Below are 227,461 nucleotides of genomic sequence, written 5' to 3' on the forward strand. Positions count from 1 at the left end.
GACGCTGGAGGACATCCCGTTCCGCACCGGCGGACCGGCACGCTACGTCTCGATCCGCGAGACCGGCGGACGGCTCGGCCTGATCACGCCGCTGACGCATAATTTCTGCGAGGGCTGCAACCGCGTGCGCGTCACCTGCACCGGCACGCTCTATATGTGCCTCGGCCAGGACGACGCGGCCGATCTGCGCAAGCCGCTGCGCGCCTCCGAGAGCGACGAGCTGCTGCACGCCGCGCTGGACGAGGCGATCTTCCGCAAGCCCAAGGGCCACGACTTCGTCTATGACCGTCGCGGCCAGGCGCCGGCGGTGCGCCGTCACATGAGCGTCACCGGCGGCTGAGCTTCTTTGTGCATCAGCTGCTGCGCGCAGTCCCTTCCATCGCGATCCGCGGCAGATCGGCCTGTTCGGCCTCTGCCTTGAGCGCGGCCTCACGCCGCTCGCTGTAGCGGCTGGTGAAATACTCCTTCCGCTCGCGCAGCAGCAGGGTGAACTTGACGAGTTCCTCCATCACGTCGACCACGCGCTCGTAATAGGGTGATGGCCTCATCCGGCCTGCTTCGTCGAACTCTTGGAAGGCCTTGGCGACCGAGGACTGGTTTGGGATGGTGACCATGCGCATCCAGCGGCCCAGCACGCGCAGGGTGTTCACGGCGTTGAAGGACTGCGACCCACCCGACACCTGCATCACCGCCAAGGTGCGCCCCTGGGTCGGGCGGATGCCACGATATTCGAGCGGGATCCAGTCGATCTGGCTCTTGAACAGGCCGGTGATGGTGCCGTGCCGCTCCGGGCTGCACCAGACCTGACCTTCGGACCATTCCGACAGGGTACGCAGCTCGACCACCTTGGGGTGATCCGCAGGCACGCTGTCGGGCATAGGAAGCCCGCGCGGATCGAAGATGCGCGTCTCCGCTCCCATGGCGTCCAGCAGCCGGGCGGCCTCCTCGACGAGAAGGCGGCTGTAGGATCGCTCCCGGAGCGAACCGTAAAGAAGGAGGATGCGCGGCGGGTGCGTCAGGGCGTGCGCCGGCGCCAGCTTCTCGGCATCCGGCCGGTCGAAATGCGTCGGATCGAGCGCATCGGTGAAGTCGTCAAAGCGCGTCATGAAAAGGCACCTCAGGACGTGGCGCGCTCGGCGCGGTGCGAAAGATAGGCTGCCAGCCAGAACCCGGCGGCCACCACCACCGTCATGATGACAATGCTGAGCAGGACCGCATCGTAGGAACCCGACATCGACCAGATCATCGCCCCGGCCAACGGAGCCAGGGCGCGCGAGACGGTGCTCGGGGCGGACATGGCGCCGTTGACGGCTCCATAGGCTTCCCGCGTCAGCATCTCGGGAACCGAGAGTCCGCGCACGATGGTGGTGATGCCATTCGCGGCGCCATAGAGCAGCGCAACGACTGCCAGCAGCAGGAAGCTCGGGGGCAGAATGTCCAGCGCGGCCAGCGCGACCGGAAAGATCGCGACGGTCACCGAGCCGATCAGCCGTACCGGCGCGCGCCGGGCGAAGACCCATATGCCGATGCGACCGGCGACTTGCGCCGGGCCGATCAACGTCATGGCGGCAACGACGGACGCCGTCTCGAACCCCTTCTCGATGAGCAGGGGATAGAGGTGGAAGGTGAAGGCCGAGAACGCCGCGGAATAGGCCGTGAACGCCACCGCCAGCGTCCAGAACACCGGCTGGCGTATCGCCCAGGCCACGGCCGCCCGGCCACTGAGCGGCGGTGCGTCGTTTGAGGAACGACGCTGGGGTGCATCCGCGTCGGGATCGATGACCGACCAGTAACATCCCGCGCAGACGAGGATGTTGATCGCCGCCAGGACCAGCAGTGCGTCGCGCCAGCCCATGGTGTCGAGCAGGAACTGCACCAGCGGGATGAACACCGTCGAGGCGAAGCCGCCCCAGAGCGTCAGCGCGGTGATGCCGGACCGCGCATGGGCAGGGCCGGCCCGGCGGGCGATGACGGCGAAGGCCGGATCGTAGAGGGTCGCCGCCTGGAGGGCACCGATCCCGGCCACCGCCAGGTAGAATAGGATGATGTCGTCGACCTGGGACCACAGCACGAGCAGCAGTCCGGCAAGCACCGAGCCCATGGTCATGATCGAGCGGCCATGGCCCCGGTCGATGGCCGCGCCGATAGGATAGGCGGCAAGCCCCGCCAGGGCGAGCCCGAGGGTGGCGGCGCCGTAAAGCGTGGTCTTCGACCAGCCGAGCTCGTGCCCCATCGCCTCGGCGATCAGCGGAAAGCTGTAATAGAGCGAGCCCCAGGAGCAGACCTGCCCGATACCCAGGCCGGTGACGAAGAGACTGCGTGCGCCGGGCGGTCGGTGTTCGCCGACGCCCGAGGCGAGGATGTTGTCGCTCACGCACGCGCCCCGCAGCAGGAAGAGGTCGGCATGGCGGGTTCGGGCTGCCTGGCGGGCGCGCAACAGGCTGCCGCGGAGGTCTCTTCCTCCCGGATGGACGTGCTGCATATGCCGGTTTCCGGGAGCACCAGCCGCACGTCCCGCGCCGCCGCGTGATCACCGGCAATGGCCGCGGCCACCGAACGGACCTGCTCGTAGCCGGTCATCATCAGGAAGGTGGGCGCTCGGCCATAGGACTTGGAGCCGACGATATAGAAGCCGGATTCGGGATGGGCGAGCTCGGCGGCACCGTGCGGCGGCACCGTCCCGCAGGAGTGCAGGTTCGGGTCGATAAGCGGCGCCAGCGCCGGGGGCGCCTCGACGATCGGGTCGAGCGCCACCCGCAGTTCCCGGAACAGCGTCAGGTCCGGCCGGAATCCGGTGGCGACCACGATTCGGTCGACGTCCAAGGTCACGGAGTTGCCGGCGAGCCGTGCCGCCACCTGCAAAGCGTCTTCATGTCGACTTATGCGCTCCGCCGCGAACGGAACGAGCAGCTCGAGGCGGCCCTCGTCGATGGCGCGGCGGGCAGCGAGTCCCAGGGCTCCACGTTCGGCAAGGCGGTCGTCGGCACCGCCGCCAACGATCTTGGCGAGGCCGCTGCGCCGCAGCGCCCAGAACACGCGCGTTGTCGGCGCCTCATCCTTCAGCCGTAGCAGGTCGAGCACGACGTTGATTGCCGAATGGCCGCTGCCGACCACGAGGATGCGGCGCCCCTCGTAGTTGGACCGCTCGGTGCCGACCACGTCGGGAATGCCATAGGCGATATGGTCAGCGGCTTCAGCCTCGCCGGGAACCGGCAGACCATCGACACCCATCGGGTTCGGCTGACGCCAGTTGCCGGAAGCGTCGATGATCGCGCGGGCAACCACCTGCTCCTCGTTTCCGTCAGGCCCGCGCCAGCGCACGAGGAAGGGGGCGTTCTCGCGGCCTGTCGAGGTCAGCTTGTCGAATCCGAGGCGGCTGACGGCGAGCACCTCGGCCTGACAGCGAACATGCGGCGCAAGAGCCGGAAGGCGGGCCAGCGGCTCCAGATAGTCCCGCACCAGCGCCGCGCCGTCGGGCAGCGCCTCCGGATCGGGTTCCTGCCAGCCACCCTCCGTCAGCAAATCTCGCGCGGCGGCATCGACATTGTAGCGCCAGGGCGTGAACACACGCACATGCGCCCAGTCGCGCAGCGATGCGCCAACGCCCGCACCGCGCTCCAGAACCAGCGGCGTCAGCCCTCGTGTAAGCAATTGCGCCGCGGCGGCAAGTCCCACCGGCCCCGCTCCGATGACAACGACGGGAAGGTTCTGCTCCATCTTATTCGGTCCTTCCAGCAAGTTGGAAATATCGGGCAAATTCAGTCCGCAGTTTCGGCCTGCGCGGCCGTCTTGGAGCAGCCCTCATCCGCACAGCATTCGTCGGCGAGGTAGCCAATTAGGGTATTCATGGCCGGGTAATTGGCGCGGCAGATCAGCGTCGTTGCCTGTCGCTCCTGGGTCACCAGCTCAGCGTCGATAAGGCGGCGAAGGTGATGGGAAAGCGTCGAGGCCGCGATGCCGAGCCTCTCCTGCAAGTGACCGACCGGCAACCCAGCATGCCCCGCCCGCACCAGCGTGCGGTAGATGGCCAAGCGCGTCGGACTGCCGATGGACTCGAGTTGGCGAGCAGCTTGTTCGAGATTCATTGAAATACGCTAGACCGCAAGAGCATGAGCGTCAACGTTTATTTCGACGATCATCGAAATTTATCAACGCGTCTCATGTGCGGCCCGCGGGGCCGAACTCCCGCTCTCGTACCATCCCTTGGAGCGGTTCACGATCCACACGACCGACAGCATCACCGGTACCTCGATGAGCACACCGACCACCGTCGCGAGCGCGGCCCCGGATTGGAACCCGAACAGGCTGATGGCGGCAGCCACGGCCAGCTCGAAGAAGTTGGAGGCTCCGATCAGTGCGGATGGCCCCGCCACGCAGTGCTGCTCGCCGGCGAGGCGATTGAGCAGGTAGGCAAGGCCGGAGTTCAGATAGACCTGGATCAGGATCGGTACCGCCAGCAGGGCAATGACGAGCGGCTGGGCCAGGATTTGCTCGCCCTGGAAGCCGAACAGCAGCACGAGGGTGGCGAGCAGAGCCACGAGGGAGAGTGGCTGCAAGCGTGCCAGCAATGCATCGAGGCTCGCCTGTCCTCCCCGGGCCAGCAGTGCGCGGCGCACGGCTTGCGCGACCACCACCGGCACGACGATGTAGAGCACCACCGACAGTACCAGCGTGTCCCACGGCACCGTGATCGCCGATAGCCCGAGCAGAAGGCCCACGATCGGCGCGAAGGCGACCACCATGATCGCGTCGTTGAGCGCCACCTGGGTCAGTGTGAAGTGCGGCTCGCCGCGGGTCAGATTCGACCAGACGAACACCATGGCCGTGCAGGGCGCGGCCGCCAGGATGATGAGCCCGGCGATGTAGCTGTCGATCTGGTCGGCCGGGAGATAGGGCCGGAAGAGCCAGCCGATGAACAGCCAGCCGAGCGCGGCCATGGAGAACGGCTTCACCGCCCAGTTGATGAACAGGGTAACGCCGATGCCACGCCAATGCCGGGTGACCTCGCCCAGCGCGGCGAAGTCGATGCGGAGCAGCATCGGCACGATCATCAGCCAGATCAGCACCGCCACGGGCAGATTGACCCTGGCGATCTCCATCGCGCCGATGGAATGAAACACGCCCGGCAGAACATGACCGAGGGCGATGCCCACGACGATGCAGAGGGCAACCCAGACGGTCAGGTAGCGTTCGAAGGTTGACATGCCCACTCCTATGCCGCCGCCACGCGGTGGCCATCGGCGTCCACGACTAGTTCGCCATCTTCCTTGTGAAACAAGCCTCGCTGCGGAGCGGAGAGGATGTCGAGCACGGTCTCCGATGGGCGGCAAAGCTTCACGCCGAGCGGCGTGATCACGATGGGCCGGTTGATGAGGATCGGATGGGCCATCATGGCGTCGAGAAGATCGTCATCGGTGTGGCTTGGGCCGTCCAGACCGAGTTCGGCAAAGGGCGTGTCCTTCTCGCGCACGACGGCGCGCACCGGCACACCCATGCGGGCGATCAGCCCCTTGAGTTCATCACGGCTTGGCGGTGCCTTCAGGTACTCGATGATGGTTGGCTCGATGCCGGCGTTGCGGATCAGGCCAAGCACGTTACGTGACGTGCCGCAGGCCGGGTTGTGATAGATCGTGACGGACGACATCCCGGCCTCCTACGCCACATTCGACCGCGGGCTGGTCGCGCCTTCGCTGCGGCCGATCTCGTGCAGCTTGGCGCCGAGCGTCATGGCGTCGAGGCTGCGGATCGGTAGGGCCGTGAAGGCGGCGATGCGATTCTTGAGATAACGGAAGGCGCGCGCGAAGGCGGCCTCTTTTTCGATGTCCGTGCCCGTCACGGCGGCGGGATCGTCGATCCCCCAATGAGCGGTCATGGGCTGTCCGGGCCAGATCGGGCAGGTCTCCCCGGCTGCCGCGTCGCAGACGGTGAAGACGAAATCCATCACCGGCGCGTCCGGGACGCCGAATTCGCCCCAGCTTTTCGACCGTAGTCCGTCGGTCGGATAGTCGAAGCTGCGCAAGGTGGCCAGCGTCAGCGGATTCACCATGCCCTTCGGCTGGCTACCGGCGGAGAATGCCCGGAATTTTCCGCCGCCATCCTTCTTCAGGATGGACTCGGCCATCAGCGAGCGGGCCGAGTTGCCGGTGCAGAGGAACAGGACGTTGTAGACATGGCCGGGCGACGTAAGGTCAGGCATGGCTCGCCTCCTTGGCGGCAGTGCTCCCTGCCGGGCAGCAGGGCTCGAGATCGGCGACCAAGGGAACACACACCTCCGGCCTGCCGCCGCAGCAGTCCTTGAGGATGAAGGCGGCAAGCTCGCGCGCGGAGGTCAGCCGCACGCGGTAAATGATCTGGCGGCTCTGCCGCTCGGCTTCGATCAGGCCAGAGCGGACGAGAATACCGAGATGGCTGGAAAGTGTGTTGTGGGGGACATCGAGCTGCCGCGCGACCTCTCCGGCCGGCAGACCTTCCGGCTCGTGCGCGACGAGCAGGCGGAAGACGTCGAGCCGAGTGGGCTGCGATAGTGCGGCAAAGGAAGCTAGGGCTTGATCCGTGTCCATATGTCCATGATGGTCGACATGTGGACATAAATCAACGAAAAAGGAAATTCTGCTCGACCGGCAGTCGCCGCTCGGCCCCTCATGCCGCGCGGGCGGCGACGGTCATTTCGGTTGCGCCTTCCATGACGCCGATGTCACCGAGCCGCCTCTTGAGGGCGGCAAGGTCCAGCGTCTCGATCGGCAGGTTGACGAAGGCCGACATACGCGCCGCGATCTGCCGGTACGTGCTCTGGAAGGCTGCGCGAAGTTCGGCCTCGTTGTTGCCCGCCGCCGCCGGATCGGGCAGTCCCCAATGGGCCGTGAGAGGGTGTCCCGGGAAATTCGGGCAGCTTTCGCCAGCAGCCGAATCGCAGACGGTAATGACGAAATCCATAGGCTCGACGGCACCATCCGCGAACTCGTCCCAGCTCTTCGAGCGCAGGTCATCGGTCGTGTAGCCGAGGGAGCGGAGCAGATCGATCACCAGCGGATGGGGCGCGCCGCGCGGCTGGCTCCCAGCCGAATAAGCGTGGAAGCGGCCACGCCCCTCCCTGTTCAGGACCGCCTCGGCCATGATCGACCGGGCCGAATTATGCGAACAGACGAGAAGCACGTTGTAGGGACGCGTCACCGGCTCGCTCGGCCGCAACCGCGGAAAGGCGAGCTCTTCGGCTGCCGGAACCGGCAATTCCGAGATCAGCAGCGACAGAATGGAGGCCGTGCGGCTCGTGCTGGCCGCATAGATGATGGAACGACCTTCACGACGGGAAGTGACCAGACCCGCGCGTTCAAGCTGGGCAAGGTGCGTCGACATGGTATTATGCGGTACCGCCAGCAGACGTGCGATATCGCCGGCCGCAAGGCCATAGGGCACGTAACGCAGCAGCAGGCGGAATGCATCGAGACGGGTCGGCTGGGCAAGCGCATCGAAAACTTCGACCGCATCGTCGGACAGCAGGCGCTTCACATCCATCGTGTCGCTAGATCTCCCGTTCAGCTGCCGCTCTTGAACGCCGTGGCCCAGTAGTCCTTCACCTGCCGCACCAGCGGCTCCGGAAGCGGGACATAGCCGAGTTTCGATGCATATTCGCTGCCCTCGCCAAGTGCAAAGGCAAAGAATGCGAAGGCGGTCCGGCTACGGTCGGCGCTGACCGGGGCCTTATACATCAGGGCGAAGGTGGTGGCCGCGATCGGATAGGCATCCGGCGCGGGAGAGTCATTGATCGTCGCGTAGAAATCGCGCGTCTGCTTCCAGTCCACGCTCAGCGCCGCGGCCTGAAACGAGGCCGCGCTCGGGGCGATGAAGTTGCCCGCGCGGTTCTGCACGAGACCATAGGTCAGCTTGGCCTGGGTCACATAGGTGAACTCGACATAGCCGATCGAGTTCTCTACGCGCTGGACCTCGAGCGCCACGCCCTCATTGCCGCGAGCCCCGTTGCCGACCGGCCAGGCGACGGCGTTTCCTTCGCCGAGCGTCTCCTTCCACTCCGGGCTAGCCTTCGACAGATAGGAAACCCAGTTGAAGGTCGTGCCGGATCCGTCCGAGCGGTGGACCACCGCGATCAGGGTGTCGGGAAGCGGAAGGTCCGGGTTGAGCGCCTTGAGCGCGGGATCCGACCACTTCGCGATCTTGCCCATGAAGATGTCGGCCAGCACAGTTCCGGTGAACCGCATGGTGCCGGGCTTCACGCCCGGAAGGTTAACGACAGGCACCACGCCGCCGAAGACGATCGGAAACTGGCCGAGCCCCAGCCGTTCCAGTTCCTCGGGCTTCAGTGGCTTATCCGAAGCGCCGAAATCGACTGCCTTGTCGCGGATGCGGTTCACGCCCGCCGACGAGCCAACCGACTGATAGCCGACGATCGTGCCGTGCGCCTGGCGGTAGGCCTGCGCCCACTGCCAGATGATCGGATAGGCGAAGGTCGATCCCGCCCCGCTCAGCTCGTCCGCATGTGCGGAACCAATCAGGCTCATGAAGGCGGTGGCAGCCAAGGCGAGGAAAGAGCGGCGCATGGGGTCCTCTCTAATTATAATTCAATCCGTCGAGATATACCGACAAGTAATTAAGGGCGGCGTACGACAGATCGATGACGCAGGCGATAATTTCTTTTTGTCGAGACTGACCGACGTTTTCGAGCAAGGCAGTCGCAAAACAGCGCGAGGCAAGGCGCAGAGTGCAAATTTATCCGGGGCCAGCTCCGCCGGGGAACCTGTCTAGCGGCTGTCGATCGAGCTATGGAGCGAGCGACTCCCGCGATATCGCCGACGAGCGCCATCATATGCTGCCCGAGGCCGAGGACAGTGAGGCGTGCCTCTACAACCCACAAAAGCGTCTCGTCGAGATGCTTAAGGCTTTTGAGCGTAAGCTAGCGGTCGAGGATCGTGCCACCTACGCCGCCGCCCTTAGCCGCATGAACGATACCCTCCGGGGGGAGGGCTCCGCGGCGCTGTGGTCGAACTGGGCCTCGATGAGGATCGTGAAGCTCGTTTCGTCGATTTGGCACTCGCGCCGGACCTGTCCGAGGTGCGGCTGCAAATCCAACGCTTGGTCGGTCACTGGAAAGCCGCCTGCCGCCGGGAAGCTTGAAATGATCGACCGGATAGCAGCCGAACAGGCGATCACCGCCCTATTCACACAATACGAAACTCAAGTCTCAGTGTCGGATCACAAGGTCATGCAGGCCCTCAGCGACGGCAAGCTCTACGAGCTATTCGTCCTGGCCGAGGTCGTCAGCGTACTAGTCATAGGCTGAACAAGGTGAGCACCGCCCCGAGTATCCTTTTTTGGCGAATAGATCACCGAGAACGGCACTTCCCGTCGGCCGGCGAGCTATAGACGTCGTCCGATGCCCGATCCCCGCCCTCGACTGACGCCGCCCAGCCGACGTGGCCACTAGCGTGGACTCCAAAAAGGGCGCGTCTGTGCAGGCGGCCGAATGCGACGGTGAGGCGGCAGCACTTCGACGGTCCTACGAGCTAGGCTTCGTTATTTCAGCTGCATCGGCTGGGAGAGCGCTTCGCCCCGTAGCGAACAGACGGCGGGAGAAACGTACCGGACCGCGAACACCGTTTCAGCTCACGCTTCTGAAACGGTGAAATCAGCCTAAGTCCTGGAAAACATTGGCGCGCCCGAAGAGATTCGAACTCCTGACCCCCAGATTCGTAGTCTGGTGCTCTATCCAGCTGAGCTACGGGCGCCTGGCCGCTAAGGTGGCGGCGGGCCGTCCTGCTACCCCGTTTCGTCGCGCTTGGCAATATGCGGCGGCGGAGAATGCGTCAGCGGAGCTCGAATGGCAGGTTTGCAGTCGCTGCACCGCCGCGCCCGTCGCGCAGCACCAGGGTGATCCGGTAGCGGCCCGGCGGCAGGTGGCCGATGCGGGCGCCGGTCGCATCCTTCGCCAAGAGGCCTTCCGGAAAGCGCCTCGGCGCCGGCTCGGGATCGCCGCCGACGCTGCGCACCGTGCTCTCTGCGACGATTTCCCATGTGGCTTCAAGAGGATCGCCGTCCGGATCGAGCGCTTCCAGCACCACCGCGCCCTCCTCGCCGGCGCGCCAGGAGGCGAAGGGGGCGCTCGCGTCGTGGGCGAAGCGCAGATAAGCGATACGTGGCGCGTGATTGCCGCCGGGCGTGCGGCCGCCCCAGCTCTCGGCCATCGCCTCCGCCGGCTCGGTCCATTCCCCGTCGGCCAGCAGGATGCCGTACCAGCTTGCCGTCACCTCCTGCTTCTGGCCCCAGAGGAAGGCGATGACGCCGATGCCCGCGGGCTGCAAGGCATTGAAATAACGCCGCAACTGGATCGCCTTCTGGGTTGAGCTCGGCTCGAACGGGGCGCCCCACGGCGAAGTGGCCGCCTGCCAGTGGCCGAGCGCGCCCATTTCGACGACGACGGTCGGCCCGCTCCAGCCGGCGTCCCGAACCCGCTTCGGCAGGGACAGCAGGGCGTCGCCGTAGGAATTCACCCCGAGCACGTCGATGCTGGGCGCCATCTGCTTGATCTTGCTGACCTTATCGCCGCCGATCTCGGCCAGTACGGCCATGCGTGGATGCGCCGGGTCGAGGGACCGGACCAGCGCCGCGGCTTCCTCGATGGCCGGCCAAACCATTGAATCGTCGGCCAGATCGACCTCGACCTCGTTGCCGATGCCCCACATCAGCAGGGCCGGGTGGTTACAATATTTTACCACCGTTGCACGAATGGCTGAAAGCTGCGCCTCGACGAAGCCGCGATCGGCATAGTTGGCGCCCTGGCGGGGGTGGCCGAGCCAGAGGCCTACGATCACCTTCAGCCCGGCGCGCTGCGCCGCGTCGAGGGCAGGGCCCGGATCCCCGCCATAGGTGCGCAGCGTGGTGGCGCCGAGGCCGGCGAGCAGTGGCAGGGGGCCATCGCCGGCCGCGCCGCGCACCGCGAAGGGCCGGCCGTCGACGAGGATGCGGTCTTCCGACACGGCGACCGCGGTCGCCGCCGCCTCGCATGAAGCTGCCCCCGTCATTCCCGCCTCCTGCGCCGGCGCCGGCCCGGCGGCCGCCATGGCGAGCGTCGTGACGATGCCGGCCCACGCCAACGGGCGGATGAGCGCCGCGACCGGTCCACTCCGGCCGGAGCGCGGCGCGGCCGCCGGCAAGGAGGTGAGGCGCGCGGCAGTCCCCGGCTCGGGCTCAGCCATGCGAGCGCTGCGCCCGCCGCGATTCGAGGTCGACCGGCCGGTCGGGGACGATCAGCCGGAAGGTGGCGCCGATCGTGCCGGGCACCAGCGCGATCTCACCGCCATGGGCGCGCATCAGCTCGGCGGCTATCGGCAGGCCGAGGCCAGTGCCGCCGCGCCGCGTCGAGCCGTGGAACGGTTCGAACAGATGCGAGCGCGCGCGCTCCGGCACACCGGGGCCGGTATCGGCCAGCTCGATCACCACGGTGGCACCGGCGCGCCGGCCGGTGATGCGGATCTGGTCGCGGGCCGGGTCGTTGGGCGCGCGGGCGGCGAGCGCCTCGGCGGCGTTACGGGCGAGGTTGAGCAGCACGCGGAACAACTGGTCGGGGTCGGCGTCGACCTCCAGCCCGCGCTCGATCGCGGTCACCCAGCCGATGCGCGAGCCGTCCTCGCCAAGCCCCAGCGTCGCGCGCACCTCCTCGGCCAGCGGGGCGAGCTCGACCATGCGCCGCTCCGGCGGCGGCTCCTGCGCGCGGCCATAGGCGAGCGTCTGCTGGCAATAGGCGATGGCCCGCCCGAGCGCGGCCACCAGCTTGGGGGCGAAGCGCTGCACCGCCGGGTCGGGAATGTCGGCGAGCCGGTCGGAGATGAGCTGCGCCGAGGCGAGCAGGTTGCGCAGGTCGTGATTGATCTTCGACACCGCGAGGCCGAGCGCGGCGAGGTGGTTCTTCTGCTGCAGCGTGTCGGCGATCTGGTGCTGCATGGCGACGAATTCGCGCTCAGCCTGGCCGATCTCGTCGAGCCGCTGGCTGGGGTCGAGCGGCACCGCCGAGCCTTCCGGATCGTCGCGGAAGGCGATCATGCGCTGGGTCAGCCGGCGCATCGGCCGCACGAACATCCAGGCGAGGCCGAGATAGACGAGGCCCGCCGTCAGAGCCGAGATGACCAGCGAGATGAGCAGGATGTTGCGCGAGAAGCGCAGCATGGCCTTCCGGAGCGGCGTCTCGTCCAGCACGATCTCGACGAAGCCGCCGCCGCGCGGCGGTGTGCCGACGGCGCGGATGATGCGCCCGTCGCCGGTCAGCAGCGTGTCGAACGCCTCGCTCACCGCCTGCCACGGGCCGACGTCGCGCACATCGGCGTGGTGGTCGACTTCCGGGGGCATGTCGGTGGAGGCGAGCAGCCGGCGCGTGCTGTCGCGCTTGAGCGCGACCGTGATGGCGCCGACGCTGTCAAGGAGTTCGCGTGTGAGCTGCGGCTGGATCATGCCGCTCGGCGCGGCGTCGAGCACCAGCGCGGCGGTGCGCGCCGCGGCCAGCCGGTCGGACAGCCAGTTCAGCCGGAACACGGCGATCGAGGGCACATAGATCAGCACCTCCGCCAGGAAGACGAAGGCGAGGGTGAACATCAGCAGCTTGCCGGAAAGCCCGAGATGGCGGCGGACGGGCGGGCGCTCGGCAGGGACCATGAGGGCATCGTCCCCGGCGACTGGCGTCGCGGGCCCGATCCCGTCCCTCACTGCGGCCGCATGCGTCTGAGCGTCCACCGGCTCTCCCATCCGTGATTACACCTAGGCATGAGCGCCCCGCTCCGCCAGTGCCCGCCGGCTTTTCCGGAAGGCGCCAGTGCAGCATCCCTTGTGGGCGCCATGATGGCGTGCGACACCGCCGCGACGCTGCGGAACACGCGCGATTGACCGCGCAGGCGGCGATCGGCGGGCGATTGCACCCCTCCGGCGATTGACTTGGCTGCCGCCCACCCCTATAAGCCGCGCCGAACCTCGGCCGCATGCGTGACCGGGTTGTCCTCCCGCATTGCGCAAGGGTGTCGCGACAGGATCGCGGCCGGCAGCCATCGGGAGCGGCGTCCCGGTTCCTGCGGCCCATCTAGAGAACTGCGGAGACTGACCCGTGAAGCGCACCTATCAACCGAGCAAGCTCGTGCGCAAGCGCCGCCACGGCTTCCGTGCGCGCATGGCGACCCGTAACGGCCGCAAGGTCATCGCCGCACGCCGGGCTCATGGCCGCAAGCGCCTGTCCGCCTGATATGGAAGAGGCGCGGCAAGCTCCTTGCTGACAGCTCTTCTCTGAGGAGCGCCGCCTCGATGGATCGGCTCGTCAAGCGCAGGGATTTCGTCGCCGCCGCCTCCGGTCTGCGGGCGAATTCCGGGCCGCTGCTGCTGCAGGGACGCGACCGCAAGGACGAAGGTCCCGCCCGCATCGGGCTCACCGTCACCAAGAAGCACGGCAACGCGGTGGAGCGTAATCGCATCCGCCGCCGTCTGCGCGCCGCCGTGCGCGAGGCGCTGCCGTCGGTGGCGAAGCCGGGTTTCGACTATGTGATCGTCGCCCGCCGCGCCGTCATAGACGCGCAGTTCCAGGGTCTTATAGACGACATTTCGCGGGGAGTGGCCCGCCTGCATTCGGGAAGCCGGCGTCGGCCGTCCCCGCCGCGCCCGTCCCCTGGGGAGGGTGCCGCCGGATCGGCCGCTGCGGAGAGAACTGCCGCGAAAGAAAGGCCTGCCGCCGCGCAGCCGCCTGCGCGCGCCGACGGAGACGCTGTCGATGACGAGTGAAAACCGCAACATGATCCTCGCGGTCGTGCTGTCGATGCTGGTGCTGATCGCGTGGCAGTACTTCTCCGGCATCCCGGAGATGGAGAAGCAGCGGCAGATCGCGCAGCAAAACCAGCAGACGCAGCAGCAGAACCCGGCGGCCCCCGGCGCCGCGCCCGCTCCCGGCACCACCGCGCCGGTGACGGCGCCGGCCGCTCCCAAGGCGCTCTCCCGCGCCGAGGCGCTGGCGCTCGCCCCGCGCGTCGCCATCGACACCCCGCGCGTCACCGGCTCGGTCTCGCTCAAGGGCGGGCGCCTCGACGACCTGTCGCTGAAGGACTATCGCGAGACGGTCGACCCTTCGAGCCCGATCATCGTGCTGCTCTCGCCCTCCGGCGGGCCGAACCCGTTCTATTCCGAGTTCGGCTGGGTGGCGGCCTCCGGCGCGAACGTGAAGCTGCCGAACTCCGACACGGTGTGGACCGCGTCGGCCGGCGCCAAGCTCGGCCTCAATGCGCCGCTGGTGCTGACCTTCGACAATGGCGAGGGGCTTACGTTCCGCCGCACCATCTCGGTCGACGAGAACTACATGTTCCACGTGAAGGACGAGGTGGCCAATGCCGGGGCGAACCCGGTGAGCCTGCACCCCTTCGCGCTGGTCTCGCGCCACGGCACGCCGCACACGCTCGGCTACTACATCCTGCACGAGGGCCTGATCGGCGTGACCTCGGAGGCCGGGCTGCACGAGATCAAGTACAAGGACATCGCCGAGAAGAAGAGCGAGACCTTCCCCTCGACCGGCGGCTGGCTCGGCATCACCGACAAGTACTGGGCCGCCACCGTCATTCCCGACCCGCAGCAGAAGGTGCAGGCGCGCTTCTCCGCCGCCCAGCTCGGCAACGACCTGTCCTACCAGACCGACTTCCTCGGCGACGCCGTCACCGTGGCGCCGGGCGCCAGCGCCACCACCGACGGCCGGCTCTTCGCCGGCGCCAAGGAGGTGCGCGTCGTCGACGGCTACCAGTCGACCTACAACATCGACCGCTTCGACCTGCTGATCGACTGGGGCTGGTTCTATTTCATCACCAAGCCGCTCTTCCTGGTGATCGACTGGATCTACAAGGGCGTCGGCAATTTCGGCGTCGCCATCCTGATCGTCACTGTGCTGCTCAAGGGCCTGTTCTTCCCGCTGGCCAACAAGAGCTACGCCTCGATGGCGAAGATGAAGGCGGTGCAGCCGGAGATCCAGGCGCTGCGCGAGCGCTATGGCGACGACCGCGTGAAGCTCCAGCAGGAGATGATGGAGATCTACAAGAAGGAAAAGATCAACCCGGTCTCGGGCTGTCTTCCGATCCTGATCCAGATCCCCGTCTTCTTCGCGCTCTACAAGGTGCTGTTCGTCACCATCGAGATGCGCCACGCGCCGTTCTTCGGCTGGATCCGCGACCTCTCGGCGCCCGACCCGACCACCTTGTTCAACCTGTTCGGCGTCATCCCATGGGACCCCAGCCAGGTGCCGGTGATCGGCCACTTCCTGATGCTCGGCGTGTGGCCGATCATCATGGGCATCACCATGTGGATGCAGATGAAGCTCAATCCGGCCCCGCCGGATCCGACGCAGAAGGCGATCTTCGACTGGATGCCGCTGATCTTCACCTTCATGCTGGCGTCCTTCGCCTCCGGCCTCGTCATCTACTGGGCGTGGAACAACACGCTCTCGGTGATCCAGCAGTCGATCATCATGCGCAAGAACGGCGTGAAGATCGAATTGTGGGACAACATCCGCGACACCTTCCGCCGCAAGAAGGCGAAAGAGACCTAAGCGGGCCGCATGCATCTGCGGCACGCGATGCCGGAACGATGATGGCCGGAACGATGGCGGCGGGGACGACAAGTCTCCGCCGTTTGCGTGTCCGAGGGCTCCTCGAGTGCCGCCCTCAAGTGCTGCCCTCGCGTGCATCTCCGCAATAAGCACAAAGCTGTGTAGTCCATTGGCGCAAGAAAATTTCTAGTCTGGGCCCTCCCGAGGGGAGGTTCGGATCATGAAAGCCCTCATCCGGCATCTGTGCATCGCTGCCGCGGTGCTCGCGGCCACGGGTCTCGCCCGTGCGGCGACCTACCGGGTCGATCCCGCCCGCACCGAGATCGCCTTCGAGATCGGTGCCAAGGGATACCCGCTGACGCACGGCGTATTCCGCCGCTTCACCTCCAGCCTGTCGATCGACCTCGACCACCCGCAGCGCTCCGCGGTGCGCTTCGACGTGGCCGCCGCCTCGCTCGACACGCGTTCGCCCGCGCTCGACGCCTATGTGCGCGGGCCGGCCTTCCTCAACGCGGAGCGCTTTCCCAGCATCCGCTTCGCCTCGACGGCGGTCGAGAAGCTCGACGACAATACGGTGCGCGTCACCGGCAATCTGACCCTGCTCGGCGTCACCCGCCCGGGGACCTTCACCGTCGCGGTTGAGCGCGGCGGCGCCGCCGGCTTCGCCTTCCATGCCGAGGGCGGCGTGCGCCGGTCCGCCTTCGGCATGACGGCAGGCCTGCCGTTGATCGCCGACGAGGTGCGCATCCTCGTCTCCACGCGGGCGGAGGCCTCGTGAGCGAGGATCGCGTCCGCTGGAGCGGGCCGCTGCGTCTGCTCCACTGGCTGATGGCGGCGCTGATCGTGGCGCTGATCGGGGTCGGCTGGACGATGACGCATATCCGCTCCGATCTCGGCACCACCTTCACGCTCTATCAGTGGCACAAATCCTATGGCTGCCTCGTCGCCGTCCTGCTCGTGCTGCGCGTGGCGGCGCGGCTGGTCGCGCCGGCCCCGCCGCCGATCGAGCATTCCCGCCTCGAACGCCAGGCGGCGCGCGCGGCGCATCTCGCCTTCTATGCGCTCATGCTCGCCGTTCCGGCCAGCGGCTGGCTGATGGCGGCCGCCTCGCCGCTCGCCCTGCCGACGCGCCCGTTCGAGCTGTTCACGCTGCCCGCCCCGGTCGCTCCCGACGAGGCGCTGTTCGGCTGGCTGCAGCCGCTCCACGAGGTGGCGGCCTATGGGCTGCTGGCGCTCCTCGCGCTGCATGTGCTCGCCACGCTCAAGCACCAGTTCGTGGACCGCGACCATATCCTGCGGCGGATCACCTTCTGATCCTCGGCCGCCGGCCCACCGCCTCCCTTGCGGTTCTGCGGCAGCCGGCCGATAAGCGGGGCATGAGCAACACCGAAACCGACGACGACGCGCTGATCGAGGCCGGCCGCCGGCTGTTCGCCGGCGAGTGGACCTTCGTCGCGGCGGCGCCGACCGTCGACGTGCTGCCGCCGATGCGCGGCATCGAGATCGCGCTCGCCGGCCGCTCCAATGTCGGCAAGTCGAGCCTCGTCAACGCGCTCACCGGCCGGCGCGCGCTCGCCCGCACCTCGGTGACGCCGGGGCGTACGCAGGAGCTGATCTTCTTCTCGCTCGGCCCCGACCTCACCCTCGTGGACATGCCCGGCTACGGCTTCGCCAAGGCGCCGAAGGAGAAGGTCGACGCCTGGACCGAGACCATCCACGCGTACTTGCGCGGGCGCGCCAACCTCGCCCGCGTCTTCGTGCTGATCGATTCCCGCCACGGGCTGAAGCCGATCGACCTCGGCGTGCTCGACGGGCTCGACAAGGCCGCGGTCTCCTACGCCATCGTGCTGACCAAGGCCGATCAGCTCAAGAAGCCCGAGCTCGCCGCCCGCATCGCCGAGACCGAGGACGCGCTGAAGCGCCGCCCGGCCGCCTATCCCCAGGTCTTCCCGACCTCCAGCCGCGACGGCGCTGGCATCGCCGAACTGCGCGCCGGCGTGGTGCGGCTGATGGCCGAGCGCGGCCTGGGCGGACGCTGAGCACCTCCTTAACATCGTCAGCCGGCACTTGATCGGTGTCATGGCATCGTCGGGCCGCCGGGCGATAGTCCGTGCCCGACAACCAAGGAGACCGCCATGGCCAAGATGAAAGCCGCGATTTTCGTCGAGAAGGGACGCATCGTGCTCGACGAGAAGCCGATTCCCGAGGTCGGCCCGCTCGACGCGCTGATCCGCATCACTACCACCACCATCTGCGGCACCGACGTCCACATCCTCAAGGGCGAATATCCGGTCGAGAAGGGGCTCACCATCGGCCATGAGCCGGTCGGCGTCATCGAGAAGCTCGGCTCGGCGGTCGCCGGCTATCGCGAGGGCCAGCGCGTCATCGCCGGCGCCATCACGCCGAGCGGGCATTCCTATGCCTGCCTGTGCGGCTGCGGCTCGCAGGACGGGCCGGGCACCAAGCACGGTTTCAAGGCGATGGGCGGCTGGAAGTTCGGCAACACCATCGACGGCTGCCAGGCCGAATATGTGCTGGTGCCGGACGCCATCGCCAACCTCTCCCCGGTGCCGGACGAGCTGACCGACGAGGAAGTGCTGATGTGCCCGGACATCATGTCGACGGGCTTCTCCGGCGCCGAGAGCGGCGAGGTGAAGATCGGCGACCACGTGGCGGTGTTCGCGCTCGGCCCGATCGGCCTGTGCGCGGTGGCCGGCGCCAAGCTGAAGGGCGCCACCCGCATCATCGGCGTCGACACCGTGCCGGCGCGGCTGGAGATCGCCAGGAAGCTCGGCTGCTCCGACGTGGTGGACTTCCGGCAGGGCGATGTCTACGAGCAGATCATGGCGCTGACCGACGGGCGCGGCGTCGACGTCGCCATCGAGGCGCTGGGCACCCAGAACACCTTCGAGACCGCGCTCCGCGTGCTGCGGCCCGGCGGCACGCTGTCCTCGCTCGGCGTCTATTCGAGCGACCTGAAGATCCCGCTCGGCGCCTTCTCGGCCGGCCTCGGCGACAACAAGATCGTCACCACGCTGTGCCCGGGCGGCAAGGAGCGCATGCGCCGGCTGATGGACGTCATCGCCTCCGGCCGCGCCGACCTGAAGCCGCTGGTCACGCACCGCTTCAAGCTCGACGACATCGAGGCCGCCTACGACCTGTTCTCGCACCAGCGCGACGGCGTCCTGAAGGTAGCGATCACACCGTAACGGGAGCGGGCCGCGGACATCGTCATGCCCGGCCTTGAGCCGGGCATCCACGTCCGCTTCGTGCCGACCGAAAGACACGGATGGCCGGGACAAGCCCGGCCATGACGTTTTCCGATGTGAATGGCTCGGCCGTCGGCCTCACGCCGCGTCGGAGGCGGGCGTGCCGGTGAGGATGGTGTGGAGGACCGCCGGGTCGCGCGTGCTGCGCAGCTTGGCGGCGACGCCCGGATCGCGCAGCAGGCGGGCGATGCGGGCCAGCGCCTTCAAATGATCGGCGCCAGCCGCCTCCGGCGCCAGCAGCAGGAAGACGAGGTCCACCGGCTCGCCGTCCAGCGCCTCGAAGTCGATCGGCTTGTCGAGGCGGGCGAACATGCCGAACAGCCGGTCCATCTTCGGCAGCTTGCCGTGCGGGATGGCGATGCCGTTGCCCACCCCGGTGGAGCCGAGACGCTCGCGCTGGTTCAGCGTCTCGAAGATCTCCCGCTCGTCCCGCTTGGTGAGCTCGGCGGCCCGCGCCGCCAATTCCTGGAGTGCCTGTTTCTTGCTGGTCGCCCGGAGGGCCGGGACGATGGCGGGCAGCGTCAATATGTCGTTCAGCGGCATGGGCGAAGTCCGGATGGGGCGGCGCGGCACACATGTCGGAGCGCCCCGGAGGGGGCGCTCCCGCTCGATTCGATGCGGCTCAATGGATGTCGTCCGCGGGCGTGTGCGCCGGGGGGTCGACCCAGCCCACATGCCCGTCCGGGCGGCGGTAGACGACGTTGATGCGTCCGTGACTGGCGTGTCGGAACACCAGGACGGCAGCGCCCGAGAAGTCGAGCTCGAGCACGGCGTCGCTCACGGCGAGGCTGGGCAGGTCGGTGGTCGCCTCGGCCACCACGGTCGGGCACCAGTCATGCGGCACGCCGTCGTCCTCGTCCTCCTCGGGGAGGGAGAGCACGGTCAGCGCGGCAGTCTCGACCGGCGAGGCGTAGGCCTCGTTGCCGTTGCGGGCGCGGAAGCGGTCCTTGTAGCGGCGCAGCCGCGTCTCGATTCGCTCCACCGCCGCGTCGGCGCTGCTGTAGGGGTCATGGGCGTTGCCATGCGCCTGCAGGATGGTCCCGCTGTCGAGGTGGAGCGCACAGTCGGAACGATATCCGGAGCCTTCGCGGGCGACGGTGACGTGGCCTGACCAGCCGCCGTCGAAATATTTACCCAAGGCATCGGCAATACGGTCGGAAACCCGCTGCCGCAATGCCTCGCCGACGTCGAGATTCTTGCCCGAAACGCGCAGCGGCATCGTGACTAGTCCCTCATTTCGGCAGAGGCAGCACGCGCGCCGTATTGGCTTCGCTGTGCCTCGCCAGAACCCCCAACTTGCCCGGCCGACGCCTCTAACAGGTAGGAGCCGCGAGGGAATGTGTCAATCGGATCGCGTGGGGTGGTGCCTTGTTGCCGCCATTTTCGATGGGGCTCAGCCGGCGGTCTGGGCCGCCTGCTTCTCGCGCCGGCGTTGCACCGAGGAGGGAATCCGCATGGCTTCGCGATACTTGGCCACGGTGCGGCGGGCGATCTCGATCCCCGCCTCGCGCAGGCGCTGCACCAGCGTGTCGTCGGAGAGCACGTCGTCCGGCGGCTCGGCGTCGATCATCTGCTTGATGCGGAAGCGCACCGATTCGGCCGAATGCGCCTCGCCGCCGTCGGAGGAGGAAATCGACGACGAGAAGAAATACTTCATCTCGAAGATGCCGCGCGGCGTCGCCATGTACTTGTTCGAAGTGACGCGCGAGACGGTTGATTCGTGCATGCCGATGGCATCCGCCACCATGCGCAGGTTCAGCGGGCGCAGATGCTGCACGCCGAGCGCCAGGAAGCCGTCCTGCTGGCGGATGATCTCGGTGGCGACCTTGAGGATGGTGCGCGCCCGCTGGTCCAGAGAGCGGGTCAGCCAGGTGGCGGTCTGCATGCAGTCGGTGAGGAACGCCTTCTCGCGATCGTTGCGCGTGGTCTTGGAGACCCGCGAATAATAGGCTTGGTTGACCAGCACGCGCGGCAGCGTGTCGGAATTGAGTTCGATCAGCCAACTGCCGTCCTGCGCCGGACGCACGAACACGTCCGGCACCACCGGCTGCACCACGCCCGAGCCGAAGGCGAGGCCCGGCTTGGGGTTGAGCCGGCGGATCTCGGCGACCATCTCGGCGAGATCCTCGTCGTCGACGCCGCAGACCCGCTTGAGCTGCGCGAAGTCGCGCCGCGCCAGCAATTCGAGGTGGTCGAGCAGCGCCGCTATGGCCGGGTCGAAGCGGTTGCGCTCCTTGAGCTGCAGCGCGAGGCATTCGGAAAGGTTGCGCGCGCCGATGCCCGGCGGGTCGAAGCTGTGGATGACCGCCAGCACCCCGGCGATGGTCGCGACCGGCGCGCCGAGCTTCTCGGCGACGCTGTCGAGATCGGCGGTGAGGTAGCCGGCCTCGTCGATCAGGTCGATCAGGTGGTGGCCGATGAGGCGCTGCACCGGGTCGGAGACGGCGAGCGCGAGCTGCCGTTCGAGGTGCTCGGCGAGCGTCTCCTCGGCCGAGACGAAGGTTTCGAGGTTGTAGCTCTCGTCGGTCCGCCCGCCGGAGCCCACGCCGGCCCATTCCGAATAGGCGCCGGCATCCCCGGTCGCCGAGGTCGGCGCCCCCTCGCGCCCGGCATCGTCCGGAAAGACGTTCTCCAGCCCCGTGTCGAGCCGCTCCTCGATGGCGCGGCTCGATTCCAGCCGCTCCTCCATCCAGTCGGAGGCGCGGGCCTCGCCCTCGGCACCACGGTCGTGGTCGGCGCCGTCCGCCCCGTCCGCATGCCCCTCCGGATGGCCGGACTCGCCGGCGCCCTCCGCGCCGTACTCGCCCTCCGGCTCGCTCTGGCGCTCCAGCAGCGGGTTGCGTTCGAGCTCGGCCTCGACATAGGCGACCAGATCGAGATTGGAGAGCTGCAGCAGCTTGATGGCCTGCATCAACTGCGGCGTCATCACCAGCGCTTGCGTCTGGCGGAATTCGAGGCGCGGGCTCAGCGACATGGCGCTGTCTCCGGCATGGCGCCTGCGTGGGGGGCGGGGCTGGGCATCAGAGGCGGAACTCCTCGCCCAGATAGAGCCGCCGCACCTCGGAGCTCGACACGATCTCGTCCGGCTGGCCCTCCATCAGCACCGTGCCGGAGTGGATGATGTAGGCGCGGTCGATCAGGCCCAGCGTCTCGCGCACATTGTGGTCGGTGATCAGCACGCCGATGCCGCGCTCGGTGAGGTGGCGCACCAGCGTCTGGATGTCGCCCACCGCGATCGGGTCGATGCCGGCGAAGGGTTCGTCGAGCAGCATGAAGGTCGGCCGCGTGGCGAGCGCGCGGGCGATCTCGACGCGGCGGCGCTCGCCGCCCGACAGCGCGATGGCCGGCGACTTGCGCACATGGGTGACGCGGAATTCCTCGAGCAGGCCGTCGAGCTCCTCCTCCCGCTTGCGGCGGTTGGGCTCGACCATCTCCAGCACGGCGCGGATGTTGTTCTCGACCGACAGGCCGCGGAAGATCGAGGCTTCCTGCGGCAGGTAGCCGACGCCGAGGCGGGCGCGCCGGTACATCGGCAGATGCGTGACGTCGTGGCCGTCGAGCTCGATGCGGCCGGCATCGGCCTTAACGAGGCCGGTGATCATGTAGAAGATGGTGGTCTTGCCGGCGCCGTTCGGCCCGAGCAGGCCCACCGCCTCCCCGCGCCGCACATTGAGGCTGGCGTCGCGCACCACCTGCCGCCCGCCATAGCTCTTGCCGAGGCCGAAGGCGCCGAGCACGCCGGTCCCGCTCGGCATCTCCGCCGTCACACCGGAGCCGGAATGGCCGTTGAGGCGCGGTGCCTGGACGCTGGCGGCGCGCGCGTCGGGACGGGTCTCGCCATAGGCGTATTGCGCCCCGGCAGGAGCCGCACCCGCCGGGGCGGAGCTTGCGTAATCGCCATAGTCGTAGGGAGCCGCATGAACGGCCGGCGCGCGGTCCGCGCCCTGCCGCTCCCCGGCGCGTGCCGGATAGTCGTCGACCAGATATTCGGCGCCGTCGTCGTTCGGAAGAGTGAAATCGGGATCGGGGTAGAGGGCGTAGGGGTCGTCGTCCTGCTCCCCGGCCGGGGGACGATCCCAGTTCACCCGGCGCCCGCCTGCCGCGTCATAGCCTTGCCCGGCCTGTCCGCCGGGCGGTGGCGCCGAATGGGTCTTGCGGCCGAAAAGCGGGAAAAGCCTCACACGCACCCTCCGTGGTGAAACGCACCACAATAGGGTGATAAACGTTCGCGAAGGCGCTGGCAAATGCCGGATGCAAAATACGGGCCGCGTACCGCGATGCCGCACCTGCGTCCACCGCCGGTACCAGGCGGAAGGCGGCTCAGGGCTTGGGTTTGCCGGGCGCCGCGGGAGCGCCGGGCGCGCCCGGCTTCTGCTGGTTGACGCTGTTCGGCACGATCAGGCTCTCGATGCGGCCGCCGTCGAAGCGCGAGGTGCCGCTCGTCAGGTCGACGGTCAGCTTCTGGCCGCGGATGACGTTCGGGCCCTGCGTCAGCACCACCGGCTTGCCGGTCAGCGTGATGGTGTTGGTCTTGGTCTCGAAGATGCCCTGGTCGCCGGTCGCCGTCTGCTCCTTGGTGGTGACGATGACGCTGCCGTTGATCTCCAGCCGGCGGACCGCCGAGGAATTGATCGGGCTGCCGGCGGCGAGCGCGTCGCCATTGGAGGCGGCCGGCTTGGCACCGGTTGTCTTGGCGCCGGCGTCGGGAGCCGTCTTGCTGGCCTCCTTGCCCGCCTCCTTGCCATCGTAGAACACCACCAGCTCCTTGCAGCGCATGGTGGTGTCACCCTGCACCACCACCACATTGCCGGAGAACACCGCCACCTTGTCCTTGTCGCGGACCTCGAGGCTGTTGGCGTTGATCTGGATCGGCTGGTCGCGGTTGGTGGCGAAGCCCTGCAGCGCGTTCGGCACGTTCTTCATCTGCGCGGCAGCCGGCGCCACGGCGAACGGCGAGAGCGCGGCCGCGAGGGTCAGGGCGAGGAGGATACGTGCCGGAGATGTCATGCCGCGCTTTCTTAACGGGGCCGGATGGCGGGTGCAATCCGGCCTGTGCCCCAACGGGAGCTGTGCCGGGAGATTCAGGGATTCGGACGGGGCGGAGGCAGGGGCGCGGTGGCGGGCAGGCTGATGGAGGCGCCCGCGCGCGGCGGGGCGGTGGGGGCGGCCGGAGCGGCAATTCCGTCGAGTCGCATCGGCTGGGCGTCGGCGGTGCGCGTGCGGGGCGGCGGCGGCTCGGCGGCGGGCGGCGCGGGAATCGGCATCTCGGCGCGCGGCGGCTGCGGCTCGGGCGCCTCGGTGCCCTTCGCCTTCTCCGCGTCCTTCTCCTTGTCGGCGTCGGGCTGCGGCATGCGGAAATTGAGCTGCACGTGCCCGGTGAGATAGGCGCGCGAATCCTTCTGCGACACTTCGAGCGTGTCCGCGGTGAGCTTGCCGTCGAGATATTCGAGCTGCACCGGCTGGTTCGAGACCAGCGTGCCGGCCTTCATGTCGATCTCGGCCTGCTGCAGCGTGCCGCCATAGCCGCCCGAGGTGTCGAACCGCACGCCGTCGCCGAGGTGCAGCTTTTGCGACTTGGTGTCGTACTGGCCGGCCTGCGCGGTCATCTTCGCCCAGCCATTGTCGGCCATCTCCAGCCGCGCCTTGATCTGCTCGAGATCGATGGTGTTCGGCCGCGTCACGTCCTGCGAGGCGGCGGTGGCGGAGACGTCGTAGCCGCGATTGTCGGTGGTGAAGCCGGACAGGCGCGGCGCCTCCATCTTGATGCGGCTGCCGTCGAGCGACACGCGCGAGAGCTCGAAGGGCAGGTTGGCGGCGAGGCGCATGGGGTCGAGATAGGCGACCGCCACCGTGGCGACGCCCGCCACCACGACGCCGATCGGCAGGGCCACCTTGAAGAAGCGCACGCGCCAGCTATGGCGCTTGGCCGCGCGGAAGTCGGCCGCCATCGCCGCCGGCTGGCGCGACGACACGCGCACGCGGCCGACCACCGCGTCGTCAGGCGGATAAGGAGGTGGAACGTGTCGGTTCATGATCCCCCGATCGCGCGCCCCGAATTCAAGAGCCCTTTCCGATCAGGTGGAATCACCTGATCGATAAGAAAGTGCTCTATTTCAATACGGAGCATGTTCTCATCGCGAAAGTCTCTCAACTTTCGCGGAACATGCTCCAGGATTCCCCAATGCCCCGCAGGCATCGCGACAAGATGGGGCCATCGGCACCCATGCGCAAGCCGGGCTTCTTCCCCATCCCCGGATGCCTCAGGAAAGCGGCGGATATCCGGCCGCTCCGTGGCGGATCCGGGCGAAGCCCTTAGGAATGCGCGAAGATGTCCTCCTCCGGCCAGCCGGCGAGGTCGAGCGCGGCGCGGGTCGGCAGGAAGTCGAAGCAGGACTGTGCCAGCGCGGTGCGCCCTTCGCGCGCCAGCATGGTGGCGAGCTTGGCCTGCAGCGCGTGCAGATAGAGTACGTCGGAGGCGGCATATTGCAGTTGCGCCTCGGTCAACTCCTCGGCCGCCCAGTCCGAGCTCTGCTGCTGCTTGGAGATGTCGAGGCCGAGAAGCTCGCGCACCAGCTCCTTCAGCCCGTGCCGGTCGGTGTAGGTGCGGGTGAGCCTGGAGGCGATCTTGGTGCACCATACCGGTTTCACCTCGATGCCGAAGGTCTTGCCCAGCACGGCGACGTCGAAGCGGGCGAAGTGGAACAGCTTGGTGATCGCCGGGTCGACGAGCAGCTTCTCCAGGTTCGGCGCGCTGTAGCGGCCGGCGCCGGCGGGAATCTGCACGATGTCGGCCGAGCCGTCGCCGGGTGAGAGCTGCACCACGCAGAGCCGGTCGCGGTGCGGGTTGAGCCCGAGGGTCTCGGTGTCGATGGCGACCACCGGCGCCCGCTCGGGCGTGTAGAGCGACAGGTCGCTGAGGTCGCCGCGGTGCAGGCGGATGGTCATGTCGGTCGGGCTTTCGTGAAGACCGCGCTCCCTAGAGCCCTTTCCGATCAGGTGGAATCACCTGATCGATAAGAAAGTGCTCTCGCGCAATAGTTTGGAGCATGTTCTCGTCGCGAAAGTCTCTCAACTTTCGCGGAACATGCTCTAACACCCGCGCGGGCGGCCGATCAACCGATGCGGCCTCGCTTTTCGGTGTCGCCTATTCGGTGTCGCCTATTCGGTGTCCTGGCCGGGAAGCTGCGGCACGGCATCGAGCCAGGTGACGGCGGAGCGGCACCAGATCTGCCGGGCGGGCCTCAGCTCGGCGCGCCGGCGGATGGCACCCCAGCGTATGTAGCGCGGACCCTCGTCGTCCTCCGCATCGTCCGAATAGATCGGCGAGCCGCATTCCGGGCAGAAATACTGCCGGCGGCGGCGACCGCTGTCGCCGGTCTTCACGTAGAATTTCGGCGGCTGCGCGGTCATCCGCACGCTCGCTGGCGCGGCGGGGACGCTCAGGCGGAAGGGCGAGCCGGAGAGGACCTGGCAGTCGGTGCAGTGGCAAACCGACATCGCCTCGGGGTCGATCTCCGCCTCGAAGCGCACCGCGCCGCAATGGCACTGGCCGTCGATCCGCATCGGCGCGCTCACCCGACCGCCGCCTGCAGCGCGAAGGCCGCGAACAGGATGAGGCCGGCGTCGCGGTTGGAGCGAAACACGGCGAGGCAGAGGGCGGGGTCGTCGATGTCGAGGCGGCGGATCTGCCAGGCGAGATGCGCGGCGAAGGCGGCGAGCCCGGCATAGGCGATCACGCCGCCGCCGGCGCTGGCGATCGCCGCGCCGATCAGCAGGGCGGTTCCCGCATAGAGCGCGACCAGCCAGCCATGGGTGGACCGCCCGAACAGCCGGGCGGACGACTTCACGCCGATCAGCGCGTCATATTCGCGGTCGGGATGCGCATAGATCGTGTCGTAGCCGACCACCCACAGCACCGAGCCGGCATAGAGCAGCAGCGCCGCCGCCGGCAGCGCCTCCATCAGCGTGGCAAATCCCATCAGCGCGCCCCAGGAGAAGGCGAGGCCGAGCACGAGCTGGGGAATCCAGATGACGCGCTTCATCAGCGGGTAGATCGCCACCACGCCGAGCGAGGCCAGCGCCGTGAAAATCGCGAAGCGCGGCAGCGTCAGCAGCACGAGGAGGCCGGCCAGCGCCTGCACGACCAGGAAGGCGAAGGCGCCGCGCGGGCTCACCTGGCCGGAGGGGATCGGCCGCGCCCGGGTGCGCTCCACCCGCCCGTCTATGTCGCGGTCGAGTATGTCGTTCCAGGTGCAGCCGGCGCCGCGCATGGCGATCGAGCCGACCGCGAACAGCGCCAGCAGCGCGAGGCTCCACGCCGTCCACCCGGCGCCGGACATGTGCGCGGCGAGCGCGGTGGACCACCAGCAGGGGATGACGAGCAGCCAGGAGCCGATCGGCCGGTCGGCGCGGGCGAGGCGCAGGAAGGGGCGGGAGGCAGCCGGCGCGCGGTCGACCCAGCTCAGGGTCGCGTCGGCCGGGCGCGGGCCGGCGGATGTCGTGGAAGGTCCGGCCGGCGAAGCGTTCATCTGCGACCTATCCAGCCGGCGCCGCCCATGGCTCAGCGCAGCGCGCTGCCGCCGAGCGTGTCGAACACGCCGCCCTTCTGCTGGGAATGCTGCACGGAGGGGATGCCGCTCGGCAGGCCGAGGCCGGAGGAGAGCTGGCCCTGCGGCGGCGGCCCGCCGCCTCCACCTCCGCCGCCGCCGCTCTCGGCCATCGCGGCGGCCTTGCACACCTTGTTGCGGGTGTCGGCCACCTGCATGGTGTTGGCCTTCACCTTCTTCAGCAGGTCCGGCGGGACGCCGCAGTTCTGCTGGTTCTTGTTGAGGTAGTTGTAGAACTTCTCCTGCGCCGTCACGAAGTTGCGGAACATCGGGCAGAGCTCGACGGGGCCGGCCTTCTTCTTGATGCTGGCTTCGAGCTTCTTGCCGCGGGCGTCGAGATCGCCGCGCAGCACGTCGACGTCGGCCTGGCAATTGGTGGCGGGTCCGGGACGCTGCGACATGCCCGGCGCCGGCGAGAAGCCGCCGGCATCCGGGCCGGCCGGCGCCATGTCGGCGGGCGCCCCGTTGGGCACCGGTGACATGATCGCGCCGCCGCCGCCTTCGCCGATCCATTGCGCCTCGGCCGGCGCGACGAGCGACACGGCGAATGCGGCACCCGCCAATGCGCCGGCGAGAAGAAGGACGGGTCGGCGTCTGCCGCCCTCGAATGCACGCATCATGTCGTAACGGCCCGCACCAGAATTGACCAAGCGTGATACAGAGGCGCGAAAGATTGGGCAACATCACGGCGGGAACGGCATGAACGGCCATCTCCCGCGTGGATTGTCGGCATTTTAGGGGAATTTCCTTTATGGAGCCCTACGATTTTCGGGCCCAGCGGCTCTTTGTCCCCGATGATCTCGGGGCCGGCGCCGAGCTGAGCCTCGATCGCGACCGGGCGCATTATGTCGCGGACGTGATCCGGCTGCCGGTCGGCGGGGCCATCCACCTGTTCAACGGGCGCGACGGCGAATGGCGCGCGCTGCGCCAGCCGGCCGGGCGGCGCGACGTCGTGCTCGCCTGCGAGGCGCAGCTCCGCCCGCAGGCCGGCCTGGCCGATCTCGACTATGTGTTCGCCCCACTCAAGCATGCCCGGCTCGACTACATGGTGCAGAAGGCGGTGGAGATGGGCGCCGGCCGGCTGGTACCGGTCATCACCCGCCACACCCAAGCGAGCCGCGTCAACACCGAGCGCATGCGCGCCAATGTGATCGAGGCCGCCGAGCAATGCGGCATCCTCGCCTTGCCGGAGGTCGCCGAGCCGCTCGCCTTCGAGCGCTGGCTGGCGGCGCTGGAACCGGAGCGCCGGCTGGTGTTCTGCGACGAGGCGGCGGCCGGTGAACCGCCGGCCGTCCTCTCGGCCGCCGTGCGCGGTCCGCTCGCCGTGCTCATCGGCCCGGAAGGCGGCTTCGCCGACACCGAGCGCCGCGCGCTGCTCGCCCGCCCCGGCACCATCGTGCTCGCGCTCGGGCCGCGCATATTGCGTGCCGACACGGCGGCGGTGGCCGCCCTGGCGCTCATCGAGGCGGCACGCCAGCGGGCCTGAGCGGCATTTTTCGTGATGGAACCGGTTCGGTTCGCCGACGTTATCAGCCGGCTTGACCGGATCTGTGTGCAATGTCGACGTTCATTCGAAATGTTTCGCCTTTCGGTTTCATCGCTCACCGCATTGCAACAATAAATCGGCTAAACAATCTTGTATTTCTAAGGTCACACTTCAGGCTTAATCGACGCCAGTCTGATCATCCTCTGATTCGCAGCACGGATGCACCGTGTGTGCATGCCGGACTGCTGCGAATTTGAATGCTTTTAATAATAAGCATGGGGGAATGAACGATGAGCGAATACCGCATCGGGATCGAGGAGGAATATTTCGTCGTCGATTCCGAGACCAAGAGCGTGCTGCGCCGCATGCCCCCGGATTTCATGGAGCGGGCGCGCACCGCGCTCGGCACCTCCGTGTCGGGCGAGATGCTGCAGCCGCAGATCGAGGTGATGACCCGCCCGCACGTCTCCTCCGACGATGCCCGCGAGGAGCTGCGCGTGCTGCGGCGCGCGCTCGGGCAGGTGGCAAGCGATTTCGACCTCGCCTTCTTCGCCGCCGGCACCCATCCGACTGCCACCTGGCAGGGGGGCAAGCGCACGCCGGCGCAGCGCTATGATGGGCTGATGCACGACCTGCAGATGCTCGGCGAGCGCAACCTGCTCTGCGGCATGCATGTGCATGTCGAGCTGCCGGACCCCGACCTGCGCATCGATGTCATGCGGCGCATCCTGCCCTTCCTGCCGGTGTTCGTGGCGCTCGCCACCTCCTCGCCGTTCTGGGAATCCAAGCGTACCGGGCTGATGGGCTACCGGCTCGCCGCCTATGACGAGCTGCCGCGCACCGGCCTGCCGGAGCTGTTCGAGAGCGCGAAGGACTATGACGACTATATCGAGGCGCTGGTGGCGGCGCGGGCGATCCGCGATTCGAGCTATGTGTGGTGGGCGATCCGCCCGTCCGAGAAGCATCCGACGCTGGAGCTGCGGGCGCCCGATTCCTGCACGCGCATTGAGGATTCCATCGCCATCGCCACCCTCTACCGCGCGCTGGTGCGCCATCTGGTGCGCAACCCGAAATTCAACGCCGGCGTCGACGCGGTGGACCGCGCCATCGCCGCCGAGAACAAGTGGCGGGCGCAGCGCTACGGCATCCATGGCAGCTTCGTCGACCGCGCCGCCAAGCAGGCCGTTCCGGTCTCGCAGGCGGTCGAAACCCTGATCGACATGCTCGCCGACGATGCCCGCGCGCTCGGCGGCCTCGATCATCTGCGCCAGCTCAAGGCGATCACCCATGGCGGCACCAGCGCCGACATGCAGATCGCCGTCTATCAGGAGGCGGCGCACCGCACCGGCAACCGCGGCGAGGCGCTGCGCGCGGTGAAGACCTGGCTCACCCACGCCTCCGCGCAATAGCGGCCAGCCATTCCCCTGCGTCATGCCGGAACGGCCGGAAGGCCGTATCCGGGATCGCGACATAATGGCCGACGATCCCGGCTCTGCGCCCTGCGGGCTTCGGCCGGGATGACGGGAAAACACCCGATTTGCGTCGCCGTCCGGCCTGTGTATGGTCGCGCGCCCAGCATGCCGGCGGAGTGAGGAATGGCCCGCGACCAGATCGATACGCAGCCCGTAGAGAGCCGCGACCAGTTGGTCGCGTGGCTCGAAGAGGGCTGCAAGCCGGCCACCCGCTTCCGCATCGGCACCGAGCACGAGAAGTTCCCGTTCACGCTGAACGGGCACGAACCCATCCCCTATGAGGGCGAGGCCGGCATCCGCGCGCTGCTCGAGGGCATGCGCACGCTGAACGGCTGGGAGCCGATCATGGAGGGCGAGACCATCATCGGTCTTGCCGACAATGTCGGGGGCGGCGCCATCTCGCTGGAGCCCGGCGGCCAGTTCGAGCTCTCCGGCGCGCCGCTGATCTCCATCCACGAGACCTGCGCGGAAGTGAACGGCCATCTGGAGCAGGTGCGCGCGGTGGCCGAGCCGCTCGGCATCGGCTTCCTCGGGCTCGGTATGAGCCCGAAATGGACGCTGGGCGAGACGCCGGTGATGCCCAAGGGGCGCTACCGCATCATGGCGAACTACATGCCGAAAGTCGGCACCCGTGGCCTCGACATGATGTTCCGCACCTGCACCGTGCAGGTGAACCTCGATTTCGCCTCGGAAGCCGACATGGTGAAGAAGCTGCGGGTTGGCCTCGCTTTGCAGCCGGTCGCCACCGCGCTCTTCGCCAATTCGCCCTTCACGGAAGGAAAGCCCAACGGCTATCTGTCGTACCGCTCCGAGATCTGGCGCGACACCGACAACAACCGCGCCGGCATGCTGCCCTTTGCCTTCGAGGACGGCATGGGCTTCGAGCGCTATGTGGATTACGCGCTCGACGTGCCGATGTACTTCATCAAGCGCGGCGACACCTATATCGACGTCGCCGGCTCCTCCTTCCGCGACCTCCTCGCCGGCCGGCATCCTGCGCTGCCGGGCGAGCGGCCGGTGATCTCGGACTGGGCCAACCACCTCTCGACCATCTTCCCGGAGGTGCGCCTCAAGCGCTATCTGGAAATGCGCGGCGCCGATGGCGGCCCGTGGGCGCAGCTCTGCGCGCTCCCCGCCCTGTGGACCGGCCTCTATTACGATGCCGCCAGCCTCGATGCCGCCTGGGATCTCGTGAAGGGGTGGAGCGCGGCGGAGCGGCAGGCGCTGCGCGACGCGGTGCCGACGCAGGCGCTCGATGCCCGCATCGCCGGGCGCAGCGTGCGCGAGATCGCCGGCGACGTGCTCGCCATCGCCCGCGCCGGCCTCCTGCGCCGTGACATACGCGACAGCCAGGGCCGCGACGAGACGCGCTTCCTGCGCCCGCTCGATGAATGTGTCGCCAGCGGCCTCACCCCCGCCCAGAAGCTGCTGGCGCGTTATGAGGGCGAATGGCACCGCTCGGTGGAGCCGGTGTTCGAGGAAGACGCCTACTGAGCCGGGAGCGGCTTCCGCCTTCCGGTCAGCCTTCCCACGACCCCGCGCGATAGGTGCCGACGCTCCAGAGGTGGCCCTCCGGGTCGCGCACGGCGAATTCGCGCGAGCCATAGGGCGTGTCGTAGAGCTCCATCACCACCTCGGCGCCGGCCGCGACTGCGCGCTTCCACACTACGTCGGCATCCGGAACCACGAGATAGATGCCCTGCGTCACGCCGCCGGCGGCGCGCGGCGTCACCATGCCGAGATGGTCCTTCTTCACGCCGCCGAGCATGATGGCGCTGCTGCCGAGGCGGAGCTCCGCATGGGCGAGGCTGGCGTTCTCGCCCTCGACCATCAGGATCGGCGCGAAGCCGAGCACCTGGCCGAGCCACTTCACCGCCGCGAAGGGGTCGGCGTAGCGCAGGAACGGCACGACATCGCCGGGAACGGGCTGGGCTGCCATCTCATGCTCTCCCTGTGATGCTCCCTTGCCGGACCTCGCGGCCGAACGGCGGCGGGGTCGGAGTTCGGTCTCATTCCGCCGCGAGGGCGGCTTCCGAGATGTTGTCGAGGCCCTGGATCACGTGGTTGGCCAGCGCGTCGGCGAGCGGGGAGGGCTCGTGCCGGTTGCGCAGCAGTCCGATGCGGCAGGGCGCCAGCGCCGGATAGCCGTCGGAGGGTCCGAGCACCCGCATACCGGGACGCAGGCCCGATTCCGGCAGCACCGAGATGGCAAGGCCCGCCAGCACGGCGGCCGAGACGGCGGTGCTGTTCGACGAGGTGTAGAGGATCCGGAAGGGCCGACCGACCGTCTGCAGCTTGGCGATCGCCTCCTGCCGCCAGTTGCAGGTCTGGCGGCCGAGCGCCAGCGGCACCGGCTCCTCCAGATGCGCGGAATGGCGGTTGGAGCCGACCCAGAGCAGTTGCTCGCGCCGGATGATCTCGCTCTCGCGGTTGATCATCTCGCAGTCGGTGACGATGGCAAGGTCGAGGTCGCCGGTGTCGATGCGGTCGACCAGATCGGTCGAGGGGTCGCACACCACGGTGAGCTCGACATGGGGATGCGTGTTGGAGAACCGCGCCATGATCTCGGGCAGGTAGCGGTCGGCATAGTCGTCCGGCACGCCGAGCCGCACGCGGCCGGAAAGCTCGGCATTGGCGAGGCTCGCCACCGCCTCCATGTTCAGCTTCACGATGCGGCGGGCATAGTCGAGCAGGCGCTCGCCCTCCTCGGTCAGCTTCGAGGCCCGCCCGTCGCGGGCGAAGATCGGTTTGCCGACCCGCTCCTCCAGCCGCTTCATCTGCATGGAGACGGCCGACTGGGTCTTGTGGACCACCTCCGACGCTTTCGTGAAGCTGCCGGTTTCGGCGATCATCATGAATGTTCTTAATTGATCAATGTCGAGCAGCACGTTCATGAGTCCGTCCTCCGGCGCCGCGATATCAATGATGATGATAATTCAGATCATAAACATTCGCTAGTGTGATTATTCGATCTCCGTCATAACAGCAGTGTCGCGAACGGGCGCGGCGGTTTCGGGTGGCGGCATGGGGCCGTTTCCCGGAAAACGATGACCGCCCGCCGCTGCGCGGCCGACACGATGGAGGTATCAATGTCGTATATAGGCGAAACCCGCAGGACCGCGTTCGAAGCGTTCGGGGTCGCGGCGACGCAGCTTGCGCACGCCGCAGCCCTCCGTGCCGTCAACTTCGCAAAGGCGCTGCACCGCCGGCGCATCCTCGCCGAGCTCGGCGAGTTCGATGATCGCATGCTGCGCGACATCGGCCTGACCCGTGGCGATCTGCGCGACGCCGTCGCCGGCCCGCTCTGGCAGGACCCGACGTCCGTGCTGGTGGTGCGTGCGGTGGAGAAGCGCGCCGCGCGCCGGCTTGATCAGCGCGAGATGGCCCGTTCGCAGGATCTGCACTCCGACAGCCGTGATCTCATCGAATGCAAATGAGATCGCTTCCGATATTCGGTGGCACTCACCCCCTCTTGCCGCCGAACTGACGCCCGCCGGCCCGCGCCGGCGGGCGTTTTCTTTTGCGGCCCACGCGTCCGGCCCGGCTTCACCGCGAACGATCCTTGCAAACGATCCTTGCAGACGTGAAAAGACGCCCTTGCATCCGGGCGATGCCGCCGCGGATGCGCCGCTTCCCGTCTTCGCCCATATGCGGGGCGCCGGCATGTGCCGGCTGCGCCAACGGTTCGCGCATCTCGCCGCAACGTTGACGGCGACGTGCCGGCCCCGCAGAGAGAGACATGGACACCAGCAGCGTCCGGGCGCCCGCCGGGCACCCGCTCGAACTCGGCCTCGACACTTTCGGCGACGTGACCGCCGATGCCGCCGGCCAGCCCCTTCCCCATGCCGTGGTCATCCGCAACCTCGTCGAGGAGGGCGTGCTCGCCGACGAGCTCGGCATCGATTTCTTCGGCGTCGGCGAGCATCACCGGGCCGATTTCGCGATCTCGGCGCCGGAGGTGGTGCTGGCGGCGATCGCCGCGCGCACCAGGCGCATCCGCCTCGGCTCGGCGGTCACCGTGCTGAGCTCCGACGATCCGATCCGGGTGTTCCAGCGCTTCTCCACCGTCGACGCCATCTCGAACGGTCGCGCGGAGGTGATCCTCGGGCGCGGCTCCTTCACCGAATCCTTCCCGCTGTTCGGCTTCGACCTCGCCGACTACGAGAAGCTGTTCAGCGAGAAACTCGACCTGTTCGCCGCCCTGCTGTCCGAGAACGGCGGCGCGGAGGGCGTGAGCTGGAGCGGCACCACCCGCCCGGCGCTGAAGCACCAGCAGGTGTTCCCGCCGATCGAGCAGGGCCGGCTGAAGACCTGGATCGGGGTCGGCGGCAGCCCGGAATCGGTGGTGCGCGCGGCGACCTACGGCCTGCCGCTGATGCTCGCCATCATCGGCGGCGATCCGGCGCGCTTCCGCTCCTATGTCGATCTCTACCATCGCGCCTTCGCCCAGCTCGGCAGCGAGGTGCAGCCGATCGGCGTGCATTCGCCCGGCTATGTCGCCGATACCGACGAGCAGGCGAAGGAGGAATTCTTCCCCGGCTTCAAGGCCAATCGCGACCGCATCGGCGCCGAGCGCGGCTGGCCGCCCATGGGCCGCGACGAGTTCGAGCGCGAGATCGCGCGCGGCTCGCTCTATGTCGGCTCCCCCGAGACCGTCGCGCGGAAGATCGCCGCGACCGCGAAGGCGCTCGGCATCGCGCGCTTCGATCTGAAGTACAGCGCCGGCCCGCTCGCACACGAGAAGATGATGCGCTGTATCGAGCTCTATGGCCGCGAGGTCATCCCGCGGACGCGCGAGCTGCTGGGCTGATCCGGGGCGATTCCCGGCACGCCCAGCGTGTGGGCCTGCAACCTGACATGGCCGGGGTTTCGCCCCGGCCATGGAGGTCTTCGAGGGCGCCGGCGCCCGCCGGAAACCGTCATGAGGACGCCATTTCGCCTCGTGCGACCTAGCCATCTTGCCTAGGGCACCCACCGTCCCGCCGGATTGACGGACCGTACATGCGGGCGCAGTCTCCATGGTCATAAAGCCGACGTCCGCTATGGCAGGACCGACGCGACGACGCCGAATGGCGCGTCTGATCAAGGAGGAAACACATGTTCCAGCAGGCTCTGGAGAAGGTCTCCAGCAAGGTCCTCATTCGCGACCGTTACGACAACTTCATCGGCGGCAAGTGGGTGGCGCCGGTTGACGGCCGCTATTTTGATAATCCGAGCCCCATCACCGGCAACCGGCTGTGCCAGGTGCCGCGCTCCTCGGCGGCCGACATCGAGCTCGCGCTCGATGCCGCCCACAAGGCCAAGGATGCCTGGGGCAGCGCTTCCGCCGCCGAGCGGGCGCTGATCCTCAACAGGATCGCCGACCGGATGGAGAGCAATCTCGAGCTGCTCGCCCTCGTCGAGACGCTCGACAACGGCAAGCCGATCCGCGAGACGACCAATGCCGACATTCCGCTCGCCATCGACCATTTCCGCTATTTCGCGGGCGCGGTGAGGGCGCAGGAAGGCTCGATCTCGGAGATCGACCACGACACCGTGGCCTATCACTTCCACGAGCCGCTCGGCGTGGTCGGCCAGATCATCCCGTGGAACTTCCCCATCCTGATGGCGGTGTGGAAGCTCGCCCCGGCGCTGGCCGCGGGCAATTGCGTGGTGCTGAAGCCGGCCGAACAGACCCCGCTCAGCATCCTCGTGCTGATGGAGCTGGTCGCCGACATCCTGCCGCCGGGCGTCATCAACGTCGTCAACGGCTTCGGCATCGAGGCCGGCAAGCCGCTGGCGCAGTCGAAGCGCATCGCCAAGATCGCCTTCACCGGCGAGACGACGACGGGCCGGCTGATCATGCAGTACGCGTCCGACAACCTCATTCCGGTGACGCTGGAGCTCGGCGGCAAGTCGCCGAACATCTTCTTCGCCGACGTGATGCAGGCCGACGACGACTATTTCGACAAGGCGCTCGAAGGCTTCGCCATGTTCGCGCTGAACCAGGGTGAGGTCTGCACCTGCCCGAGCCGCGCGCTGGTGCAGGAATCGATCTATGACCGCTTCATGGAGCGCGCCGTCGCCCGCACCAAGAAGATCAAGCAGGGCCATCCGCTCGAATCCGACACCATGATCGGTGCCCAGGCCTCGAACGACCAGCTCGAGAAGATCCTGTCCTATCTCGACATCGGCAAGCAGGAGGGCGCCCGGGTGCTCACCGGTGGCAAGCGGGCCGAGTTCGGCGGCGAGCTCGCCGGCGGCTACTATGTCGAGCCGACCATCTTCGAGGGCACCAACAAGATGCGCATCTTCCAGGAGGAGATCTTCGGGCCTGTCGTCTCGGTCGCGAAGTTCAAGAATGAGGAGGAAGCGCTCGCCATCGCCAACGACACGCTCTACGGCCTCGGCGCCGGCGTGTGGACCCGCGACGGCAATCGCGCCTACCGCATGGGCCGCGCCATCCAGGCCGGCCGCGTGTGGACCAACTGCTACCACGCCTACCCGGCCCATGCGGCCTTCGGCGGCTACAAGCAGTCCGGCATCGGGCGCGAGACGCACAAGATGATGCTCGACCACTACCAGCAGACCAAGAACCTCTTGGTCAGCTACTCGACCAAGGCGCTCGGCTTCTTCTGAGCTCGGGCCAAGGGTTGCGGCGGGCCGGACCGCCCGCCGCTCCCCCAACTGCCCGGATGGCGCTTGCGCCGTCCGGGATCGTTCAACCGGAGGTCCCGCAATGGCGGCGAGGGTAGAGATCACCGACAAGGCGACAGAGGTCGTCGAGCGACTGAGGATTCAGCACGGTCCGCTGCTGTTCCATCAGTCCGGCGGCTGCTGCGACGGCTCGGCGCCGATGTGCTACCCGGCCAGCGAGTTCCGCGTCGGTCCGCAGGACGTGCTGCTCGGCGAGATCGCCGGCTGCAGCTTCTATATCGGTGCCGCGCAGTTCGAATATTGGCAGCACACCAAGCTGATCATCGACGTGGTGCCGGGGCGCGGCTCCGGCTTCTCGCTGGAGGCGCCGGAAGGCGTGCGCTTCCTCACCCGCTCGCGGCTCTTCACCGACGCCGAATCGGCCGAGCTCGACGCCGCCGGCCCGCCGCTGCGCGGCGCGGCCTGACGGGACGACCACCTCCACCGCTCAGGATTCGGCCGGGTCGCGGATCTCGGCCTGCAGGAAGTCGAGATGGGCGCGCGCGGCCTGCGCGGTCACGCGCTCGATCGTGCGATAGCGGGCGACCAGCTCCTCGCCGAAGGGGGTGAGCTGGGCGCCGCCGCCATGCCGGCCGCCGGCCTGCGAGATGACCACGGCGCGCCCGAAGATGTGGCCGAGCTCGTCGACGAGCTCCCAGGCCCGGCGATAGGACATCTTCATCGAGCGCCCGGCGGCGGAGATAGAGCCGGTGCGCGCGATCGCCTCCAGAAGCGCGATCTTGCCCGGGCCGATCCGGCCCTGCGGCGCGATGTCGATCCTGATGCTGAGTGAAGCCATCCTGTCCCGGCCCTGTCGAACGATGCCCCCCGCATCGCTTCGGACGCGGCGAGAGGAAGGTTCCGCGCCGCGCGCCCGGCGTCAACCGCGTGCCATGTGGGCGGGCTGATCATCGTCAAGGCGGCGGCACCTCCGCGCCGCCATGATGCGCGGAAATGATAGGAACAGAGATGGTCGCCGCCGCGGCCTGCTGAGGGTCTTGAACACGATGGACGCATCCGCCAAACCCGCCGCCCGATCCGGTGCCGCACGCGCGGTCGCCAAACCGGCGGCCAAGCCAGCGGCCGAACCGGAGGCCAAGCCGCCCGTTCTGCCGCCGGCGCGGTCCCTCCCGCTGCATCCGTCGCCGTTGCCGTACCGGGGCGACGACCAGCTCACCAGCGAGGGCTTCCGCGCCGCCGACCGCCTCGCCAGCGCGACGCTGGCGCGCGCCACCTTCGGCCTGTCGCCGCAGGCGCTATGGCTCGCCTTCGCCGACTGGGGCATCCATCTCGCGGGCGCGCCCGGCAAGCGCACTGATCTCGTCCTGAAGGCGGGGCGCAAGGCGGCGCGGCTCGGCAGCCACCTGTTCAACTGCGCACTCGACCCGAAGGCGCCCTGCTGCATCGAGCCGCTTCCCGGTGATTCGCGCTTCTCCGGCCCGCTCTGGCAGGCCATGCCCTATCGCGCCTGGTACCAGGCGTTCCTGCTCACCCAGCAATGGTGGCACAACGCCACCCACGAGGTGCCGGGCGTCTCAAAACACCACGAGGATGTGGTCTCCTTCGCGATCCGGCAGGTTCTCGACGTCGCCTCGCCGGCCAACCTCCCCTTCGCCAATCCCGAGGTGATCGAGCGCACCGTCTCGACCGGCGGCACCAACCTGATCGAGGGTGCGCGCAATTTCCTCGAGGACGTCGGCCACACCCTCTCCGGCCGTCCGCCGGTCGGCACCGAGGCGTTCCGGGTCGGCGAGGAGGTGGCGACCACCCCCGGCAAGGTGGTGTTCCGCAACGAGCTGATCGAGCTGATCCAGTACGCGCCGGCGACCAAGGCCGTCGCCGCCGAGCCGGTGCTGATCGTGCCGGCCTGGATCATGAAGTACTACATCCTCGACCTGTCGCCGCAGAACTCGCTGATCCGCTTCCTGGTCGAGCAGGGCCACACTGTCTTCTGCGTTTCCTGGCGCAATGTCACCGCGCATGACCGCGAGCTGTCGCTCGACGATTATCGCCGCCTCGGCGTGATGGCGGCGCTCGATGCGGTGGGCGCCATCACCGGCGGCGCCAGAGTGCATGGCTGCGGCTATTGCCTCGGCGGCACGCTGCTGACGATCGCCGCCGCCGCCATGGCCGAGCGGGACGACGAGCGGCTCGCCTCGCTCACCCTGTTCGCCGCGCAGGTCGATTTCACCGAGCCGGGCGAATTGCAGCTCTTCATCGACGACAGCCAGCTCGCCTTCCTCGAGGCGATGATGTGGGAGCGCGGCACGCTCGACGCCTCGCAGATGGCCGGCGCCTTCCAGATGCTGCGCTCCAACGACCTCGTCTGGTCGCGGGTGGTGCATGATTACCTGATGGGCGAGCGCCAGCCGATGAACGACCTCATGGCCTGGAATGCCGACGCCACCCGCATGCCCTACCGCATGCACTCGGAATATCTGCGCAAGCTCTTCCTCGACAACGACCTCGCCTCCGGGCGCTATGTCGTCGAGGGCCGGCCGATCGCGCTGCAGAACATCCGCGTGCCGATCTTCGCGGTCGGCACCGAGCGCGACCATGTCGCGCCGTGGCGGTCGGCCTACAAGATCCATTATCTGACCGACACCGACATCACCTTCGTGCTGAGCAGCGGCGGCCACAATGCCGGCATCGTCAGCGAGCCCGGCCACAAGGGCCGGCACTTCCACATGGCGACCACGCCGGCCAACGCGCCGCGGCTCGATCCCGACGAGTGGATGGTGACGGTGGCCGACCATGAGGGAAGCTGGTGGCTCGCCTGGCACGAATGGCTCGACCGCCGCTCGGCCGCCGCTGAGGTGGCGCCGCCCCCGCTCGGCCTGCCGGGCACGCAATATGCGCCCCGCGAGGACGCGCCGGGCCTCTACGTGCTGCAGGGCTGAGAGCCGCCCGCCTCAGGCGGCGAGCTTGGCCATCACCATGCGGAAACCTTCGCGCGCGCTGTCGCGGTCGCGGTGACGGCCACCCGAGACGACCTTCTCGCCGCGCCGGAACACGCAGTCGACCACCGGACGGGCGCTGGCGAAGATCCAGCCGTCGAGCACCGAGGCTGCCGGCGCCGGGGCGAGCGAGGGCTCCGCGCGCGACAGCGTGACGATGTCGGCGGAGACCCCGGCGGCGAGGGCGGAGGGCGCGCCGAGCGCCTGTGCCCCGCCCGCAAGGGCGGCCTCGAACAGCGTCTGGCCGGTCGAGAGCCCCGCACCCGCCGCCATCACGTTGCGCGCGCGCAGGCCCAGGCGCTGGGAATATTCGAGCATGCGCAGCTCCTGGGCGGCGTCGATCAGCACGTTGGAATCCGAGCCGACGCCGTAGCGCCCGCCCTCGGCAACAAATAGCGGGGCGGGGAAGATGCCGTCGCCGAGATTGGCCTCGGTGATCGGGCAGAGTCCCGCCACCGCGCCCGAGCGGGCGAGCCGGCGGGTCTCGTCCTCGGTCATGTGGGTGGCGTGGATCAGGCACCAGCGCCCGTCCACCGGCGCGATGTCGTAGAGCCGGTCGACCGGCCGCCGCCCGCAATAGGCGAGGCAGTCCTCGACCTCCTTGGTCTGCTCGGCGACATGGATGTGGATCGGCCCGCCCTTGGCCAGCGGCGCCACAGTGGCGATCTCCTCCGGGGTGGCGGCGCGCAGGCTGTGCGGGGCGAGGCCGAGCACGGCGTCGGGCAGCGCCTTCAGATGCGCCGCGCCGCTCTCCATCAGCCGGGCGAAGCTGTCGGGATCGTTGATGAAGCGGCGCTGGCCGGGATTGGGCGCGGCGCCGCCGAAATTGCCGTGGGCGTAGAAGACCGGCAACAGCGTGAGCGCGATGCCGGTCGAGCCCGCCGCCTGCGCGATGCGGCCGGCAAGCTCGCCGATGTCGGCATAGTGCCGCCCGTCGCGGTCATGATGCAGATAATGGAACTCGCCGACGCGGGTGAAGCCGGCCTCCAGCATCTCGACATAGGCGAGCCGCGCGATCGCCTCGACGTCCTGCGGATCCATCACCCCGAGCCGGCGATACATCTCCTCGCGCCAGGTCCAGAAGCTGTCGGCGCCGGGACCGCGAACCTCGGTGAAGCCGGCCATGGCGCGCTGGAAGGCGTGGCTGTGCAGGTTCGGCAGGCCGGGCAGGCCGATCGCGTGACGCTCCGCGCCGGCGGCATCGGCTCCGGTAGAAACGCCCGCGATCACGCCTTTTTCGATCTCGATGCGGACCCCATGCGCCCAGCCCTCCGGCAGCAGGGCGTTCTCGAACCACAGGCTGGTGGTGCGGCTGGTCATGGCGCTGGCGTTCTCCGTGCGAAGCAAAATCGCCGGTGCCGGACCCCGCGGAACGATCGGCGGGGCTGGCGTCCCGGTTCACGATTATGTATAGACATTATCCGCGCGGCTGCCAAACCCTCAATGCCGCTCGCGAGGATCTCGAATGCGCTGTGATCGTGTGTGGCGTGGGGCGCGGATCGCCACCCTTGCACCGGAAGCCGCTGGCCTCGGCGTCATCGAGGGTGGGGTGATCGCCGCGCGCGACGGACGCATCGCTTATGTCGGCCCGGCCGACGCGGCGCCCGCTTTCGAGGCCGGCGAGACCATCGACTGCGAAGGTCGCTGGATCACGCCGGGGCTGGTCGACTGCCACACCCATCTCATCTTCGGCGGCAACCGCGCGCATGAGTTCGAGCTGCGCCTCGCCGGCGCCTCCTATGAGGAGATCGCCCGTGCCGGCGGCGGCATCGTCTCGACCATGAAGGCGACCCGCGCCGCCAGCGAAGCCGAGCTTGTCGCGCGCGCCCTGCCGCGCCTCGACGCGCTGCTGGCGGAGGGCGTCACCACCATCGAGGTGAAGTCCGGCTATGGGCTCTCGCGCGAGGCGGAGCTGAAGAGCCTCAAGGCCGCCCGCGCGCTGGGCACGCATCGCCCGGTCGATGTCGTCACCACCTATCTCGGCGCCCATGCGCTCCCCCCCGAAGCGAATGGCGACAAGGCGCGCTACATCGACGAGGTCATCGCGCTGCTGCCGGAGATCAAGGCGCAGGGCCTCGCCGATGCGGTCGACGCCTTCTGCGAGGGCATCGCCTTTTCGCCGGATGAGGTCGCGCGCCTGTTCGAAGCGGCCCGCGCGCAGGGCCTGCCGGTGAAGCTGCACGCCGACCAGCTCTCGAACCTCCATGGCGCGAAGCTGGCGGCCGAGTTCGGCGCACTCTCGGCCGACCATCTCGAACACACCGATGACGAGGGTGCCGCCGCCATGGCCAGGGCCGGCACCGTCGCCGTGCTGCTGCCGGGCGCGTTCTACTTCATCCGCGAGACCAAGGTTCCGCCGGTCGAGCTGTTCCGCAGGCACGGCACGCATATGGCGCTGGCGACCGACTGCAATCCCGGCACCTCGCCGCTCACCTCGCTGCTGCTCACCATGAACATGGGCGCGACCCTGTTCCGCATGACGGTCGACGAATGCCTCGCCGGGGTGACGCGCGAGGCGGCGCGGGCGCTGGGACGGCTCGATTCCATCGGCACGCTGGAAGCCGGCAAGTTCTGCGACCTCGCCATCTGGGACATCGAGCGCCCGGCCGAGCTGGTCTACCGCATGGGTTTCAACCCGCTGCATGCGCGGGTGTGGAGGGGACAATGACCACCATCGTGCTGAAACCGGGCGAGGTTTCGCTCGCCGAGTGGCGCGCCATCTATCGCGGCGCCTCCGTCGCGCTCGATCCGGCCTGTGCGCCGAAGGTGGCGAAGGCCGCCGCCGCGGTCGCCGCCATCGTCAACAAGGGCGAGCCGGTCTACGGCATCAATACCGGCTTCGGTAAGCTCGCCAGCGTGCGCATTCCGGCCGCCGACCTCGCCACCCTCCAGCGCAACATCGTGCTCTCCCATGCCGCCGGCGTCGGCGAGCCGATGCCGGTCCCGGTCGCGCGGCTGATGATGGCGCTGAAGCTCGCCAGCCTCGCGCAGGGTGCATCTGGCGTGCAGCCGGCGACGCTCGCGCTGCTGGAGGCCATGCTGGCGAAGGGCCTCACCCCGATGGTGCCGTGCCAGGGCTCGGTCGGCGCCTCGGGCGACCTCGCACCGCTCTCGCACATGACCGCGACCATGATCGGCGTCGGCGAGATCTTCGTCGACGGCACCCGCCTGCCGGCGCTGCCCGCGCTGGAGGATGCCGGCCTCACCCCGCTGCTGCTCGGCCCGAAGGAAGGGCTGGCGCTGCTCAACGGCACGCAGTTCTCCACCGCCAATGCGCTGGCCGGCCTGTTCGAGGCGGAGAACCTGTTCCGCTCGGCGCTGGTCACCGGCGCGCTCTCGACCGACGCCGCGCGCGGCTCGGACGCGCCGTTCGACCCGCGCATCCACCAGCTCCGCAGGCATACAGGCCAGATCGAGACCGCTGAAGCACTGCGCAAGCTGATGGCCGGCTCGGCCATCCGCGCCTCGCACCTCGTCGGCGACGAACGGGTGCAGGACCCCTATTGCCTGCGCTGCCAGCCGCAGGTGATGGGCGCGGCGCTCGACGTGCTGCGGCAGGCCGCGGGCACGCTGGAGACCGAGGCCAACGGCGTCTCCGACAATCCGCTGATCTTCCCGGAGGAGGGCGAGGCGCTTTCCGGCGGCAATTTCCACGCCGAGCCGGTGGCGTTTGCCGCCGACATGATCGCGCTCGCCGTGTGCGAGATCGGCTCGCTCGCCGAGCGTCGCATCGCCATGCTGGTCGATCCGGCGCTGTCCGGCATGCCGGCCTTCCTCACCCCCAAGCCGGGGCTGAACTCCGGCTTCATGATCCCGCAGGTCACCGCCGCCGCGCTCGTCTCCGAGAACAAGCAGAAGGCCTATCCGGCGAGTGTCGATTCCATCCCGACCTCGGCCAATCAGGAGGACCACGTCTCCATGGCCGCCCATGGCGCCCGCCGGCTGATGGGCATGGTCGAGAACGCGGTCGCGGTGCTCGGCATCGAGCTGCTGGCCGCCGCGCAGGGCTGCGACTTCCACCAGCCGCTCGCCTCCTCGCCCGTGCTGGAGGAGGTGCGCGCCACCATCCGGGGCGAGGTGCCGCATCTCGACGATGACCGCTATTTCGCGCCCGACATGGAGGCGGCCAACGCGCTCATCCGCTCCGGCGCCATCGCCGGGCTGGCCGGCGACCTGCTGCCGGCGATTTCGGGGGAGTGAGGGGATGACCCATCCCTCCTTCATCAGCGTCCATCGCGGCACCGCGCCGCTCGTCGTCTCGCTGCCGCATACCGGCACCGACATCCCGGACAAGATCGCCGGTGACCTCGTCTCGCCGTGGCTGGCGCGCAAGGACTGCGACTGGTGGATCGAGACGCTCTACGACTTCGCCGCCGAACTCGGCGCCAGCGTGGTGCGGACCTCGGTGTCGCGCACCGCCATCGACGTGAATCGCGATCCGTCCGGCGTCTCGCTCTATCCGGGGCAGGCGACCACCGAGCTGTGCCCGACCACGACCTTCGACGGCGAGCCGCTCTATCTCGACAGCAAGGGCCTGGACGTCGCCGCCCGCCGCGCGGCCTATTTCGATCCCTACCACGCCGCGCTCGCGGCCGAGATCGAGCATGCCCGCTCGGTGCACGGCACCATCGTCCTCTATGACTGCCATTCGATCCGCTCGGTGATCCCGCGCCTGTTCGAGGGCACCTTGCCGAACTTCAACATCGGCACCAATTCCGGCGCCGCCTGCGCCCCCGAGCTGCAGGCCGCCATCGAGGCGATCTGCGACGCCACCGAGTTCTCGCGCGTCAGCAATGGCCGCTTCAAGGGCGGCTGGATCACCCGCCGTTACGGCGCGCCCGAGCGCGGCGTCCACGCCGTGCAGATGGAGCTCGCCTGCCGCACCTACATGCCCGAGCCGCTGGGGCCGGTGGATGAGGCGAGCTGGCCGACGCCGTACGACCCCGCTTATGCCGCGCCGGCCCGCGCGGCGCTGATCGACATTCTCAAAGCGTGCCTCGCCTTCGCACGCTCGCACGCCTGAGGAGCCTCACCATGACCCGCATCGACAACACCCGCGTCATCCGCGCCGCCCACGGCACCGAGCTCTCCGCCAAGAGCTGGCTGACCGAGGCGCCGCTGCGCATGCTGATGAACAATCTCGATCCCGACGTCGCCGAGCGGCCGGGCGAGCTCGTCGTCTATGGCGGCATCGGCCGCGCCGCGCGCGACTGGGAGAGCTTCGACAAGATCGTCGGCGCACTGAAGATGCTGGAGGGCGACCAGACGCTGCTGGTGCAGTCCGGCAAGCCGGTCGGCGTGTTCCGCACCCACAAGGACGCGCCGCGGGTGCTGATCGCCAATTCCAACCTCGTGCCGCACTGGGCGACCTGGGACCATTTCAACGAGCTCGATAAGAAGGGGCTCGCCATGTACGGCCAGATGACCGCCGGGTCGTGGATCTATATCGGCGCGCAGGGCATCGTGCAGGGCACCTACGAGACCTTCGTCGAGATGGGCCGCCAGCATTTCGGCGGCAACCTCAAGGGCAAGTGGATCCTCACCGGCGGTCTCGGCGGCATGGGCGGCGCCCAGCCGCTCGCCGCCACCATGGCGGGGGCGAGCTGCCTCGCGGTGGAGTGCCGGCCTTCCTCCATCGAGTTCCGCCTGCGCACCGGCTATCTCGACACCCACACCACCGACATCGACGAGGCGCTGCGCCTGATCGACGAATCCTGCAAGGCGGGCAAGCCGCTCTCGGTCGGCCTGCTCGGCAACACCGCCGAGGTGCTGCCCGAGCTGGTGAAGCGCGGCGTGCGGCCCGACATGGTCACCGACCAGACCTCCGCCCATGACCCGGTGAACGGCTATCTGCCGATCGGCTGGACGCTCGGCGAATGGGAGGACCGCAAGCAGTCCGACCCCAAGGGCGTCGCCAAGGCGGCCAAGGCCTCGATGGCGGTGCATGTGAAGGCGATGCTCGAGTTCTTCCACGCCGGCATCCCGACGGTGGACTACGGCAACAACATCCGCCAGATGGCGCTGGAGGAGGGCGTGTCGAACGCCTTCGACTTCCCCGGTTTCGTGCCGGCCTATATCCGCCCGCTGTTCTGCCGCGGCATCGGTCCCTTCCGCTGGGCGGCGCTCTCCGGCGACCCGGAGGACATCTACAAGACCGACGCCAAGGTGAAGGAGCTAATCCCGGACAACGCCCACCTGCACAACTGGCTCGACATGGCGCGCGAGCGCATCCACTTCCAGGGCCTGCCGGCGCGCATCTGCTGGGTCGGCCTCGGCGACCGGCACCGGCTCGGCCTCGCCTTCAACGAGATGGTGCGCAAGGGCGAGCTGAAGGCGCCGATCGTGATCGGTCGCGATCATCTGGACTCGGGCTCGGTCGCCTCGCCGAACCGCGAGACGGAAGCCATGAAGGACGGCTCGGACGCGGTGTCCGACTGGCCGCTGCTCAACGCTTTGCTCAACACCGCATCCGGCGCGACCTGGGTATCGCTGCACCATGGCGGCGGCGTCGGCATGGGCTTCTCGCAGCATTCCGGCATGGTGATCTGCTGCGACGGGACGCCGGAGGCGGATGCCCGCATCGCCCGCGTGTTGTGGAACGACCCGGCGACCGGCGTGATGCGCCACGCCGATGCCGGCTACGAGATCGCGATCGAATGCGCCAAGGAGCACCAGCTCGACCTGCCCGGCATCCTCGGCTGAGAGCGGGCAGGGGCTGATGCGGATCCTGCGCGCCGCCGATCACAAGGTGATGCCGTGGAAGAACGGCGGCGGCTCGACCACCGAGATCGCCGTCGCGCCCGCCGGCGCCGGGCTCGGCGATTTCGACTGGCGCGTCAGCATGGCGGGCGTCGTCGAGGACGGGGCGTTCTCGCGCTTTCCGGGCATCGACCGCACGCTGGCGGTGATCGAGGGCGCTGGCATCGAGCTGGTGACCGCAGGCCGCGAGCCGGCTCGGCTGACTCTGGAGAGCGCGCCCTTCGCCTTCGACGGCGCGGCGCAGACCTCGGCGCGGCTCATCGACGGGCCGATCCTCGACCTCAACGTGATGACCCGGCGCGGGCGCTTCGCCCACGAGGTGCGGCGCCTCGCGAGCGGCGAAGAGGTGACCACGCGCGGCGAGGCCTCCCTCGTGCTCTCACGGATGGACGGGCAGGAGATCCTCGTCGACGGTTCGCCGGTCCGGCTCGACATGAACGACGCGGCGCTCTTCGAGGAGGCCGGACGGCGCCTGACGCTGCGGCCCGGACCGGGCGGCGCCTTCTTCGTAGTACACTTCACGGCGGCCTCGGCAGCCATCTGAGACAGAGGGAACCAGAACCATGAAGCGTCAGGACAGGCTGAAGCTCGGCACCTTCGTCTACACCTTCGGCTACAATCCGGCCGGCTGGCTGCATCCGGCTTCCGACGTCAACGGCGCCAACGACATCCGCCATCTCGCCAAGGTGGCGCGGATGTCCGAAGAGGCGAAGTTCGACTTCATGTTCATCGCGGATTCGCCCGCCGCCGCCATCGGCGATCCCGAGGCGCTGTGCCGCCTGCCGACCAAGATGAACCGCTTCGAGCCGCTGACGCTGATCACCGCGCTGACCCAGTCGACCTCCAGGCTCGGCTTCGTGGCGACCGCCTCGACCTCCTATTACGAGCCCTACAACATCGCCCGCATCTTCGCCTCCATCGACCATCTGTCGGGCGGGCGGTCCTGCTGGAACGTCGTCACCTCCGACCATGACGAGACCGGCTACAACTTCAACCGCGAGGGGCTCGACCCGCACGCGCTGCGCTACGAGCGCGGCAAGGAATTCGTCGATGTGGTGTTCGGGCTGTGGGACAGTTTCGAGCCCGACGCGCTGCTGCTCGACCGGCAGAGCGGGGTCTATTACGACAAGGACAAGCTCCACACGCTGAACCACAAGGGCAAGCACTTCCAGGTGCGCGGGCCGCTGAACATCGCCGCCACGCCGCAGGGCCGGCCGGTGATCGCGCAGGCCGGCGGATCGGAGGCCGGCATCGAGCTCGCCGCCGAGACCGCGGAACTCGTCTTCTCTCTGGCCTCGAACCTCGAGCGCAGCCGCGATTTCTACGCGACGCTCAAGGGCCGCATGGCGAAGTTCGGCCGCGCTCCCGACGACCTCAAGGTGATGCCGGGCGTGGTGCTGAATGTCGGGCGCACCGAGGCGGAGGCGCGCGAGAAGGTCGAGTTCCTCGCCAATGCGCTGCACCCCGACGTCGGCCGCACCATGCTGGCCGAATTCCTTGAAGCGGACCTCACCGGCGTGCCGCTCGACGCGCCGTTCCCGAAGGACCGGCTGCCGGCCGCGCCCAAGGGCTCCAAGGCGCTGTTCGACGAGCTGACCGACTTCGTCATGAAGGGCCACACGGTCGGCGAGCTGATCCGCCTGTTCAGCGAGAAGCACACCGGCAACGGCATCACCGGCACGCCGAAGGTGGTTGCCGACTTCATGGAGGAGTGGTTCGAGAGCCGCGCCGCCGACGGCTTCATCCTGATGTTCCCGACGCTGCCCTCGGCGCTGGAGGACTTCGTCGAGCTCGTGCTGCCGGAGCTGCGCCGGCGCGGCCTGTTCCGCGAGGAATATGAGGGCACGACGCTGCGCGCCAATCTCGGCGTGTCGCTGCCCGAGAACCGCTACGCCCGCGCCCGCCGCCTCGCCGCGACGCCGGCCGCCTCCTGAGGCGGAGGTCGTCACAGGGGCGGCCGGTCGGCGGGCTAACCTGGCGCGTGGCAATCCCGGCGCCTCGCCCGTACAAAAGGCGATATTGTCTATACATATTTGCTTATGCTAGAGACCTCGGCGCCGGATTGGCGGGCCGCGCAGCGGCAGGGCGCCGCCGGCGGACGCCGACGAGTTGGCGGATAAATTGCACGGGACGCCGCGGGTGCCGCCGGCCGGAGACGATCCGGGCGGGGCGCATCCGATGGTGCGATGATCCGGCCGCGCGGCACGGGCTAGGCTCGCCTCACGGGCTGTGCTCACCTGTCGAGGCGGCGCAAGCGGGGACGAATGTTCGATACGGCGATCATCATCAAGTCCCTGCCGATGCTGCTCGGCGCCTCCGTCTGGACGGTGATCTACTCCCTGACCTCGGTCGCGATCGGCTTCTGCATCGGCACGCTGATCTGCGCCATGGGGCTGTCGCGTTCGGGCGTCGGGCGCGCCGTTGCCGCTTTTTACGTCAGCTTCTTCCGTGGCGTGCCGCTGCTGGTGCAGCTCCTCATCTCCTATTACTGCCTGCCGCTGATCGGCCTCAACGTGCCCTCCTCGGTGGCGGCGGTCGGCACGCTGGCGCTGTGCACCGGCGCCTATCTCGCCGAGATATTGCGCGGCGGCTTCCTCGGCATCCCGCCGGGGCTGATCGAGGCGGCGCGCATGGTGGGGCTTTCCCGCGCGCAGATCCTCACCCGCATCGAGGTGCCGCTGGCGGTGCGCCTCACCTTGCCGGCGCTGGTCAACGAGACCACGATGATGGTGAAGGCCTCCTCGCTGATCTCGGTGGTCGGCGTGCTGGAGCTGACGCGCCTCGCCCAGAACATCGCGACCTCGACCTTCCAGCCGCTGGAGATCTATCTCACCGCCGGGGCGATCTATTTCGTCATCAACGGGGCAATCACCTTCCTCGCCTCGCTGCTGGAGCGGTCCTTCCGCGTGGAGAAGGCGGCATGAGCTTCAATCCGGCCATCCTCACCGACAACTGGGCCGCCATCCTCGACGGCATGGTGCTGACCATCGTGATCTGGGCGGCCGGCACAGTGATCGGCCTCGCCGTCGGCCTCCTGGTCGCCATCGGCCAGCTCTTCACCAATCGCTGGGTCGCCGCGCCGCTGACCCTCTATGTGGCGGTGATGCGCGGCACGCCGTTCCTGATCCAGCTCTTCGTCATCTATTATGGCGGCCCGTTCTTCGGGCTGGACCTCTCGCCGCTCACCGCCGGCATCGCTGGGCTCGGGTTCTATGGCGGGGGCTATTTCGCCGAGATCTTCCGTGCCGGCTTCCTCTCCGTGCCGCCCGGGCAGATCGAGGCGGCGCGGATGATGGGCATGTCGCGCTTTCAGATCATCCGCCACGTGCAACTGCCGCAGATGCTGGTCATCATCCTGCCGGCGCTCGCCAACATGACGGTGCTGCTGTCGAAGGAGACCGCCGTGCTCTCGGTGATCACCGTGAACGAGCTGACCTCGGTGATCCAGTCGATCGGCTCCACCACCTTCGCCTTCGCCGAGACGCTGCTGTTCCTGGCGGTGGTCTATTGGGCGTTCCTCGAAATCGTCACCGCCGCCGCGCGGCGCCTGGAGAAGCGGGTCGGCCGCTTCACCCTGCGCGGGCAGCACTGACCAAGGATCTGAGATGAGCGAGCAACCGATCATCGACGTGCGCGGCGTCTGGAAGCGCTTCGGAACCGTCGAGGTGCTGCGGGGCATCGACCTTGCGATCCGCAAGTCGGAGGTGGCCTGCATCATCGGCCCCTCCGGCTCCGGCAAGTCGACGCTGCTGCGCTGCATCGCCTTCCTGGAGGCCTATAGCGAGGGCGAGATCTATATCGAGGGCGAGCTGCTCGGCTACATGCTGGACGGCGGCAAGCGCATCCCGGCCTCGGATTCCGAGGTCGCGCGGGTGCGGCGCAATGTCGGCTTCGTGTTCCAGCAGTTCAACCTGTGGCCGCACATGACGGCGCTGGAGAACGTCGCCGCGCCCCTGCGCCTCGCCCGCGGCATACCGCGCGAGGACGCCGCCGGGCGCGCCCGGCGCATGCTGGAGAAGGTCGGCCTCGCGCATCGCGCCGAGGCCTATCCCAGCCAGCTCTCCGGCGGCCAGCAGCAGCGCGTCGGCATCGCCCGCGCGCTCGCCATGGAGCCGCACATCATGCTGTTCGACGAGCCGACCTCGGCGCTCGACCCGGAGCTGGTCGGCGAGGTGCTGCAGGTGATGCGCGACCTGGCGAGCGAGGGCATGACCATGGTCGTCGTCACCCACGAGATGGGCTTCGCCGCGCAGGTGGCCGACAAGGTGCTGTTCATCGATCACGGTAAGATCGCCGCCGCCGGCTCCCCGCACGAGGTGTTCCGTCGCGACGAGAATCCGCGGCTGCGCCAGTTCCTGCAGAATTATTTCGACCGCAACGTCTTCTGGCAGAACGCCGGAGAGGCCGGTATCGGGTGACGCGGGCGCGCCCGGCACGGCGAGGCGCGCATTGCGCGCATAATGCTGTTATGTCTATACTTAATCGACGTTTCAACAAGCCTGCCCGGCGGACGCCGGAAGACAGCGAAACGGGGAACAGGAGAGACGAGATGACTGACGTCACCCGGCGGTCCGCGCTGAAGCGCGCCGCGCGTATCGCAACCTTCGGCCTTGCCGCGACCATCGCCCTCGCCGGCGCCGCGCGCGCCGAGGACATCCTCGCCAAGGTGAAGGCGAAGGGCGAGCTCACGGTGGGCACCGAGCTGCAGTTCGCGCCCTTCGACTTTATCGAGGACGGCAAGCAGGCCGGCATGAACAAGGAGATCTTCGCCGAGATCGGCAAGGAGCTCGGCGTGAAGGTCACCTTCCTCGACCTGCCCTGGCCGAGCGTGCTGCCGGGCCTCGAGGCCGGCAAGTTCGACATGGTGGCCGGCCCCGCCACCATCACCAAGGCGCGCATGGAGAAGTACCGCTTCACCTCGCCGATCGCCAACGCCACCGTGGCGATCCTGAAGAAGAAGGGCGACACCTCGATCACCAAGCCGGAAGACATCGCCGGCAAGAAGGTCGGTTCGGCCAAGGCGACCGCCCAGCTCGCGCAGTTGCAGGAATTCGCCAAGACGCTGCCGACCGCCCCGACCATCCAGGAATATGTCGACTTCAGCCAGTCCTATGCCGACCTCGGCAACGGGCGCATCGTGGCGGTGGCGAACTCGCTGCCGAACATCGCCTTCCTCGCCAAGTCGAAGCCGGACGTGTTCGAGGTGGTCGAGCCGCCCTTCGGCAAGCCGGTCTATTTCGGCTTCATCGGCACCAAGGCGGACGACGCCAAGTCGCTGATGGACGCCGTCGACGGCGTCATCATCAAGATGAAGCACGATGGCCGCCTCGCCGCGCTGCAGAAGAAGTGGTTCGGCACCGAGATGGCCACCCCGGACCAGGTCACCGAAGCCAGCTTCTGAGCGACGCTTCACCGTTCCGATAGATCGTGATGGCCGGGCTTGTCCCGGCCATTCACGTTTCGGGGGCAGGCTTGCCGGGGGGCTCGCCTCTCACCCCTGCGGCGAGAAGCGGGCGGCGAGGTTGTAGTGGTCGCCGCGGAATAGCTGCCGGGCATAGGTGATGGTGTCGGCGCCGCGCCAGGTGCGGCGTTCGAGGCACAGGCAGGGCGCGCCTCTCGGCAGCTCCAGCTCGCGCGCTTCGCGCAGGCTGGCGCCGACCGCGCTGATGCGGTGCTCGGCCTCGGTCCAGGGCACATGGCCGAGCAGCCAGGAGCCGGGCGGCACGGTGGAGAAGTCCGTCTCCGCCGCCTCCGGCACCACGGCGAGCGCGATGAGCCGGTCCTCCAGCGCGAAGGGCTTGCCGTCCGCCAGATGCCGGCAGCGCAGATCGAGCACGTCGGTGCCGGCCGGAAGCTCGGAAGCGAGCGGGTCGCGCGGTCCGGTGCGGCGCCGGCGGCGGAAGATCAGCTCGTAGCCATATTCCGCGCCGCGCCCCGTCACCTCCTGCGGAATGTCGGGGATCTGCAGCACCGCCGACTGGATGCGCGGCTGCGCCACGAAGGAGCCGGCACGCCGCCGGCGCTCGATCAGCCCCGCTGCGGCGAGGCCGGCGATCACCTTGTTCACCGTCATGCGGGCGCAGCCATACTGCGCCATCAGCTCGTGCTCGAAGGGGATACGGTGGCCCGGCCCCCATTCGCCCGAAAGGATCTTCGCCTCGATGTCGGAGCGGATGCGCTGGTGCAGCGCGAGGGCCGGAACGGTCGCCGGAGCCATTCTGACAGTTGTGCTCAACGCCGCCTGCGCTCCAGTGACAATGCCTTACGCCGCGCCCCTTGTGGTGCCCGTCAACCTAAACGGCTAATATGTATAGACATTTAGTCGACAACCGCAAGCGCTCTAATGATTGCTGTCCCGGCCGCCGGGGTGACGGCGCCGCGCCGATATGGTTCGAAGGGCGGCATGCGAGTCGCTTCCGGCTCGATGGCCATTCCCGCGGAGAACCGCCCCTTGGAGATCGACTGCCGGCGGCCATGGCTGGTCGCCCGCCTGCCGGGCCCGCACCGTATGGTGAGCTGGTCGCTGAACCGCCCCGGATTCGTCGCGGCGGAGCGCGTGGCGTGGCGCGAGGTGCGCGATGCCGATCTCGCGCCCGGCGTCGATCCGGCGGCGTGGTTCGTCGCGGAACTGGCGCGTGAGGGTCTCGCCGACGCGGTGGGCATGATGACGGCGCGCGACGTCGGCAGCTTCGAGCGTCGCGCCGCCCATGCCGGTGCGGCGGGCGCCGAATGCGTGGTGACGCTCGGCCTGAACAACGGCGAGCGCGTCGGCGCGCGGCTCGCCGGCGAGAAGGCGTTCGCCGGTACCGTGAACATCCTGTGCCGCGCATCGGTGCCGCTCACCGACGCGGCGCTGCTGGAAGCCGCATCACTGGTCGCGCAGGCGCGCACCGTGGCGATCCTGGAGGCCGGCCATCGCCGCCCCGGCATGGTGGAGCCGGTGACCGGGACGGGAACGGACTGCATCATCATGGCGGCGCCGGCCGGCGGACCGGCGGAACCCTATGCCGGCATGCACACGGCGATCGGCGAGGCGGTCGGCGCCTGCGTGCTCGGCGCGACGCGGGCGGCGCTCGCGGAATGGATCGCCCGACGCGGCTAACCCATTCCTTCCAGCAGCTCTTCCATCGTGTCGACGAGCTGGTCGGCATGTTCGGTGCCGATGCAGAGCGGCGGGCGGATCTTCAGCACGTTGCCATATTGCCCCGCCGCGCCGATCAGGATGCCGCGCGTCCTGAGCCCGTTGATCAGCGCGCTGGCGATCTCGGGCGCCGGGCCGTCCTCACGGCCGAAGGCGACGCCGACATAGAGCCCGGCGCCGCGCACGGCGGTGATCGGCGCCTTCGCCTGTAGGCGCTTCAGCCGCCCGATGAGGTGGCGCCCGACCCGGTTGGCATTGCCGATCAGCCCGTCCTCCTCGATCGCCTCCAGCACGGCGAGGCCGGCCGCGGCGGCGACGGGGCTGGCGGCGAAGGTGTTGAAATAGCCGAAGTCGGCACAGAAATCGGCGAGGATCTCCGGCCGCGTCACCACGCCGGCGACCGGATAGCCATTGCCCATCGGCTTGCCCATGGTGACGATGTCGGGCGTCACGCCGTGGCGGGAGAAGCCCCACATGCCCTCGCCGGTGCGCCCGAAGCCCGGCTGCACCTCGTCGGCGATGAACAGGCCACCGGCGCGGTGCACCACCTCTACCGCATCGGCGAGGAAGCCTTCCGGCTCGGCGAACACGCCGTCCGAGGAGAAGATGGAATCGACCAGCAGCCCGGCGAAGCGGATGCCGCTCGCCTCCAGGCCGGCGATGGCGCGGGCCACCGCATCGGCGAAGCCGACCGCGACATTGTTGCCGAACACCGCCGGATCGGGCGGCGGCACCGTGCGTATATAGGGCGGCGGCGCGCCGCGCTTGTAGGAGGAGGGCGAGACCTCGGTCACCGCCGCGGTGTTGCCGTGATAGGCGGTGCGGGTGACGACGAAGCCGGTGCCGCCGCTCGCGCGCTTGGCCATGCGCAGCGCGAGGTCGTTGCTCTCGCTGCCCGTGCAGGTGAGCACGAGGTTCGACAGCGGCGCTGGGAAGGTTGCGAGCAGCTTCTCGGCATAGTCGTGCGAGACGTCGAACAGGTAGCGGGAATGGATGTTGAACAGCCCGACCTGCCGGCGCACCGCCTCCACCACCTTCGGGTGGCAGTGCCCGACCGAGGGCACGTTGTTGTAGAAGTCGAGATAGGCGCGCCCGTCCGAGGCGTAGAGATAGGCGCCTTCGGCCCGCTCGATCCTGAGCGGCTCGTCGTAGAACAGCACCGAGCCGGCGCCGAAGCTCTTGCGGCGGCGCTCCACCAGCGCGGCGACGTCCGGCGCGAGGGCGTCGGCCGGCCGTGCGCCGAAGGCGTTGAGATCGAGGATCTGGCGTTCGCTGGTGGTCATGGCACGGTCCTTCCGCCGTCCGGCGCGTAGCGGGCGAGGAAGGCGCGGGCGAGTTCCACCGTGCCCTCGGTGTAGGCGGTGCCCATCGCCTGCGCCGTCGGCGTCTCGGAATGCGAGGCGACCCAGGCGGTCAGCAGCATGCGCCGCAGCATGATGAAGACGGGGAGGATCTCGCACTCCTCGTCGGAGAGCGGCGTCACCGTGCGGTAGCCTTCCACCCATGCCTTCTGCAGCTCGGGGATGTAGGGCTCGTGCTCCGCGAAGCTCACCGCGGCGGCGAAGTCGTAGAGATACCAGGAGAAGCCGCAATCGTCGAAGTCGATCACCGACAGCGTCTCGCCGTCGACGATGAGATTGGCGACCCGCATGTCGGCATGGACGAGGCCGAAGCGGCCTTCGTCCTGTCCATAGGCGTCGGTGAGCTGCTTCAGCAACGCGGCGGTGCGCTCCAGAATCTCCTTGCCCTCGGGCGTGAGGCCGAGCGCGGCGCGCCAGTCGCCCCAGAGCAGCACCTCGCCGAGCATGGCATCGTAATCCCAGAGCTTGCGGGTGAAGCCATCCGGCCTCGGCCAGCTCTTTGCATGGGCGTGCAGCCGCGCGCTGATGGCGCCGAGCTCGCGATACCAGCGCGGCTGGTCCTCGCCCTCGGCCGGTTCGCGCCCGCGCAGCAGGCCGAAGGCAACCGCGTGGCGGGTGACGCCGCCATCGTCGAGGTCGGCGATCAGCTCGCCGTCGAGCTGCGGGATCGGGGTGAGCGTCGCCACCACATCTCCGCGTCCCAGCGCGGTGAGCCAGGCGAGTTCGGAGGCGATCTCGGCCCGGGTGTGGTAGCCGGGCCGATGCACGCGGAACACCACGTCGGCGCCGGATTCGGGATCGTGCGCCCGGAAGGTGGCGTTTTCCGAGATGGTGAGCAGCTTCAGCTCGCTGGCGCCGGAAAGCCCCCAGCGGGGCAGGGCGTCGCGCAGGCCGCCTTCCAGCCGTTCGAGGAAATCCGCGTGATACATCGTGTCGGTCATGTCAGCTTCATCAGCGTCGTGAGGTCGTCGAGCCTCATCACGTTGCAATAGATCATGTTGATGATTTCGAGCTCGCGCCGGTGCAGCTCGTCGGTCGCCGCCGCGCAGCAATCCTCCAGCACCACCACGTCGAAGCTCTCGTCGGCGAGGCTGCGCACCGTGGAGGAGACGCACTGGTCGGTGAAGATGCCGACGCAGATCACGGTGCGGATGCCGAGATTGGCGAGGATGAGCCGCAGATTGGTGCCGGTAAGCGCCGAATCGGTGGTCTTGGTCACCACGATCTCGTCGCCTTGCGGCGCCAGCGCCGGCACGATCTGCGAGGCCTCCCCGTCCTTGGGCAGCAGCAGATTGTTGAAGCCCGGCTTCTTCTGGCTCAGGGAGCGGTCGCGCCCATCCCGCGTCTGGCAGGCGATGCGGGCGAACAGGCACTCGACGCCGCGTGCGCGGAACAGGCCGAGCAGCCGCGCGATGTTGGGGATCACCTCGCCATGCATGCGCTCGTGGAACGGCGTCCAGGCGTCGTAATGCCCGCGCTCGGCATTGCTCACCAGCGCGGCCCGCTGGGGTCGGGCGAGATAGGTGTTCTGCACGTCGATGACCAGCAGCGCGGTGGTCGCCGGGTCGAGCTCGGGGTCGTCCGGCGGCGGTGCCAGCTCGTAATAGAAGGAGCGGTTGGCGGTCTTCCAATTCATGCCGCGGCTCCCTTTGCCGCAACGGCATGCCTGCCGAGGAAGCCGAGCAGCACGGCGTCATAGGCCGCCGGCTCCTCGTAGAAGGGCATGTGGCTGGAATTCGGGAAGACCACGAGCTCGGCCTGTTGCAGCCCCTGCTTCATGCGCAGCGCGCAGGCGGGCGTGATCTCGTCGTGCTTGCCGACCGTGATCAGCACCGGGCAGGCGATGCGGGGAAGCTCCGCCGTGCGGTTCCAGTCCTTGAGGTTGCCGATATAGAGGAACTCGTTCGGCCCCTGCATTGCCATGTAGGGCGCCATGTTCCAGTCGTTCAGCGAGGCCAGAAGAGGCGCCGGCCATTGCTGGAGGCGGCAGACGTGGCGGTAGTTCAGCAGTGTGATCGCCGCCTGATATTCGGGATGCTCGTAGGAGCCCTCCGCCTCGTGGGCGAGCAGCATCTCGACCGTCTCCGGGCCGAGCGCGGCGCGCAGGCGGTGCATCTCGGCCATCAGATGCGGCAGGTCGGCGGCGGTGTCCTCGAGGATCAGCGTCTTCAGCGCCTCGGGGTGGGCGAGCGCATATTCGATGGCGAGCCATCCGCCCCAGCTATGGCCGATGAGATGCACCTTGCCGAGCCCCAGCGCCCGGCGCACCGTCTCGGTCTCTGCGACATAGCGGGTGATGTTCCACAGGGCCTCGTCGTCCGGCCTGTCGGAAGCACCGCAGCCGAGCTGGTCGAAGGCGACGACGCGATAGCCGTGGCCGGCGAGGAAGGAATGCGCGTCGCGCAGATAGTCGCAGGGCAGGCCGGGCCCGCCATTGAGCAGGAACACGGTCTCCTCGCCCGCGCCGTAGCAATAGGCGACGACCTTGTGGCCGTCGACCTCGACCTCGATCCGCTCATCGGCGGGTTTGAGCTGCCACATCGCGCCGGCCTATCTCTTCGCCACCGTGACCTCGACGTGCGCCCGGTCGAGCGCGCGCCCGACCGTCCCGGCGGGCGCCTCGTCGGTGACCAGCCGCTGGATGTCGGGGATGCGCGCCCAGATGGCGAGCGAGGGTACGTCGAACTTCTTGTGGTCGGAGACGATGATGGTCTCGGCGGCCCGCTTCATCATCGCCTTGTAGACCCAGGCGGCCGGCGCCTCGGCATCGGCGAGCCCGTCCGTGGTGATGCCGGAGATGCCGAGTATGGCGCGGTTGACGTTGTAGTTCTGCAGGAACTCGACGGTCTCCGGCCCGACCATCATGCCTTCGCGGCCATTGTAGCGGCCGGGGCACATGATGACGTCGATGGTCGGGTTCGCCGCCACGACGGTGGCCACCGAGAAGGAATGGGCAATCACCGTGATGTCGCGGCATTCGGCCGCCACGCGCCGGGCGACATGGGTGGTGGTCGCCCCGGCACCGATGGCGATGACCTCCTTCGGCTTGATGAACTTCACCGCCGCCGCGGCGATCGCCTCGCGCTCGGCGACCATCAGCCGGTGCCGCTCGGTGACGGAGGGTTCCGAGCCGAAGGGCCGCACCGCTCCCCCGTAGGTGCGGTTGATGAGGCCGCGCTCCTGCAATTCGAACAGGTCGCGCCGGATGGTCTCGGTCGACACCTCAAGCTCGGCGGCGAGGTCGCCGACGCGCAGCGTGGCGGAGGCCTGCATCTCGGCGAGGATGCGCTCGTGGCGCGCCGCCTTGTCGAGGCGCGGGCGGCGCCGCTCGCCGGCCGGCAGGGTGTCGTCGCTGCTCATGCCAGCCGCCGCCGTCTGGCCAGCATGCCGATCACCCCACCGGCGAGCAGCAGGCTGGCGGCGCCCAGCGTCGCCATGGTGCCGAGCGCCGGCACCATCGGCGTGTAGCCGGCCACCATCTTGGCGTAGAGCCATTTCGGGATCGTGGAGTCGGCGCCCGCGGTATAGAGCGACAGCGGGAAGTTGCTCCACGACAGCAGGAAGGCGAACAGCATGCCGGACCAGATGCCCGGCCAGAGCAGCGGCAGCGTGACCTCGCGGAAGACCTGCAGCCGCGAGCAGCCGAGATCGAACGCCGCCTCCTCCAGCGAGGGGTCGAAGCCATAGACCTGGATGGCGATAACCAGCGTCACCACCGGCACGATCCAGACGAGATGCGCGAAGACGGCGGTCATCCAGCTCGTCTGGATGCCGAGCGCGCTGAAGCTGAGCAGAAGCGCGAGGCCGAGCACCGGCTGGGGGAAGAAGATCGGCAGCAGGATCAGCTTCTGGTAGAGCCGCCGGCCCCGCCAGTCGTAGCGGGCGAAGGCGAGCGCCCCGAAGGTGGCGATCACCACCGAGATCGCCGTCACCAAGAGGGCGATCAGGATCGAGTTCCGCACCAGCATGCCGATCTCGATGGAATCGAGGGTCTTCTGCCACCATTCGGTAGAGTAGACTTTGATCGGGAAGCCGAAATAGCGGCTCTTGTTGAAGCTCGCCAGCGCGCCGCAGACGATCGGCAGATAGACGACGACCAGCACGAAGGCCGTCCAGCTCCAGATGAAGGCGTTGCTGCGCCTCTTCGCGCGGTCCGACATCTCAGCGCCTCCCCAGCATGCGGTCGAGGTCGAGCCTCGACAGCGCGAACAGCGTCAGCGCGCCGATGAACACCGTCACCACCACGGCGAGCGCCGAGCCGAGCGGCCAGTTCTGCGAATAGGTGAAGGCGATCTCGATGTCGTGCGAGATGACGATGATCGACTGCCCGCCGAGGATCTTCGCCTCCGCCGTGGCGCCGATGGCGAGCACGAAGGTGAGCAGCATGCCGATCAATATGCCCGGCATGGCTAGCGGCAGCTCGATCTCGCGCCAGATGAACAGCCGCCCGGCCCCGAGATCGCGCGCGGCATCGACGAGGTCGCGCGGCACCAGCGCGAGGCCGAGCGTCATCGGGAACAGCATGAAGGGCAGATAGGTGTAGACCATGCCGAACAGGGTGATCCCCGGCGTGAACAGCACCTCCGGCCCGCCCGGCAGGCCGAGCCATTTCAGCGTGCCGTCGAGCACGCCGTTCTTGATGAAGAACAGCACCCAGCCATAGAGCCGGACGTTCTCCGACACGAAGAGCGGGAACACGAACAGCACCGAGATCAGCGGCGCCGCGCGCCCGAATACCATGGTCAGCCCGTAGGCGATCGGATAGGCGACGAGCGCGAGGATCGCCACGGTGAACAAGGCAAATCCGCAGGACCAGGCGAAGGACACCCACACCGTGTTGGAAGGGCTGAAGATGGTCGCGAAGTTCTCCAGCGTGAAGGAGCGGAACAGGTCGAAGGAGCGCGGCGTCGCGAAGGCGTAGCCGAAGATGGCGAGGATCGGCGCCAGGAAGCCGAGCCCGAGCAGCACCGCCACCGGGAGGGCGCAGCGCGCGCCAAGCGAGAGCGCGCGGGCCTTGCGCAGCTCGGCGCTGGTCTCCGGCAGGCGGGCGATCGCGACATCCGCCATGCTCAGCCCCCCAGCGTGAAGGCGTCGGCGGCGTCCCAGCCGATGACGACATTCGGATCGGCCCCGGGGGACAAAGCGCGGGCGCGCGAGAGCTCGACCAGCATCACCTTCTCGCCGACCCGTACCTGGTACTGGATGCGCGAGCCGAGCGAATATTCGTTGTAGACCGTGCCCTCCAGCCGGTTGTCGGCGCTCTCGCTGGGGCCGAGGAAACGCATATATTCCGGGCGGACGACGACGAATGCCTCGCTGAGCGCAGCGCCGTCCTTCGGCCTGCCGAGGACGAAGCGGCCCGGCACATCCGGGCTGCTCCAGGCGCCGTCCGGCCCGCGCGTCATCTTCAGCGTGTTCACCTCGCCGACGAATTCGGAGACGAAGCGGTCGACCGGGGCGGAATAGATCTCCTCCGGGGTTCCCACCTGCACCAGCCGCCCGGCCCGCATCACCCCGATGCGATCGCTCATCACCATCGCCTCCTCCAGCGAGTGGGTGATGTAGATGAAGGTCTTGCCGGTTTCCCGGTGCAGGTCCTTCAGTTCCTTCTCCAGTGTCTTCTTCAGCTTGTAGTCGATCGCCGAGAGCGGCTCGTCGAAGAACAGCACCTCGGGGTCGTAGGCGAGCGCGCGGGCCAGCGCCACGCGCTGGCGCTCGCCGCCCGAGCACTTCATCACGTTCTTGTCGTGATAATTATCCGGCAAACGAACGATCTTCATCAGTTCCAGCGCCCGCGCCTTGCGGGCTGCTGGATCGACACCCTTGACCTTCAGCGGGAAGGCGATGTTCTCGCCGACGCTCTTGTGCGGGAACAGCGCCAGCGACTGGAAGACGAGGCAGGTCGGGCGCTTGTTTGGCGGCACGTCGTTGATCAGCTCGCCATGCAGCGTGATGTTGCCCTCGCTCGGCGTGTCCATGCCGGCGAGCATGCGCAGCAGCGTCGTCTTGCCGGAGCCGGAGGGTCCGACGATGGTCAGGAACTCGCCCTCACGCACGTCGAGATCGATGCCCTCCACCGCGGCGAAGCCGCCGAACACCTTGCGCACGCCGACCAGTTGGAGGATCGGTTTCGACGCGGCGTCGGTCGTGGAGGACGGCAGCGGGGCAGGCATCGTCTGGAGCATCAGCAGTTCCGGGCTGGGGCCGGCGGCCAGAGCGCCGTCGGCGTCAATCTATCGAGCGCAGGCAAGGCGGGGAAAGCGCGGTCAGGTACCGATGCGGCCCGCGTGCTTCGAGACGCGGGGCGGTGCCCCGCTCCTCAGCATGACGATCGGCGTTTGATGGAATCCGCCGCCATCCTGAGGTGCCCGGGCAAAGCCCGGGCCTCGGAGGACGCAGAAGGCATCCGCTGTTCTCGCAACCTCACCCGCGAAGCCGCTTGGCGGCGTTCATGATGTCGAGCGCCTTGTCGTAGTCGGGCACGATGTCGTACTCGACCGAGCGGGCCATCTCCTCCTCGAGGCTGTCCCACTGGATGGCGTCGAGCTCCTCCTTGGTGAAGAGGTCGAAGCAGGCCTTGTTGCCCATCTGCGCGACCGGGTTGAAGGTGCCCTCGGCGAAGGCGACGGTGTGGGCGACCTTCGGATCCTGCACGTATTTCAGGAACTCCAGCGCCAGCGGCGAGAGGTTCGGGTTGTTGACCGTGGAGGTCACCTCGATCCAGGAGATGCCGCCCTTGCCGCCGGCGAGCGGACCCTTCAGCGGGGTGATGGCGCGCAGGTTCGGATGGCCGTCGGCGCGGGCGGGGGAGACCGAATAGGTGCCGCCGGTGAGGTGCAGGTCGATCTCGCCGGAGATCAGCGCCTGGTTCATCGAGGCGATGTCGCCGATCAGCTTGGCGCCCTTGAAGACGCGCTTGGCCGTCTCGTCGAACTTGGTGAATTCCTCGGGCGTGTGCGTCTTGAACGGATCGATGCCGGCGACGACGAAGAGGTTGAACACGTTCCAGTCGTCGGATTCGAGGATGCCGTATTTGCCGGCGAGCTTGGGATCGTTGAACAGGTCCCAGCCGGTCTCCTCGGCGGTCTTGCGGCTGATCTTGTCGGTGTTGACGACGAAGCTGTACGGCCCAAAGCGCTGGACCATGCCGAGCAGGTCCTTGCCGTCGTCGCTCATCGCCCATTTGTAGGGCGCCTTGAACTCGGGGAGCATCTTGGCGAAGAACGGCTCGAACTCCGCCTTCGGCAGCGGCTTGATCAGCTTCTCGGGCAGCATCACCTTGCGCGCCCAGGGATTGTTGACGTTGATCAGGTCCCAGGTGTTGATCTCGCCGGCGCGCAGGCGGTTGATCATGGTCGGGTCGTTGGTGAGGCTCTCCGCCTTCACCGTGGCGCCGGTCTGCGAGCGGAACGGGTCGAGCACCTGCGCGGAGTTGTAGCCCTCCCAGCACAGGATGTTCAGCTCCTTCTCGCGCGCGGCGAAGGCGCTGCCGGCGCCGAGGAACGGGCCGGCGGCGAGCGCGCCGAGGCCGGCGCCCATGCCCTGCAGCACCGAACGTCTTGAAAGCGACTTTCCGACTGGATCGGCCATCTCGAAATTCCCCTCGAAATCTATTGGCGCGGATATCGCCGCCACGCTCGGCGTGCCGCATCAGCGCCTCTGCGATGTGGGCCTGATGTGGAAGTCTGTGTGATCCTAAACATCGGCGTTTGGGCTTTACAACATCAATTTTGCATCGCACCCTGCTGAAAAGGCAGGCAGCCCGCTTCTTCGGCAAATCGCCGCTCCCGGCGGCGATGGATGCATCAAGCCTTTGCTTCAGAAAGAGAAATCGGGATAGCGAGACAGATGTTCAAATCCCTCGAGGGCAAGACCGTCATCGTCACCGGCGCCAGTAAGGGCATCGGGCGCGGCATCGCGCTGCGCTTCGGCCAGGCCGGGCTGAACGTGCTTGTGGTCAGCCGCCACATCGCCGAGGCGCAGAAGGTGGCCGCGGAGATCGGGGCGAACGCCTCGGCCTTTGCCGCCGACGTGTCCAAGACCGCCGATACCATCGCCATGGCGGCGGCGGCGCTGGAGCGCTACGGCGCGATCGACGTGCTCTGCGCCAATGCCGGCATCTTCCCCGCCGCCAAGCTCGGCGCGATGACCGAGGCCGATTTCGACCATGTCATCGACACCAATCTGAAGGGCACCTTCCTGTCGGTCTCCGCCGTGCTGCCGGCGATGAAGGAGAAGAAGCAGGGGCGCATCGTCATCACCTCCTCGATCACCGGGCCGATCACCGGCTTTCCGGGGTGGTCGCACTACGGCGCCTCGAAGGCCGGCCAGCTCGGCTTCATGCGCACCGCGGCGATCGAGCTGGCGCCGTGGAACATCACGGTGAACGCGGTGATGCCCGGCAACATCATGACCGAGGGCATGGAGGGCGTCGGCGAGGCCTATATCGCCTCCACCGCCGGCTGCGTGCCGATGAAGAAGCTCGGCAGCGTGTTCGACATCGCCAATGCGGCGCTGTTCTTCGCCTCCGAGGAGGCCGGCTACATCACCGGCCAGGGCCTCTCCATCGATGGCGGCCAGATATTGCCGGAGTCGCCGCTGGCGCTGGAGGAGATGGGCGCGGCGTGAGTCCGGCCCTTTGCGGCGCGTGGTCCGGACGATAGGCTGAGTGCCCGTCCGGTCGTCGCCGGCGACGCAAGCCGGATGCCGGCCCGATGAAGCTGACCCTGAAGGACCGAGTCCTCGCTCTCTCCGTCGAGACCGGCGAGGAACGCGAAGTATGCGCACTGCTCGCGGCGGTGGATGGCTACGTATTCCGCCTCCATGTCGCCTCGGATCGTGGCTTGTCCTTTCACGAGCTCGGCCCCGAGGACGAGGCGCGGCGCGCCCCGCTCAACATCACGCATGGCGTGTCGCCGGTCTTCGCGCCGATTTCCAACCTGGCCCGCACGCCGTTCGAGCTGGACGGCGAGCGTTACGCGTCGGTCGAGGGGTTCTGGCAGGGACTTAAATATCCCGACGCCGGGAAGCGCCGGACGCTGGCGAAGCTCTCTGGCGTCGAGGCGAAGGAGGCGGGCAATCCCGCCGGCCAGCCGGCGAACTTCCTCTATGGGGCGCGGATGATCGCCGCCGGCTCGCCTGAGCACTGGGCGCTTATGCGCATGGCCTGTACCGCCAAATTCACCCAGCATGCCGGCGCGCGCGAGGCGCTGCTGGCGACTGGCGAGCGCTGGCTGACCCACCGGGTGCGCAAAGACAGCCGCACCATTCCGGGCGCGATCATGGCCGACATCTGGATGGTGATCCGCGGCCGGCTGCGCCGCGGAGCCGAGGAGGAAGAGCCGGGTCCGGCACGGTGAACGACCGGACGGTGCCATGGCATGGCGGCCGGTCAGCCGCGCCGCTGCACCACCGCGAAGTCCATCACCTTGCGCAGCCGGAAGCCGAAGGTCTCGTAGAGCCGGATCGCTTCCGTGTTGCTGGCATAGGCGTGCAGATAGGGCACCTCGCCGCGCGCGCGGATGCGGTCGGCGACGAAGGTCAGCAGGCGGCGACCGAGGCCCCGGCCGCGATGATCGGGATGCGTGCACAGGCCGCTGAGCTCGGAAAATCCCGGCTGCTTCATGCGCTCGCCGCACATGGCCGCCAGCCGGCCGTCGATCCGCACGCCCCAAAACTCGCCGAGGGTCGCGGCGCGCAGGGTGAACGGCCCCGGCTTGGTCAGCAGCGCCAGCGCCAGCATCTCCTCCGCATCGGCATCGGTCAGCAGCTCGATATCGGCGGCGTCGGCGCCCTCGGGCAGTGCCTCGGCCAGCATCTGCACCACGGGCGCGGTGAGGTTCGGCTGCAACGTGCCGGGCAGGACGAGCGGTTCGGACTGGACCAGGAAGGCGGTCTCGCCGTCCCCGATCAGCGCGTCCAGCGCGGCGAGGCATTCGGCGCCGTCGTCGGCTGTCGCGGCGAAGGGGATGATGGAAGGCTGGTAGCGCCGGGCGTGGTCGCCGCCTTCCGCGAATGCCGCATGACGGGTGGTGAGCGCGGTCCAGACCGGCCGGTCGAGCGGATGGCTCATCGCGCGCTCCCCTTCACCCGCTCCGCCCGGACGGCGAGCGAGGCTTCCTTCAGCCCGTCCTCGATCGCCGCGAGCTGAACCAGCAGCGGTCCGTCGAGCCCGGCGCAGAGATCGGCGACCGCACCTTCGAGCCGCGGCCAGACCGAGCGCTTCGCCATGTCCACGAGCTGCTGCCCGGAGGGCGAGAGGCGGACCACCCGCTGGCGCTGGTCGTCCCGCCGCGTGTCCAGCTCGACGAGCCGCAGCTTGGTCAGGCGCGACACATGGCGGGTGACGCCCGGCTGGGTGACGCCGAGGGCGAGCGCCAGATCGCCGATGGTGAGCGGGCCGAGCCGGTCGAGCGCCGCGAGCAGCGGATGCTGGCTGGCCGGCAGGGCGGGGGTTTCATCCTCGAGCAGCGCCTGCGCGTCCTGCTGAAGCTGCTCGCCGATACGTTTCAGCCGGGTGCCGAGGCACAGCAGGCCGAGGGAGCGGACGACGTCTTCCATGAGGAGTGAGCCTCGATCAACAATATAACACGTTATATAACACGGCATGTAAATGTCCAGCGTAAACACCGCCGGATCATCGGCCGGAGGGTTGCGGGGCGTCGCTAGAGGCGGAAGCGGATCGTGCCGTCGCGGCGGACCTGCTCGACGAGGCCGACCTCCCAGCTCAGATATTCGCGCATGGCATCCTCCTGCGCGCTCTTGCGCTCGAAGGGCTTGAGCAGCACGTCGTTCGGCTCGGAGGCCATGCGCTCGTCGCCGCTCTCCAGCGGCCGGCCCTCGGCCTGCCACGCCCTCGTGCCGCCGGCGAGCACCTTCACCGGCGCGCCGGTCGCCGTCTCCAGTTCGGCGCTGGCCAGCCGGGCCACGATGCTGTCCGGCGAGGTGAGCACGTAGAGCGGCGCGCGCGGCAGCTTGCCGGCGTCGTCGGAGAGGCGTCCGCGCACCGCGAACCAGGCGCCGGGGATGTGGCCGGCGCGGAATTGCCGGCTGGTCGCCACGTCAACCACCACGGCGCTGCCGCCTGCGACGAGGTCGGCGAGCTCGGCCGGCGTCACCTGCGCCGGCGCGGCGCTCGCGAGGCCCAGCACCGCCTCCGGCGCATCGCCCGCCTCAAGAGCCGCGGCGGAGGTGTCGGCGTCGAGTACGTAGAGATGGTCGAAGCCCATGCGGGCGAGCCAGGAGGCGGTGGCGCGGGCGCGCACGCCGTCGCTGTCGGCGAGCACGATGCGGGCCTGGCGCACGGCGATGAAGGTGTCGGTCGCTTGGACGAGCTGCCCGCCCGGCGCGGAGAGGAAGCCCGGCCGGTGGCCGGCGCGGTATTCGCGCGGGTCGCGCACGTCGAAGCGGTAGAGCGTGCGCGCGCCCGCCTCGGCCTCGAACCGCGCCAGCGTCGCGGCGTCGATCACTTCAATGTCGAAGCGGCCGGCGAGCCGCTCTGCCGCCTGCTTCGACCAGTCGCGCGCCTCGTCCGGCGGCAGCGGCACCACATCGGCCGCGCCGCGCGCCACCTCGTAACCGGAAAGATGCCAGCCCTGCGTGCCGTCCTTCAGCGACACCACGCGGTTCGGCAGCCCGGCGTCGATCAGCGTCTGCGCGCCGATGATCGAGCGGGTGCGCCCGCCGCAATGCACCACCACCAGCGCGTCGTCGGAGGTGATGGCTGCCGGTGCGCGCAGCACCATCTCGCCGCCCGGGCAGTCGCGCGCGCCGGGGATGCAGATCCAGCTATATTCGTCGAAGGGCCGGCTATCGAGCAGCACGATATCCTCGCCCGCCGCGCGGCGGCGATGGAGCTCGTGCGCGTCGATATGCGGCGTGTGGCAGGTGATCTCGACGAACTCGCCGAACGCCTTGCTCGGCACGAACACGCCGGAGAACAGCTCGAACCCCGCCGCGCCCCAGGCCGGCACGCCGCCCTTCAGGATGGCGACGTCACCATAGCCGTTGGCGGCGAGGATCGCCCCGGCGCGCGCGGCGAGCCGCTCGTCGTCATCTGCCAGCACGATCGGCACCGAGCGGCGCGGCAGCAGCGCCGGCACGAGGCGCTCGAAGCGGCTCATAGGCGCGTTGGAGGCGGCGAGGATATGGTTCCCGGCGAAGACGCCTTCCTCCCGCACGTCGAGGAGGGCGATCTCCTCATCGCCCATCAGCCGCGCCTTCAGGGTCGCGGCATCGATCCGGGGGAATTCCGTCGCCATGGCTGATCCTCGCCCTCTGCACACTCGTCCGGCATGTGCGCTGACCCATGGTCAGGCCGCCGCCGATCGGCGCCTTGATAGCGTTCCCGGGATCGAATTGTCGACAGTTAAGGCAAGAAGAGGAGATAAAAATCGCAACTTCCCGCGCGGCGCACCGAAGGGGCGGATCCATTGACGACAATGCCCTCCGCGCGGGCGCGGAGGGCATGGAAGGATGCGGGAGAAAGGCCGCGGCTCAGCGCGACGAGGTGAGCCAGGCGATGAGCGGGTTGTTCGACGGCACCTTCGGCATGCTGTCGACGACGACCAGCCGGTTGACCTCGCCGCGCTTATAGGCCGCGAGGAAGCGCTCATAGTCCTTGAACGACACGCAGCCATTCGAGTCGCCGCGCGCGCCCAGCAGATAGGTATGGGTCAGCAGGCCGACGCGGCCATACATCGGGCCCTCGCCGATCGGCGTCATGCGCAGGGCCTCGACGCCGTGGAAAAGCGCCTCGCGCGGATGCAGCTTGTAGACGTTCGGCGGCGTCGGGCCGAGCATCTTCACCGAGACGTGGCGCGGGTCGTCGAACTTGTCGCCATAGCCGGAATGCGCCTCCAGCTTCTCGCCGCTCGGCATGTAGACCACCTTCGCGCGGATGTCGTAGACGGCGAAACGGTCGGAGCGGGTCGGCAGCCGCACCTGATCGGTGTGCGGGTCGGGTACCTCGGAGACGCCCGGCTCGCTCGCCAGCGGCGGCTCGACCGGCGTGACCATGGCGAGGCGCACCTTGGTGTCGCCGAGCGGGTTGGGCATCGGCACGGGCGCGGCGCCGAATGTATTGGGCGCTTCCGGTGCGGCGGCCTGCTCGGCGGTGGCCACGTTCCCGCCGCGTCCGGCGGCGAGCGGATTGGCGATCGGCAGCGGCACCGCGGCGATGGAGGCTTCCGCGACGGCGGCGCGCGGCAAGGGCAGCGGGATCACCGGCAACGAAGCATTGGCAGGCTGCGCCGGGGCCGCGACCGCGACCGTCGCGCGGTTGCGCATGGCCTGCGGCATCGGCTCGTAGATCCAGCCCGGAGCCAGCGCGAGGATGCCGGAGGAGCGGACGCTGCGGATATCGGTAGGATTGGCGGGGGCGGTGATGAAGGAAACCTGCGCGACCGGCTCGGAATCCTCGGGCAGAGGCGGCGCGGTAGGAGCGGTGGCCGCCATCAGCCAACTGGCGCCCCAGACGCCGGTCATCAGCGCGGCGACGCCGCCAATTCCGAAGGCGAGCGCAAGACGCAACCCGCCGCGCCCCTTCTCAGGAGCGTCGGTTACGTCGTCGAAGCCGTCTTCCCCGATGCGGCTCTTTTTGCTCATCATCCCCACTACTCGATCAGGTGTGACCCCGGTCGCCCTTTAAGACTACCAGCCCCACCCGTGCAGTCAAACCCGACAGGCCCGGCGAAAATGCGGCGAATAGTTCGTCCGCTTCACGCCACGCCGGGGTTCGGTCCGGCCAATATCGCGCAGGGCTGCGCCACAAGATCCAAGTTGTTCGGCCGGCCGACGGCCCGCCGCCTCATTTTTCCGTGCCGCCGACTGGCGACGACCGCGAAGAATATGAGCGATTGGGGTAATATTTTATTAATGCCGCGACGGCATGTGCGTCGACGTGCGCCGCATCTGCGACGCGACATCGGCGAATGCTTCGGCGGCCGCGCCAATGGAGAGGCGCGGTGGCACGAATCAGGCCGGCGGCAGCTCGCCGAGGATCTGCGCCGTGTGCTCGCCCAGCAGCGGGGCGGGGCGGACCGGCAGCTCGCCCGAGCCCAGGAAATGCACCGGCTGCGGCACCACCGGCGTCATGCCGGCCGAAGGGTGCATCACGCTGCGCACCAGGCCGCGCGCCGCCGCATGGGCGCTCGCCACCACCTGATCGACCGAGAGGATGGGCGAGGCCGGCACCGCCGCCGCCTCCAGCGCCGCGACCGCCTCTGCGACGCTGCGCGCGCGGGTCCAGCCTTCGAGGATCGCCTTCAGCGCCGCCTCATTGGCCTTGCGCGCGACGTCGGTGGAAAAGCGCGGGTCGTCCGCCAGCTCCGGCCGCCCGACGGCGCGGGCGAGGCGGGCGAACAGCGGGTCGTTCGCCACCGCGATGATGAGGTGGCCGTCCGCCGCCGCGAAACTGTCGAGCGGCGCGCTGATCGGATGCGCGTTGCCGATGCGCTGCGGCACCTCGCCGGTGAACAGATATTGCGAGAGCGCGGTGACCATGATGGAGAAGATCGAATCCACCATCGCGATGTCGAGATGCTGGCCGCGCCCGTCGCGATTGCGCCCGTTCAGCGCGGCAAGGATGCCCCAGGTCGCCTGCAGGCCGGCGACCAGATCGCCGACCGACTCCCCGACGCGGGTGGGGGCGCCGCCGGCCGGACCGTTGACGCTCATGATGCCGCTCATCGCCTGGGCGACGATGTCATAGGCCGGCCGGTGAGCCAGCGGCCCTTCCTGCCCGAAGCCCGATATGCTGGCATAGACGAGGCGCGGATTGATCGCCGACAGGCTCGCATAGTCGATGCCGAGCCGCGCGGCGACGCCGGGTCGGAAATTCTCGACCACGATGTCGGCGCTTCGAGCGAGCTCGTGCACAGTGCGCCGGCCCGCCTCGCTCTTGAGGTCGAGCACCAGCGAGCGCTTGCCGCGGTTGATCAGCAGGAAATAGGCGCTCTCGCCGCCGACGCGCGGCGCGAAATGGCGGGCATCGTCGCCGTCCGGGCTCTCGATCTTGATCACGTCGGCGCCCGCGTCGGCGAGCAGCGCGGTGCAGAAGGGGCCCGCCAGCATGCGCGAAAAATCCAGCACCCGCACGCCGTGGAGCGGCGGCGGAAGCGGGTTCGGCGTGTCGTGCGGGGCGGCTTGCGGCGCGGGCGTCATCACGGGGTTCCGTCGGTGGGGGCGTCGAACATCCGGCGCACGGATGGCTGCGTCTCGATGGTGCGCAGGCGCCCGAGCAGGGCGTCGGCCTGCGCCGGGCGGATGGCGAGGGCGGCGCAGGCGAGGAACTTGGCGTCGATCTCCTCGTCGCGCAGCGGATCGGCGGCGGCCCCGCGCGGGAAGGCGCGGAAGCCTTCCAGCACGCGTCCGTCGTCGAGCTCGATGCGCACATGCGCGCCCTCGGGCGCCGCGAGCCTGGCGGCCGCGTCCCAGCGCGGGCCGGTGAAGGAGCTGATGCGGGCCATGAGCGCGACCACCGCCGGCTCGCGCACCAGCGCGTCGTCGAGATGGGCGAGGCCGAGGTCGCCCTTGAGGAGCGAGGCGGCGATGGCGAAGTTCATGCTGAACTGCGCCTCCTGCCGCGTGCGCGGCTTCTCATAGGCGAGATTGGCGATGACCACGGGCGGCACGTCGCAGGAGATGCGGGCGATCGCCCCGACCGGCACCTCATGGGCGCGCACCAGGTCAAGCACCGCGTCCACCGCCGCGTGGGAGGAGAGGCACACCGGGATGCGCTTCACGTCGATGCCGGGGTCGAGGAGCCGCCAGCCCGTGCCGAGCGCGGCGATCGCCGCCACATCGAACACGCCGCCATTGAACAGCGCCGCGAATCCGCGCGGATGCTCCGCCGCGTCCAGCGGGCCGCTGGCGCCCTGCGCGGCGAGCAGCGCCGCCAGCACCCCGGCTTCCGCCGCGCGGCCGGCGAGCAGCGGCTTGGCGTCGGTGCCGAAGGCGGCCTTGGCGCCGCCGGTGCCGGCAAGCGCGAGGCCGAGCGCGGCGCCGGTCGCCTGCGCGTCGAGGCCGAGCAGACGGGCGCTCGCGGCCGCCGCGCCGACCGGGCCGAGCACGCCGGTGGTCCACCAGCCCTTCTCGTAGAGCGTCATGGTGGCGGCGGCGCCGAGCGCGTATTCGGCCTCCGAGCCGGCGATCACCGCGTCGACCAGCGCGTTGCCGGAGGCGTCCGCCATCTCGGCGACCGCGAAGGCGGCCGGCACGATGACCGCCGAGCCGTGCACCACGCCGGCATAGCAATTGTCGTCGAAGTCGAGGGCATGCGCCGCCGTGCCGTTCACCGCGGCGGCGGCCGGCGCGGCGAGCTTCAGCGGCGTGCCGAACAGGCGGCAGGCGCCGAGCGCGCTGGTCGCCACCGCGACCTGCCGGGCGCGGCCCGCGACGGCGGCGGTCGAGCCGGCCAGCGCCACGCCGACGGTGTCGATCAGGCAGTTGCGGGCGACTGCGCGCACCGCCGGCGGCACCGCGCCGCCGTCGAAGCCGGAGGACCAGGCGGCGATCCGGGAGACCGCGCTCATCATGCTCATGGTGCCGACCGTTGCTGCGGCCCCGCTCATCGCGCCGCCGCGCCGGCGAGGGCGGAGGTCGTCAGCCCCTCGCGCTCCACCGTGGCGATGGCCTCCTCATAGCCGGCATCCGCATGGCGGAAGACGGCGACGGAGGAGTCGTTCGCCAGCACGCGGGCAAGCCGCTGGGCGGCGTCCGGCGTGCCGTCCGCCACCACCGCGAAGCCGGCATGCTGGGAATAGCCGATGCCGACCCCGCCGCCATTGTGCAGCGACACCCAGGTCGCTCCGGAAGCGCAGGACACCAGCGCGTTCAGCATCGGCCAGTCGGCCACCGCGTCGGAACCGTCGAGCATGCCCTCACTCTCGCGGTTCGGGCTGGCGACCGAGCCGGAAGAGATGTGGTCGCGGGTGACGATGATCGGCGCGGCGACCTCGCCCGACGCCACCATCTCGTTGAGCGCGAGGCCGGCGGCGACGCGGTCCTGAAGACCCATCCAGTAGCTGCGCGAGGGCAGGCCCTGGAAGCGGATGCGCGTCTCTGCCATGTCGATCCAGCGCGCGAAGCTCGGATCCTTCACCACGCCCTTCAGCTTGCGGCTGGAAGTGACGATGTCCTGCGGCTCGCCGGACAGCGCGATCCAGCGGAACTGCGTGCGGCCGCGGCAGAACTGCGGGCGCACATAGGCGGAGATGAAGCCGGGGAAGGCGAACGCCTCCTCGACGCCGACGTCGCGGGCCATCTGCCGGATGTTGTTGCCGTAATCGAACACCGGCACGCCGCGCGAACGGAACGCCAGCATCGCCCGCACCTGCCGCGCCATGGTGGCCTTGGCGGCGGCGATAGTGGCTTCCGGCTCGCTCTCGCGCCGGCGCTCCCATTCGTCGAGCGTCCAGCCGGCGGGGATGTAGCCGTAGAGCGGATCATGCGCGGCGGTCTGATCGGTGACGAGGTCCGGCAGCGTGCCGCGCGCCAGGATCTCCTCATAGACCTCGGCGGCATTGCCGATCAGCCCGACGGAGATGGCTTCGCCGCTGCGCCTCGCCTCGGCGATCAGGGCGAGCGCTTCGTCGAGGTTTTCGGCGCGGCGGTCGAGATAGCCGCTCTCGATGCGCCGCTCGATGCGCTCGGCGCGCATGTCGACCGCCAGCACCGAGCAGCCCGCCATGACGCCGGCCAGCGGCTGCGCGCCGCCCATGCCGCCGAGCCCGGCGGTGAGCAGCCAGCGGCCTGAGAGATCGCCGCCATAATGCTGGCGGCCGGCCTCGACGAAGGTCTCGAAGGTGCCGCCGATGATCCCCTGGCTGCCGATATAGGTCCAGGAGCCGGCGGTCATCTGGCCGTACATCATCAGCCCCTTGCGTTCGAGCTCGTCGAACACCTCCTGCGTCGCCCAGCGGCCGACGAGGTTGGAATTGGCGATCAGCACGCGCGGCGCGTCGGCATGGGTGCGGATCACGCCGACCGGCTTGCCGGACTGCACCAGCAGGGTCTCGTCCTGGTCCATCGCTTTCAGCGTGGAGACGATGCGGTCGAAGGATTCCCAGTTGCGCGCCGCCCGCCCGCGCCCGCCATAGACGACGAGGTCCTCCGGCCGCTCGGCAACCTCGGGATCGAGATTGTTCATGAGCATGCGGAGCGGCCCCTCGGTCTGCCAGCTACGGGCATTCAGGGTCGTGCCGCGCGGCGCGCGGACGATGCGGCTGTTCTTGGTGGGGGCGTTCAAGCTGGGCACTCCTCGCGTCGGCCGGACACGCCTCGGCGGTCGGCACGGGCAACATAGGAGCGGCCTCGAATGAATTATACTAACGAATTTTCATAGGCTGGATAATGCTGGTTTATTCAACGCCCTCCTGCGGAAGCCGTCCGCGGAAATAGGCCTTGGCCGTTTCGACGAAGGCCTCGGCGGCGCGGGTCATCGGCGCGCGGGCGGAGGAGCCGATGATCACCCGCTGCAGCGGCACCGCCTCGGCGAGCGGCCGGCAGACCAGCCGCCGCCCGTCATGCGAATGGTCGCCATAGGGCCGCGTCACCAGCACGCTGCAGCCGAGCCCATGGGCCACCATGCCGCGCACGGTCTCCAGCGAGGTGCAGCGCACGAGCTGCTCCGGCATCGCCCCGACCATGCGGAACAGCGAGAGGAAATAGTCGCGGCTGTGCGGCAGGTCGATCAGCACGAACGGCTCCTGCGCCAGCGCGGTGAGCGAGACCTGCGGCTGGTCGGCGAGCGGATGGTCCTCCGCGAGCAGGGCGTAGGGCCGCATGGCGCCGAGCGGGATGCGCGCCATCTCGCCGATCGTGTCCAGCTCGTAGAGCAAGGCGAGCTCGACCACGCCGTCGGCGAGATCGCGGTGGATCTGGTCCAGCCGTTCCTCGCGCATGCGCACCCGGACGCTGGGATGGGCGGCCGAGAAGGCCCGCATCAGGCCCGGCGCATAGGCCGGGGCGAGCGTGGTGAAGACGCCGACCTCGAGGTCGCCGGCGATCTCGCCATCCTCGCCGGCGCCCATCACTGCGTTGCCATGGGCGATCAGGTGGCGGACCTCGGCGAGCTTGCGCCGCCCGAACGGCGTCAGGTCGACGCCCTGCGCGTGGCGGCGCACGAACAGCTTCTGGCCGAACGCCTGTTCGAGCTGGCCGATCGCCACCGACACCGCCGGCTGGGAGACGTGCAGCTTTTCCGACGCGCGCAGCGTGCTGCCTTGTTCCGCGGTCGCGACGAAATAGGAAAGCTGGCGCCAGGAGAAGGGGATGGCCATCGCTCTGTATCATTCAAAATTATTCAGAATATCAAGAGGCGATATTTTTATTTATCGACGGCGGGCGTCAAGGTCGGGATCAGCCTTCCCTTCGAGCGTGCCATGATCCCCTTTGCGACCGACGACGACCTTGCCATTGCCGACACCATCCGGCGCTTCGCGGAGCGCGACATCGCCCCGCATGCGCAGGCGATCGACGCCGAGAGCCGGTTCGCCGGCGAGCATCTGCCGGCGCTGGGCGAGATCGGTCTCACCGGCATGAACCTGCCGCCCGGATGGGGTGGGTCGGGCGTCTCGGCGGTCGCGCTCTATCTGGCGGTAGAAGCCCTCGCGGGGGCCTGCGCCTCCACCACCTCGATGCTGACCGCGCATTTCCTCGCCACCGACGCGATCCTGATCGGCGGTGACGATGCGCAGCGCGGGCGCTTCCTGCCGGCAGCCGCGAACGGTGAGGCGCTCGGCGCCTTCGCGCTCACCGAGCCGCGGGCAGGCTCGAACCCCGCCGACATGCGCACCAGGGCGGAGCGCGACGGTGGGGATTACATCCTCAACGGTACCAAGCATTTCATCTCGAACGCCGCGCATGCGCGCTTCCTCGTCGTCTTCGCGCTGACCGATCCGGCGGCCGGCGCGCGCGGCATCAGCGCCTTCGTGGTCGATCGCAACACGCCCGGGCTCAGCATCAGCGGTCCCGAGCCGACCATGGGCCTGCGCGGCGGCCATGTGTTCGAGGTCGTGTTCGAGAACTGCCGGGTGCCGGAGGATCGCCGGCTCGGCCCCGAGGGCTCGGGCTTCCGCACGGCGATGAAGGTGCTCGACAATGGCCGCGTCGAGGTCGCCGCCACCTCGACCGGCATCGCCATGGCCGCCTTCGAGGCGGCCCGCGGCTGGGTCGGCCAGCGCGAGGTCGACGGCGCGCCCATCGCGCGCTTCCAGGGGTTGCAATGGATGCTCGCCGACATGGCGACCGAGCTCGACGCGGCGCGGTTGCTCGGCCTGCGCGCCGCGCGGCTGCGCGCCGAAGGCGCGCGCTTCTCGCAGGAGGCGGCGATGGCCAAGCTCTATTGCTCCGAGATGGCCGGCCGCGTGACCGATGCGGCGCTGCAGATTCACGGCGGCTACGGCTATTCGCGCGACATGATGCTGGAACGTCTGGTTCGCGACGCCCGCATCATGCGGATTTACGAAGGCTCGTCCGAGATCCAGCGCAACATCATCGCGCGGACCCTGCTCAAATGATGGGGCTCACAGGCGATCCGGGGCATGCCCTGTCCGGCCGGGGCTGCCCAGCAAGCAGGCAGAACGGTCCATCTGCATGCCTCATTATGGATCATATAGATCATAATTATCGCACATTGAAACAATTGTTGCATTGCTCGGTCGACGTGCCTAACGTGCCCGCCATGAACCGCATCGAATTCGTCGCCAGGGTGAAGAACCAGTTCGACGAACTGCCCGGCCAGATCAGGGTCGCGGCGGGCTTCGTGCTGGACAATCCGCAGGAGGTCGCGCTGCTCTCCATGCGCGAGCAGGCGCGCCGCGCCGGCGTGCCGCCGGCCACCATGACCCGCTTCGCCCAGCATCTCGGCCTGTCCGGTTATGACGAGGTCCGCGCCATCCATGCCGATGCGATCCGCGAGACCCCCGAGGCCTATGGCGGGCGGGCGAAGAACCTGGTGCAGCGCCACCGCGAGGTCGGCGTCGCCGGCGTCGCCGCCGAGATGGTGAGCCAGGTCGCCGGGCACATCGCCGATCTCGGCGCCTCCTCCCGTGTCGAGCAGATGGTGGCCGCCGCGCAGGAGATGGTGAAGGCGCGCCGCATCTATTGCCTCGGCCACCGCTCCTCCTTCCCGGTCGCCTTCCAGTTCAATTATCTCCTCTCCTTCTTCGACGACCGCTCGGTGCTGCTCAACGTCACCGGCGGCACCGGCCATCCCGGCCTGCTCGATGCCGGCCCCGGCGACGTGCTGCTCGTCATCTGCTATTCGCCCGCCGCCCGCCACGTGGTGGAGACAGCCGCCTTCGCCCGGCGGCACGGCGTGCGCATCGTCGCCATCACCGACAGCGAGGCCAATCCGATCGGCCGTCTCGCCCATCGCACGCTGCTCTGTTCCAGTCGCTCCCCCTCCTTCTTCGACACCATCTCGCCGGCCTTCGCGGTCTGCGAGACGCTGGTGGCGCTGATCGCCGGCCTGCATCCCGGAGACGTGCCGGCGGCGGTGGCGCGGGCGGAGGAGAAGCTGTGGGACCTCGGCGTCTGGTGGCGTCCCGAGGAGCCGCTGCCGCCGTCCGAGCCGGTCTCCGGCAATGGCGCGAACGGTCGTGGCGGAGTGCCGAACTGATGGATCAGCAGCCCCGCTATACTGCCTATATGCCCTCCGCCGGCATCGCGAGCTTCCTGCGCTCGCCGATCTGCGAGGATTTCTCCAAGGTCGAGGCCGACGTCGCCGTCCTCGGCATCCCCTATGACTGCGGCGTCGGCTATCGGCCCGGGACCCGCTTCGGGCCGCGCGAGATCCGCAACCAGTCGACGCGCTATGCGCCCTGGGGCACCGGCAATGCCGCCGGCTACTGGGACGTCAACCAGAAGAAGCGCTTCCTCGCCGACGTCTCGATGGTCGATTGCGGCGACGTCGACATCACCTATTTCGATATCGACGCCAACATGGCGAAGATCACCGCCTCGGTCCGCGCGCTGGTGGAGCGCGGCGCGCTCCCCGTCGTCCTCGGCGGCGACCATTCGGTGACCTTCCCGAATGTGCGGGCCTTCGAGGCGCTGGGGCCGATCGACATCGTCCATATCGACGCGCATATGGACTGGCGTGAGGACATCGCCGGGGTCCGCTTCACCAATGCGAGCCCGCTACGCCGCTCCAAGGAGCTGCCCTTCGTGCGCCACATGGTGCAGCTCGGCATCCGCGACGTGCGCACCCGCGAGAGCGACTACAACGACGCCACCGCGCAGGGCGTGCGCATCTTCACCCGCGAGGACATACGCGAGCAGGGCGTCAAGGCGGTGCTGGAGAGCCTGCCGGCGCTCGGCAACACCTTCGTCACCATCGACATTGACGGGCTCGACCCCTCAATCGCGCCGGGCACCGGCTCGCCGACGGTGGACGGGCTGCTCTACCACGAGGTGCGCGCGCTGCTGCAGGGCGTCGCCGCGCGCGGCCATGTGGTCGGCTTCGACCTCGTCGAGGTGAATCCTTTCATCGACGTCGAGGGGCAGACCAGCCTGCTCGCCACCACCCTCATCATCGAATTCCTCGGCGCGATCTTCGCTGCCCGAGGCCGATAGACCGTGCCCGGCGCGCAACCGCCGGGTCCGGAACGATAAGCAAAGACCAAGAACAGAACCTTTGAAGGAGTTGGGAATGAGAAAGCATTTCTATGGCGCGCTGGGGGCCGCGGCCCTCGGTTTCGCCGCGCTGACCGCGCCGGCGATGGCGCAGGGCACCCTGCGGGTCGCCATCCCGTCGAACCTCAACACGCTCGACGCCGCCAAGACCAAGCTCGGCGAAGAGTACATCATGAACTTCCTGATCTTCAGCGGCCTGGTCGAGGTCGACGGCAAGGGCGGCGTGAAGCCGGACCTCGCCGAGAGCTGGACCAAGAGCGAGGACCTGAAGACCTGGACCTTCAAGCTGCGCCCCGGCGTGAAGTTCCATAACGGCCGCGAGCTCGAGGCCGAGGACGTGAAGGCGACCATCGCGCGGGTCATGGACAAGGCCACGGGCTCCACCGCGCGGGTGAACTTCGACATCGTCGAGAGCATCGAGACGCCGGACAAGGGCACGGTCGTCTTCAAGCTGAAGATTCCCTATTCGGGCTTCGCCGAGCTGTTCGGCGACCGTCAGGTGCGCATCCTGCCGCGCGACAAGTTCGACACCATCGCCTCCGAGCCGATCGGCACCGGGCCGTTCAAGTTCAAGGCCTTCCGTCCGGGCGACCGGGTCGAGCTGGTGAAGAACCCCGACTACTACATCAAGGGCGAACCGAAGCTCGACGCGGTCACCTTCCGCATCATGCCGGAGAGCGCGGCGCAGGTAGCGGCGCTGGAGACCGGCGAGCTCGACCTCGTCTGGAGCCTGCCGCTCGAGACGCTCGACCAGTTCAAGAAGAACCCCGACGTCGTGATCGATTCCACGCCGACCTCGACCTGGGACGGCCTGATCATGAATTCGGCGCACAAGCCGTTCGACGATCCGCGCGTGCGCAAGGCGATCGCCATGGCGCTCGACAAGCCGGCGCTGGTCGAGGTCGCGCTCTACGGCCAGGGCACCCCGACCCACACCATGATCCCGCCCTCGCATCCCTACTACAACAAGGACATCCCGATCGCCGCCCCGGACATCGAGGGCGCCAAGAAGCTGCTCGCCGAGGCCGGCTATCCGAATGGCTTCGAGGCGACGCTCTATCTGCCGAACGGCCGTCCGACCCGCGAGCGCCTCGGCATCGCGGCGAAGGAGCTGCTCGCCCCGCTCGGCATCAAGATCGAGCTGCAGCGCGTGCCGTGGGACAAGTTCGTCAAGGAGATCGAGGGCAAGGCCGCCTTCTACACCGACGGCTTTTACAGCCGGCCGACCATCGACACCTCGATCTACCCCTGGTTCCACTCGGCGGGTTCCTGGAACACGCAGCTCTGGAACTACAAGAACCCGGCGATCGACAGGGTGCTCGACGACGCCCGCGCGGCGAAGACCGAGGACGAGCGCGCCGCTCTCTACAAGAAGTTCCAGGCGCTTGCCGAAGAGGTGCCGGCCGGCGCCATCCCCTACGTGCAGAACCACGTCAACGCGTTCCGCAAGAACGTGAAGGGCTTCTCCTCCAGCCCGATGATGTGGCTCGACCTGCGCGAGACTACGGTTCAGTGACCGGCCTTATGTGACCCCCGGCGCCGGGATCTTGTCCCGGCGCAGCAAGGCGTGCCCGGCGACAGAGCCCTTTCCGATCAGGTGGAACGCCTGATCGACAGGAAGGTGCTCCCTCTCAAAGGGCTGGAGCGTGTTCGCGTCGCGATAGGCCTCTCAGCTATCGCGGAACATGCTCCAGTCTGCCGCCGGGCACGCCACTGCTTTCCTGTCCCGTTCCGCTCCCGTGCGCCGTTTCGGCGGCGCGCGACGTCCCATGGATGACCGATGGCCCTTTATGTCATCATGCGCCTGCTCGGCATCGTCGCCATCCTCGCGGTGATGTCGGTGCTGGTCTTCGCCATCACCCAGGTGATGCCGGGCAATGTCGCCAACGTCCTTGCCGGCCAGTTCGCCGACGAGGCGACGGTGCGTGCCATCGAGCACCGGCTCGGCCTCGATGCGCCGGCGCATGTCCAGTACTGGCGCTGGGCGGCGGGCATCCTGTCCGGCAATTTCGGCCAGTCCATCGTCATGGAGCGGCCGGTCGGCCCGCTGGTGTGGGAGGCCTTCCTCTCCTCGGCGCTGCTCGCCTCCATCGCCTTCGTCATGGTGGCGGTGTTCGGCATCGTGCTGGGCGTCGTCGCCGCCATCCGGCAGAACCGCTTCACCGACCACGCCGTCTCGGTGTTCTCCTATGTCGGCGTGTCGGTGCCGGAGTTCTTCTGGGCGATCGTCGGCATCATCGTCTTCGCCCGCTATCTCGACTGGCTGCCCTCGGGCGGCGCCGGCAACCTGTCGCAGGGCTTCTGGGCCTGGGCGTCCCACCTCGTCCTGCCGGTGCTGACGCTGACCTTCACGTTGATCGCCCACGTCTCGCGGCTGACCCGCTCCTCGATGATCGAGACGCTGCGCTCGAACTATGTGCGCAACGCCCGCGCCAAGGGCCTGCCGGAGGGCGTCATCATCCGCCGCCATGCGCTGCGCAACGCGCTGCTGCCGACCATCACCGTGCTGGCCATCGATGTCGGCTGGCTGCTCGGCAACATCGTGGTGGTGGAGGCGGTGTTCTCCTATCCGGGCATCGGCCGGCTGCTGCTCTTCGCCATCGAGCGTCACGACCTGCCGCTGATCCAGGCCGGAATCCTGCTGATCGCGGCGGTCTACTGCCTCGCCAACCTCATCGCCGACCTGCTCTACGCCTATTTCAACCCGAAGATCCGCTATGGCCAGATCGAATCCTGACGCCGCGCAAGTCTCGGCAGCGCCCGTCGCGACCGCCCCGCGGATGCGGCTGCTGCCGCGCGGCGCCAACGCCAAGCTGGTGGTGGGCGGCGTGCTGCTGCTCCTGCTGATTGCCGTGGCGGCGGCGGCGCCGTGGATCGCGCCCTACCGCTTCGACGAGATGAGCATCCTCAACCGGCTGAAGCCGCCGAGCCTGCGCAACTGGTTCGGCACCGACGAATTCGGCCGCGACGTGTTCAGCCGCACGCTGATGGGCGCGCGCCTGTCGCTGATGATGGGCTTCGCCGCCACCGCGGTCAGCCTCGCCATCGGCGTGCCGCTCGGCCTCTGGGCCGGCTACCGGCGCGGGCGGGTCGACGAGATCATCATGCGCTCGACCGATGTGCTGCTCTCCTTCCCGCCGATCATGCTCGGCCTGCTCATGCTGGCGGTGACGCCGCCGGCGCTGTGGAAGCTGATCATCGCGGTGGGCATCGTCTATGTGCCGAGCACCGTGCGCCTCACCCGCTCGGTCACGCTCGACCTCGCCGGCGAGGAGTTCGTGCAGGCCGCCCGCGCGCGGGGCGAGGGCACGCCCTACATCCTGCGCGCCGAGATCCTGCCCAATGCCTGGCCGCCGATCATGGTCGAGGCCAGCCTGCGCGTGACCTTCGCCATCCTGCTCGGCGCGGCGCTCTCCTTCATCGGCCTCGGCGCGCAGCCGCCGAGCTCCGACTGGGGCCTGATGATCTCGGAGGCGCGCCCGCTCATCGACCGCGCCCCGTGGGTGGCGCTCGCGCCCGGCATCGCCATGGGCATCACCGTCGTCGCCGTGAACCTCCTGGGTGACGGCCTGCGCGAGGCGCTCGACCCGCGCATGCAGAAGAAGGGCGGCTGATGGCCGACGCACTGCTTTCCTTCGACACGCTCACCCTCGCCTACCGGACGCCGCGCGGCGTGCTGCGGGCGCTGGACGGCGTGAGCTTCGACGTCGCCGCCGGCGAGACCGTCGCCGTGGTCGGCGAGTCGGGCTCCGGCAAGAGCTCGGTGGCGCTCGCCACCATGGGCCTGCTCGGGCCGGAGGCGAAGGTCACCGGATCGGTGCGCTTCGAGGGCACCGAACTCGTCGGCCTCGACGAGCGCGCGCGCCGCGAGCTGCGCGGCCGTGCCATCGGCATGGTGTTCCAGGACCCGTTCACCTCGCTCAATCCGAGCCTCACCATCGGCGAGCAGGTGGCCGAGCCGCTAGTCTACCATCAGGGCCTCAGCCGCGCGGAAGCCCATCAGCGGGCGCTCGCCGCGCTCGGCGAGGTCGGGCTGCCCGGCCCCGCCGAGCTCGCCACCGCCTATCCGCACCAGCTCTCCGGCGGCATGCAGCAGCGCGTGCTGATCGCCGGCGCCATCGTCTGCGATCCGCGCATCCTCATCCTCGACGAGCCGACCACCGCGCTCGACGTCACCGTCGAGGCGCAGATCCTCGACCTGCTCGACAGGCTGCGCCGCGACCGCGGGCTCGGCATGCTGTTCATCACCCACAATCTCGGCGTGGTGAACCGCATCGCCGACCGGGTCTGCGTGCTCTACGCCGGCCGGGTGGTGGAGATCGGCACCAAGGAAGCGGTGCTGGCGCGTCCCTCGCACCCCTACACCAAGGGCCTGCTCGCCTCGCTGCCGCGCCCCTCCGTGGAGGGCGCCACCCGGCGCATCGCGCCCATTCCGGGGCGTTTCCCGGACCTCGTCCATCCGCCGGCGGGCTGCATCTTCGCCACCCGCTGCCCCTTCGCGGAGGAAGCCTGCACGGACCGCGCGCAGGTGCTGGTCGAGGCGGGCGATGCCGGTCACGCCGCGCGCTGCTGGAAGCATGCCGGGCTGCCGGGCTGGCCGGAGGCGGACGACGTGCCGCGTGCCGCGCGCGCGGCGGCGACCGAGCCGCTGCTGCGCACCGAGAACCTTACCAAGCGCTACCGGCGCGGGCGGCTCGGTGGCGGCATCGAATGGACGCGCCTCGCCGGTGTCATCCCGTGGCCGCGCGCGCGCTCGGAGACGGTGAACGCGGTCGACGGCATCTCCATCGAGATCGGCCGCGGCGAGGTGGTCGGCCTAGTCGGCGAGAGCGGCAGCGGCAAGTCCACCCTGGGGCGCACCGTGCTGCGGCTCATCGATCCGTCGTCGGGCAGCATCATGTTCGACGGCGCCGACGTGGCGAAGCTGCCGGACGACGCCCTGCAGGACCTGCGCAAGCGCGCGCAGATCGTGTTCCAGAACCCGGACTCCTCGCTCAATCCGCGCCGCAGGGTCGGCGACGCCATCGCCCGCGCGGTGGCGCTGCAGACCAGTGTGCCGCGCGACAAGCGCCGCGCCCATGTCGAGGACCTGCTCGACCGGGTCGGCCTGCCGCGCGCCTATTACGACCGCTATCCGCACCAGCTCTCCGGCGGCGAGAAGCAGCGCGTCGGCATCGCCCGCGCGCTCGCCACCGCGCCCGACTTCATCGTCTGCGACGAGCCGGTCTCGGCACTCGACGTCTCGGTGCAGGCGACGGTGCTGAACCTGCTCGACAGGCTTCGCGACGAGCTGAAGCTCTCCTACCTCTTCATCTCGCATGACCTCTCGGTGGTGGCCTACATCGCCGACCGCATCGCGGTGATGTATTCGGGGCGCATCTGCGAGATCGGCCCGGCCGAGGCGGTACTCTCGCCGCCCTACCATCCCTATACGCAGGCGCTGCTCTCGGCCGTGCCGCTGCCCACCCCCGGCGCCGAGAAGCGCGCGCGCGTCCGCCTGCGCGGCGACCGCCCGCCATCCGAGGGCCAGCGCTCCGGCTGCGTCTTCCACACGCGCTGCCCGCGGGTGATCGGCTCGATCTGCGCCACCACCGCGCCGCCGGTGCACGAGCCCCGGCCGGGCCACCGCATCGCCTGCCATCTCCCGCTCGACGAGCTGATGCGCGCACCGCCCGCTTTCGACGACGTGCCGGCCGAGGCCGCCGAATAGAGCTTCAGTGAAGGGGGCGGAGCGATCCGTCCCATCGAAACCCGAGGACGTGACGAGATGAGTGCCCGCCTGACCACCCCGCCCAAGCACGGCCATAAGAGCCTTCTCTATTCCGAGGTCGTCGACGACCTCGACAATCTGAAGGCCGACATCGCCGTGCTCGGCATTCCCTATGGTTCGGCCTACACGATCGAGGAGGTCAGCAACGACCAGTCCAATGCGCCGACCGCGATCCGACAGGCGTCGGACCGCGCCGTGCGGGCGCTCGAGCGCTACGATTTCGACATCGGCGGGCCGCTGCTGATGAACAAGCCGATCCGCATGGTCGACTGCGGCGACGTCGTCAACGATCCCCGCGATCTCGGCACCAGCTACCGCAACGCCGAGGCGGCGGTGCGCAAGATCCTTAAAGCCGGCGCCCTGCCGCTGATCCTCGGCGGCGACCACGGCATCCCGATCCCGGTGCTGCGCGCCTATGACGACCAGGAAGGCCCGATCACCCTCGTCCACATCGACGCGCATCTCGACTGGCGCAACGAGGTGAACGGCGTGCCGGACGGCTATTCCAGCCCGATCCGCCGCATCTCCGAGATGAACCATGTGAAGGACATCTTCCAGATCGGCATCCGCGCCCAGGGCAGCGCCCGGCAGGAGGAGGTCGACGCCGCCTATGCCTATGGCGCCAACATCATCACCGCCTATGAGCTGCACGACATCGGCATGGACGCGGTGCTGGAGCGCATCCCCGCCGGCGGGCGCTACTACCTCACCGTCGACGCCGATGGCATGGACCCCTCCGTCATGCCCGCGGTGAACGGTCCGGCGCTCGGCGGCGTCACCTATCACCAGGCGCGCAAGCTGATCCACGGCCTCGTCAACAAGGGCCGCGTGGTCGGCATGGACCTCGTCGAGATCACGCCCGCCAAGGACGTGAACCGCATCTCCGCCATCGCCGCCTGCCGGCTGTTCGTCAACATGATCGGCGCCACCATCAAGGCCGGCTATTTCGACCGCTGATCGCCCGGAAAGTCTGAACCATGACCACCCATACCCGCATCCGCCCGTTCAATACCAAGCAGACCTATCCGGAGCAGAAGCTCGACAACGACCTCTGCCAGGCGGTGGTCGCGCGCGGCACCATGATCTTCCTGCGCGGCCAGATCGCGCAGGACCTCGACACCCGCGAGAGCCTGCATGCCGGCGATCCCGGCAAGCAGGCCGAGAAGGCGATGTCGAACATCAAGATGCTGCTGGAGGAAGCCGGCGGCGAGATGAGCCACATCTGCCGCGTCGTCGTCTATGTCACCGACATTCGCTACCGCGAGGCGGTCTATCAGGAAATGGGCAAGTGGCTGAAGGGCGTGTTCCCGGTCTCCACCGGCCTCGTCGTGCCCGCGCTCGCCCGTCCCGAATGGGTGGTCGAGATCGAGGCGACGGCGGTCATTCCCGACGCCTGACGAACTTGGGCTTCGCCGTTCCTCACCATGTGAGGGACGGCGTCGCCACCGGCGCGCACCACAGCGCGAACTCCTCCTCGCTGAGCAGCGCCAGCGTCACCGACAGCCCGGCCATGTCGAGCGAGGTGACGAAGGTGCCGACCAGCGAGCGCGCCGGCACGATGCCGTGCGCCTCGAACAGGTCGCGCGCGAGGCCGTAGGCAAGGTAGAGCTCGGTCGGCGGCGTGCCACCGAAGCCGTTGACGATCAGCACCGGCCGGGCGCCGGGCGCCGGATCGAGATCGGCGAGGACCGGCTCGCAGAGCAGGCGGACGATCTCGCCCGCTGGCGCGAGGCGGGTGCGGTAGAGCCCCGGCTCGCCATGGATGCCGACCCCGATCTCCATCTCGTCGGGCCCGAGCGCGAAGGTCTCGCGCGCATTGTTCGGCACCACGACGCCGCGCAGCGCCACCCCCATGCTGCGGATACGCGGATCGAGCGCCTCGCCGAGCGCCTTCAGCGTGTCGAGCGGCGCGCCGCGCTCGGCGGCGGCGCCGATCAGCTTCTCGACCACGATGGTGCCGGCGACCCCGCGCCTGCCCTGGCTGCGCACCGCCGGACCCGTGGCGGCGTCGTCCTGCACCACCACCATCTCGACGCGGTGGCGCTCCGCTGCCATCTCCGCCGCCATCTCGAAATTCATGACGTCGCCGTCATAGTTCTTCACGATCAAGAGGCAGCCGGCGCCGGTGTCGGTCTCCTCGATCGCAGCGACGATCTGGTCCGGCGTGGGCGAGGTGAAGATGTGGCCGGTGCAGGCGGCGTCCAGCATGCCGGGTCCGACGAAGCCGGAATGCAGCGGCTCGTGCCCCGAGCCGCCGCCCGAGATGATCGCGACCTTGCCGGGCACGAGGTCCCGTCTGCGCACGAACTTGCGCGCGCGCCCGAAGACGATCCACTCCTCATGGGCGCGCACGAAGCCGGCGAGGCTCTCGGCCACGACGCTGTCGGCGGCGTTCATGAACTTCTTCATGCGGTCCCGCTCCGGCCGATCCCGCCCGATGGCGGCACGCTGCTGTCCGGCATCGCTCACTCCGCCCCGCCCGTCAGCGCCGCCATCTTGCGCACGAATTCGGCGACCGCGTCGTCGAAAATGCGGTTCTTCTTGGCGTCGCCGAAATCAGGCGCCATCAGCGTCAAGGGCCGGACCTTGTCGCCGGCGCCGACATCGGGAAGCTTGCCCGGATGCGCCTGCTGATAGGCGAGAAGGAAGCGTTCCTGCTCGGCCGGGCTGAAATGGCAGACGCGGAAGATGGTCGGCAGATGGCGCGCCGGCAGCGGCGTGTCATAGGCTGGGCTGGTCACCTGGGTGACGAAGCTGCGGTGCTTGCCGAGCGCGGCCGCCAGCCTCTGGCGCGTACCCGACGGACGGTTGTCGAGGATGCCGGCAAGGATCGTCTTGTAGGCGATCACCGTTTCGTCGCTCGTCTCGCGGGCCATCTCAGGCGCTCGCCGCGTCGATATGCGGCCCGCGCGAGAGCAGGGCGGCACGCACCGCGCCGAGCCGCATCGGGGCGACCGAGAGCTGCCGGAAGCCGGCCTCCACCAGCCGGCGGGCGAGATGCGGGTCGCCGGCGAGATCCCCGCAGACGGAGATCGGCTTGCCGAGCGCGCGGGCGGCGGCGCAGGCCTGATCGAGCAGTCGGAACAAGGCGGTCTCCGACCCCGTGGTGAGATGGGCCGCGGCCGTGTCGTCGCGGGCCGCCGCCGACAGATACTGCATCAGATCGTTCGTGCCGACGGAAAAGAACGCCGCCTCGGCGAACAGGTCGAGGGTGAGCGCCACCGCCGGCACCTCGACCATGATGCCGAGCGGGGGCATGCGATGCGGCATGCCGAGCCGATCGAGGCGCGCCGCCTCCTCCTCGAACAGCAGGCGCATGGCGGCGAGCTCGTCAGGCAGCGTCACCATCGGCAGCAGCACGTTGACCGGGCCGTACGCGGCCACGCGCATCAGGGCGCGGGCCTGCAGACGCGCGAGCTCGGGCCGGGCCAGCAGCAGGCGGATGCCCCGCTCGCCCAGAAAGGACCCGGTGCCGCCGGCGACGAGACCGGGCAGCGCCTTGTCGCCGCCGAGATCGAGCATGCGCAGCGTCACCGGCCGTCCGCCCAGCCGCTCGATGATGCGGCGGTAGCAGTCATGGTGGCGCTCTTCGTTGAGCACCTCGGCGGGCGACGGCAGCAGGAACTCGGTGCGCGCCAGCCCGACGCCTTCCACCTCGGCGGGATCGAACAGGTCGAGGTCGGACAGCGCGTTGATGTTGACCGAGAGCCCCACGGCCGCGCCGTGCGCGGCGCCGGCTCCATCCGTGGGTTCGGCTGGCCGCTGCGGGACGGACCGTGTCGCCGGCTCGGCGGCGGGACCGGCCGGATTGATGCGGGCGAGGCCTTCGGCGCCGTCGACGAGGATCGTCTCGCCCGGCTCGACCGCCACCGGCCCCAGCCCGATCACCATGGGCACGCCGCGCGCCCGCGCCAGCATCGAGACATGGCCGATGGCGCTGCCCGACGACAGCGCGACGCCGCCGCCCTTCGACCAGTCATGGGCGAGGAAGAGGCTGGGCGGCATGTCCTTGCCGACATAGATCGCCCCTTCCGGGAAGTCGGTGCGGCCGCGGCCGGCGAGCGCGTCGAGCACCCGGTTCTTCAGGTCCGACAAATCGGCCGAGCGGACGGCGAAGATGTCCTCGGGCGAGTCGCCGAAGCTGTCGATATAGGCGTCGAGCGCGCCGGCCCAGGCCAGCGCAGCGCTGTCCCCCTGCGCGATGCGCGCGAGCACGGGGGCGAGCATCTCGTCGTCGAGCAGCATCTCGATCTGCAGGTCGAGGATCGCGGCGCTGTCGGCGTCCGAGCGTTCGGAGAGCGCGCGCAGCTCGTCGGCCGCCTGCGCGACCGCCGCCTCCAATGCGTGCCGCTCTTCTGTCTGTCCGGCTGGGCTCGCGACGGTGGCTGCGGAACGCTCGCGCACCGTCCATGCCGGCCCGACCGCCCGCCCCGGAGAGGCGGCCGTGCCGCGATAGTCGCGCGGGCCGGCCAGGTTACGCGGGGCGGCCATCGGGGCGGCCATATTTGCGATCCTCGTCGAAGTTCCGGCGCACCAGCTCGCCCAGCGCGGCGATCGCCTCCTCGGCGCGGAATCCCTCCGCGCGGATCTTCAGCCGCGCGCCGCGCCGGATGCGGGCACCCATGATCTTGACGATGCTCTTGCCGTTCAGCCACTCGTCGCTGCCGTCCACCGCCACCTCGATCGCGCAGGGAAAGCTTCGCGCCAGCCGCGTGAAGGTGACGGACGGGCGGGCATGCAGCCCAATGCCGTTGGTCACCTCGACCTCGGTCTGCCAGCGCCCGCCCGGCGTCTCGCGGCGGAATATGGGGTGGAGGTCGGTCATCAGGGCGACAACTCTTCGGCCGTCGCCACCACCTTGGCGAGCGGCGAGCCGCCGGAGGCCTCGGCCGCCGCGATGACGGCGCCCTCGACGAGCGGCGCATTGCAGATCGACACCTTGCCGGCGCGCGCGGGCCCCAGCATCTCGACGGCGGCCTCGCTGTTGGTCTCGGCGCCGCCGAGATCGACGAAGACGGCGACGCCCGCCTCCGACCAGGCCGCCTCGATCGCCGACTTGATGCCCGCGACATGGGTGCCGAGCCCGCCCTCGACATTGCCGCCGGTCCAGGCGAGCGGCACGCAGTCGCCGACCATCTGGCGCACCATGTCGGCCGCGCCCCGCGCCACCAGCGGCGAGTGCGACACGATCACGATGCCGACATTGCCGGCGCGTGGGCTGTCCGCGATGCGGGCGGTCATGGCGCGTCGTGCTCCCTCAGGTAGCGGCAGATCGTGGCGGTGAGCAGCGCGCAACTCGACGCGCCGGGGTCCTCGTGCCCGATCGACCGGGCGCCGAGATAGGCCGCGCGCCCGCGCCGCGCCTGCATCGCCTGCGTCGACTGCGCGGCGGATTGCGCGCATTCGGCGACGCGCGCCGGCGCCGAGCGCCGCAGCACCTCCACCTGCACCGGATAGAGCACGTCGAGCAGCGTCTTGTCGCCGGGGCCGGAGCGCCCGCGCCGCGCCACTGCGGCGATCGCCCGTTCCAGCGAGGCGGCGAAATCCGGTGCGCCGCCGCGCTCCGACATGGCGCGGCCGAGCTCCATCGCCAGCGTGCCATAGAGCGGCCCCGCCGCGCCGCCGATGTTCATCACGAGTATGGTGCCGATGCGCTCCAGCGCGTCGGGCAGCGCCAGCGCGGCGATCGCCTCGCGCTCGGCGAACACGGCCTCCAACCCGCGCCGCATATTGGCGCCGTGGTCGCCGTCGCCGATGGCGCTGTCGAGATCGGACAGATGCGCGCAATTCCGGTCGATCTCGCTGCGGCAGAGCGCGATCAGCTCGGCAAGGTCGGCGGCACCGATATGCATCGTCCTTCTCCCCAGCCCCGAGCCGCTCAGCCCAGCCGGGCGACCGCCTCGAACACGCTCGCCACGGCGACCGCGCCGGGGTCGGGGATGCCTTCGAGATCCCGCGCCCCGACATAGGAGGCGCGGCCCGCCTTCGCCTTGGTCATCGCCTTGGTCGCTTCCGCCCCGGCCCGCGCCGCGGCCGCCGCCTTCGCCAGCCCATCGGCGGTGAGCGCCTTGAGGCCGGGATCGAGGGCATCGACCATGGTGCGCGCGCCCGGCGTCGCCCCGCCATAGAAGGTCATCCGGTCGAGGCCGGCAAGCAGGGCGGTCGGCAGGTCCGCCTTTTCCTGCATCGCCTTGGAGGCGGCGGTGAAGAAGATCGACATCAGCACGCCGCTCGATCCGCCCATGGTAGTGCCGAGCGCGTCGCCGATGACAGAGAGCGTGGCGGCGGTGTCGTCGAGCGGCAGGTTCGGCAGCTTCGCCTCCACCGCGCGGGCGCCGGCGGCGACGGTGGAGCCGGTGTCGCCGTCGCCGGCGCGGGCGTCGAGCCGGTTCAGCTCGTCCTCAAGGCCGATCAGCGTCGCGCAGGCGGCCCGTATCACCGCTTCGGCCGCCGCATTGCCGCCCGCCGCCGGAACGCCGTTGACCATATAGGCCGCCCGGCCGGCGCGCGGGGCGGGAAGCACGGCGATGTCATGCTTCTCCACCGCCGGCCGCCAGGCGAGCGGCTCGACCGGCGAGGTGAGCGCCGTCTCGCGGGCGGGGTCGAGCCGGATCAGCGAGAGCGAGAAGCCGTTCATGTTGAGCGCCGTCATCAGCGCGGCGGGGCCGAGGATCAACTTGACCCGGGCAGCGAGCGGCGAGGCCAGCACGGCCTCGGTGATCAGCCCCATCTCCAGCGGCGGCACCGCGCCGAGATTGTTGATCAGCAGCGCGTGCCCGGCGCCGGGTGTGAGATGGGCGCCGAGCCGCTCCGACAGCGTGGCGACGATGGCGGCGGCCTGCTGGACGGGGATGCGCTCCACGCCCGGCTCGCCATGGATGCCGAGGCCGAGCTCGCCCTCGTTCGCGCCGAGGCGCTCCTCATGCGGCTGGCCGGGGATGGAGCAGGAGGACAGCGACACGCCGAGCGAGACGATGCTCGCGGCGGCGCCGCTGGCGGCGGCGGTCACCGCGGCGAGGTCCTGGCCCGCCTCGGCATGGTGGCCGGCGATCTTGTGCACGAACAGCGTGCCGGCGATGCCGCGCGGCTGGGCGATGTCCGGCAGGGCGATGTCGTCGGCGACGATCACCATCTCGACCCTGAAGCCCTCGGCGCGGGCGCGCTCGGCGGCGAGGCCGAAATTCAGCCGGTCGCCGGTGTAGTTCTTCACGATGAGGAGGCAGCCCGGCTCGCCGGTCACCGCACGGATGGCGGTGAGCACGGCCTCCACGCTCGGCGAGGCGAAGATTTCACCCGACACGGCGGCGGTGAGCATGCCGCGCCCGACGAAGCCGGCATGCGAGGGCTCGTGCCCCGCGCCGCCGCCGGAGACCAGCGCGACCTTCGACTTGTCCCAGTCCGCGCGCAGCACGACCTTGATGTCCGGATAGGTGTCGAGCCGCGCGAGCCGGCCGGCGGGCGTGCTGCGCAGGAGGCCGTCCAGCGCTTCCGTGACGATGCTTTCCCGGCGGTTGAAGAAATGTTTCATCGCGGTCTTCCATTCCGTTCCACTGTCGCCCGGCGCGGGCGGTGCCAGCCGCCTGCCCGAGGCTCGTCACGCACGTCTGTCGCCGGCCGGGTGTCTCTAGCCGGCAAGCCTGCGGCCGTCCTGGCCGAAATAGAGCGGGTTCTTCAGGGTGAGGCTGATCCGCTCGCCGGGGCTGACCGGCAGGTCGGCATCGGCGAGGGTGATGAGCTTGTGCCCGCCGACCCTGATGTGCAGGTGGTTCTGGTCGCCCAGATGCTCGATCCAGTCGACCTCGGCATTGCCGGCGCCGGAGCGGGCGATCTCCAGATGCTCGGTGCGCGCGCCGATGGTGCGCGTGCCGGCCGGCACCGGCGCGCCGGGCAGGAGTTCGGGCGGCAGAAGGTTGATGTGCGGCTGGCCGAGCCGGGCGGCGACGTGGAGATTGGCGGGGTTGGTGTAGATCTCCTTCGGCGTGCCGATCTGCGCTAGCCTGCCCTCGGCGAGGATGCCGATGCGATCCGCCATGGTCATCGCCTCGATCTGGTCGTGCGTCACATAGAGCAGCGTCGAGCCGAGCTCCTTCTGGATGCGCTTGAGCTCGAGGCGCAATTCGCCGCGCAGCTTGGCGTCGAGCGAGGAAAGCGGCTCGTCCATCAGATAGATGGCGGGGCGGCGCACCAGCGCGCGGCCGATGGCGACGCGCTGCATCTCGCCGCCGGAGAGCCGCGTCGCGCGGTTCTCCAGCTTGTGGTCGATGCGCACCATCCGAGCCACCTGCCGCACCCGCGCGTCGACGGTTGCGCCATCCATGCGGCGGGCCGGCGAACGCAGCGGGAAGGCGAGGTTCTCGTAGACGGTGAGGTGCGGGTAGAGCGAATATTGCTGGAACACGAACGCGACGTCGCGCCCCGCCGGCGACAGCCCCGCCATGTCGCGTCCGGCGATGGAGATCGAACCGGCATCCGGCTTTTCCAGCCCGGCGATGAGCCGCAGCGTCGTCGTCTTGCCCGCCCCGGTCGGGCCGAGCAGCACCACGAACTCGCCGTCAGCGATGGAAAGGTCGAGGCTGTCGACCGCGCGCTTGTCGCCGAAAATCTTGGTGACGCCCTTCAGCGTGACGTCAGCCATGGGACGCTCCCGAATACAGTGCGGATGGAATGGCGCGGCCGGAGCGGCAGTCGAACAGCGACAGGCGCTCGCCCTTGAGCGCGAGCCCGACCGGCTCGCCGACGCGATAGGCGCGGTCGGCCGGCAGCCGGGCGCGCACCAGCCCGCCGCCGGTCTCCACCGTCACGATCTGGTTGGTGCCGAGATATTCGCTGCCATAGATCGCCCCGCGCAGCGGCGCGGCATCGGAAAAGCGGATGTGCTCGGGCCGCACGCCCAGCGCCAGCTCGCCCGGCTCGACGTCGGCATGGACCTCGGGCACGGAGACCTCCGCCTCGCCGATGCGCACCCGGGCGGCGCCCTTCTCCAGCCCGCTCGTAAAGCGGATGAAGTTCATCGGCGGCGAGCCGATGAAGTCGGCGACATACATGGAGGCGGGGCGGTCATAGATCTCCTGAGGCGTTCCGAACTGCTCGATCACGCCATGGTTCATCACCGCGATCTTGTCGGCCATCGCCATGGCTTCGAGCTGGTCGTGGGTGACATAGACCGTGGTGGCGTGGATGCGGTTGTGCAGCTCGCGCAGCTCGCGGACCATCACATCCCGGAATTCCGCGTCGAGCGTGCCGAGCGGCTCGTCCATCAGGAAGCATTTCGGCCGGCGCACGATGGCCCGCCCCAGCGCCACCCGCTGGCGGTCGCCGCCGGCGAGCCCCGATACCGAGCGGTCGAGGATGTGGTCGATCTGGAGGAGCCTGGCGGTCTCCTCGACGCGCTGCTTCACCTCCGCCTTGGGCACGCCCTGGCAGATCAGCGGGAAGCCGATGTTCCGGCGCACATTCATGTGCGGATAGAGCGCGAAGAGCTGGAACACGAAGGCGATGTCGCGTTCGCTGGCACGCCGGAAGGTCACGTCCTCGCCGCCGAGGCGGATGGTGCCCCCGGTCGGCAGCTCGAGCCCGGCGATCATGCGCAGCGTCGTCGTCTTGCCGCAGCCCGACGGTCCGAGCAGCGCGAGGAACTCGCCGTCGCCGACGGTGAAGGTGGAATCCTGCACCGCGACGAAGTCGCCGAACTCCTTGCGCAGATGGTCGATCCTGATCTCGGCCATGATCTACTCCGGGAACTTGGAGACGACAGTGAACATCGCCGTGCCGGCGAGCAGCGTGACGAAGGAATAGGTGTAGAGGACCATGGCGAAGGGCTGGAACAGCATCAGGAAGCCGATGCCGATCATCGCCACCGCCAGCATCTCCATCGGCCCGCGCCGTAGGAAGAACGGGCGCCGCGTGCGGGGTCTTTCGAGAGCGCGATCGGTCATTTGCGCACCGCCCCGAAGGTGATGCCGCGCAGGAGCTGCTTGCGCAGCAGCACGGTGAAGACGAGGATCGGCACCAGGAAGATGGTGGTGCCCGCCGCCACCGCCGGCCAGTCCTGCCCGCCCTCGCCGATGATGGTCGGGATGAAGGGCGGGGCGGTCTGCGCCGAGCCCGAGGTCAGCAGCGCGGCGAAGGCGTATTCGTTCCAGGCGAAGATCAGGCAGAAGATCGCGGTGGCGGCGATCCCGGTGGTCGCCTGCGGCAGCACCACCTTGCGGAAGGCCTGCAGCCGCGTATAGCCGTCGATCATCGCGGCTTCCTCATATTCGCGCGGGATCTCGTCGATGAAGCCCTTGAGCAGCCACACCGCCAGCGACACGTTCACCGCCGTGTAGAGCAGCATCATGCCGATCGCCGTGTCGGAGAGGCCGAGCTGCCGGTACATGAGGTAGATCGGGATCGCCACCGCGATGGGCGGCATCATCCGGGTGGAGAGGATGAAGAACAGCAGGTCGTCGGCGAGCGGCACCCTGAAGCGCGAGAAGCCATAGGCAGCGAGCGTGCCGAGCAGCACCGCGAGGAAGGTCGAGCCGAACGCGATGATCAGCGAATTGGCAAAGCGCGGCAGGAAGTTCGACGGGCCGACGATGACCATGTTGCGCTCGCGGCTCACCGCGTCGCACACCCCCTCCGCCGGCGGCAGCGCGGCGATGTATTCCGGCGTCTGCCGCGAGCGCGTGGTGAAGAGGTTGCAATAGCCCTCCAGCGACGGCGTGAAGACCAGCTTCGGCGGATAGGAGATCGAATCCGGCGGCGACTTGATGCTGGTGAGGAAGATCCAGGCGAGCGGCACCAGCGTGATCATCGCGTAGAGGATCACCAGCGTGGCGGCGACGCGCTTGGAGGCGGTGCTCGGCTCGACGACCGAATGGGCGGCGTTGGCGGAGCTCATCTCTGCTTCACCCGGTTGAGGATCTTCACATAGATGTTGGCGAGGCCGAACACCGCGACGAACAGCACGATGGCGAAGGCCGAGGAGCGCCCGGTCGCCCAGGCCTCGAAGGCCTCGCGCTTCAGCGCGATGGAGGCGACCTCCGTGGTCGAGCCGGGACCGCCGCCGGTGAGCAGGTTCACCATGTCGAACATCTTGAAGTTCTCGATGCCGCGGAACAGCACCGCCAGCATGATGAAGGGCAGCGCCATGGGGATGGTGATCGACCAGAACTGGCGCCAGTTGGAGGCGCGGTCGACCTCCGCCGCCTCGTAGATGTAGTCCGGGATCGAGCGCAGCCCGGCGAGGCAGATCAGCATCACATAGGGCGTCCACATCCAGGTATCGACGATGATGATCGCCCAGGGGGCGAGGCGCACGTCGCCCAGCATGCGGATCTCGGAAGTCGGGATGCCGGACAGGAACGACACGGCATAGGCGAACAGGCCGATCTGCGGCTCGTAGAGGAAGCGCCAGAAATTCCCGACCACCGCCGGTGACAGCATCATCGGGATGAGGATCAGCGTGGTCCAGAAGGCATGGCCGCGGAACTTGCGGTCGATGAGATAGGCGAGCGCGAAGCCGATCACCGTCTGCAGCACGATGGTCCAGAACACGAAATGCGCCGTGGTCTGCATCGACGCCCAGATATCCGGGTCGTTCAGCACGCGCGAATAATTGCCGAGCCCGACATTCTGCACCACCGCATTGGGACGGTTGGCGCGGTAGTTGGTGAAGGACAGGTAGATCGCCCAGAACAGCGGGAAGATGTTGATCGCCAGCAGAAGGGTGATGGTCGGCGCGATGAACAGCCAGGCGATCGCCCGGTCGGAGAGGCCCCGCACCCGGGCGGCGAGGGGTTCCGGCGTCGCCCGCACGACGGCCTGCGCCGCCTTGTCGGTGAATGTTTCGTGGGACGTGGTCACTACGGCACCCGGTCAGGATCAGAGATTCGGCGGGCGAGGCCCGTCGGGCGGTCCGGTCGTGAATGGGGCCGGACCGCCCTGCGGAAGACGTCCCGATCGGACGGGGACGCTCAGATCTTGCCGTCTTCCTTGAAGACCTCGGTCCAGTCGTTCACGAGGTTGTCGAGAGCTTCCTTCGCCGTGCCCTTGCCGGCGACGACATAGTCATGCACGCGCTTCTGCATCGCCTGCAGCAGTTCCGCGTAGCTCGGCTCGGCCCAGAAGTCCTTCACGATCGCCATGGATTCGAGGAAGGCCGGCGCATAGGGCTGGCTGGTCTTGAAGTCGGGCGCGTCGACCACCGCCTTCAGGCAGGAGAAGCCGCCGAGCTTCCACCACTTGGCCTGCACCTCGGGCTGCGCGAACCACTTGATGTATTTGAGGGCGGCGTCGCGCTTGTCGGAATAGGAGACCACCGAGATGCCCTGACCGCCGAGCTGGGCGAAGTGATACTTCTCCGCCGGGTTCGGGAAGAAGCCGATGCGCTTGCCGCCGACCTTCTCGTCCTTGTAGAGGCCGGGCCAGGTGAAGGCGAAGTTCATGTGCATCGCCACCTGGCCGGATTTGAAGGCGTCGGCCGAGTCGACCATGTAGACGTTGGACGCGCCGGGCGGCGTGCAGCAGTCATAGAGCGACTTGTAGAATTCGAGGCCCTTCACCGCTTCCGGCGAATTCACGTAGCCCTGCATCTCATAGGGCTTCTTGGGGTTGTCATACATGAAGCCCCAGTCGTAGAGGACGTTGGTCACGCCCATGGTGATGCCTTCCGAGCCGCGCTCGGTATAGATCGAGGCGCCGTAGACCTTCTTGCCGTCGATCTCGCGGCCCTGGAAGAACTGGCCGATCTGCTTGAGCTGGTCATAGGTCTTCGGCGCGTCGAGGTCCCAGCCGTACTTCGCCTTGAATTCCTTCTGCAGCTCGGGGCGCTCGAACCAGTCCTTGCGGTAGGTCCAGCCCACCACGTCGCCCATCGCCGGCAGCGCCCAGTAGTTCGGCGTGTTCTTCGGCCATTCGGAATAGCCGACCACCGTCGCCGGCACGAAGTCATCCATCTTGATGCCTTCCTTGGCGAAGAAGTCGTTCAGCTTCACATAGTGCCCGTTCTCCGCGGCGCCGCCGATCCACTGGCTGTCGCCGATGATCAGGTCGCACAGCTTGCCGCGCGAGTTGAGCTCGTTGAGGAAGCGGTCGGCATAGCTCGTCCACGGGACGAACTCGAACTTCATGTTGATGCCGGTCTTGGCGGTGAAGTCCTTGGACAATTCGACCAGCGCGTTGGCCGGGTCCCAGGCCGCCCAGCACAGCGTCAGCGTCTCCGCCTTGGCCGCCTGCGGCATGGACAGCGACCCGCAGACAGCCGCTGCCCCGAGAAGGGGTATCCACTTCTTCAGCATGCTCTCCTCCCAGAGAACGAGGCGGGTCCGATGCCCCCTCAATTGTTGCCGGCTCACGACCAGCGCGAGCGCGTTTAGCTTTATGTTGAGTAAGATTGATTTCGCTCAACAATGCAATACGGATTCGTTGCTGCGCCGCAGCGTATCGGCGCACCATTCGATCTCTGGGGAATGTTGAGCTTCGCGGGCCTGGAAAGCGTCAGAACGAGACGCTGAGGCGTCCCTTGACGGCATGGCTCTGCGCGTCGGCGGCGAGATCGCCGGCGTAGAACAGGTCGAGCCCGACGCGCTCGCGCAGGCCGACGTCGAGCCCGGCTTCCACCACCAGCGCGTCGCGGGCGATCGGCAGCCCGTCGACCGTGAAGGCCGAGTTGCCCGCCGTGAAAGCCAGCGTCTCGGTCGGCGTGAGGTCGCCGAAGGCGTGGCGCCAGCCGAGCTCGCCATGCAGCACGGGCTTCCAGGCCTCCCCGAATGCGAGCGGCACGGCGGCGCGCAGGCCGAGGGTGGAGTAGGTGGTCGAGAAGCGGCTCGCCTCCCCGCTCAGCGCTGCCGCCCCGCCGGTCTCGGTGAAGGCGTCGCTCGACACATGCACGTAGGCGAGGCCGGCGAAGGGCTCGAACGATACCGCTCCCATAGAGGACAGCAGGACGGTCGGATAGGCGAGCTCGCCGAACACTTGCCCGGTGCGGGCATCCGACGAGCTCGACAGCCAGTTCACCAAGCCGCCAGTGTCCACCATCCGGCTGGTGTCGATGTCGCTCCAGGCATAGGCACCGCCGAGCCGCAGCGCGACCGGCCCGAGAAGCGCGGCGCCATAGCCGGCGAGATGGTAGTCGGAAGTCGAGCCGGACGAGTTGAGGCCCGACACCGAATAGTCGCTGCTGGTGTAGCCGCCCGCGATGCCGAGGCGGAACCGCTGCTCATAGGTGGCGTCGAGGCCGGCGAACAGGCCGCCGACATTGGACGACAGCCCGGAGGCACCATCCGTCGACGACATCCGGCCCCACGCGCCGACGCCCTGCATCCAGGTGGCGAGCTGAAGCGGCGACGCAGGCGCAGCCTCGGCCTTGAGCGGCATGTTCGCCGCCGGCGCCGCGCTCGCCAGCGCCCGCGCTGCGGTCGATGCGGGCGCGCCGTCCGGCCGGAAGGCGAGCGGACGCACCTCCGGCTCGCCCGCGCCGAAGGCGATCGGAACCGCGCTTCCCGTCGCCTCGTCCGAATCCGGACCCATCCCCTGCCGGAGCCGCGCGCCGATGAGCCCGCGTGCCAGCGAGGACTGGCCGACCAGCACGCTGGTGGTGCTGGCATGGACCTCGCCGGAGAGCTGGTCGAAGGCCGCCGGCGCGCCGGCGACGCTACTCTGCAGCACCGCGCCCGCCACCGGATTGGCCGGCGACAGGCTCTCGAGTGCCGTCGCGACGCTGGCCTGGTTGCGTGTCTGCGCCAGCGCGGTGAAGGGCACGGCATTGCGCTCGAAGGTGACGGACACCGTGGTCGCGCCATAGCCGATCAGCGTGTCGAGGAAGGCGAAATTCTCCTCCGAGGAAACCGACGCGAAGCTGCCGCTGATGCCGCCGTCCGCCTGCAGCACCGTGTCGGCGATGCCGGGCGTCACCGTGCCGGGGGAGGAGACGGCGAGCGTGCCGCCGAGCGCGGCGGTGCCCGTCACGTGAAGCTGGTCCGAGGCTCCGCCGAGGCTGCGCACCGCCAGCGTGCCGCCGGCGGTCTGCTGGTAGCTGCCGGCGACCGTCAGCACGCCCATATTCCCCGCCGTGCCGGGCGCGAGCGTGCCGCCGCGATTGATGAGGCCCTGCGGCGCGATCACCGTCCCGGTGCCGGTGAGCAGGCCGCCCGAGAGATCGGCCGTCGGCGCGGCGAGCGTGCCCGACACGGTGGTCGTGCCGGCGCTCTGCTGGAAGCCGACGACGGTCGAGAGGATATAGGGCGCGGCGATGTCGAGCGTGCTGGACGCCCCCGCCACCGTGACGGAATCGACCTCGGCATCCATGTCGAGCGTCATCGTACCCGGCGCGCTGATCGTCACGTTCCAGTAGCGCCCGAGCGTGCCGGAGCCGGAGAAGTCGCCGTCGCGGTTGTTCGGCACCTCGCTGGCGCCGCCCGGATCGATCCAGGCCGCGGCGTTGCTCCATGTCTGGTCTCCGCCCGCCGCTGTGACCTCGCGCAGCGGATTGACCGCGGCCAGCCAGTCGAGCGCCGTGTAGATCGGCGTCCACACATTGACGAAGCCGTAGCCCGGCCGCCGGCCATAGCCGCCGACCAGCGTGCCGATCAGCACCAGCCCATCCTGCGTCGACAGGAAGAGCGGTCCGCCGCTGTCGCCCGGCGCCGTGCCGGCCTGATAATAGGGCACCGGCAGGTCGGGATAGGCGTTGCCGAGCACGTCCGCCGCGCCGGGCCGGAGCGGGTTGCGGAACGGTGCCACATAAAGCGGAGCGTCGCCTTCCGAGAGCTCGGGCGAGAGCGCGACGAGGATGGTCTCGCCGATGCGGCGCTTGCCGTCGATGTTATCGAAGGAGAAGGGCGGCCGGCTGCCGGTCCCGTTCTGGCCATAGCCGGCGATGACGGCGAGCGAGCCGTATTCGAACAGGGGCGTCGTGCCGGTGGGCAGCACGGCCGGCGTGATCTGCGTGACCGGCTGGTCGAGCGAGATCACCGCGAAGTCGTAGGCGCCGAACACGGTGGACTGGTAGCCCGGCAGCACGGCGGCGCCGCTGACGAAGCGGTCATTCGTGTTCGGGATGAAGGAGTTCGGGGAGAAGCGGATTTCCGTCTCGCTCACATGGGAGCCGAGCGTGCTGCCATCCTCGACGAGGCAGTGTCCGGCGGTGACGATGGTGCGGGAATTGATCAGCGTGCCGGTGCAATAGGGATCGCCGCGGTTCAGCGCCAGGGCGACCACATTGGCGAACTGGTTCGTCGTGTCCCAGTAATTGCCGATCCCGCCGGCGGCATCGGCCGCGACATCGTTGAGGACGATCGCTTCCGCCGGGCGCGGGGCGGCGCCCATCGCGCACAGGATGGCGGCGATCGAGACGAGACGGGCATGCGGGATGCCGTCCCCTCGACGCAAGGGCAATGAACGATGCATGTGAGAGCCCCCGCCCCTGCAACGACGCCGACGATCCTGCCGAGATGTCGAGCACAGGACCGATGCTGCGCCTTTCTAGTATCTTTCGGTGCCGCGATCAGACGTTCAGCAGCAGATATTCCCGCTCCCAGGGCGAGATCACCCGCATGAAGGTCTCGAATTCGGCCTGCTTCACCGCCGAATAGGTCTTCACGAAGGACGGTCCGAGCACGGTCGCGATCTCGTCGGAATACTGCATCGCCGCCACCGCTTCGAGCAGGCCGCGCGGCAGCTCGAAATCGAGGAACTTGGCGTCGGCTTCCAGCGGTTCGGTGGGACGCAGCGCCTCGACCATGCCGAGATAGCCGCAGGCCAGCGAGGCGGCGATGACGAGATAGGGGTTGGCGTCGGAGGACGGCACCCGGTTCTCCACCCGCCGCGCCGCCGGGGAGGAGGGCGGCACGCGCAGGCCGGCGGTGCGGTTGTCGTAGCCCCACTGCACGTTGATCGGCGCCATCGAATCGCGCGTGAGCCGGCGATAGGAGTTCACATAGGGCGCGAGGATCGACATGATCGCCGGCAGATAGCGCTGCTGGCCGGCGATGAAGGAGAAGAACTCCGGCGTCGGATCGCCGTCCGCGTCGGAGAAGATGTTCTTGCCCGTCTCGGCATTGACGATGGACTGGTGGATATGCATCGCCGATCCCGGCTCGTCGGCGATCGGCTTGGCCATGAAGGTGGCGTAGATCTTGTGCTGCAGCGCCGTCTCGCGGATGGTTCGCTTGAACATGAAGACCTGGTCGGCCAGCACCAGCGGGTCGCCGTGCAGCAGGTTGATCTCCATCTGCGCGGCGCCGTCCTCGTGGATCAGCGTGTCGATCTCCAGGCCCTGCGCTTCCGAGTAGTCGTACATGTCCTCGAACAGCGCGTCGAACTCGTTCACCGCCTGGATCGAATAGGACTGCCGGCCGATCTCGGGCCGGCCGGAACGCCCGACCGGGGGCTTCAGCGGATAGTCGGGATCGGTGTTGGTCTCGACGAGATAGAACTCGATCTCGGGCGCCACCACCGCCTTCCAGCCCTTGTGGGCGTAAAGCTCGATGACGTTCTTCAGCACCTGACGCGGCGCGAGCTCCACCGGCCGCCCGTCGCGGTGGAAGGCGTCGTGGATCACCTGCGCCGTCGGGTCCTGCGCCCAGGGCACGGCGGTCAGCGTGGAGAGGTCCGGCTCCATGACGAGGTCGCTGTCGACGACCACCGAATCCACCAGCCCCTCATAGGGCGGGTACTCGCCGGATATGGTCTGGAAGAACACGCTGAGCGGCAGGTTCATAGTCGGGCCGGACAAGAACTTGGAGGCCGGCATGATCTTGCCGCGTGCGACCCCGGCGAGGTCCGGCACGACGCATTCGATCTCGGTGATGCCCCGCGCGGCCATCCAGGCCTTCGCCTCCTCGAGACTGGACACGCCCCGTGCCGACTCGACCGCGTCCTTAACGGAACGCCGTTTCTTCGCCATTTGAACTCCCCGAACGCGCCTCTGCGCGCATCATGAGGGGATCATGCCGCCTCGCGCGCCGTCAAGGCGCCGGTAGCATGCGCCGGGCGCATGGCCGGAAATTGTTGGCGGACAGACGGTTGACGCCCGCCAAATCCCAGTTAGCGTCTGCACAAGAGCCGCGGCACGCGGCCGGGGACAGCGGGGCAGCTTTATGAGCACGGGCGTCACCGACAAGACGCAGAAGACCATTGGCGGCATTCGCCGCAAATTCGCCCCATGGAACGACCCCGGCGCCGTTCCGCTGATCCGCTACAAGAACGTCACCAAGCGCTTCGGCGAGTTCACCGCCGTCGACAACCTCTCGCTCGACATCTACGAGCGCGAGTTCTTCGCGCTGCTGGGGCCGTCGGGCTGCGGCAAGACCACGCTGATGCGCATGCTGGCCGGCTTCGAGGAGCCGACCGAGGGGCAGATCACCCTCGCCGGGCAGGACCTCGTCGGCATGCCGCCCTACCGGCGGCAGACCAACATGATGTTCCAGTCCTACGCGCTGTTCCCGCATATGAGCGTGTGGGACAACATCGCCTTCGGCCTCAAGCAGGACGGCATGGAGAAGGCCGCCGTCGCCGCGCGGGTCGAGGAGATGCTGAAGCTCGTCAAGCTCGAGACCTTCGCCCGCCGCAAGCCGCACCAGCTCTCCGGCGGCCAGCGCCAGCGCGTCGCGCTCGCCCGCTCGCTCGCTAAGCGCCCCAAGGTGCTGCTGCTCGACGAACCGCTCGGCGCGCTCGACAAGAAGCTGCGCGAGGCGACCCAGTTCGAGCTCATGGACATCCAGATGGAGCTCGGCATGACCTTCCTGATCGTCACCCACGATCAGGAGGAGGCGATGACCGTGGCCGACCGCATCGCCGTCATGGATCACGGCAGGCTGGTGCAGGTGGCCCCGCCCGCCGAGGTCTACGAGCAGCCCAATTGCCGCTATGTGGCGGATTTCGTCGGCGACGTGAACATCATCGACGCGAAGATCGAGAGCGTCGCGCCCGGCGCCGTGCGCCTGCGCTCGGACGCTGCCGACATGTCGCTGATGATCGCGCAGGACGTCGAGGCGAAGCCCGGCGACCAGGCCTGGATCGCGATCCGGCCGGAAAAGGTGCGGGTCGATCTCGATCCGCCGGTGGAGCAGGGCGTCAACTGCCTGTCCGGCACCATCTGGGATATCGGCTATCTCGGCGATCTGTCGATCTACCATGTCGAGCTGCCTAACGGCGCCCGCATCAAGGCGGCAAAGCCGAACCTTACCCGCGTGGTCGAACGCCCCATCAGCTGGGACGACAAGGTCTGGGTCTCGTGGACGCCCGACGCCGGCGTCGTGCTGACGCGCTGACGCGGGGAGGGGCTCATGGCACGGGGAACCAAGGGGCGCTGGCTGGTGCTGGCGGTGCCTTATCTATGGCTGTTCGCGCTGTTCCTCGTCCCGTTCTTCATCGTCTTCAAGATCAGCCTCTCGCAGGACGCGATCGCCCAGCCACCCTATGAGCCGACCTTCGACCTCTCCGCCGGCTGGGACGCCATCCGCGAAGCCGTCGGGCAGCTCAATTTCGACAATTATTCCTACGTGCTGAGCTGGGACAACGAGTTCCTGCAGGCCTACGGCTCCAGCCTCTGGATCGCCGGCATCTCGACCCTGCTGCTGCTGATCGTCGGCTATCCCATCGCCTATGGCATGGCCCGCGCGCCGAAATCGATCCGGCCGACGCTGCTGATGATGGTGATCCTGCCGTTCTGGACCTCGTTCCTGATCCGCGTCTACGCTTGGATCGGCATCCTCTCGCCCGAGGGGCTGCTCAACCAGTTCCTGATGTTCGTCGGGCTGACCGACGAGCCGCTGGAGATCCTCGCCACCGACACCGCGGTCTATATCGGCATCGTCTATTCCTATCTGCCCTTCATGATCCTGCCGCTCTACGCGGCGCTGGAGAAGATGGACGAGACGCTGCTGGAGGCCGCCGCCGATCTCGGCTGCCCGCCGTTCGCCGCCTTCTGGAAGATCACCTGGCCGCTCTCGCTGCCCGGCGTCTTCGCCGGCTGCCTGCTCTGCTTCATCCCGGCCGTTGGCGAGTTCGTCATCCCGGACCTGCTTGGCGGTTCCGACACCATGATGATCGGCAAGTCGCTCTGGACCGAGTTCTCGGTGAACCGCTCCTGGACCGTGTCCTCGGCAGTGGCGGTGCTGCTCCTGCTGGTGCTGGTGGTGCCGATCGTGTTCTACCAGAACGTCCAGGCCCGCGAGATGGAGGGCCGCTAGATGCGCAAGGGTCTTTCCTGGTTCAACACCACCTCGATCGTGCTCGGCTTCGTCTTCCTCTATCTGCCGATCGTCCTGCTGGTCATCTACTCCTTCAACGCCTCGCGCCTCGTCACGGTGTGGGCCGGCTTCTCGACGGAGTGGTACTGGAAGCTGCTGGAGAACGACCAACTGCTGGAGGCCGCCTGGGTGACGCTGCGCGTCGCCTTCATCTCCGCCAGCGTCGCCACCGTCCTCGGCACGCTGGCCGCCATCGCGCTGGTCCGCTACGGCCGCTTCTGGGGCCGGACCCTGTTCTCGGGCATGGTCTACGCCCCGCTCGTCATGCCGGAGGTGATCACCGGCCTGTCGCTGCTGCTGCTCTTCGTGGCGGTGAACTTCGATCGCGGCTTCTGGACCATCACGCTGGCCCACATCACCTTCACCATGTGCTTCGTCTCGGTGGTGGTGCAGTCGCGGCTTGTGACATTTGACCGCAGCCTCGAGGAGGCGGCGCTCGATCTCGGCTGTCCGCCGCTCAAGACGTTCTTCGTGATCACCCTGCCGATCATCCTGCCGGCTGTCATCTCGGGCTGGATGCTGGCCTTCACGCTCTCGCTGGACGACCTGGTGATCGCCAGCTTCACCACCGGCCCCGGCGCTACCACCTTGCCGATGCGCATCTATTCGCAGGTGCGCCTCGGCGTGACGCCGGAGATCAACGCCATCTGCACCATCATGATCGCGGTCGTGACCCTCGTCGTGGTGGCCGCCTCGATCATCACCAAGCGTCAGGAAGTCGAGCGCGAGCGGGCCGAGCGGCTGGCGGCGGCCGGCGGCTGAATTCGGACACGATTGTCTTCGACAAAGCGCGTCAGGCACCTAGCCACCGCCACGCTGCCTGTGAGCTTCCAGATGAGTTCCTCCGACGCCGCCGCGCCGTCCGTCTCCTCGTCGCCCGACATTCTTGCTGCCGCCGATCCCTCGCTGAAGCCGGAAATCAAGCGCTCCCGCCTGCGCCGATGGGGCCGGCGGATCGGCCAGACCGTTCTGGTCCTGTTCGCCCTCGGCGCCATCTATCTCGGCATCGAGCAGCTTCTCGGCAATTTCCACACCGTGGTCGCTGGCGAGCTCTACCGGGCGGCGCAGGTCGACGCCGAAGAGCTCGCCGACATCCAGGCCAAATACGGCGTGCGCACGGTGATCAACCTGCGCGGCCCGTCCAAGGCCTCCTGGTACGAGAAGGAGGTCGCCGAAAGTCAGAAGCTCGGCCTCAACCATCTCGACTTCAAGCTGTCCGCGGGGCGCGAGCTGACCCAGAAGGAGGTCGAGGACCTGATCGCGGTGATGCGCGACGCGCCCAAGCCCATACTGGTGCACTGCAAGGGCGGCGCCGACCGCAGCGGCATCGCCTCGGCGCTCTACGTCGCCGCGATCGCCAAGCAGGGCGAGATGGCGGCGGAGTGGCAGCTCTCGCTGTTCTACGGCCACTTCCCCTTCCCGTTCTTCCCCGCCTGGGCGATGGACCAGACCTTCGAGCGTATCGAGCCCTGGCTCGGCTTCCCCGATTCGTGAGCCGATGAGCGAGCGCCGCACGGCGCGAGCGTGTAGGCTGGGCGCCGCACCTCGAATCGAGCCCTTCGCCGGACCGTCATGCCGCTGCGCCTCCTGCCTCCGACGCTGATCGACCGCATCGCCGCCGGCGAGGTGGTCGAGCGTCCGGCCGCGGCGCTGAAGGAGATCGTCGAGAACGCGCTCGATGCCGGCGCGACCCGCATCGAGATCGTCATCGACGGCGGCGGCCGCCGGCTGATGCGGGTGACCGACGACGGCTGCGGCATGAGCGCCGACGAACTGGCGCTGGCCGTCGAGCGCCACGCCACCTCCAAGCTCGACGATGACGACTTGTCCTCGATCGGCACGCTCGGCTTCCGCGGCGAGGCGCTGCCATCGATCGGCGCGGTGGCGAAGCTCTCCATCCTCAGCCGCCCGGCGAGCGCCGCTGGCGCGCACGAGATCCGCGTCGAGGGCGGCGTGAAGTCGCCGGTGCGCCCCGCCGCCCTCGGGGCCGGCACCCGCGTCGAGGTGCGCGACCTGTTCTTCGCCACCCCCGCCCGGCTGAAATTCCTGAAATCCGAGCGCGCCGAGACGGCGGCGGCGGTCGATGCCGTGCGCCGCCTCGCTCTGTCGCGACCGGACGTCGCCTTCACCATCGTGGCCGACGACCGCCCGCCGGTCACCTGGCCGGCGCGCGGGGTGGACAGGGAGGGCCGTCGCGCCCGCATCGCCGACGTGCTCGGCCACGAGCTCGCCGGCAATGCGCTCGTCGTCGAAGGGCTGCGCGGCGGCGTGGCGCTCGAGGGGCTCGCCGGCCTGCCGACCTATTCCAAGGCCAATTCGCTGGCGCAGTATTTCTTCGTCAACGGCCGGCCGGTGCGCGACAAGGTGCTGATCGGCGCGGTGCGCGCCGCCTATGCCGACCTGCTGCCCTCCGACCGCCACCCGGTGATGGCGCTCTATCTCGACATCGACCCGCGCGAGGTCGACGTGAACGTCCATCCGGCCAAGACCGAGGTGCGCTTCCGCGATGCCGGGCTCATCCGCGCGCTGATCATCCGCACCCTCACCGACGCTCTCGCCACCGGCGTGCCGCGCACCGCCACCACCACGGCGGACCGTCTGGCCGCCCTCGCGCGCCCCGGCGACGGGCCGTCCGCCATCGGCCTGCGCGACTGGCCGGCGCGGCCGGTCTCCGGCATGGCGGCCGGATGGGGGAATGCGGGTCCTGCCTCCTGGGCCGCGCCCGAAGCGCCGCCGCCCGCCCGCGGCTTCGCGGAGGATGCGCCCGGCTTCGACATCGGCAGCTTCGCCGGGGGGCTGGGCCTGGCGCTGGCCCCTCAGGCCGATGCGCGCGCGCATGAGGCCCCGGCGCAGACCGACGCCATGCAGCGCCCCCTCGGCGCCGCCCGCGCGCAGCTCCACGAGACCTATATCGTCGCGCAGACGCAGGACGGCGTCGTCATCGTCGACCAGCACGCCGCCCATGAGCGCATCGTCTACGAGAAGCTGAAGGCGGCCATGGCGCGCGACGGGCTCGCCCGGCAGATGCTGCTGGTGCCGCTGGTGGTGGAGCTCGATCCCTCCGACGCCGCCCGGCTCGCCGAGCGTGCCGCCGAGCTGGAGCGCTTCGGGCTCGTCGTCGAGCCTTTCGGCCACGGCGCGGTCCTCGTCCGCGAGGTGCCGGCGCTGATCGGCGAGGCCGATGTCGCCGCGCTGCTCAAGGAGCTCGCCGAGCGCGCCGAGGAGTGGGACGACACGCTGCCGCTGGAGCGCCGCCTGCTCCACGTCGCCGCCACCATGGCCTGCCACGGCTCGGTGCGCGCCGGCCGCCGCCTGCGTCCCGAGGAGATGAACGCCCTGCTGCGCGAGATGGAACGCACGCCGAATGCCGGCCAGTGCAACCACGGCCGGCCGACCTTCGTGACGCTGTCGCTCGCCGACATCGAGAAGCTGTTCGCGCGGCGGTGACGATGTCGAGGACTGAAGGTCACCCGAACAGTTGGTACGCCGCGACGGCCAACCCGCACCCCGAGCATCCCGCGCTCGCCGGCTCCGTGCGCGCCGATGTCTGCATCATCGGCGGCGGCTATACCGGGCTGTCCGCCGCGCTGCACCTCACTGAGAAGGGCTATGACGTCGTCCTTCTGGAGGCCTCCCGCGTCGGCTCCGGCGCCTCCGGCCGCAATGGCGGGCAGATCCATTCCGGCCAGCGCCGCGATCAGGACTGGATCGAGGCGCGCATGGGCCGCGACGATGCGATGAAGCTCTGGCGCATGGCCGAGGAGGCCAAGGCGCTGCTGCACGACCTCATCGCGCGCCACAATATCGACTGCGACGTGCGTCCCGGCCTCATCGTCGCCGATCACAAGCCGGGCTATGTGGCGCACAGCCACGCCTATGCGAGGAAGCTGAACGAGGTCTACGGCTACCCGCATGCCGCGCCGCTCTCCCGCGAGGAGCTGCGGGCCCTCGTAGGCGCCGATATCTATCACGGCGGCATGATCGACCGCGGCGCCGGGCATCTGCATGCCCTGAACCTCGCGCTCGGTCTCGCCGCTGCCGCAAGCGCCGCCGGCGCCCGCATTTTCGAGGGTTCGCGCGCCCTCGCCATCCGCGAGGCGGCGAAGGTGACGGTCGAGACCGCGACCGGCGCCGTCGAGGCGGATTGGGTGCTGGAATGTGGCGACGGGCTGCAGGACGGGCTCGACGCCCGCGTCGACCATTACGTCATGCCGATCGCCAACTACATCGCCGCCACCGAGCCGCTGGGCGCCCGGGCGGCTGAGGTCATCGCCAATGACGCGGCGGTGGCCGATAGCCGCTTCGTGGTGAACTACTATCGGCTGAGCCGCGACGGGCGGCTGCTGTTCGGCGGCGGCGAGAGCTATACGCGCCGCCTCAAGGCCGATGTCGGCACCTTCGTGCGGCCCTATATGCTGCGGGTCTTCCCCCAGCTCGCGGACGCCCGGATCGACTATGGCTGGGGCGGGCTGCTCGGCATCACCATGAGCCGCATGCCCTTCGTGCGCCGCCTGTCCCCGCGCGTGCTCACCGCCGCCGGCTATTCCGGCCAGGGCGTGATGCTGGCGCCCTATTTCGGCAGGATCCTCGCCGAGGCGGTGGCCGGCCAGCTCGGGCGCTTCGATGTTCTCGAGACGCTGCCGGTGCCGCCCTTCCCCGGCGGCCCGCTGATGCGCTGGCCGCTGCTGGTCGCCGGCATGAGCTACTATGCGCTGCGCGACCGTCTCTGACGCGCGCGCCGTCCCAACCTTCCGAGGTGCCGTTGCTCGAACTCGAACATTATGGCCGCCAGCTTCTCGACTTCGTCGAGGCGCATGCCCACTGGGCGCCCTATATCGCCTTCGTCCTCGCCTTCGGCGAATCCTTCGCGGTGCTGTCGCTGCTGTTCCCGGCCACCTTCGTGCTGATCGGCCTCGGCCCGATCATCGAGGCGGGCGGCATCGACTTCTTCCCGGTCTGGGCGGCGGCGGCGGCGGGCGCCACGCTGGGCGATGCCATATCCTACTGGGTCGGGCACTATTTCAAGGACGGCGTGCGCCGCATCTGGCCGCTCTCGACCCATCCCGAGCTGATGGACCGCGGCGAGCGCTTCTTCCACCGGCACGGCGCCTGGAGCGTGTTTCTCGGTCGCTTCTTCGGGCCGCTGCGCGCCGTGGTGCCGCTCATTGCCGGCATGTTCGGCATGCCGAATGTCCTGTTCCAGATGGCGAACCTGTCCTCCGCCATGGTCTGGGCCTTCGTGCTGCTGGCGCCCGGCGCGGCGGCGATGAAGGCACTGGGGTGGTGAGCCTCAGTCGGCGCTGGCGTCCGGCTCCGGCAGGCAGACGAAGATGAGCACCGCCATCATCGTCATGTAGAAGCGGAAGGCGGCCTCCTGGCCGTTCCAGTCCTTCGACTGCCACATGGCGAAGTACTCGCCGCCGACCACCATGAAGCCGAAGAACCAGATGGCGAAGCCGAGGCCCGCGCCTGCCGCGACGAAACCTTTGGCCCGATTGAAGCGCCCGGTGTCGCGCAGGCCGAACAGCATGGCGGCCGCCGCGAGCGCGAACAGCAGGCAGGTCAATCCTTCGCCGGCGATGATGCCGGCATAGCCGAGCCGCCACAGCTCGGGGTCGGTGATCGCCCGCCCCATCAGCGCATTGCCGGGAAAGGTGGTGTCCATGCTCAGCACATGCTGGACGAAGGCGTAGTTGGAGCCGTAGTCGATGATGTTGTCGTAGGTCACGATGAAGGCGAAGGCGGCAAGGCAGGCCGTCATGAACACCTTCGTCAGCCGGACGATCAGCATGGTTCCCCCCGATGCGCGCCGTGCCATGGTGCCCGCGTGGCGCTGCGTCACTATAGTGGCGGCGGCGAAGCGCAGGGAGAAGCTCCGATGCGGATCGACATCGTGCTGACGGCATCGGCGCGCCGTTTCGCCGAGGCGCGCGGCTGGCGGGGCCGGCTCGATGCGCTCGCGCTCGGCGCGTGGATCCAGCTCGGGGATCGCGTGGCGCTCGAGCCCGCGGCGCCGGCGCTCGATTTCGTCGTCATCCGCCGCCGGATCGCCATGGCGCCGGATGGCGGGACCGACGAGCCGGTGCTGGAAGTGACGCTCGATTATCCGGCCCGCGAGTAAGGCCGCCCGGGCGCTTCCTGAAAACAAAAATGGCCGGGGCGAGCCCGGCCATTCTGGCAAGCGGCGAATGAGCGCTTCAGTTCTTCGCCTTGTCGACCAGCTTGTTCTTGCCGATCCACGGCATCATGCCGCGCAGCTTCTCGCCGACCTGCTCGATCTGGTGGGCGTCGTTGACGCGGCGGATGCCCTTGAAGCGGGAAGCGCCGGCCTTGTACTCCTGCATCCATTCCGAGGTGAACTTGCCGGTCTGGATGTCGGTCAGCACCCGCTTCATCTCGGCCTTGGTCTCGGCGGTGATGATGCGCGGGCCGGAGACGTACTCGCCCCATTCGGCAGTGTTGGAGATCGAGTAGTTCATGTTGGCGATGCCGCCCTCATAGATGAGGTCGACGATCAGCTTCACCTCGTGCAGGCACTCGAAATAAGCCATTTCCGGCGCGTAGCCGGCTTCCACCAGCGTCTCGAAGCCGGCGCGGATCAGCTCGACGAGGCCGCCGCAGAGCACCACCTGCTCGCCGAACAGGTCGGTCTCGCACTCTTCCTTGAAGGTGGTCTCGATGATGCCCGAGCGGCCGCCGCCGACGCCCGACGCGTAGCTGAGGCCGAGGTCGAGCGCGTTGCCCGAGGCGTCCTGATGCACGGCGACGAGGCACGGCACGCCGCCGCCCTTCTCATATTCGCCGCGCACGGTGTGGCCGGGGCCCTTGGGGGCGATCATCAGCACGTCGACCGAGGCCTTCGGCTCGATCAGGCCGAAATGCACGTTGAGGCCATGGGCGAAGGCGATGGCGGCGCCGTCGCGGATGTTCGGGGCGATCTCGTTCTTGTAGATGTCGGCCTGCAGCTCGTCCGGCGTGGCCATCATCATCAGGTCGGCCCACTTCGCCGCCTCGGCGACGGTGAGCACCTTCAGGCCGTCGGCCTCGACCTTCTTGGCGGTCGCCGAGCCGGGCTTCAGGCCGACGGCGATCTCCTTCACACCGGAGTCCTTCAGGTTCAGCGCGTGCGCGCGGCCCTGCGAGCCATAGCCGATGATGGCGACCTTCTTGCCCTTGATCAGGTTCAGGTCGGCGTCGCGATCGTAATAAACGCGCATGGGTGTCTCCTTGATGTCACGCGTTGGTCTTGTTCCGGCCCGGCGCGGCGCCGGTGCCGTAGAGAGTGAAGAACTGGTCGGCGGCGCGCGCCGCGTCGCGCTCGATCTCCGCGGCGCCGAGGGCGAGCGCGTCGCCGAGCAGCAGGCGGATCTGCACGTCGCGGCCCACGAGGCCGATGAAGCTGCGGAAGGCGGTCTCGGTGTCGTCGAAGGCGATCAGCCCCGCGTCGCGGCCGGCGTCGAGCAGCGGCTTCACCCGCTCGCCAATGGCAAAGCGCCCATTTGCCAGCATGATGGCGCCGAGATTGGACCCGCGCGTGCCGGCCTCGCCGATGGCAAAGCGGTTGAGCGCGATGGAGGTCGGACTGGAGATCACCGAGAGCCAGTTGGCGGCGAAGCGGATGAGGCTGTCGCGCAGCGCCGAGGCGTCGAGCTTCTGCCGGTCGTAATTGCCGGCGCGCACCTTCGAGGCCTGCCAGCGCACCGTGGCGGTGAGCAGCCCGTCGCGGTCGCCGAACCACTTGTAGAGGCTCTCCTTCGAGCAGGAGGCTCGCCGGGCGACGGCGGTCATGGTGACGTCGCCGCCTTCCTCGACCATCAGCGCGAGCACGGCATCGAGCACCGCCTGCTGGCGTGCCGTCAGCTCCTCGCTGGATGGTTGGGGGGACGTCATCATTGCCCGAAAATGCCGTACCGTACGTTACGGTTCTCTTATAGGACGACCCGGAAGTCCGCAAGCGGCGGAGAGGCGCCATCGGCAATTTTGCCGGCCCTGGGCTGCGTGCCGAGCGCCGTCGCCCCTGAGGCGCCCGACGACAGCCGAGCCTCGAAGGATGCCCGCCTGGACGCGCGAGTGCCCGGAGGCCCATTCCTTCGAGGCTCCCCCGGATCAAGTCCGGGGTCGCGCATCGGGATGACGGCGTTCGGGTGGGGACGCAGTAGGCCGGACGACGGGCGCCCGGCGCCACCTCACATCCCGTCCGGCCCGCGGCCGATCGCGGCGACGCCGGTGCGCGAAACCTCGACGAGGCCCAGCGGCTCCAGCAGCGAGACGAACTGGTCGATCTTGTCCGGCTTGCCGGTGATCTCGAACACGAAGCTCTCCAGCGTGGTGTCGACCGCGCGGGCGCGGAAGCTCTCGGCGATCAGCAGCGCCTCCTGACGAATCTCGCCCTTGCCGCGCACCTTGATGAGCGCCAGCTCGCGCTCGACCGCCTTGCCGGTCACGGTGAGGTCGACGACGCGGTGCACCGGCACCAGCCGGTCGAGCTGGCTCTTGATCTGCTCGATGATCGGCGGCGCGCCGGTGGTCACGATGGTGATCCGCGAGAGATGCGACTCGTGGCTCACCTCGGAGACGGTGAGGCTGTCGATGTTGTAGCCGCGGCCGGAGAACAGGCCGACGATGCGGGCGAGAACGCCCGGCTCGTTGTCGACCAGAAGGGAGAGCGTGTGGCGCTCGGCGGGCTCGTCTTTGATGGGCATGGGGAACTCTGAAACGGGAAGCGCCGGAGCGCCGGGCTCCCTCTCCCCGGCGGGGAGAGGGGGGGGGTGAGGGGGTCTTCAACCGCTACGCAACCATACGCCCTTCACCGGCCCACTTCGCGGGCCACCTCTCCCCGGCGGGGAGAGGGAAAGGAACACGGAAAGCGTGAGCGCCGCCGCCTCACACCAGCATCTTGCCTTCCTCGTCGATGGCCTCGTCGAGCGCCTCGGCGTTGTCCGGCAGGATCATCTCATTGTGCGGCTTGCCCGAGGGGATCATCGGCAGGCAGTTCTCGTATTTGTCGACGAGGCAGTCGAACAGCACCGGCCGGTCGACCTTGATCATCTCCTCGATTGCCGCGTCGAGATCGCCCGGACGGTGGCAGCGAATGCCGACGCCGCCATAGGCCTCGGCCAGCTTCACGAAGTCCGGCAGCGATTCCGAATAGGAATGCGAGTAGCGCCCGCCATGCAGCAGGTCCTGCCACTGGCGCACCATGCCCATATATTCGTTGTTCAGCACGAAGATCTTGACCGGCAGGTTGAACTGCAGCGCAGTCGAGAGCTCCTGCAGGCACATCTGGATCGAGGCCTCGCCGGCGATGTCGATGACGAGGCTGTCCGGATGCGCCACCTGCACGCCGATCGCCGCCGGCAGGCCGTAGCCCATGGTGCCGAGGCCGCCGGAGGTCATCCAGCGGTTCGGCGCCTCGAAGTGGAAGTGCTGGGCCGCCCACATCTGGTGCTGGCCGACCTCGGTGGTGATGTAGACGTCCTTGTCCTTCACCGCCTCGTAGAGCCGCTGGACCGCGAACTGCGGCTTGATCACCTCGTCCGAATTGCGGAACGACAGCGACTTGCGCGCGCGCCAGCGGTCGATCTGGCCCCACCAGGAGGCGATCGACCGCCGGTCGGGCTCGGCCTTCATGCCGCGCCAGAGCGTGAGCATGTCCTCGATCACGTGCTTGACGTCGCCGATGATCGGCACGTCGACCTTGACGTTCTTGTTGATCGAGGACGGGTCGATGTCGATGTGGATCTTCTTCGAGTCCGGCGAGAAGGCGTCGAGACGGCCGGTGATGCGGTCGTCGAAGCGCGCGCCGATGCACAGCATGACGTCGCAGTCATGCATCGCCATGTTGGCCTCGTAGGTGCCGTGCATGCCGAGCATGCCGAGCCACTGCTTGTCGGAGGCCGGATAGGCGCCGAGGCCCATCAGCGTCGAGGTGACGGGATAGCCGGTCAGGCGCGCGAACTCGCGCAGGAGGCGGCTCGCCTCCGGCCCGGAATTGATCACGCCGCCGCCGGTATAGAGGATCGGCCGTTTCGCCTTGGCGAGCAGCTCGACCGCCTGGCGGATCTTCTCCGGATCGCCGTTGAGGCGCGGCTGGTAAGTCTTGTGCTGGATGTTCTCGGGGCCGACATACATGCCCTTCGCGAACTGCACGTCCTTCGGGATGTCGACCACGACCGGGCCCGGCCGGCCGTTCTGGGCGACGTAGAAGGCCTCGTGCAGCACCCGCGCGAGGTCGTTGACGTCGCGGACCAGATAGTTGTGCTTGGTGCAGGGCCGGGTGATGCCGACCGTGTCGCACTCCTGGAAGGCGTCCGAGCCGATCAGATGGGTCGGAACCTGGCCGGTGATGCAGACGACCGGGATGGAATCGAGCAGCGCGTCGGTGAGGCCGGTCACCGCGTTGGTCGCCCCGGGGCCCGAGGTGACGAGCACGACGCCGACCTTGCCGGAGGAGCGCGCATAGCCTTCCGCCATGTGCACCGCGCCCTGCTCGTGGCGCACCAGCACGTGCCGCACCTGGTTCTGGTGGTACATGGCATCGTAGATCGGCAGCACCGCGCCGCCCGGATAGCCGAACATGTGTTCGACGCCCTGATCGATCAGGGCCTGCATCACCATTTCGGCGCCGGTCATCTCGCGCATCATGGCCTTGTTCCTTTACGCTCGCGTCTTGTGCATGTCGTGGTCGGGCATCAGAAAATCAAAAGGCCCCGTCAGGGGCCCGTTTTTCGCGCGTCACCGGTGGCGGTAGGTGCCGTCAGGCAGCCTCCGCGGCGACGCGCCGTCCTACGATAAGGATAATATTGTTGCGCATCTGCGCCCCGCTCCTTCGTAAAGTTGCGCGACCCTTACAGTCCACCAGATCGCGCGTCAAGGCATACTACCACTTTCTATGCATCATGCCGTGCAATCCGGCACTTTTCGTGGCGGAGCGGGGCGGCTATACCCCCCGCAAAGCTTCGGAGTGGATGCCATCATGTCGCAGATGCGGCTCGTCATCGTCGGCGCCGGCGGGCGCATGGGACGTACCCTTCTGCGCGCGGTGGCGGAGGCGCCCGATTTGGAGCTCGCCGGCGCGGTGGAGCCGCCCGGCAGCCCGCATCTCGGCCAGGACGCCGGTCTGCTCGCCGGCCTGCCGCCTCTCGGCGTCGAGGTGACGGATGACGCGCTGCCGCTGTTCGCCGCGTCGCACGGGGTGATCGACTTCACCGTGCCGGCAGCGAGCGTCGCCTTCGCCGAACTCGCCGCGCAGGCGCGCATCGTCCATGTGATCGGCACCACCGGATGCTCCTCGGAGGACGACGCGAAGATCGCGGCCGCCGCCCGGCACGCCACCGTCGTCAAGTCCGGCAATATGAGCCTCGGCGTCAATCTGCTCGCCGCCCTCGCCAAGCGGGTCGCCGCGACGCTCGACGAGAGCTTCGACATCGAAGTCCTCGAAATGCACCACAACCGCAAGATCGACACCCCCTCCGGCACCGCGCTGCTGCTCGGCAACGCGGCCGCTGCCGGCCGCGGCGTCACGCTGGAGGAGCGCGGCGTGTTCGAACGCCACGGAGTCACCGGCGCGCGCAAGGCCGGCGACATCGGCTTCGCGACGCTGCGCGGCGGCACCGTGGTCGGCGAGCACGAGGTGATCTTCGCCGGCCCGGCCGAGCGCATCATTCTCGGCCACAAGGCCGAGGACCGCATGATCTTCGCCCGTGGCGCGCTCGCCGCCGCCCGCTGGGCGCGGGGCCGCAAGCCCGGTCTTTATTCGATGGCCGACGTGCTCGGATTGCACGACCTCTAACCCGGAGACCGCCACTGATGACCGAACGCCTTCTCGTCCTCGTCCGGCATGGCCAGAGCGAGTGGAACCTGAAGAACCTCTTCACCGGCTGGCGCGATCCCGACCTCACGCCGCTCGGCGTCGAGGAGGCGAAGATGGCGGGCAGGCGGCTCAAGGCGGAGGGTTACCAGTTCGATCTCGCCTTCACCTCGGCGCTGTCGCGGGCGCAGAAGACGCTCGACCTCGCGCTGGTCGAGCTCGGCCAGACAGGGCTGCCGGTCACCCGCGACCTCGCGCTGAACGAGCGCGACTATGGCGATCTCTCCGGCCTCAACAAGGACGACGCCCGCGTCAAATGGGGCGAGGAGCAGGTGCTCATCTGGCGCCGCTCCTACGACGTGCCCCCGCCCGGCGGCGAGAGCCTGAAGGACACGGTGGCGCGCACGCTGCCCTATTACGTCACCGAGATCCTGCCCAAGGTGCTGCAGGGCAACCGCGTGCTGGTGACCGCGCACGGCAATTCGCTGCGCGCGCTGATCATGGTGCTGGAGAAGCTCTCGCCCGCTAGCATCATGAAGCGCGAGCTCGCCACCGGCGTGCCGGTCATCTACCGGCTGCGCGCGGATTCGACGGTCGAGAGCGTCATCGACCTCGCCGCCTAGGTTTGGAAAAGCCTCATCCCGGACGGCCATGGGCCGATCCGGGATCGACTGTTCGCTCCCGATGACCGGCTCCGGTCAGCCGGTCATCACCTGGCCCGCCTCCCAGCCGAGTATGGCGCGCTTGCGCGTCAGGCCCCAGTGATAGCCGGTGAGGTCGCCGTTCTTGCCGAGCACGCGATGGCACGGGACGACGAAGGAGATCGGATTCTTGCCGACCGCCGCACCGACCGCGCGCGCCGCCTTGGGCGAGCACACCTGCCCGGCGATGGTGGAGTAGGTGGTCGCCTTGCCCATCGGGATGCGCATCAGCGTCTCCCACACCCGCACCTCGAAGTCGGTGCCGATGAAGACGATCCTCAGCGGGTCGTCCGGCTGCCAGGTGGTGGGGTCGAATATGCGCGCCGCATAGGGGCGGGTGGCGATCGGGTCCTCGACATAGGCCGCGTTCGGCCAGCGCCGGCGCATGTCGGCGAGCGCCGCGTCCTCCTCGCCCTCGTCGGCGAAGGCGAGGCCGCACAGGCCACGCGGCGAGACCATCGCCAGCGCCATGCCGAAGGGCGAGGGGTGGAAGCCCCAGCGTATGACGAGCCCGGCCGCGCCGGTCTTCCATTCGCCGGGGGAGAGCGATTCATGCACGACGAACAGGTCGTGCAGCCGCCCCGGGCCGGAGAGCCCGACCTCATAGGCGGCGTCGAGCACATTGTCGGATTCGGCGAGCACGCGCCGCGCCGCGTCGAGCGTCACCGCCTGGAGGAAGTCCTTCGGGGTGAGCCCGCACCAGCGGCGGAACAGGTCGGTGAGCGCGCGGGGGGATACGCCGGCGGCGCGGGCGATCGCCTCGACCTCCGGCTGGTCACGGAACGACTTGTTCACGAAGGCGACCGCGCGGCGCACGACCTCATAGTCGGCGGCGGCGATGTGAAGCGGGGTGGCCTGATCGAAATTTGGGGCTAGCACGGTCTCGTTCTCCTGCTGCTTGCCCCATATGACCATGGGTTGCACGCCCCCGCCCACCCGATTTCGACGCCGGCTCCGGAACCTGAATTCAGAGCCCTTTCCGATCAGGTGGGATCACCTGATCGACAGGAAAGTGCTTTCGATCAACTTTCGCGGAAAATGCTCCTAGGGCGCGCTACGCGCGATGCCGCGCTTGGCGTCCGCCAGCGCGTGCGACAGCCCCCGCGCGAGGTCCTCCCGCGCTTCCGGGTGCAGGAAGGACCCGACCTCGGTGAGGATGCCGCGCGAGAGCAGGCCCACATGCTGCAGGCCGAACTCCTCGTGCCGCTCGGTCTCGAGCCGCGTCCATTGCGGGTTCATCTCGGTGTCGCGGGTCGCGCCGTCCGGCGCGACCTTCCGCACCCGCAGGAGGCTCGGCGTGACGGTGATCTCCTCGCGCGCCCGGGCGGAGCGGAAATTCATGCGGAAGGCGATGTACATCGCCAGTACGTCGAGCCCGAACAGGCCGAAGATCGGCCAGGCGCCCATGAGCAGGAACGCCATGCCGCAGACGAAGCTCACCCCGCCGATCAGCGCCATCACCACGATGAAGCCAGTGCGGTTCAGCGAGCGATGGGGCGACAGCCGCGCCTCGTAGAGCATCGGCTCGCCGTCAGCTTCGGTCGGGAGCTTGGCGGTGTTCATGGTCGCCCACTATACGTCAGTCATGGCACGAACGCCGAGAGATTCGACACCGCCCCGCAAGGCCGAGACCCCGACCGCCGCGCGGCGAGCCGGAAAGGTGGCTGCCGTGAAGGCCGCTGCCGGAAAGGCTGCTGCCAAGTTCGCCACCGGCAAGACGGCTACCGGCAAGACGGTTGCCGGGAAGCGCGCCACTGCATCGCCTGCCGTGGAGCTGGTGGCCGGTACGTCGGAAGCCCCCCGCCCGCGCCGCCGCGCGGTCGCCAATGCGGCCGCCGCCGCGGTCGGCCACGGTTTCCGTCCCTGGACGGAACGAGAGGTGACCGAGGCTTTCAGCCGCTTCGAGGCGGCCGATCCGGAGCCCAAGGGCGAACTCGACTATCGCGATCCCTTCACCTTGCTGGTCGCCGTCGTGCTCTCCGCGCAGGCCACCGACGCCGGCGTCAACAAGGCGACCCGCACGCTGTTCGCCGACGCGCCGACGCCTGAAGCTATGGTGGCGCTCGGCGAGGAAGGTGTCGCCCGCCACATCCGCACGCTGGGGCTCTATCGCGGCAAGGCGAAGAACGTCGTCGAGCTCTCGCGCCGGCTGATCGCCGAGCATGGCGGCAAGGTGCCGCGCGACCGCGTGGCCTTGGAGGCGCTGCCCGGCGTTGGCCGCAAGACGGCAAACGTCGTGCTCAACATCGCCTTCCACATGCCGACTATCGCCGTCGACACGCATCTGTTCCGCGTCGCCAACCGCACCGGGCTGGCGCCCGGCAAGACGCCGCTGGAGGTGGAACTGGAGCTGGAGCGGGTCATTCCCGACCGCTTCAAGCTGCACGCCCATCACTGGCTGATCCTGCACGGGCGCTACATCTGCAAGGCGCGCCTGCCGGACTGCCCGCGCTGCCTTATCGCCGATCTGTGCCGATGGCCGGAGAAGACGCCGGCGTGACCGGCGCGGCGGCCAGCGGCGCGAGGCGCTTGTGCAGCCGCACCATGAAGATGGTGGCGAAGACCGGGGTGACGAGGTTCAGGATCGGCACCGAGACCACCACGGCGATGATCAGCCCGGCGAGAAAGATCGTCACCGCGTGGCGCTTGCGCAGCGCCGCCGCGTCCTCCTCGCTGCGGTAGCGCATCGCCGCGAGCTGGAAATATTCCCGGCCGAGCAGGTAGCCGTTGGCGACGTAGAAGACGATGAGGTTGACGCCCGGCACCAGCAGCAGCAGGAGCGCGACGATGTTGACGAGCAGCGTCACGCCGAAGAACCGCAGCGAGAGGATCACCGAGCGCGCGATCGGTACCGCCCGGCCTTCGGGCTCGGAGGGGTATTGGCTGCGCTCCACCGCGCCGGCGACGTCGTCGAGGAACAGGCCGGCGATCAGCGAGGTGACCGGCGGCACCAGGAAGATCGCCGCCACGAAGATGCCGAGCCCGGCCGCGATGTCGAGCGCCAGTTCCGCCCAGCCGAGCGAGAGATTGACGAAATGCGTCAACGCGGCGTGGCCGGCGATGCCGAGCACGATCAGCAGCCCGATGGCGAGGCCGATCGAGCGCAGCAGCACGCGGCGATATTCCGGCGCGAAGGTCAGGGCGAAGGCACGGAAGGCATCGGCGATCATGGAGGGGTTCCGGTGCGGGGCCGCCCCTAGGTAGGTGCGGAGAGAAGGCAACTCAAGGCATGCATCCATGTGCGGAACAAGGCCGGCGCGGCGGGGCCCGCCGTCCGCGCGAACGGGGCGCTTGACTCGCAGTGGTTGTTTTCGAGCCCGATTCGGGAATCATGATTCGTTCCTGCGAACGAAACGTGATTCAAAACATGATTCGGAACAGTGGGTTAAGGGGTGTTGCCGGGTTGCGGGTTTTCAGCGCTCAGCACGTCATGTCGGCCAAACGCGAGCGACGTCATCCTGAGGTGCCCGGCTATCGGCCGGGCCTCGAAGGAGGCGCGTCCCCGCGCGCGCATTGACCATCCTTCGAGGCTCGCTGGCGCTCGCACCTCGGGATGACGGCGTGTGACTGCATCCGCATCGACTTCGTTCTCCGGCGCCCGCGTGGTAGCTTTCCCGCGTTCCGCTTCCAGGTTGCCATGACGTCGCTTCCGCGCCCCAGCCGCCGTGCCTTCCTCGCCGCCTCGGCCTCGGCGCTCATCTTGCCGAGATTCGCCGCGCCCGCATTCGCCCAATCGTCCGCGGGCGACGTCGATGTCGCCATTATCGGCGGCGGGGCAGCCGGCATCGCGGCGGCGCTGAAGGTCGCGGCATCCGGCCGGAGCCATGTGCTGATCGAGGCCGGAAAGCGTCTCGGCGGCCGGGCGGCGACGGTCGAGGCCTTCGGCCTGCCGTTCGATCTCGGCGCCAACAGGTTCGCGCGCACCGAGAGCGGGCTTGCCGATGCCGCCGAGGCGGCCGGCCTGCCGCTCGTCAATGTCCCCTCCGCCCGCCGGCTCTATCTCGGCGGCCAGCAGGCGAAGGAGGGCCAGTATGACGACTTCGCCGCCGCCATCGGCCGAACCGAGCGCGCCATCGCCGCCACCGCCGATGCCGGCCGCGACATCGGCGCGGCGAGCGCGCTGCCGGATGCCGGCGTCTGGACGGCGACGGTCGCCGCCGTGCTCGGCCCGCTCGGCTGCGGCAGGTCGCTTGCCGAGGTCTCGACCCTTGATCTCGCCCGCCGCGACCCCGCGCCTGACGACGTCACCAGCGCGATCGGCGTCGGGGCGCTGCTGCAGCGCCTCGCAGCGCCGCTAAACGTGCGGCTCGGCGCGAAGGTGACGCGGATCGATACCGGCGGCCGGCTCGCCGTCATGGCACTGGAGGGCGGCGGCACGCTGCGGGCCCGCACCGTTATCCTCGCGGTGCCGGCGGCGGTGATCGCGGCCGGCGCCATCCGCTTCAATCCGCCTCTGCCGGCCCGGCTGGCCGGTGCCTTCCGCGCCTATCCGTCCGGGCTGATGGAGCATGTCGGCTTCCTGCTGCCGGGCAATCCGCTGGACCTCGCGCCGGACGAGCTCGTCGACGTGAAGGCCGGCACCACGCCGCCCGGAGCGCTCTATGCGCGGGTGGGCGGCACGGACCTGCATGTCGCGGTGTTCGGCGCCGACACGGCGGCCGAGATCGCCGCCAAGGGCGAGCCGGCGGGTCTCGCGCTGGCGCGCGGCTTCCTCGCCGCCTCGTTCGGCGCCACCGCCGCGGCGAAGGTGGAGAAGGTCGCGGTGTCGCGCTGGTCGACCGATCCGCTGATCCGCGGCGCCATGGCGGTCGGCACGCCCGGCGCCGGCGCGGGGCGCCGCGCCTTCGCCGAGCCGGTCGGCCGGCTGACGCTGGCTGGCGAGTACACCTCGCTCGACGGCTGGGGCACGCTGGCCGGCGCCTTCGCTTCCGGCGAGATCGCCGCGGAACGGGCCATACGGGTCACCGGCGGCCCGGCCTGAGCCGGGCTAAGCCTCCGGTGTTCAGCCGCGCCGCCTCGTTCGGCGCCACCGCCGTGGCGAAGGTGGAGAAGGTCGCGGTGTCGCGCTGGTCGACCGATCCGCTGATCCGCGGCGCCATGGCGGTCGGCACGCCCGGCGCCGGCGCGGGGCGTCGCGCCTTCGCCGAGCCGGTCGGCCGGCTGACGCTGGCCGGCGAGTACACCTCGCTCGACGGCTGGGGCACGCTGGCCGGCGCCTTCGCTTCCGGTGAGATCGCCGCGGAACGGGCTATACGGGTCACCGGCGGCCCGGCCTGAGCCGGGCTAAGCCTCCGGTGTTCAGCCGCGCAGCGTCGCGCCGGTCTTCCTCGCGACTTCCGCCACGATCTTGCCCGCCACCGCCTCGATCTCGGCGTCGGTCAGCGTCTTCTCACGCGGCTGCAGGGTGACCGAGAGGGCGACCGACTTCTTGTCGGCGTCGATGCCGGGGCCTTCATAGACGTCGAACACGTTCACCGCGGTGATCAGCTTGCGGTCGACGCCGGCCGCCGCCTTCACCATGTCGCCCGCCGCGACCGTGCGCGGCACGATGAAGGCGAAGTCGCGCTCGACCGGCTGGAAGGCGGAGAGCTCCAGCAGCGGCTTCACCCGCGTCGCCCGCGCCTTGGGCTCGGGGATGCGGTCGAGCACGATCTCGAAGCCGACCAGCGGACCCTCGGCGTCGAGCGCCTCCAGCACCGCCGGATGCAGCTCGCCGAAATGGCCGATCACGTTCGGACCGAGCCGGAAGCTCCCCGAACGGCCGGGATGGTACCAGCCCGGCGCGTCGGTCGAGATCTGCAGATTGGCCACCGGCGCGCCGCAGGCGGCAAGCAGCGCGGTGGCGTCCGCCTTGGCGTCGAAGGCATCGACCGGGCCGGCCTTGCCGGACCAGTGCCGGCCGGCGCCGGCCGGCCTGGCGGTGGCGCGGCGCAGGCCCGTCGCCACCATGGACTGGTCCTGCGGGCGGTCGCCCCGGAACACCTGGCCCACCTCGAACAGCGCGGTGTCGTCATAGCCGCGGTCGGCATTCGCCTGCGCCGCGCGCACGAGGCCCGGCAGCAGGCTCGGGCGCATGTCGGAGAGGTCGGCGGCGATCGGGTTGGCGAGCGCGAGCTCGGGCGCGCCGCCGCCGAACAGCTCGGCCTCGGCCTTCGGCACGAAGGACCAGGTGACCGCCTCAACCATGCCTCGGGCGGCGAGCGCGCGTTTCGCCTTGCGGGTGCGAAGCTGCAGCGTGGTCAGCACCGGCTTGCGCGCCGTCTCGTCGCGCGGGAAGGGCGTCGAGGGCACGCGGTCGAGGCCGATGATGCGCACCACCTCCTCGACGAGATCGGCCTTGCCCTCGATGTCGGCGCGCCAGGAAGGCGGCGTCACCTCGATGGTGCCGCCGATGCCGGCGACGCCGAAGCCGAGCTTCTCCAGCGTTTCGACCTGCTCGGCGTCGCTCGCCTCGAGGCCGGTGAGCTTGGCGGTGAGGGCGAGCGGGAAGTCGATGGTCCGCGCCGTCTCCGGCACGGTGCCGGCCACCACCACCTCGGACGCCTCGCCGCCGCAGAGCTCGAGGATCAGCCGTGTCGCGATCTCCAGCCCGGGCAGCATCATCGCCGGGTCGACGCCGCGCTCGAAGCGGAAGCGCGCATCCGAATTGATGCCGAGCTTTCGGCCGGTCTGCGCGATGTTGATCGGCTCCCACAGCGCGGATTCGACCAGCACGTCGGTCGTCGTCTCGTCGCAGCCGGTCTCCTCGCCGCCCATGATGCCGGCGAGCGAATCGACGCCGCGCGCGTCGGCGATCACGCACATGGTCTCGTCGAGCGTGTAGGTCTTGCCGTCGAGCGCCAGCAGGCTCTCCCCGGCATGGGCGCGGCGCACCACGAGATGGCTCGTCACCTTGGCGGCGTCGAACACGTGCAGCGGGCGCGAGCGGTCGATGGTCATCAGGTTGGTGACGTCGACCAGCGCGTTGATCGGGCGCAGGCCCACGGCGCGCAGCTTCGCATGCAGCCAGTCCGGCGAGGGGCCGTTCCGCACGTCCCTGATCAGCCGCAGCGCGAAGGCGGGGCAGGGCGCGCCCTCCGCGATGGCGATGGAGACCGGGCATTCGAAGCGGCCGGCTACCGGCAGGAAACGCGGGCTCGCCAGCGTGCCGATCCCGGCGGCGGCGAGATCGCGCGCGATGCCGGCGACGCCGAGGCAATCGGCGCGGTTCGGTGTCACCGCGATCTCGATCACCGGGTCGTTGAGGCCGGCCCAGTCGACATAGGAGACGCCGACCGGCGCGTCTTCGGGCAGGTCGATGATGCCGTCATGGTCCTCGGAGAGCTGGAGCTCGGCCGCCGAGCACAGCATGCCGCGGCTCTCGACGCCGCGGATCGTGCCGATGCCGAGCGTCATGTCCTTGCCGGGGATGTAGGTGCCGGGCGGCGAGAACACGCTCTTCATGCCGGTGCGCGCGTTCGGCGCTCCGCACACCACCTGCACCGGCTCGCCCGAGCCGGTGTCGACCATGCAGACGCGCAGCTTGTCGGCGTTCGGATGCTGTTCGGCGGAGATCACATAGGCGATCGAGAAGCCCTTCAGCTTCGCCGCCTTGTCCTCGACGCCCTCGACCTCCAGCCCGATGCGGTTCAGCGCATCGGTGACGTCATTCAGGGTGTAGTCGCCGGCAAGATGCTCGCGCAGCCAGGAGAGGGTGAATTTCATGGTCTACTTGAACCCGTAGGTTTCTTTGAGGACATCAAACAGCTCTTTCGCTGCTTCTTCGCCCAGTTGAATAGTCTGGCTTAGCTTCCCGGGGTTCTCCCGATCGTCGGAGCCGTGCGTGTCGATCTGCACAATACGAGTTGACCCGGCTGTGTCGAAAACCTTTATCCGAGCAACAACTTGCGTTGGTTGTAGGGTTCCCTTTGAGTCTACTCGGGAAACTGATTTGATCCACGCCACGTCAGCCTCCGTTTAATCGCATCACGCGCTCAACCCACCCGCCAGCGTCGGGAAGTCGAGCGGGCGGAAGCCGTAATGGGAGAGCCAGCGGACATCCGCCTCGAAGAAGGCGCGCAGGTCCGGCATGCCGTATTTGAGCATGGCGATGCGGTCGATCCCCATGCCCCAGGCGAAGCCCTGATATTCGTCCGGGTCGAGACCGCAATTGCGTAGCACGTTGGGGTGCACCATGCCGCAGCCGAGGATCTCCAGCCAGTCATTGCCCTCGCCGAAGCGGATCTCGCCGGGGCGCGAGCGGTCGCACTGGATGTCGACCTCCATCGACGGCTCGGTGAAGGGGAAGAAGCTCGGGCGGAAGCGCATCTTCACGCCGTCGACCTCGAAGAACGCCTTGCAGAACTCCTCGAGGATCCACTTCAGGTGGCCGAGATGCGAGCCCTTGTCGATGACGAGGCCCTCGACCTGATGGAACATCGGCGTGTGCGTCTGGTCACTGTCGGAGCGATAGGTGCGGCCGGGGCAGATCACGCGGATCGGCGGCCTCGATGACAGCATGGTGCGCACCTGCACCGGCGAGGTGTGGGTGCGCAGCACGAGCCGCGAGCCGTCCTCCTTGGTCGGCAGGTAGAAGGTGTCGTGCATCTCGCGCGCCGGGTGCCCCTCGGGGAAGTTCAGCGCGGTGAAATTGTGGAAGTCGTCCTCGATGTCCGGGCCTTCGGCCACCGAGAAGCCCATGTCGGCGAAGATGGCGGTGAGCTCGTCCACCACCTGGCTGATCGGGTGCACGCGGCCCGTTTCGGCCGGCGCCTCGCGCACAGGGAGCGAGACGTCGACGCGCTCGGTCTCCAGCCGCTGCGCCAGCGCGGCAGCCTTGAGTTCGGCGCGGCGGGCGGCGATCGCCTCGCCCACCCGGTCGCGCAGGCCGTTGATGGCGGGGCCGGCGGTCTTGCGCTCCTCCGGGCTCATGCCGCCGAGGCTCTTCAGGAGCTCGGAAACCGAGCCCTTCTTGCCGAGCGCCGCGACGCGCACCGCTTCCAGCGCGGGCTCGTCGGCGGCCGCCACTATGGCGGCGGTGAGTTCGGCTTCCAGCGCGGCGAGGTCGGGAAGGGCGGCGACGGACATGGACATTCCTCAGAAGGCGGCTGCGCGGCGCTTATAGCGGGGCCGGATGCCGGCGCAAAGCAGGGGGTAACAACGCGAAAAGCCCCAACGCTCGCGCGCGGGGCTTTCCAGCTTTCGGTCCCGGCGGTCGGGAGATCAGGCGGCCTGCTTTTCCAGCGCGGCCTTGGCCTGCTCGACCAGCGCCTTGAAGGCGTCGGGCTCGTGGATCGCGATGTCCGAGAGCACCTTGCGGTCGACCTCGATCCCGGCCTTGCCGAGACCGTCGATAAATCGGCCATAGGTGAAGCCGAGCTCGCGGGTCGCCGCGTTGATGCGCTGGATCCACAGGGCGCGGAAGTTGCGCTTCTTCACCTTGCGGTCGCGATAGGCGTATTGCTGCGCCTTCTCCACCGCCTGCTTGGCGACGCGGATGGTATTCTTGCGGCGGCCGAAATAACCCTTCGCAGCCTTCAGCACCTTCTTGTGCTTGGCATGGGAGGTTACGCCGCGCTTGACACGGGCCATGGGAATTCTCCTGGTACGGGCTAAGGGCTGGCGTCAGCCGTTGGGCAGAAAATACTTCCGGACCACGACCGCGTCGGGCTCCGCCATGACGGTGGTGCCGCGCTGGTTCCGGATCTGCTTGGTGGTGCGCTTGATCATGCCGTGGCGCTTGCCCGCCTGGGCGGTGATCACCTTGCCGGTGCCGGAGAGCTTGAAGCGCTTCTTCGCTCCGGACTTGGTCTTCATCTTGGGCATTTGGCTCGTCTCCACGGCCGGCGTCACTCCCGCGAGGGGGCCACCCAGCCTGATTGCTAGTGTGAGCGTTCGAACCGCCACGGCAGCCCTGATTAGCCGGGCGGTTCGGAAGGCCGCACCCTCTACAGGAGCGCGGCCGCAATTTCAAGGGTAGGCGCCGTTTCATAGGCGGGGACGCCGCGCGGTGGCGCGCGGCGTCCGGTGTTTCGCCTCCGCCGGGCTACTGGTTCGGCGGGCAGGGCGCGCCCGAAGGACAGATGCGCTGCTGCTGGTTGCCGCCCTGCGGAGGCGGCGTGTAGCGCGGCGCCGGCCGGCCCTGCTGAGGCTGCCCCTGCTGCGGAGGCGGACCGCCCTGCGGCGGCTGCGGCTGCGGCGGACGTCCCTGCTGAGGCGGCGGACCACCCTGAGGCGGCCGGTAGTTTGGCGGCGGATAGCCCTGCGGGGGCCGCGTCTGCGGCGGGGGGCCGCCCTGCGGCGGCCGATAATTCGGCGGCGGGTATCCCTGCGGCGGCGGTCCACCCTGAGGCGGACGATAGCCGCCCTGCGGCGGGTAGCCTTGCGGCGGCCGGTAGTTCGGCGGATAGCCCTGCGGCGGCGGATAATAGCCCGGACCGCCGGGCGGCGGATAATAGCCTCCGGGAGGCGGCCCGCGGCGCGGCGGCGGCGGTCCCCAGCGGTCATAGGTGGAGTACCAGGAACGCCCGCGATAATAGCGCCCCCAGTAATTGTCGAAATCGAAGGTGACGATCGGCACGCCGACCGTCGGCGCATAGTCCGGCAGCATCACGCGGCGCCCGCGATACTCATACTGGACGTAGCGGCCGGCGACCCAGCCGCGATAGCCGCGCCAGTCGACATCGCACCAGGAGATGTCCTGCAGGCAGCCGAACACCTCGAGCGGCGTTCCGGCCTGAAGCACCGCCACCGGCGGATAGGCGGTGCTCGGTCCCGATCTGAGATTGACGTTCGCGGTAACGAAGCCGTCCTGCGCCTGTGCGGCGCCAGCACCCACCGAGAGGGCCAGGCTGAGGCCCACCCCGGCTAACCATCTTCTCATCGCACTCTCCACCCGCGTGTCTCCACGCGCACTCTAGACGCCGACGCGGTGATTTCCGCTTTGATGTGAGGCGGTTTCATGTTGCCAACATGTTGCCACCGCGCCGAAATGGCGGAAACACGACGCTGCGTCACGTTGCCTGACGTCCACGAAGCAGACAGGATGGCTTGCTAGACACCATTGCGTGCCCGCTGCCAACCCTCACCGCCGCTTTTCCCGGATCCCCCGCCAATGACATTCGGCACTTTGCTCGAAGCGCTGCTGCTCGGCCTGCTCGAAGGCTTCACCGAGTTCCTCCCGGTATCCTCGACCGGCCACATTCTGCTCGCCGGCCATTTCCTCGGCTTCGAAAGCACCGGCAAGACCTTCGAGGTGCTGATCCAGCTCGGCGCCATCCTCGCCATCGTTGTGGTCTATTTCTCGCGCTTCTGGCACGTGCTGATCACGCTGCCGTCGAGCGCGCGCTCGCGCAATTTCGTCCTCGGCATCCTCATCGCCTTCCTGCCCGCAGCGGTGATCGGCGCGCTCGCCCACGGCTTCATCAAGAGCGTGCTGTTCGAATCGCCGGGGCTGATCTGCGTGATGCTGATCCTCGGCGGCATCGTGCTGTTGTGGATCGACACGGTGACGCTGAAGCCGCGCTTCCTCGACGCCATGGCGTTCCCGCCCTCGCTCGCCTTCCGCGTCGGCCTGTTCCAGTGCCTCGCCATGATCCCGGGCGTATCGCGCTCGGGCTCGACCATCGTCGGCGGCCTGCTGATGGGGGCGAGCAAGCCTGCGGCGGCCGAGTTCTCGTTCTTCCTGGCGCTGCCGACCATGGCCGGCGCCTTCGCCTACGACCTCTACAAGAACCGCGACGTGCTTTCCTTCGACGACGGGATCATCATCGTCGTCGGCTTCGTCGCCGCCTTCTTCGCGGCGGTGCTGGTGGTGCGCAGTCTGATCGCCTTCGTCTCGCGCCACGGCCTGACGCCGTTCGGCTGGTGGCGCATCGCGGTGGGCGGCATCGGGCTCGTCGCCCTGGCGCTGGTCGGCTGAAGGCCGGCCGCCAGCGGCTCAGGGCCGGCCGAGCCGGCTCACGCCTCTTCGGGGTGGGTGAACTGGCCGGCCTTGCGGTAGCGCCACAGATAGCCCGGCAGCACGGCGCCGAGCGCGGTCGGCGGGACGCCGAGGCCTTCGAGCGTCCGGCCCTCGGCCTCTGCCGCCGCCGAGACGACATTGTCGTGCGCCAGCAGCTTGACCTGGTCGCGCGTCAGCATCGGCTTCGGCAGGCATTCCATGACCCCGGCCATCACCGAGGCGACGCCGAACGGGATGGGCACGAGGGCGCGCTTGCGGTCGATCTCCTTGAGCATCAGCTCCATCAGCTCGCGGAAGCTGCGCACCTCCGGCCCGCCGAGCTCATAGACGCGCTCCGGCGGGGCCTTGCCGTCGACCGCCTTGGCGATGGCGTCGGCGACGTCGCCGACGAACACCGGCTGGAAGCGCGTGTGGCCGCCGCCGATCAGCGGCAGGGCCGGCGCCAGCCGTGCCAGCGCGGCGAAGCGGTTGAAGAAATCGTCCTCCGGGCCGAACACGATGGAGGGGCGCATCACCACCGCCTCCGGCACCGCCTCGAAGGCGGCCGCCTCGCCCGCCGCCTTGGTGCGGGCATAGACCGATTCGGAGGCGGCATCGGCGCCGATCGCCGAGACATGGACAAGCCGCGCGCCGACTTCGCGCGCCGCCTGAGCCACCTGGCGCGCGCCGAAGGACTGCACGGCCTCGAAGCTCTGCCGGCCTCCCTCCTGAAGGATGCCGACGAGATTGACGATGACCTCCGAACCTTCGGCGGCACGCAGCACCGAGGCGGGATAGCGCAGATTGGCCTGTATCGGATTGATCTGGCCGACGATTCCCAGCGGCTGCAGATGGCCGGCGAGGTCAGGCCGGCGGACCGCGACGCGCACCCGCCAGCCGAGGCGCGCCAGCGCGCGCACCACGTGACGCCCGATGAAGCCGGAGCCGCCATAGACGGTGACCATGCGCTCCATCGGCGCGGCGCGGCGCACCAGAGTGGCTTCGTCCGGCAGCGGCAGCTCTTCCAGCATGGTGGTGGCGTCGACCATCGCGTTCCCCTTTGTCCGCTCGACGATTAGCGCGCGCCCGTTTCCCCGTCCAGCGCCGCAGAGCCGGGCACGACCGGCAGCGCCGATTTGGCGCGGGCGGCTGCGCCGCCGCACCGAGTCGGAGCCGTGCGCGTGCCCGATCCGGCCGCGGGACCGGAGCGGTACGTGGCCCGCCGCCGTGCGCAAGGCGGCTTTTCGCGGGAATTCGGAATGTTTTCCCGGCGCGGCGGCAAAGCCTCGTTGACAAGCCTCCCGGCCCCCGACTATGTGTCGCCGCCGTGCGTGATCGCACGTGCCCAGGTGGCGGAATTGGTAGACGCGCTGGTTTCAGGTACCAGTGGGTAACACCGTGGAGGTTCGAGTCCTCTCCTGGGCACCATTCATTTCCCGCCCGCTTTCCCAATTGAGGGTGTTCTCGGTCGCTGCCGGAGCGGGCTGGGCTGGGCGGTGGACGGTGCATGGCAGGCATTGCGGCCGACATGCTTGCCTTCGAACGGTAGGCAAGCTCTCGCTTATGCTATCGTCGTGAAATCCCGACCTGTGGCCTGCCAACCGCAGCGACGCCGGTCGGGTCGGGCGTTCGGTATCGTTTCTCTTTGGGTTCTGCGGGCTGAGGCATGACGCCGGTTCATGTGAATGCGCGTGTCCTGTCCGTCGCGTCGAATGGTCAGAGGCGTGTCGCCGAGGAAATAATCACGCGGCTGCCGTCCGCGATTCCGGTGGCGCCGCACGGCGCCGCCTCGGGCGTTCGCGGCCATCTGTGGGAGCAGGGGCCGCTGCTGCTGAAGACGTGGGACAAGCGGCTCTGGAGCCCCTCCACCAGCGGGCCGGTCTTTCATCCCAACCACATCGTCACCGTGCACGACATCGCCTTCGTCGACGGCAGGGAGTGGTTCTCGTCGAGCTTCTCGACCCTCTACGATCAGATCACCCGCAGGCTCGCGGGCAGCGCGCGACACCTGATCACGGTGTCCGAGTTCACCCGGCAGCGCCTGATCGAGCATTACCGGGCGCACCCCGATCGCGTCACCACCATTCATTCGGGGGTGAGCCCGAATTTCGCGCCCCAGCCGCAGGATGCCGTCGCGGCGCTGCGTTCACGCATCGGGGTGGACGGCCCCTATCTCGTGGCCTTTCTCGGCTCCGACCCGCGCAAGAACACCGCCCGCGTGCTCGAGGCCTGGGCGCAGATTCATCCCCGTTTTCCCGAGGCAAGGCTGGTGACGTTCGGCCGGCTCGCCAATCCGCGCGTCTTTGCGGATGCACAGGCTTCCGGGGCGCCGATGGACGGGGTGGTGCATGCCGGTCCCGTTTCCGATGCCGAGCTCGCCAGCCTCTATACCGGGGCGGCCGGGCTCGTGTTCCCCTCGCTCTATGAAGGGTTCGGCCTGCCGATCCTCGAGGCCGCCGCGTGCGGAAGCCCGATCCTGACGGCGGCGACGACGGCCATGCCGGAGATCAGCCCGCCGGATGCGCATCTGGTGGACCCCCGCAGCGTCGCCGATATCGCCGCTGCCATGGCGCGGTTGCTGGAGGATGCGGACGAGCCGGATGCCAGGGCGCGACGGCGCGATTTCGCCTCGGCCTTCACCTGGGAGCGGACCCGCGACGCCTATGTCGCGACCTTCGAGAAACATTTCGCCTGACCGGCGCCTTCCCGGAATCGCTTCCAGAACGCTCTGCCCAGCGCCCGGCTATCGGCATCCCCGATCATCGGCAAGCGAAGAAATGCGGATGGCCGATTACCTCCCGGCAGCTTACTGATAGGCGTCGGGGGGCAGTGCATCGCATCAAGAGCGAGAGACACGCATGCCGGTCACGCAGATGCGGCCCGTTCCGGTTGCCGAGCCAGGGATGGGAGCATGATGAAACCGACGAAGGGCTGGATTCTGGCGGTGCTCGGTGCCGTGGCCATCGGGGGAGCCTATTATGGCTGGCGGCTCTATGCCGGAACCGGATTGCCCGACGGCATCGTGAGCGGCAACGGACGGATCGAGGCGGTCGAGATCGACGTGTCGACCAAGGTCGCCGGCCGCATAAAGGAAATCCTGGTCGACGAGGGCGACTTCGTCACGGCGGGCAAGGTGCTCGCCCGCATGGACACGGTCCAGCTCGAGGCGCAGCGCCGGCAGGCGGAGGCGCAGTTGAAGCGCGCCCTGATCTCGGTCGACACGGCGAAAAGCCTCGTGGCGCAGCGCGAGGCGGAGCGCACCGTCGCCGAGGCGACCATCGCACAGCGGCAGGCCGAGCTTGACGCGGCGGAGAAGCGGCTCGCCCGGTCCTCCCAATTGGTGAAGACGAACGCGGTCTCGCAGCAGACCGTGGACGACGACCGCGCGAGCGAGGAGAGCGGCAAGGCGGCCGTCGCCGCGGCGCAGGCGCAGCTCTCGGCGGCCGACGCGGCGATCGGGTCCGCCAAGGCCACGGTGGTGGACGCCGAGGCCGCCGTGGACGCGGCGCGCGCGGCCATCGAGAGCATCGTCGCCGATATCGACGACAGCACGCTGGTCTCGCCCCGTGATGGGCGCGTGCAGTACCGGGTCGCGCAGCCGGGCGAGGTGCTCTCCGCCGGCGGGCGCGTGCTGAACCTCGTCGATCTGGAGGACGTCTACATGACGTTCTTCCTCCCGACCGCGCAGGCCGGCCGCATCGCCATCGGCGCGGAGGTGCGGCTCGTGCTCGACGCTGCCCCGCAATATGTCATCCCCGCCAAGGTCAGCTTCGTGGCCGACGTCGCCCAGTTCACGCCGAAGACGGTGGAGACGGAGGAGGAGCGTCAGAAGCTGATGTTCCGGATCAAGGCGCGGATCCCGCCCGAGCTGCTGCGCAAGCACATCCAGCACGTCAAGACCGGGCTTCCCGGCATGGCCTATGTGCGGCTCGACCCCAAGGTCGAGTGGCCGGCGAGCCTGAACGAGACGCTGGTCCAATGAGCGGCCTGTCCGACGAGCCGGGCGCGAGGGGCGCGGCGGCGCCGGTCGCGCGTCTCGAAGCGGTCAGCCTCGCCTATGGCAGGACGCAGGCGCTCGACGATATCCATCTGACGATACCGTCCGGACGGATGGTCGGCCTGATCGGCCCGGACGGCGTCGGCAAGTCGAGCCTCCTGTCGCTGCTCGCCGGCGCCCATGTGGTCCAGAAGGGGCGGGTCGAGGTCCTCGGCGGCGACATCGCCGATGCGACGCACCGGCGGCTCAGTTGCCCGCGCATCGCCTATATGCCGCAGGGGCTCGGCAAGAATCTCTATCCGACCCTCTCCGTGTTCGAGAATGTCGAGTTCTTCGCGCGCCTGTTCGGCCAGGACAGGGCGGAGCGGGAGCGGCGGATCGGCGAATTGCTGCGGGCCACGGGGCTTGATCCGTTCGCGGAGCGCCCCGCCGGCAAGTTGTCAGGCGGCATGAAGCAGAAGCTCGGCTTGTGCTGCGCGCTGATCCACGATCCCGATCTTCTGATCCTCGACGAGCCGACGACCGGCGTCGATCCGCTGTCGCGCCGGCAGTTCTGGGAGCTGATCGACGACATAAGGCGCGAGCGCCCCCGCATGAGCGTGATCGTGGCCACCGCCTATATGGAGGAGGCGCAGGGCTTCGACTGGCTCGTCGCCATGGATGGCGGACGCATCCTCGCAACCGGCACGCCGGCCGAGCTCCTGCAGCAGACCGGCACCGCCACGCTCGACGCGGCCTTCATCGCTCTCCTGCCCGAGGAGCGGCGCCGCGGCCATCAGCAGGTGGTCATCCCGCCGCGACCGACGGGTGCGAATAACGACATCGCCATCGAGGCCGAGCACCTCACCATGCGCTTCGGCACCTTCACGGCGGTCGACGACGTCAGTTTCCGCATTCCGCGCGGCGAGATCTTCGGCTTCCTCGGCTCCAATGGCTGCGGCAAGACCACCACCATGAAGATGCTGACGGGTCTGTTGCCGGCAACGGAGGGCGTCGCGCGCCTGTTCGGCCATGTGGTCGATCCGAACGACATCGAGGTGCGCCGGCGCGTCGGCTATATGAGCCAGGCCTTCTCGCTCTATTCCGAGCTGACGGTGCGGCAGAACTTCGACCTGCACGCCCGTCTGTTCCGCATGCCGCCGGCCACAATCCCCGCGCGCATCGACGAGATGGCCCGGCGCTTCGGCCTCGTGGAGGTCATGGACGCGCTGCCGGACGCCCTGCCGCTCGGCATCAGGCAGAGGCTGTCGCTCGCAGTCGCGATGATCCATGCGCCGGACATGCTGATCCTCGACGAGCCGACCTCGGGCGTCGATCCGATCGCCCGCGACGCCTTCTGGCAGATGCTGTCCGAGCTGTCCCGCAAGGACAATGTGACGATCTTCGTCTCCACCCACTTCATGAACGAGGCCGAGCTCTGCGACCGGATCTCGCTGATGCATGCCGGCAAGGTGCTGGTCAGCGACACGCCCGCCGCGATCGTCGAGAAGCGCGCGACGCGTTCGCTCGAGGAGGCGTTCATCGCCTATCTGGAGGATGCGATCCGGGAGCAGCAGGTGCCCGCGCCGGCGGTTCAGCCGGGCGCGGCGGAGGCGGTCGCTGCGAAATCGGTGGCGGAGGCGCCTTCGTCGATCGCCCCGCCTTCGCAGCCACGCCGCTTCTTCGATCTGCGGCGCATGTTCGCCTACACGCGGCGGGAGACGCTCGAGCTGCGGCGCGATCCGATCCGCGCCACCCTTGCCATCCTCGGCAGCGTGATCCTGATGTTCGTGGTCGGCTACGGCATCAACATGGATGTCGAGAACCTTTCCTTCGCCGTGCTCGATCGCGACGACACGACGCTGAGCCGGGACTACGCCCTGCAGATCGCCGGTTCGCGCTACTTCACCGAGAAGGCGCCGATCCGCGACTATGCCGATCTCGACCGGCGCATGCGCGACGGCGAGCTCAGCCTCGCGATCGAGATACCGCCGGGCTTCGGGCGCGATGTCGCGCGCGGCCACAAGACGGTCGAGATCGCCGCTTGGATCGACGGCGCCATGCCGACGCGGGCGGAGACCGTGCGCGGCTACGTGCAGGGCATGCATACCGCCTGGCTGACGCAGAAGGCGCGCGAGCTCTACGGCGACGCCGCCATCATCGGCGATTTCCAGATCGCCATCCGCTACCGCTACAACCCCGGCATCGAAAGCCTGGTGGCGATCGTGCCGGCGGTCATACCGCTGCTGCTCATGATGATCCCGGCCATGCTCGCCGCGCTCAGCGTGGTGCGGGAGAAGGAGCTCGGCTCCATCATCAATTTCTACGTCACCCCGGTCACGCGGATGGAGTTCCTGGTCGGCAAGCAGATGCCCTATGTCGCGCTCGGCATGCTGAACTTCGTGATGCTGGTGGCGTTCGCGGTGTTCGCGTTCCGAGTGCCGTTCACCGGCAGCCTGCTCACCCTGAGCGTGGCCGCGCTGCTCTACGTCTTCGCCGCCACCGGTCTCGGGCTTCTGATCTCGACCTTCATGAGCAGCCAGATCGCCGCCATCTTCGGAACCGCGCTCATCACGCTCATCCCGGCCGTGCAATATTCCGGCATGATCGATCCGGTCTCCTCGCTCGAGGGCGCCGGCGCTTTCATCGGGCAAATCTATCCGACCGCCTATTTCGTGACGATCGCGCGCGGCACCTTCTCGAAGGGGCTCGGCTTTCAGGATCTCGCGGGCAGCCTTGTTCCGCTGCTCATCGCCGGCCCCGTGCTGCTCGGCTGCGGCGCCGCCTTCCTCAGAAAGCAGGCGGCCTGACCATGCGCGTTGCCAATGTGGTTGAGCTCGGGATCAAGGAACTGCGCGGCCTGTGGCGCGATCCCATGCTGCTGGTGCTGATCGTCTATTCCTTCACCGTGTCGATCTACACCGCGTCGACGGCGATGCCGGAAACCCTCAACCGGGCGGCGATCGGCATCGTCGACGAGGACCAGTCGCCGGTCTCCGCGCGCATCGTCACCGCGTTCTATCCGCCCTATTTTTCGGTGCCGAGCCTCATCTCGCAGCATGAGATGGACCGGCGGATGGACGCCGGGCTCGACACCTTCGCGCTCGATATCCCGCCGAACTTCCAGCGCGATCTTCTCGCCGGCCGATCGCCGACCATCCAGCTCAACGTCGACGCCACGCGGATGTCGCAGGCCTTTTCCGGCGGCGGCTACGTCCAGTCCATCGTTTCCGGAGAGGTGAGCGAGTTCCTCAACCACTATCGCGGCGACAGCGCCGTGCCGGTCAGCCTGGTTCTGAGGTCGCGCTTCAATCAGGAGCTCAACAAGGGCTGGTTCGGCGCGGTGACCAACGTGATCTCGTCGATCACCATGCTGGCCATCGTCCTCACCGGCGCGGCGCTGATCCGGGAGCGCGAGCACGGCACGATCGAGCATCTCCTCGTCATGCCGGTCACGCCGACCGAGATCATGGTGAGCAAGGTCTGGTCGATGGGGCTGGTGGTGCTCGTCGCGTCCGCCGTGTCGCTGATCTTCGTGGTGCAGGGAGCGCTGCATGTGCCGATCAACGGCTCGCTGACCCTGTTCCTGTTCGGCGCGGCGCTGCACCTCTTCGCGACCACCTGCATGGGCATCTTCCTGGCGACGGTCGCCGGCTCGATGCCGCAATTCGGGCTGCTGCTGATGCTCGTGCTGCTGCCCCTGCAGGTGCTGTCCGGCGGCACCACGCCGCGCGAGAGCATGCCGCAGATCATTCAGGACATCATGCTGGCGGCGCCGAACACGCATTTCGTCATGCTGGCGCAGGCCATATTGTTCCGCGGCGCCGGGCTCGATGTGGTCTGGCCGCAATTCCTCGCGCTGCTGGTCATAGCGAGCGTGCTGTTCTTCTTCTCGCTTCGCCGCTTCAGGAAGTTCCTGCGCTAGGCCGTCGGGCATCCGTACCGCGATGCGCCTTCGGTCGCGGCGCTTACCGGCCCGTGTCGGGAGACATGCCGGCGTTTCGTTCGCTGCTTCCCCTCAGGCGCCGGAAAGGCGGTCGGCCCGGAAAACACAAACACCGCGCGGGCGGGCCGCGCGGCGTTCGGGAGTTCTGCTCGCAAGCCGCTCTTAGGCGGCAGTCGTCACCACTGGTAGCGCACGCCCAACTGCGCGGCGCCGGCGGTGTAGTCGTTGTTGAACTTGACGCTGCCATTGGCGAAGGCGGAGAGCCCGTTGGTCCGGCCGAACCAGTTGAGGCTGCCGGTGAACTCGCCGAAGGCGCCGCCGAAGTCGTCCACCGCCGTGAAGGGCGCGCCGGGGTTGATGATCAGGGCGGTGTTGTCGCCGTCGAATTCGTACCAGAGGCGGGCGGTACCGGAGGCCTCGACCCAGTAGGCGTCGGACTCGTAGAGATTGCCGCCGACCCGCAGGCCGAGGCTCGCCCGGGTGCTCTCGCCGTCGAAGCTCACATCGGTGTCGGTGATGCCCTTCAGGTTGCCCATGTCGACGGTGGCATAGGAGAAGGTGGCGACCGGCTCGACGAAGGATTTGTTGCCCATGTCGAAGCGGTAGCCGCTGTCGATGGTGAAGCCGTAGGTGTTGCTGTCGACCTTCTCGCCCGTGTAGTCGATGTTGGCCAGCGACGGAACGTTGTAGTCCAGCTTCAGAATGTCGGCCTTGGCCAGCGCGTCGATGAAGAACCCGCCATTGATGTAGGTGCCGTAGAGGCCGACCGTGCCGCCGGTATAGGCGCCGGAGGTCTCGGAGGCCTTGAAGTTCAGGCTGGACGAGATGTAGCCGGCCATCACGCCGAACATCCAGGTGGAGGTGTCGGTGGTCTTGCCGAGGTCGATACCGCCGATCAGGCCGTAGGTGTGCTGGTTGTAGCTGGTGTCGTAGGTGTAGGTGCCGTTCATGATCTGGTAGGTCGAGCTGGCCTCACGGTCGGCCCAGCTGCCCAGCGCCTTCATCCACACGCCCGGCCCGTCGATGCCCTTCTGGACGAGCGGCGGCGCCTTCACGATGCCGGCGTCCTTGGTGACGATGGTGGCGCCCGGCACGATGGTCGGGTTGATCAGCACGCTGCGCAGGTCGGCCTGGCGGTCGAGCCAGAGGCCGGAGGTCTCATACCAGATGTTCTGCGCGCCGGTGACGAAGACCGGCATCTCGAACACCTCGTGGTCGGGCACGCCGACCAGGAAGACGTCGTTGGTCAGGCCGCCGTCGAGGCTGCCGACCAGGATGTCGTAGAAGAACAGGCCCTTCTCCAGCACGCCGCCGAACTTCGAATCCCAGTTCGGGGTGTCCGGCGAGATCAGGAAGCTCGGCGTCGCGCCGTTCGGGTCGTTCTTGCCGATGGTGGCGCCGTTCTGGATCTGGACGACCAGGATGCCGTCCGGGTTGAACGCGCCCACGCCGCCGGCGTTCTTGTCGGCGATGAAGATCTCGGTCTGGCCGAGGGTGACCAGCGTGTCGTTGGAGACCGGATTGCCGTTGACGTCGAGGCCGCCGATGACCAGGCGGTCGGCCGTCGTACCCGGGCCGCCGAGATAGGCGTCGACCTCGAGCCGGCTGTTGCCCGGCGTGCCGAGCGGCCCGGCGGTGATCGCCTGGAACACGCCGCTCGTAAAGGTGATGTCGCGCGGCGCGGTCATGCCGAGCGTATCGCCGTCGATCATGGTGAGCGTGCCGGCCTGCAGCCCCGCGCCGTCGCCGTTCTGGAAGGTCTCGAGGCCCTGGAACGAGGTGTTCTCGGCGAGGCCGCCCTGCATGGCGGTGACGGTGCGGCCGACATTGTTCACGAGGTCGTTGCCGCCGCCGAAATAGTTCTCGCCGACGGTCACCCAGGTGTTCGAGCTGAAGTTGTTCAGCACGTCGTTCTGGTTGCTCATCGACACGAGGCCGAACAGCGTGCCGTAATTGTTGACCGTCGTCGCTCCGCCCGTCGCGTTGATGGCGGCGTCGCTCGCCGCGGCGATCGGGCTGGTCCGGAAATAGGACCAGGAGGTGACCAGCGAACCGGCGCTGATGTTGAACACCGCGCTGTTGGTGCTGGCGATCGAGACGACCGCGTCGCCGAAGCCTTGCCCGGAGCCGAGCGCCGTCGAATTGGCGTTCAGGTTGATCGTGGCGTTGGTCGAGCCGGTGACGTTTATCGCCTTGCCGCTGTTCGTGTTGTCGGTGTCGCCGGCCACCAGGCTCGACGCGCCGATGTCGATCAGCACGTTGTCGACCGCGCTCGCCACCACGGCCTCGTCGCCGGCGCGGGTCGTGGTCGAGGTGCCGAGCAGCACGGTGGTGGAGGAGCTGCGCGCCTCGTTGAGGGCGGTCACGCCGTCACGCCCGGCCTGCACCGAGGTGTTGTTGCCGACCGTCACGTTGACGTCGCCGAACAGGCTGCCATTCGAGGTGAATATGCCGTCCCGGCCCGCCTGGATGGTCGCCTGCTGGCCGACGGTGACGTTGATGCCGCCCGTCCCCAGCCCGTCCTTGGTGGCGGCGATGCCGTCGCGCCCGGCCGTGATCGAGCGGAAGGGCGCGAAATTGACGTCGATCCGCCCGGTGCCGTTCGCCGACTCGATGTTGATGCCGCTCCGGCCGGCGGTGATGGACTGCGTGCTGACGACACGCACATTGCCGTTGCTGCCGAGTTGGCTGACGTTGATGCCGGTGGTGCCGGCCTCGATCGTGGCATTCGTCAGGATGTTCACATTACCGTCGCTGAACGCCTTGGTCGCGGTGATGCCGAAGTCGGAAGCGTTGATCTGGCCCTGCGTCGTGGTGACGATGGAGACGTCGCCCGAGCCCTGCAGCCCGGTGAACTGGATGCCGCTGGCGCCCGTGGCCGCGGCCGACAGGCCGCCGATGGCCGCGTTCACGTCGATGGTGGTGTCGCCGTCGCCGTTCTTCACCGACAGGATGCCGGTGCCGTCCGAGCGGATCCGGCCGTCGACGTCGATGTCGATATTGCCGGTGCCGGCGATGCTGGTGCCCATCACGCCGGTGGTGTTGGCGTCGACCGGGGCGTTGATGTCGACAAAGATGTTGCCGTTGCCCTGGACGATCGCGCCGGCGCCGGTGTCGGGCGCACCGTCGATCGCCGCGTTGACAATCAGCGTCGCGTCGCCGTTCTCGGTGGTGACGCCAGCGCCGAAATCGCCGTGAGCGGTGATCAGGTTGTTGGTGGTGGCGGTCGCCGAGCCGCCCGTATTGATGGCGAGCAGGCCGGATTCGCCGGCGATGATGCGGGCATCGCTGAGCACGGTGACAACGCCGCCGCTGCCCTTGTCCTGCGAGGCGATGACGCCGTTCTCGCCGGCGTCGATGACGGTGTTGGGGCCGAGATAGACGTCGACGCCGCCGAAATTGCCCTCGCGGGCGGCGACGAGGCCGTTCCTGCCGGCGAAGATGCTGCCGAGGATGTCGACGTCGGACATGCCGCCGGCCGGGCTGGTGGCGATCGCGGCGACGCCGTTGCCGGCCGAGCGCACGACACCGGTGGTTGCGCCGTCGCCCTGGTTGAGCGCCAGCGTGATGTCGGCGGTGCCGGTGGTGCTGAGCGAGAGCGCGAGCACGCCCGCCTCATCGTCGGCGATGCCGTCCGAGGTCACGCTGGAGGTGCCGGCGAGCGTCGCCGTCAGGATGGTGTTGCCGCTGTTCTGGCCGGCCTCCGATTCGGAGGAGGCGACCAGCTTGACGCCGGAGAGGGTCGCGTCGACCGCGCCGTTCAGGGTGAAGTCGACGGTGGTCGCGGCCGGCGCCGGGATGCTGGGGCCGGCCGGGCCCGGGGTGGAATCGGGATAGGGGTTCGAGGTGGCGGCCGCGACGGTGATGCCGTCGCCGTTCATCGCCGTCGTGCTGCCGTCGAACACCGCGGTGATGCCGCCCTCGTAGCCGGCCTTGGCGATACGGGCGCCGTTGCCGTTGGTGCCGACGATGGTGTCGTTCGAGAGAACCGAGACGTTGCCATACTCGTTGACGACCAGCAGGCCGTCGGCCGAGCCGGTGAGCGTTGCGCCGGTGCTCTGATAGCTGCTCATGCCGGTCTGGCCGGCGACGGTGACGGCGCTGAGCACGCCGGATATCTGCGTGCCCACGCCGGTGCTGAGATAGCCGGCGCTGCCGCCGGAGGAGGCGACCACGATGCCGTTGGAATCGGGCTCGACCGCGTCGACGAGGGCGGTCGCCGTGCTGACATAGGTCGCGCTGCCCGTGCCATCCAGCGTGGTGATCAGGATGCCGGCCTGGGCGCCGGAGATGTCGGAACCGGCCGTGCTCACATAGCTCGCCGATCCGCGCGTCGAGACGACGGTGATGCCGCCGGAATCCGTGTTGGTGGCCGTCACCTGGGTGAAGGCCGTGCTGAGATAGCTGGCGTCGCCGGTCGAGAGCGGCAGCGCTGGATCGGTCGTCGAATCCGTGGCGAGCACCGCGATGCCGGCGGCGTTGGTGCCGGCGGCGGTGACATTGGTGATGCCGCTGCTCAAGTAGATCGCGTCGCCGGCGCCGCCGGTGACGCTCACCAGAATGCCGGCGCCGTCGCTCTGGTTCGCCGAGGCGGTGGTGTTGCCGGTGTTGGTGTAGCTGGCATTGCCGCCGGCGTCGGTCACCGCGACCAGGATGCCGGCCCGCGCGCCGCTGGCCTGCGCCGTGGCGCCGTTGTTGTTCTGGTAGGTCGCCGTGCCGCGCGCCGACGTCACGAGGATGCCGGCCGATCCGGTGTTGGTCGCGGTGGCCTGGGTGAAGGCCGTGCTGATGTAGCTGGCGTCGCCGGTCGAGAGCGGCAGCAGGGGATCGGTGGAGTCGGCGGCGGAGACGAGGATGCCGGCCGAATTGATGCCGGTGGCGGTGGTGGTGGTCGAGCCGCTGCTGGTGTAGAGCGCGTCGCTCGCGCCGCCGCTGACGCTCACCAGAATGCCGGCGCCCTTGGTCTCGAGCGCGCTGGCGGTGGTGGTGCCGGTGTTGGTGTAGCTGGCGTTGCCGCCGGCGTCGGTCACCGCGACCAGGATGCCGGCCCGTCCGCCATGTGCTTCGGCGGTCGCGCTGTTGTTGTTCTGGTAGGTCGCCGCGCCGCGCGCGGAGGAGACCAGTATGCCGGCCGAGCCGGTGTTGGTGGCGGAGGCGAAGGTCGAGGCGGTGCTTGTGTAGCTGGCGTCGCCGGTCGAATCCGGGAGCAGCGGATCGGTCGAATCGGCGGCGGTGACGAGGATGCCGGCCGAGTTGGTGCCCGTGGCGGTCGCCGTCGTGGAGCCGCTGCTGGTGTAGAGCGCGTCGCTGGCGCCGCCGCTGACGCTCACCAGGATGCCGGCGCCCTTGGTCTCGTTCGCCGAGGCGGTGGTGGCGCCAGTATTGGTGTAGCTGGCATTGCCGCCGGCGTCGGTCACCGCGACCAGGATGCCGGCCCGCGCGCCGCTGGCGAAAGCCATGGCGCCGTTGTTGTTCTGGTAGGTCGCCGCACCCCGCGCCGACGAGACCAGGATGCCGGCCGATCCGCCATTGGTGGCCACGGCCTGGGTGAAGGCCGTGCTGAGATAGCTGGCGTCGCCGGTCGAATCCGGCAGCGCCGGGTTGGTCGTCGAATCGGCGGCGGAGACGAGGATACCGGCCGAGTTGATGCCGCTGGCGACCGCGGTTGTGGAGCCGCTGCTGGTGTAGAGCGCATCGCTGGGACCACCGGCCACGCTCACCAGTATGCCGGCGCCCTTGGCCTCGGTCGCGGATGCGACGGTGGTGCCGGTGTTGGTGTAGCTGGCATTGCCGCCGGCGTCGGTGACGGTGACCAGGATGCCGGCCCGCGCGCCGCTGGCCTGCGCCGTGGCGGCGCCGTTGTTCTGGTAGGTCGCGGTGCCGCGCGCCGACGAGACCAGGATGCCGGCCGAGCCGGTGTTGGTCGCGGTGGCATTGGTGAAGGCCGAGCTGATGTAGCTGGCGTTGCCGGTCGAATCCGGCAGCGCCGGATTGGTCGTCGAATCGGCGGCGGAGACCAGGATGCCGGCCGAGTTGATGCCGGTGGCGGTCGCCGTGGTGGAGCCGCTGCTGGTGTAGCTGGCGCTGCCCGCGCCGCCGGCCACGCTCACCAGGATGCCGGCGCCGTTCTCGGTGCCGTTGGTCGCGGTGGCGGTGGCCGTGGTGGTGCCGGTGTTGGTGTAGGTCGCGTTGCCGCCGGCGTCGGTGACGGCGACCAGGATGCCGGCCCGCGCGCCGTTGGACGTCGCGCTGGCGCCGCTGTTGTTCTGGTAGGTCGCGGTGCCGCGCGCCGACACGACGAGGATGCCCGCCGAACCGGTGGCGGTGGCGTTCACGATGGTCTGGGCCGAGCTGGTGTAGCTGGCGTTGCCGGTCGAGTTCTGCAGCGCCGGGTCGTCGTCGGAATCGGCCGCGATCACGCCGATGCCGACCGAGCCGGTGCCGTCATTGGTCACGCTGGTGAAGGCGCTGCTGGTGTAGCTGGCGTTGCCGGAGCCGCCGGTGACGTTGACGATGATGCCCGCGCTCTTGTCCTGGCCGGCCGTCACGGTCGTGCTGCCAGAGCTCGAATAGCTGGCGCCGCCGCCGCCGCCGGTCGCCAGCACCGCGATGCCGGCCGCGGAGCCGTCGGACAGGGTGGTGGCGCCGTTGTTCTGGTAGCTGGCGGAGCCGTGCTCCGAGATCACGCCGATGCCGACCGAGCCGGTATTGGTCGCGGTGACGTCGGTGAAGCCGGAATTGACGTAGCTGGCATCGCCCGAGCCCGAGCCGCCGTCGGGATCGTCGACGTTGAGCACCGCGATGCCGCCGGAATCGGTGCCCGTCGCGGTGACCGTGGTGGTCTTGGTGTTGTTGTAGAGCGCGTCGCCGCTGCCGTTCTGGACGATCACGCCCAGCGCCACGCCGCCGGTGCCGGTCGCCTGGAAATTGTTCGAGCCGCCCCCGGTGCTGCTGTAGTCGGCATTGCCGCTGCCGGTATCGACGACGACGACGAGGCCCGCCTTGTTGCCCGAGGCGGTGACCGAGCCCGTGTTGTTGTAGTCGGCGGTGCCGCCCTGGGAGATCACCGCGCCGCCGATCGAGCCTTCGATGTTCGCCCCGGCCTGGAAGGTGGCGTTCGAGGAATTGTTGAAGACGGCATTGCCACTCTGGCTCAGGGTGAGCATGCCGACGTCGTTGCCGGAGATGAAGAGACCGGAGCCGCTATTGTTGAAGGTGGCGGTTCCGGAGGCGGCGATCACGCCGACGCCCATGATCTTCGTATTTTCGGGATCCGTGTCGATATTGGTCGACCGGTAGGTGTTGTTGGAGCCGAAATTGTTGAACGTCGCCGTTCCCGAGCTCCGGTTCTGCAGCACCACGCCGATATTGCCGCCCTGAACCAGCGTGCTGCCGCCATTGCCGTTGTAGACGAGGCTGGCATTGGTGGTGGGGTCTTCGCCGTCGCGGGCCGAGTTGCGCACGCCGACGCCGCCGACATTGCCGAGCAACTGGACGTTCGAGCCGACATTCACCGTCGCGCTGTGGCCGCTGCCGTTCTCCAGGCCGCCGGCGATCGCGAGGTCGCCATCGTCGTTGTTGGTGACGACCGCGCCGTTCTCGATCGTCGCCGAGGCGCTTTCGTCGTCGCCGTAGAAGATACCGCCGTCATTGTCGGTACCGTCGCAGGTCATGTCGGTGTCGGGGCCCGGCCCGATGCCGTCCGAGCAATCCGCCAGCGCGCGATGCGGCGCGAGTGTCAGGCCGAACAGCACGGTGGCAAGTGCCGTGCCGAGCAGAAGTGGCGCCCGTCCGACGGTGCGCTTCGCAAAAGGCTGGGCCTCTCCCAGTACGGGTGTCCGGACCTGCTTCTGCGGCTGTCCGTTGTTCACCCGTGACAAACGCTTGGAACTCGTCATGCGCCCCCCGCCCCCGATGCGGCACACCAAATGCTACGACGAGAAACGAGACGCCCCCCACGGACAGCCCACTCTCGCAGGTTGAACCTATCCAAGCGCAAACGCACCGACAAGCGCGTGCCGGAGGTCCGGAGAGGGTCCCGCTTCGTCATGCTGCGAAGCAATCGTCTGGGTTGCATCAAAAAATGGGCTTAATCTCAGATGGTTAAGCGCGGATATCGGATTTTCCGCTGCGTCGGCGAGATCGATTCACCGCCAGAAATCCACGATGATCGTGCCATTTCTGCCACGCGAGACATTTGTGTGCATGCAGATCGAAGTCGAGGGACGCCGCATGCGGCGCCGATGCCGGCATCCCGTCCGGTTCAGCCCCGGCCAGGATTGCAGACTGATTCGGCCACGGACCGGGTCGGTGGCGATGTCGGCCCGGTATTTCAGTGTGGAATCAAGGCGAAGCCTGATTGAAGCGGCGCCGGCAAACGATCATGCGGGCTACGAAGGCGATGGACTCGGCGCCTGCTGCATTCTCGGTGTCTGCTGCGCCCGTGCCCGCAGCGAGGCGACCGCGAAGCCCCACACGCCGCCCATCAGCAGGAAATAGTGCCGCCAGTGGTCGGTGTCGATGATGAAGCTCTCCAGCGCATCACCCACATAGGTCCCGTAGATGGCGATCAGGCCCGCCTGCCACGGGGTCTTCACCAGCGCCCCCTTCAGACCGATCCAGAGCGTGAGCGCGACCAGAACGGCGTAGGCGATGCCGCCGCCCCAGCCATAGGCGTAGAAGGCGGCGAGATAGGTGTTGTGCGGGTCGTTGCCGAACATGATCTTGAACTGGCGCGGACCGGTGCCGTTCGGGTAGTCGAAGATGGTCAGGAAGCCGCGTAGCTGGTTGCCGAAGCGCCCGGCTTCGCCCTGGTCGTAATAATTGGTGAGATTGACGCGCTCCGTGAACATGGCGCTCAGCGAGCTGAACGACAGCAGCAGCGCCAGCAGGGCCGCGATGCAGAGCACCCCGAGAACTGACAGGTTGATCAGCCTGAGGCGGAACATCGGGTCGCGATTGGTGAAGAACATCAGGGCCAGCATGATGCCGCCGGAACCGGCGAGATGGCCCCACGCACCGCGGGAGAAGGACAGGAAGAGCCCGAGCAGAATGACCAGTATGGTGATGACGGTGCTCAGCCGGAAGCGGTCATAGATGATCCTCTGCAGGAGGAAGAGGACCGGCAGGACGAGGAAGGGCCCGTACACGTTCGGGTCCTTGAACGTCGCCTTGGCCCGTCCGGCGAGCAGCAGCAGGCTCTCGCCGCCCTTGGGCGTGGCGAAATAGCCGATGATGCCGAGAAGCGCGGCGAGCACAGCCGCCCGTATGTACCAGCGCTCCAGCACGGCCAACCGCCGCTCCGGATGCTGCGCGAAGGCGACCGCGAAGATGACGACGGAGATCTCGAAATAGACGGTGATCAGGTAGTACATGATCGCCTTGGAATCGAACACCACCTGCAGCGCCGAGAAGGCGCCGAACACCGCCAGCAGGCCGAGCGTGAGAATGAGCGGTGCCAGGGCGCGGGGTATAGGCGCACGCGCCAGGAACAGGGCGATCCCGACGATCAGGACGGCGACCTCGTAGGGCGCCGGCTCGATGAACACCAAGAAGCTGATGAGCAGCGCGAAGGCGAGGCAGCCGTCGACGAGGCTGTCGACGCTGATCCGCGCCGGGATGTAGGGCGCGATCCTGTCGAATTCGGGATTGGTCTGCGCCATCGCGGGATCATCCTGCGGTTCGCCGGGCGGGTCTCGCCGTCGGGGAGCGCCCGGGCGAGCCGATGACGGTCGTATCGCATACACGCTTTAAGAACGCGTTGCGCTTCACGATCGCTTTGTCGCGCGCCCCGCTTGCCGCGGGCTGCGCCCATCCGCCTCAAAAAGCCGACGCCGTAGCTGTGATCCGGCCGGCAGGGCGCTATATTCTCCAATAGAACATATGCGAAGAGACGGTGCGCCGCGCGGTCCGCGCCGGCCATTGCGAAGGAAGAACAGGCATGCCTTCAAAGCTCGACCAGCTTCGTGCGATGACCGTGGTGGTCGCCGATACCGGCGACATCGAAGCGGTCCGGCGCCTGAAGCCGCAGGATTGCACGACCAATCCGACCCTGCTGCTGAAGGCGGCGGGGATCGCGGCCTATGCGCCGCTGGTGGACGAGGCGATCGCGTGGGGCCGCCGGCAGTCCGGCGCGCGCGAGGCGGTGGTGCGGGCGGTCTGCGACCGGCTCGCGGTCAATTTCGGCGCCGAGCTCGCGGGCATCGTGCCGGGCCGCGTCTCGACCGAGGTCGATGCCGACCTTTCCTTCGATACCGAGGCGAGCATCGCCAAGGCGCGCGCGCTCATCGCCGCCTATGCCGAGCGCGGCGTCGGCCGCGAGCGCATCCTCATCAAGATCGCCTCGACCTGGGAGGGCATCCGCGCGGCGGAGGTTCTCCAGAAGGAGGGCATCGACTGCAACATGACGCTGCTCTTCGCGCTCGCCCAGGCGGCGGCCTGCGCGGATGCCGGCGCCTTCCTCATCTCGCCCTTCGTCGGGCGCATCCTCGACTGGCACGTCAAGGCGGGCGGCGGGCCGTTCACCGCCGAGACCGATCCCGGCGTCGTCTCGGTGCGGCAGATTTATGCCTATTACAAGAAGCACGGCATCCCCACCGTGGTGATGGGCGCCTCCTTCCGCAACACCGGCGAGATCGAGGCGCTGGCGGGCTGCGACCGGCTCACCATCGGGCCGGGCCTGCTCGATGAGCTCGCCGCCGACGAGGGAGCACTGCCGCGCCGGCTCGATCCGTCGCGGACGGAAGGCGCCCCGGCCCGCCTCGCGCTCGACGAGAAGGCGTTCCGCTTCGCGCTGAACGAGGACGCGATGGCGACCGAGAAGCTTTCGGAAGGTATCCGCCAGTTCGTCAAGGACCTGCGCGAGCTGCGCGTGCTCGTCGCCAAGCGACTGGAGGCGGCGCAGGCGGCCTGACCGCCCCGCTCGATCGCCATGATGGGTCCCGACATCGCCTTCGCGCTCGCCGCGGGCGCGGCGGCCTTCGCCGTCGGAACCGGCAAGGGTGGCGTGCCGATGATCGGCATGCTCGCGGTGCCGATCCTCTCGCTGGTGATGCCGCCGATCGCCGCCGCCGGCCTGCTGCTGCCGGTCTATGTGGTCAGCGACATGTTCGGCGTCTGGGCCTACCGGCGCGAATATTCCGGGCGCAACCTCGCCATACTCGCTCCCAGCGCGGCGGTCGGCATCGCCGTCGGCTGGGCCACCGCCTCGATCGTCTCCGAGGCGTTCGTGCTGCTGATGGTCGGGATCATCGGGGTGAGCTTCTGCCTCGCGAGCTGGTTCGGCCGGCGCTCGGCGGAGCCGCACCGGGCCGACGTGCCGCGCGGGCTGTTCTGGGGCGCGGTGGCCGGCTTCACCAGCTTCGTCACCCACGCGGGCGGACCGCCCTACCAGATGTATGTGGTGCCGCAGCGGCTGCCGAAGATGGTCTATGCCGGCACCTCGACGATCTTGTTCGCGGCGATCAACTGGATGAAGGTGCCGCCCTATTGGGCCCTGGGGCAGTTCTCCCCCGGCAATCTCAAGGTCGCGCTGCTGGTGATGCCGGTGGCGATCGTCGCCACCTTCGTCGGCGTGCGCCTGACCCGCACCATCCCCGAGCGGCTGTTCTACCGCCTGGTGATGGCGGCGCTGTTCCTGCTCTCGCTGAAGCTGCTCTACGACGCCCTGCGCAGCTTCGCGGGAGCCTGAACGCAACGAAAAACCCCGGAGCGGAGGACCGTTCCGGGGCTCGTCAGTATGACTGGGTCGCTGGCCGCGATCAGATCGCGCTGTTGATCCACTGCACCAGCTTCGCCTTCGGCGCGGCGCCGACCTGCCGCGAGGCGAGCTTGCCGTCCTTGAACAGCAGCAGCGTCGGGATCGACATGATGCCGTATTTCGAGGCGGTGGCCGGGTTCTCGTCGACGTTCAGCTTGACGATCTTCAGCTTGCCGTCGAGCTCGCCGGCGACCTCGTCGAGCACCGGGGCGACCATGCGGCAGGGACCGCACCACTCGGCCCAGAAATCGACCAGCACCGGTTCGGAGGACTTGATGACGTCGGACTCGAAGGACTGGTCCGACACTTTTTCGACGCCCATGGCGCAACCTTTCCGGAAAACAGATTGGAGAGAGTTGGCTGAAAGGTAGGTAGTGCCTACCGGGGCCGTCAAGGCGCCGTCACTCCGACGTGAGGGAAGAGACCGCCGCCGCGACCGCCTCGCGCAGCACCTCATGCACCACCGGCCCCGCCGTATAGACCAGAACGGCGTCTATCGCCCTGTCGGGAAACAGCTTTCCGATGAGGTGTGCATAGAGGGCGAGCTGCGCCCTGTGCGTGGCGGGAACCTGCCCTGCCGCCTGCGGGGGGCGCGCATCGGTCTTGAAGTCTGCGATCAGGACCCGGTCGGCCGCGACATGCACGCGGTCGATTCGGCCCGACACGGTGACGCCGGGCGCGATCTCGCCGGCGACCGGCACCTCGGCACGGCTGCCGGGCGCGAACAGCTTGGCCAGCGCCGGATGGTCGAGCGTCGCCAGCGCCTCCTCCACCAGCTCCGCGCGGATGTCGTCGCCGAGATCGGCGGCGAGGTTGGCGAGCAGGCGTCCGCCGGCCTCGCGCCGCTGCGGCGGCTCGATGCCGGGCAGGCCGGCGAGCAGCCGGTGTACGAGGTCGCCGCGCCGCAGCGAATGGGCGGCCGCCAGCCGGTCCGCCGCCGAACGGGCGGAGGCCGCTCTGGGAGCCTGATCCTGTGTCTCCAGCGCCGAGGGCACGACCCGGCGCGGCGGCGTCGAGGCGGCGACCGGGCGGAGCATCCGCTCGAGCATATGCCGCTCCTCGGCCGCCAGCGTCTCCATGGGCGGGGCTGCGGAGGGAGCGCTTCCGGGCGCGCCGGAGCCCTGCGGCTGCGGGCGCCAGCGCAGCACCTGTCCGTCGAAGCCGATGGCGGGCGCCTCGACCGCCTCGGCGGCGAGAGCGGCGCGCACCAGCTCGTACCAGCATTCCGGCCGGCGCTGATTTCGGCCGTCGGCGCCGCACACCACCAGCGCGGTCTCCGCGCGGGTGAGCGCGACATAGAGCAGCCGGCGATATTCCTCATGGGCCGCGGCGGTCAGCCGATCGCGCAGCGTGGCGAGTGCCGGCGTGTCGGTCTTTTTGCTCGGTGCCAGCAGCGCGACTCGGCGCCCGCTTTCCGTCTCCGCCTTGATGAGGCCGTCGTCGTTGCGGGCGTTGGGTAGCGTGGTGGTGTCGGCGAGGATCACATAGGGCGCCTCCAGCCCCTTGGCCCCGTGCACCGTCATCACCCGCACCTCGTCGCGCCCGGCCTCCATGTCGCGCTTGGTGTCGGCGCCGCCGCGCCGCAGGAAGGCGAGGAAGCCCGGCAGCGAGGGCGTCTCGACCCGCTCATAGGTGCGGGCGAGCGCCAGCATCTCGTCGAGCGCGTCCGCCGCTTCCTCGCCGAGCCGCGCCAGCATCTTCGCGCGGCCGCGCTCGCGGCCGAGCACGCGGGCGTAGAAATCGAACGGGCGCAGCGCCAGCGCATCGGGCCTGAGCCGCTCCAGCATGGCCGCCGCCGCACCCCAACTCGACTTTTCACCGGCGCGGGCGCGCAGCGTCTCGCCGAGCCGTGCGGTGCGGCGGGCGCACAGCGCGATCAGGTCGTTGTCGTCGAGGCCGAAGAGCGGGCTCTTCAGCGCGCAGGCAAGGGAGAGCTCGTCATCCGGCGAGACCAGCGCGTCGCCGAGCGCCATCAGGTCCATCACCGCGATGTGCTCGGCGACGATGAGGCGGTCGGCGCCGGCGACCGGAACGCCGGCGTTCTTGAGCTCGCGGATGATCGCCTCGAACAGCGCGTCGCGCCGCCGCACCAGAATGAGGAAGTCGCCCGGCCGCGCCGCGCGGGAGCCCTCGGCATCGCGCGCGGCGAGCGGCAGCGGGACCTTCACATAGGCACCGATATGCGCCGCGATGTTGCGGGCGAGACGCGTCTTCGGGTCGTCCTCGCGCGGCGCGTCGAGCGGCTTCTGCCACGCGTCGACCTCGGCTTTCTCGCCCGGCGCCTCCGGCGTCCATATCTCGACCAGGGAGGGCATGTTGCGCACCGCCTCGTGGCTGGTCGCTTCCGGCTCGGCGGTGAGGCCGTGAAACGCCTCCTCGCGTCCGAACACCGTGTCCACCGCCGCCATGATGCCGGGCGCCGAGCGGAAGGAGTGGCGCAGCTTCACATGGTCGAAGCTCGCCGCTGGCGCCGTCCGCGCCAGTTCCTCGCGCATCGCGTTGAAGCGGCGCGGATCGGCGCCCTGGAAGGAGAAGATCGACTGCTTCTCGTCGCCGACCACGAACAGCGTGCGGGTCTCGGTGTGCGCGCCGGCGCCGGCGAAGAACTCGGCGACCAGCGGGCGGATCACCTCCCACTGCTCGGGGCTGGTGTCCTGCGCCTCGTCGAGCAGCACATGGTCGATGCCCTGATCGAGCTTGTAGTGCACCCAGGCCGAGGCGCCCGAGCCGAGCAGCTTGCGCGCCGCCTTGATGAGGTCGCCGAAATCGAGCACGCCGCGCGCGCGCTTGGCCGTCTCGTAGCGGGCGACCGCCGCGCGGGCGATGGTCAGCGCCGCGATGCTGCGCTCGGCGGCCCGGGCGGCGGTGATCTGCTCCATCAGCCGACCGATGCGATCGCGCTCGGTGAGCAGCACGGGATAGTCGGCGCGGATTTCGGCCTTGCCGAACTGGCTGTCAGCACGAGGCTTGCTGTCCTTGGTGAGGAAGACCTCGGCGTAGCGTCCGGCGCGTTCCTCCTCCCCGGCAAGCGCGGCGGCGACGAGGGCGGCGCCGCGCTCGGTGATGCGCCCGTCGAGCTGCATGAACACCTGCCCAAGCGGACGCCATTCGGCGTGCGGGATCAGCGCCCCGCCGACGATGCGGCGCTCGATCTCCTCGGCGCATTCCGGGCTCGTGCAGCCGACCAGCCGGCGGACGTCGTCCTCGCTCGCGTCCAGCGCGTCCGGCTCGGCGATCAGGCCGGCGACCAGCTTGTCGATGCCGCCGTCCGACATCTCCTCGACGATCAGCGCGAAAGCGCGCCCGAGCGGGCTGTCGGGCGCGCCGGCGGCCTCCAGCACCACCTCGGTGCGCACGCGGGCGAGCAGTTCGAGCTCCGCGCCGTTCTCCAGCGTGCCGAAGCCGGCCGGCACACCGGCCTCGAAGGGGAAGCGGTGCAGAAGCTGGCCGCAGAAGGCGTGGATGGTCTGGATCTTCAGGCCTCCCGGCGTCTCCAGCGCGGCGGCGAACAGCCGGCGCGCCCGCGCCCGCCGCTCGGGGGCCGGGGTCTGGCTCGGCGCGCCGTCGGTGGCGCGGATCGCCGCGTCGAGCGTCTCATCGTCAAGCGTCACCCAGCGGCGCAGCTCGTCGAGCACCCGGTTCGCCATGTTGGCGGCCGCCGCCTTGGTGTAGGTGAGGCACAATATGCGCCCCGGCGGCACGCCGCCCAGCAGCAGCCGGATCACCCGGCGCGCCAGCACATGCGTCTTGCCGGAGCCGGCATTGGCCGACACCCAGGCCGAGATGGCGGGGTCCGAAGCGCGGCTCTGCAGCGCCGTCGCCGCCTCGATGGCGGCCGATGCCGGTGCGGGTGCGTTCATTCGCCGGCCTCCTCGTCGCCGCCGACCGACCATTCCTTCACCCGCGCGAGATGGCCGTAGTCGCCGAACTGCTTGCGGAACATCGGGCGCGTCAGCGCGGCATAGCCCTGCGAAGGGTTCTCGAAGGCGTGCACCAGCGACAGCAGCCGCTCCAGCGTCTCCTCGGCAAGCTCGATGGCGCTTCGGCCCTCGACGAGCGCGCTCACCGTGGGCAGAGCGGCTGTGCGGCGCAGCAGCGGCACATAGTCGAGCGCGGCAGCCGGCAGCGCCGGGACGTCCCGGAAGCCGTCGGCCCGCGCCATCGCGGCCTCCAGCGGTAGCTGCGGCGAGTATTTCGCGCTGGTCTGCTTGGCGGTCGGCGTCGCGCCGGTCTTGAAGTCGACGATGCCGAGCGTGCCGTCGCGCCGCAGCTCGATGCGGTCGGCGCGTCCGGAGAGCACGAAGGGCCCGCGCGTGCCGGCGAGCGGGAGCCGGCCGTGGGTCTCCGCGACGATGCGCGCGACCTGTCGTCGGCGCTCGCGCTCCCAGGCGATATAGGCGGGGACCAGCCGCTCGAAGCGCGCCCACCACAGCGCATGCTCGGCCGGATAGGCCCTGAGCGGCGCGAAAGCCTCCTCGCCGAGGCGCCGCAGCACTGCCTCGGCATCGGCGGGAAGCGTCTCGGGGTGAAGCTGGGCGAAGCGGCCGAGCGCCTCGTGCATGGCGCTGCCGCGTTCCGCCGCGCCGGGCGCCGCGTCGAGCTCCTCCAGCGGCGAGAGCTTCAGCACGTGGCGGGCATAGATCGCATAGGGGTCGCGCAGCCAGGTCTCGATCTCGGTGACCGAGAGCCGCGTCGGCCGCAACTCCACCGCAGGCGCGGGGGCCGGGCGCGGCACGCGCGGCACCTCCGGCTCCGCGTCGAGCGCGCCCGCGAGGCGGCGCCAGCGCGCCCCGCGCGCCACCGCCGCGTTCCAGCGCGCCTGCCCCGCCACCGCCGCCAGCCGCTGCAGGAAGCGCGAGGGCACGCTCGGCGCGCCGCCGAGCTTGGCCGGATGGGTGAGGATCAGCTCCGGCGCGCCGCAGCCCTGCGCGAAGTCGTGGGCGGACAGGCCGATGCGGCGCTCCGGCGCCTCGAGGCCGAGCGCCGCGCGCATCGGGCGCGACAGCCACGGGTCGGTGGTGACCGCCGCCGGCCAGCCGTCCTCGGTCAGCCCGCCGAGGATCATGCGGTCGACGGAGACGAGGCGAGCCTCCAGCGGCCCGAGGATGCGTAGCCGCGCCTCGGTGTCGAACAGCGGGCGCACCGGGCGGTCGGACAGCAGCATCGGCACCGCGGCGGCATAGTCGGCGAGCGACATCTCCGGCGCCAGCGGCGCGCCCTCGCTCATCGCGTCGAAGGCGCCGGCGAGCTCGCGCTGCGCCATGTCCGTCGCGTCAAGGAGCCCGCCGGCGGCCTCCAGCGCCGCGCGATGGGCGTTCACCAGCGCGCCGAAGCCGTGCCGGCCCTGCACGCAGGCGTCGAGCGGCGCGAACGCCGCCGCGATCCGCGCCGCGAGGTCGACCGCGCGCGCCTTGGTCTCGGCGTCGACGCCAGCGCGCGGGTCGCTCGGATGGAAGTCGGTGGGATCGAACCCGGCCGCCGCCGCGACCAGACCGGCCGTGCCGGCCGCCGGCCGTGGCCCCCGCAGCACCATCAGCTCCAGCGCGTCGACGGCCCGCGCCAGCGCCTCCGGCTCCAGCCCGAAGCGCGCGGCGGGATGGCGGAGCAGCGCGATCAGCGTGATCGGCGCGAGCCGTTCCGCCGCGACGTCGGCGACGAGGCGCGCGAAGCGGCCAATGCTGCTCTCGGACAGCGGCTCGCCGGCGGAATCGTCGATGCGGATGGAGAAGCGCAGCAGCTCGGCGGCGACGCGCCGGGCGAGGTCGCGGTCCGGCGTCACCAGCGCCGCCGTGCGGCCGGGCGTCTCCAGCGCCTCGCGCAACGCCAGTGCGATGGCGAGCGCCTCCTCGCGCCCGTCATTGGCCTCGATCACCGCGATGCCCGAAAGCGCCGCGTCGATGGCGGCGGCCGGCAGGCGCTCGCCGAGGCTGGCCCAGGCCTCTGTGGTCTGCGCCGGCCGCAGCGCCTCGGAGAGCAGCGCCTCGCGCCCGTGCGGCGCCGGCGGCGCCAGCGCCTCGACCTCCTCGCGCCGCGCCCCCATCACTCCGAGCAGCCGGCCGAGGCCGTATTGCGGATGGCTGGGCGCCGGCGCGTCGGCGTCGGTCAGCGCCGAGAAGGCGGCATCGTCGAGATAGGTGTCGAGGCCCGGCAGCACCACGCAGCCGCGCGGCAGGCGGGCGACCGCGGCGAGCAGCCGGGCGGTGGCGGGCATGGAGCCGGTCGACCCCGCCGCGATCACCGGCCCGGCTTCCGGCCCGAGCGCGGCGAGCCGCGCCGCCTCCTCGCCGATCAGCCGGTCGCGGCGCACGCTGGCGTCCACCGCCTTGAGCGCGGCCAGCAGCGCCGGCCACGCCTCGCGCGCGATCTTCAGGAAGTCGAGCGCCATGTCCCAGTAGCGGTCGTGCTCGCCCGGCACCAGCGTGTCGAGCCGCGACCAGGCGATCTCCTGCGCCGCCATCTCGTCGACGAGGCTCGCCAGCGCGTCGGCGAGCGCCAGCTCGGCGCCCGGGCCGGAGGCGACCGCCTGCCGCCCGTCATCGTCGCGCAGCAGCGAACGCCAGCGCGCCACGAGGCTCGCCAGCGCGAGGCGCCGCGTGGTGCCGGGAATCGGCGTCGGCGGCTCGGTGCGGTCCTCGGCGAAGGCGAGGGCGTCCTCGTCGACGTCGCCGAGCGGCACGATGCGCGGCAGCAGCGCGACGCCGCCCGGCATGCGCGCGACCAGCGCGTCGGCGAACAGCCGCCCGGCGCGCCGGGTCGGCAGGTAGAGCGTCGCCGAGGCGAGCGCCAGCGGGTCGCCGCGCGGCGCGAAGCCGGGCACCAGCCGGCCGTCGAGCAGCGCGTCGGCCAGCGTCGGCAGGAACGGCGCCGAGGCAGGAATGGTGGCGAGGCGCAGGCCGCTCGCGCGGGCTGGGCCCGGCGCCGGTTCCTTCATGTCGAAGGTGAGCTGGTCCATTCCGTTCTCAGGCCCCGGCCGGCAATCCGGTGTGAATCAGGGATCGTGGTCCGATCCACACTATCGGTGCCGGAGCGATGGTGTCCAAAACGTCGTCATACCCGACCTCGATCCGGGCATCCCCACCTCGCCAGACGTCGAACCGGGGGCAAGCGTTCCGTGCGCTGGGGGCCAGCCGCTCGCACCCTCAATCCACCGAGCGGCGGATCGCCTCCTCGGCCTCGGCGATCGCCTCGGGTGTGCCGACATGCATCCATATGCCTTCGAGGCGGAGCCCGAACAGCCGGCCTTCCTCGGCGGCGCGGTGGAACAGCCGGGTGAGCGAGAAGCGGCCTTCCGGCGCGCCCTCGAACAGCTTCGGGCTCAGCACCGCCGCGCCGGCATAGACGAACGGCGCCACCAGCCGCTCGCGGCGCGGGATGAGCCGGGATTCGCCGTCCATCAGGAAGTCGCCGCGCCCGTCATAGCCGATCGAGGTGGCGGTCGCCGCGCACAGCAGGAGCGCGTCCATCCGCTCGGGATCGAATCCGTCGATCAGGCTAGGCAGGTTCGGCCGGATGCCCTCGACCCAGATGGTGTCGGCGTTGATCGAGAGGAACGGCGCGTCGCCGAGTAACGGCAGCGCCCGCACGATGCCGCCGCCGGTCTCGAGCAGCGCGTCGCGCTCGTCGGAGAGCACGATCGCGGGGCGCGTGCGGCCCGCCCGAACCCGCTCCGCGAGGTGGCGCTCCATCATGTCGGCGTGGTGATGCAGGTTGACCACCGCCCGCTCGATGCCGGCATCGGCCAGGCGGTCGAGCACATGGTCGATCAGCGCCCGGCCGTCGACCTCGACCAGCGGCTTGGGGCGGGTGTCGGTGAGTGGGCGCATGCGGGTGCCGAGGCCGGCGGCCAGCACCATCGCGGTCGTGATCGGCGTCATGTCGCAGCGGACAGTGTATCGGCGCGCGGCGCCGGGGAGGATTCGGCGGAAGCATCGTCGTCGGCGCCGCCCGGCGCGGCGGCCGGCACGGACTCGGTCGGCGGCACTGGCACCGCCGGCACATGGGCGTCGTACCACGCCTTCACGCCGGCAAGCTCGGGAAAGGCAAGGCAGCGTTCCAGATAGCGCCAGATGCGCGGCATGTGGCGCAGATACTGGGGCTTGCCGTCGCGCTTGTTCAGCCGCGCGAAGATGCCGAGGATCTTGGTGGCCCGCTGGGCGCCGAGTATGGCGTAGCTGGCGACGAAGCCGCGCACGTCGAATGCGGCGTCGTGCGCCCGCCGCGCCTCGACATAGCGGCCGAGCAAGGCGAGCTCGAGGTCCTCGGGCACGTCGACCCGCGCATCCTGCGCCAGCGAGACGAGGTCGTAGGCGGCCGGACCCATCACCGCGTCCTGGAAGTCGAGCAGGCCGATCTGCGCCAGCCCCTCGCGCTCGGGCAGCCACATCAGGTTCGGCGAGTGGTAGTCGCGCAGCACCCACACCGGCTTCTGCGCCAGCGAGCCGGCGAGCGCCGTGCTCCACAGCTCGTGGAAGGCCTGCCGTGCCTCGGCCGAGGGGGCCGGCGCGCTGCGATGCGGCAGATACCAGTCGAGCAGCAGGTCGGCCTCGATCAGCAGGGCGGCGATGTCATAGGCCGGCAGCACGTGGTCGATCTGCGGATTGACCGGCAGCCGGTCGGGCAGGTCGAGAGCGTGCAGCGCCGAGAGCACGTCGGCCGCCAGGCCGTAGCGCTCCGCGTCGGGCGCCGGCGGCGTGCCGGTGAGCACGCCCTCGGTGCCGAGGTCCTCGATCACCAGAAGGCCGGAATCGAGATCGGCGGCATAGATGGCCGGGGCCGAGAAACCGCGCGCCTTCAGCCCCCGCGCCAGCGCGACGAAGGGCTTCACGTCCTCGGCGAGATGGGCGATCTGACTGTAGGGCTTGCCGTTTTGCACCGGCGGCCCGTCCGGCCGGCGCGGCGCGTTCATCAGCACGGCGGTGCGGCGAGCACCGACGAGGCGCTCATAGGTGCGGCTGGAGGCGTCGCCCTGCAGATAGTGCCGGCGCGCCGGCCCGAAGCCGGCGAGGTCGATCAGCGCCCGCGTCGCCCGCATGCGGCGCAGCGCCCCGGCAAGCCGGCCGCGCCCCTCCAGCCGCAGCCGCCGCACGCTCGGGGCCGCGCCGGGCGGCAGGGTGATCTGCACGTCGAGGCGGTCGGCGCCCGGCAGCCCGTTGCCGGCGCGCTCCGGCCATTCGACCAGCAGGATGGCGCCCTCGGCGATTTCCGGGAAGCCGAGCTCGTCGAGCTCGGAGGGGTCGACGACGCGGTAGAGGTCGGTGTGCACGACGCGCGCGCGGGGCAGCTCGTAGCTCTGCACCAGCGTGAAGGTCGGGCTCGGCACTTCGATATGCGGATCGCCGGCGATCTCGCGCAGCACCGCGCGGGCGAGCGTCGTCTTGCCGGCGCCGAGGTCGCCGCGCAGCGTCACCACGTCGCCGGGCTGAAGGATCGCGGCGACGTCCATGGCGAGCCGCGCGGTGGCGCTCTCGTCCGGAAGCACCACGTCCCAGGTCACGGTCTTGCCCGATGTCGTCTGAGGCATCGCCCGCTACTCCGCCGCTGCCCGGCCGGAATGGCTGTCGAGCGGGAAGGTGCAGGTGACCACGGTGCCGCCCCCGGGCGCGGGGGAGATCGACACGGATCCGCCATGCAGCGCCATCAGCGAGCGCACGATGGACAGCCCGAGCCCGACACCGCGGTGGCGCGAGCCGGCGGTGCGGCTCTCGAAGCGGTCGAACACCCGCTCGCCGAGCTCGGGCGGCACGCCGGGGCCCTGGTCGCGCACCCGGAGCCACATCGCGTCCTGGTGGCGCTCGGCGGAGAGCGTCACGGTCGAGCCGTCGGGCGCGAAGCCCACCGCATTGGAGAGCAGGTTGTAGAGGATCTGCCGCACCCGCTTGGCGTCGGCCCGGAAGCTGCCGACACGCTCGGGCGCCTCGATCGCCAGCCTGAGGCCGCCCTCGGCGAGGCGGTCGCGCACGCCCTCGGCGGCCGCCTCCATCGCCTCGCGCACGTCCACCTCGGTCAGCTCCAGCGTCATGGTGCCGGCGTCGATGGTGGCGAGGTCGAGGATGTCGTTGATGATGGCGAGCAGCGCCGCGCTCGATTCGTTGATGTGGTTGATATAGGCGCGCTGCTTGGGGTTCAGCGGGCCGACGCCGGCGTCGTCGAGGAGCTGCGCGAAGCCGATGATGGTCGTCAGCGGCGAGCGCAGCTCGTAGGAGACGTGGCTGACGAAGTTGTTCTTGAGGTGGTCGGAGGCGACCAGCGCCTCGTTGCGCTCCACCAGCGCGCGCTCGACATTCACGCTGTCCGTCACGTCGCGGAAGGTGACCAGCGTGCCGCCGTCCGGCAGCGGCTGGGTGGAGCCGTCGAGGATGACGCCATCGGTGCGCTCCATGCGGAACTCGGCCGGCGAGCGCTCGTCGATATCGGTCACCGCGGCGCGCAGCGCGCTCCAGGCGGCGGCGTCGCGGCTGAGGGCGCGGCAGGAGGCGACCACGGCGTCGATGTGCGGGCGCTCGCTCAGCGCCGCCGGCGCCAGCCGCCAGAGCTTCAGGAAGGCGGAGTTGTGCAGCCCGAGCCGGCCGTCGCTGCCGAACACCGCGACCGCCTCGGCGAGGCCGTCCAGCGTCTCGCTCTGGATGCGGATCAGCGCGTTGTAGCGGCTCTCCAAAGCGAGGCGCTCCGTCACCTCGTCGCACAGATAGGTGACGCCGCCCTCAGGGCTCGGGGCGGTGACGACGCGCAGCGTGCGCCCGCCCGGCAGGTGCCACCAGTGCTCGCGCGGCTCGATGCTGCGATAGGCCTCGTGGAGCTGGTCGCGCCAGGCGCGGTAATCCGCCTGCTCGGGCAGGCGGCGGGCCTGCCGCAGCCGGTCGAGCACCGCGGTGTCGGTCGGCCCGTCCTCGAGGAAGGCGGGGTCGAGCTCGAACAGCGCCGCATAGGCGGCGTTGTGGAACACCAGTCGCTGGTCGCGGCCGAAGATGGCGACCGCGGTGGAGAGCTGGTCGAAGGTGCGCCGGTGCGCGCTGACCGCGTGGATCAGCTCGGCCCGCGCCGTCTCCGCCTCGGTGGCGTCGAGCGCGACGCCCGCCGCGCCACCCGGCGTCGCGACCTCCAGCACGTCGAGCGTGCGGCGCGCCCCGGCGACCACCACCGGCAGGCGGCCGGAGAAGGCTCTGCCTCCCGCCTGCGCCGCCTCGGCGGCGCTCCGGGTGGACTGGTCAAGCAGCGCGAGATTGCGCGCGGCGGCGTCCTCCGGGTCGGCGGCGTCGACCGCATGGGCATAGGCGGCGTTGCACCAGGTCAGCCGTCCGTCCGCGCCGCGCACCCAGGCGGGCGCCGGCAGGGCGTTCAGCAGGGCGCGCAGCGAGGCGCTGTCGGCCTCCAGCCGGCCATTCGTCTCGGCGAGCCGGGCGAGCGCGAGCCGCGCGCCGGTCACTTCGCGCAGCCGCAGCACCACGGCGCTGCCGACCGGCCGGCCGTCGGCTTCCAGATGCCGGCCGTCCTGCGCGACGAGGCCGACCGACATCACCGTGCCGTGGCGGCGGAGCTGGTCGAGCGCGGCCTCCACCTCGCGGGCGGAGGTCGGCGACAGCCAGCTTCCGAAGGCCAGCACCCGCGTCGGCGCGGCGACGCCGGTGAAGGCCGAGGTGTTACCGATGATCTCGGGCTCGGTGTCCGGGTCGCGCCAGACCACCACCACCTGCGGCTCGGCGAGCAGCAGCGCGTGCACCTCCTCGATCCGCGCCTCGAGGCGGGAGATCTCGCCGAAGGCGGCCGCCTCGCGGGCGCTGGTGCGGGCACGGAAGCGCACATGCACGATGGCGGTGGTGGTGGCGAAGGCGATCACGCCGATCACCAGGGCGAAGCCGATCAGCGCGCTGCGGTCGAGCTGCGCCAGCGTCATCGCGAGGCGCGAGACGGTTTCGGACGCGAAGGCTGGCGTGGCGGATGCGGCCAGTGTTCCGGCCGCCAGCGTGCCGGCAAGGGAGGTGGTGAGCGCAGGCGCTCGCCAGCGGCGGCGCCAGGACGGCAGTCGGCATTCCGGTCGCCGCGCCGAAAAGGCGACGTCCCGCGCATCCGTCATGCCCGCCGGTCGCGCCATTCCGCCCCGCTTCCCCCTTCCCTGGAGCCTTCCTCGCGGCCGGAACATCTGCCGGCGGGGGAATGTCTCCGATGATGCCTCAGCCCCGGCCCGCTGGGGCGAGCCGTGGCACGGGCCGTCGCTGCCCAGGCGAATCATCGTGACTTTAGCGAAGGGGGACTCGCCCTAGAAGGGGCGAGGGGGGCGATCAGAGGCCTTCGAACAGCGCCGTGGACAGATATCTTTCCGCAAAGGACGGAATGATCACGACGATGGTCTTGCCTGCCATCTCCGGACGCGCGCCGACCTCGATCGCCGCGGCGATGGCCGCGCCCGAGGAGATGCCGACCGGGATACCTTCGAGCCGGGCCACCGCGCGGGCGGTCTCGAACGCTGTCTGGTTGCCGACGGTGACGACCTCGTCGATCACCGAGCGGTCCAGCACGTCCGGAATGAAGCCGGCGCCGATGCCCTGGATCTTGTGCGGGCCCGGCTGGCCGCCGGAGAGCACCGGACTGTCCTCGGGCTCCACCGCGACGATGCGCAGACCCGGCTTGCGCGCCTTCAGCACCTGGCCGATGCCAGTGATGGTGCCGCCGGTGCCGACGCCCGCGACCACCGCATCGACCGCCCCGTTGGTGTCGTTCCAGATCTCCTCCGCCGTGGTGCGGCGATGCACGGCCGGGTTGGCCGGATTGCGGAACTGCTGCGGGATGATGGCGTCGGGCAGCTCCTTCACCAGCTCCTCGGCGCGCGCCACCGCGCCCCGCATGCCCTGCGCGGCCGGGGTCAGCACCAGCTCGGCGCCGAGCAGGGCCAGCATCTTGCGCCGCTCGACCGACATCGATTCCGGCATGACGAGGATGAGGCGATAGCCGCGCGAGGCCGCCACGAAGGCGAGGGCGATGCCGGTGTTGCCCGAGGTCGGCTCGACCAGCACGGTGGTCGGCTTCAATACGCCGGCCTCCTCCATCGCCTCGATCATCGAGACGCCGATGCGATCCTTCACGCTGCCGATGGGGTTGAAGAATTCGAGCTTGGCGAGGATGCGCGCCTTCACGCCGTGCTGCGCCGGCAGCCGGTTGAGCTGCACGAGAGGGGTGTCGCCGATGGTCTCGGTGATCGAGTTATAGACACGCCCGCGTCCGGCGGGGGCGGCGGTTGCATCGGTCTTGAGCGCGGGCTCGGCCATCTGTTCCTCCAACGCCGCCGTTCAGGGCCGCGTATCCCTCTCGAGGATCCGCTGTGCGATTCGGCGGCAGCTTGCACGACGCATGTTGCCGCCTGCCTAACATATTCACGCCGAGGGGTCGAGGAACGAAATTTTCAACAGCTCTATATAGTGAAATCAATGCCCTCGGCCAGGCCGCGCCTGGCGCCGTCCTGCGTGGCCTTGCGGCAGAGCTCCTCGACGGTCACCGCCTCGAGCGCGGCCTCGAAGGTGCGCTCGGCCTCCGCGACCGCCGGCTGGACCACATCGCGCACGATGGGCGGGAAATTGCCGAGCGCGTCCTCGGCTTCGGATTCCACCACCCGCACCACCTCGGCGACGGTGATCCTCCGGCGCTCGCGGGCGAGCTCGTAGCCGCCGCGCGGCCCGCGCACGCCCTTGAGCACGCCGGCATGCACCAGAGCCTGCAGCACGGGCTCCAGATGCCGGGGCGGAAGCTCGTGCCGGGCGGCGAGCGCCTTGGCCGCCACCGGGGTGCCGCGCGCGTGCAGCGCGACGTCGACGACCGCGGCGATGGCGAGCAGGCTCTTGTCGGACAAGCGTGGCATGCACCTTGGCTAGCGCGATATTTTGCTGCCGTCGAGGCCTGTCGAGCCGAATCCACCGCTTCCACGTGTTGTTTTTTCCAAATCACGTGTTTCGGAGAGCTGAATCTGCGTCACCGGTGCGATGACGAGCTGCGCGATGCGCTGGCCGCGTTCGACGGTGAAGGGGGCCTCGCCGAGATTGACCAGCAGCACCTTGATCTCGCCGCGATAATCCGCGTCGACGGTGCCCGGGGCGTTCAGCACGGTGACGCCGTGCTTGAGCGCCAGGCCGGAGCGCGGCCGCACCTGCGCCTCGAAGCCTTCCGGCAGGGCGATGGCGAGACCGGTCGGCACCGCCGCGCGGGCGAGCGGGGCGAGCGTCAGCGGCTCGCCGGGCGGCACCGCGGCGATGAGGTCGAGCCCGGCGGCGCCGGCGGTGGCATAGTCGGGCAGCGGGAGGTCGGCGCCGTGCGGCAGCCGCATCACCGGGACGTCCAGACTCACGAGGCGGCCTCCGCGGCGTTCAGCGTTTCGGCGATGCGCGCGACCAGCCGGCGCGCCACCTCCGTCTTGGTGCCGGTCGGCCAGTGCTCGACCCCGGCTTCGGTGACGAGGTGCACGGCGTTGCTGTCGGCGCCCATGACGCCGCCGGGAATGCCGCTCGCCGCCCCGCCATCCATCGACACGTCGTTGGCGACGATCCAGTCGCAGCCCTTCCGGGCGCGCTTGGCCTGTGCATGGGCGATCACGTTGTGCGTCTCGGCGGCGAAGCCGACGACGAGGCGCGGCCGGCGGTTGCCGCTCAGATGCGCGACGCTCGACAGGATGTCGGGGTTCTCGACGAGGGCGAGCGGAGGCACGCTTGTGCCGTCCTTCTTGAGCTTCTGGGCGGCCTCGCCGGCCACACGCCAGTCTGCGACTGCGGCGGCAAAGATGGCGGCGTCCGCCGGCAGCGCCGCTTCCACCGCCGCCAGCATCTCGCGCGCCGTCTCGACATGGCGGACCGCGACGCCGGGCGGGTCCGGCAGGCCGACCGGTCCGGACACCAGTGTCACCTGCGCCCCCGCCGAGGCGGCGGCGGCGGCGATGGCGTGGCCCTGCTTGCCGGAGGAGCGGTTGGCGATGTAGCGCACCGGGTCGATCGGCTCGTGCGTCGGCCCCGAGGTGACCAGCACCCGCCGGCCGGCGAGCGGACCGGGCGTCGATGTGCCAAGCAGGCGCTCGACGGCTTCCGCGATCTCGACGGGTTCGGCCATGCGTCCCGCGCCGTCCTCGCCGCGCTCGGCCATGGCGCCGGCATTCGGGCCGATGAAGACGACGCCGTCGGCGCCGAGCTGCACCGCGTTGCGCACGGTGGTGGGGTGCGACCACATCGCCGGGTTCATCGCCGGCGCGGCGAGGATCGGCGCGCGGGTTGCGAGCAGCACCGCGGTGGCGAGGTCGCCGGCGAGGCCATGGGTCATCTTCGCCAAGAGGTCCGCGGTCGCCGGCGCGACGAGGACGAGGTCGGCCTCGCGGGCGAGGCGGATATGGCCGATATCCTGCTCGTCTTCGCGGTCGAACAGCTCGGCGAACACCTTGCCATGGGACAGCGCGCCCGCTGCCAGCGGCGTCACGAAGCGCTGCGCCGCCTCGGTCATCACGACGCGGACATCCGCGCCGCGCTCCTTCAGGCGGCGGATCAGGTCGAGGCTCTTATAGGCGGCGATGCCGCCGCCGATGATGAGAAGGATGCGCTTGCCGGTGAGCATGCGGGGAGCCTGCGCTTTTTGCCTGCGTGGCCTATAGCGCAGCGCGGCCGTGCGGCCCAGAGGCGATCAGGCCGGGACCGCCGATCGGACCGTCATTCCGCCGCGCCGGCGTGGGGATGGTGGTCGCGCGAAGCGACCAGATAAACGATGCCGCCGACGACGAGGGCGCCGACCGGCATGATCAGCAGCAGCAGGAAATCCGCGGTGCTCATGGCTCAAGGCTCCCGAGGAGACGTCGCGCAAGGAAATGTAGGGAGATGCTGCCTGCAAGGCAAATCATGCTGACTGCCGCCACCCCCAAAGCCGGCACAGAGCCGCCGTTCAGCACCGAGATCACCGGACCGAGCCCCCCGACGGCCATCACCGCGATGGCGATGCCGTTCAGATAGGTCGCGGACAATTTGGTGCGCTCGTTGTGAATGAGGCTCATGGCGGCCTCAGAACAGCAGGTTGAGCGCCAGCAGTGCCGCGATGACCCAGAGCGCGATGCTGGTCCAGCGGTTGCCGCGGCCCTTCGCGCGGCCGATCGCCTCGACCGTCCCCGGCGCCAGCGCGATGCCCTCGCGGGTGGCATCGTCGAGCTGGGCGGCGATGCGCTGCGCCTGCCCGACCAGCGTCGGCAGGGTGTGCACGCTGCGGGCGAGCGCGCCGAGATCGGTCGCCACCTCCTCCAGCCGCCCGGCCGGGCCGAGATTGCGCTCGATCCAGGTGCGGACCACCGGCTCGGCGGTCCTCCACATGTCGAGCTGCGGGTCGAGCGCACGGGCGACGCCCTCCACCACCACCATGGTCTTCTGCAGCAGCAGCAATTCGGGGCGCGTCTGCATGTCGAACAGGCTGGTGACCTCGAACAACAGGGTCAGCAGCTTCGCCATCGAGATCTGGTCGGCGCGGCGCGAATGGATCGGCTCGCCAATGGCGCGGATCGCCTGCGCGAAATCGTCGATGGAATGCTGCGGCGGCACGTAGCCGGCCTCGAAATGCACCTCCGCCGTGCGGCGATAGTCGCGGGTGATGAAGCCGTAGAGGATCTCGGCGAGGAAGCGCCGCTCCTTCGGTCCCAGCCGGCCCATGATGCCGCAATCGACCGCCACCAGCCGGCCTTCCGGATCGACGAACAGGTTGCCGGGATGCATGTCGGCGTGGAAGAAGCCGTCGCGCAGCGCGTGGCGCAGGAAGGACTGCATGACGATGCGCCCGAGCGCCGGCAAATCGTGGCCGGCGGCGCGCAGGCCGTCGAGATCGTTCAGCTTGATGCCGTCTATCCATTCCGTGGTCAGCACCTCGCGCCCGGTGCGGTCCCAGTCGACCGCCGGCACGCGGAAATCGTCCTCGGCTTGGGTATTCTGCGCGAGCTCGGAGAGCGCGGCGGCCTCCAGCCGCAGGTCCATCTCCATCGCCACCGAGCGGGCGAGCGTGTCGACGATGGCGATGAGCCGCAGGCGCCGGCCTTCGGGGGAGGCCTTCTCGCCGAGCCGCGCCGCCCGGTGGAAGGAGGAGAGGTCGATGCGGAAGCGCCGCTGCACGTCCGGGCGCAGCACCTTCACCGCCACCGCACGGGTCGTGCCGTCGGGATCCACCACCTCGCCGCGATGCACCTGCGCTATCGAGGCGGCGGCGATGGCCGGCCCGAACGCGGCATAGACCTCGCTCGCCGGCCGGTCGAAGGTGCGCCGGATGGTCTCCTCCGCGATCGCCTGCGGGAAGGCCGGCATGCGGTCCTGAAGCGTCTCAAGGTCGCGCGCCAGCGCCGGCCCCACCACGTCGGGCCGGGTCGCCAGGAACTGGCCGAGCTTCACATAGGACGGGCCGAGCCGGGTGAGGGCCGCGGAGAGCTGCGCCGCCCCGCTCACCGTCCCATCCTTCGCCTCGCGCCGCTCGATCAGCCGGGCGAAGCGGAAGGCGGGCGCGGCACCGGGCGGCAGCGCGGCGGGGTCGAGCCGCGCCAGCACGCCCTCGCGGGCGAACACATAGCCGGCATGGGCGAGCCGCAGCGCGTCTCCGAAGGGCGTTCCCACGGCGGCCTCAGATCCGCGCGCCGGAATGCAGCGCGACGATGCCGCCCGAGAGCGGCGTGAAGCCGACACGCGCGAAGCCGGCCTCGCGCATCAGCTCGGCGAAGGCCTCCGGCGGGGGAAAACGGCGGATCGATTCGACGAGGTACTGGTAGGAATCGGCATCCCCGGTCACCAGCCGGCCGAGGCCGGGGATGACCTTGAAGGAATAGGCGTCATAGACCGCGTCCAGCCCCGGCACGTCGACGCGGGAGAACTCCAGCACATAGGCGTGCCCGCCGGGTTTGAGCACGCGGCGCATCTCGGACAGCGCCCGGTCCATGCGCGGCACGTTGCGGATGCCGAAGGCGATGGTGGCGGCGTCGAACGACTTGTCCGGGAAGGGGAGGTCCTCGGCATTGGCCTCGACGAACTCGACGCGGTCGGAAAGCACGCGCGTGCTCGCCCGCTCGCGTCCGACCTCCAGCATGCCGGAATTGATGTCGGCCACGGTGGCGCGGGTATTCGGGCCACCCGCCTCGACGGTGCGGAAGGAGATGTCGCCGGTGCCGCCCGCCACGTCCAGCAGCGCGAAGGGCCGGTCGCCCTTCGGCGGGCGCAGCTTCGAGATCAGCGCGTCCTTCCACAGCCGGTGGAAGCCGAGCGACATCAGGTCGTTCATCAGATCGTAGCGGCGTGCCACCGAGTGGAACACCTCGTCGACCATGCCCTGCTTCTCGCCGAGCGGCACGGTGCGGAAGCCGAAATGGGTTTCGGCGGCCTCGTTCGCCGTCATGTCGCTCACCGCCATCCGTGCTGTCCGAACCTCGCCGGCGCATCGGTGCGCGCGGGCGGGCGGACCATAGCGGAGAGCGGGCAGGCGCGCCAATCCCGCCGGAGGGCGACCGGACAGCGCGGCTGACCTTACAAAAATTTCACGCAATGCCGCTCTTAACCCGCCATTTTCCGATCTTCATATCGTGAGGACTACACGGGAGCATTTCCTCGTCGGCGGGCCGCCGGTCGGGAAAGGCTCCAGGCAACCCTGATGGAGGGCTCCACGATGAATGCCGACGAACGTGCCCTGATCGACGGTCTGTTCGACCGCCTGCGCGCGGTCGCCGATGCCCCCCGCGACGCCGAGGCCGAGGCGCTGATCGCCGGTCACGTCGCGCAGCAGCCCTACGCGCCTTATGCGCTGACGCAGACGGTGCTGGTGCAGGAGCATGCGCTGCAGGCGGCCAATGCCCGCATCGAGGAGCTCCAGGCGGCGCTGAAGGCGCGCGACGCGCAGCCGGCGCCGGGCGCCGGCTCCTTCCTCGGCGGCCTGTTCGGCGGCGGCGCCCAGACGTCGTCTCCCGCAACCGGGCGCCCGACCTCGGTGCCGAGCGCCGGCCAACGGCCCGAGCGCTTCGCCTATCCCGACGCGCCGGGCGCGCCGGCGGCCAATCCCGCCCCGCTCCAGCCGGCCGCGCCGGCGCGCGGCGCTTTCGGCGGCGGCGGCTTCCTTGCCTCGGCCCTCACCACGGCGGCCGGCGTCGCGGGTGGCGCGCTGCTCTATGACGGCATACGCTCGATGCTGAACACGTCGGGCAGCCCCTTCGGTGAAACAAAGATCGCCGAGGCCAAGGCCGACGAGGCCAAGTCCGACGAGGCCAAGTCCGACGAGGCCAAGTCCGACGAGGCCAAGTCCGACGCGAATGCGGATGGCGGCTCGGATTCCGGCAGCGGCTGGAACCCCTGGGGCGATTCGGCCAAATCCGACGCCTCGGAGAAAGCCGACGCCTCCGACAAAGGCGCCGATGCCGATTCGAATGCCGATGCCAGTTCGGCCGATGACGGCTTCTTCACCGATCTCGCCGCCGATGACGGCGAGGCCTTCGACGGCGGCCTGTCGGGCGGCTACGACGACAGCGGCTGGGCCTGACGTCCCGGCGGCGAAGCGCGGAAGGCAAGCAGTGCGATGCCCGGCTTCGGCCGGGCATTACGACTCTGGCGCTCTTTTGAGCGCGGTCAGGCCGGATGGGCGCTCTCCGCCCTCAGCCCGCTCCGCCGATGATGATCACCTCCGCATCGGCGGCGGTGCGGCGGATGGCGAGCGCTTCCTGATATTCCGGCGAGCGGTAGCAGGCGAGCGCGGTCTCGTAGTCGGCGAAGGCGAGCACCACGTTGCGCGAGCGCGCGGAGCCGTGCACCACCTCGTAGCGCCCGCCGCGCACCACGAACCAGCCGCGATACTTCTCCACCGCGATGGCATCGATGGTGACATAGGCCTTGTAGGCCTCGGGGTCGTTCACGTCGACGCGCAGGATCCAGTAGGCGCCCGGTCCTTCGGCGGGGCCGTCGAGCACGCCGGCGGCGGGCTGCGCGCCCTCATAGCCCTCGATCACCACATGCTCGCCCTCCGAGGCGGCGAGGCGATGCTGATAGGCGGCCTGATATTCCGGCGAGTGGAAGCAGGCGAGCGCGGTGTCGTAGTCGGGGAACTCCACCACGACGTTGCGCGAGCGCGAGGTGCCCTCGACCGCCTCGAAGGCGCCGCCGCGCACGAGGAAGCGCCCGCCGAACCGCGCGATCGCCGCGTTGGCGCCGTCGATATAGAGCTTGTAGCGCTCCGCGTCGGTGACATCGAGGCGGCTGATCCAATAGCCCTTGGCCATGTCTGCTCCTTGGATACTCGGTACGCTGGATAGGTCAGAGCGCCGCGGCGATCTCGGCCTGCACCGCGCGGGCGGCGCTTGCCGGGTCGGGCGAGCCGACGATCGGGCGGCCGACGACGAGATGATCGGCGCCGGCGCGGATGGCCTCAAGCGGGGTGGCGACGCGCTTCTGGTCGCCGGCCGCGCTGCCGGCCGGGCGCACGCCGGGCGTCACGATGGCCCGGCGCGGGCCGAGCACGGCGCGCACCGAGGCCGCGTCCGTGGGCGCGCACACGACGCCGTCGACGCCGATGTCGCGCGCCTGCGCGACGCGGCGCGCCACCGTCTCGGCGACGCCCGCGCCATAGCTCGCTTCCGCAAGGTCGGCGTCGTCATAGGAGGTGAGCACGGTCACCGCGAGGATGCGCAGCGGGCTCGCGCCCTTGCCTTCCATCGCCGCCCGCATGGTCTGCGGATAGGCGTGCACGGTGAGGAAGGAGGCGCCGAGCCCGGCGATCGAGGCCACCCCGCGCGCCACCGTGTTGCCGATGTCGTGCAGCTTGAAGTCGATGAACACCTTCTTGCCGTCGGCGATCAGCTCGCGGGCGAAGCCGAGGCCTCCGGAGAAGCCGAGCTCGTAGCCGATCTTGTAGAAGGTGACTTCCTTGCCGAGCCGGCCGACCACCGTCTCGGCGGCGCGCACGGAGGGAAGGTCGAGGGCGACGATGAGGCGGTCGCGCGGATCCGGGATGGGATGTGCCATGAAATTCGGCGGCTCGTGCGGCGTCAGGCGCGGGAGGCCGCGCGCCGGCCGGCTTCCTCGATCAGCCGCGACAGCACGCCGCGAAGCTGCTTCATCTGCCGTTCCTCCTTCAGCGCCCCGGCCTCGTCGAAGGCCTGCCCGGCGCTGCCGACCGCCATCTGCTCGCCCAGCACCAGCGCGCTCAAGCCCAGCGCCAGCACCTGCCGCAGCATCATCGAGGCGCGATAGCCGCCCATCGCGCCCGGCGAGGTCGAGCCGATCACCCACACCGGGCCCTTGAAGGCGTCGCCCTCGCTGGCGCGCACGCGGCTCACCCAGTCGATTGCATTCTTCAAAAGCGGCGGCACCGCGGCATTGTATTCCGGCGTCACCACGAACACGCCGTCCGCCCCCGCCAGCACGTCGCGCAGGCGCTTGGCCGCCTCCGGCACGCCCTCTGCCGCTTCGAGGTCGCCGTTGTAGATCGGCAGCTCGTAATCGGCGAGCGAGAGATGCGTCACCTCGGCGCCGAGGCCGGGAAGCTCGCGTGCCACCAGGCTCGCGAGCTGCGCGGAGAAGGCGCCGGTCCGGATGGAGCCGGCGAAGACGACGATCTTGGGAAGCGCCATGGTTCTGTCCGTCAGCCGTGAATCTCGGCCGGACGATAGACCCAAACGCAGGCGGGCGGGAGATTGAGCCAGATGCGCGGGCTGCGATGCGCCTTCACACGCATGTGCGACAGCGGCAGCGGCGAGACCACCGCATAGGTGAACTGGATGAAGGGGGCGTCCGGCACCGACATCCCGAACGCCTGATTGACGAGGCTCTGGCGCTCCGGCACCGGCCGGGTGAACAGCGGCAGGCTGGAGACCACGGCGACGGCCGGCTTGTCGAGCTGGCCGTCCAGCGTCCTGGCCATCGCATAGGCGTCGCCGCGGATCACCGTGGCGCCAGGGAAGCGCTGGCGCAGCAGCGTGCAGAAATCGGGATTGTACTCGATCAGCACCAGCCGTTCGGGGGCGACGCCGCGCGCGATCAGCGCGCTGGTCACCGGCCCGGTGCCGGGGCCGAGTTCGATGACCGGGCCGTCCTGCTTGGGATCGACGAACCCCGCCATGGTCTTGGCGAGTGCGCGGCCGGACGGCGACACGGCGCCGGTGCGCAGCGGGTTCTGCAGCCAGGAATGCAGGAAACGGACTTCGTCGAGTTTCGGTTTGTGCTTAAAGGCACAGTGATCGGCGGGACGGTGCAGCATGCCACTCCACTTCCTGCAGTCCGTCGCGCGGACCATTGGCGATTAAACGGGATGAACCGGACGGTCAAGCCGACGCTGTGACGCGGTTCGAATCATGCTGCCGCACCGCTGTGACGCGGCGATTACACGCCGCCGCGCGCACGGGGCCATGGGACACCCGCGCGGCCCCGTCATTCCGCCTCGCCGGCGAAGAAGTCCTTCACGCGCGAGAAGAAGCCATTGGCCTCCGGATGCGTATCCTTGGAGCATTCCTTGTCGAACTCGGCGAGCAGCTCGCGCTGGCGCCGCGTGAGGTTCTGCGGCGTCTCCACCACCACCTGCACATACATGTCGCCGGTGTTGCGGGTACGCAGCACCGGCATGCCCTTGGCGGTGAGCCGAAAGCGCTTGCCGGTCTGGGTGCCCTCCGGGACCTTCACCTTGGTCTTGCCGCCGTCGATGGTCGGCACTTCGATGGAGCCGCCGATCGCCGCCGTCACCATCGAGATCGGCACCCGGCAGAACAGGTCCGCGCCGTCGCGCTGGAAGAACTCGTGCGGGGCGATGGACAGGAAGATGTAGAGGTCGCCCGGCGGGCCGCCCCGCGTGCCGGCCTCGCCCTCATTGCCGAGGCGGATGCGCGTGCCGTCCTCGACGCCGGCCGGGATCGCCACCTGCAGCGTGCGCTCCTTGGTGACGCGGCCGGCGCCGGCGCAGGCCGGGCAGGGGTCCTCGATCACCTGGCCGCGGCCCTGGCAGGCCGGGCAGGTACGCTCCAGCGTGAAGAAGCCCTGCGCGTGGCGGATGCGGCCCGAGCCGCCGCAGGTCCGGCAGGAGGTCGGCTGGGTGCCCGGCTTGGCGCCGGTACCCGAGCAGCCCTCGCAGGTCACCGAGGTCGGAAGCCGGATGGTGGCCTCCTTGCCCGCATAGGCCTCCTCGAGCGTGATTTCCATGTTGTAGCGCAGGTCCGCGCCGCGCTCGCGACCGCTGCCCCGCGCGCCGCCGCGCCGTCCACCGCCCGCCATGCCGAACAGGTCGTCGAAGATGTCGGAGAAGGTCGAGGCGAAGTCGGCGCCGAAGCCCGGGCCGCCACCGCCGCCATTCTCGAACGCGGCATGGCCGAAGCGGTCATAGGCGGCGCGCTTCTGCGGGTCCTTCAGGACGTCGTAGGCCTCGTTGATCTCCTTGAAGCGGATCTCCGCCTCGCCGTTGCCGGGGTTGCGGTCCGGATGCCACTTCATGGCGAGCTTGCGGTAGCAGCTCTTCAGTTCGCCATCGGTGACGGTGCGGGTGACTTCGAGGATCTCGTAATAGTCGCGCTTGGACATATCGGACGCGCGGCTCCAGTTTTCAGCGCTTGCGGCGAGGGGTGCGTCGCCTCGGAAGCGGTCGTCGGCGTCGGTTGGCTATCAGCATTTCTCGAGCTCTTTCCGATCAGGTGGAATCACCTGATCGACAAGAAAGTGCTCTTATTCAAATTGGAGCATGTTCTTATCGCGAAAGTCTCTCAACTTTCGCGGAACATGCTCTCATGTCGATCGGGCGGCCGCCAAGCCGCCCGATACCGTTCCGAGATGCGTCATGCCGGGTTATCCCCCGGCATGACGGCATTTCGTCGATGAAGCCGGTCAGGCCGACTTCTTCTTGTCGTCGTCGACCTCGGTGAACTCGGCGTCCACCACGTCGTCCTTCGGCGCCGAGCCGCCCTCGTCGCCACCCTGTTGGGCGGCGTACATCGCCTCGCCGAGCTTGAGCGAGGCCTGCGCCAGCGTGTTGGTCTTGGCGCTGATCGCCTCGGCATCGTCGCCTTCCAGCGCCGACTTGAGATCGGCGAGCGCGGTCTCGATCGCGCCCTTCTCGGCCGCGCCGACCTTGTCGCCGTGCTCGGAGAGCGCCTTCTCGGTCGAATGGACCAGAGCCTCGGCGTGGTTCTTCGCCTCGGCGAGCGCGCGCCGCTGCTTGTCCTCGGCGGCGTGCGCCTCGGCGTCCTTCACCATCTTGTCGATGTCAGCGTCCGAGAGGCCGCCCGAGGCCTGGATGCGGATCTGCTGCTCCTTGCCGGTGCCCTTGTCCTTCGCCGACACGTTGACGAGGCCGTTGGCGTCGATGTCGAAGGCGACCTCGATCTGCGGCACGCCGCGCGGCGCCGGCGGGATGCCGACGAGGTCGAACTGGCCGAGGATCTTGTTGTCCGCCGCCATCTCGCGCTCGCCCTGGAACACGCGGATCGTCACCGCGGTCTGTCCGTCCTCGGCCGTGGAGAAGGTCTGGCTCTTCTTGGTCGGGATGGTGGTGTTGCGGTCGATCAGGCGCGTGAACACGCCGCCCAGCGTCTCGATGCCGAGCGAGAGCGGGGTCACGTCGAGCAGCAGCACGTCCTTCACGTCGCCCTGCAGCACGCCCGCCTGGATGGCGGCGCCGATGGCGACCACCTCGTCCGGGTTGACGCCCTTGTGGGGCTCCTTGCCGAAGAACTGCTTCACCACTTCCTGCACCTTGGGCATGCGGGTCATGCCGCCGACGAGCACGACCTCGTCGATCTGCCCGGCGGTGAGGCCGGCGTCCTTGAGCGCCTTCTTGCAGGGCTCGACGGTGCGCTGGATCAGCTCATCGACCAGCGCCTCGAACTTGGCGCGGGTGAGCTTCATGGTGAGGTGCTTCGGCCCGGTGGCGTCGGCGGTGATGAAGGGCAGGTTGATCTCGGTCTGGGTCGCGCTCGAAAGCTCGATCTTGGCCTTCTCGGCGGCTTCCTTCAGCCGCTGCAGGGCGAGCTTGTCGTTGCGCAGGTCGATGCCCTGCTCCTTCTTGAACTCGTCGGCGAGATAGTTGACGAGCCGCATGTCGAAATCTTCGCCGCCCAGGAACGTGTCGCCGTTCGTGGACTTAACCTCGAACACGCCGTCGCCGATCTCCAGGATCGACACGTCGAAGGTGCCGCCGCCGAGGTCATAGACCGCGATGGTGCCGGCCGACTTCTTCTCGAGGCCATAGGCGAGCGCGGCCGCGGTCGGCTCGTTGATGATGCGCAGCACCTCGAGGCCGGCGATCTTGCCGGCGTCCTTGGTGGCCTGGCGCTGGGCGTCGTTGAAGTAGGCCGGGACGGTGATGACCGCCTGCGTGACCTTGGAGCCGAGATAGGCCTCCGCGGTCTCCTTCATCTTCTGCAGCACGAAGGCGGAGATCTGCGAGGGCGAATACTTCTTGCCGTCCGCCTCGACCCAGGCGTCGCCATTGTCGCCTTTGACGATGTGGTAGGGGACGAGCTTCTTGTCCTTCTCGACCATCGGGTCGTCGTAGCGGCGGCCGATCAGGCGCTTCACCGCGAAGAAGGTGCGCTCGGGATTGGTGACCGCCTGGCGCTTGGCCGGCTGGCCGACGAGGCGTTCGCCGTCCTCGGTGAAGGCGACGATGGAGGGCGTCGTGCGGGCGCCTTCCGCGTTCTCGATCACTTTCGGCGAGGTGCCTTCCATGACGGCGACGCAGCTATTGGTCGTGCCGAGGTCGATGCCGATGACTTTAGACATGAATAGTTCTCCTTCCGGCAGGCCGGCCGGGCCTCGCTCAAGCACCCGGAGGAGAACGGAGATGGCGTTGCCGCCCTGCCGCCGTCCCCCCGGTCCGGCCCCCAAACGATTGGGTACGGCGTGTTTACCGCACGCCGTTCGGGCCGGATATAGGGGGGCGCGCGGATGCCTGCAAGACGATCAAACGCAGGAACTTCCAAACGCGGGAACTTCGATCCCGTGAAAGAACTTTGCGCGGCGCCGTGGCGCCGCGCCGCGTCAGTGCCCGGTGAAGACCAGCGTCTGGATCGGCAGGATCAGCGCCTGTATCCGCAGCAGCAGCGCATGCACGAGGGCGACGGTGTCGACGACGTGCAGCCAGATGCCCTCGAAGAAACCCGCCTCGCCCGACTGCAGCCGGTCGTGGTTGCTGGAATAGGCGTTGGCGACGCAGCTACTGCCGGGCGGCACGTTGTCGAGCCCGCCCTTGTAGAGCGGCTCCAGCACCACCGTGATGGTGCCCGGCCGCTGCACCTGCTGGGCGTCGAGGAGCTGCTCGCCGGCGCGGAACTGGCCCGCCGCGATGAAGTCCTGCACGTTCGTCACCACCAGCGGGATGACGGTGAAGGGCTTGGAGATGCAGGTCGCCTCGGCGACCATGCCCGGCTTCATCACCTGGGCCTCGATCTGGCCGAAGCCGGCGATCAGCCGCCCGCGCCCCGCGCCCTCGGGGATCAGCACCCCGGCGGGGCGCATCAGCGGCGTGACGAAATCGCCGACCTTCAGCGCGAACTGCTCGATATGACCGGCTGTTCCGGCGCGGATGATGGTCTTTCTCAGGTCGACCTCGGCCTGCGCCAGCGCCGCTTCGGCGCTGGCCTTCTGCGCCGGCAGCAGCGTGCTCAGCCGGGACTGCGCGCCTTCCCTGGCGGCGATCGCCGCCGCCACCGCGCCCTCGCGGCCGTCGACCACCCGCTGCAGCCGCTCGATCTCGCGGATCGTCACCGTGTCGCTGTTGCGGGTGCGCAGCTCCTGCTTGACCCGCAATTCGTCGCGCGCCTGTTCCAGCGACTCGTTGGCCTGCCGGATCTGTCCCTCGGCGGCGGCGATGTCCGACTGCGCCACCACCATCGAGGCGTCCACCTCGGTGATGCGCCGGCGCGCGGTCTCGATCGCCGTCTCCTCCGACGACGGATCGAGCCGGAAGATCGGCTGCCCCTCTTTCACGACGTCGCTCGGCTGCACGAAGATCTCGACGACGCGCCCGCCAACCTCCGGCACCAGCGGCACGGTGCGGAAATAGGCCGTCACGGTGCTGGTCGAGGGGTGGTTGTAGAAGATCACGGTGATCAGGCCGATGGTCAGCATGAGGCAGGCGGTGATGCCCCACCTCAACTCGAACCACACCGAGTAGAGGGTGATCTCCCGGCCAAACCGCTTGCCCTGGACATAGCGGCGATAGAGGTAGTCCGGGAACACCGTGACCAGCGAGCAGAGCAGCAGCTCAAGCATGACCGCCCCCCTGTGACGGCGAGACCGGCGGGGCCGCGGGCGGCGCATCGGGCGCCGGCTCGGCGGAGGACGGCTCCTGCGGGGGCGGCGCCGTGCCGGCGACCACCTCGGCCGCTCCGGCGATGCGGTTCAGCGGCGCCAGGAAATCCGGGATGTCGATGAAGGCCAGCAGCAGCGCGATCACCCAGAACATGTGGACATGGGTGAACAGCGCGAGCAGGCACAGCACCGCGACGATCTCGAACTGCAGCTTCTTGCCCTTATGGGCCATCCGCTCGGGCAGCGAGTGCAGACGCAGGAACAGCACGCCGGTGAGCAGCACGCCGCCGATCAGGAGGATGGCGGCGACGACCATCAGGACATCGGTACTGCCCGGCGGGGTGATGAAGAACGGCAGCGCGTGGTTGGCTGCTTCATGCGGCGGGATCACGATGTTCCCCTGTGGCGACCGATCCCCGGAGCGGCGCGGGGCCGCGTGCCGGTAAATTAAGGGGGCGGCCGGCGGCCGTAAAGCCGACCGATGACCACCATCCCATCTTAAAGCATGTTCCGCGAAAGTTGGAGGCCTTTTGCGATGAGGGCATGCTCCAACCTATTGAGTCGAGGCGCTTTCCTGCCGATCAGGCGGCCTCGCCCGATCGGACGGGGACTCTAGCCGGCCTCCTGCATGGCCGCCGGCGCCTCGGCGCGGAAGCGGTCGGCGAGCGCGCGCAGCACCGGCACCTGGTCGCCGAGCTCGCGCCAGTGGCGCGGGTTCAGCTCCATGATCGCGGTGGTGTCGGGCGGCAGCGGGCAGGCAGCGGTGACCGCCTCCCAGTCGATGCCGCCCCAGCCGAGCGGCAGGTGCAGGTCGCCCTCGCCGAAGGCTACCGCCTCGGCCGGGTCGAAGGTCCACAGGTCGGAAGGCCGGCCATAGGAATCGTGCAGGTGGAGGTGCCGCGCGAAGGGCGCCAGCGCCGCCAGCTCGGCGATCGGGTCCAGCCGGGCGTCGGTGCAGCGGATGAAGGCGTGGCTGAAGTCGATGGTGGCGCGCACCGCCGCGTGGTCGATCGCCGCCAGCTCGCCGGCGAGCTTGGCCGGCGTCGCCGTCTCGCGCACCTCGCCGAAGCGGAACACGTTCTCGACGCACAGCGTCACCCCGGCGGCCTCGGCCTTGTCGCCGGCGCGGGCGAGCGCCTCCCGCTGGCGGGAATAGGCCACCTCGATGTCGCCGGTCTCGATGCGCACCAGACCGGTGTGCATGACGAGGTTGCGGGCGCCGATCGCGGCGGTGATCTCGATGCTCGCCGCCAGCACCGCCTCGTGCCGGGGCAGGCGCTCGGGTACGTCCATCAGGTTGATGGCGAGCGGCCCGTGTACCGTATAGCCGAAGGGCCGTCCCTTGAGCGCGCGCTCAAGGTCCTTCAGCCGCGCCTCGAGCACCCGGCCGGAGACGATCAGGTGCCACGCATAGACCGGCAGCTCCACGACGTCGACGCCGAGCGCCTCCGCCTCGTCGAGCGCCGGGCCGAGATCGTCGAATTCGGGGCTGCCTTCACGAAGGGAGTAACCAACGGCGCGAATCGGGGAGATCGGTGCGTGCATCTGCATCGAGCGTCTGTCCTGTCAGGTTGGCCGCCCGCAACGGGCAAAAGCGGCGCGCGAGGTGCTGCCGAGATGGGTGCAAGGCAGCACGGGGACGGTGGCAGGCGGGAAGGCGCGACAGGCGCGGCCCGGCCACGGCGGGATCATGCGTGCGCCACGTTTATGGCACACGGATTACACATTGCCACCCTGCCGCAGCGTCACCCCGCGGAATTCAGGCCTCCGACGTCATCCAGCCAAGCACCGCGCCCTCGGCGTCCTTGACGATGGCGATGCGCCCGACCTCCGGCACGTCGAAGGGCCGGCGCAGCACGATGCCGCCGGCCTCCTCGACCAGCGCGACCCGCGCATCGACGTCGTCGACCTCGACATAGGCGAGCCAATGCGCCGGCAGCCCGTCGAACTCCGGGCTCGACAGCGGGAAGATGCCGCCGACCGTCTCCTCGCCCATGCTGGCGATCCAGTAGGTGCCCATCGGGATCTCCATGGGCTCGAAGGTCCAGCCGAAGACGCGGGCGTAGAACGCCTTGGCGGCCTCGACGTCCCAGCTATTCAGCTCGTTCCAGACGAAGCTGCCATGGGCGTCCACCTCGTCCTCGTCCGGCACGCTGTCCTCGCGGGCGTCGTCTTCACGAGCGTCGTCGTCCTGCATGTGGGCCTCCTGCGCGTGATGCCGTTTTCGGCTGCGCGGGGAGCCTAGCGGCAAAACGCGACATTTCCGCATCGCTGCCGCCGCGCCATGCGTGATCCCCCGCATTCCGGCATGCCTTGTTCGCGCCGCGATGGCTTGCGATGTCACGCGAAGCCATCTAGACCGGTCGTGCCGGCCACACGTCGTCCATGTCGGACCGCCTGTCGCCGCCAATATCCCCCGAGCGATGCATCTCCATCATCATCCTTTCTGTCCGCATTCCCGTTTCATTCGCCTCGCCTTTGGCGAGTATGGAGGCGAGCCTGCACTGGTGGAGGAGCGGGTATGGGAGCGCCGCCCGGAATTCCTGCGGCTCGATCCGGCGGGCGCCACGCCGGTGCTGGTGGAGGATGACGGCCTCGTCGTTCCGGGCGCCGGCCTGATCGCCGAATATCTCGACGAGATCGCCGGCGCGGCGCTGGGCGACCGCCGGCTGCTGCCGGCCGACCAGCCCGGACGCATCGAGGTGCGCCGCCTGTCGAGCTGGTTCAACGACAAGTTCTTCGCCGAGGTCTCCGAGCCGCTGGTGCGCGAGAAGGTCTACAAGCGCTTCATGCCGCGCGAGGCCGGCGGCGGGCCGCCCGACATGGTGGCGATCCGCGCCGCCCGTGCCAATATCCGCTATCATCTGCATTATATCGGCTGGCTTCTGAAGGCGCGGAACTGGATCGCCGGCGATCGGCTCACCTATGCCGATCTCGCGGCGGCGGCGCATATCTCCTGTGTGGACTATCTGGGCGACGTGCCTTGGGACGAGGACGAGACGGCGAAAAACTGGTACGCGCGGATCAAGTCGCGGCCGAGCTTCCGGCCGCTGCTCGCGGTTACCATGGCCGGCATGCCGCCGGCGGCGAGCTACGCCGACCTGGACTTCTGACCCCGGCATCCGCCAAGGCCTATATCCGGAACCTCGCCCGCGAGGAGGGCTTCGACGCGTTCGGCGTCGCCGCCCCGGACGCCATCCCGCTCGCCGCCCCGCGCCTCGCCGAATGGATCGCCTCCGGCGCCCATGGCGACATGGACTGGATGCCGGAGACGGCGCCGCGCCGCGGGGCCCCGCGCGGGCTCTGGCCGGAGGTCGGCGCGCTCGTCATGCTCGGGCTGAATTACGGGCCGGAGCTCGACCCGCGCGAGGCGCTCGCGGCGCGGACCCGCGGCACCATCTCCGTCTATGCGCGCGGCGACGACTATCACGAGCTGATCAAGGGCAAGCTGAAGCGCATCGCCTCGCGCTTCGTGCCGCGCGCCGGCGGTGATGTGAAGGTGTTCGTCGACACCGCGCCGCTGATGGAGAAGCCGCTCGCGGCCGCCGCCGGCCTCGGCTGGCAGGGCAAGCACACCAATCTCGTCTCGCGCGAGAAGGGCTCCTGGCTGTTCCTCGGCGCCATCGCCACCACGCTCGCTTTGCCGCCGGATGCCGCCGAGGTCGACCATTGCGGCTCCTGCCGCGCCTGCCTCGACGCCTGCCCGACGGCGGCCTTCCCCGCGCCGTACCGGATCGATGCGCGGCGCTGCATCTCCTACCTCACCATCGAGCATCGCGGACCGATACCGCTCGAATTCCGAGAGCCGATGGGCAACCGCATCTATGGCTGCGACGACTGCCTCGCCGCCTGCCCGTGGAACAAGTTCGCCGCGCTGGGACGCGAGGCGCGGCTCGCCGCGCGTGAGGAGAACCGCGCCCCGCCGCTAGCCGAGCTCGCCCGGCTCGACGAGGCGGCGTTCCGCGCCCGCTTCACCAAAAGCCCGATCAAGCGCACCGGGCGCGCCCGCTTCCTGCGCAACGTGCTGATCGCCATCGGCAATTCGGGCGATGCCGGGCTCGCGGGCGAAGCCGAGCGGCTGGTCGGCGAGGAGAGCCCGCTGATCCGCGGCGCGGCGGTGTGGGCGCTCTCGCGCCTGCTGGCGCCGGAAGCCTTCGCCGCGCTGCGCGCCCGGCATTTGCCGGCCGAGCCCGATCCCGAGGTCGCCGCCGAATGGCGGGCGGCCGCATGAGACATCCGAGATGACGACCCTCCTCTGCCTCGGCTACGGCTATTGCGCCGCCCGCTTCGTCGCCCTGCACGGCGCCGGCCATGCGCGCATCCTCGGCTCGACGCGCGGCGAGGGGCGCTCGGCCGACAGCGTCGAATTGCTCGGAACCGGTTCGCCCGCCTTCGCCGCCGCGCTCGGGGAGGCCGACGTGCTGCTGGTCTCGGCGCCGCCGGACGAGGGCGGCGACGCCTTCCTGCGCGACCATGCCGAGCGCATTGCCGCCGCCGGCCGCAGGGGCTCCATCGTCTATCTCTCCACCATCGGCGTCTATGGCGACAGCGGCGGCCTCCTGATCGACGAGGGTGCGCCGCTCGCCGCCACGAGCCCGCGCGGCCGGCGGCGCATCGAGGCGGAGGCCGCCTGGCGGGCGCTCGGCGCGCGCGCCGGCCGCCCGGTCGCGGTGCTGCGGCTCGGCGGCATCTATGGGCCGGGGCGCAACGCGGTTCAGGACATCCGCGACGGCGACGCGCACTGCATCGTGCGCGAGGGGCAATTCTTCAACCGCATCCATGTCGACGATATCGCCGACGCCATCGCCGCCGCGATCGCGCGCGGCTTCGACGGCACGGTGAACGTCGTCGACGACGAGCCCGCCGCCGCCTGCGCCCCCGTGCGCTTCGCCGCCGCGCTGCTCGGCGTGCCGCCGCCGCCCGCCGTGCCCTACGAGATCGCGGCCGCGTCGATGTCGCCGATGGCACGCTCCTTCTGGGCCGACAATCGCCGCGTCAGCAACCGCCGGCTTCATGACGCGCTCGGTCTCGCGCTCCGCTACCCCACCTATCGCGAGGGGCTGGCCGCGCTGTTCGCCGCCGGCGCCTGAGATATTCCGGCAAGCTTTTGCCGTAGCAGGACTTTTTGATTATCGGCCGAAACTGGCGCTGAACTGTTTCGTGTTCTGGCGGATGCTCGACTCGTCGCCGCGTGCATCCTAGAATATCCGCTTCTGGGGGTTGCGGGCTTGACGGTGTTGCGGGCGGCAGCCGTCGGGAAGCCGCGAGGCGGAGCGCGGCATGACGCTTTGGCAGCGCGTATCGGAGTGTCGGTCCGCATTCGCTGCGGTGGCCGTGACCTCTGGCGTGGTCAACATCCTCTATCTGACCGCGTCGATCTTCATGATGCAGGTCTATGACCGGGTGCTCGGCAGCCAGAGCATCCCGACGCTGATCGCGCTCTCGCTCTTCGCCGTCGCCGCCTATCTCTTCCAGGGCGTGCTCGACATGCTGCGCCAGCGCATGATCGCGCGCATCGCCGAGCATGTGGAGGAGGGCGTGGCGCCGGAGCTGTGCCGCATCCTCGTCGTGCCGCCCGGCATCGCCGGTGCCCAGCGCCCGGACATCGGGCGCGGGCAGGAGACGCTGCAGCTCTTCCGCGACCTCGACGCGGTGCGCGGCTTCGCGGTCGGCGGCGGCATGCTCGCCATCCTCGACGCGCCGTGGATGCCGATCTACCTCGCCTTCCTGTTCTTCCTCAGCCCGCTGCTCGGCTGGACCTGCATTGCCGGCGCGGTGGTGCTGACCGTCCTGGCGGTGATCACCGAGCTCAGCGTGCGCGCGCCCGCCCGCGCCTCCGCCGAGCAGCTCTCCGAGCGCAACCAGCTCGCCGAGGGCGCGCAGCATGGCGCCGAGGTGATCCGCGCCATGGGGATGGGCGGCGCGATCATCGAGCGCTGGCAGCGCCTCAACGCCGGCTATCTCGACCTGCAGCGCCGCGCCCATGACCGCAGCGGCGGGCTCGCCGCCGCCTCGCGCTCGCTGCGCTACGTGCTGCAATCGACCATCCTCGGCCTTGCCGCCTATCTCGCCGTGCGCGGCGAGATCAGCGCCGGCTCGATCGTCACCTCGACCATCCTCGCCGCCCGCGCGCTCTCCCCGGTCGACCAGTCGATTGTCCACTGGCGCGGCTTCCTCGCCGCCCGGCGCGGCTGGGCACGGCTCTCCGCCGTGCTGAAGGCGGCCGCCCGTCCGCCGGCGCCGCTTGCACTGCCGGCACCGAAGCGCGACCTGAAGGTCGAGCAGCTCTTCGTCGGCGCGGCGGGACGCGCGACGCCGATCGTCTCCAATATCAGCGTCACCGTGCCGGCGGGCTCGGCGCTCGGCATCGTCGGGCCCTCCGCCTCCGGCAAGTCGACGCTCGCCGGCGCGCTGGTCGGCGTGCGGCGCGGCCTCAAGGGCCGCATCCTGATCGACGGCGCGCCGCTGGAGCAGTGGGACGCCGAGCTGCTCGGCCGCCATGTCGGCTATCTGCCGCAGGACGTGCAGCTCTTCGACGGCACCATCCGCGAGAACATCAGCCGCTTCGCCGCCAATCCCTCGCCCGCCGCCATCATCGAGGCGGCCGAGGCGGCCGACTTCCACCGGCACATCCTCGACATGCCGGCCGGCTACGACACCCGCATCGGCCGCGGCGGCTGTTTCCTCTCCACCGGCCAGCGCCAGCGCCTCGGCCTCGCCCGGGCGCTCTATGGCGACCCCTTCCTCGTCGTGCTCGACGAGCCCAACGCCAATCTCGACGCCGAGGGCGAGCAGGCAGTGAGCAACGCCATCGCCAGGGTGCGCGCGCGCGGCGGCATCGTTGTCGTCATCGCTCATCGGCCGAGCGTGCTGCAGTCGGTTGACCTCGTCCTGGTGCTGCGCAACGGCGAGGTCGCCGCCTGCGGGCCGCGCGACGACATCGTGCGGCGCGGCCCGGTCAGCGTCGTGCGCAACGCGCCGCGCCCCGAGATCACCACCGCCGAGGCGGTGAAGCCCGATCCGGCGCGGCTCCAGCCGGCAACGGCCGCCGATCCGTCCGGCGCGGCGCCGCTCGAAGCCTGACGGAGGCAGAACATGGCATCCCGCTCCGCGCTCGCCTCGCTCAACCGCCTCGTCCTCGCGGCCGGCGCCGCCATCTTCCTGTTCGGCGGCGGCGCGGTCGCCTGGGCGCTCTTGCAGCCGCTCTCCGGCGCCGTCATCGCCAACGGCGTGGTGGCGGTGGAGAGCGCGGTGAAGAAGGTGCAGCCCCCGACTGGCGGCGTGGTGCGGCGCATCGCGGTGACCGAGGGCATGCATGTGGCGCCCGGCGACGTGCTGATCGAGATCGACGACACGAGCGCGCGCATCAACCTCGCCATCGTGCAGAACGACCTCAGGGCCGCGCAGGCGCGCCTCGCCCGGCTGGCCGCCGAGCGCGACGACAAGTTCGAGATCACCTTCCCCGCCGAGCTCGTCGCCGATGCGCAGACGAGCGCGGATACCCGCTCCGTGCTCGCCGACGAGGCACATGTGCTGAAGACCCGGCTCGACAACCGGCACGGCCAGAAGGAGCAGCTTGGCGAGCGCATCCAGCAGCTCGAGCAGCGCATCGAGGGGCTGGTCGTCGAGCGCGAGGCGCTCGAGAAGCAGCGCCAGCTCGCCACCGAGGAACTCGCCGAGCTGCAGGACCTGATCGACCAGAAGCTGGTCCGCCGCGCCCGCGTCAGCGAGCTGCAGCGCGAGCTGATCAAGCTCGACGGCTCGATCGGCTCGTCGATCGCGCAGATCGCCGAATCGCGCGGCCGGCAGACCGAGATCCGGATGCAGATCCTCGGCCTCGACCAGGACGCCGCCCGCGACGTCGCTAAGGAGATCCGCGAGGTCGAGACCGAGGCGCGTGACCTCACCGAGAAGCGCGCCGCCGCGCTCGATCAGTTGCAGAAGTCGGTCATCCGCGCGCCGGAGGCGGGCATGGTGCACCAGCTCGCGGTGCACACGGTCGGCGGCGTGGTCAATCCCGGCGAGGTGCTGATGCAGATCGTGCCGAACGCCGACCAGCTCATCATCGAGGCCCGCATCCGCCCGATCGACATCGACCATGTGCGCATGGGGCAGGACACAAGGCTCGTCTTCTCCGCCTTCGCCCGCAAGCGCCGCGGCGAGGTGTTCGGGACCGTGTTCCGCGTCGCCGGCGACCTTTCCCGCGACGAGCGCGGCGCCGAGCCGCCCTATTACGCCGTCGGGATCCGGCTGCGGCCGGACGATCCGAACCTGCCGGCGGACGAGCCGCTGGTGCCCGGCATGCCGGTCGAGGTCTACATCCAGACCGGCGAGCGCACCGTCGCCGACTACCTCGTCAAGCCGCTCGCCCAGCAGATCGGGCGCGCCATGCGCGAAGACTGAGCGGGCCGCTGCGTCAGGTGCGGGTGCGCCCTGCGGTCGCCGGTAACCGGTGCGGTGATTGCTTCTTCCGGTTGTTACGCGTAAATTTTAAAAGGGCTCGCGACGCACGCATCGGGTGCAGTGCGTGGGCCTTTTTCGTTGAATCGGCCGGTTTTGCACCGCCCGGCCCATCGGGGAGAGCGACCATTCTCGCGAGCCGATTCATGTGGATGCTGCGACTGATCCTCGTCGCGGCACTCATACCCTTCGCTGTCGCCGCGTCGCCGGCGAAGGCGCAGGTCCAGCGCGTGAACATCGAGGCCGGCGGCCTCATGCGCTATTACGATCTCTATGTGCCGCCGGGCAGCGGCTACCCGCTCGTGCTGGTGTTTCATGGCGGCCTCGGCTCGCCGGACAGCATCCGCAAGGTGAGCGGCTATGAGGCGCTGGCGCGCAGCCAGGGCTTCGCCGTCGCCTTCATGGCCGGCACCGGCCGCGGCAACATGCTGGTCTGGAACGCCGGCGGCTGCTGCGCCACCGCGATGCGCTCCGGCGTCGACGACATCTCCTATGTGCGCGCGGTGATCTCGCAGCTCACCGCCACCTATCCGATCGACCGGCGCCGCATCTATCTCGTCGGCCTGTCGAATGGCGGCATGCTGGTGCAGCAGCTCGCCGAGCAGCTCTCCGGCCAGATCGCCGCCGCGGCGGTCGTCGCCGGCCCGCGGTTCCGCCCGGTCTCCGGCGGCGCGCCGGTGCCGATGATGATCATCCATGCCGTCGGCGATCCGGTCGCGCCCTTCGGGGGCGGCTTCTCCAACAAGGGCATGGTCAGCAACGCGATGAGCGCGCCCTTCCTTCCGGTCGAGGCCGGCGTGCAGGGCTGGGCCAGCCGCAACCGCTGCAAGACCAATACGGCTCAGCAGTATCAAGGCTACCAGCTTATCGAGTATGAGGGTTGCGCCGGCGGGTCGCGCGTCGCCTTCGTCGTGGTGCAGGCGGGCGACCATGACTGGTATGGCGGAAGCCGTTCCAGCGGCGCGGCGGTGGATGCCACGGCGATGACGTGGAATTTCATGCGCGGCTTCAGCAAGTAGTCATCGGGCGCGGCAGCGGGGGCGGAGGATTATGGCGGCGACGATAATGACAGGTCGGTTCCCCGGCATATGGGGGGTCCTGAACGAGAACCTGATCATATCGCGCATGCAGGATCACATCGTCGTTACCGCCGATGGCGACTACCACATGCTGGTGAACCTGGGCGAGCGCGGCGGCCTCACCATGTTCACCAGCACCGATGGCGGCGTGGACTGGAGCTATTCCTTCTCCGTGCCGAACACCGGGTGGCGCAACACCTCCGACATCCAGCTCATGCCGGACGGCGAGACGCTGATCGTCACCTATCTGAATGCCGACAAGCAGGTCGTCTACGCCGAATACGACTACGACACCGACACCAATGTCTGGTCGCAGCTCAGCTCGGCGATCGTCGATCCCGGCCCCATCGGCGCCTCCGCCCATCCCACCGTGGCGTTCTCGGCGGAGGGATATCCGCTCGTCGCCTACACCGAGATCGAGGATGGCACGGTGGAGCTGACGGTTGCCATCGCCGCGCCGGATGGCACGCCCTGGACCCTGCTGAAGGCCGAGGTGCCGGGGGCCAGCTACGGCTCGGCGCTCGTGGTTTCCACCTCCGACACCAACGGCGTCATCCTGACCACGGACGACTCTGTCCGCTGGATCGCGCTCGAGGACGGCAAATACGTCAATGAGGAGCTGCTGCCGGTCACCACGGTCGGGCATTTCGGCAGCCACTTCACCACGGTGACCTATCAGGACGACATCTACCTGATGACCGCCGCCACCACCGGGGATCTCTATTTCACGATCTACGACACCGAATCGCACGAATGGTCGATGCCGCGCGTGCTGTCGGTCCCCGGCGTCGAGATCTCCAGCGTCCAGCTCAGCGTCTCGGATGCGGGCAATTTCTACGTTACCGTCGACGACCTGAACCAGCCCTCGCTGCTCTATGTGCTGGAGAGCACTGACGGCGGCCAGACATGGCACCCGGACAAGACGTTGGTCACCCCGACCGGCTATCTCGACGCGACCATCCGCTTCGAGGCGCCGGAGCATTTCGCCGACACCCTGGTCATCGGCAACCAGGTGGACGATCCGATCGTCAGCCAGGCGAACGGGCTCTACACCTTCGTGCTGGACTATGGCAGCGCCACCCCGCCATCCCCGCCGGAGCCCGAGCCCCCGGTGACGCCGCCTTCCCCGCCCGAGCCGCCTTCCCCTCCGGAGCTCGGCAGCCATGCGCCGTCCGGCGCCTCGTGGGACGGCAGCCATCTGCACGACTGGTCCTACAGCCACGCCGACGCCGGCTGGCTGTGAGGCGCCTGCCCGCCGCGTAGCCGATGGTGCGGCGCGGGCGCCGCAGTCGCCGCGGAAATGGCGGCGATGCTGCGCTTCCTCGCGCCGGCGGCTTCCGCCGGGCCGCATCTGCGACTAAAGGAAATCAGCACGGCCTGCTGCAGGAATTGGGGGGCGGCCGGCTTTCCTGATGATCTGCAGAGGACCATGCCTATGAGCCTTTCCACACGTTCCGAGATCGACGCCACCGTCATCGCGGTCGCCAACGACACGGTGAGCGGCTGGGACATCGATCTGCCGAACGGCATCACCATCGACACCAGGCTGATGGAAGACCTTGCCTTCGAATCGATCGACGTCGTGCAGTTCGCCGTCTCGATCGAGCAGGCGGTCGGCCGCAAGGGGCTGCCCTTCGAGAAGCTGTTCATGAAGGACGGCGATTATGTCGACGACGTCGCGCTCAGCGAGGTCAGCAGCTTCCTGTGCGGCGAGCTCGGCGTCCGCTCCTGACGGCGTGAAAACGCCGCTATCGGCCCTCGCCGCGACAAAATTCGGCGCTCGAATGCGCGCGGCGCAGGCTGATGGAACATGGCGACGGCTGCCGGATTGACAGCCGGCAACCGCCCGCTCAACGGAGAAGCACGATGAAGACGGGGCTCACGCGCGGCACGATCGCCGCTCTCCTGCTCCTCGCGGCGGCTCCCGCCATGGCGCAGATGCCCGCGCCCGGAGGCGCAGGGCCCGGAGGCGCCGGGGCCGGCGCGGCGGGCGGCGGCAATGCCGCGCTGTTCCAGATCTGCCGCGAGGACCTCGCCACCTATTGCGCCGGCGTCACGCCGGGCAACGGCGCGGTGCGGGCCTGCATCAAGGAGAACTACCGAAGCTTCTCCCCCGACTGCAAGGCGGCGCTGATGCAGGCGATGATGCAGCGCCAGCAGCAGGGTCAGTAGACGCGACCGGCGGCGACTGCCGCCGGCCCCTATCGTCACGGGGGCGATCCGCTCGGGGCCGGATCGCCGTGGATGAGCCTGCAGGTCAAGGCGACGGGCGCCTTGCGCGCGTCAGTGAGCGGCTGCTCGCTGCTTCCGCAGTCGAGCAAATTGTCCGGGTCGCTCTTGCGGGCCGAGGCGATGTTGACGTTGACCACAACCGGGCCGTCCACCCAGCGCAGCCGTTGCGGATCGAGCGGAGTGCCGGGAACGTGGTACTGGCCGGCCTTGCCGGGGATCTCGATCTGCTGATCCGGTCCGAAGCCGATCTGGCCGATCTCGTCGGCATGCTTCTTCGCCGCCGGCTTGGGCCAGCCGTAATAGCTCAGCATGATCACCATCCCCTCATGGCGGGCCGCGAGCGTCGCCGCCGCCCTCGCGGAGAGCGTGATGCTCACCTCGAAGCCGGCGTCGTCCTCGGCGACGGCGGGCGCCAGCGCGCCCGAGCAAAGCGCGAGCAGGGCGAGCGGCAGAGTCCCCGGGAAGCGGAAGCGCAGCCGCGTCGATGAGCGCGCGCCCAAGGCTCGTGCGTCTTTCACGTCGGTCCTCTCCTCCTTGTTCGAAGGACGTCTTGCCCGAAGACGATCGGCATTTCACCGTCGAAGCGCACGGTGCGAGGGGAATGCAGTCGCATTCCGACACGGCGTTCGCTCTTGATAGTCGCCCGCCTTCCCACGATACCTTTCCGGTGCCCCCGACGTGGGGCGCACCGACGTGGAGAATGAATCAGATGCCGGCCCTGTTGCGATCCATACCGAACTCATGGGGACCGAAGTTCGGTGCGGAAAGCGGGGCGGTCACGCGGACGCGGACGGGGCCGAACGAGATCAGCTTCACCGCCGCGTCCAATCTCGTGCTGGTGATGCTGACGCCGCAGCCCGACCGCGAGGTCGCGCTCGGCAGCGACCGCAGGACGGTCGCCCTGGCGCCGGTCGGCTCGACCGAGATCGTGCCGGCGGGAGCCGACCTGTTCGCCCGCTGGACGGTCGACAAGGAGAACCTGCTGCTCGCCCTGGATCAGGACCGCCTCGCCTCTCTCGCGGGGGTGGAGTTCCAGAATGGGGGTTTCGAGCTGCGCCCGCCGCGCATCGGCCTCGTCGACCGCAAGGCGCTGCTGATCGCGCAATTGGTCCGCGAGGAATTCCAGCTCGGCGACGCCGCCAGCGAATTGTGCTTCGACGGGCTGATCACATTGTTCGCCATGCACGTGCTGCGCAGCTATTCCTCGCTCGGCGATCGGCCGGACCGGCTGCTGCGCGGCGGCCTTTCGCCGCGCGCGTGGCGCAGCGTGAACGAGCATATCCGGGAGAACCTGTCGGAGCGCCTGTCCATCAGCGAGCTTGCGGAAGTGGCGGGCTTGTCCCCCAGCCATTTCCTGCGCGCCTTCCGCAGGACCACGGGGCAGGCGCCGCACCAGTTCCTCATCGCGCAGCGCCTTGCCCTCGTCGAGCGTCTCGTCGTCACCACCGAGCTGCCCTTCGCGCTCATCGCCAGCTCGGCGGGTTTCGCGAGCAACAGCCATATGACGGCGACCATGAAGCGCCTGCGCGGGCTGACGCCCATGGAGCTGCGCCGCGACGTGCGGGGAAAGGGCTGACCCGCCGGGCATCGGCGGGGCCGGTCGCGGCTAGGCGGGCTGGCAGCGCTGCCACCCGTGTGCGACATCTCGCGGAGCCCTATCGGTCGCTCCAGCGCTCAGGATTGCGATGAACCCGGCAGAACTGCTTCACGCGCTCTATCTTGTCGCGATCGTCGCCGAGGCCATGACGGCGGCCCTCGCAGCCGGCCGCCGGCAGATGGACTGGTTCGGGGTCGCCCTGCTCGGCGCCATCACCGCGCTCGGCGGCGGCTCGGTCCGCGACGTCCTGCTGGGGCGCTATCCGCTGTCCTGGGTCGAAAATCCCCATCTGCTGCTCATCACCTGCGGGGCGGCGCTGGCGACCATCGTGATCGCCCATCACATGCGGCATCTGCGCCGCGTCTTCCTGTTCCTCGACGCGGTCGGGCTGGTCGTCTTCACCATCATCGGCTGCAACATCGCGGCCGGCCTGGGGCTGCCGGTCGTCATCGTCATCGCGTCCGGCATGATCACCGGCTGCGTCGGCGGCGTGCTGCGCGACGTGCTGTGCGCCGACGTGCCCCTGCTGTTCCGGGCCGAGCTCTACGCGACGGTCTCGATCGTCACCGGCGCCTCATATGTCGGCGGGCAATGGCTGGGGCTTCCGCACGATTCTGTCATGCTGGGCTCGATGCTCATCGGCCTTGCGCTGCGCCTTCTGGCGCTGCGCTTCGGCTGGAGCATGCCGAAATTCGTCTACACGGAATCGCTGCACTGAAACGGCCGAAAGCGCTGCCGTGTCTGCGGCAGCGCTTTACCGAGGTGAAACCTGTGCGCCTCCTGTCCAGGCGAAACCGCCCGAGCGATCAGAAGGTGCCTTACTTCAATATGTTGGTGCATGCCTGCGCATCGCGGGCATGCACGGCATCAGAATGAACGGTTGCGGCTCATGGACCGCCGGTCCGGATCGATCTTGGCGACGACTTGTTCCACCGGTTCGCGCACGAAAATACGGCGTTGTCCGTCACCCTGAATCTCGTCCAGGAACAGCATGGTCCCGAGAACGGTGCCAGAGAGATAGCTCTCCATTCGAATTATATATGCAGGATTAATCCAAATTGGATCATTATTACCGTTAGTAAGCTGACAAATCATAGATTCGAGCCTCCTCGAGTTTCGATGCAGCACGGAATACGGTACTCTACCGGGGAGATGTTGGCGATTTGAAGAAACCGGCAGTCGCTGAATCTTTAGGCATTCATCGCATGCGCGCCGCCGAACGCGCAGGAGAACCATTCTCCATCAGGGAACGGATCTGACCCTCGGCGTGCCTTCAACAGACTGATTTATAAGGAAAATATTGCCGCCGACCGGCAAGCGGGCCGGGCCGCGGCGGTTGCAATTCGCAACGTCTTTGACGCGGATGGCGGAAGCGCCCGGCACGCAGGCGTTTCGTCGCAGTCTGGCGGGGTAGCCGCGCGGCCGATCTCCGGGGGCGCGCCGCGACGATCCTCAGGCGCGCAGTGTCTCGATCACGCGTTCCAGATCGCTGTAGCTGCCGAGAATCCAGGCGCCGTTGGGCGCCGGCATGATGTCGGCGCCGAACGAGGTCGATGCCTCCTTCACCCGCTGCCGCAGCGTTTCGATATCGCCGGCCACGAAAAAGGCGAAGGACGACCAGACCGGCGTCGAAGACGACAGGTCGGCCGGCGCCTCGCGCCATTCGTCTCCAACTCGAATGAGTCGGATGCGGAGAATTTCGAACTGATTCATATGCAAAATAATGAACGTTAGGACGGAGGTCGTCTAGTACGGCGGAACACGGAGCGGCTTCGTTCTCGAAGCGCGAACGCAGACCTGCTGCATGGCGCGGGCGATCGGATATAGCGATCGCGCCCCGGAATTCGAGCGGTGCAGCCGTTCCGGCCGACCGCGTCCTCGTCATCCGCCCGCGCTTGCCGATGCCGCGCGGACGGCCTCGTCGATCAGCGGGCAGGGCTCAGGCGATCGCCCGGATCACGCGTTCCAGATCGTTGTATTCGCCGTGCACCCACGCCCCGCCCGGCGCCGGGATCACGTCGGCCCCGAGCGATGTCGCCACATCCATCACGGCCGGCCGGCGGGTCGCGGTCTCGCCGTCCACGAAGAAACCGAAGGACGACCATACGGGCGTCGACGTCGGCAGGTTCGCCGGAGCCTCGCGCCATCCCTGCTCGGCCCTGACGAGCCGGATACGGACGATTTCATATGTATTCATGGGCTAATTTGCCGCAGTTTTAGGGGCGCGCCTTCTATCACAACGGCATGGCCAGTCAAGCTCGCGCAACGGTTGCGAGGGTGAGGCGGCACGGCCGCCGTCGTCGCGCGGCGTGCCTTCGGCCGGCAAATGCGAGGCTTTTCGCAGGCCGGCATCGGGCTGCCGGTCATCGCGTCGAGGATAAAAAGTGGTGGTCTTGGTCGGGCTCGGGAAGCCCGTGGTCCGCATGGTCGGAGTGGCAGGATTTGAACCTGCGACCCCCTCGTCCCGAACGAGGTGCGCTACCAGGCTGCGCTACACTCCGCCGCGGCGCGAGCCTGTAGCACGGCGATGCGCCGGGCCGCAAGCGCGTCGCGCCATCTTAATCAGTATTCCCCGGATGCCGTCGGCGGCGCAGTTGAAACCGCCGCCGGACTGTGGCTATCTCCGGCCCCGCGCCGGGGGTGACACTCGCCGGCCCGGCCTGTTGGGGCGTCGCCAAGTGGTAAGGCAGGGGATTTTGATTCCCCCATGCGGAGGTTCGAATCCTCCCGCCCCAGCCAATTCCCGCCGGAAAATCAGAACGCTGTCAGCGCGACCATGCGGGCATCCGCGAGCAGAGCGTGGATTCCGGCCGCACGGATGTCGGCCCAGTCGAGTGGGCAGGCGCGCTCCTGAGGGCGCGAAATACGCCGACGATGCAACCATGGCGATTGCCGAGCGCGCTGGATGGTGTTTTAGTACGCGAAGGGGATCGGGGGGAGGCCGCATGAACAGGTGGCTCTGCCTATCGGCGACCGTTGCGCTCGCCGGGTGCACAAGCGTGGACGTGCGGCGCGTCACCGATCCCGATCAGACGGGAATCCGATATTGGCGCCCGCAGGTGCTGCTGGTGAAGCAGCAGACCACCGACAAGGAGGGCAACCGCAAATGCGAGTTCGCCACGCTCACCCTGCCGGACAGGTCGGAGGAATATGCCATCAACATCAATGCGGGCTTGGGGTCGGCCAACGTCACCCCCGAGCTGCACGATGGCTGGCGGCTCGACAAGATGGCCGCGAACCTCGACTCCCAGACCGACGAGAACCTCAATGCCGTCGCCAATCTCGTGAAGGCGGCCGGATCTCTAACGCCAAAAGCTTCGGGGGTTAACCGGGCGGGTGGCGCGGCTCCCGAATGCATCGGCGTCTATCGGATCGTCTATGACGAGACCGGCGGCATCAAGGGTTTCGCCAAGCTCTCCGACAAGCTCGCGCTGCCGGGCGACTGAACCGCACCCGCACTGCCGAGATGGCGAATATCGGTGGCGGCGCGGGCATATGGGCCGCCCTACCGCCTATCCCGGCCTCAGCCGGCGGCCGGGTGCACCCGCCAGATGCAGTCGCCGACATCGTCGACCACCAGCAGGCCGCCCTTGCGGTCGAGGATGACGCCGACCGGCCGGCCGAGCGCCTTTCCGTCGACGCGGAAGCCGCCGAGGATCTCCTCCGGCGGGCCGGAGGGCACGCCGTTCGTGAAGGGAATGAAGATCACCCGGTAGCCGGACGGCGGATTGCGGTTCCAGGAACCGTGCTGGCCGATGAAGGCGCCGCCGGAGAAGCGCGCGCCGAAGCGCCCGTCCTTGGCGAAGGTGAGGCCCAGCGAGGCGGTGTGGCTGCCCAGCGCATAGTCCGGCTTGATCGACCGCGCGACGAGGTCGGGGCGCTGCGGGCTCACCCGCTCGTCGACGACCTGGCCGAAATAGCAGTAAGGCCAGCCATAGAAGGCGCCGTCCTTCACCGAGGTCATGTAGTCGGGCACGAGGTCGTCGCCGATCTCGTCGCGCTCGTTCACCGCCGTCCACAATTCGCCGGTGACCGGGTTCCAGTCCACGCCGACCGGATTGCGCAGGCCGGAGGCGAAGACGCGGCGCGCGCCGGTGGCGGCGTCGACCTCGAGGATCGCCGCGCGGTCGACCTCCTCCTCCATGCCGAATTCGGCGACGTTGGAGTTCGAGCCGACGCCGACATAGAGCTTCGCGCCGTCCGCGCTGGCGATGAGGCTCTTGGTCCAGTGGTGGTTGCGCCCCGCCGGCAGCTCGCACACCGTTGTCGCCGGCGCGTCGATGCGCGTCTGGCCGGGCTCATAGGGAAAGCGCACCAGCGAGTTCGCGTTGGCCACATAGAGCTGGTCGCCGACCAGCGCCATACCGAAGGGCGAATGCAGGCCTTCGAGGAAGGCGAAGCGCTGCTCGGCGATGCCGTCGCCGTCGGCATCGCGCAGCAGGGTGATGCGGTTGGCGCTCTTCACGCGCGATCCGGCGCGGGCCATCACGAAGCCCTGCGCCCACCAGCGAAAGCTGAACACGCCGGCCGGCTTGGGCGGCGCCGCGGTCTCGGCGACGAGGATGTCGCCGTTCGGCAGCTCATACACCCAGCGTGGGTGGTCGAGCCCGGTGGCGAAGGCCTCGACGGCGAAGCCCGGCGCCGGCACCGGCTTGCGGCCGGGCGGCCAGCCGACCGCGGTGGCCACCTTCATGACGGGCAGGAGCGTCGGGCGCGGCTTGGGCAGCTTCGGGCTGGCACCGTAGCCTTCCTCCTCCGCCAGAGGAGGACGGCTGCGCAGATCGGTGAGAGTGTGCGAGACGGCGGTGATGAACCAACCGAAAAATCCGCCGATGTCGCGATCGCCGGCCATGATCGCCGCCCCCTCTTCTGAATCCCCGCCGGTCCGAGATATCCCAGATGCGGCCGGGCATCGCAATCGGCCGCCCATGCCCGCAGCGCATGCCTTCGCGGCGCGGCATGCTCCAGCTCGTTGAAAGGGAGCGCTTTCTCGTCGATCAGGTGATTCCACCCGATCGGAAAGGGCTCTATTTCAATGCGTTGGAGCATGTTCTCATCGCGAAAGTCTCTCAACTTTCGCGGAACATGCTCTAGGAAGAAGCGGGGGTCTCCGCCGGAGCACCCGATCGGCTCAAATCCCGGGAGCGGACCCGCGTGCGCATCCATCTCGTCAACCCGAACACCACCGCCTCCATGACGGAGAAGATCGCCGCCGCCGCCCGCGCCGTGGCGCGGCCGGGAACGCAGATCGTGCCGGCGACCTCCGCCATGGGGCCGGCCTCGATCGAGGGCTATTACGATGACGCCCTGGCCCTGCCGGGGCTGCTCGCCGCGGTCGACGCCGCCGAGCGCAGCGGCGTCGCCGCCCATGTCGTCGCCTGCTTCGACGATACCGGCGTCGATGCCGCCCGCACGCTGGCGCGGGCGCCGGTGGTCGGCATCGGCGAGGCCGGCTTCCACATGGCGAGCCTGATCGCCCACCGCTTCGGCGTCGTCACCACCTTGTCGCGCTCGATCCCGGTGATCGAGGCCAATCTGATGCGCTACGGCCTCGACCGCCGCTGCAGCGGCGTGCGCGCCTCGGACGTCGCGGTGCTGGAGCTCGAGGACCCGGCCTCCGACGCCCACGCGCGCATCTCGGCGGAGATCGCGCGGGCGGTGCGCGAGGACAAGGCGGAGGCGGTCGTGCTCGGCTGCGCCGGCATGGCGGACCTCGCGCGCGCCCTCGCCGACGAGCATGGCGTGCCGGTGATCGACGGCGTGGCATCCGCCGTGGCGCTCGCCGAGGGGCTCGCAGCGCTCGGGCTGGCGACCTCGAAGGCCGGAGCTTACGCCGCGCCGCGCGCCAAGCCCTATATCGGGCTGCTGGCTGGTTTCGCGCCGCGCGAGGCACCGTGAGCGCCGCTTGGAGCGTTTTCGAGCGAAGTGGAGACCGGTTCGCGTGAAGAAAACGCGACAGACAAGAACCTGAAGCCTGAACGGCTCTAGCCGAGCTTCTTCAGCAGCCGGCAGATCGTCACCCGCTCCTCGGGCGTCAGCGGCGCCAGCGTCGCCTCGGTGATGCCGTATGCGACCTCGATCGCCGCATTGGTCACCCGAAGCCCGGCGTCGGTCAGCGCCAAGGCGCGCCGGCGACGATCCTTCGGGTCGTCGGCGGCGATGACGAAGCCGCGGGCGCTGAGGCGGTCCACCACGCCCTTGATGGTCGCCGCGTCGAGGAACACCAGCCGGCCGAGCCGGTTCTGCGAGCACGGGCCGATCTCGCGCAGCTTGGCGAGGGTGGCGAACTGGGGCGGCGTGAGCCCTTCGATCATGCGGCTGGCGAAGATCGCCGCGGCACGCTGGGTAGCAACGCGCAGCAGGAACCCTACCTGATCATGCAAAAGATAAGCCGCGCCTCCCGGTGCCTCATTTACTTCGAGGTTCGGATCGGGACGACGATCTGACATACTGGCCTTCCATCAGCGATTCATATCTGCCCATAGTGCCGCACAAGAGCGAGCGCCGGAAGCCGAATTAGGCTCTATCCAATATTCATCATAGATTGATAGAGCACATACAATCATAGAATCGCATAGTTACTCTTTACTTCCGGTAAACTCGACAAACCACGCGTCATGCCTCTCCAGCGCAGCTCGCCATGTTCTATCACATAAACACGGTCGCAGATCATTTCGCAGAATCGGAAATTCTGTTCAGACAAAAGTATCGATAGGCCTTTTTGCTTCAGGGCAAGAATGGCCTGAGCCATTTGTTCCACGATGATCGGAGCCACCCCTTCGGAGGGCTCGTCGAGCAGGACCAGCAGCGGATTGCCCATCAGCGTGCGGGCGAGCGTGAGCATCTGCTGCTCGCCGCCGGACATCTGGCCGCCGCGGCGGTCCGCCATGCCGGCGAGATTGGGGAAGAGCTCGAACAGGTGCTCGGTGGTCCAGCCGGGGGCCGGGCGCCCGTCGGCGAGGAGGCGCGGCGGCTGCCGGCCGACGTCGAGATTCTCGGCGACCGTGAGCCCGGTGAAGATGCGCCGGTCCTCCGGCACATAGCCGAGGCCGCGGCGTGCCAGCGCATGGGTCGGCAGCCGCGCGACGTCCTGCCCGTCGAAGGCGAGCCTTCGCGCGCGGCGTTCGACGAGACCCATGATCGCCTTCAGCGTGGTCGACTTGCCGGCGCCGTTGCGCCCCAGCAGCGCGACCGCCTCGCCACGCCCGACGGTGAGCGACAGGCCGAACAGGATCTGCGCCGCGCCGTACCAGGCGTCGAGGCCCTCGACCTCCAGCAGCGGCGCCGTCGCCTCGCCGCCGGCCGTTGCATTGCCTTGCGCGGCGTCGGTCATGGATGTCCGTCCTCCTCGGCCATGGCAGCGCCGCTGCCGAGATAGACCGCGCGCACCTGCGGGTCGGCCCGCACCGCGTCGGCGCTGCCGTCGGCAATGAGCTTTCCGCGCGCCAGCACGATCACCCGGTCGGCATGGGCGAAGACGACATCCATCGAGTGCTCGGTAAACAGCGCGGCGAGCCGCCGCTCGGTCACCAGCTCGCGCACCAGCGCGATCAGCGCGCCGCGCTCGCCGGCGCCCATGCCGGCGGTCGGCTCGTCCATCAGCAGCAGGACCGGCTCGCCGGCCAGCGCGACGGCGAGCTCGAGCCGCTTCACGTCGCCATAGGCGAGCGTCGCCGCCGGGCGCTCGGCGAGCTCGGCCATGCCGACCCGCCCGAGCAGCTCCAGCGCCGCCTGTCGGTGATGGGCGGCGGCCGGGCGCCATAGGCCGAAGCTCTGCCCGCGCGCGGCGATCATCGCCATCTGCACGTTCTCGACCGCCGTCATCGAGCCGAACACCGCGGCGATCTGGAAGGTGCGCCCGACCCCGAGCCGGGCGATGCGCCGCGGGGCGAGGCCGGTCACCTCGCGCCCGCCGATCCACACATGGCCGGCATCGGGCCGGATCTGACCGTTGACGATGTTGAAGCAGGTCGACTTGCCGGCGCCGTTCGGGCCGATCAGCGCCAGCAGTTCGCCGGCGGCGACCGAGAAGCTCACATCGTCGAGCGCGCGCACGCCGCCGTAGGATTTGCTCAAGGAACGGACGGTGAGCACGCTCATCGCGCCGCCCTCCGCGTGGCGAGCGCCCACAGCCGGGCGGCGCCGCCCATCAGCCCGCCGGGGAATATGAGCACGATGGCGAGGATGAGCGCGCCGAGCAGCGCGCGCCAATAGTCGGTCTCGCGCATCACGCTGTCCTGCAGCAGGGTGAAGGCGCCGGCGCCGACGATCGGGCCGAGCAGGCTCTCCACCCCGCCGAGCAGCACCATGACCAGTCCGTCGATGGAGCGGCCGACCGATATGGCCTCGGGCGAGATCGAGCCCTTGGCGAAGGCGAACAGGCCGCCTGCGAGCCCGCACAGCGCCCCGGCCAGCGCGAAGCCGAGCCACTGCACGCGCCCCGTCGCGATGCCGACCGCCTCCGCCCGCAGCGGCGAATCCCGGCTCGCCCTGAGCGCATAGCCGAACGGCGCGAACAGCACGCGGCGCAGCAGCAGCACGACCACCAGCGCGCCGCCGAGCGCCGCCAGATAGAGCCCGGCGCGGGTGTCGAGCGGCGCGTCCGGCCACACGCCGAACAGCCCGTTCGAGCCGCCGGTCACCGCCTCCCACTGATAGGCGATCGACCAGACGATCTGCGCGAAGGCGAGCGTCAGCATGGCGAGGTAGACGCCCGAGAGCCGCACCGCGAACCAGCCGAAGACGAGCGCGCCGAGCCCCGCCGCCACGATGCCGGCGGCGAGCGCCGCGAAGGTCGGCGCGCCGAGCTGCGTCGCCGCATAGGCCGCGCCATAGGCGCCGAGCCCGAAATAGGCGGCGTGGCCGAAGGAATGCATGCCGCCCGGCCCCATGATGAAGTGCAGCGAGGTCGCGAAGATCACCGCGACCAGCATGTCCACCGCCAGCACCGGCGCATAGGGGAAGGCGCCCTCGGCCAGCGGCAGCAGGGCGAGGGCCGCCACCACGCCGAGCGCGACGATCCCCCCGTTCCGGCCCATCGGGCGCAGCGGTGGCTCGCCCCGTCCGGCGACGCGGGCCGGCGGCTGCGGCCGGCCGAACAGCCCGTTCGGACGCACGATCAGCACGATTGCCATCACCAGGAATTCGGCGACCAGCGTCAGCTTCGACAGGTTGACCTCGAACCCGCCGACCGAGACGGTGCCGAGCGCGATGCACAGCGCCTTCACCTCGGCGACCAGCACGGCGGCGACATAGGCGCCGGGTATCGAGCCGAGCCCGCCCACCACCACGATGACGAAGGCGTCGCCCAGCACCGCGAGGTCGAGGGAAAGGCTCGCCGGCTCGCGCGCCATCTGCAGCGCGCCGCCCAGCGCGGCGAGCCCGGCGCCGAGCGCGAAGACGGCGGTGAACAGCACCTTCTCGTTCACCCCGAGCGCCGCCGCCATCTCGCGGTCCTCGGTCGCCGCGCGGATCAGCCGGCCGAAGCGCGAGCGGGCGAGCAGCAGGTGCAGGCCGATGAGCACGGCCGGGCCGACGAGCGCGAGGAAGATGTCGTAGGTCGGCAGCCGCCGGCCGAGCAGGTCGATCGCGCCCTCCAGCCCCGGCGCGCGGGGGCCGAGAATGTCTTCCGGTCCCCAGAGATAGAGCACCGCATCGTTGACGATGAGCGCGAGCGCGAAGGTGGCGAGGAGCTGGTAGAGCTCCGGCGCCGCATAGATGCGCCGCAGCAGCGCGATCTCGGTGAGCGCGCCGAGCGCCGCGACGACCAGCACCGCGCCGATCACGCCCGCCCAGAAGCCGAAGGCGCCCCCAAAACCTCCCGCCAGCGTGCCGGCGAGATAGATGCCGAGCATGTAGAAGGAGCCGTGCGCCAGATTGACGATGCGGCTGACGCCGAAAATGATCGACAGTCCCGCCGCCACCAGGAACAGCGCGGAGGCACCGGCCAGCCCGTTCAGTGCCTGGAAGAGCAGCCCGTCGAGCGACATCGCGGCGGCCGGGGCGGCGCGGCGTCAGTCGGCGGCCGGCCGCAGCGCCTTCACCTCGGCGTCCGAGGGCAGGACGCTCAAGCCGTCGACATATTTCGGATCGAGCATCACCCCGCCGCCGTCCTTCACGCCGAGCCTGCCGACGAAGGCGCCCATGGTCGCCTGATGGTCGGAGGCGCGGTACTGGAACGGCCCGAACGGGCCGGCCACCTCCAGCCCCTTGAACGCCTCCACCAGCTTCTCGGTGTCGGTGCCGCCCGCCTTGGCGAAGCCGGCCGCCAGCGACTTGATGGTGGTGTAGCCGACCACCGAGCCGAGCCGCGGATAGTCGTTGTACTTGGCGCGGTAGGCGTCGAGGAAGGCTTTGTGCTCCGGCGTGTCGATGGCGTACCAGGGATAGCCGGTCACCACCCAGCCGACCGGCGCCTCGCCCTTCAGCGGGTCGAGATATTCCGGCTCGCCGGACAGAAGGCTCGCCACGAACACGCCCTCCAGCGCGCCGCGCGTTTGCGCCTCGCGCACGAATTTGGCGAGGTCGGCGGCGAACAGCACGTTGAACACCGCGTCGGGCTTGGCGTCGGCGATCGCCTGCACCACCGGGCCGGCGTCGAGCTTGCCGAGCGGGGTCGCCTGCTCGGCGACGAATTCGACGTCCGGCTGCGCGGCTTTCAGCAGCTTCTTGAAGGTGTCGACAGCGGACTGGCCGTATTCGTAGTTCGGATAGACCAGCGCCCAGCGCTTCTTCTGCGCCGCCACCGCCTCCGGCATCAGCATGGCGACCTGCATGTAGGTCGAGGCCCGCAGGCGGAAGGTGTAGCGGTTGCCGTCCGACCAGGTGATCTTGTCGGTCAGCGGCTCGGCGGCGAGGAAGAACACCTTGCGCTTGTCGGCATAGCCGGCGACCGCCAGCCCGATATGCGACAGGAAGGTGCCGGCCAGCACGTCCACCTTCTCGCGGGTGACGAGCTCTTCCGCCACGCGGATGGCATCCCCGGGATTGCCGCCGTCGTCGCGGGTGATCAGTTCGAGCTGCCGCCCGTTCACGCCGCCCGCCGCGTTGATCTCATCGACCGCCAGCTCCATCCCCTTCTTGTAGGGATCGAGGAAGGCCGGCTGCGCCTTGTAGCTGTTCAGCTCGCCGATGCGGATCGGATCGGCCGCACGGGCCTGGCCACAGATGGAGAATGCGAGGAGCAGCGCGGGCAGGACCAGCCGCAGGCGGAAACGGGAGAGCGGAGCGGACACTGTGGAACCTCGCTGCGTCACATCGGTAGTGAAACTATCGCCTGCATGGGGAGCGTCCACCGATTTCGGCGGCGCGTCCATGCGGCTGACGGTCCGGCTCAGAGCGTCTCGATAGCGTCGAGCCCGAGATCGAGGATCGGCGCCGAGTGTGTGATCCAGCCGACCGAGATGAGGTCGACCCCGCTCGCCGCCACCGCGCCGATGGTCTCGCGCGAGATGCGCCCGGAGGCCTCGGTGAGCGCCCGTCCGCCGACGGTCTCCACCGCCCGGCGCAGGGTTTCCGGCGTCATGTTGTCGAGCAGCACGGCGTCGACGCCCTCGCCCATCGCCTCGTCGAGCTGGGCGAGCGTGTCGACCTCCACCTCGATCTTCACCAGATGGCCGGCATGCGCCTTGGCGCGGCGGATGGCGGTGGCGACGCCGCCGGCCACCGCGATGTGGTTGTCCTTGATCAGCACCGCGTCGTCGAGGCCGAAGCGGTGGTTCGAGCCGCCGCCGGCCTTCACCGCGTGCTTCTCCAGCGCGCGCAGCCCCGGCGTCGTCTTGCGGGTGCAGACTACCGAGGCATGGCCATGCGCTTTCGCGATCTCGACAAGGGAGGCGGTTGCCGTGGCGATGCCGGAGAGGCGGCTGGCGAAGTTCAGCGCCACCCGCTCGGCGGTGAGGATGGCGCGGGCCGGGCCTTCGAGGCGCAGCACCACGTCGCCGGGCGCGAGCCGCGCGCCGTCGCCGCGTTCCACCGCGACGGAAAGGGCAGGGTCGACGAGATGGAAGGCCAGGGCCGCCACGTCGGTTCCCGCCGCGACGCCGTCCTGCCGGCTGGCGATCACCGCGCGAAAGCGCGCGTCGGCCGGCACCACGGCATCGGTGGTGATGTCGCCGGCGCGGCCGAGATCCTCGGCGAGCGCGGCGCGGACCAGCGGCTCGACCAGCAGGCGGGGCAGAGGGGAGAGGGTCATTTCAGCTCATCCATATGAAAGCAGCGTCATCCTGAGGTGCGACCCCGGATCAGATCCGGGGGAGCCTCGAAGGATGGTGGGTCGGGAGAGCATCCTTCGAGGCCCGGCTGGCGCCGGGCACCTCAGGATGACGGCGTGCTAAGCCACCTGCCGCGCGCCCGCCTTGTCGCGCAGCGATGCGGCGAAGGCCGATGTGTCCTCCATCGTCGTCTCGCTGTGCAGGGCCGGCGCGACGGGCAGCGGATGGTCGGCGCGGAAATGTCCGCCCCGGCTCTCCTCCCGGCGTAGCGCGGCGGCCGCGATCATCAGCGCGACGAGCGCCATGTCGTCGGTGCCGTCGCGGGCCAGCTCGTCGAGCCGGCGTACCGCCTCCGTAAGGCCGGCGGCATCGCGCACCACGCCGACCTTGCGGTCCATCAGCGCGCGGATCTCGGCGCGGGCGGGCGAGGGGGCTGGCATCGGCGCGCCCGACAGCGGCCCGGCTGGCGCATGGGCCCACCCGCCGATGTCGGCGGCGATGGCCTCGGCCATGACGAGGGCTTCGAGCAGCGAATTGCTGGCGAGCCGGTTGGCGCCGTGCAGCCCCGTCGAGGCGACCTCGCCGCAGGCCCACAGCCCGTCCAGGCTGGTGCGGCCCGTGGCATCCACCTTGAGTCCGCCCATGTGGTAATGCGCCGCCGGCCGCACCGGGATCGGGTCGCGGACCGGATCGAGGCCGTGGGCACGGCAGAGCGCGGCGACGCCGGGAAAGCGCGCCTCCAGCCCGGCGATGCCGCGCGCGTCCAGCACCACCTGCCGGCCCGCCGCGATCTGCGCGAAGATCGCGCGAGCCACCACGTCGCGCGGCGCCAGCTCGCGGCCCGGCACCTGATCCATGAAGCGCTCGCCGCGATCGTTCAGCAGCATGGCGCCCTCACCGCGCAGCGCCTCGGTGGCGAGCGGCATCGGCGCGGGACCGGCCGTGCCGGCGGGCTCGGCGCCCTTAACCGCGATGGCGGTCGGGTGGAACTGCACGAACTCCATGTCGCGCAGCACCGCACCCGCCTTCGCCGCGAGCGCGAGGCCGGAGCCGACGGCGCCGAGCGGATTGGTGGTCGAGGCATAGAGCGCGCCGAGCCCGCCGGTCGCCAGCACCACCGCGCGGGAGGCAAGCTGCAGCGTCTCGTCGTGGCGGGTCTCCCCGCCGCGCCGGGCGGCGATGCCGGCGACCGCGCCGTGCGCGTCGCGCAGCAGGCCGGTGGCGCGCACGCCTTCGAGGATATGGATCGAGGGGCAGGCGCGCGCGGCCTTCGCCAGCGTCTCCAGCACCGCGCGGCCGGTGGAATCGCCGCCGGCATGGACGATGCGCCGGCGGCAATGCGCGGCCTCCAGCCCGAGCGCGATACTGCCGCTCGCGTCGCGGTCGAACGGGGCACCGATGCGCGCCAGCCAGTCGATGGCGGCCGGGCCGCCGGCGGTGATGCGGGCGGTCGCGGCCGGCTCGCTCAGTCCGGCGCCGGCCTTCAGCGTGTCTTCGGCATGCAGCGCCGGGGTATCGTCCTCGCCCATCGCGGCGGCGATGCCGCCCTGCGCCCAGGCGGTCGCCGCCTCGATGCCGAGCGGCGCGGTGACGACAAGCGTCACCGGCTGAGGCGCGAGGCGCAGCGCCGTGGCGAGCCCCGCCACGCCGCCGCCGATTACCACCACGGCATCGGCGCTATGACCGCGAGGATTTTTCATCGCCGCAGTCCTCAGCGTATGGCGAGCATGCGTTCGACCGCGGCGCGCGCCCGGTCGGCCACCACCGGGTCGATCTCGACCTGCGTGGTCATGGTCTCCAGCGCGCGGCGGATGTTCGGCAGTGTGATGCGGCGCATATGCGGGCAGAGATTGCACGGCCGCACGAACTCGACATCCGGGTGCTGCACGGCGACGTTGTCGGCCATCGAGCACTCGGTGATCAGCACCACGCGGGCCGGCTTCTCGTCGCGCACATAGTCCGCCATGCCGGCGGTCGAGCCGGCATAGTCGGCCGCCGCCACCACCTCCGGCGGGCATTCGGGATGCGCCAGCACGACGACGCCGGGATGGTTCTCGCGCAGGTCGCGGATATCCTGCGGGGTGAAGCGCTCATGCACCTCGCAATGGCCCTTCCAGGCGATCAGCTCGATCTCGGGAACCTCCTTCTGGACGTTCCGTGCGAGATATTCGTCCGGCAGCATGAGGATGCGGTTCACGCCCCATTCGCGCGCGACATGGCGCACCACCTTCACGGCGTTGCCGGAGGTGCAGCAATAGTCGCTCTCGGCCTTCACCTCGGCCGAGGTGTTCACATAGGTGACCACCGGTACGCCGGGATAATGCTGGCGCAGCAGGCGGATGTCGGCGGCGGTGATGGAGGTGGCGAGCGAGCAGCCGGCCTTGGCGTCCGGGATCAGCACGGTCTTGGCCGGGTTCAGGAGCTTGGCCGTCTCGGCCATGAAGTGCACGCCGGCCATGACGATCACGTCGGCGTCGACATTCACCGCCTCGCGGGCGAGCGCGAGTGAGTCGCCGACAATGTCGGCCACCGTGTTGAAGATCTCCGGCGCCTGGTAATTGTGCCCGAGGATGACGGCATTGCGCTCGCGCTTCAGCCGCTCGATCGCCTCGACGTCGCGCGCGATCAGCGGCCATTCGGCCGGCAACACGTGCTTGGCGACCCGCGCATAGAGATGCGGCAGCGGCATCGCCGCAGGCGCAGGGCGCGGGGCCGGCGCGTAGGAGGTGGCGGCAAGGTCCTCACGCGGCGCGCGCGGCGAAAAGGTGGCGTCGAGCATTCCATCCTCCCTTATGCTCTTTCTGAGCATAATTAGGGTATGAAGAAACCGGGTTCAAGGCCCGGTACAGCACTTATGCTAGAACTGAGTATAAGTCGCTGTCAACACTCCGTCACAATCCATGGCGCGGGGCGGGAAAACCCGGATCATAATCTGACAAAGCAAAGCCGATTCATGATACCAACGTCGCCGACGCCATGCTGGGTGACGTTGGATTGTTTAACATAATCAAAAAGATAGTAGGTCCGCACGCGGATCGCCGCGCGGCAGGAACGCCATCCACCGATCCTCTGATCGACTATCTCCGCAGCCTGCGTGGTAAGGAGGTACATTACATCCCCAATCCGGGGAACGCCGGCGACGGCTTCATCGCCTATGCGACGCATGTGCTGTTCGCGCGCCTCGGCATCCGGCCGGTCGTCCATCGCGAGAACGACGTGCTGTCCGGCAAGCTCCTGCTCATCGGCGGCGGCGGCAACCTCATCGAGGGGCGCTACCATCATGTGCGGGACGTGTTCCACCGCAACGCCCGCGACAATCTCTGCACGCTGCTGCCCCAGACCATCTCCGGCTATGCCGACGAGATCGCCCATGAATGGCCGCGGATACGGTTGTTCTGCCGCGAGCCGGTCTCCTATCGCGGCCTCCTCGACGCCGGCGCCGATCCGGCGCGCGTGCACCTCTCGCAGGACATGACCTTCTATCTCGAGGACGAGCATTTCGGCGCCTTCCGGCAGCCCGGCCAGGGCGCCTGCGACGTGCTGCGCGAGGACGGCGAATCGACCGGCCTCGTGAAGCCGGGTCCCGACAATCTCGACATCTCGCTGAGCTGGAACGGCGATCTCTGGCACGACGCGCGCTTCTGCCAGGCGGTGACGGAGAGCCTTGCCGCCTATCTGGCGCCCTATGCCGCGATCCGCACGGACCGCCTGCACATCGCCATCCTCTCGGCCTTCCTCGGCAAGCAGGTGCGCATGCTGCCGGGCGCCTATTACAAGAACCGCGCGGTGTTCGACCACTCCATCGCCCCGCGCTTCGCCAATGTGCGGTTCGAGGAACCGCCGCCCCGCTCGCCGCTGGGATGAGCCAAGCGCGGCCTCACGCCCTCACGGCCCGATCTCGGCGTCGGGCTCGTGCGGGGCGACCTGCGGCGGCGTGCGCGAGGCAAGCCACGCGCCGGTGACGATCAGCGCCGCGCCGGCCACCGTGCCAAGCGAGGGTATCTCCCCGAAGGCGAAGAAGCCGATCGCCACCGCCCAGACGAAGGCGGTGTATTCGAGCACACCGAGCCGGCTCGCATCGGCCCGCCCATAGGCCGACGCCATGCACAGATGGCCGCCCGCGCCGAGAATGCCGATCACCGCGAACAGCGCGGTCTCCGTCGGGCTCGGGCTCGACCATTGCGCGATGCCGAAGGGCGCGACGAACAGGCCGGCGAAACCGTTCTGCAGCAGCACGATGGTCGGTATCGGGTCGCGGCCGGCGCGGGTCTTCAGCGTCACCATGGACAGCGCATAGGTCACCGCCGAGGCGAGCGCGGCGAGGATGCCGAGCGTGCCCTCGCCGGTCGTGCGCGCGAGCTCGTCCCAAAGCACCACCAGCACGCCGGCGAAGCCCAGCACCAGCGCGATCACGACGTTGCCGCCGGGCCGCTCGCCCAGCAGCACGGTGGCGGCGATGGCGATGAAGATCGGCGAGGTGAAGGAGAGCGCCAGAGTGACGGCGAGCGGCAGCGTCACCAGCGCGTAGAAGAAGGTGACGGCGGTCGACACCACGAGCACCGCGCGCCAGGCATGCGGGCGCACGATGCGGAGCGCGGGCCAGGCGGTGCGGGTGAGGCGGAACACCAGGAAGGCGACGAAGGCGCCGACCATGTAGCGCATCATCACCGCCTGCGAGGTCGCGTAGCCGGCGGCGGCGTGCTTGATGATGCCGTCCATCAGCGACAGCGAGCCGATGCCGATCACCGCCGTGGTGGCGGGGCCGAGCCGGTTGAGCAGCATGGGGGTCTACTCCGTCTCGGCCAGCCGGCGCCGGTAGGGATATTCCCAGGAGGCGGAGATGTCGTTGAGCGGGCGGGGCTCGCCGGCACGCACGAAGCCGTGCCGCTCGTAGAAGCGGTGCGCGTCGGTGAAGCGTGTGTCGGTCCACAGGCGGACCGTGCCGGCGCCGCGCGCGCGGGCGAAGCCGACCGCGTGGCCGAGCAGGCCGGCGGCGAGGCCGCGCCCGCGCACCTCGCGGGTGAGGTACATCTTGAACAGCTCGACCGTTCCCGGCTCCTCGGTCGGCGCCACGGCGAGCGAGCCCACGACGCTTCCCTCCCGGTCGGCGACCCAGATGGTGCCGCCGCGTGCGGCGAAATGGCTGGCGATGGCGTCGAGCTCGGGAAATTCGGCGGCGCGGTCGAACAGGCACCCCTCATATTCGGCGAAGCAGCCGGCGATCAGCGCCGCCACACCGTCGCCATCGGCGTCGGTCGCGGGGCGCAGGCATATGTCGGTCACGGTGAATTCTCCGGCCCCAATAGCCGCCGTCAGGAAATTCTCCGCTCATCGGGGCCAATCAATCGACGCGCGGGCGAGGCCGGACTATGTTCGCGTAAGAACGGGGCGTAAAGCTCCATCGGGTTACCGTCGCCTTGCCGACCGCACAAATTTCCGGTCACATTAATTTAATGTCTGTCGAGTGTCCGCCTCCGGAGTCCCCCATGAACCTTCTCCCGTCCCTTGTGCGCGTCAGCCTCGTCGGCGCATCCGCCGCCCTGCTCGCCGCCTGCGCCTCGACCGGGCAGGCTCCCCAGTCGGCGGCGCCGTCGGGCCCTCAGTTCTCCTCGCCGATCACGGCTGATCAGGTGGTGGGCCGCTGGGGCCTCGCGGCCTATCACCGGCAGGAGGACGCCGCGCGGACGGAGCAGCAGGCGCGTCAGGGCTGCCGCCAGCCCTACGTCATCAACCGCGGCACCGCCGGCGGCTTCATGATGTACCTCGCCGACCAGTCGCAGCCCTCCGAGGTGGTCTCCAAGCAGATCCCGCCGGGCCCGACCTATATCGGCCTGCCGGACGAGCCGCCGGGCGCCGACACCGACCGCGAGGTGGTGCGCTTCGACGGCCAGATCATGGTTCTGCGCTGGCTCGACAAGGAAGTCGCCAGCCGCTACGGCACCATGGTCTATGTGCGCTGCGCCTCCTGAGGCCTGACCGGAATCGTCCCGGGGCGTGGCGACTTTCCCGGGCGCGTTCCGGCATGCTCCGATCTATACGCCAAATTAACCACGCCCCGTGGAAGGCGCGGGCCCGGCGGATTTGTTTACCGCTCCGTTAGCGGAGCATGCGCAACTGGACACAACCGGCGGCATGAAGGACGGGCGCCATTTTTCGGCGCCCGATGCCGTGTGCGGTGTGTATCGGGAGTTGCGCATGCGTATCGTGTTCGTTTCCGCCGTTCTGGCGGCCGCGCTCGGCGCGGCACCGGCCTGCGCCCAGGGCGCGCCGGATTTCGCGGCCCCCTATGGCTATGGCGCGCCGGTCGCGGTGGCGCCGCAGAATCTCGGCGGCGGCTTCATCGAATTCCTCGTCACCGGCCGCGAGCCGCGGGGCGGCGGCACCGCCTACGACGGCATGCCGCGCGCCGCGCATCAGCGCCCCTGGCAGCAGCAGGGCCGGGCCGCCTGGCAGCCCGGCGCCGGCTACGCCTATCCGCCCGGCATGAGCGGCGATGGACGCGGCTACGTCAACGTGCCCCGCTCCGATCCGGCCGCGCAGCCGGGCGTGCGCACCGCCGCCCTGTCGCCGCCCAAGACCAATCCGCATCTGGAGCGGCAGGTGGTCGACTACGCGACCAACGATGCGCCGGGCACTATCGTCATTGATACCGGGCAGCGCTTCCTCTATCTCGTGCAGGACAACGGCAAGGCGATGCGCTACGGCGTCGGCGTCGGCCGCGAGGGCTTCGCCTGGTCCGGCACCGAGAAGATCACCCGCAAGCGCGAATGGCCGGACTGGCGCCCGCCGCAGGAGATGCTGGCCCGCCGCCCGGACCTGCCGCGCTACATGCCCGGCGGCCCGGACAACCCGCTCGGCGCCCGCGCCATGTATCTCGGCGACACGCTCTACCGCATCCACGGCTCCAACGAGCCGCAAACCATCGGCCAGGCGGTCTCCTCGGGCTGCATCCGCATGCGCAACGAGGACGTCATGGACCTCTACGACCGGGTGAACATCGGCACCACGGTGCGGGTGATCTGATCGGGCGGCATCCGCTGAATGTCCATCATGGCCGGGCGCGTCCCGGCCATGAGCGTTTCCGGGGCCTAGAAGGGCGCCGTACCGCTTGCCCGCTCTGCGCGTGCCGTGTCCGTGCCGGCCCGGCTGCTGCCGGCGAACACCTCGAGCGCCGCCTCGCCCGCATCGAAGGCCTGCGCGCCGCGCCCGGCGGGCCAGCGCGGCCAGCGATGGCCGGGTCCGGTCATCGCCACGAAGCGCAGCGGCGCGCCGCCGGCTCCAGCTTCTTGTTTTGTCGCGTTTTCTTCACGCGAACCGGTGCCCACTTCGCTCGAAAACGCTTGCGGCGCATAGTCGTGGATGTCGGCGTGCCAGCCGGAAGGGCCGGGAATGCGGCGCGGCTCGCCGACGGGCTCCGCGCGGTTGCGCTCGACCCAGACGGCGAGCGCGTCGTCCACCGCCGCCACCCGCCCGCCGATCCCCATGCCGCCCCCGCGCGCGACCTCGCCGCCGTGCCAGGGCATGATGCGGTCGTCATGGTCGCAGACCAGCACGAAGGGCAGCGGCGGCCCGGCGGCTACCGCATCGAGGATTGCCAGCGGGATCGAGGCCAGCACGGCGGCCGCGCCGGCGAGGAGGTCCGGCCGCTCGGCGGCGAGCCGCTGCACGAACATGCCGCCATTCGACAGGCCGATGGCGTAGACCTGCCGGCGATCGATGAGGCCGTCGCCCGCCAGGCGGTCGATCAGCGCAGCGACGAAGGCGATGTCCCGCGTGGCGTCCGTGCGTCCCGGACGGCCGTCGCGCCACCCCTCGGGCGCGGCCGGGAAGACCGGCAGGAAGCCGTGTTTCAGCGCCGTCGCGGCGAGGCCGCTGCGGTCGGCGAAGCCGGCCGGATCGCCGAGTCCGCCATGGAAGCACAGCAGTGCCGGCATCGGGCCCGATCCCGCCGGCCGCTGCCCCATGAGCGCGGTGCGCGGCACGCCGCCGATGTCGAGCGTGACCGGCACCAGCCGCCGCCACGGGCCGAAGAGCGGGCGCGCTTTGCCCAGCCGGCGCCGCCGGCGCACCCACAGGACGATGAGGACGGCGAGGAGGAGAAGGAGCGCGAGGCCGCCCATCAGGCCCCGGCCTTGCTGCCGAGCCAGACCTCCAGCCCGCCATTGGGATTGTCGCTATAGGCCCAGCGATCGCCGCGGCGCACCGCGACGCGCGGGCCGAACACGTTGGCCATGCCGACGAACAGCCCGAGCTCGGTCGAGACCAGGTTGCGGATGCCGAAATTGTAGGGGTTGCCGAGCCCGCGCCGGCACACCGGTATCCAGTTTTCGCCGTCATGCGAGCGCCAGAGGTCGCCGCCGCCGTCGAACTCGATGAGGTTCTCGGGGCTCATCAGCTCGAACAGGCGCTTGGCGCGCGGCGGCAGGCTGTTGCGCCGCGTCCAGCGCAGCATGATGGTCCAGTCGTAGGTGCCGAGATAGATCCAGCCGTCATGGACGCCGAGCGTCCAGAAATAGCCGTTGAACAGATTGCCGAAACCGGCGCGCAGAACGCTGAGCGGCTCGCGCCGGCCGTCCGGCGTGCTGCGCGGATCGCCGACGATGAGGTCCCAGCTATCGTCGGCATTGATGCGGATGAGCTCGGCGCTGGCCGGCCCGACATTGTTCACCCGGTCGAAGCCGCCCCCCTGGATGCCGGAGCCGACATAGACCGCGCCCTTGAAGCCGACCATCGAGGCGACCGCCTGGTTCTGCGGGCCGCGATGGCCGCCGCGGTCGAGAAGCTTCTTCCAGCGATAGGGCGGCGGGCCCTCGCAGTCGCTGGCCCAGACCTGGAAGCCGTCGAGATGGAAGGTGCCGGCATAGAGCCGGTCGCCTTCGGCGCAGAGCGTAAAGATGCCGAGATTGCCGGTATCCCCGAAGCCGAACTCGCTCACCGGCATCCAGACGCCGGAATTCGGGTCGCGGGTCTCGAACACCACGGGAAGGCCGGTGGTGTTCTGCTGCGAGCCGTCGGTGCCGCGCCGCGCGGTCGGCGCGAAAAACATCCGGCCCTTGAAGGTGGTGAGGCAGCGCGTCGTCGAGATCGGCGTGTCCTCGAGGATGCCGTAGCGGCTGATCTGCTCGAAATTGCGCCCGTCGCGGGTGCGCAGGATCAGCCCGCCCGGCGCCCGGCTCGGCGCCCAGGCGGAAATGTAGAGAGCCGGCTCAGGATCGTCCTCGCCCTGGAAGATGTCCATCGAGCGATAGCCCATCTCGCGGGTCACCATCTGCCCGTTGCCGGTGACGCTCTCGACCAGCGGCGCGCGATAGACCATCTCCCATTCGCGCGTCGCTGGGTCGTAGCACCAGATCTGCGCGCGGCGGTCGATCTTGTAGAGCTCGTCCATCGTCTCGGGGCATTCGACCGGCCAGCAGTCGAACGGGATGTCCTCGAAGGCCGACTGCAGGCGCAGGCTGCACAGGTTCGAGCGGGTGGTGCCGAGATAGAGCTTGCCTTTGAACCACGCCATGGAGTGGGCGTAGTTGTTGTGCCCATCGCCGAGGCCGCCCTTTCCGATGCAGGCGAAATCCGCGCGCGACAGGCCCGGCGCCGGCGCCGGATCATAGGGCTGGGAGGGGACGGCGGCGGTCAGCGGAGCGTTCACGCATATCCCCTTCAGGCGAGCGCCTTGGTCTCGCCGGCGGGCGCGGCCGGCTTGCGGCGCGCGCGCTGGCGGGTCGGGTAGATGGTCGGGTTGAGGAGGTACGTGTCGCGCGGCAGGCTGATCATGTAGAGGATCGCCTCGGCGACGCGCTCGGGGGTGAGCATCTGCGGCGGCTTGAAGCCGGCCGAGCCGTTCTGCTCCCAGATCGGTGTGTCGACGGCGTCGGGCAGCAGCGTCTGCACCCTGACGCCGGAGCGCCCGACCTCCTCGGCCAGCGATTCGGAAAAGCCGACCACGCCGAACTTCGACGCGGAATAGGCGGCGTCGAAGGGGCGCCCCTGCCGGCCGGAGGTCGAGGACACGTTCAATATGTCGCCGCGCCCCTGCTTCAGCATCTGCGGCAGCACCGCGCGGTTGCTGAGGAAGATGCCGGTGAGGTTCACCGCGAGGATGGTGCGCCACTCGTCCATGTCGGTGTCGGCCACGGTGCGCGGCTGGGCGCTGGTGCGCAGGATGCCGGCGGCAGCGACCAGCGCGTCGATGGCCCCAAAGCGCGCGATGGTTTTCTCGGCCATGCCGGCCATGTCGGCCTCGCTGGCGACATCGGCGACCAGCGCCAGCGCGCGTTCCCCGCCGGGCTCGGCGAGCGGCGCCATCTTCTCGGCCGAGCGGTCGACCAGCACGACATTGGCGCCCCCTGCGAGAAGCTGGCGCACGCAGGCGCCGCCGATGCCGCCGGAGGCGCCGGTGACGATCACCGTCTTGCCGTTGAACGCGTCAGTCATGCGAGGCTCTCCAGATCCCGTCACGGTGCCGGCGGCGTGCCGCCGCGCGCCGGCACCGGGAGGATATAGTTTTCGGCGAACACCGCCGAGCGGTTGAGGTCGATGATCGCCAGCGCCGATTTCGCGAAATGCTCCGGCTTGATGCTGCCGCCATAGGCGAGATGCATGGCGGTGTCGGCGATCATCGGCGTGTCGACCGTGCCCGGCAGCAGCGTGTGCACGCGGATGCCGTGCTCGACCATTTCCTCGGTCAGTGTGCGGAACAGCGCGGCGACGGCGAATTTCGAGGCGCAATAGGCCGGCGCCAGCGCCCGCCCGCCAAGCCCGTGCGGGGTCGTCGAGGAGCTGATGGCGGCGATGTCGCCGTCGCCCGCCGCGATCATGAAAGGCAGCACGGCCTTGACCGCGAGGAACACGCCGTTGAGGTTGACGTCGATCACCCGCTGGAAGGTCGAGAGCGGCAGGTCGCGCGTCGGCATGGGCAGCCTGCTGCCGCCGGCCGGACCCTCGGCGAGGGCGGCGCAGGCCATCAGCAAATCCACCCGGCCGTATTCGGCGATGGCGGCCTCCAGAACCGGCAGCGCCTCCGGCTCGCCGAGATCGAGGCTCAGCGCGCGGTGCCGGCCGGGGCCGAGCGCCTCCAGCGCCGCGACGGTGTCCGCGAGCCGGGCGGCATCGCGGCCGATGACCAGCACCGAGCCGCCGCGCCGGGCGAGTTCCTCGGCGATGGCGCGGCCGATGCCGCTGCTGCCCCCGGTGACGACGCTCACATGCCCCGGCTGCATCGTCACAGCCTCCGGAACAGGCGGCCGCGCCGGGCGGCGAAGGGCGGCACGTCCGGCATCCCGCCGCCGGTCTCGACGGCGCCGAGGAAGCGGTCCACCGCATGGGCGAAGCGCAGCGGCGCCACGGCGGGGAAGAAATGCCCGACATTCGGGATCTCGACGAGCCGCGCATCGGGCAGGCAGCGCAGCAGCGCGTGCGCGGTCGGCAGGCAATGCGAGAAGCCGCCGAACAGCAGCAGCGTCGGCGCGGTGATGCGCGCGAAGAAGCTCTCGGCCAGTGGCGTCTCGTCCTCGAAGTCCTGCGGCGCCGTGGTGGTGGCGAGCATGGTCGACCAGTTCTCGCGCCCCCGATTGCCCATGTCGCGCGAGCGCAGCGCGATGCGCCGCGGCGCCGGCCGCCCGGTGGTGGCGACCTCGTTGCCGTAGCGCCCGAGCTCGGCGAGCAGGCGGAAGTCGATGAGGGTGTCGTCGGCCGGCGGATCGGTCAGCCCGTGCTGCATCAGCTCGGAACGCCAGCGCGCCCAGTGCGGCCAGTCGCGCAGCCGCACCGCCGGCTGGAAGGCGGCGATCTGCGTGTCGGCGACGACGAGGCTGCGCACCTTCTCGGGGTGCAGCCCGGCATAGGCGAGCGCGACGCGCCCGCCGAAGCTGTGCCCGACGAGGTGCACATGGTCGAGGCCGAGATGGGAGAGCAGCGCGTCGAGGTCCTCGACCAGCCGTGGCAGGCGGTAGCCGCTCGCCGGGGTGGAGGAACGGCCATGGCCGCGCAGGTCGTAGAGCAGTACCTGCCGGTGGTCGGCGAGGTGCCGGCCGCCGCCGAGATACCAGAAGGCGAGGTTGGCCCCGAGCCCGTGCACCAGCACGACATCCTCGCCGGCGCCGATGCGCTGATAGTGCATCTCCATGTCGGGAAGCGCGAGCGTGGGCATCTGGCGGGTTCGGGTGTTCCAGGGCGGGCGTTCGAGGGCGCGGGGGCGTCCGGCAGGCCCGGCGCCCGGATTGATGACGCTGTTTCGTCCGGCCGCGATCCCTGTGGTCCGCGGCCGGCCGTCGGGAGGCGATGCTAGTCCATGTAGCCGAGGATCTTGAGCTGCTTCATCAGCGCCTCGCGCTCCTCCTCGCTCGGCTCGTCGCGGTCCTCTTCAGCCACGTGATGCGACTGGGTGGCGCCGCCGGTGACCGCCTCGCGCTTGTCGGCGAGCGCCTCGGTGGGCAGGCGCCCCTCGAAATCGCTCGGCACCGGCAGGTCGAGAAGGGTGAGGATCAGCGGCGCAACGTCGAGCAGGTTCAGCGCCTCGATCGACCCGCCCTTGCGGAAGCTCGGGCCGTGGCCGATGAAGATTCCGGCCGGGCGGTGCGTGCCGTCGGGCTCGGGACGCTGGGTGACGATCTCGCTCGATTTGAGGATCGAGACGAAGCCGCCGTCGCGCAGCCGCAGCGTGATGTCCGGGCAGGGCTCGACGAAGCTGGTGCCGCGCAGCTTGTTGAGATCGGCGCCGAGCACGATCTTCTCGCCATTGGCGGGGTCGCGCAGCTCCAGGAGCTCGCGCTGCAGCTTCAGCACGAAGTCGAGATACTCGTCCTCCTTCACGCCGTTGCCGGAGCCGAGATCCTTCTTGATGTAGATGGCGTTGCTCGACGGGGTGGGGCAGAACGCCTTGGTGGCCTGCCATTGGATCATGCCGAGATGATCCTTGATCTTGTCGGCGGTGAGCTGGCCGACCGAATCGTCCTCCGCCGCGTTCGACCAGGTGAGATAGCCGGCGCGCGCCAGCCATTCATTCACGTAGAAGATCTCGGTGGTCGGCCCGAAGCCGTGATCCGAGCACAGGATCACGTCGGTGTCGGGGCCGGCGGCCTCCATCATCTTCTGGATGTTGCGGTCGAGCCCGCGATAATAGTCGAGGCACACCGCGCGGATCTGGTGGTACCAGGTGTCGTCGTCGCCCTTCATCAGCTCGGGGTCGACGAAGCGCCAGAACAGGTGCTGCACCTTGTCCGGCCCGTCCAGCACCACGGCGGTGAGCTCGGTCGGGTCGGTGGTCAGGAGATGCGCGGTGAGCTGCGCCCAGGCGGTGTCGCGGCGGTCCTGCAGCTCGATCCAGTCGACATGCTCGCCGTCATGCAGGCCCTGCACGCACTTCTTCTCTTCCGAGATGTCCATGCCGAGGTCGCGATAGTCGAATTCCGGCATCGCGCGCACGTCGTCGAACAGGCTCTTCGGGTGCGTGCCGTGCTTGAGATGGCGCCAGGGCACGAAGCCGGAGATGATGTAGCCGTCGATCTGCGGCGGCGGCGACATGCCGTAGAAATTGAGGCTGGTCGCACGCTTGCCGCCGCGATTGACGATCGACCACAGCGGCTCGCAATGGTTGTCGCGGAAGTCGTTGACCTTCAGGAACACGCCGCCGTCCTTCATGGTGACGGGGCGGAGGAAGTCGTAGATGCCGTGCGCCTCGGGGCGCCGGCCGGTGGTCATGGAGGTCCATGCCGGCGGCGTCAGCGGGTTGCGCGTCGACATCAGGTTCGCGCGCACGCCGTTTTCGATGACGCTGCCGAGATAGGGCATTACGCCGCTGCGAACCAACGGGTCCAGCAGCGTGAAGGTGGCTCCGTCGAGCCCGAGCATCAATACTTTCATAGAGTTGTACTCTCCGCCGCTGCGAAAGGCGGACGCCCTCCCTGGAGTTTATGATTGTGCCCGCGACGGTGGCCGCGCGGCTTTTTCGCAACTGCGAGACATTACCATGCGGGCGCTGTATTGGAAAGCCTGTGCACGTCTGGCGCGCTAGGCTAAGCTGCACTGATATCGTGCTTTCGCGCCGCGATATGCCGACCTGCGGGCGGCGTGCGCGCTCGCTCCCAAGCCCTAGATCCGGACCGTTGACCGTCGTGACCACCCGAAAGAAAGCCCCCGCTTCGCCCACCCCCGGGATCGCGTCCGGCGTGTCCCTCGATGAGCCCTCCGCGGCGGCGCCGGCGCCCCTGACGGTTCCGCCCGCCGAGGACGAGCCGCTCGCCGCGCCCTCGCGCGTGCGCTCCGGCCAGCGCACCGCGGCGCCGGTGGCGTTCGAGAACCTGCGAGACGTCACCCGCGAAGGCGGCCCCGACAAGGGCCAGACCCAGCAGATCCAGCAACTGCTCAGCCTGCGCGACTTTCTGCACAATCCGCTGAACATCGACCTGCGCGAGACCATGCTCGACGTGTCGAGCAGCCGCGACGAGATCGCCGCGCGCCTCGCCGACCTGAAGCACCGCGTCACCACCATCGAGGCGCTGGCGACCGTGCTGAAGGAGGAGATCGAGGTGCTTCAGGACCTGCTCGCCAGGCGCGAGGCCGGCGAGGAGCCGGTGCCTGTACAGCCATCCGAGCCGCAGCCCGCCGCCGAGGTCGCCTCGGGCGACTAGGGTCCAGACTCAATCAGCTTGAGCGCGCGAGCGGTCAAGAAGGGTTCGGTATGCTTCTTTCAACACGGGGATCAGACCCGCGGTAAGGTCTTGCGCATGTAGATGCGCCGCAGGCCTTTCTCCTCGGCCCGATGCGTCTCCTGGTAGCCAATGCGCGCGTAGAGCGCCACGTTCTCTGTCATCGCCTCGTTCGTGTAGAGCTTGATTGCATGGTAGCCGGCCGCGACCGCGGCTCGCTCGGCGAACTCCAACATCATGCGGCCCAGACCCGAGCCTTGCGCTTCGGGTGAGACGGCCACGTTGTCGAGCAGCATGGCGTCGTCCTGCGGAACGAGCACGAGGAACCCCTGCACCACCCCGTCGCGCTCAGCTACCTGCACGCGGCCCTCGCTGATCAGTGCAGCGTAGTCGTCGAGCATTGGACCGGGCTCGCGACCAATTCGGGCGATGTAATGGGAGTAGGCCGCCCGGACGATCTCCTGGACGGATCTGAGGTCATCGCGGGAAGCCGCGCGGAGGTAAGCCGTCATTGTCGCCATGTTGCCAGATGTGGTGGGTTTTGAAAGCCGCCGTCGCGCGGTTTCGATCGCTCGCCTGGAATCCTTGAACCGCCATCGGCGGAAGTCCTTGAGGCGGCAGAACATGGCTTCGATCAGCCAGCGGTCGCGGTAGCGCCTCTCGTCATGACGGATGCGCCGCTTGCGGCTCGATTCCAGCCCACGCTCGTCCGACAGGCAAAACAGCGATCCCGCCACCGCGCGCCTCCCTCGAAAGATGCCACGGAATCAACCGATTGCAGCGATCTCAAGACGATGAGGCGTCCTCACGCGATCGGCGGCGTCCACCGCCGACGTGCGAAGGTTGTCAGCCCGGTCCGGCCTCATGGGCGGCAAGCGCGCGTGCCTGCGCGGCCTCGAGCGTCGGATGGCGCAGGAAGTCGGCGTCGTTGCCGAGATAGGCGCCGACCGGGCCGATGCCCGCGAAGGGCGAGCGTTCGGGATGCAGCATGCGCTCGACTCCCGCGGCGTCGTCCGACAGCCCGAGCGCGCGGCACACCGCCGGCAGCTCCTCCGCCGGCGCGGCGATGAGCCGCTCGACCCGGACGGTGACGAGCCGGTCCGCCGGCAGCTCGCCGAGAAAGGCCAGCAGCCCGTCCCGCGCCGCGCGCACCTCCTCCATGTCCGGCGCTTCCAGCTTGCGGGCGAGGGTCTCTTCCTCGCCGTCCCGCACGAAGCGGACGAACATCGCGTCCGGATAGTTGTCGCGGATGCGCTTCAGGCTTTCCGGGAACAGCGAGTAGGAGCGGCTGGGGTCGAGAAGCCGCAGCGGCGCCACCATGCGGCGCAGCTCCTCGAACAGCCGCGGCGTGCTCCACATCATGTGGCGGATCATCCAGCGGCGGGCCATGTCGATGGTGTCGATGGTCTGCTCGCCGGCATGCAGATGCGCCAGCATGCGCTGCATGCCGTGATACTGCGTCTCCATGAAGCGCAGATAGAGCGAGATGTCCTCCAGCGTGTCAGCGACGAAGAGGTTCAGCTCCGGCGCGCCGAAGCATTCCGGGTGGCGCCCGATCATCGCCGCCGCCGCCGGCGAATGGCTGCCCGGCAGCGCCACTGTGAAGATCGGCGGGCCGGCCGGGGCGGGCTCGGGCGCCAGCGGAGCGGCGTCCGGATTCTGCGACGTCTGCGATATCGACATGATGCCCCTATAGACCGTGCGCGCGGAAGAAATCGAGCGACGCCTGCGTGCCGTCGACATCCTGCGTCGCCGTGCCGGTGAAGGGCGTGCTGCGGCCGAGGCCGGGCCAGTTGTGGCCGCCGCCGATCACCTCGAAGAAGCGCACCTCGGCGCCGGCGCGGCACTGGGAGAAGTCGTGCTGCACGACATGCGTACCGTCGTCGACGCGGTCTGGCAATCGGCTCGAGCGTTCCGGCCCGCACTGGTTGGCGCGGGCCCAGAAATCCACCGTCTGCCCGGCCGAGGCGACGGCGCCGCCGGCGCCGCGTCCGGCGAAGGTCGTCACGTCGCCGCCGTTGAACGGCATGATCGGATCGGCGGTGCTGAGGAAGAACACGATCGGCACCGGTCGGGCCGGGCTGCACCGGCGCATCAGCGCCGAGGGCATGTTGGCGACGATCGCCGCCACCGCGGCCAGGCGCCCGGTGTCGCAGGCGAGGCGCTGCGCCATCATGCCGCCGTTCGACACGCCGATGGCGAACACCCGCGCCGGGTCGACGGTGCCCTTCTTCACAAGGCTGTCGATCAGCGCCGAGATGAAGCCGACATCGTCGGCATTGCCCGCCGTCGTCTCGCGCCCGTCATTCCATTGCGTGCCGGCCGCCTCCGGCAGCACGGCGACGAAGCCGAGCCTGTCGGCATAGTCGGTGATGCGCGACTGCTTGGCGACGCGCTCGCCATTACCGAGCCCGCCATGCAGCACGATGACGGCGGGCGCCGGCGTGCCGGCCGGCAGCCTGGCCGGGCGATAGAGATAATAGCTGCGCGCCGCGCCGCCGAAATTGAGCGTGCCGTGCTCCAGCCCGTCCGCCGCCGCGCGGTCGCGCCATGCCGCGAGGCCGGCGAACAGCCCGGCGAGCAGCGCGAGGCCGAGCGCGAAGCGCCGCCAGCGCCGGCGCGGCGGGCGGGGTGGCATCGGGCTTTCGGGATGGGTCACGCGGAACGTCTCCTCAGGCATGCGGGCAGCGGGCCAGATTCTTGTTTTGTCGCGTTTTCTTCACGCGAACCGGTCTCCACTGCGCTCGAAAACGCTCTAAGAGCCCGTTTGGAAATCCCCGGCGGTGAGGCTGTGCGTGCTTCGAGGCTCGCCCTGCGGGCGCGCACCTCAGCATGACGCAGTTGGTCTACCGCTTTTCGCAAGTTCGTCATCCTGAGGTGCCCGGCACAGCCGGGCCTCGAAGGATGCACCACGGCACCTTCTGCTCGTTTCCAAACAGGCCCTATGGAATCCACGACCAGACCTCGACCTGGAAGAAGCGCACCAGCCAGCGCAGGAAGGCCTCCCAGGTCATCATCGGTGCGCCGTCGACCTTGGCGTAGCCGGTCATCGAGGATTTCAGCGCGCCGTCCTCGTTCTGGATGGTCGCCTTGGTGCGCACGATCATGCCGTAGCTGCGCTCCTCGGCGGCCGGCGCGATCGAGGTGACCGTGCCGGGAATCTCGCGGTCGCTGTAGCCCCAGGCCTTGATGCGCACCTTGTCGCCCGGAGACACCAGCGCGATGTCGGATTCCGGCACGGCGATCTCGGCGTCGACCGACTTGGCGTTTTCCGTCTCCAGCAGCGCCTGGCCGGAGCGCAGCCATTTGCCGACCAGCAGATGGAGGTTGGGCGTGATCACCCGCCCGGCCTCGGAGGCGCGGATGCGGGTGCGCTCAAGCTGGTCCTCGCGGTATTTCAGCTCCGCCGCGAGGCGGTCGACATCCGCCTGCATGGCGTCGATCTCGTTCTGCGTCGCCGAGCTCTTGACCAATTCGAGATTGGCGACCGAGACCTCAAGCTGGGCGATGTCGCTGTCATAGGCGGTCTTGGCGCGGTCGTAGCGTGCCTGCGAGGAGGTGCCGGTCTTCAGAAGCTGCTGCTCGCGCTCCATCTCCGCCTTGGAGAAGGCGACGCTCGCCCGCGACGCCTCCACCCGCTTCTCGGCGACGGTGATCTCCTCGGGCTTGGCGCCGTCCTTCAGCTTGGCGAGCTTGGCCTTCGCCTCGGCGAGCCGCGCCGCCGTCACCGCGACGTCGTGCTCCTGATCGAAGGAGGTGAGCTGGCCGAGCAACTGGCCGGCCTCCACCCAGTCGCCCTCGCGCACCAGGATCTTCGCGATCGCGCCGTCGGTCTGCGCGGTCTCCTGGTTGCGCGTGTTGGGCAGGATCTCGAACAGGCCGGAGGTCTCGTAATTATAGGGCAGGAAGGCGACGCCGAGCAGGAAGACCAGCACGAAGGCCCAGATCACGCGCCCCCAGGCAGCGATGCTGGCGCGCGGCTTGGCGAGCTTGTCCTCGGCGTCCGCCTTGCCGAGCCGCCCGCGCGCGGCGGCCGGCGCCCCGGCCGAGCCGACGCTCTCCAGCGCGAAGGCCAGCGCCGCTCCCGGTGCGTTCTTCTTGGCGGCGGTCACCACGCCATAGACCCACAACAGCGCCAGCACGATCAGCCCGAGGAAGATGAAGACGCCGGCGCCGCCGAGGCTCTTCTGCAGGATGATGCCGAGATAGGTGACGAAGCCGGCGACGAAGGTGACGCTCCAGATCAGCGTGCCGACGCCGAACAGGATCAGCCCGCGCTCTTCCTCCGGGCGCACCATGAAGGGGCGGGGGCGACCCTGGAACCAGGCCATGGCGCTGCCGATCGCCTTCTGCTTCAGGTTCGGATCGTTGAACCAGACCGACAGCCAGTTCATGCCGTCGGTCGGCAGCAGCGGAAAGGCGACGAAGATGAACTCGACCAGCGCGGCGTGCGAGACCACCAGCGAGTAGTCGGCGAGCTGCGTGCCGGTGCCGCGCTGCGTCGCCCAGATGAAGATGCCGCCGGCCCACAGCCACAGCCGGGCGAGCAGCGGCGCCGCATAGGCGTGGAGCTGGCCGTTGCGGGTGAGCTTGGGAATGTCGGTGCGGTCGACGAAGAAGCGCGGCAGCACGCCCATCTCGATGACGATGCCGAACTGCCGGACCTGCCCGCCATGGCTGCGGATCGCCGTGCCCTGCGCCACCCGCGCGAGGAAGCTGACCACCAGCAGGCTGATGAGGCCGACCGCGATGGTCGACCATTCGAAGGTCGACACCAGCACGTCGTGCGCGAAGTCGCTCCAGCGCTGGAACACGATGAGGCAGGCGAAGGCGACCAGCGGCCAGAGCAGCCAGCCCAGATAGCGCATCGGCCAGAACAGGATGCTGGTCGCCCAGAACAGCCCGTTCGGGTTGAAGAAGCTGACGCGGTCGTTCGGGTGATGGTGCTCGCGGTCGCGCGCCCGCTCCGCCAATGCGGCGAGCAGAGCCTGCCCGCGGCCGCCCATGCCCCCACCGCCCATGCCCCCACCGCCCATGCCCCCGCCACCGCCGAATCCGCCGCCGCCGAACCCCGCTCCGGCGCCGGCCATTCCGGGGCCTGCCATTCCGGGGCCTGCGCCACCGCCGCGTCCGGCACGGCCGAAGCGGGCGCCGGGGCCGGCCGGCGTGTCGTCCTCGCCCGGCTCGGTGAAGAAGGCGTCGGTGTCGAACGTCCTGGCGGCCGCGGCGGGGCCGGCGGGCCGCGGCGCGGCCTCCTCCTCGGCGCGGCGTCGGGCGCGGGCGCCCATCCGGCCGACATCGGGCTTGCCGGCACCGGGCCGCGCCGTCGGGGGCGTTACGCGGACCGGCGCACGCGAGGTCTCGTCCGCCCTGGCGGGCTGGCTACCGGTGTTTTCGGCCGGCTGCGCGAGGTCGAGCCCGGCGAACATCGCCTCGGCGTCGCGGTCGTCCGGCCCCGGCGTCCGCGCTGCGGACGCTGTGGAGGGCTCCGTCGACTCGGAGGGGGCGCCCTTATCGGCGGGCGTCGTGTCGGGTGCCGGCTCGGCATTGGCGCCTGGCTCGCCCGCGCCGGCGGGCGGAGCGGCGCGGTGCGCCTCGGCGGCCGTCTTGCGGGCCGCGAGCCGTTCGGCCGCGGCCGCGTGGCCGGCAAGGTTCGGGATGACGCGAGGCGCCGGCGGGCGGCCCGGCTGGCCGAGCGGCAGCGGCGCCCGCGCTGGCTGAGCGGCCATGCGGGCGGCGGCCTCCGGCCCGACGATCACATCCTCGATGTCGGCGAGATCGATGCCGGGATCGGTCGTGCCGCCCGGCGGCATTCCGGCGGCCGGCGCCGTGGTCTCGGGAGGCGGAGATGAGCCGGCTTGCAGCGGAGCGGCGACAGGCGTTTCGCCGGCTGCCGCATGCGGCGTCGCGGCGCCGGGCGTCGCGCGCTTCGGCAGCACGCGCGGCACGATCCGCTGGCCGCTCGGCGGGGGGGCCTTCTCGGCCGCCGTCTTCTCGTCGGCGAGACGCGCGCGCAGCGCCTCCCGCCGGCCGGGAGCGTCGTCCGCATCGGCTGCCGGAGGTGCGGAGACCGCCGCCGGGCCCTGCGCGGGCGCGGGCCGGCCGGCCTCGGCGCGGGTCAGGAGGCCCGCCACGCGCAGGCGCCGGTGCAGGGCATAGATCGCCGCCGTGTCGATGTCCTTGCCGAAGCGGGCCTTGAAAGCCTCGCGCATCGCCGCGACGCTGGTGACGCCGTCGGTCGCCATGCAGAGGAAATGCTCCTCGGCCGAGAAATTATATTGCCGGCCGGTCGCCGGATCGGTGATCCGCACGGAACCGTCCGCCGGCTCGTGCTCGATGGTGAGATCGGAACGCAGGCTCGGGCGTTGCGAGGCGGTCTCTGGCGTGGCCGAAGGCGCGCCCCCCGGCGCAGCCTGCGCACCCTTGCTGTCCGACGCCACGCCTCGCTCCCTGTCCCGCATCGCCATCGCCGAGGATCGCAACCGGTATCGCCGCCCGCCGGCGCCCGGCCCCGCTAAAGCCGCGCGCGGGGCAATGTCCGGTCGCCCGCATCCGCCCTACGGTCCGATAGCGACCGTTGTTTGACGCAAGGTTGAATATAGCGCGTCGGGCGGGTTGCTGGCAATTTGCGCGCCAGACGCGGGCCGGCCCGCGCACACCCCCTGCTCGAAAATCTTGGGAGTACACGCGGGAACATGCGCCGGCGATGCGGCGAGAATAACGCGCCGCAGCAATTTGGGTGCTGCGCAGGGCGGTACGGCGTTCCGCCGGAGCAAGTCGCCGATCGAAGTTCTCGATATTTTTCGTGCATCAAAATGATATATTATTAATATCGAAACGTGCAGTGTCATTACAAAATCGCATAATATAAACAAATATCATTGCTGGCCTGTCGCCTGATCAGGCGACAAGCCGCTGCCGGCTAAGCAGATGTCATGTGATGCGCGGCGACATTTGACCTGCGGGGGCGAATTTTGTCCTCGGGATTCCATCGCGCGGCGATCTGTGGCCGCCCGGTTGCCGAGTGCAGTGCGGCATCTATTCGATTGAATTTCGAACTATCATCATGGCTATAGTTGATGCGCGAAAATAAAATGATGATTAAGTTTCTCTCTATGATGAATTGACGTTCATAAATGGAATATTTGATCTCTGGTAAGGCGCAATGTCTATCTTTTTGGTCGTGAAAGGACGAGTGCTCGGGCTGCTTGAAGCGTTTCATGAAATGCTTTAAGGGTAAGCACTCCCGGAGGGCGGTCCGGGTTCAGGTGCGGCGCTGACAATTCTTTTACTTAACAAGTATTGTTGGACGTGCGGCGGCGAGGCCGAGCCGTGACGCGGATTGCCCAGGCATTTCGTATCGAACGCAAGGTGGCGTCGTGGGTGTGGCATCTGGTCGAGGCGGAGCGCGCGGCGGAGCGCGCGCCGGCGCACGCGGTGGCGGGCTTCAGGAAGCCATCGCCGCGCTGAAGGCGGGTGACGTGGAGACGGCCAAGAGCCTGTTCTCCGCGCTCGCCGAGAAGCAGCCCGACAATGTCTGGGTCTATGTCGGCCTCGGCCGCACCGCCTTCCTCGAAGAGGACTTCAAGGCGGCGCTCGACTATTTCCAGGCCGCGCTCGACATCGACCCCGAGCACAAGATGGCGCTCCTGTTCAGTGCCGAGGCCCGCAGCCGGCTCGGCGACACCGACCGCGCGCTGGAGGAATATGAGGAGGCGAGCCAGCTCGATCCTTCCCTCGCCATCGGCCATCTGCGCATCAGCCGCATCCATATGGAGCGCGAGGAATACGACCAGGCCGAGCAGCGGCTGCGCGAATCCCTCGCCTTCAATCCGCAGCAGGCGCCGGTGCGCATGATGCTGGCCGAGCTCTACGAGAAGCAGGGTAGGTATGACGAGGCGCGCGACGAGCTCGAGCGCCTCATCGACATCAAGCCGGATAGCTGGCTCGCGCTCTACAAGCTGAGCCGCCTCTTCACGCGCGAGGAGAAGCACGACATCGCGCAGGCGCTCCTGGAGGAGGCCTGCGACGTCTCGCCCGGAACCGCCAGCCTGCATTATGCGCTCGGCGGCGTGCGCCTCGCGCTCAAGGATCAGGTGGGCGCGCTCGCGGCCTTCGAGGAGGCGCGGCGGCTCAAGCCCCAGCTCACCGCCGCCGGGGTGCGGGCGGCCGACTGCCTGGTCGCGCTCGGCCGCAAGGACGAGGCGCTGAAGCTGCTCGGCGATCTCAGCCGTCGAGGCCGCCAGCCCGCGCTGATCCACCAGCGGCTCGGCGACCTCTATCTCTCGACGGACCGCTACTCGCACGCCGTCGAGGAATATCGCGCGGCGGTGTTCAACAATCCCGAGCTGCAGGAGCAGCACCCGGAGCTCGCCGCGCTGATCGACAGCACCGACGGCGACGCGACCGTGGCGAGGCAATTCGAGGCCTGCTTCGCCAAGATCAAACTGCCTGTCGAGGACGATTCCGCCAGCGCCGATCGTCAAGGTCTCTTTCGGGGCAACCGCCCCGGCTTCCGCCGCCGCGCCGCGCTGGCCGGCTCCCGCGGCAACTGAACGGTTTTCTCATGCCCCGCAATCTCGTCGTCATGATCCTCGATAGCTGTCGCTATGACAGCTTCATCCGCGCCAAGGCGAAGAACTTCCGCCGCCTCGGCGAGGTCGAGCAGCGCTGGTCCTACGCCTCGTGGACCGCGCCGTCGCACTATTCCTATCTGATGGGACTGGTGCCGCACCGCTCGCCGCAGCACGTCTATGCCTCCGAGGTCTACAAGAAGGACTTCTCGAGCTGGGTCGACCGGCTCGACATCCCGGATCTCGGCTTCAACAAGTTCATTCCCCAGCTCTCGCTGGCGAAGGTGCTGAGCGACCACGGCTATATCTGCCGGGCCAAGGTCTCGATGCCGGTGCTGAACGGCTTCACCCTGCTCAACAAGTTCTTCGCCGACTACAAGCTGATGTCGAACCACAACGACTTCGCCGGCATGGTGAAGGAGATCGAGTTCACCGGCGACAAGCCGTACTTCTATTTCCTCAACCTCGGCGAGACGCATTACCCCTACATGCTCGACGGCTCTAAGATGCCGCACATCTCCGGCGTGCACGGCGCGGTGAAGCAGCTCGCGGCCAGCGGCGACGGCGGCGGGCGCATCGCCAAGGAGGACGAGTTCTTCGATTCCGACGCGCTGCGCGAGCTGCACGAGCAGCAGATCCGCTGCGTCGACTATGTGGACGAGGTGTTCGGCACACTGATCGATAAGGCGCCGCCGGACACCTATTTCGTCGTCATGGCCGATCACGGCGAGGCCTTTGGCGAGGGCGGCTATTTCGGCCATGGGCCGGTGATGCACGAGAAGGTGTTCGAGGTTCCCTTCGTGGAAGGGCTGCGCCCGTCCTGACGGGTGGCGTGAGCAGGGTAGGAACGGGGGCAGGCGCGCGATGAGCGAAAGCGACGAGAGGCTGCTGGCGAAGCTCGCCGAGCTGAAGCGGCGCCGGCTGGAAGGGCCTGGCGCAGCGCAGCCGGCGGGCGGCATCCGTCGCGGCCTCGACGGCGCCGGGAACGCGGGCGGCGGCCGGCGCGGCGCCTTCCTGCGCGAGCTCCTGAAGGAGCGCGGCGAGGGCGGCAAGGCCGACGGTGCCGGCGGCAAGCGCGGCGAGGTGCTCCGGCGCATCCTGGAGCGCCGCGCGGCGGAGGAGGGCGGCGAGGCGGGCGAGCGGCCGCTGGCGCGCCTCATCCAGCGCCGGCTGGACGAGCGCGGCGAGGCGGCGGGGGCCGTGAACACGGCGATGAGCCCGGCCGAGAGCGCCGCCGCGATCGAGCGGCTGGAACAGCTCGTCAGCCGTCTGGAAGGGCGTCTGGCGGAGCTCGACGGCAAATCGTCGGGCGGCAAATCGTCGGAGGACGAGCCGAACGCCGGTACCGGCGAATGGCCGTCGGAGGAGCTGCCGGCGCCGGAGCCGGCAGCGCAGGTGAACAGGGCCGAGCCGCGCACCGGCGCGGCCGAGCGTATCGCCGCGCGGCGCCGTGCCGACGCGGCCAACAAGAAATGACGGAACCATGATGGCACGGGGCGGGGCAGAGGATCAGGGAACGGAGCGATCATGGAACTGAGCGTCCAGATCATTGCCCTCACGCCGGCCGGCCTGCCGGACCCCTCCATCGCACTCGCCGCCAGCCGCGCCGGATTTCTCGGCGTGGTGAATGGCGAGATCGGCCCGTTGCCGGTCGCCGCCGTCGAGGCGCTGGCGGCCAGGGTACGCGGCGATTTCGGCCTGAAGATACCCGCTCTCGACGCCCCCGCGCTGGCGCTGATCGAGGCGCAGGCGCCGGGCGGCCTGCGCTGGGTGATTCTCGACGCGGATGCGGTGCTGGCCGATCCCTCGGCGATCGCGCGGCTCGCGGCGCTCGGCGTGCAAACGCTGGTCGAGGTCATCGTCTGGGACGACCGGCTGGCGACGCTCGAAGGCCATGCGGGCCTCGTGGTGAAGGGCCATGAGGCGGGCGGACGCGTCGGCGAGGAGACCGGCTTCATCCTGCTTCAGAAGGCGCTCGCCCGGCAGGCCGCCCCCGTGCATGTGCGCGGCGGCGTCGGCCTGCACGGTGCCGCCGCGGTGATGGCCGCCGGCGCTGCCGGCGTGGTGCTCGACGACCAGCTCCTGCTGCTGAAGGAATCCCCGCTCGGTCCGGCCGCACGCGCGGCGCTCGCCGGCCTGACCGGCCTCGAGACCGCGCTGATCGGCCCGGACGAAATCCGCTGGCGCGTCTTCGAGAAGCCGGGCTTCCGGCACCTGCGCCAGCTCCGCAAGACGCTCGCCGGCCAGACCTCCACGGAGATGGAGCCGGTCCTCGACGCCGCCTTCGGCTGGGCCGACCCGCAGAAGGACGTGATGCCGATCGGGCAGGGCGTCGCCTTCGCCGAGCCCTTCGCGAAGAGCTACGGCACCGTCGGCCGGCTCGCCCAGGCGATCCTCGCCGAGGCGGCCAGCCGCCCCGCACTGGCGGCGAAGCTCAATCCCTTCGGCCCCGAGCAGGGCGTCGCCGTCTCGCACGGCACGAAATATCCGATCGTGCAGGGGCCGATGACCCGCGTCAGCGACGTCGCCGGCTTCGCGCAGGCGGTCGGCGAGGCGGGCGGCCTGCCCATGCTGGCGCTCGCGCTGATGCGGCCCGAGCAGGTCGAGAAGCTGCTCGCCGAGACCGCCGAGCGGCTGCACGGCAAGCCGTGGGGCGTCGGCCTGCTCGGCTTCGCGCCGGCCGAGCTGATCGCCGGCCAGATGGCGGTGGCCCGCAGGCACGCGCCGCGCTTCGCGCTGATCGCCGGCGGCCGCCCCGATCAGGCGCAGGAGCTCGAAGCCGAGGGGGTGGCGACCTATCTCCACGTGCCCTCGCCGCGCCTGCTCACCATGTTCCTCGATCAGGGCGCGAAGCGCTTCGTCTTCGAGGGCCGCGAATGCGGCGGCCATGTCGGCCCGCTCTCCAGCCTCGTGCTGTGGGACGTGATGGTCTCGACCCTGCTCGCCCATGTGCGCGATCCCGAGGTCGCCTCCCGCATCCATGTGCTGTTCGCCGGCGGCATCCACGATGCGCGTTCCTCCGCCATCATCTCGGCGCTCGCCGCGCCGCTGGTGGCGCTCGGCGTCAAGGTCGGCGTGCTGATGGGCTCGGCGTACCTCTTCACCCGCGAGATCGTCGACAGCGGCGCCATCATGAAGGGCTTCCAGGAGGAAGCGCTCTCCTGCGAGAAGACGGTGACGCTGGAGACCGGCCCCGGCCATGCCAGCCGCGCCACGCTCAGCCCCTTCGCCGAGCATTTCTTCGCCCGCCGCCGCGAGATGGAGGCGGAAGGCCGCTCGCCGGACGAGATCCGCGAGGAGCTGGAATCCTTCACCCTCGGCCGCCTGCGCGTCGCCTCCAAGGGCACCGAGCGCGTCGGGCCGGAGGGCACGCTGAAGAAGGTG

205 protein-coding genes, 4 tRNA genes and 2 pseudogenes (1 of these 211 cut by a window edge) are annotated in these 227,461 nt (G+C 69.1%); 84 read left to right on the forward strand and 127 right to left on the reverse strand.

Going from position 1 to position 227,461, the window contains the following annotated elements:
* Positions 1-340 (forward strand): annotated as a pseudogene (locus tag U742_RS0102060) (GTP 3',8-cyclase MoaA); the annotation flags it as partial.
* Between the two features lie 13 nt (positions 341-353).
* On the opposite strand, the gene arsH reads toward U742_RS0102060, so the two are convergent.
* From arsH to pstS, 10 genes are all read right to left on the reverse strand, one after another.
* The gene (gene arsH, locus U742_RS0102065) at positions 354-1,106 is read right to left on the reverse strand and encodes an arsenical resistance protein ArsH (protein WP_029349560.1); all 753 of its coding nucleotides are present in this window, start codon (positions 1,104-1,106) and stop codon (positions 354-356) included.
* 11 nt (positions 1,107-1,117) lie between these two features.
* Positions 1,118-2,374: an MFS transporter gene (locus U742_RS0102070; protein WP_029349562.1), complete on the reverse strand. Its 1,257-nt coding sequence runs from the start codon at positions 2,372-2,374 to the stop codon at positions 1,118-1,120.
* Positions 2,371-3,717, reverse strand: coding sequence for an FAD-dependent oxidoreductase (locus U742_RS0102075; protein ID WP_029349566.1), 1,347 nt, complete (start codon positions 3,715-3,717; stop codon positions 2,371-2,373). The genes U742_RS0102070 and U742_RS0102075 overlap by 4 nt, the downstream gene beginning before the upstream one ends.
* Before the next feature lie 41 nt (positions 3,718-3,758).
* Positions 3,759-4,085 carry an ArsR/SmtB family transcription factor gene (locus U742_RS0102080; RefSeq protein ID WP_029349568.1) on the reverse strand — a complete coding sequence of 109 codons (327 nt, stop codon included), beginning with the start codon at positions 4,083-4,085 and terminating at the stop codon, positions 3,759-3,761.
* 63 nt (positions 4,086-4,148) lie between these two features.
* Complete coding sequence (gene arsB / locus U742_RS0102085) at positions 4,149-5,204, reverse strand: ACR3 family arsenite efflux transporter (RefSeq protein WP_029349570.1); 1,056 nt, start codon at positions 5,202-5,204, stop codon at positions 4,149-4,151.
* An 8-nt stretch (positions 5,205-5,212) separates the two neighbouring features.
* Entirely contained in the window at positions 5,213-5,644 is a 432-nt protein-coding gene (gene arsC / locus U742_RS0102090) for an arsenate reductase (glutaredoxin) (RefSeq protein ID WP_029349572.1), read from the reverse strand.
* A gap of 9 nt (positions 5,645-5,653) precedes the next feature.
* Positions 5,654-6,196, reverse strand: a complete 543-nt coding sequence (locus U742_RS0102095) for an arsenate reductase ArsC (protein ID WP_029349573.1) — start codon at positions 6,194-6,196, stop codon at positions 5,654-5,656.
* Positions 6,189-6,560, reverse strand: coding sequence for an ArsR/SmtB family transcription factor (locus U742_RS0102100; protein ID WP_029349575.1), 372 nt, complete (start codon positions 6,558-6,560; stop codon positions 6,189-6,191). Before U742_RS0102100 ends, U742_RS0102095 begins: the two co-directional genes overlap by 8 nt.
* Before the next feature lie 79 nt (positions 6,561-6,639).
* Positions 6,640-7,512, reverse strand: a complete 873-nt coding sequence (locus tag U742_RS0102105) for a metalloregulator ArsR/SmtB family transcription factor (protein ID WP_051660781.1) — start codon at positions 7,510-7,512, stop codon at positions 6,640-6,642.
* A 20-nt stretch (positions 7,513-7,532) separates the two neighbouring features.
* A complete protein-coding gene (gene pstS, locus U742_RS0102110) occupies positions 7,533-8,552 on the reverse strand; it encodes a phosphate ABC transporter substrate-binding protein PstS (protein WP_029349580.1) in 1,020 nt (339 codons plus the stop codon).
* A 266-nt stretch (positions 8,553-8,818) separates the two neighbouring features.
* Here pstS and U742_RS0102115 point away from each other — a divergent pair, with 266 nt between their 5' ends.
* A complete protein-coding gene (locus U742_RS0102115) occupies positions 8,819-9,292 on the forward strand; it encodes a hypothetical protein (RefSeq protein ID WP_029349582.1) in 474 nt (157 codons plus the stop codon).
* A gap of 368 nt (positions 9,293-9,660) precedes the next feature.
* Here the strand turns inward: U742_RS0102115 and U742_RS0102120 are convergent.
* The 3 genes from U742_RS0102120 to U742_RS0102130 all read right to left on the reverse strand — a co-directional run bounded on the left by U742_RS0102120 (position 9,661) and on the right by U742_RS0102130 (position 12,654).
* Positions 9,661-9,737 (reverse strand) — tRNA-Arg (locus U742_RS0102120).
* A 78-nt stretch (positions 9,738-9,815) separates the two neighbouring features.
* Positions 9,816-11,204: a glycoside hydrolase 5 family protein gene (locus U742_RS0102125; RefSeq protein ID WP_051660782.1), complete on the reverse strand. Its 1,389-nt coding sequence runs from the start codon at positions 11,202-11,204 to the stop codon at positions 9,816-9,818.
* Positions 11,197-12,654, reverse strand: a complete 1,458-nt coding sequence (locus tag U742_RS0102130) for a sensor histidine kinase (RefSeq protein WP_029349586.1) — start codon at positions 12,652-12,654, stop codon at positions 11,197-11,199. Before U742_RS0102130 ends, U742_RS0102125 begins: the two co-directional genes overlap by 8 nt.
* A 442-nt stretch (positions 12,655-13,096) precedes the next feature.
* On the opposite strand from U742_RS0102130, the gene rpmH reads away from it, so the two are divergent.
* The 7 genes from rpmH to U742_RS0102165 all read left to right on the forward strand — a co-directional run bounded on the left by rpmH (position 13,097) and on the right by U742_RS0102165 (position 18,771).
* Positions 13,097-13,231: a 50S ribosomal protein L34 gene (gene rpmH, locus U742_RS0102135; protein ID WP_029349589.1), complete on the forward strand. Its 135-nt coding sequence runs from the start codon at positions 13,097-13,099 to the stop codon at positions 13,229-13,231.
* A gap of 59 nt (positions 13,232-13,290) precedes the next feature.
* On the forward strand, positions 13,291-13,761 hold the full coding sequence (rnpA, locus tag U742_RS0102140; RefSeq protein ID WP_081852776.1) for a ribonuclease P protein component: 471 nt from the start codon (positions 13,291-13,293) through the stop codon (positions 13,759-13,761).
* Positions 13,751-15,562 carry a membrane protein insertase YidC gene (gene yidC / locus U742_RS0102145; RefSeq protein WP_029349593.1) on the forward strand — a complete coding sequence of 604 codons (1,812 nt, stop codon included), beginning with the start codon at positions 13,751-13,753 and terminating at the stop codon, positions 15,560-15,562. The genes rnpA and yidC overlap by 11 nt, the downstream gene beginning before the upstream one ends.
* 220 nt (positions 15,563-15,782) lie before the next feature.
* Positions 15,783-16,340: a YceI family protein gene (locus U742_RS0102150; RefSeq protein WP_029349596.1), complete on the forward strand. Its 558-nt coding sequence runs from the start codon at positions 15,783-15,785 to the stop codon at positions 16,338-16,340.
* Positions 16,337-16,876, forward strand: a complete 540-nt coding sequence (locus tag U742_RS0102155; protein ID WP_029349598.1) for a cytochrome b — start codon at positions 16,337-16,339, stop codon at positions 16,874-16,876. The genes U742_RS0102150 and U742_RS0102155 overlap by 4 nt, the downstream gene beginning before the upstream one ends.
* A gap of 62 nt (positions 16,877-16,938) precedes the next feature.
* Complete coding sequence (gene yihA, locus U742_RS0102160; RefSeq protein ID WP_029349600.1) at positions 16,939-17,601, forward strand: ribosome biogenesis GTP-binding protein YihA/YsxC; 663 nt, start codon at positions 16,939-16,941, stop codon at positions 17,599-17,601.
* A gap of 96 nt (positions 17,602-17,697) precedes the next feature.
* Positions 17,698-18,771: an NAD(P)-dependent alcohol dehydrogenase gene (locus U742_RS0102165; protein ID WP_029349602.1), complete on the forward strand. Its 1,074-nt coding sequence runs from the start codon at positions 17,698-17,700 to the stop codon at positions 18,769-18,771.
* 138 nt (positions 18,772-18,909) lie between these two features.
* Here the strand turns inward: U742_RS0102165 and ptsN are convergent, their stop codons facing one another.
* The 10 genes from ptsN to U742_RS21840 form a co-directional block, all read right to left on the reverse strand.
* Complete coding sequence (gene ptsN, locus U742_RS0102170; RefSeq protein ID WP_029349604.1) at positions 18,910-19,374, reverse strand: PTS IIA-like nitrogen regulatory protein PtsN; 465 nt, start codon at positions 19,372-19,374, stop codon at positions 18,910-18,912.
* Positions 19,375-19,453: 79 nt separating this feature from the next.
* Positions 19,454-20,050, reverse strand: a complete 597-nt coding sequence (gene raiA / locus U742_RS0102175) for a ribosome hibernation-promoting factor, HPF/YfiA family (RefSeq protein WP_029349605.1) — start codon at positions 20,048-20,050, stop codon at positions 19,454-19,456.
* Positions 20,051-20,224: 174 nt separating this feature from the next.
* Positions 20,225-21,805, reverse strand: coding sequence for an RNA polymerase factor sigma-54 (gene rpoN / locus U742_RS0102180; protein ID WP_029349607.1), 1,581 nt, complete (start codon positions 21,803-21,805; stop codon positions 20,225-20,227).
* Positions 21,806-21,851: 46 nt separating this feature from the next.
* A complete protein-coding gene (gene lptB, locus U742_RS23500; RefSeq protein ID WP_248310235.1) occupies positions 21,852-23,012 on the reverse strand; it encodes an LPS export ABC transporter ATP-binding protein in 1,161 nt (386 codons plus the stop codon).
* A gap of 139 nt (positions 23,013-23,151) precedes the next feature.
* A complete protein-coding gene (locus tag U742_RS0102190) occupies positions 23,152-23,838 on the reverse strand; it encodes an LptA/OstA family protein (RefSeq protein ID WP_029349610.1) in 687 nt (228 codons plus the stop codon).
* A 74-nt stretch (positions 23,839-23,912) separates the two neighbouring features.
* Positions 23,913-24,863 (reverse strand): LPS export ABC transporter periplasmic protein LptC, encoded by a 951-nt coding sequence (gene lptC / locus U742_RS22800; protein ID WP_248310236.1) that lies wholly within the window; start codon positions 24,861-24,863, stop codon positions 23,913-23,915.
* 280 nt (positions 24,864-25,143) lie between these two features.
* The gene (locus U742_RS0102200; RefSeq protein ID WP_029349614.1) at positions 25,144-25,776 is read right to left on the reverse strand and encodes a ribonuclease D; all 633 of its coding nucleotides are present in this window, start codon (positions 25,774-25,776) and stop codon (positions 25,144-25,146) included.
* Between the two features lie 213 nt (positions 25,777-25,989).
* Positions 25,990-26,394, reverse strand: coding sequence for a GFA family protein (locus tag U742_RS0102205; protein WP_029349616.1), 405 nt, complete (start codon positions 26,392-26,394; stop codon positions 25,990-25,992).
* An 8-nt stretch (positions 26,395-26,402) separates the two neighbouring features.
* A complete protein-coding gene (ubiA, locus tag U742_RS0102210) occupies positions 26,403-27,359 on the reverse strand; it encodes a 4-hydroxybenzoate octaprenyltransferase (protein WP_029349618.1) in 957 nt (318 codons plus the stop codon).
* Positions 27,360-27,391: 32 nt separating this feature from the next.
* On the reverse strand, positions 27,392-27,979 hold the full coding sequence (locus U742_RS21840; protein ID WP_248310237.1) for a hypothetical protein: 588 nt from the start codon (positions 27,977-27,979) through the stop codon (positions 27,392-27,394).
* A 209-nt stretch (positions 27,980-28,188) separates the two neighbouring features.
* On the opposite strand from U742_RS21840, the gene U742_RS0102220 reads away from it, so the two are divergent.
* From U742_RS0102220 to U742_RS0102230, 3 genes are all read left to right on the forward strand, one after another.
* Positions 28,189-28,923, forward strand: a complete 735-nt coding sequence (locus U742_RS0102220; protein ID WP_029349622.1) for a 16S rRNA (uracil(1498)-N(3))-methyltransferase — start codon at positions 28,189-28,191, stop codon at positions 28,921-28,923.
* Positions 28,924-29,213: 290 nt separating this feature from the next.
* Entirely contained in the window at positions 29,214-30,332 is a 1,119-nt protein-coding gene (locus U742_RS0102225) for a carboxylate-amine ligase (RefSeq protein WP_029349625.1), read from the forward strand.
* Between the two features lie 186 nt (positions 30,333-30,518).
* Entirely contained in the window at positions 30,519-31,889 is a 1,371-nt protein-coding gene (locus U742_RS0102230; protein ID WP_029349626.1) for a glutamate--cysteine ligase, read from the forward strand.
* A 25-nt stretch (positions 31,890-31,914) separates the two neighbouring features.
* Here U742_RS0102230 and U742_RS0102235 read toward each other — a convergent pair whose 3' ends face one another.
* Positions 31,915-32,334, reverse strand: coding sequence for a VOC family protein (locus U742_RS0102235; protein WP_029349627.1), 420 nt, complete (start codon positions 32,332-32,334; stop codon positions 31,915-31,917).
* 70 nt (positions 32,335-32,404) lie between these two features.
* Positions 32,405-33,289, reverse strand: coding sequence for a LysR substrate-binding domain-containing protein (locus tag U742_RS0102240; protein ID WP_029349628.1), 885 nt, complete (start codon positions 33,287-33,289; stop codon positions 32,405-32,407).
* A gap of 153 nt (positions 33,290-33,442) precedes the next feature.
* On the opposite strand from U742_RS0102240, the gene U742_RS0102245 reads away from it, so the two are divergent.
* The 4 genes from U742_RS0102245 (at position 33,443) to U742_RS0102260 (ending at position 37,497) form a co-directional block, all read left to right on the forward strand.
* Positions 33,443-33,832, forward strand: coding sequence for a DUF1127 domain-containing protein (locus U742_RS0102245; protein ID WP_051660785.1), 390 nt, complete (start codon positions 33,443-33,445; stop codon positions 33,830-33,832).
* A gap of 302 nt (positions 33,833-34,134) precedes the next feature.
* Entirely contained in the window at positions 34,135-35,205 is a 1,071-nt protein-coding gene (locus U742_RS0102250; protein WP_029349632.1) for an LLM class flavin-dependent oxidoreductase, read from the forward strand.
* 287 nt (positions 35,206-35,492) lie between these two features.
* On the forward strand, positions 35,493-37,013 hold the full coding sequence (gene adh, locus U742_RS0102255) for an aldehyde dehydrogenase (protein WP_029349634.1): 1,521 nt from the start codon (positions 35,493-35,495) through the stop codon (positions 37,011-37,013).
* A gap of 100 nt (positions 37,014-37,113) precedes the next feature.
* Positions 37,114-37,497: a DUF779 domain-containing protein gene (locus U742_RS0102260; protein WP_029349635.1), complete on the forward strand. Its 384-nt coding sequence runs from the start codon at positions 37,114-37,116 to the stop codon at positions 37,495-37,497.
* Between the two features lie 21 nt (positions 37,498-37,518).
* Here U742_RS0102260 and U742_RS0102265 read toward each other — a convergent pair whose 3' ends face one another.
* A complete protein-coding gene (locus tag U742_RS0102265) occupies positions 37,519-37,869 on the reverse strand; it encodes a winged helix-turn-helix domain-containing protein (RefSeq protein ID WP_029349637.1) in 351 nt (116 codons plus the stop codon).
* Positions 37,870-38,218: 349 nt separating this feature from the next.
* Here U742_RS0102265 and U742_RS0102270 point away from each other — a divergent pair, with 349 nt between their 5' ends.
* Positions 38,219-39,970 carry a PHA/PHB synthase family protein gene (locus tag U742_RS0102270; protein WP_038360513.1) on the forward strand — a complete coding sequence of 584 codons (1,752 nt, stop codon included), beginning with the start codon at positions 38,219-38,221 and terminating at the stop codon, positions 39,968-39,970.
* 12 nt (positions 39,971-39,982) lie between these two features.
* On the opposite strand, the gene U742_RS0102275 is transcribed toward U742_RS0102270, so the two are convergent.
* Positions 39,983-41,347 (reverse strand): formimidoylglutamate deiminase, encoded by a 1,365-nt coding sequence (locus U742_RS0102275; RefSeq protein ID WP_029349641.1) that lies wholly within the window; start codon positions 41,345-41,347, stop codon positions 39,983-39,985.
* Between the two features lie 145 nt (positions 41,348-41,492).
* On the opposite strand from U742_RS0102275, the gene hutI reads away from it, so the two are divergent.
* The 10 genes from hutI to U742_RS0102325 all read left to right on the forward strand — a co-directional run bounded on the left by hutI (position 41,493) and on the right by U742_RS0102325 (position 52,187).
* Positions 41,493-42,695: an imidazolonepropionase gene (gene hutI, locus U742_RS0102280; protein ID WP_029349643.1), complete on the forward strand. Its 1,203-nt coding sequence runs from the start codon at positions 41,493-41,495 to the stop codon at positions 42,693-42,695.
* The gene (gene hutH, locus U742_RS0102285) at positions 42,692-44,227 is read left to right on the forward strand and encodes a histidine ammonia-lyase (RefSeq protein ID WP_029349645.1); all 1,536 of its coding nucleotides are present in this window, start codon (positions 42,692-42,694) and stop codon (positions 44,225-44,227) included. Before hutI ends, hutH begins: the two co-directional genes overlap by 4 nt.
* A gap of 4 nt (positions 44,228-44,231) precedes the next feature.
* Positions 44,232-45,050, forward strand: coding sequence for an N-formylglutamate deformylase (gene hutG, locus U742_RS0102290; protein ID WP_029349647.1), 819 nt, complete (start codon positions 44,232-44,234; stop codon positions 45,048-45,050).
* 11 nt (positions 45,051-45,061) lie between these two features.
* Positions 45,062-46,729 (forward strand): urocanate hydratase, encoded by a 1,668-nt coding sequence (gene hutU / locus U742_RS0102295; protein ID WP_029349649.1) that lies wholly within the window; start codon positions 45,062-45,064, stop codon positions 46,727-46,729.
* Between the two features lie 16 nt (positions 46,730-46,745).
* The gene (locus U742_RS0102300) at positions 46,746-47,330 is read left to right on the forward strand and encodes a HutD/Ves family protein (RefSeq protein ID WP_029349651.1); all 585 of its coding nucleotides are present in this window, start codon (positions 46,746-46,748) and stop codon (positions 47,328-47,330) included.
* A gap of 19 nt (positions 47,331-47,349) precedes the next feature.
* The gene (locus U742_RS0102305; RefSeq protein ID WP_029349654.1) at positions 47,350-48,720 is read left to right on the forward strand and encodes an LLM class flavin-dependent oxidoreductase; all 1,371 of its coding nucleotides are present in this window, start codon (positions 47,350-47,352) and stop codon (positions 48,718-48,720) included.
* A 330-nt stretch (positions 48,721-49,050) separates the two neighbouring features.
* The gene (locus U742_RS0102310; RefSeq protein WP_029349657.1) at positions 49,051-49,710 is read left to right on the forward strand and encodes an amino acid ABC transporter permease; all 660 of its coding nucleotides are present in this window, start codon (positions 49,051-49,053) and stop codon (positions 49,708-49,710) included.
* Positions 49,707-50,378: an amino acid ABC transporter permease gene (locus U742_RS0102315; protein WP_029349659.1), complete on the forward strand. Its 672-nt coding sequence runs from the start codon at positions 49,707-49,709 to the stop codon at positions 50,376-50,378. Before U742_RS0102310 ends, U742_RS0102315 begins: the two co-directional genes overlap by 4 nt.
* Positions 50,379-50,391: 13 nt before the next feature.
* The gene (locus U742_RS0102320) at positions 50,392-51,204 is read left to right on the forward strand and encodes an amino acid ABC transporter ATP-binding protein (RefSeq protein WP_038360362.1); all 813 of its coding nucleotides are present in this window, start codon (positions 50,392-50,394) and stop codon (positions 51,202-51,204) included.
* A gap of 131 nt (positions 51,205-51,335) precedes the next feature.
* Complete coding sequence (locus U742_RS0102325) at positions 51,336-52,187, forward strand: transporter substrate-binding domain-containing protein (RefSeq protein ID WP_029349662.1); 852 nt, start codon at positions 51,336-51,338, stop codon at positions 52,185-52,187.
* A 90-nt stretch (positions 52,188-52,277) separates the two neighbouring features.
* Here U742_RS0102325 and hutC read toward each other — a convergent pair whose 3' ends face one another.
* Entirely contained in the window at positions 52,278-53,003 is a 726-nt protein-coding gene (gene hutC, locus U742_RS0102330) for a histidine utilization repressor (RefSeq protein WP_029349664.1), read from the reverse strand.
* A gap of 186 nt (positions 53,004-53,189) precedes the next feature.
* On the opposite strand from hutC, the gene U742_RS0102335 reads away from it, so the two are divergent.
* Positions 53,190-53,888: an adenosylcobinamide amidohydrolase gene (locus tag U742_RS0102335; protein WP_197028150.1), complete on the forward strand. Its 699-nt coding sequence runs from the start codon at positions 53,190-53,192 to the stop codon at positions 53,886-53,888.
* On the opposite strand, the gene U742_RS0102340 is transcribed toward U742_RS0102335, so the two are convergent.
* From U742_RS0102340 to U742_RS0102380, 9 genes are all read right to left on the reverse strand, one after another.
* Entirely contained in the window at positions 53,885-55,210 is a 1,326-nt protein-coding gene (locus U742_RS0102340; protein ID WP_029349668.1) for an aspartate aminotransferase family protein, read from the reverse strand. The genes U742_RS0102335 and U742_RS0102340 overlap by 4 nt on opposite strands.
* Positions 55,207-56,229: a phosphotransferase enzyme family protein gene (locus U742_RS0102345; RefSeq protein ID WP_029349670.1), complete on the reverse strand. Its 1,023-nt coding sequence runs from the start codon at positions 56,227-56,229 to the stop codon at positions 55,207-55,209. The genes U742_RS0102340 and U742_RS0102345 overlap by 4 nt, the downstream gene beginning before the upstream one ends.
* Complete coding sequence (locus U742_RS0102350; RefSeq protein WP_029349671.1) at positions 56,226-56,924, reverse strand: cysteine hydrolase family protein; 699 nt, start codon at positions 56,922-56,924, stop codon at positions 56,226-56,228. The genes U742_RS0102345 and U742_RS0102350 overlap by 4 nt, the downstream gene beginning before the upstream one ends.
* Positions 56,921-57,829, reverse strand: coding sequence for a proline iminopeptidase-family hydrolase (locus U742_RS0102355; RefSeq protein WP_029349673.1), 909 nt, complete (start codon positions 57,827-57,829; stop codon positions 56,921-56,923). The genes U742_RS0102350 and U742_RS0102355 overlap by 4 nt, the downstream gene beginning before the upstream one ends.
* Positions 57,830-57,838: 9 nt before the next feature.
* Complete coding sequence (locus U742_RS0102360; protein WP_029349675.1) at positions 57,839-58,648, reverse strand: DeoR/GlpR family DNA-binding transcription regulator; 810 nt, start codon at positions 58,646-58,648, stop codon at positions 57,839-57,841.
* Positions 58,645-59,448 carry an ABC transporter permease gene (locus U742_RS0102365; protein WP_029349677.1) on the reverse strand — a complete coding sequence of 268 codons (804 nt, stop codon included), beginning with the start codon at positions 59,446-59,448 and terminating at the stop codon, positions 58,645-58,647. The genes U742_RS0102360 and U742_RS0102365 overlap by 4 nt, the downstream gene beginning before the upstream one ends.
* 1 nt (position 59,449) lies before the next feature.
* Positions 59,450-60,355: an ABC transporter permease gene (locus U742_RS0102370; protein WP_029349679.1), complete on the reverse strand. Its 906-nt coding sequence runs from the start codon at positions 60,353-60,355 to the stop codon at positions 59,450-59,452.
* 2 nt (positions 60,356-60,357) lie between these two features.
* Positions 60,358-61,473, reverse strand: a complete 1,116-nt coding sequence (locus U742_RS0102375; RefSeq protein ID WP_029349681.1) for an ABC transporter ATP-binding protein — start codon at positions 61,471-61,473, stop codon at positions 60,358-60,360.
* Between the two features lie 238 nt (positions 61,474-61,711).
* On the reverse strand, positions 61,712-62,827 hold the full coding sequence (locus U742_RS0102380) for a PotD/PotF family extracellular solute-binding protein (RefSeq protein ID WP_038360365.1): 1,116 nt from the start codon (positions 62,825-62,827) through the stop codon (positions 61,712-61,714).
* Between the two features lie 309 nt (positions 62,828-63,136).
* On the opposite strand from U742_RS0102380, the gene fabG reads away from it, so the two are divergent.
* Both fabG and U742_RS22380 read left to right on the forward strand, forming a co-directional pair.
* Positions 63,137-63,916, forward strand: coding sequence for a 3-oxoacyl-ACP reductase FabG (gene fabG / locus U742_RS0102385; protein WP_029349685.1), 780 nt, complete (start codon positions 63,137-63,139; stop codon positions 63,914-63,916).
* Between the two features lie 86 nt (positions 63,917-64,002).
* Positions 64,003-64,647 (forward strand): NADAR family protein, encoded by a 645-nt coding sequence (locus U742_RS22380; RefSeq protein WP_051660786.1) that lies wholly within the window; start codon positions 64,003-64,005, stop codon positions 64,645-64,647.
* 32 nt (positions 64,648-64,679) lie between these two features.
* Here U742_RS22380 and U742_RS0102395 read toward each other — a convergent pair whose 3' ends face one another.
* From U742_RS0102395 to U742_RS0102430, 8 genes are all read right to left on the reverse strand, one after another.
* The gene (locus U742_RS0102395; protein WP_029349690.1) at positions 64,680-65,360 is read right to left on the reverse strand and encodes a GNAT family N-acetyltransferase; all 681 of its coding nucleotides are present in this window, start codon (positions 65,358-65,360) and stop codon (positions 64,680-64,682) included.
* Positions 65,357-65,848, reverse strand: coding sequence for a MarR family winged helix-turn-helix transcriptional regulator (locus U742_RS0102400; RefSeq protein WP_029349692.1), 492 nt, complete (start codon positions 65,846-65,848; stop codon positions 65,357-65,359). The genes U742_RS0102395 and U742_RS0102400 overlap by 4 nt, the downstream gene beginning before the upstream one ends.
* A gap of 104 nt (positions 65,849-65,952) precedes the next feature.
* On the reverse strand, positions 65,953-67,548 hold the full coding sequence (locus U742_RS0102405; RefSeq protein ID WP_029349693.1) for a rhodanese-like domain-containing protein: 1,596 nt from the start codon (positions 67,546-67,548) through the stop codon (positions 65,953-65,955).
* A 235-nt stretch (positions 67,549-67,783) separates the two neighbouring features.
* The gene (locus U742_RS23085; protein ID WP_248310238.1) at positions 67,784-68,893 is read right to left on the reverse strand and encodes a DUF2778 domain-containing protein; all 1,110 of its coding nucleotides are present in this window, start codon (positions 68,891-68,893) and stop codon (positions 67,784-67,786) included.
* A 369-nt stretch (positions 68,894-69,262) separates the two neighbouring features.
* Positions 69,263-70,450, reverse strand: a complete 1,188-nt coding sequence (locus tag U742_RS0102415; protein WP_051660788.1) for a CaiB/BaiF CoA transferase family protein — start codon at positions 70,448-70,450, stop codon at positions 69,263-69,265.
* Complete coding sequence (locus U742_RS0102420; RefSeq protein ID WP_197028151.1) at positions 70,450-71,859, reverse strand: MmgE/PrpD family protein; 1,410 nt, start codon at positions 71,857-71,859, stop codon at positions 70,450-70,452. Before U742_RS0102420 ends, U742_RS0102415 begins: the two co-directional genes overlap by 1 nt.
* Positions 71,856-73,535 carry a urocanate hydratase gene (gene hutU, locus U742_RS0102425; protein WP_029349701.1) on the reverse strand — a complete coding sequence of 560 codons (1,680 nt, stop codon included), beginning with the start codon at positions 73,533-73,535 and terminating at the stop codon, positions 71,856-71,858. The genes U742_RS0102420 and hutU (U742_RS0102425) overlap by 4 nt, the downstream gene beginning before the upstream one ends.
* 112 nt (positions 73,536-73,647) lie before the next feature.
* Positions 73,648-74,568 (reverse strand): LysR family transcriptional regulator, encoded by a 921-nt coding sequence (locus U742_RS0102430; protein ID WP_051660789.1) that lies wholly within the window; start codon positions 74,566-74,568, stop codon positions 73,648-73,650.
* 102 nt (positions 74,569-74,670) lie between these two features.
* Here U742_RS0102430 and U742_RS0102435 point away from each other — a divergent pair, with 102 nt between their 5' ends.
* The 9 genes from U742_RS0102435 (at position 74,671) to U742_RS0102475 (ending at position 85,093) form a co-directional block, all read left to right on the forward strand.
* Positions 74,671-75,807 carry an acyl-CoA dehydrogenase family protein gene (locus U742_RS0102435; protein WP_029349705.1) on the forward strand — a complete coding sequence of 379 codons (1,137 nt, stop codon included), beginning with the start codon at positions 74,671-74,673 and terminating at the stop codon, positions 75,805-75,807.
* Between the two features lie 164 nt (positions 75,808-75,971).
* Positions 75,972-76,910 carry a MurR/RpiR family transcriptional regulator gene (locus tag U742_RS0102440; RefSeq protein ID WP_197028152.1) on the forward strand — a complete coding sequence of 313 codons (939 nt, stop codon included), beginning with the start codon at positions 75,972-75,974 and terminating at the stop codon, positions 76,908-76,910.
* Complete coding sequence (speB, locus tag U742_RS0102445) at positions 76,910-77,866, forward strand: agmatinase (RefSeq protein WP_029349709.1); 957 nt, start codon at positions 76,910-76,912, stop codon at positions 77,864-77,866. Before U742_RS0102440 ends, speB begins: the two co-directional genes overlap by 1 nt.
* Before the next feature lie 76 nt (positions 77,867-77,942).
* A complete protein-coding gene (locus U742_RS0102450) occupies positions 77,943-79,442 on the forward strand; it encodes an ABC transporter substrate-binding protein (RefSeq protein ID WP_051660791.1) in 1,500 nt (499 codons plus the stop codon).
* Positions 79,443-79,706: 264 nt separating this feature from the next.
* Complete coding sequence (locus U742_RS0102455) at positions 79,707-80,663, forward strand: ABC transporter permease (RefSeq protein WP_029349712.1); 957 nt, start codon at positions 79,707-79,709, stop codon at positions 80,661-80,663.
* Positions 80,644-81,540 (forward strand): ABC transporter permease, encoded by an 897-nt coding sequence (locus U742_RS0102460; protein WP_038360368.1) that lies wholly within the window; start codon positions 80,644-80,646, stop codon positions 81,538-81,540. The genes U742_RS0102455 and U742_RS0102460 overlap by 20 nt, the downstream gene beginning before the upstream one ends.
* Positions 81,540-83,636: a dipeptide ABC transporter ATP-binding protein gene (locus U742_RS0102465; protein WP_038360370.1), complete on the forward strand. Its 2,097-nt coding sequence runs from the start codon at positions 81,540-81,542 to the stop codon at positions 83,634-83,636. The genes U742_RS0102460 and U742_RS0102465 overlap by 1 nt, the downstream gene beginning before the upstream one ends.
* 57 nt (positions 83,637-83,693) lie before the next feature.
* Positions 83,694-84,653 (forward strand): agmatinase, encoded by a 960-nt coding sequence (locus U742_RS0102470; RefSeq protein ID WP_029349720.1) that lies wholly within the window; start codon positions 83,694-83,696, stop codon positions 84,651-84,653.
* A gap of 20 nt (positions 84,654-84,673) precedes the next feature.
* Positions 84,674-85,093, forward strand: coding sequence for a RidA family protein (locus tag U742_RS0102475; protein WP_029349722.1), 420 nt, complete (start codon positions 84,674-84,676; stop codon positions 85,091-85,093).
* 22 nt (positions 85,094-85,115) lie between these two features.
* Here the strand turns inward: U742_RS0102475 and U742_RS0102480 are convergent, their stop codons facing one another.
* The 15 genes from U742_RS0102480 to U742_RS0102550 form a co-directional block, all read right to left on the reverse strand.
* Positions 85,116-86,105: a dihydroxyacetone kinase subunit DhaK gene (locus U742_RS0102480; protein ID WP_029349724.1), complete on the reverse strand. Its 990-nt coding sequence runs from the start codon at positions 86,103-86,105 to the stop codon at positions 85,116-85,118.
* Between the two features lie 56 nt (positions 86,106-86,161).
* Positions 86,162-86,572, reverse strand: a complete 411-nt coding sequence (locus U742_RS0102485; protein ID WP_029349726.1) for a hypothetical protein — start codon at positions 86,570-86,572, stop codon at positions 86,162-86,164.
* A gap of 1 nt (position 86,573) precedes the next feature.
* The gene (locus U742_RS0102490) at positions 86,574-88,199 is read right to left on the reverse strand and encodes a putative PEP-binding protein (RefSeq protein WP_248310239.1); all 1,626 of its coding nucleotides are present in this window, start codon (positions 88,197-88,199) and stop codon (positions 86,574-86,576) included.
* Positions 88,171-88,521: an HPr family phosphocarrier protein gene (locus tag U742_RS0102495; protein WP_051660792.1), complete on the reverse strand. Its 351-nt coding sequence runs from the start codon at positions 88,519-88,521 to the stop codon at positions 88,171-88,173. The genes U742_RS0102490 and U742_RS0102495 overlap by 29 nt, the downstream gene beginning before the upstream one ends.
* Positions 88,521-88,937: a dihydroxyacetone kinase phosphoryl donor subunit DhaM gene (dhaM, locus tag U742_RS0102500; RefSeq protein WP_029349732.1), complete on the reverse strand. Its 417-nt coding sequence runs from the start codon at positions 88,935-88,937 to the stop codon at positions 88,521-88,523. Before dhaM ends, U742_RS0102495 begins: the two co-directional genes overlap by 1 nt.
* Positions 88,934-89,548: a dihydroxyacetone kinase subunit DhaL gene (dhaL, locus tag U742_RS0102505; RefSeq protein ID WP_029349734.1), complete on the reverse strand. Its 615-nt coding sequence runs from the start codon at positions 89,546-89,548 to the stop codon at positions 88,934-88,936. Before dhaL ends, dhaM begins: the two co-directional genes overlap by 4 nt.
* Before the next feature lie 26 nt (positions 89,549-89,574).
* Positions 89,575-91,224: a dihydroxyacetone kinase subunit DhaK gene (locus U742_RS0102510; protein ID WP_029349735.1), complete on the reverse strand. Its 1,650-nt coding sequence runs from the start codon at positions 91,222-91,224 to the stop codon at positions 89,575-89,577.
* A 96-nt stretch (positions 91,225-91,320) separates the two neighbouring features.
* Positions 91,321-92,331, reverse strand: coding sequence for an ABC transporter ATP-binding protein (locus tag U742_RS0102515; RefSeq protein WP_029349737.1), 1,011 nt, complete (start codon positions 92,329-92,331; stop codon positions 91,321-91,323).
* Complete coding sequence (locus tag U742_RS0102520) at positions 92,324-93,421, reverse strand: ABC transporter ATP-binding protein (RefSeq protein WP_029349739.1); 1,098 nt, start codon at positions 93,419-93,421, stop codon at positions 92,324-92,326. The genes U742_RS0102515 and U742_RS0102520 overlap by 8 nt, the downstream gene beginning before the upstream one ends.
* A gap of 3 nt (positions 93,422-93,424) precedes the next feature.
* Positions 93,425-93,631, reverse strand: a complete 207-nt coding sequence (locus U742_RS0102525) for a hypothetical protein (RefSeq protein WP_029349741.1) — start codon at positions 93,629-93,631, stop codon at positions 93,425-93,427.
* A complete protein-coding gene (locus tag U742_RS0102530) occupies positions 93,628-94,581 on the reverse strand; it encodes a carbohydrate ABC transporter permease (RefSeq protein WP_029349743.1) in 954 nt (317 codons plus the stop codon). The genes U742_RS0102525 and U742_RS0102530 overlap by 4 nt, the downstream gene beginning before the upstream one ends.
* A complete protein-coding gene (locus U742_RS0102535; protein ID WP_029349744.1) occupies positions 94,578-95,546 on the reverse strand; it encodes a carbohydrate ABC transporter permease in 969 nt (322 codons plus the stop codon). The genes U742_RS0102530 and U742_RS0102535 overlap by 4 nt, the downstream gene beginning before the upstream one ends.
* A gap of 110 nt (positions 95,547-95,656) precedes the next feature.
* On the reverse strand, positions 95,657-96,979 hold the full coding sequence (locus tag U742_RS0102540) for an ABC transporter substrate-binding protein (RefSeq protein WP_029349746.1): 1,323 nt from the start codon (positions 96,977-96,979) through the stop codon (positions 95,657-95,659).
* 199 nt (positions 96,980-97,178) lie between these two features.
* Entirely contained in the window at positions 97,179-100,088 is a 2,910-nt protein-coding gene (locus tag U742_RS21845) for an autotransporter family protein (protein WP_081852779.1), read from the reverse strand.
* Positions 100,089-100,185: 97 nt separating this feature from the next.
* Complete coding sequence (locus U742_RS0102550; RefSeq protein WP_029349749.1) at positions 100,186-101,586, reverse strand: glutamine synthetase family protein; 1,401 nt, start codon at positions 101,584-101,586, stop codon at positions 100,186-100,188.
* A 193-nt stretch (positions 101,587-101,779) separates the two neighbouring features.
* On the opposite strand from U742_RS0102550, the gene U742_RS0102555 reads away from it, so the two are divergent.
* The 7 genes from U742_RS0102555 (at position 101,780) to U742_RS0102585 (ending at position 109,220) form a co-directional block, all read left to right on the forward strand.
* Positions 101,780-102,952, forward strand: a complete 1,173-nt coding sequence (locus tag U742_RS0102555; protein WP_029349751.1) for an ABC transporter ATP-binding protein — start codon at positions 101,780-101,782, stop codon at positions 102,950-102,952.
* A 15-nt stretch (positions 102,953-102,967) separates the two neighbouring features.
* The gene (locus tag U742_RS0102560) at positions 102,968-103,873 is read left to right on the forward strand and encodes an ABC transporter permease (RefSeq protein WP_029349753.1); all 906 of its coding nucleotides are present in this window, start codon (positions 102,968-102,970) and stop codon (positions 103,871-103,873) included.
* Entirely contained in the window at positions 103,874-104,695 is an 822-nt protein-coding gene (locus tag U742_RS0102565; protein ID WP_029349755.1) for an ABC transporter permease, read from the forward strand.
* A 72-nt stretch (positions 104,696-104,767) separates the two neighbouring features.
* Complete coding sequence (locus tag U742_RS0102570) at positions 104,768-105,427, forward strand: fused DSP-PTPase phosphatase/NAD kinase-like protein (protein WP_081852780.1); 660 nt, start codon at positions 104,768-104,770, stop codon at positions 105,425-105,427.
* A gap of 78 nt (positions 105,428-105,505) precedes the next feature.
* Positions 105,506-107,380 (forward strand): DNA mismatch repair endonuclease MutL, encoded by a 1,875-nt coding sequence (gene mutL, locus U742_RS0102575; protein ID WP_029349759.1) that lies wholly within the window; start codon positions 105,506-105,508, stop codon positions 107,378-107,380.
* Positions 107,381-107,382: 2 nt separating this feature from the next.
* Entirely contained in the window at positions 107,383-108,663 is a 1,281-nt protein-coding gene (locus U742_RS0102580; protein WP_029349760.1) for an NAD(P)/FAD-dependent oxidoreductase, read from the forward strand.
* A gap of 32 nt (positions 108,664-108,695) precedes the next feature.
* Positions 108,696-109,220 (forward strand): DedA family protein, encoded by a 525-nt coding sequence (locus tag U742_RS0102585; protein ID WP_029349762.1) that lies wholly within the window; start codon positions 108,696-108,698, stop codon positions 109,218-109,220.
* 3 nt (positions 109,221-109,223) lie between these two features.
* Here the strand turns inward: U742_RS0102585 and U742_RS0102590 are convergent, their stop codons facing one another.
* Complete coding sequence (locus U742_RS0102590) at positions 109,224-109,724, reverse strand: DUF2165 family protein (RefSeq protein WP_038360378.1); 501 nt, start codon at positions 109,722-109,724, stop codon at positions 109,224-109,226.
* An 87-nt stretch (positions 109,725-109,811) separates the two neighbouring features.
* Between U742_RS0102590 and U742_RS0102595 the strand changes: the two genes are divergently transcribed.
* Positions 109,812-110,054 (forward strand): hypothetical protein, encoded by a 243-nt coding sequence (locus tag U742_RS0102595; protein ID WP_051660793.1) that lies wholly within the window; start codon positions 109,812-109,814, stop codon positions 110,052-110,054.
* 76 nt (positions 110,055-110,130) lie between these two features.
* Here the strand turns inward: U742_RS0102595 and ilvC are convergent, their stop codons facing one another.
* The 4 genes from ilvC to U742_RS0102615 all read right to left on the reverse strand — a co-directional run bounded on the left by ilvC (position 110,131) and on the right by U742_RS0102615 (position 114,577).
* On the reverse strand, positions 110,131-111,150 hold the full coding sequence (gene ilvC, locus U742_RS0102600) for a ketol-acid reductoisomerase (protein ID WP_029349767.1): 1,020 nt from the start codon (positions 111,148-111,150) through the stop codon (positions 110,131-110,133).
* A 16-nt stretch (positions 111,151-111,166) separates the two neighbouring features.
* Positions 111,167-111,826 (reverse strand): TetR/AcrR family transcriptional regulator C-terminal domain-containing protein, encoded by a 660-nt coding sequence (locus U742_RS0102605; RefSeq protein ID WP_029349770.1) that lies wholly within the window; start codon positions 111,824-111,826, stop codon positions 111,167-111,169.
* Between the two features lie 293 nt (positions 111,827-112,119).
* The gene (ilvN, locus tag U742_RS0102610; protein WP_029349772.1) at positions 112,120-112,635 is read right to left on the reverse strand and encodes an acetolactate synthase small subunit; all 516 of its coding nucleotides are present in this window, start codon (positions 112,633-112,635) and stop codon (positions 112,120-112,122) included.
* A 181-nt stretch (positions 112,636-112,816) separates the two neighbouring features.
* Positions 112,817-114,577, reverse strand: coding sequence for an acetolactate synthase 3 large subunit (locus U742_RS0102615; protein ID WP_029349774.1), 1,761 nt, complete (start codon positions 114,575-114,577; stop codon positions 112,817-112,819).
* 331 nt (positions 114,578-114,908) lie between these two features.
* On the opposite strand from U742_RS0102615, the gene dapB reads away from it, so the two are divergent.
* Complete coding sequence (gene dapB, locus U742_RS0102620) at positions 114,909-115,724, forward strand: 4-hydroxy-tetrahydrodipicolinate reductase (protein ID WP_029349776.1); 816 nt, start codon at positions 114,909-114,911, stop codon at positions 115,722-115,724.
* Positions 115,725-115,741: 17 nt separating this feature from the next.
* Positions 115,742-116,365 (forward strand): 2,3-bisphosphoglycerate-dependent phosphoglycerate mutase, encoded by a 624-nt coding sequence (locus U742_RS0102625; RefSeq protein WP_029349778.1) that lies wholly within the window; start codon positions 115,742-115,744, stop codon positions 116,363-116,365.
* Between the two features lie 75 nt (positions 116,366-116,440).
* Here the strand turns inward: U742_RS0102625 and U742_RS0102630 are convergent, their stop codons facing one another.
* On the reverse strand, positions 116,441-117,322 hold the full coding sequence (locus U742_RS0102630; protein WP_029349780.1) for a methylated-DNA--[protein]-cysteine S-methyltransferase: 882 nt from the start codon (positions 117,320-117,322) through the stop codon (positions 116,441-116,443).
* A 165-nt stretch (positions 117,323-117,487) separates the two neighbouring features.
* Positions 117,488-118,006, reverse strand: coding sequence for a DUF2244 domain-containing protein (locus U742_RS0102635; protein WP_029349782.1), 519 nt, complete (start codon positions 118,004-118,006; stop codon positions 117,488-117,490).
* A gap of 22 nt (positions 118,007-118,028) precedes the next feature.
* Between U742_RS0102635 and nth the strand changes: the two genes are divergently transcribed.
* Positions 118,029-118,943 carry an endonuclease III gene (gene nth / locus U742_RS21850; RefSeq protein WP_248310276.1) on the forward strand — a complete coding sequence of 305 codons (915 nt, stop codon included), beginning with the start codon at positions 118,029-118,031 and terminating at the stop codon, positions 118,941-118,943.
* Here nth and U742_RS0102645 read toward each other — a convergent pair.
* Entirely contained in the window at positions 118,900-119,613 is a 714-nt protein-coding gene (locus U742_RS0102645) for a sulfate transporter family protein (protein ID WP_029349785.1), read from the reverse strand. The genes nth and U742_RS0102645 overlap by 44 nt on opposite strands.
* A gap of 467 nt (positions 119,614-120,080) precedes the next feature.
* Between U742_RS0102645 and U742_RS0102650 the strand changes: the two genes are divergently transcribed.
* On the forward strand, positions 120,081-121,424 hold the full coding sequence (locus U742_RS0102650) for a flavin monoamine oxidase family protein (RefSeq protein WP_029349786.1): 1,344 nt from the start codon (positions 120,081-120,083) through the stop codon (positions 121,422-121,424).
* 17 nt (positions 121,425-121,441) lie between these two features.
* A complete protein-coding gene (locus tag U742_RS0102655; RefSeq protein ID WP_029349787.1) occupies positions 121,442-121,720 on the forward strand; it encodes an FAD-dependent oxidoreductase in 279 nt (92 codons plus the stop codon).
* Positions 121,721-121,741: 21 nt separating this feature from the next.
* On the opposite strand, the gene pheT is transcribed toward U742_RS0102655, so the two are convergent.
* The 6 genes from pheT to U742_RS0102685 form a co-directional block, all read right to left on the reverse strand.
* Positions 121,742-124,147: a phenylalanine--tRNA ligase subunit beta gene (gene pheT, locus U742_RS0102660; RefSeq protein ID WP_029349788.1), complete on the reverse strand. Its 2,406-nt coding sequence runs from the start codon at positions 124,145-124,147 to the stop codon at positions 121,742-121,744.
* Between the two features lie 3 nt (positions 124,148-124,150).
* A complete protein-coding gene (locus U742_RS23090) occupies positions 124,151-124,387 on the reverse strand; it encodes a hypothetical protein (protein WP_029349789.1) in 237 nt (78 codons plus the stop codon).
* Between the two features lie 21 nt (positions 124,388-124,408).
* Positions 124,409-125,509, reverse strand: a complete 1,101-nt coding sequence (gene pheS / locus U742_RS0102670; RefSeq protein ID WP_029349791.1) for a phenylalanine--tRNA ligase subunit alpha — start codon at positions 125,507-125,509, stop codon at positions 124,409-124,411.
* Between the two features lie 135 nt (positions 125,510-125,644).
* Positions 125,645-126,013 carry a 50S ribosomal protein L20 gene (gene rplT, locus U742_RS0102675; protein WP_029349792.1) on the reverse strand — a complete coding sequence of 123 codons (369 nt, stop codon included), beginning with the start codon at positions 126,011-126,013 and terminating at the stop codon, positions 125,645-125,647.
* 33 nt (positions 126,014-126,046) lie between these two features.
* Positions 126,047-126,247, reverse strand: coding sequence for a 50S ribosomal protein L35 (gene rpmI, locus U742_RS0102680; RefSeq protein ID WP_029349793.1), 201 nt, complete (start codon positions 126,245-126,247; stop codon positions 126,047-126,049).
* A 220-nt stretch (positions 126,248-126,467) separates the two neighbouring features.
* A complete protein-coding gene (locus tag U742_RS0102685) occupies positions 126,468-127,304 on the reverse strand; it encodes an SH3 domain-containing protein (RefSeq protein ID WP_081852782.1) in 837 nt (278 codons plus the stop codon).
* Positions 127,305-127,535: 231 nt separating this feature from the next.
* Between U742_RS0102685 and U742_RS0102690 the strand changes: the two genes are divergently transcribed.
* The gene (locus tag U742_RS0102690; RefSeq protein WP_029349795.1) at positions 127,536-128,342 is read left to right on the forward strand and encodes an undecaprenyl-diphosphate phosphatase; all 807 of its coding nucleotides are present in this window, start codon (positions 127,536-127,538) and stop codon (positions 128,340-128,342) included.
* Positions 128,343-128,380: 38 nt separating this feature from the next.
* Here the strand turns inward: U742_RS0102690 and U742_RS0102695 are convergent, their stop codons facing one another.
* Positions 128,381-129,337 (reverse strand): complex I NDUFA9 subunit family protein, encoded by a 957-nt coding sequence (locus U742_RS0102695; RefSeq protein WP_248310277.1) that lies wholly within the window; start codon positions 129,335-129,337, stop codon positions 128,381-128,383.
* Between the two features lie 369 nt (positions 129,338-129,706).
* Here U742_RS0102695 and U742_RS0102700 point away from each other — a divergent pair.
* The 5 genes from U742_RS0102700 (at position 129,707) to U742_RS0102720 (ending at position 136,264) form a co-directional block, all read left to right on the forward strand.
* A tRNA-Leu gene (locus tag U742_RS0102700) sits at positions 129,707-129,791 on the forward strand.
* Between the two features lie 340 nt (positions 129,792-130,131).
* Positions 130,132-131,058, forward strand: a complete 927-nt coding sequence (locus tag U742_RS0102705) for a glycosyltransferase family 4 protein (protein ID WP_197028154.1) — start codon at positions 130,132-130,134, stop codon at positions 131,056-131,058.
* Between the two features lie 219 nt (positions 131,059-131,277).
* Entirely contained in the window at positions 131,278-132,345 is a 1,068-nt protein-coding gene (locus tag U742_RS0102710; protein ID WP_156034144.1) for an HlyD family secretion protein, read from the forward strand.
* Positions 132,342-135,149: a ribosome-associated ATPase/putative transporter RbbA gene (gene rbbA / locus U742_RS0102715; protein ID WP_029349799.1), complete on the forward strand. Its 2,808-nt coding sequence runs from the start codon at positions 132,342-132,344 to the stop codon at positions 135,147-135,149. The genes U742_RS0102710 and rbbA overlap by 4 nt, the downstream gene beginning before the upstream one ends.
* A 2-nt stretch (positions 135,150-135,151) precedes the next feature.
* Positions 135,152-136,264, forward strand: a complete 1,113-nt coding sequence (locus U742_RS0102720) for an ABC transporter permease (protein ID WP_029349800.1) — start codon at positions 135,152-135,154, stop codon at positions 136,262-136,264.
* A 197-nt stretch (positions 136,265-136,461) separates the two neighbouring features.
* On the opposite strand, the gene U742_RS0102725 is transcribed toward U742_RS0102720, so the two are convergent.
* Both U742_RS0102725 and U742_RS0102730 read right to left on the reverse strand, forming a co-directional pair.
* Positions 136,462-144,183: a hypothetical protein gene (locus tag U742_RS0102725; RefSeq protein ID WP_156034109.1), complete on the reverse strand. Its 7,722-nt coding sequence runs from the start codon at positions 144,181-144,183 to the stop codon at positions 136,462-136,464.
* Positions 144,184-144,675: 492 nt separating this feature from the next.
* Complete coding sequence (locus U742_RS0102730; RefSeq protein ID WP_051660796.1) at positions 144,676-145,947, reverse strand: O-antigen ligase family protein; 1,272 nt, start codon at positions 145,945-145,947, stop codon at positions 144,676-144,678.
* Between the two features lie 278 nt (positions 145,948-146,225).
* Between U742_RS0102730 and tal the strand changes: the two genes are divergently transcribed.
* Positions 146,226-147,197, forward strand: a complete 972-nt coding sequence (gene tal / locus U742_RS0102735) for a transaldolase (protein ID WP_029349805.1) — start codon at positions 146,226-146,228, stop codon at positions 147,195-147,197.
* 18 nt (positions 147,198-147,215) lie between these two features.
* Positions 147,216-147,974: a sulfite exporter TauE/SafE family protein gene (locus tag U742_RS0102740; protein ID WP_029349807.1), complete on the forward strand. Its 759-nt coding sequence runs from the start codon at positions 147,216-147,218 to the stop codon at positions 147,972-147,974.
* 70 nt (positions 147,975-148,044) lie between these two features.
* Here the strand turns inward: U742_RS0102740 and trxA are convergent, their stop codons facing one another.
* The 13 genes from trxA to ubiE all read right to left on the reverse strand — a co-directional run bounded on the left by trxA (position 148,045) and on the right by ubiE (position 166,424).
* Positions 148,045-148,365 carry a thioredoxin gene (trxA, locus tag U742_RS0102745; protein WP_029349809.1) on the reverse strand — a complete coding sequence of 107 codons (321 nt, stop codon included), beginning with the start codon at positions 148,363-148,365 and terminating at the stop codon, positions 148,045-148,047.
* A 79-nt stretch (positions 148,366-148,444) separates the two neighbouring features.
* The gene (gene addA / locus U742_RS0102750) at positions 148,445-151,903 is read right to left on the reverse strand and encodes a double-strand break repair helicase AddA (protein WP_029349810.1); all 3,459 of its coding nucleotides are present in this window, start codon (positions 151,901-151,903) and stop codon (positions 148,445-148,447) included.
* Positions 151,900-154,995 carry a double-strand break repair protein AddB gene (gene addB / locus U742_RS0102755; protein WP_248310240.1) on the reverse strand — a complete coding sequence of 1,032 codons (3,096 nt, stop codon included), beginning with the start codon at positions 154,993-154,995 and terminating at the stop codon, positions 151,900-151,902. Before addB ends, addA begins: the two co-directional genes overlap by 4 nt.
* A 187-nt stretch (positions 154,996-155,182) precedes the next feature.
* Complete coding sequence (locus tag U742_RS0102760) at positions 155,183-155,917, reverse strand: nucleotidyltransferase family protein (protein WP_029349814.1); 735 nt, start codon at positions 155,915-155,917, stop codon at positions 155,183-155,185.
* Entirely contained in the window at positions 155,914-157,563 is a 1,650-nt protein-coding gene (gene tsaE / locus U742_RS0102765) for a tRNA (adenosine(37)-N6)-threonylcarbamoyltransferase complex ATPase subunit type 1 TsaE (protein ID WP_029349816.1), read from the reverse strand. The genes U742_RS0102760 and tsaE overlap by 4 nt, the downstream gene beginning before the upstream one ends.
* A 6-nt stretch (positions 157,564-157,569) precedes the next feature.
* Complete coding sequence (locus U742_RS0102770) at positions 157,570-160,131, reverse strand: sensor histidine kinase (protein ID WP_029349818.1); 2,562 nt, start codon at positions 160,129-160,131, stop codon at positions 157,570-157,572.
* A gap of 187 nt (positions 160,132-160,318) precedes the next feature.
* A complete protein-coding gene (gene cysK, locus U742_RS0102775) occupies positions 160,319-161,302 on the reverse strand; it encodes a cysteine synthase A (RefSeq protein ID WP_029349820.1) in 984 nt (327 codons plus the stop codon).
* Positions 161,303-161,445: 143 nt separating this feature from the next.
* Positions 161,446-161,889: an RrF2 family transcriptional regulator gene (locus U742_RS0102780; RefSeq protein WP_029349822.1), complete on the reverse strand. Its 444-nt coding sequence runs from the start codon at positions 161,887-161,889 to the stop codon at positions 161,446-161,448.
* A 9-nt stretch (positions 161,890-161,898) separates the two neighbouring features.
* Positions 161,899-162,351 carry a dUTP diphosphatase gene (gene dut / locus U742_RS0102785; RefSeq protein WP_197028194.1) on the reverse strand — a complete coding sequence of 151 codons (453 nt, stop codon included), beginning with the start codon at positions 162,349-162,351 and terminating at the stop codon, positions 161,899-161,901.
* 17 nt (positions 162,352-162,368) lie between these two features.
* Complete coding sequence (gene coaBC / locus U742_RS0102790; protein ID WP_029349826.1) at positions 162,369-163,619, reverse strand: bifunctional phosphopantothenoylcysteine decarboxylase/phosphopantothenate--cysteine ligase CoaBC; 1,251 nt, start codon at positions 163,617-163,619, stop codon at positions 162,369-162,371.
* Between the two features lie 208 nt (positions 163,620-163,827).
* Entirely contained in the window at positions 163,828-164,049 is a 222-nt protein-coding gene (locus U742_RS0102800) for a hypothetical protein (RefSeq protein ID WP_029349828.1), read from the reverse strand.
* 7 nt (positions 164,050-164,056) lie between these two features.
* On the reverse strand, positions 164,057-165,637 hold the full coding sequence (gene ubiB, locus U742_RS0102805) for a 2-polyprenylphenol 6-hydroxylase (protein ID WP_029349830.1): 1,581 nt from the start codon (positions 165,635-165,637) through the stop codon (positions 164,057-164,059).
* Between the two features lie 7 nt (positions 165,638-165,644).
* Positions 165,645-166,424, reverse strand: a complete 780-nt coding sequence (gene ubiE, locus U742_RS0102810) for a bifunctional demethylmenaquinone methyltransferase/2-methoxy-6-polyprenyl-1,4-benzoquinol methylase UbiE (protein ID WP_081852783.1) — start codon at positions 166,422-166,424, stop codon at positions 165,645-165,647.
* A 237-nt stretch (positions 166,425-166,661) separates the two neighbouring features.
* Between ubiE and U742_RS22385 the strand changes: the two genes are divergently transcribed.
* Positions 166,662-167,540 (forward strand): DUF2076 domain-containing protein, encoded by an 879-nt coding sequence (locus U742_RS22385; protein ID WP_051660797.1) that lies wholly within the window; start codon positions 166,662-166,664, stop codon positions 167,538-167,540.
* 112 nt (positions 167,541-167,652) lie between these two features.
* Here the strand turns inward: U742_RS22385 and U742_RS0102820 are convergent, their stop codons facing one another.
* The 10 genes from U742_RS0102820 to U742_RS0102865 form a co-directional block, all read right to left on the reverse strand.
* Positions 167,653-168,273 (reverse strand): DUF1330 domain-containing protein, encoded by a 621-nt coding sequence (locus U742_RS0102820; protein ID WP_029349836.1) that lies wholly within the window; start codon positions 168,271-168,273, stop codon positions 167,653-167,655.
* A 34-nt stretch (positions 168,274-168,307) separates the two neighbouring features.
* Entirely contained in the window at positions 168,308-169,015 is a 708-nt protein-coding gene (pyrF, locus tag U742_RS0102825; protein WP_029349838.1) for an orotidine-5'-phosphate decarboxylase, read from the reverse strand.
* Positions 169,016-169,038: 23 nt separating this feature from the next.
* Positions 169,039-169,623: an NADPH-dependent FMN reductase gene (locus U742_RS0102830; protein WP_029349840.1), complete on the reverse strand. Its 585-nt coding sequence runs from the start codon at positions 169,621-169,623 to the stop codon at positions 169,039-169,041.
* An 11-nt stretch (positions 169,624-169,634) separates the two neighbouring features.
* Complete coding sequence (locus tag U742_RS0102835) at positions 169,635-170,249, reverse strand: class I SAM-dependent methyltransferase (protein WP_029349842.1); 615 nt, start codon at positions 170,247-170,249, stop codon at positions 169,635-169,637.
* 170 nt (positions 170,250-170,419) lie between these two features.
* Positions 170,420-171,556 carry a molecular chaperone DnaJ gene (gene dnaJ / locus U742_RS0102840; protein WP_029349844.1) on the reverse strand — a complete coding sequence of 379 codons (1,137 nt, stop codon included), beginning with the start codon at positions 171,554-171,556 and terminating at the stop codon, positions 170,420-170,422.
* A gap of 300 nt (positions 171,557-171,856) precedes the next feature.
* Complete coding sequence (dnaK, locus tag U742_RS0102845; RefSeq protein ID WP_029349845.1) at positions 171,857-173,752, reverse strand: molecular chaperone DnaK; 1,896 nt, start codon at positions 173,750-173,752, stop codon at positions 171,857-171,859.
* Positions 173,753-174,010: 258 nt separating this feature from the next.
* The gene (locus tag U742_RS0102850; protein WP_029349848.1) at positions 174,011-175,243 is read right to left on the reverse strand and encodes an HlyD family secretion protein; all 1,233 of its coding nucleotides are present in this window, start codon (positions 175,241-175,243) and stop codon (positions 174,011-174,013) included.
* Complete coding sequence (locus U742_RS0102855) at positions 175,236-175,676, reverse strand: hypothetical protein (RefSeq protein ID WP_051660798.1); 441 nt, start codon at positions 175,674-175,676, stop codon at positions 175,236-175,238. Before U742_RS0102855 ends, U742_RS0102850 begins: the two co-directional genes overlap by 8 nt.
* Positions 175,677-175,894: 218 nt before the next feature.
* Positions 175,895-176,833 (reverse strand): sugar phosphate isomerase/epimerase family protein, encoded by a 939-nt coding sequence (locus U742_RS0102860; protein ID WP_029349851.1) that lies wholly within the window; start codon positions 176,831-176,833, stop codon positions 175,895-175,897.
* A gap of 208 nt (positions 176,834-177,041) precedes the next feature.
* Positions 177,042-177,479, reverse strand: a complete 438-nt coding sequence (locus U742_RS0102865) for a VOC family protein (protein ID WP_197028155.1) — start codon at positions 177,477-177,479, stop codon at positions 177,042-177,044.
* 226 nt (positions 177,480-177,705) lie between these two features.
* Here U742_RS0102865 and U742_RS0102870 point away from each other — a divergent pair, with 226 nt between their 5' ends.
* The 9 genes from U742_RS0102870 (at position 177,706) to U742_RS22390 (ending at position 186,993) form a co-directional block, all read left to right on the forward strand.
* The gene (locus tag U742_RS0102870; RefSeq protein WP_029349856.1) at positions 177,706-178,395 is read left to right on the forward strand and encodes a glutathione S-transferase family protein; all 690 of its coding nucleotides are present in this window, start codon (positions 177,706-177,708) and stop codon (positions 178,393-178,395) included.
* Positions 178,392-179,513: a tRNA epoxyqueuosine(34) reductase QueG gene (queG, locus tag U742_RS0102875; RefSeq protein WP_029349857.1), complete on the forward strand. Its 1,122-nt coding sequence runs from the start codon at positions 178,392-178,394 to the stop codon at positions 179,511-179,513. Before U742_RS0102870 ends, queG begins: the two co-directional genes overlap by 4 nt.
* Before the next feature lie 10 nt (positions 179,514-179,523).
* Positions 179,524-180,372 carry an NAD-dependent epimerase/dehydratase family protein gene (locus tag U742_RS0102880; protein ID WP_029349859.1) on the forward strand — a complete coding sequence of 283 codons (849 nt, stop codon included), beginning with the start codon at positions 179,524-179,526 and terminating at the stop codon, positions 180,370-180,372.
* Between the two features lie 190 nt (positions 180,373-180,562).
* The gene (locus U742_RS0102885) at positions 180,563-182,365 is read left to right on the forward strand and encodes a type I secretion system permease/ATPase (protein ID WP_081852786.1); all 1,803 of its coding nucleotides are present in this window, start codon (positions 180,563-180,565) and stop codon (positions 182,363-182,365) included.
* Between the two features lie 12 nt (positions 182,366-182,377).
* Positions 182,378-183,685, forward strand: coding sequence for an HlyD family type I secretion periplasmic adaptor subunit (locus tag U742_RS0102890; protein ID WP_029349862.1), 1,308 nt, complete (start codon positions 182,378-182,380; stop codon positions 183,683-183,685).
* A gap of 203 nt (positions 183,686-183,888) precedes the next feature.
* Positions 183,889-184,761 carry a CE1 family esterase gene (locus U742_RS0102895; protein WP_029349864.1) on the forward strand — a complete coding sequence of 291 codons (873 nt, stop codon included), beginning with the start codon at positions 183,889-183,891 and terminating at the stop codon, positions 184,759-184,761.
* A 106-nt stretch (positions 184,762-184,867) separates the two neighbouring features.
* Positions 184,868-186,064 (forward strand): hypothetical protein, encoded by a 1,197-nt coding sequence (locus tag U742_RS0102900; protein WP_029349868.1) that lies wholly within the window; start codon positions 184,868-184,870, stop codon positions 186,062-186,064.
* Between the two features lie 192 nt (positions 186,065-186,256).
* Positions 186,257-186,553, forward strand: coding sequence for an acyl carrier protein (locus tag U742_RS0102905; RefSeq protein WP_029349870.1), 297 nt, complete (start codon positions 186,257-186,259; stop codon positions 186,551-186,553).
* A gap of 134 nt (positions 186,554-186,687) precedes the next feature.
* Positions 186,688-186,993, forward strand: a complete 306-nt coding sequence (locus tag U742_RS22390) for a cysteine rich repeat-containing protein (protein WP_051660800.1) — start codon at positions 186,688-186,690, stop codon at positions 186,991-186,993.
* A 35-nt stretch (positions 186,994-187,028) separates the two neighbouring features.
* Here U742_RS22390 and U742_RS0102915 read toward each other — a convergent pair whose 3' ends face one another.
* On the reverse strand, positions 187,029-187,571 hold the full coding sequence (locus tag U742_RS0102915; protein WP_156034112.1) for a hypothetical protein: 543 nt from the start codon (positions 187,569-187,571) through the stop codon (positions 187,029-187,031).
* Between the two features lie 191 nt (positions 187,572-187,762).
* Here U742_RS0102915 and U742_RS0102920 point away from each other — a divergent pair, with 191 nt between their 5' ends.
* Both U742_RS0102920 and U742_RS0102925 read left to right on the forward strand, forming a co-directional pair.
* On the forward strand, positions 187,763-188,629 hold the full coding sequence (locus tag U742_RS0102920) for a helix-turn-helix domain-containing protein (RefSeq protein WP_051660801.1): 867 nt from the start codon (positions 187,763-187,765) through the stop codon (positions 188,627-188,629).
* Between the two features lie 109 nt (positions 188,630-188,738).
* Positions 188,739-189,368 carry a trimeric intracellular cation channel family protein gene (locus tag U742_RS0102925; protein ID WP_029349879.1) on the forward strand — a complete coding sequence of 210 codons (630 nt, stop codon included), beginning with the start codon at positions 188,739-188,741 and terminating at the stop codon, positions 189,366-189,368.
* A 149-nt stretch (positions 189,369-189,517) separates the two neighbouring features.
* Here the strand turns inward: U742_RS0102925 and U742_RS23095 are convergent, their stop codons facing one another.
* The 4 genes from U742_RS23095 to U742_RS0102945 form a co-directional block, all read right to left on the reverse strand.
* Positions 189,518-189,679: a hypothetical protein gene (locus U742_RS23095; protein ID WP_156034113.1), complete on the reverse strand. Its 162-nt coding sequence runs from the start codon at positions 189,677-189,679 to the stop codon at positions 189,518-189,520.
* Between the two features lie 423 nt (positions 189,680-190,102).
* The gene (locus U742_RS0102935; protein WP_029349881.1) at positions 190,103-190,363 is read right to left on the reverse strand and encodes a hypothetical protein; all 261 of its coding nucleotides are present in this window, start codon (positions 190,361-190,363) and stop codon (positions 190,103-190,105) included.
* A 226-nt stretch (positions 190,364-190,589) separates the two neighbouring features.
* Positions 190,590-190,847, reverse strand: a complete 258-nt coding sequence (locus U742_RS0102940) for a hypothetical protein (protein WP_029349883.1) — start codon at positions 190,845-190,847, stop codon at positions 190,590-190,592.
* A gap of 227 nt (positions 190,848-191,074) precedes the next feature.
* Positions 191,075-191,151 (reverse strand) — tRNA-Pro (locus tag U742_RS0102945).
* A 163-nt stretch (positions 191,152-191,314) separates the two neighbouring features.
* Here U742_RS0102945 and U742_RS0102950 point away from each other — a divergent pair.
* Both U742_RS0102950 and U742_RS0102955 read left to right on the forward strand, forming a co-directional pair.
* Positions 191,315-191,389: transfer RNA gene (locus U742_RS0102950), tRNA-Gln, on the forward strand.
* Between the two features lie 206 nt (positions 191,390-191,595).
* Positions 191,596-192,096, forward strand: coding sequence for a hypothetical protein (locus tag U742_RS0102955; protein ID WP_029349885.1), 501 nt, complete (start codon positions 191,596-191,598; stop codon positions 192,094-192,096).
* A 77-nt stretch (positions 192,097-192,173) separates the two neighbouring features.
* Here U742_RS0102955 and U742_RS0102960 read toward each other — a convergent pair whose 3' ends face one another.
* The gene (locus tag U742_RS0102960) at positions 192,174-193,502 is read right to left on the reverse strand and encodes a PQQ-dependent sugar dehydrogenase (protein WP_029349887.1); all 1,329 of its coding nucleotides are present in this window, start codon (positions 193,500-193,502) and stop codon (positions 192,174-192,176) included.
* A 302-nt stretch (positions 193,503-193,804) separates the two neighbouring features.
* On the opposite strand from U742_RS0102960, the gene U742_RS0102970 reads away from it, so the two are divergent.
* Positions 193,805-194,548, forward strand: coding sequence for an aspartate/glutamate racemase family protein (locus tag U742_RS0102970; RefSeq protein WP_029349891.1), 744 nt, complete (start codon positions 193,805-193,807; stop codon positions 194,546-194,548).
* Positions 194,549-194,634: 86 nt separating this feature from the next.
* On the opposite strand, the gene U742_RS0102975 is transcribed toward U742_RS0102970, so the two are convergent.
* The 8 genes from U742_RS0102975 to nadA form a co-directional block, all read right to left on the reverse strand.
* The gene (locus U742_RS0102975) at positions 194,635-195,099 is read right to left on the reverse strand and encodes a MarR family winged helix-turn-helix transcriptional regulator (protein WP_038360389.1); all 465 of its coding nucleotides are present in this window, start codon (positions 195,097-195,099) and stop codon (positions 194,635-194,637) included.
* 113 nt (positions 195,100-195,212) lie between these two features.
* Positions 195,213-195,983: an ABC transporter ATP-binding protein gene (locus U742_RS0102980; RefSeq protein WP_029349896.1), complete on the reverse strand. Its 771-nt coding sequence runs from the start codon at positions 195,981-195,983 to the stop codon at positions 195,213-195,215.
* Positions 195,980-196,750 carry an ABC transporter ATP-binding protein gene (locus tag U742_RS0102985; protein WP_029349898.1) on the reverse strand — a complete coding sequence of 257 codons (771 nt, stop codon included), beginning with the start codon at positions 196,748-196,750 and terminating at the stop codon, positions 195,980-195,982. The genes U742_RS0102980 and U742_RS0102985 overlap by 4 nt, the downstream gene beginning before the upstream one ends.
* On the reverse strand, positions 196,747-198,639 hold the full coding sequence (locus tag U742_RS22395; protein ID WP_029349899.1) for an ABC transporter permease: 1,893 nt from the start codon (positions 198,637-198,639) through the stop codon (positions 196,747-196,749). The genes U742_RS0102985 and U742_RS22395 overlap by 4 nt, the downstream gene beginning before the upstream one ends.
* 24 nt (positions 198,640-198,663) lie before the next feature.
* Positions 198,664-199,845, reverse strand: coding sequence for an ABC transporter substrate-binding protein (locus U742_RS0102995; RefSeq protein ID WP_248310278.1), 1,182 nt, complete (start codon positions 199,843-199,845; stop codon positions 198,664-198,666).
* Positions 199,846-199,982: 137 nt separating this feature from the next.
* Positions 199,983-200,843, reverse strand: a complete 861-nt coding sequence (nadC, locus tag U742_RS0103000; RefSeq protein ID WP_029349903.1) for a carboxylating nicotinate-nucleotide diphosphorylase — start codon at positions 200,841-200,843, stop codon at positions 199,983-199,985.
* A gap of 138 nt (positions 200,844-200,981) precedes the next feature.
* Positions 200,982-202,562: an L-aspartate oxidase gene (locus tag U742_RS0103005; RefSeq protein WP_029349904.1), complete on the reverse strand. Its 1,581-nt coding sequence runs from the start codon at positions 202,560-202,562 to the stop codon at positions 200,982-200,984.
* A gap of 11 nt (positions 202,563-202,573) precedes the next feature.
* Complete coding sequence (gene nadA / locus U742_RS0103010; protein WP_051660903.1) at positions 202,574-203,551, reverse strand: quinolinate synthase NadA; 978 nt, start codon at positions 203,549-203,551, stop codon at positions 202,574-202,576.
* A gap of 305 nt (positions 203,552-203,856) precedes the next feature.
* On the opposite strand from nadA, the gene U742_RS0103020 reads away from it, so the two are divergent.
* A complete protein-coding gene (locus U742_RS0103020; protein ID WP_156034115.1) occupies positions 203,857-204,726 on the forward strand; it encodes a polysaccharide pyruvyl transferase family protein in 870 nt (289 codons plus the stop codon).
* 21 nt (positions 204,727-204,747) lie between these two features.
* Here the strand turns inward: U742_RS0103020 and U742_RS0103025 are convergent, their stop codons facing one another.
* Complete coding sequence (locus tag U742_RS0103025) at positions 204,748-205,644, reverse strand: DMT family transporter (protein ID WP_029349912.1); 897 nt, start codon at positions 205,642-205,644, stop codon at positions 204,748-204,750.
* 6 nt (positions 205,645-205,650) lie between these two features.
* A complete protein-coding gene (locus tag U742_RS0103030) occupies positions 205,651-206,145 on the reverse strand; it encodes a GNAT family N-acetyltransferase (protein WP_029349913.1) in 495 nt (164 codons plus the stop codon).
* Between the two features lie 203 nt (positions 206,146-206,348).
* On the opposite strand from U742_RS0103030, the gene U742_RS0103035 reads away from it, so the two are divergent.
* Both U742_RS0103035 and U742_RS0103040 read left to right on the forward strand, forming a co-directional pair.
* Positions 206,349-206,831 carry a hypothetical protein gene (locus U742_RS0103035; RefSeq protein WP_029349915.1) on the forward strand — a complete coding sequence of 161 codons (483 nt, stop codon included), beginning with the start codon at positions 206,349-206,351 and terminating at the stop codon, positions 206,829-206,831.
* 226 nt (positions 206,832-207,057) lie between these two features.
* Entirely contained in the window at positions 207,058-207,885 is an 828-nt protein-coding gene (locus tag U742_RS0103040) for a L,D-transpeptidase (RefSeq protein ID WP_029349916.1), read from the forward strand.
* Between the two features lie 65 nt (positions 207,886-207,950).
* Here U742_RS0103040 and U742_RS22400 read toward each other — a convergent pair whose 3' ends face one another.
* The 6 genes from U742_RS22400 to U742_RS0103070 all read right to left on the reverse strand — a co-directional run bounded on the left by U742_RS22400 (position 207,951) and on the right by U742_RS0103070 (position 214,719).
* Positions 207,951-208,982, reverse strand: a complete 1,032-nt coding sequence (locus U742_RS22400; RefSeq protein ID WP_051660804.1) for a CE1 family esterase — start codon at positions 208,980-208,982, stop codon at positions 207,951-207,953.
* Complete coding sequence (locus tag U742_RS0103050) at positions 208,982-210,508, reverse strand: hypothetical protein (RefSeq protein WP_197028156.1); 1,527 nt, start codon at positions 210,506-210,508, stop codon at positions 208,982-208,984. Before U742_RS0103050 ends, U742_RS22400 begins: the two co-directional genes overlap by 1 nt.
* Positions 210,509-210,519: 11 nt before the next feature.
* Complete coding sequence (locus U742_RS21880) at positions 210,520-211,293, reverse strand: SDR family oxidoreductase (protein WP_051660805.1); 774 nt, start codon at positions 211,291-211,293, stop codon at positions 210,520-210,522.
* 20 nt (positions 211,294-211,313) lie between these two features.
* Positions 211,314-212,078, reverse strand: a complete 765-nt coding sequence (locus U742_RS0103060; RefSeq protein ID WP_051660806.1) for an SDR family NAD(P)-dependent oxidoreductase — start codon at positions 212,076-212,078, stop codon at positions 211,314-211,316.
* 2 nt (positions 212,079-212,080) lie between these two features.
* Positions 212,081-213,007, reverse strand: a complete 927-nt coding sequence (locus U742_RS22405) for an alpha/beta fold hydrolase (protein WP_051660807.1) — start codon at positions 213,005-213,007, stop codon at positions 212,081-212,083.
* Between the two features lie 134 nt (positions 213,008-213,141).
* Positions 213,142-214,719 (reverse strand): alkaline phosphatase family protein, encoded by a 1,578-nt coding sequence (locus tag U742_RS0103070; RefSeq protein WP_029349930.1) that lies wholly within the window; start codon positions 214,717-214,719, stop codon positions 213,142-213,144.
* Between the two features lie 305 nt (positions 214,720-215,024).
* Between U742_RS0103070 and U742_RS0103075 the strand changes: the two genes are divergently transcribed.
* Positions 215,025-215,486: a hypothetical protein gene (locus U742_RS0103075; RefSeq protein ID WP_029349932.1), complete on the forward strand. Its 462-nt coding sequence runs from the start codon at positions 215,025-215,027 to the stop codon at positions 215,484-215,486.
* Positions 215,487-215,557: 71 nt separating this feature from the next.
* On the opposite strand, the gene U742_RS0103080 is transcribed toward U742_RS0103075, so the two are convergent.
* The 5 genes and pseudogenes from U742_RS0103080 to U742_RS0103095 all read right to left on the reverse strand — a co-directional run bounded on the left by U742_RS0103080 (position 215,558) and on the right by U742_RS0103095 (position 221,944).
* Entirely contained in the window at positions 215,558-216,025 is a 468-nt protein-coding gene (locus U742_RS0103080) for a GNAT family N-acetyltransferase (RefSeq protein WP_348981010.1), read from the reverse strand.
* 75 nt (positions 216,026-216,100) lie between these two features.
* Positions 216,101-216,190 (reverse strand): annotated as a pseudogene (locus U742_RS23100) (IS5/IS1182 family transposase); the annotation flags it as partial.
* Positions 216,191-216,350: 160 nt separating this feature from the next.
* Complete coding sequence (locus tag U742_RS0103085; RefSeq protein ID WP_029349937.1) at positions 216,351-217,187, reverse strand: sulfotransferase family protein; 837 nt, start codon at positions 217,185-217,187, stop codon at positions 216,351-216,353.
* A 7-nt stretch (positions 217,188-217,194) separates the two neighbouring features.
* Positions 217,195-218,163: a CE1 family esterase gene (locus U742_RS0103090; RefSeq protein WP_197028157.1), complete on the reverse strand. Its 969-nt coding sequence runs from the start codon at positions 218,161-218,163 to the stop codon at positions 217,195-217,197.
* Between the two features lie 283 nt (positions 218,164-218,446).
* Complete coding sequence (locus U742_RS0103095) at positions 218,447-221,944, reverse strand: HlyD family efflux transporter periplasmic adaptor subunit (RefSeq protein WP_029349942.1); 3,498 nt, start codon at positions 221,942-221,944, stop codon at positions 218,447-218,449.
* An 892-nt stretch (positions 221,945-222,836) separates the two neighbouring features.
* Here U742_RS0103095 and U742_RS23105 point away from each other — a divergent pair.
* The 5 genes in view from U742_RS23105 to U742_RS0103115 are tightly spaced (at most 51 nt apart) and all read left to right on the forward strand, a layout consistent with a single transcriptional unit that may run on beyond the window.
* Complete coding sequence (locus tag U742_RS23105; RefSeq protein ID WP_156034116.1) at positions 222,837-222,974, forward strand: hypothetical protein; 138 nt, start codon at positions 222,837-222,839, stop codon at positions 222,972-222,974.
* Between the two features lie 11 nt (positions 222,975-222,985).
* Positions 222,986-224,059, forward strand: coding sequence for a tetratricopeptide repeat protein (locus tag U742_RS0103100; RefSeq protein ID WP_029349944.1), 1,074 nt, complete (start codon positions 222,986-222,988; stop codon positions 224,057-224,059).
* Between the two features lie 11 nt (positions 224,060-224,070).
* Entirely contained in the window at positions 224,071-224,901 is an 831-nt protein-coding gene (locus tag U742_RS0103105; RefSeq protein ID WP_029349946.1) for a sulfatase-like hydrolase/transferase, read from the forward strand.
* Between the two features lie 40 nt (positions 224,902-224,941).
* On the forward strand, positions 224,942-225,553 hold the full coding sequence (locus U742_RS0103110; protein WP_029349948.1) for a hypothetical protein: 612 nt from the start codon (positions 224,942-224,944) through the stop codon (positions 225,551-225,553).
* Between the two features lie 51 nt (positions 225,554-225,604).
* Positions 225,605-227,461, forward strand: the 5' portion of a protein-coding gene (locus U742_RS0103115; RefSeq protein WP_029349950.1) for a type I polyketide synthase. It continues 6,462 nt past the right edge of the window; the window shows 1,857 of its 8,319 coding nt (coding positions 1-1,857); its start codon is at positions 225,605-225,607; the stop codon falls past the right edge of the window.

The organism is Allobosea sp. 117 (assembly GCF_000702305.1).
In the GTDB taxonomy this organism is placed as follows: Bacteria; Pseudomonadota; Alphaproteobacteria; order Rhizobiales; family Xanthobacteraceae; genus Ancylobacter.

Coding starts and splice junctions, on each gene's coding strand:
- U742_RS0102740 (WP_029349807.1), top strand. CDS start 147,216: ATGATGGGTCCCGACATCGCCTTCGCGCTCGCCGCGGGCGCGGCGGCC.
- U742_RS22395 (WP_029349899.1), bottom strand. CDS start 198,639: ATGTCGCTCGACGGGCTGCTCTTCCAGGCACTGAACGGGCTGGCCGGT.
- coaBC (WP_029349826.1), bottom strand. CDS start 163,619: ATGCTCACCGGCAAGCGCATCCTTCTCATCATCGGCGGCGGCATCGCC.
- U742_RS0102415 (WP_051660788.1), bottom strand. CDS start 70,450: ATGACGCCCGCGCCGCAAGCCGCCCCGCACGACACGCCGAACCCGCTT.
- U742_RS0102925 (WP_029349879.1), top strand. CDS start 188,739: ATGAACCCGGCAGAACTGCTTCACGCGCTCTATCTTGTCGCGATCGTC.
- U742_RS0102230 (WP_029349626.1), top strand. CDS start 30,519: ATGGCCCGCGACCAGATCGATACGCAGCCCGTAGAGAGCCGCGACCAG.
- U742_RS0102075 (WP_029349566.1), bottom strand. CDS start 3,717: ATGGAGCAGAACCTTCCCGTCGTTGTCATCGGAGCGGGGCCGGTGGGA.
- hutU (WP_029349649.1), top strand. CDS start 45,062: ATGACCCGCATCGACAACACCCGCGTCATCCGCGCCGCCCACGGCACC.
- U742_RS0102635 (WP_029349782.1), bottom strand. CDS start 118,006: ATGAACACCGCCAAGCTCCCGACCGAAGCTGACGGCGAGCCGATGCTC.
- U742_RS0102380 (WP_038360365.1), bottom strand. CDS start 62,827: ATGGGCGCCGGCCTCGGCGCGCTCGCCGCCGGCCCGTTCCTCGGCGCC.
- U742_RS0102225 (WP_029349625.1), top strand. CDS start 29,214: ATGAGCGAATACCGCATCGGGATCGAGGAGGAATATTTCGTCGTCGAT.
- U742_RS22400 (WP_051660804.1), bottom strand. CDS start 208,982: ATGGGCGGCCTCGCGCTCCTTCTCCTCCTCGCCGTCCTCATCGTCCTG.
- U742_RS0102760 (WP_029349814.1), bottom strand. CDS start 155,917: ATGACGCCGATCACGACCGCGATGGTGCTGGCCGCCGGCCTCGGCACC.
- ilvN (WP_029349772.1), bottom strand. CDS start 112,635: ATGCCCATCAAAGACGAGCCCGCCGAGCGCCACACGCTCTCCCTTCTG.
- yihA (WP_029349600.1), top strand. CDS start 16,939: ATGAGCAACACCGAAACCGACGACGACGCGCTGATCGAGGCCGGCCGC.
- U742_RS0102850 (WP_029349848.1), bottom strand. CDS start 175,243: ATGCTTGAGCTGCTGCTCTGCTCGCTGGTCACGGTGTTCCCGGACTAC.
- tsaE (WP_029349816.1), bottom strand. CDS start 157,563: ATGCCTCAGACGACATCGGGCAAGACCGTGACCTGGGACGTGGTGCTT.
- U742_RS0103110 (WP_029349948.1), top strand. CDS start 224,942: ATGAGCGAAAGCGACGAGAGGCTGCTGGCGAAGCTCGCCGAGCTGAAG.
- U742_RS0102485 (WP_029349726.1), bottom strand. CDS start 86,572: ATGGCCCGCGAGACGAGCGACGAAACGGTGATCGCCTACAAGACGATC.
- U742_RS0102435 (WP_029349705.1), top strand. CDS start 74,671: ATGATCCCCTTTGCGACCGACGACGACCTTGCCATTGCCGACACCATC.
- U742_RS0102400 (WP_029349692.1), bottom strand. CDS start 65,848: ATGGAAGACGTCGTCCGCTCCCTCGGCCTGCTGTGCCTCGGCACCCGG.
- dapB (WP_029349776.1), top strand. CDS start 114,909: ATGTCGCAGATGCGGCTCGTCATCGTCGGCGCCGGCGGGCGCATGGGA.
- trxA (WP_029349809.1), bottom strand. CDS start 148,365: ATGGGCGTCGAAAAAGTGTCGGACCAGTCCTTCGAGTCCGACGTCATC.
- U742_RS0102200 (WP_029349614.1), bottom strand. CDS start 25,776: ATGACCATCCGCCTGCACCGCGGCGACCTCAGCGACCTGTCGCTCTAC.
- U742_RS0102525 (WP_029349741.1), bottom strand. CDS start 93,631: ATGACCGATCGCGCTCTCGAAAGACCCCGCACGCGGCGCCCGTTCTTC.
- U742_RS0102645 (WP_029349785.1), bottom strand. CDS start 119,613: ATGATCGCCGATGCCTTCCGTGCCTTCGCCCTGACCTTCGCGCCGGAA.
- U742_RS0102265 (WP_029349637.1), bottom strand. CDS start 37,869: ATGGCTTCACTCAGCATCAGGATCGACATCGCGCCGCAGGGCCGGATC.
- U742_RS0102245 (WP_051660785.1), top strand. CDS start 33,443: ATGACCGCCCGCCGCTGCGCGGCCGACACGATGGAGGTATCAATGTCG.
- U742_RS0102860 (WP_029349851.1), bottom strand. CDS start 176,833: ATGCAGATGCACGCACCGATCTCCCCGATTCGCGCCGTTGGTTACTCC.
- U742_RS0102235 (WP_029349627.1), bottom strand. CDS start 32,334: ATGGCAGCCCAGCCCGTTCCCGGCGATGTCGTGCCGTTCCTGCGCTAC.
- U742_RS0102080 (WP_029349568.1), bottom strand. CDS start 4,085: ATGAATCTCGAACAAGCTGCTCGCCAACTCGAGTCCATCGGCAGTCCG.
- nadC (WP_029349903.1), bottom strand. CDS start 200,843: ATGACCCTCTCCCCTCTGCCCCGCCTGCTGGTCGAGCCGCTGGTCCGC.
- mutL (WP_029349759.1), top strand. CDS start 105,506: ATGCCGCTGCGCCTCCTGCCTCCGACGCTGATCGACCGCATCGCCGCC.
- U742_RS0102685 (WP_081852782.1), bottom strand. CDS start 127,304: ATGAGAAGATGGTTAGCCGGGGTGGGCCTCAGCCTGGCCCTCTCGGTG.
- U742_RS0102430 (WP_051660789.1), bottom strand. CDS start 74,568: ATGGCCATCCCCTTCTCCTGGCGCCAGCTTTCCTATTTCGTCGCGACC.
- U742_RS0102465 (WP_038360370.1), top strand. CDS start 81,540: ATGGCCGACGCACTGCTTTCCTTCGACACGCTCACCCTCGCCTACCGG.
- U742_RS0103035 (WP_029349915.1), top strand. CDS start 206,349: ATGAACCTTCTCCCGTCCCTTGTGCGCGTCAGCCTCGTCGGCGCATCC.
- U742_RS0102205 (WP_029349616.1), bottom strand. CDS start 26,394: ATGCGGATCGACGGCCAGTGCCATTGCGGCGCGGTGCGCTTCGAGGCG.
- ptsN (WP_029349604.1), bottom strand. CDS start 19,374: ATGCCGCTGAACGACATATTGACGCTGCCCGCCATCGTCCCGGCCCTC.
- hutC (WP_029349664.1), bottom strand. CDS start 53,003: ATGGCTCCGGCGACCGTTCCGGCCCTCGCGCTGCACCAGCGCATCCGC.
- U742_RS0103070 (WP_029349930.1), bottom strand. CDS start 214,719: ATGAAAGTATTGATGCTCGGGCTCGACGGAGCCACCTTCACGCTGCTG.
- U742_RS0102710 (WP_156034144.1), top strand. CDS start 131,278: ATGAAACCGACGAAGGGCTGGATTCTGGCGGTGCTCGGTGCCGTGGCC.
- U742_RS0102150 (WP_029349596.1), top strand. CDS start 15,783: ATGAAAGCCCTCATCCGGCATCTGTGCATCGCTGCCGCGGTGCTCGCG.
- rbbA (WP_029349799.1), top strand. CDS start 132,342: ATGAGCGGCCTGTCCGACGAGCCGGGCGCGAGGGGCGCGGCGGCGCCG.
- U742_RS0102470 (WP_029349720.1), top strand. CDS start 83,694: ATGAGTGCCCGCCTGACCACCCCGCCCAAGCACGGCCATAAGAGCCTT.
- U742_RS0102560 (WP_029349753.1), top strand. CDS start 102,968: ATGGCACGGGGAACCAAGGGGCGCTGGCTGGTGCTGGCGGTGCCTTAT.
- U742_RS0102800 (WP_029349828.1), bottom strand. CDS start 164,049: ATGAGCCTCATTCACAACGAGCGCACCAAATTGTCCGCGACCTATCTG.
- U742_RS0102555 (WP_029349751.1), top strand. CDS start 101,780: ATGAGCACGGGCGTCACCGACAAGACGCAGAAGACCATTGGCGGCATT.
- U742_RS0102975 (WP_038360389.1), bottom strand. CDS start 195,099: ATGTCAGATCGTCGTCCCGATCCGAACCTCGAAGTAAATGAGGCACCG.
- U742_RS0102960 (WP_029349887.1), bottom strand. CDS start 193,502: ATGGCCGGCGATCGCGACATCGGCGGATTTTTCGGTTGGTTCATCACC.
- rpmI (WP_029349793.1), bottom strand. CDS start 126,247: ATGCCCAAGATGAAGACCAAGTCCGGAGCGAAGAAGCGCTTCAAGCTC.
- pyrF (WP_029349838.1), bottom strand. CDS start 169,015: ATGGCACATCCCATCCCGGATCCGCGCGACCGCCTCATCGTCGCCCTC.
- U742_RS0102325 (WP_029349662.1), top strand. CDS start 51,336: ATGACTGACGTCACCCGGCGGTCCGCGCTGAAGCGCGCCGCGCGTATC.
- U742_RS0102365 (WP_029349677.1), bottom strand. CDS start 59,448: ATGTCGGACCGCGCGAAGAGGCGCAGCAACGCCTTCATCTGGAGCTGG.
- rpoN (WP_029349607.1), bottom strand. CDS start 21,805: ATGTCGCTGAGCCCGCGCCTCGAATTCCGCCAGACGCAAGCGCTGGTG.
- U742_RS0102320 (WP_038360362.1), top strand. CDS start 50,392: ATGAGCGAGCAACCGATCATCGACGTGCGCGGCGTCTGGAAGCGCTTC.
- U742_RS0102220 (WP_029349622.1), top strand. CDS start 28,189: ATGGAGCCCTACGATTTTCGGGCCCAGCGGCTCTTTGTCCCCGATGAT.
- ilvC (WP_029349767.1), bottom strand. CDS start 111,150: ATGCGCGTTTATTACGATCGCGACGCCGACCTGAACCTGATCAAGGGC.
- U742_RS0102480 (WP_029349724.1), bottom strand. CDS start 86,105: ATGAAGAAGTTCATGAACGCCGCCGACAGCGTCGTGGCCGAGAGCCTC.
- U742_RS0102450 (WP_051660791.1), top strand. CDS start 77,943: ATGAGAAAGCATTTCTATGGCGCGCTGGGGGCCGCGGCCCTCGGTTTC.
- U742_RS0102730 (WP_051660796.1), bottom strand. CDS start 145,947: ATGGCGCAGACCAATCCCGAATTCGACAGGATCGCGCCCTACATCCCG.
- U742_RS0102335 (WP_197028150.1), top strand. CDS start 53,190: ATGCGAGTCGCTTCCGGCTCGATGGCCATTCCCGCGGAGAACCGCCCC.
- U742_RS0102780 (WP_029349822.1), bottom strand. CDS start 161,889: ATGCCACGCTTGTCCGACAAGAGCCTGCTCGCCATCGCCGCGGTCGTC.
- hutG (WP_029349647.1), top strand. CDS start 44,232: ATGACCCATCCCTCCTTCATCAGCGTCCATCGCGGCACCGCGCCGCTC.
- U742_RS0102275 (WP_029349641.1), bottom strand. CDS start 41,347: ATGACCAGCCGCACCACCAGCCTGTGGTTCGAGAACGCCCTGCTGCCG.
- U742_RS0103085 (WP_029349937.1), bottom strand. CDS start 217,187: ATGTCGATATCGCAGACGTCGCAGAATCCGGACGCCGCTCCGCTGGCG.
- U742_RS0102590 (WP_038360378.1), bottom strand. CDS start 109,724: ATGCTGATCGTCCGGCTGACGAAGGTGTTCATGACGGCCTGCCTTGCC.
- U742_RS0102920 (WP_051660801.1), top strand. CDS start 187,763: ATGCCGGCCCTGTTGCGATCCATACCGAACTCATGGGGACCGAAGTTC.
- raiA (WP_029349605.1), bottom strand. CDS start 20,050: ATGCCGCTGCGCGTTTCGGGCAAGAATCTCGACGTCGGCGAGGCATTG.
- dut (WP_197028194.1), bottom strand. CDS start 162,351: ATGCGGCTGCCGCACGGCGCCGACCTCCCGCTGCCCGACTATGCCACC.
- U742_RS0102350 (WP_029349671.1), bottom strand. CDS start 56,924: ATGAATTGGAAGACCGCCAACCGCTCCTTCTATTACGAGCTGGCACCG.
- nth (WP_248310276.1), top strand. CDS start 118,029: ATGGCACGAACGCCGAGAGATTCGACACCGCCCCGCAAGGCCGAGACC.
- U742_RS0103105 (WP_029349946.1), top strand. CDS start 224,071: ATGCCCCGCAATCTCGTCGTCATGATCCTCGATAGCTGTCGCTATGAC.
- lptC (WP_248310236.1), bottom strand. CDS start 24,863: ATGAACCGACACGTTCCACCTCCTTATCCGCCTGACGACGCGGTGGTC.
- U742_RS0102980 (WP_029349896.1), bottom strand. CDS start 195,983: ATGACCGACGCCGCGCAAGGCAATGCAACGGCCGGCGGCGAGGCGACG.
- hutH (WP_029349645.1), top strand. CDS start 42,692: ATGACCACCATCGTGCTGAAACCGGGCGAGGTTTCGCTCGCCGAGTGG.
- U742_RS0102935 (WP_029349881.1), bottom strand. CDS start 190,363: ATGAATCAGTTCGAAATTCTCCGCATCCGACTCATTCGAGTTGGAGAC.
- U742_RS0103025 (WP_029349912.1), bottom strand. CDS start 205,644: ATGCTGCTCAACCGGCTCGGCCCCGCCACCACGGCGGTGATCGGCATC.
- U742_RS22390 (WP_051660800.1), top strand. CDS start 186,688: ATGAAGACGGGGCTCACGCGCGGCACGATCGCCGCTCTCCTGCTCCTC.
- U742_RS22405 (WP_051660807.1), bottom strand. CDS start 213,007: ATGCCCACGCTCGCGCTTCCCGACATGGAGATGCACTATCAGCGCATC.
- U742_RS0102725 (WP_156034109.1), bottom strand. CDS start 144,183: ATGACGAGTTCCAAGCGTTTGTCACGGGTGAACAACGGACAGCCGCAG.
- U742_RS0102515 (WP_029349737.1), bottom strand. CDS start 92,331: ATGGCTGACGTCACGCTGAAGGGCGTCACCAAGATTTTCGGCGACAAG.
- rplT (WP_029349792.1), bottom strand. CDS start 126,013: ATGGCCCGTGTCAAGCGCGGCGTAACCTCCCATGCCAAGCACAAGAAG.
- U742_RS0102625 (WP_029349778.1), top strand. CDS start 115,742: ATGACCGAACGCCTTCTCGTCCTCGTCCGGCATGGCCAGAGCGAGTGG.
- fabG (WP_029349685.1), top strand. CDS start 63,137: ATGTTCAAATCCCTCGAGGGCAAGACCGTCATCGTCACCGGCGCCAGT.
- U742_RS21880 (WP_051660805.1), bottom strand. CDS start 211,293: ATGACTGACGCGTTCAACGGCAAGACGGTGATCGTCACCGGCGCCTCC.
- yidC (WP_029349593.1), top strand. CDS start 13,751: ATGACGAGTGAAAACCGCAACATGATCCTCGCGGTCGTGCTGTCGATG.
- nadA (WP_051660903.1), bottom strand. CDS start 203,551: ATGCCGCTGCCGCATCTCTATGCGCGGGTCGCCAAGCACGTGTTGCCG.
- U742_RS0102260 (WP_029349635.1), top strand. CDS start 37,114: ATGGCGGCGAGGGTAGAGATCACCGACAAGGCGACAGAGGTCGTCGAG.
- U742_RS0102250 (WP_029349632.1), top strand. CDS start 34,135: ATGGACACCAGCAGCGTCCGGGCGCCCGCCGGGCACCCGCTCGAACTC.
- U742_RS0102315 (WP_029349659.1), top strand. CDS start 49,707: ATGAGCTTCAATCCGGCCATCCTCACCGACAACTGGGCCGCCATCCTC.
- U742_RS22385 (WP_051660797.1), top strand. CDS start 166,662: ATGGAGGGCTCCACGATGAATGCCGACGAACGTGCCCTGATCGACGGT.
- arsB (WP_029349570.1), bottom strand. CDS start 5,204: ATGTCAACCTTCGAACGCTACCTGACCGTCTGGGTTGCCCTCTGCATC.
- U742_RS0102190 (WP_029349610.1), bottom strand. CDS start 23,838: ATGACATCTCCGGCACGTATCCTCCTCGCCCTGACCCTCGCGGCCGCG.
- U742_RS0102835 (WP_029349842.1), bottom strand. CDS start 170,249: ATGCTGCACCGTCCCGCCGATCACTGTGCCTTTAAGCACAAACCGAAA.
- U742_RS0102395 (WP_029349690.1), bottom strand. CDS start 65,360: ATGAGCCATCCGCTCGACCGGCCGGTCTGGACCGCGCTCACCACCCGT.
- U742_RS0102100 (WP_029349575.1), bottom strand. CDS start 6,560: ATGGACACGGATCAAGCCCTAGCTTCCTTTGCCGCACTATCGCAGCCC.
- U742_RS0102440 (WP_197028152.1), top strand. CDS start 75,972: ATGAACCGCATCGAATTCGTCGCCAGGGTGAAGAACCAGTTCGACGAA.
- U742_RS0102510 (WP_029349735.1), bottom strand. CDS start 91,224: ATGAAACATTTCTTCAACCGCCGGGAAAGCATCGTCACGGAAGCGCTG.
- U742_RS0102900 (WP_029349868.1), top strand. CDS start 184,868: ATGCAGGATCACATCGTCGTTACCGCCGATGGCGACTACCACATGCTG.
- U742_RS0102105 (WP_051660781.1), bottom strand. CDS start 7,512: ATGGATGTGAAGCGCCTGCTGTCCGACGATGCGGTCGAAGTTTTCGAT.
- U742_RS22380 (WP_051660786.1), top strand. CDS start 64,003: ATGAAGCTGACCCTGAAGGACCGAGTCCTCGCTCTCTCCGTCGAGACC.
- dhaL (WP_029349734.1), bottom strand. CDS start 89,548: ATGCATATCGGTGCCGCCGACCTTGCCGAGCTGATCGCGCTCTGCCGC.
- U742_RS0102770 (WP_029349818.1), bottom strand. CDS start 160,131: ATGGCGCGACCGGCGGGCATGACGGATGCGCGGGACGTCGCCTTTTCG.
- U742_RS0103080 (WP_348981010.1), bottom strand. CDS start 216,025: ATGGCGACAATGACGGCTTACCTCCGCGCGGCTTCCCGCGATGACCTC.
- U742_RS0102690 (WP_029349795.1), top strand. CDS start 127,536: ATGACATTCGGCACTTTGCTCGAAGCGCTGCTGCTCGGCCTGCTCGAA.
- dnaJ (WP_029349844.1), bottom strand. CDS start 171,556: ATGTCCAAGCGCGACTATTACGAGATCCTCGAAGTCACCCGCACCGTC.
- U742_RS0102530 (WP_029349743.1), bottom strand. CDS start 94,581: ATGAGCTCCGCCAACGCCGCCCATTCGGTCGTCGAGCCGAGCACCGCC.
- U742_RS0102940 (WP_029349883.1), bottom strand. CDS start 190,847: ATGAATACATATGAAATCGTCCGTATCCGGCTCGTCAGGGCCGAGCAG.
- U742_RS0102300 (WP_029349651.1), top strand. CDS start 46,746: ATGCGGATCCTGCGCGCCGCCGATCACAAGGTGATGCCGTGGAAGAAC.
- U742_RS0102580 (WP_029349760.1), top strand. CDS start 107,383: ATGTCGAGGACTGAAGGTCACCCGAACAGTTGGTACGCCGCGACGGCC.
- U742_RS0102125 (WP_051660782.1), bottom strand. CDS start 11,204: ATGGCTGAGCCCGAGCCGGGGACTGCCGCGCGCCTCACCTCCTTGCCG.
- U742_RS0102475 (WP_029349722.1), top strand. CDS start 84,674: ATGACCACCCATACCCGCATCCGCCCGTTCAATACCAAGCAGACCTAT.
- pheS (WP_029349791.1), bottom strand. CDS start 125,509: ATGTCCGTCGCCGCCCTTCCCGACCTCGCCGCGCTGGAAGCCGAACTC.
- U742_RS0102490 (WP_248310239.1), bottom strand. CDS start 88,199: ATGGCCGCCCCGATGGCCGCCCCGCGTAACCTGGCCGGCCCGCGCGAC.
- U742_RS0102345 (WP_029349670.1), bottom strand. CDS start 56,229: ATGACCGACACGATGTATCACGCGGATTTCCTCGAACGGCTGGAAGGC.
- rnpA (WP_081852776.1), top strand. CDS start 13,291: ATGGATCGGCTCGTCAAGCGCAGGGATTTCGTCGCCGCCGCCTCCGGT.
- pstS (WP_029349580.1), bottom strand. CDS start 8,552: ATGCGCCGCTCTTTCCTCGCCTTGGCTGCCACCGCCTTCATGAGCCTG.
- U742_RS0102890 (WP_029349862.1), top strand. CDS start 182,378: ATGGCATCCCGCTCCGCGCTCGCCTCGCTCAACCGCCTCGTCCTCGCG.
- U742_RS0102595 (WP_051660793.1), top strand. CDS start 109,812: ATGCGGATCGACATCGTGCTGACGGCATCGGCGCGCCGTTTCGCCGAG.
- U742_RS0102240 (WP_029349628.1), bottom strand. CDS start 33,289: ATGAACGTGCTGCTCGACATTGATCAATTAAGAACATTCATGATGATC.
- U742_RS0103005 (WP_029349904.1), bottom strand. CDS start 202,562: ATGAAAAATCCTCGCGGTCATAGCGCCGATGCCGTGGTGGTAATCGGC.
- U742_RS0102820 (WP_029349836.1), bottom strand. CDS start 168,273: ATGGCCAAGGGCTATTGGATCAGCCGCCTCGATGTCACCGACGCGGAG.
- addA (WP_029349810.1), bottom strand. CDS start 151,903: ATGAACGCACCCGCACCGGCATCGGCCGCCATCGAGGCGGCGACGGCG.
- dhaM (WP_029349732.1), bottom strand. CDS start 88,937: ATGACCGCCCGCATCGCGGACAGCCCACGCGCCGGCAATGTCGGCATC.
- U742_RS0102695 (WP_248310277.1), bottom strand. CDS start 129,337: ATGGAGCGCATGGTCACCGTCTATGGCGGCTCCGGCTTCATCGGGCGT.
- U742_RS0102550 (WP_029349749.1), bottom strand. CDS start 101,586: ATGGCGAAGAAACGGCGTTCCGTTAAGGACGCGGTCGAGTCGGCACGG.
- U742_RS0102095 (WP_029349573.1), bottom strand. CDS start 6,196: ATGCCTGACCTTACGTCGCCCGGCCATGTCTACAACGTCCTGTTCCTC.
- ubiE (WP_081852783.1), bottom strand. CDS start 166,424: ATGGCGGTGAGCGACATGACGGCGAACGAGGCCGCCGAAACCCATTTC.
- U742_RS0102650 (WP_029349786.1), top strand. CDS start 120,081: ATGACGTCGCTTCCGCGCCCCAGCCGCCGTGCCTTCCTCGCCGCCTCG.
- U742_RS23095 (WP_156034113.1), bottom strand. CDS start 189,679: ATGGAGAGCTATCTCTCTGGCACCGTTCTCGGGACCATGCTGTTCCTG.
- adh (WP_029349634.1), top strand. CDS start 35,493: ATGTTCCAGCAGGCTCTGGAGAAGGTCTCCAGCAAGGTCCTCATTCGC.
- U742_RS21845 (WP_081852779.1), bottom strand. CDS start 100,088: ATGCATCGTTCATTGCCCTTGCGTCGAGGGGACGGCATCCCGCATGCC.
- U742_RS23085 (WP_248310238.1), bottom strand. CDS start 68,893: ATGAGCAAAAAGAGCCGCATCGGGGAAGACGGCTTCGACGACGTAACC.
- U742_RS0102570 (WP_081852780.1), top strand. CDS start 104,768: ATGAGTTCCTCCGACGCCGCCGCGCCGTCCGTCTCCTCGTCGCCCGAC.
- U742_RS0102370 (WP_029349679.1), bottom strand. CDS start 60,355: ATGGCGGATGTCGCGATCGCCCGCCTGCCGGAGACCAGCGCCGAGCTG.
- U742_RS0102615 (WP_029349774.1), bottom strand. CDS start 114,577: ATGATGCGCGAGATGACCGGCGCCGAAATGGTGATGCAGGCCCTGATC.
- U742_RS0102520 (WP_029349739.1), bottom strand. CDS start 93,421: ATGGCCGAGATCAGGATCGACCATCTGCGCAAGGAGTTCGGCGACTTC.
- addB (WP_248310240.1), bottom strand. CDS start 154,995: ATGGACCAGCTCACCTTCGACATGAAGGAACCGGCGCCGGGCCCAGCC.
- U742_RS0102870 (WP_029349856.1), top strand. CDS start 177,706: ATGCATCTCCATCATCATCCTTTCTGTCCGCATTCCCGTTTCATTCGC.
- U742_RS0102880 (WP_029349859.1), top strand. CDS start 179,524: ATGACGACCCTCCTCTGCCTCGGCTACGGCTATTGCGCCGCCCGCTTC.
- U742_RS0102115 (WP_029349582.1), top strand. CDS start 8,819: ATGCTGCCCGAGGCCGAGGACAGTGAGGCGTGCCTCTACAACCCACAA.
- U742_RS0102895 (WP_029349864.1), top strand. CDS start 183,889: ATGTGGATGCTGCGACTGATCCTCGTCGCGGCACTCATACCCTTCGCT.
- cysK (WP_029349820.1), bottom strand. CDS start 161,302: ATGGCCGAGCCCGCGCTCAAGACCGATGCAACCGCCGCCCCCGCCGGA.
- U742_RS0102405 (WP_029349693.1), bottom strand. CDS start 67,548: ATGGCGACGGAATTCCCCCGGATCGATGCCGCGACCCTGAAGGCGCGG.
- U742_RS0102310 (WP_029349657.1), top strand. CDS start 49,051: ATGTTCGATACGGCGATCATCATCAAGTCCCTGCCGATGCTGCTCGGC.
- U742_RS0102955 (WP_029349885.1), top strand. CDS start 191,596: ATGAACAGGTGGCTCTGCCTATCGGCGACCGTTGCGCTCGCCGGGTGC.
- U742_RS0102495 (WP_051660792.1), bottom strand. CDS start 88,521: ATGACCGACCTCCACCCCATATTCCGCCGCGAGACGCCGGGCGGGCGC.
- U742_RS0102865 (WP_197028155.1), bottom strand. CDS start 177,479: ATGCAGGACGACGACGCTCGTGAAGACGACGCCCGCGAGGACAGCGTG.
- U742_RS0102130 (WP_029349586.1), bottom strand. CDS start 12,654: ATGGTCCCTGCCGAGCGCCCGCCCGTCCGCCGCCATCTCGGGCTTTCC.
- U742_RS0102985 (WP_029349898.1), bottom strand. CDS start 196,750: ATGAGCGTGCTCACCGTCCGTTCCTTGAGCAAATCCTACGGCGGCGTG.
- pheT (WP_029349788.1), bottom strand. CDS start 124,147: ATGAAATTCACCCTCTCCTGGCTGCGCGAGCATCTTGCCGGCGACTAC.
- arsC (WP_029349572.1), bottom strand. CDS start 5,644: ATGTCGTCCGTCACGATCTATCACAACCCGGCCTGCGGCACGTCACGT.
- U742_RS0102605 (WP_029349770.1), bottom strand. CDS start 111,826: ATGATGACGTCCCCCCAACCATCCAGCGAGGAGCTGACGGCACGCCAG.
- U742_RS0102375 (WP_029349681.1), bottom strand. CDS start 61,473: ATGCTCCAGACGATGCCTGCCCCGCTGCCGTCCTCCACGACCGACGCC.
- U742_RS0102830 (WP_029349840.1), bottom strand. CDS start 169,623: ATGGCGCTTCCCAAGATCGTCGTCTTCGCCGGCTCCATCCGGACCGGC.
- U742_RS0102340 (WP_029349668.1), bottom strand. CDS start 55,210: ATGACCACCAGCGAACGCCAGATCCTCGATCTCAACGCCTTCGGCGCA.
- U742_RS0102165 (WP_029349602.1), top strand. CDS start 17,698: ATGGCCAAGATGAAAGCCGCGATTTTCGTCGAGAAGGGACGCATCGTG.
- U742_RS0102905 (WP_029349870.1), top strand. CDS start 186,257: ATGAGCCTTTCCACACGTTCCGAGATCGACGCCACCGTCATCGCGGTC.
- U742_RS0103040 (WP_029349916.1), top strand. CDS start 207,058: ATGCGTATCGTGTTCGTTTCCGCCGTTCTGGCGGCCGCGCTCGGCGCG.
- U742_RS0102720 (WP_029349800.1), top strand. CDS start 135,152: ATGCGCGTTGCCAATGTGGTTGAGCTCGGGATCAAGGAACTGCGCGGC.
- U742_RS0102460 (WP_038360368.1), top strand. CDS start 80,644: ATGGCCAGATCGAATCCTGACGCCGCGCAAGTCTCGGCAGCGCCCGTC.
- U742_RS0102455 (WP_029349712.1), top strand. CDS start 79,707: ATGGCCCTTTATGTCATCATGCGCCTGCTCGGCATCGTCGCCATCCTC.
- U742_RS0102565 (WP_029349755.1), top strand. CDS start 103,874: ATGCGCAAGGGTCTTTCCTGGTTCAACACCACCTCGATCGTGCTCGGC.
- U742_RS0103060 (WP_051660806.1), bottom strand. CDS start 212,078: ATGCAGCCGGGGCATGTGAGCGTCGTCACCGGGGGCAGCAGCGGCATC.
- U742_RS0102540 (WP_029349746.1), bottom strand. CDS start 96,979: ATGCTGAAGAAGTGGATACCCCTTCTCGGGGCAGCGGCTGTCTGCGGG.
- arsH (WP_029349560.1), bottom strand. CDS start 1,106: ATGACGCGCTTTGACGACTTCACCGATGCGCTCGATCCGACGCATTTC.
- tal (WP_029349805.1), top strand. CDS start 146,226: ATGCCTTCAAAGCTCGACCAGCTTCGTGCGATGACCGTGGTGGTCGCC.
- speB (WP_029349709.1), top strand. CDS start 76,910: ATGGATCAGCAGCCCCGCTATACTGCCTATATGCCCTCCGCCGGCATC.
- U742_RS0102305 (WP_029349654.1), top strand. CDS start 47,350: ATGAAGCGTCAGGACAGGCTGAAGCTCGGCACCTTCGTCTACACCTTC.
- U742_RS0102360 (WP_029349675.1), bottom strand. CDS start 58,648: ATGAGCAGCGACGACACCCTGCCGGCCGGCGAGCGGCGCCGCCCGCGC.
- ubiA (WP_029349618.1), bottom strand. CDS start 27,359: ATGAACGCTTCGCCGGCCGGACCTTCCACGACATCCGCCGGCCCGCGC.
- dnaK (WP_029349845.1), bottom strand. CDS start 173,752: ATGTCTAAAGTCATCGGCATCGACCTCGGCACGACCAATAGCTGCGTC.
- U742_RS0102420 (WP_197028151.1), bottom strand. CDS start 71,859: ATGAGCGGGGCCGCAGCAACGGTCGGCACCATGAGCATGATGAGCGCG.
- hutI (WP_029349643.1), top strand. CDS start 41,493: ATGCGCTGTGATCGTGTGTGGCGTGGGGCGCGGATCGCCACCCTTGCA.
- U742_RS0102885 (WP_081852786.1), top strand. CDS start 180,563: ATGACGCTTTGGCAGCGCGTATCGGAGTGTCGGTCCGCATTCGCTGCG.
- U742_RS0102355 (WP_029349673.1), bottom strand. CDS start 57,829: ATGTGGCAGCTCAAACCCGCCGATGAGCGGATCGAGGTCGAGGTCGAC.